Annotated in this window: 138 protein-coding genes and 6 tRNA genes; 65 read left to right on the forward strand and 79 right to left on the reverse strand. The window is 33.7% G+C overall.

Annotated elements, in window-relative coordinates:
* Positions 1 to 274 precede the first annotated feature (274 nt).
* Positions 275 to 1282, reverse strand: a complete 1008-nt coding sequence (locus ACHRWY_RS19465) for an LLM class flavin-dependent oxidoreductase (RefSeq protein WP_395356900.1) — start codon at positions 1280 to 1282, stop codon at positions 275 to 277.
* A 283-nt stretch (positions 1283 to 1565) separates the two neighbouring features.
* On the opposite strand from ACHRWY_RS19465, the gene ACHRWY_RS19470 reads away from it, so the two are divergent.
* From ACHRWY_RS19470 to ACHRWY_RS19515, 10 genes are all read left to right on the forward strand, one after another.
* Positions 1566 to 2909, forward strand: a complete 1344-nt coding sequence (locus tag ACHRWY_RS19470; RefSeq protein ID WP_395356902.1) for a sigma-54-dependent transcriptional regulator — start codon at positions 1566 to 1568, stop codon at positions 2907 to 2909.
* A gap of 200 nt (positions 2910 to 3109) precedes the next feature.
* Positions 3110 to 3391, forward strand: a complete 282-nt coding sequence (locus ACHRWY_RS19475) for a hypothetical protein (protein WP_395356903.1) — start codon at positions 3110 to 3112, stop codon at positions 3389 to 3391.
* Between the two features lie 170 nt (positions 3392 to 3561).
* Complete coding sequence (gene kdpF / locus ACHRWY_RS19480) at positions 3562 to 3639, forward strand: K(+)-transporting ATPase subunit F (protein ID WP_073075461.1); 78 nt, start codon at positions 3562 to 3564, stop codon at positions 3637 to 3639.
* A 92-nt stretch (positions 3640 to 3731) separates the two neighbouring features.
* Entirely contained in the window at positions 3732 to 5453 is a 1722-nt protein-coding gene (gene kdpA / locus ACHRWY_RS19485; RefSeq protein ID WP_395356904.1) for a potassium-transporting ATPase subunit KdpA, read from the forward strand.
* A gap of 12 nt (positions 5454 to 5465) precedes the next feature.
* Positions 5466 to 7499 carry a potassium-transporting ATPase subunit KdpB gene (gene kdpB / locus ACHRWY_RS19490; protein WP_395356906.1) on the forward strand — a complete coding sequence of 678 codons (2034 nt, stop codon included), beginning with the start codon at positions 5466 to 5468 and terminating at the stop codon, positions 7497 to 7499.
* A 125-nt stretch (positions 7500 to 7624) separates the two neighbouring features.
* The gene (locus tag ACHRWY_RS19495; protein ID WP_395356908.1) at positions 7625 to 8191 is read left to right on the forward strand and encodes a K(+)-transporting ATPase subunit C; all 567 of its coding nucleotides are present in this window, start codon (positions 7625 to 7627) and stop codon (positions 8189 to 8191) included.
* A 505-nt stretch (positions 8192 to 8696) separates the two neighbouring features.
* Positions 8697 to 9773, forward strand: coding sequence for a porin (locus ACHRWY_RS19500; RefSeq protein ID WP_395356909.1), 1077 nt, complete (start codon positions 8697 to 8699; stop codon positions 9771 to 9773).
* A gap of 126 nt (positions 9774 to 9899) precedes the next feature.
* Positions 9900 to 11027 carry a sensor protein KdpD gene (locus ACHRWY_RS19505; RefSeq protein ID WP_395356910.1) on the forward strand — a complete coding sequence of 376 codons (1128 nt, stop codon included), beginning with the start codon at positions 9900 to 9902 and terminating at the stop codon, positions 11025 to 11027.
* A gap of 202 nt (positions 11028 to 11229) precedes the next feature.
* Positions 11230 to 12948, forward strand: a complete 1719-nt coding sequence (locus ACHRWY_RS19510; RefSeq protein WP_395356912.1) for an ATP-binding protein — start codon at positions 11230 to 11232, stop codon at positions 12946 to 12948.
* A gap of 481 nt (positions 12949 to 13429) precedes the next feature.
* Positions 13430 to 14191, forward strand: a complete 762-nt coding sequence (locus ACHRWY_RS19515; RefSeq protein ID WP_395356913.1) for a phosphatase PAP2 family protein — start codon at positions 13430 to 13432, stop codon at positions 14189 to 14191.
* A gap of 79 nt (positions 14192 to 14270) precedes the next feature.
* Here ACHRWY_RS19515 and ACHRWY_RS19520 read toward each other — a convergent pair whose 3' ends face one another.
* Positions 14271 to 15044: an XRE family transcriptional regulator gene (locus ACHRWY_RS19520; RefSeq protein ID WP_395356914.1), complete on the reverse strand. Its 774-nt coding sequence runs from the start codon at positions 15042 to 15044 to the stop codon at positions 14271 to 14273.
* An 85-nt stretch (positions 15045 to 15129) separates the two neighbouring features.
* Here ACHRWY_RS19520 and dinB point away from each other — a divergent pair, with 85 nt between their 5' ends.
* From dinB to ACHRWY_RS19555, 7 genes are all read left to right on the forward strand, one after another.
* Positions 15130 to 16311, forward strand: coding sequence for a DNA polymerase IV (gene dinB, locus ACHRWY_RS19525; RefSeq protein ID WP_395356915.1), 1182 nt, complete (start codon positions 15130 to 15132; stop codon positions 16309 to 16311).
* Positions 16312 to 19371 carry a DNA polymerase III subunit alpha gene (locus ACHRWY_RS19530; protein WP_395356916.1) on the forward strand — a complete coding sequence of 1020 codons (3060 nt, stop codon included), beginning with the start codon at positions 16312 to 16314 and terminating at the stop codon, positions 19369 to 19371.
* Between the two features lie 203 nt (positions 19372 to 19574).
* Positions 19575 to 20954: an exonuclease domain-containing protein gene (locus ACHRWY_RS19535; protein WP_395356917.1), complete on the forward strand. Its 1380-nt coding sequence runs from the start codon at positions 19575 to 19577 to the stop codon at positions 20952 to 20954.
* 71 nt (positions 20955 to 21025) lie between these two features.
* Positions 21026 to 21802: an exodeoxyribonuclease III gene (gene xth, locus ACHRWY_RS19540; protein ID WP_395356918.1), complete on the forward strand. Its 777-nt coding sequence runs from the start codon at positions 21026 to 21028 to the stop codon at positions 21800 to 21802.
* 8 nt (positions 21803 to 21810) lie between these two features.
* A complete protein-coding gene (locus ACHRWY_RS19545; RefSeq protein WP_395356919.1) occupies positions 21811 to 22437 on the forward strand; it encodes an alpha-ketoglutarate-dependent dioxygenase AlkB family protein in 627 nt (208 codons plus the stop codon).
* Positions 22438 to 22595: 158 nt separating this feature from the next.
* Complete coding sequence (locus tag ACHRWY_RS19550; RefSeq protein ID WP_395356920.1) at positions 22596 to 23057, forward strand: DUF1810 domain-containing protein; 462 nt, start codon at positions 22596 to 22598, stop codon at positions 23055 to 23057.
* A gap of 138 nt (positions 23058 to 23195) precedes the next feature.
* Positions 23196 to 23600 carry an MFS transporter gene (locus ACHRWY_RS19555; RefSeq protein ID WP_395356921.1) on the forward strand — a complete coding sequence of 135 codons (405 nt, stop codon included), beginning with the start codon at positions 23196 to 23198 and terminating at the stop codon, positions 23598 to 23600.
* A gap of 212 nt (positions 23601 to 23812) precedes the next feature.
* On the opposite strand, the gene ACHRWY_RS19560 is transcribed toward ACHRWY_RS19555, so the two are convergent.
* Complete coding sequence (locus ACHRWY_RS19560; protein ID WP_395356922.1) at positions 23813 to 25222, reverse strand: APC family permease; 1410 nt, start codon at positions 25220 to 25222, stop codon at positions 23813 to 23815.
* 327 nt (positions 25223 to 25549) lie between these two features.
* On the opposite strand from ACHRWY_RS19560, the gene ACHRWY_RS19565 reads away from it, so the two are divergent.
* The 3 genes from ACHRWY_RS19565 to ACHRWY_RS19575 all read left to right on the forward strand — a co-directional run bounded on the left by ACHRWY_RS19565 (position 25550) and on the right by ACHRWY_RS19575 (position 28149).
* The gene (locus ACHRWY_RS19565; RefSeq protein ID WP_395356923.1) at positions 25550 to 25951 is read left to right on the forward strand and encodes a DUF5958 family protein; all 402 of its coding nucleotides are present in this window, start codon (positions 25550 to 25552) and stop codon (positions 25949 to 25951) included.
* 400 nt (positions 25952 to 26351) lie between these two features.
* Positions 26352 to 27776 (forward strand): sensor histidine kinase, encoded by a 1425-nt coding sequence (locus ACHRWY_RS19570; protein WP_395356925.1) that lies wholly within the window; start codon positions 26352 to 26354, stop codon positions 27774 to 27776.
* Positions 27766 to 28149 (forward strand): response regulator, encoded by a 384-nt coding sequence (locus tag ACHRWY_RS19575; protein WP_395356927.1) that lies wholly within the window; start codon positions 27766 to 27768, stop codon positions 28147 to 28149. The genes ACHRWY_RS19570 and ACHRWY_RS19575 overlap by 11 nt, the downstream gene beginning before the upstream one ends.
* A gap of 11 nt (positions 28150 to 28160) precedes the next feature.
* On the opposite strand, the gene ACHRWY_RS19580 is transcribed toward ACHRWY_RS19575, so the two are convergent.
* Positions 28161 to 29309, reverse strand: coding sequence for an NlpC/P60 family protein (locus tag ACHRWY_RS19580; RefSeq protein WP_395356929.1), 1149 nt, complete (start codon positions 29307 to 29309; stop codon positions 28161 to 28163).
* 395 nt (positions 29310 to 29704) lie between these two features.
* On the opposite strand from ACHRWY_RS19580, the gene ACHRWY_RS19585 reads away from it, so the two are divergent.
* Complete coding sequence (locus ACHRWY_RS19585; protein WP_395356930.1) at positions 29705 to 31075, forward strand: kelch repeat-containing protein; 1371 nt, start codon at positions 29705 to 29707, stop codon at positions 31073 to 31075.
* A gap of 242 nt (positions 31076 to 31317) precedes the next feature.
* Here the strand turns inward: ACHRWY_RS19585 and ACHRWY_RS19590 are convergent, their stop codons facing one another.
* Both ACHRWY_RS19590 and ACHRWY_RS19595 read right to left on the reverse strand, forming a co-directional pair.
* Positions 31318 to 33582 carry an aconitate hydratase gene (locus ACHRWY_RS19590; RefSeq protein ID WP_395356931.1) on the reverse strand — a complete coding sequence of 755 codons (2265 nt, stop codon included), beginning with the start codon at positions 33580 to 33582 and terminating at the stop codon, positions 31318 to 31320.
* 128 nt (positions 33583 to 33710) lie between these two features.
* Positions 33711 to 36482: a bifunctional aconitate hydratase 2/2-methylisocitrate dehydratase gene (locus tag ACHRWY_RS19595; protein WP_395356933.1), complete on the reverse strand. Its 2772-nt coding sequence runs from the start codon at positions 36480 to 36482 to the stop codon at positions 33711 to 33713.
* 431 nt (positions 36483 to 36913) lie between these two features.
* On the opposite strand from ACHRWY_RS19595, the gene ACHRWY_RS19600 reads away from it, so the two are divergent.
* Positions 36914 to 39415 carry an XrtN system VIT domain-containing protein gene (locus tag ACHRWY_RS19600; protein WP_395356934.1) on the forward strand — a complete coding sequence of 834 codons (2502 nt, stop codon included), beginning with the start codon at positions 36914 to 36916 and terminating at the stop codon, positions 39413 to 39415.
* Positions 39415 to 40677, forward strand: coding sequence for an exosortase N (xrtN, locus tag ACHRWY_RS19605; protein WP_395356935.1), 1263 nt, complete (start codon positions 39415 to 39417; stop codon positions 40675 to 40677). Before ACHRWY_RS19600 ends, xrtN begins: the two co-directional genes overlap by 1 nt.
* 29 nt (positions 40678 to 40706) lie before the next feature.
* On the opposite strand, the gene ACHRWY_RS19610 is transcribed toward xrtN, so the two are convergent.
* Complete coding sequence (locus tag ACHRWY_RS19610; RefSeq protein ID WP_395356936.1) at positions 40707 to 40874, reverse strand: hypothetical protein; 168 nt, start codon at positions 40872 to 40874, stop codon at positions 40707 to 40709.
* A gap of 754 nt (positions 40875 to 41628) precedes the next feature.
* Between ACHRWY_RS19610 and ACHRWY_RS19615 the strand changes: the two genes are divergently transcribed.
* The 3 genes from ACHRWY_RS19615 to ACHRWY_RS19625 are packed head-to-tail and all read left to right on the forward strand — an operon-like array spanning position 41629 to position 46021.
* The gene (locus ACHRWY_RS19615) at positions 41629 to 42876 is read left to right on the forward strand and encodes a lanthionine synthetase C family protein (RefSeq protein WP_395356938.1); all 1248 of its coding nucleotides are present in this window, start codon (positions 41629 to 41631) and stop codon (positions 42874 to 42876) included.
* A gap of 16 nt (positions 42877 to 42892) precedes the next feature.
* Entirely contained in the window at positions 42893 to 45124 is a 2232-nt protein-coding gene (locus tag ACHRWY_RS19620; protein WP_395356939.1) for a lantibiotic dehydratase family protein, read from the forward strand.
* Entirely contained in the window at positions 45125 to 46021 is an 897-nt protein-coding gene (locus tag ACHRWY_RS19625) for a thiopeptide-type bacteriocin biosynthesis protein (protein ID WP_395356941.1), read from the forward strand.
* Positions 46022 to 46404: 383 nt separating this feature from the next.
* On the opposite strand, the gene ACHRWY_RS19630 is transcribed toward ACHRWY_RS19625, so the two are convergent.
* A complete protein-coding gene (locus tag ACHRWY_RS19630; RefSeq protein WP_395356943.1) occupies positions 46405 to 47358 on the reverse strand; it encodes an AAA family ATPase in 954 nt (317 codons plus the stop codon).
* A 78-nt stretch (positions 47359 to 47436) separates the two neighbouring features.
* The gene (locus tag ACHRWY_RS19635) at positions 47437 to 48870 is read right to left on the reverse strand and encodes a peptidylprolyl isomerase (RefSeq protein WP_395356944.1); all 1434 of its coding nucleotides are present in this window, start codon (positions 48868 to 48870) and stop codon (positions 47437 to 47439) included.
* Between the two features lie 529 nt (positions 48871 to 49399).
* Between ACHRWY_RS19635 and ACHRWY_RS19640 the strand changes: the two genes are divergently transcribed.
* Both ACHRWY_RS19640 and ACHRWY_RS19645 read left to right on the forward strand, forming a co-directional pair.
* Positions 49400 to 50842 (forward strand): alpha-amylase, encoded by a 1443-nt coding sequence (locus tag ACHRWY_RS19640; protein WP_395356946.1) that lies wholly within the window; start codon positions 49400 to 49402, stop codon positions 50840 to 50842.
* A 156-nt stretch (positions 50843 to 50998) separates the two neighbouring features.
* Positions 50999 to 52588, forward strand: a complete 1590-nt coding sequence (locus tag ACHRWY_RS19645) for a peptide chain release factor 3 (RefSeq protein WP_395356947.1) — start codon at positions 50999 to 51001, stop codon at positions 52586 to 52588.
* Between the two features lie 84 nt (positions 52589 to 52672).
* Here ACHRWY_RS19645 and ACHRWY_RS19650 read toward each other — a convergent pair whose 3' ends face one another.
* The 20 genes from ACHRWY_RS19650 to ACHRWY_RS19745 all read right to left on the reverse strand — a co-directional run bounded on the left by ACHRWY_RS19650 (position 52673) and on the right by ACHRWY_RS19745 (position 71460).
* Entirely contained in the window at positions 52673 to 53404 is a 732-nt protein-coding gene (locus tag ACHRWY_RS19650; RefSeq protein ID WP_395356949.1) for a hypothetical protein, read from the reverse strand.
* A gap of 378 nt (positions 53405 to 53782) precedes the next feature.
* On the reverse strand, positions 53783 to 54094 hold the full coding sequence (locus ACHRWY_RS19655; protein WP_055094614.1) for a DUF3467 domain-containing protein: 312 nt from the start codon (positions 54092 to 54094) through the stop codon (positions 53783 to 53785).
* Between the two features lie 10 nt (positions 54095 to 54104).
* Positions 54105 to 58415, reverse strand: a complete 4311-nt coding sequence (gene rpoC, locus ACHRWY_RS19660) for a DNA-directed RNA polymerase subunit beta' (RefSeq protein ID WP_395357074.1) — start codon at positions 58413 to 58415, stop codon at positions 54105 to 54107.
* Positions 58416 to 58722: 307 nt separating this feature from the next.
* Positions 58723 to 62535, reverse strand: a complete 3813-nt coding sequence (gene rpoB, locus ACHRWY_RS19665; protein WP_395356951.1) for a DNA-directed RNA polymerase subunit beta — start codon at positions 62533 to 62535, stop codon at positions 58723 to 58725.
* A gap of 266 nt (positions 62536 to 62801) precedes the next feature.
* Positions 62802 to 63173, reverse strand: a complete 372-nt coding sequence (gene rplL / locus ACHRWY_RS19670; RefSeq protein ID WP_007807437.1) for a 50S ribosomal protein L7/L12 — start codon at positions 63171 to 63173, stop codon at positions 62802 to 62804.
* Between the two features lie 91 nt (positions 63174 to 63264).
* Positions 63265 to 63768 carry a 50S ribosomal protein L10 gene (gene rplJ / locus ACHRWY_RS19675; RefSeq protein WP_395356952.1) on the reverse strand — a complete coding sequence of 168 codons (504 nt, stop codon included), beginning with the start codon at positions 63766 to 63768 and terminating at the stop codon, positions 63265 to 63267.
* 22 nt (positions 63769 to 63790) lie between these two features.
* Positions 63791 to 64480, reverse strand: coding sequence for a 50S ribosomal protein L1 (gene rplA / locus ACHRWY_RS19680; RefSeq protein WP_007807440.1), 690 nt, complete (start codon positions 64478 to 64480; stop codon positions 63791 to 63793).
* A 13-nt stretch (positions 64481 to 64493) separates the two neighbouring features.
* Positions 64494 to 64931, reverse strand: a complete 438-nt coding sequence (rplK, locus tag ACHRWY_RS19685; RefSeq protein WP_007807442.1) for a 50S ribosomal protein L11 — start codon at positions 64929 to 64931, stop codon at positions 64494 to 64496.
* Positions 64932 to 64998: 67 nt separating this feature from the next.
* A complete protein-coding gene (gene nusG / locus ACHRWY_RS19690; RefSeq protein WP_029273444.1) occupies positions 64999 to 65550 on the reverse strand; it encodes a transcription termination/antitermination protein NusG in 552 nt (183 codons plus the stop codon).
* Between the two features lie 10 nt (positions 65551 to 65560).
* On the reverse strand, positions 65561 to 65758 hold the full coding sequence (secE, locus tag ACHRWY_RS19695; RefSeq protein WP_041517377.1) for a preprotein translocase subunit SecE: 198 nt from the start codon (positions 65756 to 65758) through the stop codon (positions 65561 to 65563).
* Between the two features lie 18 nt (positions 65759 to 65776).
* Positions 65777 to 65847 (reverse strand) — tRNA-Trp (locus ACHRWY_RS19700).
* A 58-nt stretch (positions 65848 to 65905) separates the two neighbouring features.
* Positions 65906 to 67093, reverse strand: a complete 1188-nt coding sequence (gene tuf, locus ACHRWY_RS19705; protein WP_007807448.1) for an elongation factor Tu — start codon at positions 67091 to 67093, stop codon at positions 65906 to 65908.
* A gap of 55 nt (positions 67094 to 67148) precedes the next feature.
* Positions 67149 to 67220, reverse strand: a tRNA-Thr gene (locus tag ACHRWY_RS19710).
* A gap of 84 nt (positions 67221 to 67304) precedes the next feature.
* Positions 67305 to 67385: transfer RNA gene (locus ACHRWY_RS19715), tRNA-Tyr, on the reverse strand.
* Positions 67386 to 67439: 54 nt separating this feature from the next.
* Positions 67440 to 67513, reverse strand: a tRNA-Thr gene (locus tag ACHRWY_RS19720).
* Positions 67514 to 67604: 91 nt separating this feature from the next.
* The gene (hpf, locus tag ACHRWY_RS19725) at positions 67605 to 67907 is read right to left on the reverse strand and encodes a ribosome hibernation-promoting factor, HPF/YfiA family (protein ID WP_056195193.1); all 303 of its coding nucleotides are present in this window, start codon (positions 67905 to 67907) and stop codon (positions 67605 to 67607) included.
* A 34-nt stretch (positions 67908 to 67941) separates the two neighbouring features.
* On the reverse strand, positions 67942 to 68835 hold the full coding sequence (locus tag ACHRWY_RS19730; RefSeq protein ID WP_395356953.1) for a tyrosine-type recombinase/integrase: 894 nt from the start codon (positions 68833 to 68835) through the stop codon (positions 67942 to 67944).
* Between the two features lie 137 nt (positions 68836 to 68972).
* The gene (gene rpsU / locus ACHRWY_RS19735; RefSeq protein WP_026985791.1) at positions 68973 to 69167 is read right to left on the reverse strand and encodes a 30S ribosomal protein S21; all 195 of its coding nucleotides are present in this window, start codon (positions 69165 to 69167) and stop codon (positions 68973 to 68975) included.
* Between the two features lie 230 nt (positions 69168 to 69397).
* Positions 69398 to 70540 carry an acyl-CoA dehydrogenase family protein gene (locus tag ACHRWY_RS19740; protein WP_395356954.1) on the reverse strand — a complete coding sequence of 381 codons (1143 nt, stop codon included), beginning with the start codon at positions 70538 to 70540 and terminating at the stop codon, positions 69398 to 69400.
* Positions 70541 to 70557: 17 nt separating this feature from the next.
* Entirely contained in the window at positions 70558 to 71460 is a 903-nt protein-coding gene (locus ACHRWY_RS19745; RefSeq protein WP_395356955.1) for a ComEA family DNA-binding protein, read from the reverse strand.
* A gap of 274 nt (positions 71461 to 71734) precedes the next feature.
* On the opposite strand from ACHRWY_RS19745, the gene ACHRWY_RS19750 reads away from it, so the two are divergent.
* On the forward strand, positions 71735 to 73186 hold the full coding sequence (locus tag ACHRWY_RS19750; protein WP_395356956.1) for an amino acid permease: 1452 nt from the start codon (positions 71735 to 71737) through the stop codon (positions 73184 to 73186).
* Positions 73187 to 73259: 73 nt separating this feature from the next.
* Here ACHRWY_RS19750 and ACHRWY_RS19755 read toward each other — a convergent pair whose 3' ends face one another.
* The 7 genes from ACHRWY_RS19755 to ACHRWY_RS19785 all read right to left on the reverse strand — a co-directional run bounded on the left by ACHRWY_RS19755 (position 73260) and on the right by ACHRWY_RS19785 (position 83697).
* The gene (locus ACHRWY_RS19755; protein WP_026985787.1) at positions 73260 to 73487 is read right to left on the reverse strand and encodes a PspC family transcriptional regulator; all 228 of its coding nucleotides are present in this window, start codon (positions 73485 to 73487) and stop codon (positions 73260 to 73262) included.
* 38 nt (positions 73488 to 73525) lie between these two features.
* Positions 73526 to 74797 carry a DUF2851 family protein gene (locus ACHRWY_RS19760; protein ID WP_395356957.1) on the reverse strand — a complete coding sequence of 424 codons (1272 nt, stop codon included), beginning with the start codon at positions 74795 to 74797 and terminating at the stop codon, positions 73526 to 73528.
* A gap of 78 nt (positions 74798 to 74875) precedes the next feature.
* Positions 74876 to 75358, reverse strand: coding sequence for a 3'-5' exonuclease (locus tag ACHRWY_RS19765; protein WP_395356959.1), 483 nt, complete (start codon positions 75356 to 75358; stop codon positions 74876 to 74878).
* A gap of 81 nt (positions 75359 to 75439) precedes the next feature.
* The gene (locus ACHRWY_RS19770) at positions 75440 to 76801 is read right to left on the reverse strand and encodes a pyridoxal-phosphate dependent enzyme (protein WP_395356961.1); all 1362 of its coding nucleotides are present in this window, start codon (positions 76799 to 76801) and stop codon (positions 75440 to 75442) included.
* A gap of 47 nt (positions 76802 to 76848) precedes the next feature.
* The gene (locus ACHRWY_RS19775) at positions 76849 to 78816 is read right to left on the reverse strand and encodes a putative porin (RefSeq protein ID WP_395356962.1); all 1968 of its coding nucleotides are present in this window, start codon (positions 78814 to 78816) and stop codon (positions 76849 to 76851) included.
* Between the two features lie 178 nt (positions 78817 to 78994).
* A complete protein-coding gene (locus tag ACHRWY_RS19780; RefSeq protein WP_395356964.1) occupies positions 78995 to 80566 on the reverse strand; it encodes a RagB/SusD family nutrient uptake outer membrane protein in 1572 nt (523 codons plus the stop codon).
* An 8-nt stretch (positions 80567 to 80574) separates the two neighbouring features.
* Positions 80575 to 83697, reverse strand: coding sequence for a SusC/RagA family TonB-linked outer membrane protein (locus ACHRWY_RS19785; RefSeq protein WP_395356965.1), 3123 nt, complete (start codon positions 83695 to 83697; stop codon positions 80575 to 80577).
* Between the two features lie 385 nt (positions 83698 to 84082).
* Between ACHRWY_RS19785 and ACHRWY_RS19790 the strand changes: the two genes are divergently transcribed.
* Positions 84083 to 84748 (forward strand): ribonuclease HII, encoded by a 666-nt coding sequence (locus ACHRWY_RS19790; RefSeq protein WP_395356966.1) that lies wholly within the window; start codon positions 84083 to 84085, stop codon positions 84746 to 84748.
* Positions 84749 to 84820: 72 nt separating this feature from the next.
* Here the strand turns inward: ACHRWY_RS19790 and ACHRWY_RS19795 are convergent, their stop codons facing one another.
* The 5 genes from ACHRWY_RS19795 to ACHRWY_RS19815 all read right to left on the reverse strand — a co-directional run bounded on the left by ACHRWY_RS19795 (position 84821) and on the right by ACHRWY_RS19815 (position 88796).
* Positions 84821 to 85672 (reverse strand): nuclear transport factor 2 family protein, encoded by an 852-nt coding sequence (locus tag ACHRWY_RS19795; protein WP_395356967.1) that lies wholly within the window; start codon positions 85670 to 85672, stop codon positions 84821 to 84823.
* 152 nt (positions 85673 to 85824) lie between these two features.
* A complete protein-coding gene (locus ACHRWY_RS19800) occupies positions 85825 to 86421 on the reverse strand; it encodes an NAD(P)H-dependent oxidoreductase (protein ID WP_395356968.1) in 597 nt (198 codons plus the stop codon).
* A gap of 80 nt (positions 86422 to 86501) precedes the next feature.
* The gene (locus tag ACHRWY_RS19805) at positions 86502 to 87323 is read right to left on the reverse strand and encodes an AraC family transcriptional regulator (RefSeq protein ID WP_395356970.1); all 822 of its coding nucleotides are present in this window, start codon (positions 87321 to 87323) and stop codon (positions 86502 to 86504) included.
* Between the two features lie 25 nt (positions 87324 to 87348).
* Positions 87349 to 88047, reverse strand: coding sequence for a lipoyl(octanoyl) transferase LipB (lipB, locus tag ACHRWY_RS19810; protein ID WP_395356972.1), 699 nt, complete (start codon positions 88045 to 88047; stop codon positions 87349 to 87351).
* Between the two features lie 5 nt (positions 88048 to 88052).
* Positions 88053 to 88796 carry a hypothetical protein gene (locus ACHRWY_RS19815; RefSeq protein WP_395356974.1) on the reverse strand — a complete coding sequence of 248 codons (744 nt, stop codon included), beginning with the start codon at positions 88794 to 88796 and terminating at the stop codon, positions 88053 to 88055.
* 427 nt (positions 88797 to 89223) lie between these two features.
* On the opposite strand from ACHRWY_RS19815, the gene lysS reads away from it, so the two are divergent.
* The 3 genes from lysS to ACHRWY_RS19830 all read left to right on the forward strand — a co-directional run bounded on the left by lysS (position 89224) and on the right by ACHRWY_RS19830 (position 92854).
* Positions 89224 to 90927, forward strand: a complete 1704-nt coding sequence (gene lysS, locus ACHRWY_RS19820) for a lysine--tRNA ligase (RefSeq protein WP_395356976.1) — start codon at positions 89224 to 89226, stop codon at positions 90925 to 90927.
* An 86-nt stretch (positions 90928 to 91013) separates the two neighbouring features.
* Complete coding sequence (locus ACHRWY_RS19825; protein WP_395356978.1) at positions 91014 to 92351, forward strand: AAA family ATPase; 1338 nt, start codon at positions 91014 to 91016, stop codon at positions 92349 to 92351.
* Entirely contained in the window at positions 92348 to 92854 is a 507-nt protein-coding gene (locus ACHRWY_RS19830; protein WP_395356980.1) for a hypothetical protein, read from the forward strand. The genes ACHRWY_RS19825 and ACHRWY_RS19830 overlap by 4 nt, the downstream gene beginning before the upstream one ends.
* A gap of 51 nt (positions 92855 to 92905) precedes the next feature.
* Here the strand turns inward: ACHRWY_RS19830 and ACHRWY_RS19835 are convergent, their stop codons facing one another.
* The 4 genes from ACHRWY_RS19835 to ACHRWY_RS19850 form a co-directional block, all read right to left on the reverse strand.
* A complete protein-coding gene (locus ACHRWY_RS19835) occupies positions 92906 to 93508 on the reverse strand; it encodes a hypothetical protein (RefSeq protein WP_395356982.1) in 603 nt (200 codons plus the stop codon).
* 96 nt (positions 93509 to 93604) lie between these two features.
* Positions 93605 to 94630 carry a 2-hydroxyacid dehydrogenase gene (locus ACHRWY_RS19840; RefSeq protein ID WP_395356984.1) on the reverse strand — a complete coding sequence of 342 codons (1026 nt, stop codon included), beginning with the start codon at positions 94628 to 94630 and terminating at the stop codon, positions 93605 to 93607.
* 86 nt (positions 94631 to 94716) lie between these two features.
* Positions 94717 to 95133: a hypothetical protein gene (locus tag ACHRWY_RS19845; RefSeq protein WP_395356986.1), complete on the reverse strand. Its 417-nt coding sequence runs from the start codon at positions 95131 to 95133 to the stop codon at positions 94717 to 94719.
* 2 nt (positions 95134 to 95135) lie between these two features.
* Complete coding sequence (locus tag ACHRWY_RS19850; RefSeq protein WP_395356987.1) at positions 95136 to 96059, reverse strand: DUF4274 domain-containing protein; 924 nt, start codon at positions 96057 to 96059, stop codon at positions 95136 to 95138.
* 234 nt (positions 96060 to 96293) lie between these two features.
* Between ACHRWY_RS19850 and ACHRWY_RS19855 the strand changes: the two genes are divergently transcribed.
* Both ACHRWY_RS19855 and ACHRWY_RS19860 read left to right on the forward strand, forming a co-directional pair.
* On the forward strand, positions 96294 to 96737 hold the full coding sequence (locus tag ACHRWY_RS19855; protein WP_395356988.1) for a hypothetical protein: 444 nt from the start codon (positions 96294 to 96296) through the stop codon (positions 96735 to 96737).
* 157 nt (positions 96738 to 96894) lie between these two features.
* Positions 96895 to 97635: a hypothetical protein gene (locus tag ACHRWY_RS19860; protein ID WP_395356990.1), complete on the forward strand. Its 741-nt coding sequence runs from the start codon at positions 96895 to 96897 to the stop codon at positions 97633 to 97635.
* A gap of 41 nt (positions 97636 to 97676) precedes the next feature.
* On the opposite strand, the gene hemL is transcribed toward ACHRWY_RS19860, so the two are convergent.
* The 4 genes from hemL to ACHRWY_RS19880 form a co-directional block, all read right to left on the reverse strand.
* Positions 97677 to 98963, reverse strand: coding sequence for a glutamate-1-semialdehyde 2,1-aminomutase (gene hemL, locus ACHRWY_RS19865; RefSeq protein ID WP_395356991.1), 1287 nt, complete (start codon positions 98961 to 98963; stop codon positions 97677 to 97679).
* Between the two features lie 129 nt (positions 98964 to 99092).
* Positions 99093 to 99989 (reverse strand): glucosaminidase domain-containing protein, encoded by an 897-nt coding sequence (locus ACHRWY_RS19870; protein ID WP_395356993.1) that lies wholly within the window; start codon positions 99987 to 99989, stop codon positions 99093 to 99095.
* A complete protein-coding gene (locus ACHRWY_RS19875) occupies positions 99982 to 100878 on the reverse strand; it encodes a 1-aminocyclopropane-1-carboxylate deaminase/D-cysteine desulfhydrase (protein WP_395356994.1) in 897 nt (298 codons plus the stop codon). The genes ACHRWY_RS19870 and ACHRWY_RS19875 overlap by 8 nt, the downstream gene beginning before the upstream one ends.
* Positions 100879 to 100885: 7 nt before the next feature.
* Positions 100886 to 101221 carry a hypothetical protein gene (locus ACHRWY_RS19880; protein WP_395356996.1) on the reverse strand — a complete coding sequence of 112 codons (336 nt, stop codon included), beginning with the start codon at positions 101219 to 101221 and terminating at the stop codon, positions 100886 to 100888.
* A gap of 116 nt (positions 101222 to 101337) precedes the next feature.
* Here ACHRWY_RS19880 and ACHRWY_RS19885 point away from each other — a divergent pair, with 116 nt between their 5' ends.
* The 5 genes from ACHRWY_RS19885 (at position 101338) to ilvA (ending at position 106906) form a co-directional block, all read left to right on the forward strand.
* A complete protein-coding gene (locus ACHRWY_RS19885) occupies positions 101338 to 101520 on the forward strand; it encodes a DUF5522 domain-containing protein (protein WP_059115986.1) in 183 nt (60 codons plus the stop codon).
* A 19-nt stretch (positions 101521 to 101539) separates the two neighbouring features.
* Positions 101540 to 102514: a 2-hydroxyacid dehydrogenase gene (locus ACHRWY_RS19890; protein WP_395356997.1), complete on the forward strand. Its 975-nt coding sequence runs from the start codon at positions 101540 to 101542 to the stop codon at positions 102512 to 102514.
* A 339-nt stretch (positions 102515 to 102853) separates the two neighbouring features.
* Positions 102854 to 104830, forward strand: coding sequence for a urocanate hydratase (locus tag ACHRWY_RS19895; protein ID WP_395356998.1), 1977 nt, complete (start codon positions 102854 to 102856; stop codon positions 104828 to 104830).
* A 51-nt stretch (positions 104831 to 104881) separates the two neighbouring features.
* On the forward strand, positions 104882 to 105421 hold the full coding sequence (locus tag ACHRWY_RS19900; RefSeq protein WP_395357000.1) for a DUF4136 domain-containing protein: 540 nt from the start codon (positions 104882 to 104884) through the stop codon (positions 105419 to 105421).
* Between the two features lie 240 nt (positions 105422 to 105661).
* Positions 105662 to 106906: a threonine ammonia-lyase IlvA gene (gene ilvA / locus ACHRWY_RS19905; RefSeq protein ID WP_395357002.1), complete on the forward strand. Its 1245-nt coding sequence runs from the start codon at positions 105662 to 105664 to the stop codon at positions 106904 to 106906.
* 84 nt (positions 106907 to 106990) lie between these two features.
* On the opposite strand, the gene ACHRWY_RS19910 is transcribed toward ilvA, so the two are convergent.
* Positions 106991 to 109138, reverse strand: coding sequence for an RICIN domain-containing protein (locus ACHRWY_RS19910; RefSeq protein ID WP_395357004.1), 2148 nt, complete (start codon positions 109136 to 109138; stop codon positions 106991 to 106993).
* Between the two features lie 396 nt (positions 109139 to 109534).
* Between ACHRWY_RS19910 and ACHRWY_RS19915 the strand changes: the two genes are divergently transcribed.
* The 3 genes from ACHRWY_RS19915 (at position 109535) to ACHRWY_RS19925 (ending at position 112924) form a co-directional block, all read left to right on the forward strand.
* A complete protein-coding gene (locus ACHRWY_RS19915; RefSeq protein WP_395357005.1) occupies positions 109535 to 109921 on the forward strand; it encodes a group III truncated hemoglobin in 387 nt (128 codons plus the stop codon).
* A gap of 30 nt (positions 109922 to 109951) precedes the next feature.
* Positions 109952 to 111034 (forward strand): leucine-rich repeat domain-containing protein, encoded by a 1083-nt coding sequence (locus ACHRWY_RS19920; RefSeq protein ID WP_395357007.1) that lies wholly within the window; start codon positions 109952 to 109954, stop codon positions 111032 to 111034.
* A 132-nt stretch (positions 111035 to 111166) separates the two neighbouring features.
* Complete coding sequence (locus ACHRWY_RS19925) at positions 111167 to 112924, forward strand: aromatic amino acid hydroxylase (protein ID WP_395357008.1); 1758 nt, start codon at positions 111167 to 111169, stop codon at positions 112922 to 112924.
* 105 nt (positions 112925 to 113029) lie between these two features.
* Here the strand turns inward: ACHRWY_RS19925 and ACHRWY_RS19930 are convergent, their stop codons facing one another.
* The 6 genes from ACHRWY_RS19930 to ACHRWY_RS19955 form a co-directional block, all read right to left on the reverse strand.
* Positions 113030 to 113587, reverse strand: a complete 558-nt coding sequence (locus tag ACHRWY_RS19930) for a hypothetical protein (protein ID WP_395357009.1) — start codon at positions 113585 to 113587, stop codon at positions 113030 to 113032.
* A gap of 405 nt (positions 113588 to 113992) precedes the next feature.
* A complete protein-coding gene (locus ACHRWY_RS19935; RefSeq protein WP_395357010.1) occupies positions 113993 to 114622 on the reverse strand; it encodes a DUF4230 domain-containing protein in 630 nt (209 codons plus the stop codon).
* 203 nt (positions 114623 to 114825) lie between these two features.
* Complete coding sequence (locus ACHRWY_RS19940; RefSeq protein WP_395357011.1) at positions 114826 to 117123, reverse strand: BamA/TamA family outer membrane protein; 2298 nt, start codon at positions 117121 to 117123, stop codon at positions 114826 to 114828.
* A 4-nt stretch (positions 117124 to 117127) separates the two neighbouring features.
* The gene (locus tag ACHRWY_RS19945; protein ID WP_395357013.1) at positions 117128 to 122221 is read right to left on the reverse strand and encodes a translocation/assembly module TamB domain-containing protein; all 5094 of its coding nucleotides are present in this window, start codon (positions 122219 to 122221) and stop codon (positions 117128 to 117130) included.
* 227 nt (positions 122222 to 122448) lie between these two features.
* Complete coding sequence (locus ACHRWY_RS19950) at positions 122449 to 123408, reverse strand: GSCFA domain-containing protein (protein ID WP_395357075.1); 960 nt, start codon at positions 123406 to 123408, stop codon at positions 122449 to 122451.
* Between the two features lie 108 nt (positions 123409 to 123516).
* Positions 123517 to 124293 carry a hypothetical protein gene (locus ACHRWY_RS19955; RefSeq protein WP_395357015.1) on the reverse strand — a complete coding sequence of 259 codons (777 nt, stop codon included), beginning with the start codon at positions 124291 to 124293 and terminating at the stop codon, positions 123517 to 123519.
* Positions 124294 to 124680: 387 nt separating this feature from the next.
* On the opposite strand from ACHRWY_RS19955, the gene ACHRWY_RS19960 reads away from it, so the two are divergent.
* The gene (locus ACHRWY_RS19960; RefSeq protein WP_395357017.1) at positions 124681 to 126426 is read left to right on the forward strand and encodes an ABC transporter ATP-binding protein; all 1746 of its coding nucleotides are present in this window, start codon (positions 124681 to 124683) and stop codon (positions 126424 to 126426) included.
* A gap of 93 nt (positions 126427 to 126519) precedes the next feature.
* Here ACHRWY_RS19960 and ACHRWY_RS19965 read toward each other — a convergent pair whose 3' ends face one another.
* The 4 genes from ACHRWY_RS19965 to alaS form a co-directional block, all read right to left on the reverse strand.
* Positions 126520 to 126639, reverse strand: a complete 120-nt coding sequence (locus ACHRWY_RS19965) for a GxxExxY protein (RefSeq protein ID WP_395357018.1) — start codon at positions 126637 to 126639, stop codon at positions 126520 to 126522.
* The gene (locus tag ACHRWY_RS19970; protein WP_395357020.1) at positions 126608 to 126727 is read right to left on the reverse strand and encodes a GxxExxY protein; all 120 of its coding nucleotides are present in this window, start codon (positions 126725 to 126727) and stop codon (positions 126608 to 126610) included. The genes ACHRWY_RS19965 and ACHRWY_RS19970 overlap by 32 nt, the downstream gene beginning before the upstream one ends.
* Positions 126728 to 126920: 193 nt before the next feature.
* Positions 126921 to 127658, reverse strand: coding sequence for a hypothetical protein (locus tag ACHRWY_RS19975; RefSeq protein WP_395357022.1), 738 nt, complete (start codon positions 127656 to 127658; stop codon positions 126921 to 126923).
* Between the two features lie 200 nt (positions 127659 to 127858).
* Positions 127859 to 130495, reverse strand: coding sequence for an alanine--tRNA ligase (gene alaS, locus ACHRWY_RS19980; protein WP_395357024.1), 2637 nt, complete (start codon positions 130493 to 130495; stop codon positions 127859 to 127861).
* Positions 130496 to 130764: 269 nt separating this feature from the next.
* On the opposite strand from alaS, the gene ACHRWY_RS19985 reads away from it, so the two are divergent.
* From ACHRWY_RS19985 to ACHRWY_RS20020, 8 genes are all read left to right on the forward strand, one after another.
* Positions 130765 to 131742: a peptidoglycan DD-metalloendopeptidase family protein gene (locus tag ACHRWY_RS19985; RefSeq protein WP_395357025.1), complete on the forward strand. Its 978-nt coding sequence runs from the start codon at positions 130765 to 130767 to the stop codon at positions 131740 to 131742.
* A 48-nt stretch (positions 131743 to 131790) separates the two neighbouring features.
* Positions 131791 to 132123: a MerR family transcriptional regulator gene (locus tag ACHRWY_RS19990; protein WP_395357026.1), complete on the forward strand. Its 333-nt coding sequence runs from the start codon at positions 131791 to 131793 to the stop codon at positions 132121 to 132123.
* A gap of 47 nt (positions 132124 to 132170) precedes the next feature.
* Positions 132171 to 132755 carry a LemA family protein gene (locus tag ACHRWY_RS19995; protein ID WP_395357027.1) on the forward strand — a complete coding sequence of 195 codons (585 nt, stop codon included), beginning with the start codon at positions 132171 to 132173 and terminating at the stop codon, positions 132753 to 132755.
* Positions 132756 to 132838: 83 nt separating this feature from the next.
* The gene (locus ACHRWY_RS20000) at positions 132839 to 133276 is read left to right on the forward strand and encodes a TPM domain-containing protein (protein WP_395357029.1); all 438 of its coding nucleotides are present in this window, start codon (positions 132839 to 132841) and stop codon (positions 133274 to 133276) included.
* Between the two features lie 3 nt (positions 133277 to 133279).
* Positions 133280 to 134104, forward strand: coding sequence for a TPM domain-containing protein (locus ACHRWY_RS20005; protein ID WP_395357030.1), 825 nt, complete (start codon positions 133280 to 133282; stop codon positions 134102 to 134104).
* A gap of 105 nt (positions 134105 to 134209) precedes the next feature.
* Entirely contained in the window at positions 134210 to 134623 is a 414-nt protein-coding gene (locus tag ACHRWY_RS20010) for an Rrf2 family transcriptional regulator (RefSeq protein WP_041517419.1), read from the forward strand.
* A gap of 248 nt (positions 134624 to 134871) precedes the next feature.
* Positions 134872 to 137418: a TonB-dependent receptor gene (locus ACHRWY_RS20015; protein ID WP_395357031.1), complete on the forward strand. Its 2547-nt coding sequence runs from the start codon at positions 134872 to 134874 to the stop codon at positions 137416 to 137418.
* Positions 137419 to 137587: 169 nt separating this feature from the next.
* Positions 137588 to 138331, forward strand: a complete 744-nt coding sequence (locus ACHRWY_RS20020) for a DUF2490 domain-containing protein (RefSeq protein WP_395357033.1) — start codon at positions 137588 to 137590, stop codon at positions 138329 to 138331.
* Positions 138332 to 138518: 187 nt separating this feature from the next.
* Here ACHRWY_RS20020 and ACHRWY_RS20025 read toward each other — a convergent pair whose 3' ends face one another.
* From ACHRWY_RS20025 to era, 4 genes are all read right to left on the reverse strand, one after another.
* The gene (locus ACHRWY_RS20025; protein ID WP_395357034.1) at positions 138519 to 141272 is read right to left on the reverse strand and encodes an outer membrane beta-barrel protein; all 2754 of its coding nucleotides are present in this window, start codon (positions 141270 to 141272) and stop codon (positions 138519 to 138521) included.
* 157 nt (positions 141273 to 141429) lie between these two features.
* Positions 141430 to 142740, reverse strand: coding sequence for a ribosome biogenesis GTPase Der (der, locus tag ACHRWY_RS20030; RefSeq protein WP_395357036.1), 1311 nt, complete (start codon positions 142738 to 142740; stop codon positions 141430 to 141432).
* Positions 142741 to 143103: 363 nt separating this feature from the next.
* Positions 143104 to 144102, reverse strand: a complete 999-nt coding sequence (locus ACHRWY_RS20035; RefSeq protein ID WP_395357038.1) for a hypothetical protein — start codon at positions 144100 to 144102, stop codon at positions 143104 to 143106.
* A gap of 28 nt (positions 144103 to 144130) precedes the next feature.
* Positions 144131 to 145012, reverse strand: coding sequence for a GTPase Era (gene era, locus ACHRWY_RS20040; RefSeq protein WP_056194996.1), 882 nt, complete (start codon positions 145010 to 145012; stop codon positions 144131 to 144133).
* 116 nt (positions 145013 to 145128) lie between these two features.
* Here era and ACHRWY_RS20045 point away from each other — a divergent pair.
* Positions 145129 to 145201, forward strand: a tRNA-Met gene (locus ACHRWY_RS20045).
* Positions 145202 to 145573: 372 nt separating this feature from the next.
* Here ACHRWY_RS20045 and ACHRWY_RS20050 read toward each other — a convergent pair.
* From ACHRWY_RS20050 to ACHRWY_RS20070, 5 genes are all read right to left on the reverse strand, one after another.
* The gene (locus ACHRWY_RS20050; protein WP_395357040.1) at positions 145574 to 146242 is read right to left on the reverse strand and encodes a hypothetical protein; all 669 of its coding nucleotides are present in this window, start codon (positions 146240 to 146242) and stop codon (positions 145574 to 145576) included.
* A gap of 183 nt (positions 146243 to 146425) precedes the next feature.
* Positions 146426 to 146908, reverse strand: a complete 483-nt coding sequence (locus ACHRWY_RS20055; protein WP_395357041.1) for a hypothetical protein — start codon at positions 146906 to 146908, stop codon at positions 146426 to 146428.
* 737 nt (positions 146909 to 147645) lie between these two features.
* Positions 147646 to 149034, reverse strand: a complete 1389-nt coding sequence (locus ACHRWY_RS20060; RefSeq protein ID WP_395357042.1) for a serine hydrolase — start codon at positions 149032 to 149034, stop codon at positions 147646 to 147648.
* 249 nt (positions 149035 to 149283) lie between these two features.
* Complete coding sequence (locus tag ACHRWY_RS20065; RefSeq protein WP_395357043.1) at positions 149284 to 149628, reverse strand: hypothetical protein; 345 nt, start codon at positions 149626 to 149628, stop codon at positions 149284 to 149286.
* Between the two features lie 523 nt (positions 149629 to 150151).
* Entirely contained in the window at positions 150152 to 150823 is a 672-nt protein-coding gene (locus tag ACHRWY_RS20070; protein ID WP_395357045.1) for a hypothetical protein, read from the reverse strand.
* 239 nt (positions 150824 to 151062) lie between these two features.
* On the opposite strand from ACHRWY_RS20070, the gene ACHRWY_RS20075 reads away from it, so the two are divergent.
* Both ACHRWY_RS20075 and ACHRWY_RS20080 read left to right on the forward strand, forming a co-directional pair.
* On the forward strand, positions 151063 to 151470 hold the full coding sequence (locus ACHRWY_RS20075) for a helix-turn-helix domain-containing protein (RefSeq protein WP_395357046.1): 408 nt from the start codon (positions 151063 to 151065) through the stop codon (positions 151468 to 151470).
* Between the two features lie 299 nt (positions 151471 to 151769).
* Positions 151770 to 152321 carry a hypothetical protein gene (locus ACHRWY_RS20080; RefSeq protein ID WP_395357048.1) on the forward strand — a complete coding sequence of 184 codons (552 nt, stop codon included), beginning with the start codon at positions 151770 to 151772 and terminating at the stop codon, positions 152319 to 152321.
* Between the two features lie 219 nt (positions 152322 to 152540).
* On the opposite strand, the gene ACHRWY_RS20085 is transcribed toward ACHRWY_RS20080, so the two are convergent.
* The gene (locus ACHRWY_RS20085) at positions 152541 to 154553 is read right to left on the reverse strand and encodes a M13 family metallopeptidase (protein WP_395357049.1); all 2013 of its coding nucleotides are present in this window, start codon (positions 154551 to 154553) and stop codon (positions 152541 to 152543) included.
* Positions 154554 to 154777: 224 nt separating this feature from the next.
* Between ACHRWY_RS20085 and ACHRWY_RS20090 the strand changes: the two genes are divergently transcribed.
* From ACHRWY_RS20090 to ACHRWY_RS20100, 3 genes are all read left to right on the forward strand, one after another.
* The gene (locus ACHRWY_RS20090; RefSeq protein ID WP_395357076.1) at positions 154778 to 155182 is read left to right on the forward strand and encodes an XRE family transcriptional regulator; all 405 of its coding nucleotides are present in this window, start codon (positions 154778 to 154780) and stop codon (positions 155180 to 155182) included.
* Between the two features lie 248 nt (positions 155183 to 155430).
* Complete coding sequence (locus tag ACHRWY_RS20095; RefSeq protein WP_395357050.1) at positions 155431 to 156129, forward strand: pseudouridine synthase; 699 nt, start codon at positions 155431 to 155433, stop codon at positions 156127 to 156129.
* 481 nt (positions 156130 to 156610) lie between these two features.
* Positions 156611 to 158173, forward strand: a complete 1563-nt coding sequence (locus tag ACHRWY_RS20100; RefSeq protein ID WP_395357052.1) for a S41 family peptidase — start codon at positions 156611 to 156613, stop codon at positions 158171 to 158173.
* A gap of 125 nt (positions 158174 to 158298) precedes the next feature.
* Here ACHRWY_RS20100 and ACHRWY_RS20105 read toward each other — a convergent pair whose 3' ends face one another.
* Both ACHRWY_RS20105 and ACHRWY_RS20110 read right to left on the reverse strand, forming a co-directional pair.
* Positions 158299 to 158844, reverse strand: a complete 546-nt coding sequence (locus ACHRWY_RS20105) for a hypothetical protein (RefSeq protein WP_395357053.1) — start codon at positions 158842 to 158844, stop codon at positions 158299 to 158301.
* Positions 158819 to 159961, reverse strand: coding sequence for a hypothetical protein (locus ACHRWY_RS20110; protein ID WP_395357054.1), 1143 nt, complete (start codon positions 159959 to 159961; stop codon positions 158819 to 158821). Before ACHRWY_RS20110 ends, ACHRWY_RS20105 begins: the two co-directional genes overlap by 26 nt.
* Positions 159962 to 160299: 338 nt before the next feature.
* Between ACHRWY_RS20110 and ACHRWY_RS20115 the strand changes: the two genes are divergently transcribed.
* Entirely contained in the window at positions 160300 to 160983 is a 684-nt protein-coding gene (locus ACHRWY_RS20115) for a hypothetical protein (protein ID WP_395357055.1), read from the forward strand.
* A 429-nt stretch (positions 160984 to 161412) separates the two neighbouring features.
* A tRNA-Glu gene (locus ACHRWY_RS20120) sits at positions 161413 to 161484 on the forward strand.
* Between the two features lie 230 nt (positions 161485 to 161714).
* Here the strand turns inward: ACHRWY_RS20120 and ACHRWY_RS20125 are convergent.
* On the reverse strand, positions 161715 to 162446 hold the full coding sequence (locus tag ACHRWY_RS20125; protein ID WP_395357057.1) for a hypothetical protein: 732 nt from the start codon (positions 162444 to 162446) through the stop codon (positions 161715 to 161717).
* Between the two features lie 176 nt (positions 162447 to 162622).
* Positions 162623 to 162862: a hypothetical protein gene (locus tag ACHRWY_RS20130; RefSeq protein ID WP_395357058.1), complete on the reverse strand. Its 240-nt coding sequence runs from the start codon at positions 162860 to 162862 to the stop codon at positions 162623 to 162625.
* Between the two features lie 260 nt (positions 162863 to 163122).
* On the opposite strand from ACHRWY_RS20130, the gene ACHRWY_RS20135 reads away from it, so the two are divergent.
* Positions 163123 to 164217, forward strand: coding sequence for an exopolyphosphatase (locus ACHRWY_RS20135; RefSeq protein ID WP_395357060.1), 1095 nt, complete (start codon positions 163123 to 163125; stop codon positions 164215 to 164217).
* 429 nt (positions 164218 to 164646) lie between these two features.
* Here the strand turns inward: ACHRWY_RS20135 and ACHRWY_RS20140 are convergent, their stop codons facing one another.
* Together ACHRWY_RS20140 and ACHRWY_RS20145 are read right to left on the reverse strand one after the other, a co-directional pair.
* A complete protein-coding gene (locus ACHRWY_RS20140) occupies positions 164647 to 165099 on the reverse strand; it encodes a hypothetical protein (protein ID WP_395357061.1) in 453 nt (150 codons plus the stop codon).
* 46 nt (positions 165100 to 165145) lie between these two features.
* Positions 165146 to 165409 (reverse strand): hypothetical protein, encoded by a 264-nt coding sequence (locus tag ACHRWY_RS20145; RefSeq protein WP_395357062.1) that lies wholly within the window; start codon positions 165407 to 165409, stop codon positions 165146 to 165148.
* Positions 165410 to 166102: 693 nt separating this feature from the next.
* On the opposite strand from ACHRWY_RS20145, the gene ACHRWY_RS20150 reads away from it, so the two are divergent.
* The 4 genes from ACHRWY_RS20150 (at position 166103) to ACHRWY_RS20165 (ending at position 170933) form a co-directional block, all read left to right on the forward strand.
* Complete coding sequence (locus tag ACHRWY_RS20150) at positions 166103 to 167194, forward strand: sensor histidine kinase (RefSeq protein ID WP_395357063.1); 1092 nt, start codon at positions 166103 to 166105, stop codon at positions 167192 to 167194.
* A gap of 6 nt (positions 167195 to 167200) precedes the next feature.
* Positions 167201 to 168523: a sigma-54-dependent transcriptional regulator gene (locus ACHRWY_RS20155; RefSeq protein WP_395357065.1), complete on the forward strand. Its 1323-nt coding sequence runs from the start codon at positions 167201 to 167203 to the stop codon at positions 168521 to 168523.
* Positions 168524 to 168872: 349 nt separating this feature from the next.
* Positions 168873 to 169853 carry a helix-turn-helix transcriptional regulator gene (locus tag ACHRWY_RS20160; RefSeq protein WP_395357067.1) on the forward strand — a complete coding sequence of 327 codons (981 nt, stop codon included), beginning with the start codon at positions 168873 to 168875 and terminating at the stop codon, positions 169851 to 169853.
* A gap of 63 nt (positions 169854 to 169916) precedes the next feature.
* Positions 169917 to 170933 (forward strand): helix-turn-helix domain-containing protein, encoded by a 1017-nt coding sequence (locus ACHRWY_RS20165; protein WP_395357068.1) that lies wholly within the window; start codon positions 169917 to 169919, stop codon positions 170931 to 170933.
* A gap of 64 nt (positions 170934 to 170997) precedes the next feature.
* On the opposite strand, the gene ACHRWY_RS20170 is transcribed toward ACHRWY_RS20165, so the two are convergent.
* The 3 genes from ACHRWY_RS20170 to ACHRWY_RS20180 all read right to left on the reverse strand — a co-directional run.
* Positions 170998 to 172929 (reverse strand): OmpA family protein, encoded by a 1932-nt coding sequence (locus ACHRWY_RS20170; RefSeq protein ID WP_395357069.1) that lies wholly within the window; start codon positions 172927 to 172929, stop codon positions 170998 to 171000.
* Between the two features lie 11 nt (positions 172930 to 172940).
* A complete protein-coding gene (locus tag ACHRWY_RS20175; protein WP_395357070.1) occupies positions 172941 to 173864 on the reverse strand; it encodes a type IX secretion system membrane protein PorP/SprF in 924 nt (307 codons plus the stop codon).
* Positions 173865 to 173922: 58 nt separating this feature from the next.
* Positions 173923 to 175943 (reverse strand): gliding motility-associated C-terminal domain-containing protein (locus tag ACHRWY_RS20180; RefSeq protein ID WP_395357072.1); only part of this gene is annotated, 2021 nt, incomplete at its 5' end.

The raw sequence follows: 175943 nt of genomic DNA on the forward strand, positions 1-175943 counted from the left end.
TTTAACTCCTTATTTATACCAAATGTTCTTCTGAAAACTACTCCCCTAGCCCCGATAGTAGTGAAAATCCTTTTGTACCGGGGTTCGGTACAAAAGATTGCAACGCATAGCGGGATTAAGCTCCTAACTCAAAGGCCAAAATCTCAAACTCACTCAGCCAGACAAAAAGTGATCCTATATATAGGTAACAAAAACAAACCCGACAGGTTTTGGAAAACTGTCGGGTTGGGTGATTGAAATCTTACCTTATATATTAGGAAAGGGAAAAGTGTCCTTATTTAGTGTTTATACTATCGATTACTTCTTTTGTAATGTGGATGCTTTTGAGTTTAGCCTGATGATCGAAAATTGGGCCTGTTGCCATTAGCTCGTCTACTTTGGCGTAATCGATGAACTTTTTAAGATCTGTTATTAGCTGCTCTTTGTTTCCTGTGAAAGTACATGCGGTCATTTGATTGACATGAAAACGTTCTTCTTCGCTCATGATATCATCCAGGGAATCTACGGGTGGCTGCAAACCTTTTCGGTCACCTCTAATTAAATTTAGAAACATTTGGTATAAACTTGTCGATAATCTTTCGGCTTCTTCATTGGTATCGGCTGCAATGATATTGACACAGGCCATTGTTTTGGGTTTGTCTAAAACAGCTGAAGGCTGAAAGTTTTCGCGGTAGAACTCAAAAGCCTGTATCATTTGTCGTGGTGCAAAATGCCCGGCAAATGCATAAGGTAATCCGTAAGCCGCGGCAAGTGCGGCGCTTTCCATACTTGAACCCAGAATCCAGATGGGAACATTTGTCCCTTCGGCTGGAAAAGCCCTTACTTTTGCTGTAGCATTTTCGGCTGAAAAATAATCCTGAAGCTTGGTGACGTTTTGCGGAAATCGCTGTGCCTGTTCAAAAAAGTCTTTTCGGATGGCTTCGGCAGTTGGCTGATCTGTTCCCGGAGCTCTTCCTAAACCTAAATCGATTCGGTTTGGATAAAGTGTTTCTAAGGTTCCAAATTGTTCTGCTACTATTAAAGGAGAGTGATTCGGTAACATGATTCCGCCAGAACCAACACGAATGGTTTGCGTTTGACTGGCGATGTAACCAATTAAGACTACAGTTGCTGAACTGGCAACGTGTGCCATATTATGATGTTCGGCCAGCCAGAAACGCTTGTAACCTAAGTGGTCTGCGAGCTGGGCTATTTCTTTTGTTTTTTGAAATGTTTCGGGTGCGTTGCTATCTTGTGTAATGATAGCTAATTCTAATATCGAGATTGAAATTGGGTCTTTCATATATAATGTAGCTTTTATGCAAAATTAATTCATTTACGACAAAGCTTAAATTCTTTCGTGTTAATAGATTTATAAAATTTATCGGTGTTAAATATTTTAATGCTGTTATTTTGAATTGAAATATCGCCATTAAATAGATTAAAAGTAGTTTTTACCAGAAGCTACAACTTTATAATCTCTAAATTATTTTTCGCAAGAATTTCCGATAAATCAAAAAAGTTGAATGATTTTAAACCTAAATTTGTACTTCAAAAATAAATTTCGATCCTAGACTTTCCCTCAAATGACACATAAAATTTTAATTATAGACGACGAAGAAAAACTTAGAAGTCTATTGGCGCGCATTATAAAATCAGAAGGCTTTGAAGTTATTGAAGCGAAAGATTTAAAATCTGGTTTTAAAAAACTGGAACAAACGGATGTTGATGTTGTGTTATGTGACGTAAAATTACCGGACGGAAATGGTGTTGATTTTCTGCAGACTATCAAAGGAAGTTTTCCTTTGATTGAAGTTATTTTGTTAACGGCTTTCGGAAATATTCCGGATGGTGTTCAGGCGATGAAAAATGGCGCTTTTGATTATATTGTAAAAGGTGATGATAATGACAAAATTATTCCGCTTTTATACAAGGCCGTCGAAAAAGCACATTTGCAGAAAAAAGTAAAACAACTCGAAAAACGTATTGGCGATAAATATTCCTTTAATACTATTATAGGAAAATCTAAAGGAATCGAACAGGTTATTGATTTGGCCCAAAAAGTGGCTAAAACCGATTCTACTGTTTTGCTTACAGGCGAAACCGGAACCGGAAAAGAAGTGTTTGCACAGGCAATTCATGAAAATAGCAATCGTGTCGGGAAATCTTTTGTGGCTTTAAACTGCAGTACTTTCAGTAAAGAAATTCTGGAAAGCGAATTATTTGGACACAAACAAGGAGCTTTTACCGGAGCTTTGAAAGATAAAAAAGGTTTTATTGAAGAAGCCAATGGCGGGACTTTATTTCTGGATGAAATTGGAGAGATGCCAATTGATCTTCAAGCCAAATTATTACGCGTTTTAGAAACCAGCGAATATATTCCTATAGGTGATACTACTCCAAAAAAATCGAATTTCAGATTAATTGCTGCAACAAACAGGGATTTAAAGACAGAAAGCGAAGAACACCGTTTTCGTTCTGATTTGTATTTTCGCCTCAATATTTTCGAAATTAAACTTCCGCCTTTACGTGAAAGAATAAAAGATATTGCTCTTTTGACCCATTCTTTTGTTAAACAATTTTCTGAGAAGACCAATAAAAAAACATTACATATAACTGATGATTTTCTTGATAAATTAACACATTATTCCTGGCCGGGAAATATTCGCGAACTCAAAAACATTATTGAAAGATCAGTTATTTTGAGTAATGGCGATACTTTAACTTCAGATGTTTTGCCTTATGAGATGCAACATCAAACAGAAAAAAACAGTAAACCCATGTCGGCTTTCTCCATGCAGAGTGTTGAAAAACTACATATTCAAAAGGTTTTAAATTATACAAAAGGTAATAAAGCAGAAACGGCACGTTTGCTCGAAATTGGGATTGCTACTTTGTATCGAAAGCTAGAAGAATATGGAATCCAATAGCAAGGGCAATTTCAATGACCATCCAAATTTTTAATCAATACCTTATCATTTCAATAAAAGCTTATCATTTTGATAGGCTTTTTTTATGCCTGATTTTTGGCATAAAGCTACATTCCTTTTATTGACAGCACTTTAGACACAACTTGACTTTTTCGGAACATCTTTTGGCATAAGGAGGGAGAACACAAAAATTCATTCTCATGAAAAATCAAGTCACCTCAATCTACAAACAAGCAGAACGCTTTGCTGAAATAACTAAAAAATCTATTATTTCCGGTAATATCGTCCGCGCAAAAAAATGCCTGGCACTCGCTGAACGTTTATTCGTTAGCGGAAGCATTGAAACCAAAAATGCCATTTCGAATGTGTATGTTTTCTCTGTTTCTTCTTTTATGGAAGTGCGTCACTGCAATATTTCACATCTTTTTCCTCAAACGCTAAAAGCGGAATATATCAAACAAATTAATACTTCAGGAGTATAAAAATGTTTAATCGGTTAACTGTTATTTGGTTAATCGTCCAAAAATCTAAAAATCCAATAATCTAAATAATTCTAAAACCTATGTTAATCACTTTTCTTTTACTCGCATTGGCCGTTGTGTTGTTTGCGATCTGTTTTAAATCAGTTGAATTTTTTGAAAAAATCTAAATCATGACTGCACTATTTATTGTTTCCATCGCCGTTTTTGGCTATTTGGTTTATGTATTAATTAAACCTGAAAAATTTTAATGATGTTAAAAGTTATAAGTGAGATGTTAGATGTTATACGTCAATCTCCTTTTACAAATCACATCTGACATTTCACTAAAATTTAAAAAATTATGAACACAGAATTACTAGGCGTCATCAGTATCTTTATCGTTTCGATAGTTTTAGCTATTCCGTTAGGAAAATATATTGCTAAAGTTTATTTGGGCGATAAAACATTCTTTGACCCGATTTTCAATCCAATTGAAAAATTTATATTTAAAATCAGCGGTATCAATTCCTCTGAAGAAATGAACTGGAAACAACACTTAAAAGCACTTTTAAGTATCAATATGCTTTGGTTCTTTCTTTGCTTTTTCGTTCTATTGTTTCAGGGATCGTTGTTTTTAAATCCTGATAATAATCCAAACATGACACCTGATTTGGCCTTTAATACCGCCATTTCATTTGTAGTGAACTGTAATTTACAACATTATTCAGGCGAAAGTGGCGTTTCTTACCTTTCACAAATGTTCCTGATGTTCCTGCAATTTGTTTCTGCCGGGGTTGGTATGGCTTCTGCAGCAATCATTTTTAATGCAATGAAAGAAAGAACTACAGAGAAACTAGGCAACTTTTATAATTATTTTATCAAAAGCTGTACCCGTATTTTATTACCACTCTCCGTTATAGTTGCTACAATTTTAGCATTCAGCGGAACCCCAATGGATTTTGACAGTAAAGATTCCATCACAACTTTACAAGGCGATCACGTTGACGTTTCCCGAGGGCCTGCTGCTGCTTTTATTGCCATTAAACACTTAGGTACAAACGGTGGTGGATTCTTTGGAGCCAACTCAGCTCATCCTTTAGAAAACCCAACTTATTTTACCAATGCAGTTGAGCTTTGGTCACAATTAATTGTTCCTTTTGCCATGATTTTTGCTTTAGGTTTTTATCTAAAGAAAAAGAAATTATCCTACGTAATTTTTGGAGTGATGACGATTGGGTTCTTACTACTGGTTATTCCAACAATGATGTCAGAAATGAACGGAAATCCAGCTATCGAAAAAATGGGAATTGCCCAGACAACCGGAGCTATGGAAGGAAAAGAAGTGCGGTTTGGACCAGCTGTTTCTGGTTTTTGGAGCATTGCAACCACGGTAATTTCTACAGGTTCTGTAAATAGTATGCACGATAGTTCAATGCCGGTTTCCGGTGCTATGGAATTGCTTGCCATGATGGTCAATGCTTTTTATGGTGGTTGTGGTGTTGGTATCCTGAACTTCTACATCTTCATCATTCTGGCTGTATTTATTTCGGGATTAATGGTGGGGCGAACACCGGAATTCTTAGGAAAGAAAATCGAAGCGCGAGAAGTTAAAATTGCTGCTTTTATCGCTATTCTTCATCCTTTATTAATATTATCAGGTACCGCTTTAGCATCTTATTTTGCTGCAAATGATACCGCAATGGGTTACTGGTTTAGCGGAAACGCAACAGGCTGGTTAAATAATCCGGGACACCACGGATTCTCTGAAATGTTATACGAATATACTTCGAGCGCTGCCAATAACGGTTCTGGTTTTGAAGGTTTAGGTGATAACAATCCGTTCTGGAATATCACTACAGGAATTGTGTTGCTGTTAAGCCGTTTCATTCCTATCGTTGGGCCATTGGCAATTGCAGGATTATTGGCGAATAAAAAATACATTCCTGAAAGTGCCGGAACTTTAAAAACTGACACTTCTATTTTTGGAATTATGGTTTTTGCCGTAATCGCGATTATTGCTGCTTTATCATTCTTTCCAGCGTTGGCTTTAGGTCCATTGGCAGAATATTTTACTTTAAAATAATATAAAAGAAAAATGACTAATAATAAATCCAATTCATTGTTTGAAAGCAAACAGGTAAAAGAAGCTTTAGTGCAATCTTTTGTGAAGCTGAATCCAAAAATGATGATCAAAAATCCGGTAATGTTTACCGTAGAAATAGGAACTGCCATTATGCTTGCTGTTTGTGTTTCCATTTTGATGGGAGCAACAGATCAGGGTAGTTTTATCTATAACTTAATTGTGTTTTTAATTTTACTAGCAACGCTTTTGTTTGCCAATTTCGCAGAGGCTATTGCCGAAGCCAGAGGAAAAGCACAAGCGGATAGTTTAAGAAAAACACGTGAAGAAACTCCTGCCAGACAAATTTTGCCTAATGGGGAAATCAAAAACATCAGTTCATCTGAATTGAAAAAAGGTGATATTTTCGTTTGTGAAGCCGGAGACCTAATTGCAACCGATGGTGAAATTATCGAAGGTTTAGCTACAATTGACGAAAGTGCCATTACAGGAGAAAGTGCTCCTGTAATTCGGGAAGCCGGAGGTGATAAATCATCTGTAACCGGAGGAACAAAAGTACTGTCTGATAAAATTAAAGTAATCGTAACCTCCGAGCCCGGCGAAAGCTTTCTGGATAAAATGATTGCTTTGGTTGAAGGGGCAAGCCGTCAGAAAACACCAAACGAAATTGCCTTAACCATTTTATTAGCCGCATTTACTTTAATCTTCGTGATTGTGTGCGTTACGCTAAAACCGTTTGCCGACTATGCAAATGCACCCATCACGATTGCGGCTTTTATTGCTTTGTTTGTTTGTTTGATTCCAACCACAATTGGAGGTTTACTTTCTGCAATTGGTATTGCGGGAATGGACCGAGCATTGCGTGCCAACGTAATTACAAAATCAGGAAAAGCGGTTGAAACTGCCGGAGATATTGATGTATTGCTTTTGGATAAAACCGGAACTATTACGATTGGAAACAGAAAAGCGACCAATTTTTATCCTGCAAAAGGCGTTTCTCAGGAAGATTTTATAAAATCTGCTGTGTTAAGTTCACTGGCAGATGACACTCCGGAAGGGAAAAGTATCGTGGAACTGGCAGGAGCCGAAACTGCCAATAAATTATCAATTGAAGGTGCTACTTTAATCAAATTTACCGCAGAAACCAGAACTTCCGGAGTTATTTTAAAAGACGGAACTAATATTAGAAAAGGTGCTCAGGATGCAGCAAAAAATATCTCACTTCAGGCTGGAAATACTTTCCCTGAAGATACTGCACAAAAGGTAATCGATATTTCGTCTAAAGGAGGAACACCGCTAGTTGTAATTAAAAACAATCAGGTTCAGGGTGTTATCGAATTGCAGGATATTATTAAAACCGGAATGAAAGAACGTTTTGACCGTTTGAGAAAAATGGGTGTAAAAACAGTGATGGTTACCGGAGATAATCCCCTTACAGCTAAGTTTATTGCCGAAGCTGCCGGAGTAGATGATTTTATTGCCGAAGCGAAACCTGAGGATAAAATGAATTACATCAAAAACGAGCAAAACCTGGGTAAACTGGTTGCCATGATGGGTGACGGAACTAATGATGCTCCTGCCCTTGCACAAGCAAATGTAGGTGTTGCCATGAACAGTGGAACTCAGGCTGCAAAAGAAGCCGGAAACATGGTCGATCTTGACAATGACCCAACCAAATTAATTGAGATTATCGAAATTGGTAAACAGCTTTTAATGACCCGAGGCACTTTAACTACTTTTTCTATTGCAAATGACGTTGCGAAATATTTTGCTATTGTTCCTGCTCTTTTTATTACTGCGATTCCTGCGCTTGAAGGCTTAAACATCATGCGTTTGCACAGCCCTGAAAGTGCGATTCTATCAGCAGTAATCTTTAATGCGATCATCATTCCGATATTGATTCCATTAGCGTTGAGAGGTGTTGATTATAAACCAATCGGTGCAAGTGCGATCCTAAAAAGAAACCTTTTGATTTATGGTTTAGGCGGATTAATTGTCCCTTTTATCGGAATTAAATTAATTGATTTATTGGTAGCTATGTTTATGTAAGCTGCTAAGGCGCTAAGTTGCTAAGGTCCTCAGTTTTTTTCTTAGTGCCTTAGAAACTTACCGCTCATAATCTTCAAAAAAATCTTAGAAACTTAGAGACTTAGTCTCTTAGAAACTTCAAAACAATGAAAACAATATTTTCACTCTTAAAATTGACACTGCTTACCGTAATTCTGTTTGCAGTTATTTATCCCCTTGCGATTTATGGAATTGCACAATTTGCTCCTAATCACGGAAAAGGAGAAACTATTTCGGTTAACGGAAAAGTGGTGGGATACCAAAAAATAGGTCAGAAATTCGATAAGCCGAATTATTTCTGGGGAAGACCTTCGGCTGTTGATTATAATGCTGCAGGAAGTGCAGGAAGCAATAAAGGACCAAGTAATGCTGAATATTTGGCTTTGGTTCAAAAAAGAATCGATACGTTTTTAGTGGTTCACCCGTATTTGAAAAAATCGGAGATTCCATCAGATATGGTTACCGCTTCAGGAAGTGGATTAGATCCAAATATTTCGCCGCAAGGTGCTTTGATTCAGGTGAAACGTGTTGCCAAAGAAAGAAAATTAGCTGAAGACAAAGTAAAAGCTTTGGTTGAATCTAAAATTAATACACCAAAAGTTATGGGAACTCCAACGGTTAATGTGTTGGAATTGAATGTGGCTTTGGATGAGCTTTCTAAGAAAGGTTCTTAGGTTCTGAGTTTTTTATCCTAACAGGTTTCTAAAACCTGTTAGGTATGGCAAAGTGATTCATTCATTAGTTCTGCGATTTTCCCCCTACAAGTTTTCCAAAACCTTGCAGGTATGATTCCCGAATGTTTTTATACCTATTTTATGTCATTTATATAAAAGAGAAATCATACAAAGTAAAGCAACTCGAATTTGTATCAGCAAGCGTGATCTTGTAGTGTGATTTCTCCTCCGTCGAAATGACAAACCGGACGTTCCTGAATTGAAACGTTGACAAACTAAATTTAAAATAAATACCTAACAGGTTTTGGAAACCTGTTAGGATAATAAAAGCCCTTTTTTACCCCAAAAGGCCTAGCCCGGATAGTAGTGGAAATCCTTTTGTGCGGGGGTTCCGCACAAAAGATTGAAACGGATAGCGGGATTAGCTCCTAAAAAATCTACTAATAAAATTAATTAAACGTGACAAGTTTAGACAACTGTCGGGTTTGAATACCACATTAAAAAAATGAAAAAAATAATACTTACCGCTTTAATCGCTTTTGGTTTTAGCAATTTGCATGCACAAGAAGAAACAAAAAGTCCACTAACCTTTTCTGGATATATAGAAACCTATTATAGTTATGATTTTGGAAAACCGGATAATCATACCCGTCCAGGCTTTTTTTACAATTATAATAAAAGTAATGAAGTGAATATCAATTTAGGAATGGCAAAAGTGAATTACAGCAAGGATAATGTTCGTGGAAATTTTGCTTTAATGGCCGGAACTTATGCCGAATATAATATGGCGGCTGAGCAAGGTTTATTGAAAAATATATATGAGGCGAATGTGGGGGTGAAAATTTCGCAAAGCCATAATTTATGGATTGATGCAGGAATTATGCCGGCGCACATAGGTTTTGAAAGCGCGATTGGTAAAGATTGCCAGACTTTAACGAGAAGTATTCTCGCTGAAAACTCTCCGTACTACGAAACGGGAGTTAAAATTGGTTACACCTCTGAGTCCGGAGAATGGTATTTGGCGGGAATGTATTTGAATGGATGGCAACGTATTGAGAAAGTAGAAGGTAATCACACGCCTGCCTTTGGAACGCAGGTTACCTACAAACCATCTGATAAAGTGGTTTTGAACTGGAGTACGTATGTGGGAAATGAGCAACCGGATATCGACAAAAAATGGCGCTATTTTAATAACTTTTATGGACAATTTAAAGTAACAGATAAAACAAATGTTACGGCTGGTTTTGACGTTGGATCACAACAAGCGGTTAAAAATAGTAACAAATATGATACCTGGTTTTCGCCAGTTTTGATTCTGCAATACAAACCAACGGATAAAATTCAGCTTGCGGCTCGTGGCGAATATTATAGTGATGAAAAAGGAGTTATTATCGCTACAGGAACGCCAAATGGTTTTAAAACTTACGGATTTTCAGCTAACTTTGATTACTTAGTTACTGATAATGTAATGTTTAGAATCGAGGCAAGAAATCTTTCGAGTAAAGATGAGATATTTACAAAAGACAATCTTCCAACGGATACGAATACGTTTGTAACGACTTCGCTGGCGATTTCTTTTTAAACATTAAAAATTGATTTTTTACCATTAAGATATTAAGTTTCATTAAGTCACAAGCTTAACGTTCTTAATATCTTAATGGTTAAAAACTTTAAAAAACTTTGTGACTTAGCACCTTCGGTCAAAATTATGGAACAGGAAAAAGAAAATAACGCGCAGCACTTTCTCGATTTAATTCAGAAATCACGAAAAGGAAAGTTTAAAGTCTACATTGGGATGAGCGCCGGTGTGGGGAAAACATACCGGATGCTACAAGAAGCACATTCGTTGTTAAAAAACGGAATTGATGTGAAAATTGGTTACATCGAAACGCATATGCGAAAGGAAACGCATGAGCTTTTATCTGGTTTGCCCGTTATTCCGCGGCGAACCATTTTCTATAAAGGGAAAGAGCTCGAAGAACTCGATGTGCAGGCGATTATCAATCTTAGACCTGAAGTGGTAATTGTTGATGAATTGGCGCACACTAATGTTGAAGGAAGCAAAAACGAAAAACGCTGGCAGGATGTTCTTGAAATTCTGGAAGCGGGAATTAATGTAATTTCGGCAGTGAATATTCAGCATATTGAGAGTCTGAATGAAGATGTAAAACGCATTACAGGAATCGACGTTCAGGAACGAATTCCGGATAATGTTTTGCGATTGGCGGATGAAGTCGTGAATATCGATCTAACCTCAGAAGATTTAATTGCACGTTTGAAGGAAGGAAAAATTTATACGCCGGATAAAATACAAACGGCTTTGACGAATTTTTTTAAATCGGAACAAATTTTACAATTGCGTGAATTAGCCCTAAAAGAAGTAGCCAGTCAGGTAGTTCGAAAAGTAGAAAGCGAAGTGCCACAACTACATGCTTTAAGGCATGAAAAACTGCTGGCCTGTATTAGCAGTAATGATAAAACGGCTAAAATTGTAATTAGAAAAGCAGCACGTCTGGCAAGTTATTACAACGGATCATGGTATGTCTTGTATGTGGAAACGCCTAAAGAAAGCAGCACCAAAATCGCATTAGACAAACAGCGTCATTTGATTAATAATTTTAAACTGGCCGTACAATTAGGAGCTGAAGTCATAAAAACAGAAAATAAAAATATTGCAGATGCTATTTTGATTGCTGTTGAAGAAAAACAAATAACAACTGTCTGCATTGGGAAACCACATTTGAATTTATTTAAAGTAATTTTGTCCACAACGATTTTCAGACGCTTATTGAATAGTCTCTCTTTATCGAATGTTGACCTTGTAATTTTATCGTAAAAAATTTCTAAACCATATAAGTAGTATAAGTTCATTTAAAAATTTAACCGCAAAGAACGCGAGGTTTACGCAAAGTACGCTGAAGTTTTTTGCTGACAGGGGCGTAAAGTTTTCTGTCTTTAACTTAATTATGCAGCCTCTTATATTTTCTTATATTACTGATATGGCTCAAAAAAAATAAAATGTTTTTAAAACAAACATCATGAGAATTAAAACTAAATTGAATCTGGGAGTTGGATTATTATTTTTAATGATTATCATACTTTCGTTAGTCAGTGGCTATTCTGTTTTTTTAATAAAAGCAGACACTGAGAATATCCTGAAAGCGAATTATAATACGCTGGAATATTCCAGAAATATGATTTTGTCTTTGGATGAAATCAAGATCAGTAATGACGATAAGATTCATACTTTTAAAGAATATCTGGAGAAACAAACACAAAATGTTACTGAACCAGGAGAAAAAGAAGCTACGGCCAGTCTCGAAAAAAGTTTTGCCTTTTTAGAAAAAAATGTTTCTAATGAAGCTATAAAAACACAAATCAGACAAGACATTTTTGCGATTATGAAACTCAATCTCGATGCCATAAAGCAAAAAAGTGATATCGCCAGACATACTGCCGAAAATGCTAATTTATGGATTGCCATTGTTGGAAGTTTATGTTTTTTAATCGCTTTTAATTTACTGGTTAATTTGCCCAATAATATTGCCAACCCTATTAAGGAACTGACACAGAGTATTAAAGAAATTGCGAATAAAAATTATTCGGAACGGGTACATTTTACCAATCACAACGAATATGGCGATCTGGCCAAATCGTTTAATACAATGGCACAGAAACTTCAGGAATATAATGATAGTAATTTGTACAGACTCTTCTTCGAAAAGAAACGACTGGAAACTTTAATCAATAATATGCATGATCCTATTATTGGTCTGGACAATGAGGGAATTGTTTTGTTTGCCAATGATGAAGCCCTTAAAATTATTGGTTTGAAACTCGATGCTGTTATTGGTAAATCAGCTTCAGATTTGGCTTTATCAAATGATTTGATTCGCTCCTTAATTTTAAAAGAAGATGCTGATGTTTCTAAGAAACAACCTCTTAAAATTTATGCTCACGGAAAAGAAAGTTATTTCGAAAAAGAAATTCTGAACATTACCATAATTCCAACAGGAGAAGAAAAAGAAATCAATATTGGAGATGTCATTATCCTGAGAAACATTACGCCTTTTAAAGAACTTGATTTTGCCAAAACCAATTTTATTGCCACAGTTTCACACGAATTAAAAACGCCAATCGCATCTATAAAATTAAGTCTTCAATTACTTGAAAATACTAAAACCGGGGCGATGAACGACGATCAGAAACAGCTGGTTGAAAGCATTAAAGATGACAGTCAGCGATTGCTGAAGATTACGGGCGAACTGCTTAATTTATCGCAATTGGAAACTGGAAATATTCAACTGAATATTGAAAAAAGCAATCCGCATGAAATTGTAAATTATGCCGTTGAAGCTGTAAAAGTTCAGGCTGATCAAAAGCAGATTAAATTGGTTATTAATGCTGATGAAAACCTAAATGATGTAAAAGCCGACAGCGAAAAAACGAGCTGGGTTTTGATTAATTATTTATCGAATGCAATAAGATATTCTTCTGAAAAAAGTACGATTGTCATTAAATTAAAAGAAGAAAACGATCAAATCGTATTTCAGGTTATCGATACCGGAAAAGGAATTGATGCGAGATATAAAGACAAAGTTTTCGATAAGTATTTTCAAGTCCCGGGAAGTCAAAAATCAGGAACAGGGCTGGGTCTGGCGATCAGCAAAGAATTTATTGAAGCCCAGAACGGGATTATTGGCGTAGAAAGTAATTTAGGATTGGGAAGTACTTTTTGGTTTGCATTGAAGGTTTAAAAAAGGGCCATCGGCCCGACCAATATTGTAGGGCTGGATTTTAATCCAAATATAATAAAACAGGTGGTTCCTACGGAACTTTAAAAATGCATACATCCAATTTTCAACGGATTAAAATCCGTTGCTACAATATAAATCATTCCTCCTGAATTTTATGTAGTCCCTACGGGACATTCTTACTGATCTCTATTTTTTTTTACCAATATTTAACTCCTAACAGAGTAATATCCCGGAGAGATTATATATTGGCAGAAAAATTTTATACGCGATATGTTTGTCCCTTAGCGATTCCACCTCTTTAATTTAAAATGATATTTTATTTCCATTGAAATTGAATCCTTTAGCCCTCTAATATTTAGGCAATCTTAATCAAACTATCTCTTTTAAAACCAACAAATTAATATTGACTTAAGGTTAGATTAAGTCCAAAATACTTGGATTGGACATTCGTTATTATTGCAACTTATAACAATAACGAAAGATGTTTTACAAAGCGGTTTCTCTGGTATTTTTATTCGGTTTTTTGAGTGCAAATGCGCAACAAAATGATTCGATAATCAAAATTGACAGTACTTCACATCATTTAAAATTCAACTACAAACAATTAATCATTCCAAGTGTATTGATTGGATATGGTGTTATTGGTATTGGAAATGATCAGCTCCTGAGTTTTAATCATCAAATTAAAAATGAAGTAACCGAGGATATTGATGAGAAAATTACCATTGACGATTTCTCACAATATGCGCCAGCAGCTTCGGTTTATGCTTTGAATGCTTTTGGCGTAAAAGGCAAAAACAATATGAGGGATCGATCCGTAATATTTGTAACTTCCTATGTTATAATGGCTTCGACAGTTTTGGGTCTAAAGTCGATTGTACATGAAGAACGCCCGGACGGAAGTTCAAATAACTCGTTCCCTTCCGGACATACCGCAACTGCTTTTGCCGGAGCCGAGTTTTTATGGCAGGAATACAAGGACAAATCGATTTGGTACGGAATTGCAGGGTATGCCGTAGCCACCGGAACCGGATTATTTAGAATTTACAACAACCGCCATTGGCTAACTGATGTCGCTGCCGGGGCCGGAATTGGGATTTTAAGCACCAAATTGGCGTATTGGATGAATCCGTATATCACCAGAAAATTATTCAAATCCTCTTCTGAAAGTAAATCAACTTCTATGATAATGCCTTTTTATAATGGGCAGCAATATGGGTTGGGTTTTGTGAAGGTTTTTTAATTTTTTTTTTCGCTACAAAGGCACTAAGGGACAAAGTTTATTTAAAGCTACTCCCGATAGCTATCGGGAGTGACAAAAATTACGTATTCGAAGTATTATTCTTAATCTCCATAACCTCTCTTTTCACTTCCAAAAGCAAATCTTTCATACTTTGGGATTCTGTCACTTCATGTCGCTTATCGCTGCGTCCGATGCTGCATTCGTATTCCCAGATTTCTAAAATATCAGAGGCTTTCACTTCATAATTTGGATAAAATCGATTGTCGGATTCCAGAACCAAAGCATTCTTTTTGTTTTTGTTGAGACGTTTATATACCATCCCTTCATTTTTGGTAATCAGGATATAGGTCCTGCCATCCATCACCTCTCCTAACCTTTCTACATATCGGCCAATAATAATCGATCCGTCTTCGTGTGGAGGCATTGAATCACCTTCAACAGGAAATCCGCGGTGTTTGCCCGGTCCTAAAAACGGTAGGGAAACTTGTTGCAGGCTCTCGATATATTCCGGATCGGCATATCCGTTTAGGTAACCCGCTTTTGCTTTTTGGGATACAATTTCGATATAATTCTCCCCAAAGCTGTCTACTTGTATGGGCAAAATAAGCCGGTTGCCTTCTAATTTTATCAGGTTTTCTATATTGATTTTACGTATGTCTACAGACAATAGTAAATCAATACTCATATGAAAATATAAAGCAATCTGCTTTAAAATATCATATGGTGCTTCGGAGGTTCCATCTTCGTATTTAACGTATCTTCCTCGGGTAATTCTAAGGTTTTCAGCTAATTTCTCCTGAGATATTTTATGCTTAACCCTCAATGCTCTGATGTTATCTGAAAATAAGGACATAATTAATTTGTTATAATTTGGAACAGCAAATATACGAAAAATTGTTATTATCTGTACTAATTTTGTTTCATACAAAAACAAGGAAATGGCAAGGGCAATTGTACACATGGATTTGGATACCTTTTTTGTATCCTGCGAGAGGCTAACCAACTCAGAGTTAAAGGGTATTCCTTTGATTATTGGCGGCGGTGATCGTGGTGTTGTAGCGTCTTGTTCATATGAAGCCCGAAAATTTGGAGTACGCTCAGCCATGCCTATTCAGATGGCAATGAAACTTTGTCCTGATGCGAAGGTCATCAAAGGTGATATGGAATTATATTCCCGATTGTCACATGATGTTACGCAGGTTATTCAGGAAAAAGCACCGATAATGGAGAAAGCCAGCATCGATGAATTTTATCTTGATATTACAGGAATGGACAAATTTCACGGCAGTTATAAATGGACAGATGAACTCGCACAATCGGTTATTAAAGAAACCGGATTACCTATTAGTTTTTCATTATCTGTCAACAAAACCGTTTCTAAAATTGCGACCGGAGAAGGCAAACCAACAGGAAATTTAGAAATTCCGGAAGGCAATGTACAGTCCTTTTTGAATCCGTTGTCGATACAGAAAATACCCATGGTTGGCAATGTAACTTTTCAGCTTTTATCCCGAATTGGCGTTCGTAAAATTCAGACTTTGTCTGAAATGCCTCCCGAAGTTTTACAGCAAATGATTGGTAAAAACGGCCTGGACATCTGGAAAAAAGCCAACGGAATTGATCATACCCCCGTAGAACCTTATACAGAAAGAAAATCAATTTCTACCGAACATACTTTTTCTCAGGACACAATCGATATTATCATGCTAAAATCGATATTGATTGGCATGGTCGAAAAACTGGCTTTTCAATTGCGATCTGAACAATGGTTAACCTCAACCATTACGGTTAAAATACGTTACGCCAATTTTGATACCGAAACCAAACAATGCAAAATCGCCTATACCTCAGCAGATCATATTCTGACCAAAAATGTAATGGAGTTGTTTGACAAAGTATATCAGCGTCGTATGCGATTGCGTTTGATTGGTATTCGCTTTAGCGGATTGGTTCGCGGAACATACCAAATTGATCTATTTGAAGATACCGAGGAAATGTTATCACTATATGCAGCGATGGATAAAATGAAAAGCCGTTATGGTTTTGATGCTGTAATGCGCTGTGCCGGAGCCCATTTTAAACCTAATAATAAAGATGAAATTTTAAAACGTATCAAATAAATGTATCTCAACTGTCATTCTTTTCATTCGCTCCGCTACGGCACGATTTCTCTTGATAATCTTATCAAGGAGGCCGTTTCTTTTGGTGTAAAAGCTATGGCACTTACAGATATTAATACTGTAACAGGAATATATGATTTTATACGAGCCTGTGATAAAGTGGGGATTAAACCTCTTGTGGGAATGGAATTTCGCTGCAATCATCAATTCCGATATATTGGTTTAGCTAAAAATGCCAGCGGATTGGCTGAAATGAATCGCTTTTTAACGGAACATAATTTTAGCAGAGAACCTTTACCCTTAATTGCTCCGGAATTTGATTCGGTTTTTGTGATTTATACTTTAGAAAATGCTCCGGAATTTCTTCGTGAGAATGAATTTATCGGAATTCGTCCGGATGAAGTTTTAAGGCTTCTTACTTCGGAACACAAAAATAAAACAGCCAAAATGGTTGTGCTTCAATCAGTAACTTTTAGCAATAAAAAAGAATTTAATCTGCATAAAATTCTGCGTGCGATTGACACCAATATTATTTTATCAAAATTGACAGAAGCTGATTATTGCAAAACTTCTGAAAAAATGCTGGCTTTAGAATCGTTAATGCCTTATTATGAAAGTTATCCTGAAATTATAGTCAATACGCAGCAAATAATCGATTCCTGTAATTTTGAATATGATTTTACAACGCCAAAAAACAAGAAGTTTTTTACTGAAAATCGCGAAGGTGATATAATACTATTACGCAAACTTGCCTACAAAGGTTTACTTTGGCGTTATGGTGAAAACCATGAAGCGGCAAAAGCACGTGTCGAAAAGGAACTCAAAGTAATTGATGAATTAGAATTCAGCGGTTATTTCTTAATTAGCTGGGATATTGTTCGACATAGCAATAGTTTGGGTTTCATGCACATTGGCCGGGGTAGCGGCGCCAATAGTATTATTGCCTATTGTTTAGGTATTACCGATATCTGCCCGATAGAACTGGACTTATATTTCGAACGCTTTTTGAATTTGAATCGAAAAAGCCCTCCCGATTTTGATATCGATTGGAGCTGGAAAGAACGCAATACCATTTTAGAATATATCTTCGATAAATATGGCCGTGATCATGTGGCTTTTTGTGGAACCAATGTCGAATTCAAACACCGTTCTATTTTTAGGGAAGTCGGAAAAGTATTTGGCCTTCCGAAAGAAGAACTGGACATGCTGGCCAAAAATCCTGAGCAGTTACAGGAAACCAATTCTATCGTAAAACTAGTTCAGGACTACAGCAAGATGATGCTTAAATATCCCAATCAGCGTAGTATGCACGCTTGCGGAATTATCATTTCTGAAGAACCTATTACTAATTATACGCCACTGGAAATGCCTCCAAAAGGATTCCCTATCGTGCTTTTTGATATGCACATTGCCGAAGAAATTGGTTTCGAAAAATTCGATATTTTGAGTCAGCGTGGTATTGGTCATATTGATGACAGCGTAAAACTGATTGAGAAAAACCGCGGTATAAAAGTTAATATTCGGGACACTTCGATTTCTAAAGATGAAGCCATATGTAATGTTCATTTGGCACAAGGCAAAACCATTGGTTGTTTTTATATCGAAAGTCCAGCTATGCGTGGATTATTACGCCGATTGAATTGTGATAATTATAAAATTTTGGTTGCCGCTTCTTCTATTATTCGTCCCGGTGTAGCACAATCCGGAATGATGAAAGAGTATATTTTTCGTCATAATAATCCGGATCAGTTTCAATATTTTCATGAGGTTTTTAAAGAGCATCTGGGTGAAACTTATGGCATTATGGTGTATCAGGAAGATGTGATCAAAATTGCCCAGCATTACGGCGGACTTCCCGCTCCTGATGGTGATATCCTGCGCCGTGCCATGTCCGGAAAAGGACGATCTATGGAGGCTTTACAAAAAGTAAAAGATAATTTCTTTGCCTGTTGTGCCGAGAAAGGACATCCTGAAGGGCTTAGCCAGGAAATTTACCGCCAGATTGAATCCTTTGCGGGATTTTCGTTTTGCAAAGCGCACTCGGCTTCTTATGCTGTAGAAAGTTACCAGAGTTTGTATCTCAAGATCAATTATCCTGTAGAATTTATGACAGCGGTAATCAACAATCAGGGCGGATTTTACAGAACTGAGGTTTATGTACACGAAGCACGCATGTCCGGCGGAACAGTTCTTAATCCGTGCGTGAATAAGAGTGAATATCAAACTACGGTTTACGGAACTGATATTTATCTCGGTTTTATGCATTTGCAGAGTTTAGAATCAAAAACCGCTCATTTGATAGAATCTGATCGGGAGAAAAATGGTGATTTTCTTTCTTTGGAGGATTTTATCCATCGCATTCCGATTGGGATTGAAAGCATGAAAGTTTTGATTTTTATAGATGCTTTTCGCTTTACAGGAAAAACTAAAAATCAGCTTTTGGTCGTTGCGAGTTTGCTTTTAAACAATTTCAAACCCGAAAACAGAAGTTTGATGCTCTTGCAGGAACCCGTTAAAGAATACAAACTACCTACTTTGGAACGTTCTTTACATGAAGATGCTTTTGATGAAATCGAACTTTTGAGTTTCCCTGTATCCTGTACTGTTTTTGATTTGCTTCAAACCAAACATCGCGGCGATATTATGGCAAAAGATTTAGTAGCTCACCATAAAAAACAAGTTCGCATGCTCGCGTATTTAATTTCCAGAAAGCAAGTTCCGACCAAAAAAGGCAATATGTATTTTGGGACCTGGATCGATCACGAAGGTACTTATTTTGATACGGCACATTTTCCGGATTGCCTGGCACAATTTCCTTTTCAGGGCGGAGGCTGTTATCTCCTTTTAGGAACTGTCGAAGTCGATTATCATTTCCCGACGATCACGATTACTAAAATGGCCAAAATGCCTTTTATTCCTGATCCACGTTATATGGATGCAAAAGATCAATATAAAACACAGCGTTTGATCAAGGAAGATGTGAGTCCAACGCATCGGGAACCGTATCCGCAGGCGCATGAAATTAATTTACCCAGACACCGAATGAAATTTCAAAACTAAAAACCGTTGAACATATTTTTTTAAAACACATAGAAACATAGTTTTAAAGAAAATAAAAAAAGGCGTTTCACTTGTCTAAATACACATAGCTATGGGAGAAATCATGATTTTATAAAAGTACCATATATTTTAAAATTCAAACCTATATTCCTATGTGTTAAATATTTAAATAATACAAGAAGAAATTACGTTATATTAAAGAGATGAAAAAGCAAGAATATGCCATAGTAGATATCGAAACCACCGGTGGTAACGCCAGTGGCAGCCGCATTACCGAAATTGCCATTATCATTCATGACGGAGAAAACGTGATTGATCGTTATGAAACGCTTGTGAATCCGGAAAAAGAAATACCCATTTCGATTTTTGCCCTGACAGGAATTAATAATGAAATGGTAGCTAATGCGCCAATCTTCGATGATATTTCAGATAAAGTTTTGGAAATGCTTACTGACCGTGTTTTCGTGGCACATAATGTCAACTTTGATTACTCGTTCGTTCGTCATCAATTGGAACAAGCCGGTTTTAAATGGACGGCAAGAAAGTTATGTACGGTTCGTGCAGCCAGAAAAATCAGACCTGGTTTTGCATCATACAGTTTGGGAAAACTTTGCAATTCACTGGATATACCTTTAGAAAATCAGCATCGTGCCGGCGGTGATGCAGCTGCTACTGCTATATTATTTTCACGATTACTTGAATGGGATGATGAAGGCCATATCGAAAAAATGATCAAAAACACGTCACAGGATCAACGTTTACCTCCGAATCTTCCGCCTGAGGATTTTAATAACTTACCGGAAAAACCGGGTGTCTATTATTTTTATAATGAGGTAAAAAAAGTAATTTATGTAGGGAAAGCAATCAACTTAAAAAAACGTGTCGCTTCTCATTTTAGCGGTCATAAGATCAATCCGCAAAGACAGCATTTCTTACGGGATATACACTCTATTTCTTTTGAAGTCTGTGGCAACGAATTAATGGCGCTCTTGTTAGAATGTACCGAAATCAAGCATCTTTGGCCCACTTACAACAGAGCATTAAAACGTTTTGAACCCAAATTTGGACTGTATCAATATGAAGCCCGCAACGGATACAAATATCTGGCAATTGGGAAACTCAATAAATTTCAGTCGTGCATTGAACATTTTAGCAGCATACACGAAGGCACAAATATATTGCGGAGTCTGGCAGAACAATTTGAAATTGATTATCGATTTTGTAAATATCTAAGACCTGAAGACGGGGAAATATTTCAAAATAAAGATATAACAGATTTGCCGGATGTTTCGCTCCACAATGAGCAAGTAGACAATGCGATTGATTTTTTATTAAGCAACAGACCCACTTTTGCGATTATAGAAAAAGGAAGAACATCACAAGAACGGAGTTGTATCTGGATAGAAAATGGCCATTTTTATGGTATGGGATATATTCCTTTAGATGTTGCGATTACAGATCCGTCAGAAGTGAAAAATTATGCTACGCCTTATAAAAGCAACCAATACATTGTGCAACTGATTTTTGCTTACGCAGAAAAAAACCCGCGTAAAGTATTCTTTAACAAACAGTTTCTAAAATAAGAACTTGAATTTGTGTAAATATAAAGGCGCAAAAAGCTGTAAATTTAAAGACACAACTAATTGACTGTCAAATGAAAATAGCAACTTATAACGTAAACGGAGTCAACGGACGCTTAAATGTATTACTGAAATGGCTTGAAGAAACAACTCCGGATATTGTATGCCTACAGGAATTAAAGGCACCTCAGGATAATTTCCCTATTAAAGCGATTAATGATGCGGGTTACAATGCCATTTGGCACGGACAAAAACAATGGAATGGTGTCGCGATTCTGGCCCGTAATATGGAGATTGAGGAAGTAACACGCATTCTTCCTGGAGACAACGAAGATGTTCAAAGTCGTTATATCGAAGCTTTGATTAATGGAGTTGTGGTGGCATGTCTTTATCTCCCAAACGGGAATCCTGCACCAGGCCCAAAATTAGAATATAAACTAAAATGGTTGGAGCGTTTAGCAGATCGCGCCCAAACGCTGTTGAGTTTAAAAGTACCGGTAATATTAGTTGGCGATTACAATGTAATACCTACAGAACTGGATGTTTACAAACCTGAAAAATGGGTAAACGATGCCCTTTTTTTACCTGAAGTCAGAAAAGCTTTTGCAGCTCTTGTTTCGCAAGGATGGACAGATGCAATTCGTACCTTATATCCTAAAGAGAAAATTTACACTTTTTGGGATTATTTCAGAAAGGCTTACGAACGGGATGCAGGCCTTCGAATTGATCATTTTTTACTAAGTCCGCAACTAGCCAAAAAATTGCTTTCAGGAGGAGTTGACCGCCATGTGCGGGGATGGGAAAAAACAAGCGACCATGCTCCGGTATGGATTGAAATTGACACAAAATAATTGAACAAATGACACTATTTAGCGATACCGAATTATTTGCCACAGGTTTAGCAGGAAAAAAAGTATTTGACCTACCTGATGCAGAACTTATTTTGATCGATAATTTCTTCACCAAAGAAGAATCTGATCGTTTTTATGAAAAACTACTCCATCAGACGAAATGGAGAGAATATGAAATGGAAATGTATGATAAAGTCGTTACAGCTCCCCGAATGATTTCCTGGTATGAAGATAAAGATAATCCGGGAGCAGATCAAAACGGACCTGACTGGACGTATGAATTGTTGACTATCAGAGGCAGGGTCGAAAAAGAAACTCAGCTTGACTTTAACAGTCTCTTGCTTAATTTATATCGAAACGGCAATGATGGTGTTTCGTGGCACAGCGATAAAGAACACAATTCAGGCCCAAACCCGATTATTGCTTCTGTGACCTTTGGAGAAACCAGAATGTTCCGGTTGCGCCATAAATTTAACAAGGAGATTCCGCAAGTCGAAATCCCTTTGCATCATGGCTCTTTCCTACTGATGTCAGGGACAACAAATAGCTTTTGGCAGCATCAGGTACCCAAAACGGCACGAGATGTTTTGCCAAGAATTAATTTGACTTTTAGACAAATGAAACGAAATGCATAGTTTATTACGAACTCCAAATGCTGTTTTTTTTTACTCCCCTAACGATGAGGAAAATTCTGTCGTTAAAAGTTAAATTACTGACTGTATGAACCTTTTATTAGGCAGAACCTTTCTTTTTTAGTACTTTTGCAACCTTTTTTTATATATACATTATCACAATGGCTTACTCAAACAATGATTTAACGCGTTTTTTAGATGCGCAAAACAAACTTTATCTTACTGCTTTTTCTGAAATCAAAAAAGGAAAAAAAGAGACGCACTGGATGTGGTTCATTTTTCCGCAGATAAAAGGATTAGGCACCAGTGATACTGCAAATCTTTACGCGATTGCCGATCTGAAAGAAGCAACCGAATTTTTAGAACATCCTATTTTAGGAAAACATCTTATTGAAATTTCAGAGCTTTTTTTGACTTTTAAAAGGAAATCAGCAGATGGAATTTTAGGCGATTTAGATGCCAGAAAATTACGCTCTTCTATGACACTTTTTTCTATGGTTGAAAACACCAATCCGATATTTCAGGAAGTATTAGAAGCTTTTTTCTCAGGAGAATTAGATCCTCTTACCATATCTATTATTAATTCAACTATAAAATCGTCTATAGAGCCTGCTGTTGTATAACAAACTCAATAGATTATTTACATCAAGAGACATTACTATTAAGTAATGTCTTTTTTTTTGTTTTATACTTTTGTACGGACAGATTAAACTGATTTTTTCCATAATTAACTTTATCTTGCACTACCAAAAAACCAAATCATGACTGAAAAAATTAAGACCCTTCAAATTATTCATCTTGCCATTTGTGCCGGAACGATTCTTGCTTATTTCTTTATAGGAGAACTTTCAATTGAAAAATTAAAAAACATTCCTGTTATCGACTCATCATCAATTGTATATGTTTTTATACCCGTTTTGGCTTTCGTTTTGAGTACCTTTTTATTCAAATCGCAATTGAAGCAAATTGACCCTAAATTAAAAACTGAAGCCAAATTACCCATTTATCAAGCTGCTTCAATCATGCGCTGGGCAGTTCTCGAAGGCGCTGCTTTTCTAATATTATTCTTAAAACCTGACTTTGTATTATTCGGGATACTTATTATAATATATTTAATTTTCCTAAGACCTACAGAAGAAAGGATTAACAATGATCTTAGTAATTAAACCAATTCATGTTTGTTTTTAGTGCAAAGATGTTAACGGTATTTTTTACCCATATATACGACAAAAAAATGCCTTGCTTATGCAAGGCATTCTTGTTTATATCACTCCCAAACAAAAGATTCAAAATTAAAAAGTATCAACACAAATCCGTTAAATCTGCATAATTGGCAGACAACTCTTCATTCAGGTAATAAAAAACGGAACATCAACTTTTACTCTTTCGGTTTCGTTAAGTAATACACCGGTATTCCGGTTAACATGATTAAAACTCCCCAACCACAAGTTGAGAATTTTGTAATTAATAAAGAAATACATACCGCCGTTGCAATCACAATATATAATAATGGTAAAAATGGATACCCGAAAGCTTTATAAGGTCTCTCGGCATCTGGCATTTTTTTTCGTAAAATAAAGATTCCGTAAATGGTTAAAATGTAAAAAATCAAAACAATAATAATTACGAAATCTAATAAATCACCATATTTCCCTGTCAGGCACAATGCCGAAGCCCAGATACATTGCGCCCAAAGTGCCCACGCAGGAACGCTTGATTCGTTTAAAACAGCTGCTTTTTTAAAGAACAAACCATCTTTTGCCATTGTATAATAAACTCTCGCACCTGCCATGATTAATCCGTTGTTGCAGGCAAAAGTCGAAATCATAATCATAATTGCAATAATCAGAGTTCCGATATTACCAAAAATATATTGAGAAGCGACCACCGCTACCCTGTCTGATTTTGCTGTTGCAATTTCATCCAGCGGAATTACTGCCAGATACATCAAATTGGTCAGGACATAAATAATCGTCACAATAAAAGTTCCCAGAAATAAACTGAAACCTACGTTACGTTTAGGATTTTTAATTTCTCCTGCAATAAAAGTAACTCCATTCCAGGCATCACTGGAAAATAACGATCCCACCATTGCTGCCGAAATTCCCGTAATCAAAGCCGTTCCGCTAATAGGTAACCATGTTCCGGTATCTTTATTAAACGAGCGCGTTGTCCAGGCATCTGCCCAGTTAGCATCCCAAACAGAAGCTTTTGCAGCCAGTGTTAATCCAAAAACAATTAAACCAAGCAACGATAAAATTTTGATAATCGTAAGAACCGTTTGTAGAATCTTTCCGTTTTTAACACCACGGCTGTTAATGTAAGTCAATAAAACAATGGTAAAAATCGAAACAATTTGCGCTGCATTGAGTTTAAAAAATCCTAGTTCGTATACTATATTTTCATCACTCAAAGGTTCATAAAGATAAGCCGCAAACTTAGAAAAAGCTACTCCAACAGCAGCAATCGTTCCAGTCTGGATTACAGCAAAAAAACTCCAGCCGTACAAAAAGGCAATTAATTTATTGTATGCTTCTTTTAGGTAAACATACTGTCCTCCTGCTTTAGGGAACATAGCGCTCAGCTCGCCATAACTCACTGCGGCTATAATAGTAATCAATCCTGAGATGAGCCAAATTAGTGTGAGCCATCCGGCAGAACCTACTTGCCTGGCGATATCCGCACTTACAATAAATATTCCGGATCCAATCATAGAACCTACTACAAGCATGGTTCCGTCTAATAATCCTAGTTCTCTTTTAAAATGTTCCTGGTTGTTTTCTTGCATTGTTTTTGGTTTTTGGGTTGGTTAAAGATATACTTTTTTCTCAAATTCCAAATCGCGAAATTTTAAATTCCAATTCTCATTAAATGTTTCAGGTTCAGCAAAGTTGAATTTCTTTTTAAAACTAAATTTCCAATTTAAAATATGTTGGCAGTATCGTATAATTATCGGATTCGGCTATATCCTTATATGGCTTCACAAGTGACCAGGATATCTACTTTACTCATCACTCAAGTCTTATCTAAAACTTTTAAATAATAATTACGTCTACTAATTTTTACAATTCGGAAGTATATTTATACTTTAGCTAATAATAAATTTTATAAGTTAATGAATCAAAAAGAAGTAATAATAAATAAGATTGCTCAAAACAAATTAGATTTTAACTTGGGAATACAGCTATTATTAGAGTATACCGAATATAATTTTGAAGAACTTCTTCCTACTTTAAAAACTTTCATTTTCAATGCTATTCCAAATAAAATGGATTATAACTCCGACGCGTATCAAAACGCTATAAACACAATTCCATTAAAACCAACTTATACTCCAATTGTACTTTTAAAAAGATTTCCTGCCAGAATAGCATTCAATAAATTAGCAGAACTTCCTAAAAATGAGCATATAAAAACCGTAATTTCTTTGGTTTGGATTTTTAAAATAACCGACACCGAAAGAAGGAATACAGAATGTAAAAATGGATGCGGACATTACTGGCATGAAATGGAGTAATAGTAAATTTTTACTCAAAAGAAAGGACCCCGTTTTGTTAAACAAAAAAAAATCTTTTTAAGTTTTTATCTTTTAATGTCAAAACTTAAGCTTACCTTACTTAACTCATTATTTTTTATTCAACTTAAAAAAAATAACAACAATTAACTAATAATCAAACACATAACTACAAAAAATATTTTAACAAGAAAAAACTAGCTCTTTGTAAAATTCTATTCTTTTTTTCTTAAATTTGGGATGAGCGTCTATCTAATCTAAAATATTGAGCATTTTTATTAACAATTGTTTATTATTTAAAACTATGATCTATTCGAACCCAAACGATTATTTTAAAAGATAGCCCTTAAATAAGACGTTAAAAGGCATAGAATTAAATTATCAACCTACAAATCAAAGCATTATGTCTAAAGGTCATTTTTTAAGAAATTTTCGTCTTCCTAATGTTTTTGTTTTATTATTAATCGTATTCATTTCCTGCGCTTTATTAATTTGCATCAATTTCTTTACCATTAAAATATTGTCCGCCAACAGAGCGTATGTCAATGGTGAATCCCACTATTCAAAAGGGCAAAAAGACGCCTCCCGCCATCTCATTACTTATTTATACACAAAAGAACCTAATCAGTGGAAATTATACAATGAAGAACTTAAAGTCCCTCAGGGGGATGGTATCGCACGCAAAACTCTTTTAAAAGCAGGAGATAACGAAGTAGCGCGACAAGGTTTTACCATAGGACGCAATCATAAAGATGATCTTGATGACCTGGTTTGGCTGTTTGTAAATTTCAAACAGATTTCATTCCTTGCAAAAGCTATTCACGAATGGGAGCAAGGTGATAACTTAATTAATGAACTTTTTATTATTGGAACACAAATTAATGCAAAAATTCAGCACAATACCTTAAGCACTGCAGATCAGCAAAAATATCTTTCTCAAATTAGCAACATTAGTGACAAGCTTACTATTAATGAACGCAACTTTTCGAATACTTTAGGAGAAGGAACACGAAAGATCAAAAGCCTTCTTATCATAACCAATATTGTTTTTATCCTTATTATCATTTTAAGCGTGTGCTCTTACTATTCTATAATGGTAAAAAGATTACTCATTTCTAAAAAAGAGATTGAAGTTAAAAATGAAGATTTAATATTAGTAAATCGCGAATTGGACCGTTTTGTTTATAGTGCGTCACACGATTTAAGATCTCCAATAACATCATTAAAAGGTTTAATCGAAATTACACAGCTGGAAGACGATATTGATCAAATAAAAGACTATTTGGGATTAATGCACCAAAGTTTAGCAAAACAAGATCAATTTATTAATGATATAATTGATTATTCTAAAAACAAACGAAAACAAATTGTAATTGAACCCGTTAGTTTACAGGAATTATTTAACGAAGCCATTTCTCAACTCATGCATATTGAAAATGCAAACAAAATAATATTTAGACAAGAATTACTGGTAGATCAGATTCAAAGTGATGGATTACGCCTAAAAATAATCATCAGCAATTTAATCTCAAATGCGATAAAATATGCTGACAATAGCAAAAATGAAATGTTTATCAATATTAAAACCTATATTGCTGATGGTTCTCATAACATCGAAGTTGCAGATAACGGAATTGGCATTAATGAAGAATTTAAAGATTCTATTTTTGAAATGTACTTTGGTACCAACAAAAACAAAGGCTCCGGACTTGGTCTTTATATCGTAAAAGAAGCTGTAGAAAACATTAAAGGAAATATCTCAGTCATTTCAGAAAGCAACATTGGAAGCAAGTTTACTGTAACTATACCTAATTCGTATGGAATTTAAAGCTATGTTTTTATTAATTGAAGACAATTTAATTGATCAGCTTATCATCAGGCAATTATTTAAAAAAGTACTTGGTATTGATCTGAATGCTATTGCAAATAATGGCAAGGAAGGTATTGAATGGATTAATGCCAACAAAAACAATCAGTCTTTAACTATTTTATTAGATATCCAAATGCCTGTAATGAATGGTTTTGAATTTTTGAACGCTTTTGATAAACTTAAAAATGAGGTAAAAAAAGAAACCCGAATTTTTGTTTTGTCATCAACTTTAGATCCTGAAGAAATTGACCTGATAAACAGTAATAATTATGTAACGGGATTTTTAAACAAACCTTTTCAGATTGAAGATTTTGTTACCATAATTAACTAAGCATTACTTTTTTATTCTAAGATACGATTTACCTGCGAAAAGGTTCTTTGGTAATATGGTTCTTTAGTTGAAGAAATCATTACACCGCCATGAGTCGAAGAATGTACAAATTTAATTTCTCCGTCAACCACTTCAACGACCATTCCAACATGGTTAATTTGTCGCCTTCCGTTTGTTTTAAAGAAGATTAAATCTCCCTTTTGAGCTTCATCCGTACCTACCTTTGTACCAATACGTGACTGTTCTATAGAACTTCTGGGCAATTTAATATCAAAATTACTAAAGGTACAAATCATTAATCCTGAACAGTCAAAACCTGCTTTTGTGGTTCCGCCCGATCGATAACGAGTGCCAATATTTTCGGTTGCATTTACAATTAGCTGATTCACCAGATCTGAATGATTGCTAATTCTGAACACTGAAGTCGAATCTTTTTTTACTGTTGTATCTTCAGCCACCTGAATTGCTGGTTCCAAAATAGGCTGACTTGATTTTAAGGACTCTAAAGCATCTGCTTTTTCCTGAGAAACATGTATTTTAAGTATAGAACCTACCTTTAATTTCTTTTTGATTTGAGGATTTTGTTTTTCTAATTCTGCAACTGTTATTCCAAATTCTTTTGCAATGGCGTATTTTGTTTCTTTCGATAAAACTTCTCTTGAAACCTCTACATCACTTACTATTGAGGGTTGTGGATTTTCAATTATTGGAGCAGAAGCTACAACTGTGTTTGATGGAATACTTATTTGTTGTCCAATTTTCAGACCTTCTGTCTCTAAAAGCGGGTTTGCTTTTTTCAAATCATCAACAGAAACATTATACTTTTTTGAAATCCCCCAGAGTGTTTCTTTTGCTGCAACTTCGTGTAATCCCGGAACTGAAACTGGAGTTGAAATTGACGCTGGAATTGTGCTGGCAGCAACTTCTGTTTTCTTTGCAGCCCCCTTTTTATTAGTATTCGGGATTAGCAAAACTGAGTTTAATTTTAAAACTTTAGGAGCATTAGGATTAGCTTCTTCAATATCTTTAGCTTTAATTCCGTATTTTTTAGCAATTACAGTAAGATTTTCCCCTTTTGATATTTTGTGCTTAATAAATTTTTCCTGAGAAAAAACACCGACACTGAAAAAAAACAATACTATAATTAATCTAAAAACCATACCTATTAAAGTTTAATGAATACTTTTTTAAGTTAAGACAATATTTTAAACTCAAAAAAGCAAATATATTACCTAAAAGGCGAATTTAACTTTTTTAAGCAAAAGACACACGTTTTTTAACAACTAATTTACCTCAATTTAAAGGTCTCGGCATAGAAATCCTCCCAATAGTTTGAAAATATGGCTTTTACACAGAAGAGCGTTTTGGAAATAAAAGTAGGAAATAACGGTATTGCAAATAAGTATTTTTCGACAAACATTTATATAAGTTTTAAATAATTTATTAAAATTTAAACTAATTTTCTTTCAAATAAAACTCTCGGCATAAAAATTGTGCAAATAATTCTAAGGTAGTACGCTAACTTTAATAAAATCAATTTTAACCTCAAAATATTGTGAAAAAACTACTTTTCATTTTCTTCCTCTTTCCTTTACTAGTCATTTCACAAAATATAAAAGGAATAGTATTTTCTGAAGAAAACAATCTTCCTATTGAAAACACGAATGTTTTTGCGTTATCAAGTAAGGCTGGAACTGCAACTAATATAAAAGGTGAATTTTCAATTACTCTTCTGCCAAAATTTAAAAATGATGAAATATTAGAATTCTCTAGTATTGGGTACGTTACTACAAGAATTTCTTTAAATAATTTAACAGAGCAAAACTTCAAGGTTCTCCTTGAAGAAGATGTTGAAAACTTATCCGGAGTAACCGTTTCTGCTAATCAGAAACTGACTTTAAAATCAAAACTTTCCTTTAAAAAACTTACTCCTTTAAAAGATCCTGTTTTTGCATTTGGTTCTTTTTTAAAAGATGACAAAATTTACGTTATTGGTGGAAATGCTTCTTTTGAATCGGATCCATTTAAAAAAGTTCGATTAGAAAAACCCGATTTTTCTTTAAAAGATTATTTAGATGAACTAAGACAAGCCACAACTCTTTTTTATTATAAAGGAGATTTTTCAATTTACAACATTAAAACAGACACCTGGGAAGTTTCCGATTTAAAATTTAAGAAAAGAGCATTTCACAACATTCACTTCTACAACAACTCCATATATGTTCTTGGAGGAAAGAAAATTTCTGTAAATGGAAAATTTGAATATTTACAAGATCAAATTGAAGTTTTAGACCTTGACAAACATAATATTAAAACCGACAATACAAATCCACATCAAGCTGTTAATTTCGCCTCTTTTCTCTACAAGGATAATATTATTGTAATGGGCGGTTCTGTAAAAATGTCTGAAAAAGGTAAAAAGGATTTCTCGAATAAGATACATTTGTACAACCTTACTTCAGGATATTGGTATGAACTCGATAATATGCCAACAGCAAAAGAAGCTACCGGAATTCTGATCGACGACAAAATTTACCTCATCGGCGGTAACAACGGAAAATCTATATCTCAAATTGAATCTTTTGATTTAACTTCAAACAAATGGCAAACCGAAGGTGAATTATTTTCGGGATTAGAAAGACCCGCTATCACCTATCATGATAACATTATTTATTTTTTTGAAAATCGAAATATATGTGTGTACGACCTTAAAACCAAACAACTAAAAGAATATATGATCGAATTAGGATTGAACCTTTCAGCTATGTATTATGATAATAATAAATTATACATTCTGGGAGGACGTACTGAAAACGACTATTCTGCAGCACCTTCCGCAAATGTATTCAGCGTCGATATTGAGGAGTTTGAAACTACACAACCTAATAGAGTTAAATTTCTATCTCAAGAAACAAATTTTAATTAAAACGCTTGAATAGTTTTTAAATAATTAACACTCTACCAAATTGAAAGATAATGCCTGACAAGTTTAAAAAAGACTGTATCCGGATTTTACGCTAAATTTATTTTAAAATGAGTCTGTGCCAGCCCAGATAGGAGCGATATACTTTTTTAGAAAAGAACAGCGAATATCTAGATAAACTCTAAAAAACAAAAAAAACGCCCTGTTTTCACAGCGCGTTTTTAGTATAATCGAAATCTTAAAATTTAAGCTTTTCCGGCAGCAATTAAGTTTAATGCAGAACCTGCAACAAACCAGCCAATCTGACCAGCGTTGTAAGTATGGTTTGCCAGAATAATATCTTTTGTACCATTTGCATGAACGAACTCTAATGTTAATGGTTTTCCCGGAGCGAACTCAGTTAAATCAATAAAATTAATAGTATCATCTTCCTGGATTTTATCGTAATCGGCTTCGTTTGCGAATGTTAATCCTAAAAGACCTTGTTTTTTAAGGTTTGTTTCGTGAATACGGGCAAAAGATTTTACCAATACCGCTTTAACGCCTAAGAAACGTGGCTCCATTGCTGCATGCTCACGAGAAGAACCTTCGCCATAATTGTGGTCTCCCACAACGATAGATGGAACTCCGGCCGCTTTGTATGCACGAGCTACAGCAGGAACTGCATCGTAAGTACCTGTTAATTGATTTTTAACAGAATTTGTTTTTTGATTGAATGCATTTACAGCACCAATCAGCATATTGTTAGAAATATTATCTAAGTGCCCACGGAAACGTAACCATGGTCCAGCCATAGAGATGTGATCCGTAGTACATTTTCCGAATGCTTTGATTAGCAATTTTGCACCTGTAATATTTTTACCATCCCAGGCATCAAACGGAGCTAATAATTGCAAACGCTCAGATGCCGGATCCACAACAACCTGAACTCCGGAACCATCTTCGGCCGGAACCTGGAAGCCCGGATCTTCTACATCAAATCCTCTTGGAGGCAATTCGTCTCCTGTTGGAGCTTCAAGCCTTACTTCTTCTCCATCTTCGTTGATTAAAGTATCTGTTAACGGATTGAAACCTAAATCTCCTGCAATGGCCATAGCAGTAACCAATTCCGGAGAACCTACGAAGGCTAACGTATTTGGGTTACCATCTGCACGTTTTGAGAAGTTACGATTAAAAGAGTGAACAATAGTATTTCTTTCTTCTTTCTCTGCTCCGTCTCTGTCCCACATACCAATACATGGTCCGCAGGCATTAGCAAATACCGTAGCCCCAATTTTTTCAAAAGTATCAATAAATCCGTCTCTTTCAATTGTATAACGAACTACTTCAGAGCCGGGAGTAATGGTAAATTGCGATTTAGTTTTTAAGTTTTTAGCACTTACTTGCCTGGCCAAAGAAGCGGCACGTGAAATATCTTCATAAGAAGAGTTCGTACATGAACCAATTAGACCCACCTGAATTTGTAATGGCCAGTTGTTTTTGATGGCAGCCTCTTTCATTTTAGAAATTGGAGTTGCTAAATCCGGCGTAAAAGGTCCGTTTAAGTGTGGCTCTAATTCTGTTAAGTTAATTTCGATAACCTGATCAAAATATTTCTCCGGATTAGCATATACTTCCGGATCTCCGGTTAAGTAAGAAGCTACTTTATCTGCGGCATCAGCAACATCAGCTCTGTTTGTAGAGCGAAGATAACGACTCATTGAATCATCATAACCAAAAGTCGAAGTTGTTGCTCCAATCTCAGCACCCATATTACAAATAGTACCTTTTCCGGTACAAGACATAGAGGTTGCTCCTTCACCAAAATATTCAACGATAGCACCAGTACCACCTTTTACAGTAAGAATACCGGCAACTTTAAGAATAATATCTTTAGGAGCAGTCCATCCTGATAATTTACCAGTTAATTTTACTCCAATTAATTTAGGAAATTTTAATTCCCAGGCCATACCGGACATAACATCTACAGCATCAGCTCCACCAACACCAATAGCTACCATTCCTAAACCACCTGCGTTTACAGTGTGAGAATCGGTACCAATCATCATTCCTCCAGGGAAAGCATAATTTTCAAGTACTACCTGGTGAATAATTCCGGCTCCCGGTTTCCAGAAACCAATTCCGTATTTATTAGAAACTGACGACAAGAAGTCGAAAACTTCATTACTTTGTGTTTTTGCCCTGGCTAAATCGGTTGCAGCATCCACTTTTGCCTGAATCAGGTGATCACAGTGAACCGTTGTAGGTACTGCAACTTTCGGTTTTCCGGCGTGCATAAATTGCAACAATGCCATTTGAGCAGTTGCATCCTGACAAGCCACGCGATCCGGTGCAAAATCAACATAATCTACCCCTCTTCCAAACGCCTGAGACGGGTTTCCATCCCAAAGGTGGTTGTATAAAATTTTCTCCGTTAAAGTAAGTGGACGACCAACAATCTCGCGTGCTTTATCAACACGACCCGGCATGTTCTCATACACTTTTTTAATCATTTCAATATCAAAAGCCATAAGTATAATTGTTTTTGTTTTGTTATTTTGAACATGACAAGTTACAAAAAATAGAGGAGTTAGAAAAGAAAAAGCCCGAGTTTATCGACTCGGGCTTTTTATATATAATGATTATAACTAATCGTAAATTACATTACCAGCAATTTATGAGAAGGTGCAAATCTTGTTAAGCTAATACCATCTACTGCTGCTGTATATTCAGCAAGTGTAGGAGTTCTGCCCAAAATTGTAGATAAAACTACTACCGGTGTAGAAGAAAGTAATGATTCTCCTTTTTTACCTTCAGTATCTTCTACAACTCTTCCCTGGAAAAGACGCGTTGAAGTTGCCATTACAGTATCTCCTTTTGCTGCTTTTTCCTGGTTACCCATACAAAGGTTACATCCCGGGCGCTCTAAGTACAACATGTTCTCGTATTCAGTACGTGCTGCTCCTTTAGGCGCATTATCGTTGAATTCGAAACCAGAGTATTTTTGTAAAACTTCCCAGTCACCTTCGGCTTTAAGTTCGTCTACAATGTTATATGTAGGTGGCGCTACTACAAGAGGCGCTTTGAACTCAACTTTACCGTGTTGATCTTCTATATTTTTAAGCATCTGAGCTAAAATCTTCATATCTCCCTTGTGAACCATACAAGAACCAATAAATCCAAGATCTACTTTTTTCTCTCCTCCATAGAAAGAAAGAGGTCTGATAGTATCGTGCGTATATCTTTTAGAAACATCAACATTATTTACGTCCGGATCGGCAATCATTGGCTCAATAATCTGATCCAAATCAACCACAACCTCAGCATAATACTTCGCATTTGCATCCGGAGTCAACGCTGGTTTTTCAGCTGATTTGATCTCTGTGATTCTCTTATCTGCTTTATTGATCAATCCCTGAAGAACTTGTTTTTCATTGTCCATTCCTTTATCGATCATGATCTGGATTCTGCTTTTTGCAATTTCAAGAGATTCTATTAAAGTATCATCTTCAGAAATACAGATAGAAGCTTTTGCTTTCATCTCTGCAGTCCAGTCTGTAAATGTAAAGGCCTGGTCAGCAGTAAGAGTTCCAAGATGAACCTCGATAATTCTACCCTGGAAAACATTCTCTCCACCAAACTTTTTAAGCATTTGGGCTTGTGTTGAATGCACTACATCACGGAAGTCCATATAATCTTTCATCTCACCTTTGAAGGTTACCTTTACAGATTCAGGGATTGGCATAGAAGCCTCTCCTGTAGCCAATGCAAGAGCAACCGTTCCTGAGTCAGCACCAAAAGCAACACCTTTTGACATTCTTGTGTGAGAGTCACCACCAATAATGATAGCCCACTCGTCTATTGTAATATCATTAAGTACTTTGTGAATTACATCGGTCATTGCGTGATAAACTCCTTTAGGGTCACGAGCAGTGATTAGACCAAAATCATTCATGAATTTCATTAATTTAGGAATATTAGCCTGAGCTTTTTTATCCCATACAGAGGCTGTATGACATCCAGACTGATAAGCACCATCAACGATTGGCGAAATTACTGTAGCTGCCATAGATTCTAATTCCTGAGCCGTCATAAGACCAGTCGTATCTTGTGAACCTACAATATTAACTTCTACACGAACATCTGAACCAGCGTGCAATACTTTACCCGGAGAAATTCCGACAGCGTTTCTGTTAAATATTTTTTCTACTGCGGTAAGACCTTGTCCTTCAATAGAAATTTCTTTTGATGGAGCAAATACAAGAGGAGCCTCAATATCTAAAATTTTAGCGGCTAATGTCTGAAGTTTTTTACCAAATACAATTGCATATGATCCTCCAGCTTTTATAAATTCCATTTTCTGAGGCGTGAATGCTTTAGAAATGTCTATTAATTCTTTGTCTCCGTTATAAAGTTTCTTAGTCTTTGTATTGATTGTAAGCACAGTTCCGGTAGCAACAGAGTATGCTTCTTCAAGAACCGGCTCATTATTTTCATTACGAATAATGTTCCCTTCTGCGTCAAGCTTTTTTACCCAGTTTTTAAGGTCTAAACCAATACCACCAGTAACGTCAACAGTTGTTAGGAAAATTGGAGAGATTCCGTTTGTTCCTGCAACGATTGGTGCAATATTAATAAATGGAACATATGGACTTGCTTGTTTACCTGTCCAAAGTGCCACGTTGTTTACTCCTGACATTCTGGATGAACCTACACCCATCGTACCTTTCTCAGCAATTAACATCACACTTGCATCAGGATACTGCGCCTGTAACATTTTGATTTCGTCTTGTGCCTGAGGAGTAATCATACATTTACCATGAAGTTCACGGTCAGAACGTGAGTGCGCCTGGTTACCCGGAGATAGCAAATCAGTCGAGATGTCTCCTTCACCAGCGATATAGGTAACTACTTTAATTTCTTCAACTACTTCCGGCAGTTTAGTAAAGAACTCTGCCTTTGCATAGCTTTCAAGAATCTCTCTTGCTATTGGATTATCATTTTTAAATGCCTCTTTTAAGCGGTCAGTGTCTGCCTCATAAAGATAAACCTGTGATTTAAGCACATTTGCTGCTTCTTTTGCAATGGCAACATCATTCCCTAAGGCTAAATCCAGCAAAACTTCAATCGAAGATCCACCCTTCATGTGTGACAATAATTCAAAAGCAAATTCAGGTGTTATTTCTTTTACTACAGATTCACCAAGAATAATTTCCTTTAAAAATTTAGATTTCATACCAGCAGCACTAGTGGTCCCGGGTACAACATTATAAATAAAAAATTTGAGTGAATCCTCTCGGTACTCATTATTCAAATCTTTAATTTGCGCAATAATTTCGCTTAATAATTCAGCTCCATCAATTGGTTTCGGGTGAAGTCCCTGATTTTTTCTTTCTTCAATTTCTTGGATATAATCCTGATAAATATTCATAATAAAGGCAGATTTATTTTTTTAGCGCAAATTTAAACATTAAAGCCGATAATTAAAAATAATATAATAGAAGTCACCTTTTCAAAAATTATTATTGTTAAAAAACGATTTTGACTGCTTGTTTTTATCAAAATGTCAATTTTGTATTAAAAAAATGAATTATTGACATTTTAAAATCTTTTCTTTAACAAAGTCGGAATTTGCTGTTATAAATGAAGTCAGATTTTACCTCTATTTTAACTAAGAACCGTTCTAAATAATAAATTATAACGTTATAGTTGCGCTTTAATTCCACTTTTTCTTCTGCGTTTTACTCAAATCGATTGCTGATCTTAAATGTTTCCCTCATTCAAAAAAAATCAAATAAAAAATTTGCAATTCAAATTCTTTTATAACTTTGCAACTCAAAGTACTTTTAAATAAATACAACTATGAAACACAAATTAGATATTTTAGAATATTACACTCAAAAAACCGGAGTAGTAATGAGTTTAATTGTAACACTGTTTAGCAGCATTTTCCTAATGATCGCTCTTCTCTGTAAAGAGCATCATTTGCGTGATTATGAATCAATTGATTTACTAAGTCTCATATTCGAATTTGTATATGGTGTTGGACTTTCTTTTATGATTCTTAGAAAAAAAGAAACGTATATTCACTTAGTTCCTTTCCTGATCCTAAACTGGTTTATTGGCTGCTTCAGCTTAAATACATTTATCCCTGTTTTTCAGGATCTGCCTGTATGGGTTTATTTCGCCACTCTTGCTTTTTGTCTCTCTAATTTTTTTATTTACAGAAATTCAGATGAAAAGGGAAATACGTCTATCGCCTTTTTCATAAATGGCGTATCGTTTTCAATCATCTTATATTTTGCGCTTTACCTGATACCAATTATGCCATTCTCTTTTATGGGGCTTTTAGCTTTAGGAGTAGGCTTTTATGGTTTGGTACCGGCACTTGTTATTATTATCCATACAATCACAATTATTCGATATCTCAATAACAATAAGAACTATGCTGTTTCTTTTAGCGGAGGTTTTTTAGTGGTATTAATCAGTATGATCGTCTTTACTTTAGGATTAAATATTGAAAGCAGAAAAATAACTCAATTGGCGAGAATCAATTCATTTGATCAAAATAATGAACTGCCTTATTACATCTCAATTTCACAGCATTTAAAGCCTAATTTTTTCAACGAAATTCTATTAAAAAAAGACATTGTATACATTCCGCTTCACGATATATTTTCTTTTAGCACTTTTAATTCCTTTGGTAGTAAACAATTTAATGAGCGTAAAATTCATAATCCGTTTATATCTATTGCTTATTTGTTTTGCCAGGACCTTAATCTGGATAACGATGATAAAATAAACATTCTAAAATCAAACTTTGACAAACGATTAGAAACCGAGGAGCAATTATGGAGTGGCGCTGATTTATTTACCAAAAGCATTACAGAAGATGTAAAAATTTATCCGGAAGCACGTTTGGCTTATACTGAAATCACAATGAAAATTGCCTGCGAGCAGGAATCCTGGAGAAACGACAAGGAGGCTATTTATTCTTTTCAATTGCCGGAAGGTTCTGTCGCCACATCCTTATCATTATGGGTAAACGGAGTTGAGAGAAAAGGAGTTTTGACTACGAAAGAAAAAGCGAAAGCGGCATACAAGCAAATTGTTGGTGTAGAATACCGCGATCCGTCCTTAATGCAATGGAAAGAAGGAAATAAAGTGGTTGTCAGGGTTTTTCCCATTAATTATAAAACACCACGCACCTTTAAATGTGGTTTTACAACTCCGCTAAAAGTTGAAGACAACCAAATGAAATACCAGAGTCTTTCTATAAAAGGCCCGAATATTTCCAATGCCGAAACGATATCAAGAATCCAGACCGTAGGAAATACAAAAATAGCAACCAGCAAAGATTTTGAACTTAACAGGGATTACTACATAAACCAATCAAAGGGATTAGACGATTGGGAAGCTTCTATACCTTTGTCTAAAACACTACAATCAAATTCTTTTGTATGGAAAGATAAAGTTTACGAAGTCAGGGACATTGAGAAAACAGCTGTTTCATTTAAACCTTCTGAAATTATACTAGATTTAAATAGCAGCTGGACAACCAAACAAATAGAATCTTTTGTGGACTTAAATAAAACGAATTTGTTTGTTATCCTAAATGGACAAAAGAAAGAAATCAATAAAGACAATTTTAAAGCTATCGAATTAGAATTTGAAGATCTGCATTATTCTTTACTGCCTCTTTATCAAATTTCAAAAAACAGCTTAATCATCACAAAATGCGGTACGTTTTCGGCCAATTTTGAAGAGCTTGAAAACTCTGATTATTTAAAGAAGATAAGAACCGGAACAAAAGAAAGAACTTTAAAAGTAATCAATATCTCATCTGATATCAATCCGTTTTGGCAGACTGTGAAGGAACAAAAATATGCAGATTACTTTCAGACTAGTTTAAAAAACAGCTTAGAACTTATTAATAAAAATCAATTTATTTTATTTAAAAAAGAAACAAACACGGTCAATATAGAGCCTGCAAATATTTCAATTCACGAAAGTCCTCAAACCAGCATTACTAAAAGCAATGGACCAAATCATATTTACAGAATGTATGCTTTTGGAAAAGTATTAGACGAGCAAATCAAAATTCAGAATGATTCTTTGGTTCAAAATCAATATGTCGATTTAGCCAAAGACGCGAATATTGTAACACCAATATCTTCTTTAATCGTTCTTGAAACTGATGAAGATTATAAAAATAACGGAATCGAAAAAAATGTCGACACTTTAGGAAATGCTTCCATAAACAATGATGGCGCCGTTCCTGAACCACACGAATGGGCATTAATTATTCTGGCATCTACAGTACTTTTCTTTTATTACAGAAAAACCAAAAAGCAAACTATCTAATGAAACTTATATTTCAATACAAAAACGCAATTACTATATTGATTCTGGTTTGCTTACTGGCCGTCAACTCGAATATAGTACTGTCCGGACTTGACAGCAATCTTTTCGGGATTGTTTTTTCAATCGTATTGTTTCTCATTGGAGGTAGAAAAACTTCATTTAATATGAACTACCCCCTTTTAGCATTGCTTTTTGTATTAGAATTTATAAGCTTTCGTTTGCACACAAAATCTTTACATTTCCTAGCACTTTCCTTGTTTGCATGTTTCTTGTATTATAGCCTTACACGAAAATTCTCATACATTGCCTTTATCTGCATTCTATTGTTTTCATCGCTTTTTAATACCTTTTTTGATTATTTAACGGTAGAAATTAAGCAAACACTTTGCTATGGCGTCTATTTAACCTTAAAAAGTTTCCTCCCGATTACTAAGATAGAAGGTGTTAATTTTTACATGAATAATGCAAAGGTTACCATTGATACCGCATGCATGGGATTGTCAATGTTTAAAACCGGATTATTGGCTGGTGCTTTTTTACTGACTTTAGAAGAACGAAAACAAGAAAAAATTTTCAGCGTTAAACAAATTTTCCTGTTTTGCTGTCTCATCATTGGCCTGAATGTGATTTCGAATTATTTCAGGATTATCACACTCATTCTATTCAATTGTACTGAAGAGAATACGCTTCACCACACCATTGGATTACTCTGTTTTATATTCTATCAAATTATACCAATGCTGTTTTTTATCCGTTTTTTTAAACCTAGAAATAAAGAGACGACAAGCACAAATTCCTCTCATTATAGCTATCTTCCTATTATAACAGGAAGCTTAATTGTATTAGCAGCCAGTTTAGAGATTAAAAAAGAGTCTCAACATAATTTACTCGAAAATCTAAATCCAGCTTACAACATCAACAAAGGAATATGGGTCAATCCTGAAGTTTTTAAAATTGTAACCCCGGAAAAGCTTGTTTACATTAAAACTCCCTCCCACAATCCTTTAGTTTGCTGGACAGGAACTGGCTATAAGATCATAGAATCAAAAATCATTTATTCAGACAATGAAAAAATATGGCAGGTAAAAATGGAGAAAAACAACATTCAATATTATTCGTATTGGTGGTACGAATGCGATACTAAAAAATACACTTCACTTGTGGAAGTACTTTTATTCAAGCTTTTTTATAATAAGTCTGTACGTTTAATAAATGAAACAAGTATAAAATTGCTAAAAAAAAGAAGCCATCTCAAAATTTGAGATGGCTTCTTCTGTACAAAAATGACAATTTATTGATTTACAGGAATTGTCACACAAGTTCCATTACATGATGTCATAGGACTTTGTTTATGAGTATAAGTATCTTCTGCATATTTCCCTCCTTTAATTTTTTCCAAATTTAACTTGGTAACTACTTCTTTTCTTAAGACCAGATCGTTAATCGATTTCTTTTTCATAATTTTAATGTTTTTTGTTAATAAAAATCAAATATATAAATTTAAACTTACCTTTAATATATTTTCATCAAAAATTAATACGAAAAAAACTAAATACTAACTAAGATCCACTCATTATAAAAATATTTAAAGAAAATATCCTGAGGTTAAAAAAATATAGTTGATAAAACTAAAAAAATCAAATTACGACAGTAGAATTTTTCAAGATTGCAAATATTTTACATTTGAAATAATCCTGTATAAGTCGGTAATACAACTTTGATATCAATTCCTTAAAATTTAAATATACTGTGTAATATTGATTCAACAACATCCTTTTTAATAAAAAAAATTATCATACTTAAACTTTTCCAAAATCTATAATCTGTATGTTTTTATTAAATTAATTAAAAAATATTATGATTAAAAAAAGCAGTAATGTATATTACTGCTTTTGATGTTTTATTGTATTAACAACTGTACTATTTAATCTAGCATTGTGTTAATTGTCCTCCACATTGACCATTACATGATGTCATAGGGCTTTGTTTATGAGTATAAGTATCTTCTTCTACTTGTTGTCCTCCTTTAATCTTATACAAATTTAACTTTGTAACTACTTCTTTTCTTAAGACTAGGTCCTTAATCGTTTTTTTCTTCATAATTTTAATGTTTTTTGTTAATAAAAATCAAATATATAAATTTAAACTTACCTTTAATATATTTGCAAAGCAACATTAATACGAAAAAAGCTTAATACCAATAAAACCAAGTAATGACAACACAAGTATATAAAAAAATAAATTTAAAACTCGAAATAAAACTCCAAGAAATCTTTGAGATTTTAAAAAAAAACAATGATTCTAACAATTTAGGAATATTAACCGGACTTTCGGGAACCGCACTTTTTTTCTTTCATTATTCGAAATTTAAGAATCACGATGACGCAGCCGAATTTGGTATTGATTTGATAAAAAGATGCTTTGAAAAAATTAACCAAGGGTACTCACACTCCACTTACTGCAGCGGTATAACGGGATTTGGATGGCTGCTTGAACATCTTTTAGAAGAAGATTTTATTGATTTTGATAATGATGAACTATTAATAGATCTGGATGACTATTTGCTTGGCAAAATGCAAAATGATTTTAAGAATAGCTACTATGACTTTTTACACGGTGGAATAGGTTACGGTTTTTATTTTTTTAAACGTTATAAAAACACCAAATCAGAAACTCTTAAAGAAAAATACCTAAATAATTTATTAGCAATAATAGAATATTTAGATACTAATTCAGAAAAAGAAGGTAGCAAGATTAAATGGGCTTCAGAAAAAAGCACTGAAAATGAACCATTTGAATATAATTTAAGTTTAAGTCATGGTATTACGAGCATAACTAATTTTTTATCCAGATTAAGCAGTGAAAATATTTTCAAGCCGTATGTTCAAGATATGATTGAGAGGAGTAGTAATTTTATACTGTCTTGTAAAAACCAAAATGAAGACTGCTATTCATTATTTCCTAATACTGAAATTACTAAAAATTCAGATTATCTGGAAAATCAAAATAGCCAAAACAGTAGATTAGCCTGGTGCTACGGTGATCTGGGAATTGGAATAACATTACTACACGCTGCTAAGGCTCTTGATAATGATAAATTATATAAAAAAGCAATTCAGATCCTAACTCATTCGTCACTTAGAACCCTCCCTGAAAAAACACTTGTCAGTGATGCTGGAATATGCCACGGTGCATTTGGAAATGCACTAATTTTTAATCGTGCTTTTAAAATCACAAACAATCCAATTTTTTATGAAGCCTCGATTTTTTGGTGTAATGAAGGATTAAAGATGGCATTTCATGAAGATGGAAATGCGGGTTACAAAAAATGGTTTCCGGAAAAAAAAGAATGGGAAACAGAAATTTCACTACTAGAAGGGATTTCGGGAATTGGCTTAACAATTATAAACTTATTACATGAATCAGACTCTAACTGGGATGAATGTTTAATGTTAAGTTAACTATATAGAATAATAAATGAATAAAGATATACCCTACAAACATTTTGAGAATTACATTCTTAGAAGTCCTTTAAAACCATTAGCTTTTTTTAAAAGTTTAACAGCAACACAAGAGATTAATAATGAACACCTGATAAAAATATTAGATGATCCTGCAATTAATGAATCTCTATATCTTGCTTCTCCTGAATTTTATAATGAAATCTTAAAGTGGAAGACCAGCCCTCAAAACAAAACCTCTGAAGATAAAATCAAGTACTCCTTTTTAAAATATCTTTCACGCTTATCCTCAAGATGTACCCCGTTTGGCTTATTCGCCGGATGTGCAATAGGCACTATAAGTAACAGTACAAATATAGTTTTGGAAGATAGTTCTAAGAATCTAAGACACACAAGATTTGATATGAATTTCTTAGTTGCTTTGGCTCATAATATCGAAAATATCGATTTTATAAAGCAGCAACTTATTTTTTCTCCGAATAAAACAATTTATCAAGTAGGAAAAAATATCCGATATATAGAATATGTATATATAAATGGAAAAAGAAATCATCAGATTGCATCATTATATAATTCAAAATATATTGCCAAAATTCTAGCATTTTCTAAAAATGGTGCATTTTCTAAAGATATCGCAAAGGTAATTACGGATGAAAACATTGACACAGAATTAGCAAATGAGTTCATAAATGACTTAATTGCAAATCAAATACTAATAAGCAACATTGAACCGTCTGTTGTTGGAATTGAATTTTATGACCAGATTATAGAAATTTTAACTCCTTTAGAAAATACCGCCAATTTTGTCAATGATTTAAAAAAAATAAAAAAACTAATTACGAACTTAGATAATTCAATTGGCAATCCAATATTACAATACAACAAAATTATTTCGCTAGTCCAAAATTTAGAGACAGATTTTGATAGTAAATACTTGTTTCAAACAGACATGACACTTACTACATCTGCCAACACTATAAGTGTAGATGTTATTGAAGAAGTTAAAAAAGCAATATCATTATTGAATAAACTGAGTGTGAATTCTGAAAATAAAAACTTATCTGACTTCAAAAAACTTTTTTTAACAAGGTATGAAAGCAGAGAAGTTTCATTAGCTCATGCTTTAGATACCGAAATAGGAATTGGGTATTTACAAACAGGAGATCAAGGAGATCTTAATCCTTTAATCGATGATCTTAATTTTGTTGATCATAACAAAAAAAATACCTCATCTCACTCCACTTCTACTTACAATCAAATTATCCATAAAAAAATTATAAATGCCTATATAAATAATGACTATATCGTTTCTCTTAATGAAAGCGACTTTTCTAATGATGAAATTCAATGGAATAATCTTCCCGATACCATGTCGACTATCATTGAATTAGTAAACGTTAATGGATATCAAAAAATTAAGTTTGACAATATTGGTGGTTCTAGCGGAGCCAATCTTCTGGCACGATTTTGCCATGGAGACGAAAACATCCATCAACATGTAAAAAATATGATCGATATTGAGACAAAAATAAATGAGAACAGAATTTTAGCTGAGATCGTACATCTTCCAGAAGCAAGAATTGGAAATATTTTAGCAAGACCTGCATTAAGAGAATATGAAATTCCTTATTTAGGAAACTCAATAGCTAACCATAAATTTCAAATTCAAATTAGCGACTTATACGTATCTATCAAAAATAACAAAGTAGTCCTCCGTTCCAAAAAGCATAATAAAGAAGTAATTCCCAGACTTACAAACGCTCATAATTACTCCAACTTATCATTGCCTATCTATCATTTTTTATGTGATCTGCAAACTAGTGAAAAAAGGACTGGTTTAACTTTCGATTTAGGAAGTATTGCCAGCGAGTATAGCTTCATTCCAAGAATTGAATTCGGAAAAATAATATTACATGAAGCAACCTGGCTTATTAGTACCAGTATACTAAAGTCTGCTTTTAACGATTTAAACAATGATAGAGAATTAGAAATTAAAATTTCAATATTTCAGAAAGAATATAAAATACCTAATTTAATTTTGCTCGTTGAAGGCGATAATCAACTACTAATTAATTTAAAAAATATTACTTCTGTAAAAATGTTTTTAGATATAATAAAATCCCGTGAACAGTTTAAAATAATAGAATTTTTATTTTCTGAAGATAGTGTTGTAAAAAACAAGAATAATGAATATTATTCTAACCAAATAGTACTTTCCTTTTATAATGACGAAAAACTTAAGCAATAAATGGCAAAAAAAAGAAGCATACAACGAAATTTTATTATAGGGGATGAATGGTTATATTATAAAATTTATACCGGATTCAAGACTTCTGATACTATTTTAACTGAAATAATTAAACCAATTACCACTGAATTACTTAAAAACAACCAAATAAAAAAATGGTTTTTTATACGTTATTCAGATCCAGAGAACCATATTAGAATTAGATTTCAATTTTTGGATGAACAAAAATATTTTGAAGTTATAAACAAACTTAATCCCGTATTTAAAAAATATTTAAATAATGATTTAATCTGGAAAATACAAATTGATACTTATCAGAGAGAGATTGAAAGATATGGTGAAAAAACTATTGAACTATCCGAGGAACTTTTTTACCATGACAGCGTAATGATTACTCAATTTATTGATTTAATAGAAGGTGAGGAAGGCGAAGAAATAAGATGGCTATTTTGTTTGAAAGCTATTGATCAGTTTTTAAATGACTTTAAATATTGTAATACAGAAAAATTGAACCTTCTTGAAAATTTAAAAAATAATTATGCCAATGAGTTTGAGATGACGAAGTATTTAAAAATCCAGCTTGACACGAAATACAGGGCTAAAAGAAAATCAATCGAATCATTTATGGATCGCTTTACCAAAGATGATGAGCAATATCCTGAAGTTGAAAATCTCCTAAAAACAAAAAGTCTTTCAATTTCCATGATTGCTGCAGAAATTATTAGCTTTAAAAAACTCAACTTAAATGATTTCCTAAATAGCCATATTCACATGTTAACTAATAGGCTTTTTAAATCAAATGGAAGATCAAATGAGATGGTTGTATATGATTTTTTATATAGGCACTATAATTCAATCGAAGCAAAAAACAAAAAACAGAATACACTAAATTTATAAAATAATTTAGTGTATTTATTAAAAAATTAAAAAGGTTTTTTCATTAAATCATCTTCTGAAAATTGTCCTGAGTTTAATACAACAAAAATTCAACCAGCCTAAGTTTGAGTTATAATATCTACGCTACGAACCATTTGTTGCCGGAGATTTATTTGTTTTTTATACGAAGTTTACAATCTATTAGATAACGAAACACCACTAAAGATATTGTTATCTTATCTGGCATCAATGAAATTTGAGTAATTTTTCCTTGTAAAACTTTATTTTATGCATCTCGATAATTAACCAATGGTGGTGCTTTTAATTTACCTATATATTACCTTTATCATCAGTAATTAGTATCATTTTTTAATTTTATCAGATAGGAAGTGACAAAATAATAACTAAAATAATTTCTGAATAATAATTTCCTCCGTTATTCCTTCAGCATCTGCTTTATAGTTTTTAATAATTCTGTGGCGCAAAATTCCGGTTGCAACCGCTTTTACATCTTCAATATCCGGTGAAAACTTACCATTAAAAGCAGCGTGCGCTTTTGCAGCCAAAATTAAATTCTGAGAGGCTCTTGGTCCTGCTCCCCAATCTAAATAATTCTTTACAAAATCATTCGACAAAGCATTGTCCGGACGAGTTTTACTTACCAGAGTTACGGCATATTCAATTACATTATCAGCAACAGGAATTCTGCGAATCAAATGTTGAAAATCGATAATTTCCTGTGCTGTAAAGAGCGGATTAATCGTCGTTTTTGCATCAGATGTTGTACGTTTTACCACCTGAACTTCCTCTTCAAAAGTTGGATATTCTAATTTAATGGCAAACATAAAACGGTCCAATTGCGCTTCCGGTAATGGATAAGTTCCCTCCTGCTCAATTGGGTTTTGAGTTGCTAATACAAAATAAGGTAAATCTAATTTATAGTTTTGCCCTGCGATTGTAACAGAACGTTCCTGCATGGCTTCTAGTAAAGCAGCCTGTGTTTTAGGTGGTGTTCTGTTAATCTCATCAGCCAAAATAATATTAGAAAAAATGGGACCTTTAATAAATTTAAACTGCCTGTTTTCATCTAAAATTTCACTTCCTAAAATATCCGAAGGCATTAAATCCGGTGTAAACTGAATTCTTTTAAAATCTAAACCTAAAGCCTGAGACAAAGTGTTTATCATTAAAGTTTTTGCTAAACCGGGAACACCAATTAAAAGTGCATGTCCTCCGGAAAATATACAAAGTAAAATTTGATCTACAACGGCATCTTGCCCTACAATGATTTTTGCTATTTCGGTTTTTAATTCATTCCTTTTTTGAACTAAATTATGAATTGCTGCTACGTCAGACATTTAGATATGTTTTTAAAATTGAAAAGAGTTAGCTTTATGAATTCATAAAACTAACTCTTTTTATTTATTTAATAAAAATTATTTTTTCAACCAATTGTATACAAAATTACAATCTCTGTATTCTCCAATAATTTTAATATAAGTATCTTTTATTTTAGTATCAAACCATTTTGAAATTGTTGTAATCTGCTTTTCTTTTAAGGCCAATTCTTTAATTTTAGTATAGTCCTTAGCATAATCTGCAGTATGCGCATCAATTCTGTTGGTAACAGTAATTATTTTATAAGTCTTTTTCTCTTTATCATCTGTATTTAAAAGTGGTTGCGAAACTTCGTCATCTTTTAAATTAGAAACCTGACTGTATAATGTTGGATCCATTTTTGTCAATTCAAAACGTGTATCCTGTGTATTTGGATTCACTAAAGTTCCTCCATTTGCTCTGGTCTCTTTTTCATCAGATTCTGTTCGGGCTGCTTCAGCAAATGTAATTTCTTTATTTATGATTTTATTTCTAATATTTGTAATTCTTTCTTTAGCTTCTTTTAAAGCATCTTCAGAAACCGTTGGAGATATTAAGATATGGCGTAGTTCTACTTCCTGACCTTTAATCTTTTCTACCATAATGATATGAAATCCAAAATTAGTCTCAAATGGCGCTGAAATCTCTCCTTCTCCCAAACTAAAAGCAACATCTTTAAATTCTTTTACAAAAGGTGTTTTACGCGTTATTTTATAAAAACCTCCATTTGGAAGAGAAGCTTTATCCTGCGAATACAAAACAGCTTTTGTAGCAAAACTAGCTCCAGCCAGAACATCATTTCGCATCGCATTTAGTTTATCTATAACTTTTTGTTTATCTTCTTTAGAAACTTTTGGTTCCACCACAATTTGCGCTACTTCCATCTCTGCTCCAAAAGTTGGCAATTCATCCTTTGGTATTTTTTTAAAGAAATTACGAACCTCTTCCGGAGTTATTTCTACTGCATCAACAATCTTTTTAGTCATCTCCTGCGCCAGCTTTTGCTCTTTTAAGATATCCGCAAAATAGGTTTTAAATTCCTCTACTGAATTCTTTTTATAATAAGCCACAACTTTATTAATATCTCCAACTTGCTGAACCATATAATTCAATCGTTCATCCATCATACTTCTTACTTCGGCATCACTTACGATAATACTATCCTGAATGGCCTGGTGTGCATACAATTTATCTTCTAAAAGTTTACCAAGCATCTGACATCTTGTAATATCTTTTACAGAACCTCCTTGCGCCGTAATTTCTAAATATCCTTTGTCAATATCAGAATCTAAAACAATATAATCTCCAACATTGGCAATAATACCATCTATTTTTTGCTTTTGTCCGGATGGTACCGTCTCAACCGGTTTAGCAGCCACCACATCCTTAATTACTTCCTGAGCCGAAATGATGGAGTTGAAAAAAAATAAAAAACACATTGTCAACACTAACTTGTAATCAATTGTTTTTAGCTGTAATTTTTTTAATAACATTATTTTAAATTTAATTTGAATGTAAAGATCTTGCTTTAGAATTTCGTTTTAAACTAAAATCATTTTAAGACGCATTTTCAATCTATCCATTTGAAAACACTAAATAATTAAGATCTAGTTCTTTTTAACTTATAACGAACAAAAATAACAATTCAATTACATAATACAACTATCGGTTATACTATTAACAAAAAATTATAGGGATGATAGCATACTTTCATATAGAACAACTGTTTCTATGGGATTAATCTCTTTAAATAAAGGTCGAAATCCTTTCTATAACAGACACAAAGACCAATTTGCTTAATAATTAACAGAAGTAACTTTTGGTGAAATAAAAAAAGTTATCAATACTACAACGTTTTCGTAGTATAACTATTTTCTTATAAAAACAAACTGAATCAAAAAACACATACTTTAGATGAATAATTAATAATTATTAGGCGTAAAAATTACGAATAACTATTGTAAAGACTCTAATAAATATCAAATTACAAACTTTATTATCTAACCTAAACCAAATCTTATTATGAAAAAACCTATTCTGAAGATTTATTTGCTTGCAGTAACAACTGCATTCTTTTATTCCTGTTCGCAAAACGAAACAAACGAAGCAGACTCACGAGCCGAAAGTCAGGAGTTTGAAATTATCAACGTTACACATCACGACGGAAAACCTTTTAGCACAGAAACTTCTAATGCATCCCAAACAGGAAAATACGTCGATAATCCCGGAGGCGGTGTTATGATGCAGGCTTTTTATTGGGATGTACCTGCGGGAGGAAATTGGTGGAACACGGTAAGCAGCAAAGTGACGGCCTGGGCGAATGCAGGAATTGGATCTATTTGGCTTCCGCCAGCATCAAAGGCACAAAACGGTGCTTTTTCTATGGGATATGACCCAACGGATTATTTTGATTTTGGAGATTACAACCAAAATGGTTCTGTAGAAACCCGATTTGGTTCAAAAACCGAACTGGTGAGCCTGATTACCAATGCCCACGCAGAAAATATGAAGGTATATGCCGATATTGTCATTAACCATAATAGTGGCGGACAATCTGAAGCGAATCCTTTTACAGGAACCAGTACCTGGACCAACTTTAGCGGAGTGGCTTCGGGAAAATTTACACGTAATTACAATGATTTCTACAAAAACAGTTACGGTAATAATGACGAAGGTGCTTTTGGTGGCTTTCCGGATTTATGCCACGCCAATCCTCATGTACAGGATTGGTTATGGGGTAGAGCTGACGGAGTGGGTAAATATTACAAAAATACCATGAAATTTGATGGCTGGAGATTTGATTACGTAAAAGGATTTGGCGCCTGGGTTGTAAACTCATGGAATGCGAATGTAGGCGGTTTTTCGGTTGGGGAATTATGGGATTCGAATGTAAACGTACTCAATGACTGGGCGAATAATGCCAATAGTTCTGTTTTTGACTTTGCGTGTTACTATAAAATGAATGATGCATTTGACGGAAATAATCTTGCGTTATTAAACGACGACATGATGTGGAAAAGAAATCCATATAAAGCCGTAACATTTGTTACGAATCATGATACAGATGAGATTTCGAATAAGCTACTAGCCTATTCTTACATCCTGACTCACGAAGGATATCCAACAATATTCTATCGAGATTATGAAGAATGGCTGGACAAAAACAAATTAAACAATCTGATCTGGATTCATAACAACAAAGCGACAGGTACAACGTCAATTTTATATTCTGATGATGATGAGTATGTTGCCAGAAGAAATGGATACAATGGAAACCCGGGATTGGTAGTGTATATCAACAATTCTAACTCATGGCAGGAAAGATGGGTTCAGACGAATTGGGCAAACGCTCAAATTAAGGATTTTACCGGAGCATCAACCTGGTATCCCACAACACAGGCTGATAAATGGGTAAAAATTCAATGTCCGCCTAAAGGATATTCGGTTTGGTCACTTAACCAATAATTTAAAAAGTAATAATTCTAAGGCTGCTCTGATAAAGCAGCCTTATTTTTTACTTACAACTTGTGTTTAATAAAACGAAAGACTTCCTAATTTAAGAACTGAATATTTTTATTAAGCCGTAATTAATAGTACTTTTGCAACCTATTTATACGAAATATGAGCTTTTTAAAAGAAATACAACGCAGAAGAACATTTGGAATTATATCGCATCCCGATGCCGGTAAAACAACTTTAACAGAGAAGTTATTGTTATTTGGAGGGGCAATTCAGGAAGCAGGAGCTGTAAAAAACAATAAAATAAAAAAAGGAGCAACGAGTGATTTCATGGAAATCGAACGCCAAAGAGGTATTTCGGTTTCGACATCTGTACTTGCTTTTAATTATAAAGAAAAAAAGATCAACATTCTTGATACTCCGGGACACAAGGATTTTGCAGAGGATACTTTTAGAACTTTAACTGCTGTAGATAGCGTTATTGTTGTAATCGACGTTGCCAAAGGGGTCGAGGAACAAACGGAGAAATTAGTGGCAGTTTGTAGAATGCGTAACATTCCGATGATTGTTTTCATCAACAAATTAGACCGTGAAGGAAAAGATGCTTTTGACTTAATGGATGAAGTAGAACAAAAACTTGGATTAACGGTAACTCCTTTGAGTTTTCCTATTGGTATGGGTTATGACTTTCAGGGAATTTATAATTTATGGGAGCAAAACATTAACCTTTTTAGTGGAGACAGCCGTAAAAACATCGAAGAAACTATTGCTTTCTCTGATGTTCAAAGTCCTGAACTAGAAAAAATAATTGGTCAAAAACCAGCGGACAGATTACGTGAAGAATTAGAATTAATCGATGAAGTTTATCCAAAATTTGAGCGTCAGGATTATTTAGATGGAAAAATTCAACCTGTATTTTTTGGTTCTGCTTTAAATAATTTTGGAGTTCGCGAATTGCTGGATTGTTTCGTTACGATCGCTCCATCACCAAGACCAAAAGATTCTGAAACTCGTTTAGTAGATCCTACTGAAGAAAAAATGACAGGATTTGTTTTTAAAATACACGCGAATATGGATCCAAAACACAGAGACCGTTTAGCATTTATTAAAATCGTTTCGGGAACTTTCGAAAGAAATAAACCTTATTACCACGTTCGCCAAAAGAAAAATTTAAAATTCTCCAGCCCGAATGCCTTTTTCGCTGAGAAAAAAGAAATCGTCGATATTTCATATCCTGGTGATATCGTTGGTTTACACGACACAGGAAACTTTAAAATTGGTGATACTTTGACTGAAGGTGAAATCATGAGTTTCAAAGGAATCCCGAGTTTCTCTCCGGAACACTTTAGATATATCAATAATGCCGATCCTATGAAAGCTAAGCAATTAGAAAAAGGAGTTGATCAGTTAATGGATGAAGGGGTTGCACAGTTATTTACTTTAGAAATGAACAACCGTAAAGTGATTGGAACTGTTGGAGCACTTCAGTATGAGGTTATTCAATATCGTTTAGAGCATGAATACGGGGCTAAATGTACATATGAAAACTTCCCTGTTCATAAAGCCTGCTGGGTAAAACCGGATGATGCTAAAAATGATGAGTTTAAAGAATTTAAACGTATTAAGCAGAAATTCTTAGCTCACGATAAATACGGTCAATTAGTTTTCTTAGCTGATTCTGATTTTACCATTCAAATGACTCAGAACAAATATCCAAGTGTGAAGTTATTTTTTACTTCAGAATTTGATTAATATTTTCTTTAAAAGAAAAACTTCTAAAAAGGCTGTCTAAAGTAATTTAGCCAGCCTTTTTTATGTTCATTAAATTCCAAAACATTACCTATAGTTGATCCCTAATCCTCCGGCAATCACAACTTTAGCAAGCTCGCCTTCTCCAATAATTATATCTTGCACCAGAACATTATTTTTAACGGTTTGTATCGCAAAAGGTATTTCTTTTGAAAGATAATAATCATCTCCGGTAATCGTAACGATAAGGCTTTTGCTGCTTTTTAAAACTTTTACAGGAATGGAAAACTCTCCCGTTTTAGAATTTATTCTAAATGCATTTTCAGAATCATTAATTCTTAGTACCAAATTTGGATATATTTTACGGGAAAATGGTTTATTTGTTGTAGCATCTAATACTTTCCCTTTAACGGTTATCAATAATTCATGCCCAGCGGTTTGGTTATAGGCCACTTTACCCATTAAATGATTGCTTGGTTTTGGGGAGCTTATTTCAGTTTTAACGGCTGTTTTTTCCTGTCCGCTAACATTTGACGCTAATAAAAGTGACGCAGCTACTGCTGCATATTTCAGATTATTGATTTTAGAAGTTTCACTATATTCAAACTCGTGATCTAATTGTGTTACTCTCAAACGGGCACAAATATTTTGATCTTTTGTTTCTGCAATAAATTTAGCCACTTCAGCATTCGATTTCTTACTTAAATCAATTACATTTTTCATGCAAGAATTACAAAATGAACCATTTGCATTCGGAATCATTTTATCAAAATTTTCAGAACAAGGGCTTGCTATTTCTAAGGTGAATTTCTTTTTCATAATGTACTTTTTTTAAGTTACGATCTTTAGCAGATGCTTATACTTCTATAGAGTACATTTTTCATAAAAAGGTTGGGAAGAAAATAAAATTATTTTCTCTTTAGTTTTTTACCATCTCATGATAAGAAAAATCAGAGCATAAAAAAAGCGCTAATTCATCATTAGTGCTTTTTTTTAATTTGAATTAATGCAACCTTAATAGTTTATTATATCCAACAAATTAATCCCGTTTTATTAGGAAGAACCAATTTAGGATAATAAATCCCAAACAGGAAATATAGTCGACGAAAGTAAAATTAAATCGGTTGAACTGCATTGTTTTGTCATAACCCCATTTACAATAAAAAAGCCCCATTTAAAAAATGGGGCTTTAATAATTTATGCTTGTCCTGTTGGACCAAAATTAAGCGGTATTGGTGCTTGTTCCGTCTCTTTGATTTCGCCATGAGCGGCCTCAAAACGATGAATATTTTCACCTATTGCTTTTAATAATCTTTTAGCATGTTGTGGTGTCAGGACAATTCTTGACTTTACCTTGGCTTTAGGAATACCCGGCATAATGCTTACAAAATCTAAAACAAACTCTGATGATGAGTGGTTGATTATCGCAAGATTAGAATAAATTCCTTCTGCAATAGTTTCGTCTAACTCAATATTGATTTGCTCTTGTTGTTGTTTCGGATTACTCATAGTTTCCTAATTAATAGATATATTCTTCTTTATTAGCCATCATTTCATTGTAATCGTCTTTAGATCCTACGATAGTGTTATCGTATTCTCTCATACCAGTTCCTGCAGGAATTCTGTGTCCAACAATTACATTTTCTTTCAATCCTTCTAAATCATCTACTTTACCAGCTACAGCAGCTTCGTTAAGTACTTTTGTTGTTTCCTGGAATGAAGCAGCAGAGATGAATGATTTAGTTTGTAGCGAAGCTCTTGTAATACCTTGTAAAACTGGTGTTGCAGTTGCAGTAATTACGTCTCTTGCTACAACAAGATTCTTATCATTTCGTTTCAACAATGAGTTTTCATCACGTAAATCACGAGGCGAAATAATCTGACCTGGTTTCAATACCGCAGAATCTCCTGAATCTTCAACTACTTTCATACCGTATAATTTATCGTTTTGAACGATGAAATCTTTAGTGTGAATCAATTGATCTTCTAAGAATAATGTATCTCCCGGATCCTGAACTCTTACTTTACGCATCATTTGACGAATAACTACCTCAAAGTGCTTGTCATTAATTTTTACCCCTTGTAAACGGTATACCTCTTGAATTTCATTTACCAAGTACTGTTGAACAGCAGCTGGTCCCTGAATTCTTAAAATATCATCTGGTGTAATTGCACCGTCAGACAATGGTACTCCTGCTCTTACGAAGTCATTTTCCTGTACTAAGATTTGGCTTGAAAGTTTAACTAAATACTTTTTAATCTCACCAAATTTAGATTCGATAACAATTTCACGGTTACCTCTTTTGATTTTTCCAAAAGAAACGACACCGTCAATTTCAGAAACAACCGCTGGGTTAGAAGGGTTACGAGCCTCAAGCAACTCAGTAATTCTTGGTAAACCTCCTGTAATATCGCCTGCTTTAGAAGAACGACGTGGGATTTTTACTAATACTTTACCTGCTTTAATTTTCTCACCGTTCTCAACCATAAGGTGGGCTCCTACTGGTAAGTTATACGAACGAATCAATTCACCTTCTTTACCGTAAACCAATAAAGTTGGAATTAATTTTTTATTTCTTGCTTCAGAAATTACTTTTTCCTGGAATCCTGTTTGCTCATCGATCTCCACCATGAACGATTGTCCTTGCTCTAAATCCTCGTAAGCAATCTTACCAGTAAATTCAGAAACAATTACACCATTATATGGATCCCATTTACAGATCACAGATCCTTTAGTAACTACTTCACCATCTTTAACGAAAATACTAGATCCGTAAGGGATATTGTGCGTATTTAAGACGATTCCGGTTTTCTCATCAACTAATTTTAATTCAGTTGAACGCGATACTACGATATCTACTGCATTACCTTCACTATCTTCACCTTTAACAGTTTTTAAATCTTCAATCTCAAGTCTACCGTTGAATCTTGTAACAATACTAGACTCTTCAGAAATACCTCCTGCAACCCCTCCAACGTGGAACGTACGAAGTGTCAACTGTGTACCTGGCTCTCCAATAGACTGAGCTGCAATAACTCCGACAGCTTCACCTCTTTGTGTCATTTTTCCGGTAGCTAAGTTTCTACCGTAACATTTAGCACAAATACCTTTTAAAGCCTCACAAGTTAATGGAGATCTAACTTCTACTCTTTCAATCGGAGAAGCTTCGATAACTCTCATGATTGCTTCAGTAATTTGGTGACCTGATTGAACTAATACTTCATTAGTAAGAGGATTTATAACATCTTGCAATGCAACACGTCCTAAAATTCTTTCTCCTAAAGATTCAACAATTTCCTCATTTTTCTTCAAAGCAGAAACTTCAACACCTCTAAGAGTACCACAATCTTCGATATTTACAATAACATCTTGCGATACGTCATGAAGCCTTCTTGTTAAGTATCCTGCATCGGCAGTTTTAAGAGCCGTATCCGCAAGTCCTTTACGGGCACCGTGAGTAGAAATGAAGTACTCAAGGATCGAAAGACCTTCCTTAAAGTTAGAAAGAATCGGGTTTTCAATAATTTCTCCACCACCGGCAGTAGATTTTTTAGGCTTAGCCATCAAACCACGCATACCGGTTAACTGACGAATCTGTTCCTTAGAACCCCTCGCCCCAGAGTCAAGCATCATATATACAGAGTTGAAACCTTGTTGGTCTTCTCTAATATTTTTCATTGCTAATTCTGTTAACTGAGCATTTGCAGAAGTCCATACGTCAATAACCTGGTTGTAACGCTCGTTATTGGTAATAAGACCCATGTTATAATTCACAGAAATACCTTCAACTTGCTCTCTGGCATCTGCAATTAATTTTGTTTTTTGTTCTGGAATTCTAATATCACCAAGAGAGAATGATAAACCTCCTCTAAATGCGAATTTATAACCCATATCTTTCATATTGTCCAGGAAAGCTGCAGTAGTAGGTACATCAGTCACGCTTAAAATGTGTCCGATAATATCTCTAAGGTTTTTCTTAGTCAATACATCATTGATATATCCGGCTGCTTCAGGTACTACTTCATTAAATAATACACGTCCTGCAGTTGTTTGAATAATTTTGTACACTAATTCTCCAGCGTCATTAAAATCTTTTGCTCTGATTCTTACACGGGCATTCAATTCTAATCTTCCTTCGTTTAATGCAATGTTTACTTCTTCAGCAGAATAGAACGTTAAGTCCTGACCTAAAATTACATGTTCTGGTGTAGAAATACGTTCTTTGGTCATATAATACAGACCCAAGACCATATCCTGAGAAGGTACAGTAATTGGAGCACCATTTGCAGGGTTAAGGATATTGTGAGAAGCCAACATTAATAATTGTGCCTCTAAAATAGCCTCTGGTCCTAATGGTAAGTGAACAGCCATCTGATCCCCATCAAAATCGGCGTTGAAAGCCGTACATACTAATGGGTGTAACTGGATCGCTTTTCCTTCAATTAATTTTGGCTGGAAAGCCTGGATACCAAGTCTGTGTAACGTAGGAGCACGGTTAAGTAATACTGGGTGACCTTTAATTACATTTTCAAGGATATCCCAAACTACAGGCTCTTTTTTGTCTATGATTTTCTTAGCAGATTTTACTGTTTTAACAATACCTCTTTCAATCAATTTACGGATCACGAAAGGTTTGTATAATTCAGATGCCATATCTTTTGGCAATCCGCATTCGAATAATTTTAACTCAGGACCAACAACAATTACCGAACGGGCAGAATAATCCACACGTTTTCCAAGTAAGTTTTGACGGAAACGTCCTTGCTTACCTTTTAAGGAATCAGATAATGATTTTAATGGTCTGTTAGATTCTGTCTTAACAGCAGAAGCTTTACGAGTGTTATCAAATAATGAATCTACAGATTCCTGCAACATACGTTTTTCGTTTCTTAAGATAACTTCAGGAGCTTTAATCTCCATTAATCTTTTCAAACGGTTGTTACGGATGATTACACGACGGTATAAGTCATTTAAATCTGAAGTTGCAAAACGACCTCCATCAAGTGGCACAAGCGGGCGTAATTCTGGCGGAATAACAGGAACCACTTTCATAATCATCCACTCAGGACGGTTTTCGCGGTTTAAGTTAGACTCACGGAATGACTCAACAACTTGTAATCTTTTTAAAGCTTCAGTTTTACGTTGTTTTGATGTTTCGTTATTAGCACTGTGTCTTAATTGGTAAGACAACTCATCTAAGTCGATACGTGCTAATAAATCCATAATACACTCTGCTCCCATTTTGGCAACAAATTTATTAGGATCTAAATCATCTAAATATTGATTTTCTTGTGGAAGAGTATCTAAGATATTCAAATATTCTTCTTCAGTTAAGAAATCTAATCTTTGTAATGATTCTCCATCTGCATTTTTAGCAATACCAGCCTGAATTACTACGTATCTTTCGTAGTAAATGATCATATCTAATTTCTTAGATGGAAGACCAAGGATATAACCAATTTTGTTTGGAAGAGAACGGAAGTACCAGATATGAGCAATTGGCACAACAAGGTTGATGTGTCCTACTCTGTCACGACGTACTTTTTTCTCTGTAACTTCAACACCACAACGGTCGCAAATGATACCTTTGTAACGAATTCTTTTATATTTACCACAAGCACACTCAAAATCCTTAACAGGCCCGAAGATTCTTTCACAGAAAAGTCCGTCACGTTCTGGTTTGTGCGTTCTGTAGTTAATAGTTTCTGGTTTCAAAACCTCTCCTCTTGATTCTTTCAAGATAGATTCAGGTGAAGCCAATCCAATTGAAATTTTATTAAATCTTTTAACCGGATTTTTATCTTTATTATTATTTCTATTATTCATCATAGTTTTTACTATTGATTTATCTGCAATTAAAAAATTGATTTTCATTTAAGTCGAAAGTTTAAAAGTCAGAAGTCGAAAGCCATTTCTGGACTTTAAGACTTTAAGACATTTGACTTTAGACTAAAAATACTACCTCGGATTACTTCTCTAAACTTCAAACGTCAATGCTGAAGTGCTAATTATAAAACTTTTCAGGTTTAAATAAAAAATCGGAACGGGTTACGGGTATAAATCCTAAAAACTTTTATAAATGAGTAATCAGTTTCCGGATATTGCTATCCGAAAACTGAAAACTTCCTAATGCTTATTATTCTTCTAAACGAATGTCAAGTCCAAGACCTTTCAATTCATGCATTAATACATTGAATGATTCAGGTAATCCTGGTTCTGGCATAGATTCTCCCTTAACGATAGCCTCGTAAGTTTTAGCTCTACCAATAACGTCATCCGATTTAACTGTTAAGATTTCACGCAGTGTACTTGATGCTCCATAAGCTTCAAGTGCCCAAACCTCCATCTCTCCAAAACGCTGACCTCCAAATTGAGCTTTACCTCCAAGTGGTTGTTGAGTAATCAACGAGTATGGACCGATAGAACGTGCGTGCATCTTATCATCAACCATGTGTCCTAATTTAAGCATGTAAATTACACCCACAGTTGCTGCCTGATGGAAACGCTCTCCGGTACCACCATCATAAAGGTGTGTATGTCCGAAACGTGGTACTCCAGCTTCATCAGTCAAAGCATTGATTTGGTCTAAAGAAGCACCATCAAAAATTGGAGTAGCAAATTTTCTACCTAAATTTTGTCCAGCCCATCCAAGAACAGTCTCATAAATCTGACCAATGTTCATACGTGAAGGTACCCCAAGTGGATTCAATACGATATCTACCGGTGTTCCGTCTTCAAGGAAAGGCATATCTTCATGACGAACGATTCTTGCAACAATACCTTTATTACCGTGACGTCCTGCCATTTTATCCCCTACTTTCAGTTTACGTTTTTTAGCAATATAAATTTTCGCTAATTTCAAAATTCCAGATGGTAATTCATCTCCAACTGTAATAGTGAATTTTTCTCTTCTTAAAGATCCTTGTAAGTCGTTCAGCTTAATTTTATAGTTGTGAATTAAATCATTAACCATTTTATTAGTAGCGTCATCAGCAACCCATTGACCTTTGCTTAAGTGAGCAAAATCTTCTACTGCGTAAAGCATTTTTTGAGTATATTTTTTACCTTTTGGTAAAACTTCTTCACCCAAATCATTCATTACACCCTGAGATGTTTTTCCGTTCACGATCAGGAATAATTTTTCAACCAATCTGTCTTTTAATTCCACAAATTTAGTTTCGAATTCCATTTCTAAAGCGCCTAAAGCATCTTTATCCTGAGTACGTTTACGTTTATCTTTTACGGCTCTTGCAAATAATTTTTTGTCAAGAACTACACCGTGTAAAGATGGAGAAGCTTTTAATGAAGCATCTTTTACATCACCTGCTTTATCCCCGAAAATTGCACGAAGCAATTTCTCTTCCGGAGTAGGATCTGATTCTCCTTTTGGTGTAATCTTTCCGATTAGAATGTCGCCAGGTTTAACCTCTGCTCCAATTCTGATCATACCGTTTTCATCTAAATCTTTAGTAGCTTCTTCAGAAACGTTAGGAATATCGTTTGTTAACTCTTCATTTCCTAACTTAGTATCTCTAACCTCTAATGAATAATCATCAACGTGGATAGAAGTAAAAATATCATCACGAACTACTTTCTCAGAAATTACAATCGCATCCTCAAAGTTATACCCTTTCCATGGCATGAACGCAACTTTTAAGTTTCTACCTAAAGCTAATTCACCATTTTGAGTAGCATATCCTTCTGATAATACTTGACCAAGAACTACTCTGTCACCTTTTCTTACGATTGGTTTCAGGTTGATACTTGTTCCCTGATTGGTTTTTCTAAATTTAATTAAGTTGTATGTTTTTTCATCAGCATCAAAACTTACCATTCTTTCTTCTTCAGTACGGTCGTATTTGATAGTGATGATGTTTGCATCAACATATTCTACAGTTCCATCTCCTTCAGCATTAATCAATACTCTGGAATCTGAAGCTACCTGACGCTCTAAACCTGTACCAACAATTGGTGCTTCCGGACGGATCAAAGGAACCGCCTGACGCATCATGTTAGATCCCATCAAGGCTCTATTCGCATCATCATGTTCTAAGAAAGGAATCAATGAAGCTGAAATCGAAGCAATCTGGTTAGGAGCAACGTCTGTATAATGTACTGCAGAAGGTTCAACAACCGGGAAGTCACCTTCCTCACGGGCAATAACATTTGTTGCCGTGATTTTACCAGTTTCATCCATTTCAATGTTTGCCTGAGCAATCATTTTTCCTTCTTCTTCTTCAGCACTTAAATAGATAGGTGTACTTTCTAAATCAACTACACCATCTGTAACTTTACGATAAGGAGTTTCGATGAAACCCATTCCGTTAACTTTTGCATAAACACCAAGAGATGAAATCAAACCAATGTTTGGTCCCTCTGGAGTTTCAATCGGACATAAACGACCATAGTGTGTATAGTGAACGTCACGAACCTCGAAACCAGCTCTCTCTCTCGAAAGTCCACCAGGTCCAAGTGCAGATAATCTTCTTTTGTGTGTGATCTCAGCTAATGGATTCGTTTGATCCATAAATTGAGACAACTGGTTCGTACCAAAGAAAGAGTTGATAACCGATGATAATGTTTTAGCATTAATCAAATCGATTGGTGTAAACACCTCGTTATCTCTAACGTTCATTCTCTCACGAATAGTTCTTGCCATACGTGCTAAACCAACACCGAATTGTTGAGACAATTGTTCACCAACTGTTCTAACACGACGGTTTGATAAGTGATCAATATCATCAATCTCTGCTTTAGAGTTGATCAATTCGATCAAATATTTTACAATGGTAATGATATCTTCTTTGGTAAGCACTTGCTTTTCCATTGGGATATCCAAACCAAGTTTTTTGTTCATTCTGTAACGACCAACTTCACCTAAGTTATAACGTTGATCAGAGAAGAACAATTTATCTATAATACCACGAGCAGTTTCTTCATCAGGCGGTTCTGCATTACGCAATTGTCTGTAGATATGCTCAACAGCTTCTTTTTCAGAGTTTGTTGGATCTTTTTGTAATGTATTGTGGATAATAGCATAATCTGCCTGGTTATTATCCTCTTTATGTAACAAAATAGATTTAACGTTAGAATCGATGATTTCTTCTACATTATCTTTGTCGATAATAGTATCTCTATCAAGGATGATTTCGTTACGTTCGATAGAAACTACCTCACCGGTATCTTCATCAACGAAATCCTCGTGCCAAGTGTTCAATACACGTGCAGCAAGTCTTCTTCCAATATATTTTTTAATACCTGTTTTAGAAACTTTAATTTCTTCAGCAAGGTCGAAGATCTCAAGGATATCCTTATCTCTTTCGAATCCAATTGCACGGAATAAAGTTGTAACCGGTAATTTTTTCTTTCTGTCGATATAAGCATACATTACGCTGTTGATATCTGTAGAAAATTCTATCCAGGAACCTTTAAAAGGAATTACTCTGGCAGAATAAAGTTTTGTTCCATTTGCGTGGAATGACTGACCAAAGAAAACTCCAGGAGAACGGTGTAGTTGAGATACTACTACACGCTCAGCACCATTGATCACAAAAGTACCGCTTGGAGTCATATAAGGTATTGTTCCAAGATAAACGTCTTGTACAATAGTTTCAAAATCTTCGTGTTCCGGATCTGTACAGTATAGTTTTAACCTGGCTTTTAAAGGCACACTATAAGTAAGACCTCTCTCTATACATTCTTGAATTGTATAACGTGGCGGATCTACAAAATAATCTAGGAATTCCAATACAAAGTTATTTCTTGTATCTGTAATTGGGAAGTTTTCCATGAAGGTGTTGTACAACCCTTCGTTGCCTCTTTCATCAGATTTAGTTTCTAATTGAAAAAAATCTTTAAAAGATTTAACCTGAACGTCCAGAAAATCCGGATAGTCAGGAATATTTTTTGTAGAGGCAAAATTCAATCTTTCAGTCTGATTTGTTATCATCAATGGACAAAATTTTGATTAAAAAAAAAGTAATTTTTTGTGTAAACACACACTGTTTAATCTATACTTTCTTATTGTAATCAATACATCTTTAAAAATAAACCCGTAAAATTGGGTTCAATTTTTTTTCTTCGTATTGATCAAAAACTTTTTCGTATTTTAAACTATTTGATAATAAAACTTGATCTATTTTATTATACGAAAAATGGTTTAGGCCATTGAGCGTTCACTCAAGACCTAAACCTAGTTCTTAAAACTGAGTTGAATTATTTAAGCTCAACTACAGCTCCAGCTTCTTCTAATGATTTTTTAAGACCTTCAGCCTCTTCTTTAGAAACACCTTCTTTAACGTTACTTGGAGCACCGTCAACTACATCTTTAGCTTCTTTCAAACCTAAACCTGTAAGTTCTTTAACTAATTTTACAACTGCTAATTTAGAAGCACCAGCTTCTTTTAATACAACTGTAAATTCAGTTTGTGCTTCTTCAGCAGCACCTTCTCCACCACCAGCAGCAACTACTACAGCTGCAGCAGCAGGCTCGATACCATACTCGTCTTTTAATATTGTTGCTAATTCGTTAACTTCTTTAACTGTTAAGTTAACTAATTGTTCTGCGAATTGTTTCAAATCTGCCATTTTTTCTATCGTTTAAAATGATTTGTAAAATATAATTTATTTATTGTGCGCTAATTAAGCTACCAGGAAATTAAATTCCTCGTACGAATTATTATGCTTCAGCTTCTTCTTCGCTACCAGCGAATTTGTTTTGTAAAGCAGAAATAATTCTTTGTGCTGGTGATTGCAATAATCCAATAAGTTCTCCAAGAAGTTCTTCTTTAGATTTAATAGTTGCTAATGCATCTAATTGATCATCTCCAATATAAATTTCAGAGTTAATATAAGCTCCTTTTAATAAAGGTTTAGCTGATTTTTTTCTGAAATCTTTAATTATTTTTCCAGGTGCATTTGCAACATCTGAAATAAATATAGCACTATTACCAGTCAATACTGAAGGTAAATCACCATAGTCATTAGCAGAAGCTTCCATTGCTTTTGCAAGCAAAGTGTTTTTTACAACCTCTAATTTAATACCTGCTTTAAAACAAGCTCTTCTCAAGTTTGAAGTTGTTTCTGCGTTTAATCCAGAAATATCAGATACATAAATAATATTTGTACCAGCTAACTGTGCAGTTAAATCTTCAATCGCGATTGATTTTTCTTCTCTAGTCATACTAAAAATTATTAACTACCAATTATACTGCTTTAGGGTCCAATGCAATTGCAGGACTCATAGTGCTTGTAAGGTGAATACCTTTAATGTAGGTACCTTTAGCAGCAGTTGGTTTAAGTTTGATTAATGTTTGAATAATTTCGTGTGCATTGTCATAAATTTGCTCAGCTCCAAAAGAAACTTTACCAATTCCTGCATGTACGATACCAGTTTTATCAACTTTAAAGTCAATTTTACCAGCTTTAACCTCTGCAACAGCTTTTGCAACATCCATAGTTACAGTACCTGTTTTAGGGTTTGGCATTAAACCTCTAGGTCCTAAAATACGACCTAATGGACCTAATTTACCCATAACAGCCGGCATAGTGATGATTACATCAACATCAGTCCAACCATCTTTAATTTTTTGTAAATAATCGTCAAGACCTACATAATCAGCTCCAGCTTCTTTAGCCTCAGCTTCTTTATCTGGAGTAACCAATGCTAATACTTTAACGTCTTTACCTGTTCCGTGAGGTAATGTAACTACACCTCTAACCATTTGATTCGCTTTTCTTGGATCTACACCCAAACGAACTGCGATATCAACAGACTCATCAAATTTTGCAGAAGCTATAACTTTAATTAATGCAGCTGCATCTTTTAAAGAGTATAGTTTGTTCTTTTCAATTTTTGAAGCAGCCTCTTTTTGCTTTTTTGTTAATTTTGCCATTTCTTTCTCTTAATTAAAAAGGAGCATCTCCTGATACAGTTATACCCATAGATCTAGCAGTTCCAGCGATCATGCTCATTGCAGATTCGATTGTGAATGCATTTAGATCTACCATTTTATCTTCAGCAATAGCTTTGATAACGTCCCAAGTAACACTAGCTACTTTTTTACGATTTGGTTCACCTGATCCAGACTTTAGCTTTGCAGCTTCCAATAATTGGACAGCAGCTGGAGGAGTCTTAACAACAAAATCAAATGATTTGTCTTTATACACAGTAATTTGTACTGGGCATATTTTGCCAGGTTTATCTTGCGTTCTAGCATTGAACTGCTTACAGAACTCCATGATATTAACCCCAGCAGCTCCTAAAGCAGGTCCAACCGGTGGCGACGGATTCGCAGCACCTCCCTTAACTTGTAGTTTAACTACCTTACTAATTTCTTTAGCCATTTTTTAAAAAATTTAACACCCCAATCATTGGAAGCGATTACGGTGGTTATTATAGATGTAACAAAAATTATACTTTTTCAACTTGCATAAAGCTTAATTCTAGTGGAGTTTTTCTTCCGAAAATTTTCACCATAACTTCAAGTTTACGCTTTTCTTCATTGATTTTTTCAACTGTTCCGTTGAATCCGTTAAATGGACCATCGATCACTTTAACAGTTTCGCCTAAGTTGAAAGGAATTGCACGAGTATCTGTATTTACAGCTAACTCATCTACTTTACCTAACATTCTATTTACTTCAGAAAGTCTCAATGGAACAGGTTCCCCGCCTTTGATCTCACCTAAAAATCCAATTACACTAGTAATAGACTTGATAATATGAGGTATCTCACCAACCAAGTTGGCTTCGATCATAACATATCCAGGGAAATAAACTTTATCCTTAGACATTTTTTTTCCTTCTTTTACAGTAACTACTTTTTCTGTAGGCACTAAAACTTGGGAAACATAATCACCCATACCTAGTCTGGCAATTTCAGTTTCGATGTAAGCTTTGACTTTATTTTCTTGTCCGCTTACCGCTCTAACTACATACCATTTTTTCACATTATTATCTGCCATCACAAAAAAATTATCCTTTTAACCAGTTAAAAAATCCAGCCAAAGCTTTTGCAAAAAATTCGTCTACTCCCCATGTTGCCAAAGCGAATAAAACCGAAAATACAGCCACAACAATTGTCAATTTTTGAACCTCAGCCCAAGCAGGCCAAGTAACATTTGACTTTAACTCTTCGAAAGCCTCTGATAAATAATTCGTAACTTTTGTCATTTGATATATTTTTTATTGCACGGGCGGAGGGATTCGAACCCCCATCAACGGTTTTGGAGACCGCTATTCTACCCTTGAACTACGCCCGTAATTAAAGCCAGTGATTTCAGTTAAGAAAATCACTGGCTTTTTATAATATTTATAGGATTATCCTACGATTTCAGTCACCTGACCTGCTCCTACTGTTCTACCACCTTCACGGATAGCGAAACGTAAACCTACGCTCATTGCGATTGGGCTTAATAAAGAAACATTGATTGTCAAGTTGTCTCCTGGCATTACCATCTCTACACCTTCTGGTAAAGTAATAACTCCTGTTACGTCAGTTGTACGTACGTAGAACTGTGGACGGTAGTTATTATGGAATGGAGTATGACGTCCACCTTCTTCTTTTTTCAAGATATAAACCTCAGCTTTGAAAGTAGCGTGTGGTTTTACTGATCCTGGCTTAATGATAACCATTCCTCTTTTGATAGATTCTTTATCAATACCTCTTAACAATAAACCTACGTTATCTCCAGCTTCACCTCTATCAAGGATTTTACGGAACATCTCAACTCCTGTAATAGTAGAAGTTAATTTATCAGCTCCCATACCAATGATTTCAACTGGATCTCCTGTATTAGCAATACCTGTTTCGATACGACCTGTAGCAACAGTTCCACGACCAGTAATTGTAAATACATCTTCAACCGGCATCAAGAATGGTTTAGCTACGTCACGCACTGGCTCTTCGATCCAAGCATCAACAGCTTCCATTAATTCAATGATTTTTGGTACCCAAGCAGGATCATTATTCAATCCTCCTAAAGCAGAACCTTGAACTACAGGACCATTATCTCCATCATATTCGTAGAAAGATAATAAATCTCTAATTTCCATTTCAACAAGCTCCAACAATTCAGCATCATCAACCATATCCACTTTGTTCATAAAAACAACGATTCTTGGAATACCTACCTGACGACCTAAAAGGATGTGCTCACGAGTTTGTGGCATTGGACCATCTGTAGCAGCAACTACTAAGATAGCACCGTCCATTTGAGCAGCACCAGTAACCATGTTCTTTACGTAATCCGCGTGACCTGGACAGTCAACGTGAGCGTAGTGACGGTTAGCTGTTTCATACTCTACGTGTGATGTATTAATAGTAATACCTCTTTCTTTCTCCTCTGGAGCGTTATCGATTTGATCAAACGATTTTGCTTGACAGTAACCAGCATCAGACAATACTTTTGTAATTGCTGCAGTTAATGTAGTTTTTCCGTGATCCACGTGTCCAATTGTACCTATGTTTAAGTGCGGTTTGGAACGATTAAAATTCTCCTTTGCCATTTTACTTAATTTTTAATCTTAGTTATATATTAATTTTCAATTTCCTACTTACTTGAGCCAACTACGGGAATTGAACCCGTGACCTCTTCCTTACCAAGGAAGCACTCTACCTCTGAGCTAAGTCGGCAGAGAGTTCTGATTTAGATTGTATTTTTATAGACTTTAGATTTAAAATCTGAAATCTACGCTCTGAAATCTTAACTTCTTTATGTGGGGAGAGCAGGATTCGAACCTGCGAAGTTCACACAGCAGATTTACAGTCTGCCCTCGTTGGCCGCTTGAGTATCTCCCCTTTTTTTTATCAATAATTACATGAACAATTTCAAATCGCATTTGAAACATTTTGAGCCGGCGGAGGGACTCGAACCCACGACCTGCTGATTACAAATCAGCTGCTCTAGCCAACTGAGCTACGCTGGCAATATCAATAAAAAAGTCCGCTATTTCTAACGGACTGCAAATGTAGCTATTTTATCTTTGAATCAAAACATTTTTTAAAAAAAATTTTCAATTATATGTGTGCTCTTATTTTTTCTTTCCTTTTCACCAGTACACGCTCTAAAGATTCCGCCGAAAGTTCGACCGCTTCTTCAAACGTTTTACACTGTTTTTTAACCAAAAAATCATCTCCGGGAACATTAATCTTAATCTCTACTGCCTTATTCTCTTTATCACTCGTTCTTTCAACTTTCAAAAAAACATCTGCCGAAACCACTCGATCATAATACTTTTCTAGCTTATCCATTCTCTCCTGAATAAAATCTACCAATTTTCTGTCAACAGTAAAGTTAACTGCATGAACATCTACCTTCATAATACAAATTTTTGGGTTAAACATTTTAGAATTATTATTTATTCCTTGGATGCGCATTCTTATAAACCTTTTTAAGCTCTGCTAAACTATTATGAGTATAAACCTGCGTAGATGCCAAACTCGAATGTCCTAATAATTCCTTAACTGAATTTAAATCTGCCCCGTTATTTAATAAGTGAGTTGCAAAAGTATGCCTAAGCACGTGCGGACTCTTTTTTACCTTTTCAGAGACTTTACTAAAGTATGAATTTATTAATCGATACACAAAAGATTCACTCAATTTTAACCCTTTTGCTGAAATAAAAAAATAATCCTCATCAACTATCTTCTCCACCAAAGCCCTTTCTTGCAAATACAAATTAAACTGCCCTACAATTATTGGCAAAACCGGAATAATACGCTCTTTATTTCGCTTTCCCAAAACCTTAACTACACTTGAAGATAAATCAACATCACACTTCATCAAATGTATCAATTCTGCTCTTCGCATTCCCGTAGTATAAAAAAGATCCACGATTAACTTATCTCTTACTTCTTCGAATCCTGAAGGACTTCCAACTGCTAACATCAAGTCAGTTAACTCTTTTTCAGAAAACGGGATCTGAACGATTTTAGGCGTTTTTAATGCTTTATGCTTCAGCATGGGACTCACTTCTATTTGCTTTGTTTTTAAAAGGAATTTATAGAATGCTTTCAAAGAAGACATTTTTCTATTTACAGACACATTAGACAAACCCTCATCTACAAGCGAAACAATCCAACTCCTAATTTGACTGTAATTTACCTGCTCGATATTTTCCTGCTCAAAATGAACCTTATTAAATGTTTCAAAAAACAAAACATCATTCAAATAAGCATTAACCGTATGCGCTGAATATTTTCTCTCCAACTGAAGATAATCACGAAACGCTTCTTTATTTGATTTCATAAGAATACACTTTTTCATTTATAAAAACCCATATTCTACTTATATAAGGAATAATATTTATCTCAAAATTAAGCATAAAAAAACCGTTAGTATCAAAATTTTGATAACTAACGGTAATTATTTTTGAAAAGCTAATACTAACTCTCTAAACCATCTCTCATGTTTTGGATGTAAGCAGCTTTTTGAATTTGTGCTCTTTTGATAACAGAAGGCTTAATAAAAGCAGTACGTGCTCTTAATTGACGAACAGTTCCTGTTTTATCAAATTTTCTTTTATAGCGCTTTAATGCTCTATCGATATTTTCTCCGTCTTTAATTGGTATAATTAACATAATATTGACACCTCCTCTCGTTAAGGGTGCAAAAGTATATATTAATTATGAATTATGAGTTATAAATCATGAATTATTTTAAAAAAATGATTCGAAGAGAAAAAAGAATATAGAACACAGGAAAGAGAATAAAAAAAAGATGCAAAACCAAATTAAAAAAACCAATCTTAAAACCTAAGACTATAGCAAACTTCTTCACTCTTTACTCTTTACTCTTCACTCTTCACTCTTCACTCTTTAAGCAAATTTCTCGAAATAACCAATTTCTGGATTTCAGTAGTTCCTTCTCCTATAGTACATAGTTTTGAATCACGATAAAATTTCTCCACTGGATAATCTTTTGTATAACCATATCCTCCGTGAATCTGAACGGCTTCGTTGGCAATTTTTACGCAGGCTTCTGAGGCGTACATTTTTGCCATTGCCCCAAGGGTTGTAACGGGTTTGTGTTGTTGTTTTAAAAATGCTGCTTTATGCAATAACAATTCTGAAGCCTCGATCTCTGTTGCCATATCAGCCAGTTTAAACGAAATTCCCTGAAAACTACTAATAGGCTGCCCAAACTGATGTCTTTCTTTTGAATATTTAAGAGCTGCTTCATAAGCACCTTTTGCAATTCCTAGTGACAAAGCTCCGATTGAAATACGGCCTCCGTCTAATATTTTCATCGCCTGAACAAATCCCTGCCCTACTTCTCCTAATCTATTTGCATCCGGAACACGGCAACCATCAAAAACCAACTCTGCAGTTTCGCTCGCACGCATTCCTAATTTGTTTTCTTTTTTTCCTGACGTGAATCCCTTCATTCCTTTTTCGAAAACAAAAGCGGTCATTCCTTTTGAATCTCCTTTTTCTCCGGTACGTACAATTACAACTGCAATATCTCCGGAGATTGCGTGCGTAATAAAGTTTTTAGCTCCGTTTACAATCCATTCATCGCCGTCTTTAACGGCTGTTGTATTCATTCCGCCGGCATCAGAACCTGTATTGTGCTCTGTTAAACCCCAAGCTCCTATATATTCTGCAGTAGCTAATTTTGGCAACCATTTTTTCTTTTGTTCTTCATTTCCAAAAGTCAAAATATGATTGGTACATAGAGAATTATGCGCCGCAACAGATAAACCAATTGAAGGATCTACTTTTGAAATTTCTTCAACGACTGTAATATATTCATGATACCCCAATCCTGACCCTCCATATTCTTCCGGAACCAGAACTCCCATAAATCCCATTTGGCCTAATTGTTTAAATAGTTCAACTGGAAAAATCTGAGCCTCATCCCATTCCATAATATTAGGTCTGATATTTTTTTCGGCAAAATCTTTTATAGATTGAGCAATCATCGACTGCGTTTCGTTATATTCAAAATTCATTGTAAGCTGCTTTTGTTTTAGAACTCCAAATATAAACTAATTATTTTTGCTTTATCAACAGGAAAACCTTTAATTTTTGACAAATCCTCAATATTACTAATATTTCCATTCATACTTCGATAAGTTACAATTTGTTTAGCCAGTGCATATCTGAAATATGAAAATTGAGACAGCTCTTTTAAAGATGCATCGTTTATGGGGATTTTTTTTAAAGTTGGGGGAATTACTGCTTTAAAATGAGTGTTTAATTCATTGACAACTTCCGGTGAAAGTCCCCAAACATCATTCATTTGCTCCATAGAAACAAAACATCCTAAAATTTCTTTTTGTTTTAATATTCGTGATGATAAAGCTTCGCCAATACCATAAACTTTCATCAGATCTTCCTGGGTTGCCTGGTTGATATCTAAAACTATAATTTTTTCTTTTTTGAAATTCTCTTTTTTAAAATTCTCTTTCCGGACAAATTCTTTCCTTTCTGTTTTAAAGTCTTTTTTATTTTGAGTCCAGTCGGGAAATTTAAAAAGCGGTGCCATTACACTCAATAAAGAATCTGAAATCTTTGTTACTTCCTGAAATTCTTTTGCTGAACTGACGTATTTATTTTCTTTTCGAAAAGCCAGTAAACGATCTATCTCCTGAACTGACATTCCTAGCTTATATCCTTTATAGTCTGTAATAAAATTAGGATTGAAAGAATATACTTTTGGTTTTTCAGTTAATTTCGTCAACTTCATAGAGTCAATTTCGGTTTGCAAAGACAGCCATTGCTCTTTTTCCTGAAAAGATTTTTCAGGCAAACTAAAATCGGCGAAAAAGTAAATTGTCTGTAAAATCATTATAATAATAAAAAGTGAAAAAATTCCAGTACGCTGTTGTTTTGTAAACCTAAAATATTTTGCAAATGGGCTAAAGTTCATTCCAATTAAAATTACTTATTTCTAATAAATTCCGTAAATTAAAGGAAAAACGATTAATTTAACAAGAATTATATTAAAAAAACTATTGGTTTTAAAATTACATTTTTCACTAATAAAGCCCAATTAATTTAATGAATCCCAGTAGTTAAAGAATAATCAACGGGGGTTTTATCAAAAAATTTAATATTTTATAACTTAAAAAGAGATAATTGTTTTTATTTTTTACAAAAAACGATACATTTGGAGCTTAATAACAATAAACCAATATTATAATATGTCAATTTGGAAAACTAAACCACTTTCGGTATTGCTTGACGAAGCTTCCGAATCTGAAAAAGGCTTAAAAAGAACTCTATCTTCACGGTCGCTCGTTGCACTTGGAGTTGGAGCCATAATTGGAGCCGGATTATTCTCTTTAACAGGAATTGCTGCCGCAGAACATGCTGGACCGGCAGTTACTCTTTCTTTTGTTTTAGCAGCCGTTGGATGTGCTTTTGCCGGACTTTGTTATGCAGAATTTGCTTCTATGATTCCGGTTGCGGGTAGTGCATATACATACTCTTATGCTACAATGGGAGAATTTATGGCTTGGATTATTGGTTGGGATTTAGTTTTAGAATACGCTTTGGGAGCCGCCACAGTTGGTGTAAGCTGGTCCCGCTACTTATTAGAATTACTAAACAAATACGGAATTCACCTCCCTCATCAATTTATATGTTCGCCCTGGGAAACTCTTAAACTTAGTGACGGTACAGTAATCGAAGGCGGTATTGTAAATTTACCGGCGATTTTTATTGTATCTATGTTATCTTTATTATTAATAAGAGGAACAAAAGAATCTGCGTCTTTAAACAACTTTTTGGTTGTTGTAAAAGTTGCTGTAGTACTTGTTTTCATCATTTTAGGATGGAGCTTTATTGACACATCAAACTATACTCCTTACATTCCTAAAAACACAGGTGTTTTTGGTGAATTTGGATGGTCAGGAATTGCTGCAGGTGCGGGAACTGTATTCTTTGCCTTTATTGGTTTTGATGCTGTGTCTACAGCTGCACAAGAAGCTAAAAATCCTCAAAAAGGAATGCCAATTGGTATTTTAGGATCGCTTATTATATGTACCTTATTATATGTGTTTTTTGCTCACGTAATGACTGGACTTGTAAATTATAAAGAATTTGCCGGTGATGCTAAACCTGCTGCAACTGCTTTTGCAAAAACAGGGTATGATTTTTTACAGACAGGTTTAATTGTAGCTATTTTAGCGGGTTATACTTCTGTAATATTAGTAATGCTTTTGGGGCAAAGCCGTGTGTTTTATACTATGAGTAAAGATGGTTTATTACCTCCATTCTTCAGTTCTATTCACTCAAAATTTCGTACTCCGTGGAAAACTAACCTTTTCTTCTTAGTATTTGTAAGTTTATTTGCCGGATTGGTTCCGGTAAGCGATTTAGGACATATGGTAAGTATTGGAACTTTATTGGCTTTTGTACTTGTTTGTATTGGTGTAATGGTTATGCGTAAAAGAATGCCAGATGCTCCAAGATCTTTCAGAACACCTTTAGTACCATTTGTGCCTATCGCAGGTATCGTAATTTGCCTGGCTTTGATGTATTCACTACCTAACGAAAGCTGGGTGAGACTTGTAGTCTGGATGGCATTAGGAGTAGTAATTTATTTTGTTTATGGTAAGAAAAACAGTAAACTGAATAATCCGGGAAAATAGTTTCTTATTTATAAGAAAAAGGATCATAGAGTACAAATACTTTATGATCCTTTTTTTATGTTTAAAAGTTATTCTATAAATCAAAAACAGAAGTTCTTTTTGCACGAATTAAATCTTTAAGACGAATCCAAAAAGCTAAAGTTAAATAAATTCCAAAACCTAAACCGGCAGTCACAAACGAAATATAAATAAAAAACAATCTAACACTCGTAACGCGCATTCCTAATTTATCAGCCAATCTTGAAGATACATGAAAACCATATTTTTCAAAAAAGAACTTTAATTTTAAAATAGCTGACATATTTTTATTTTAGATTTTAAACAAAAGTACAAAAATTTCTAATTACTCTTTAGCAACTCCATACCAAGACCACATTTTAAGCAAGATTTATGATTACAATATTCATTTTTTAGTTCTAATAAAGTTTGCGTTTCAAAAGCATTCTTACACGAAACTCCAAAGAATTTAAATTTGTCTATGATGGCATTTTTCTCAGGAGCAACCTGATTCATAAAATCTATTAAATCCTCAGAAATAGATTTTCCTGTTACACTTGCATGAGCAAACTGAATTGGTATTATAGTATTTATAATTAGTAAATCTAAAAATGATTTTGATAAAATTTTAGATTTACCCGGGCTTTCTTTATCAAACTGATAATGATTCTGCCAATATAAACTTGCAGAAACTGTTAACAGACTATATACTTCTCTAACCGATTTTAAAGCAATAATCTTAGAAAATAAATTTTGATGTTTTCCATATAAATTTGACAATTGTGAAAGCCGAATTGTTGGAAAATTATCCGGCCGATGCTTAAAAAACTGTATTGGATCTACGTGTTCTTTCTTTAATTGATATTTAGTAAGAAGATAATAATATCTGAGTTTTAAATCTTTAAAATAAACATCTTCTTTCTCTAAATCTAATAGGCCTGAAGTCCCTAAAAGCAGCGCTTCGAGATTTTCCACTTCAAAGCTTTCCTTCCTGATAATTGAAAATGGAATTGATTTTGCAATTTGCAAAAAAGAATTTCCGTTTGTATTTAATCCAAAATTCTTTGCTAATAATGAAAATAAAACCGCTTCCCAATCCTGATTGGTTTCCTCCAGTAAATCGAAAATAAATTTTGACTTACGCTCTAAACGATCAAAAAACAGTCGTTCCTGCCAATTTTTAAAAGTAAAACTATCTATATCCCTGATGCTTTTCTCGCAAAAGATCCAGGACTTAGGTGTTATTAACGAATTATAGGTAGAAATAATTTCTGACGATACATAATTGCTAAGTACCAGAACAGGAATTTTAGTATTGCTCTTATCAAATATTTCACTATCATGCTCCCAAACTACATGCAAAATTACATTGTCATAAGCGGGATCTTTTTCATGATTGTGCAAATACCAATCTGAAGATTTTAGATGAATCTCTACATTTCCAGCCCATTTTTGATTTCCTATTTTAATTTGAGCATTAAAAAAATCCGGGCCGGAAAGTTCTAAATAATCTCCTGCTTTAATAATAATTACCTGCTCATTTTGAGTTGTTCTTAAATTCAATGTTTCAAACTTCTTGAATCTCCAGAGATAGTGAAGAAAATCTTCTTTCATAATTAGGCTTATACATAAATTTATAAAAGCCTAAATTAATTAAAATAATATTAATCTTACAATTTTATTGAATATAATTTATTTTAATAAATATAATTTCGCACATGCTCTTGCATCAGATAATGCCTCGTGATGATTTAACTGAATTTTCATTTCGCGGCAACAATCACTTAATTTAGTTGGCTTTAAGCCTTTTGCTTTATAGATCTTAACTGTACATTCCCATTTTGCAGCAATATTTAAATCTTCATAATTCAATCCATAGAGCATCATTGATTTTGTCAGAACATTTCGATCAAAGCTCTCATTATGTGCCACAATCACTTTATTTTTTAATCTTTTTTCTATTTCCGGATATACTTGTAAAAATGTTTTTGCATTGACTGTATCGCGCGGATAAATCCCATGTACCTGAATTGTAAAAGAATTATATTCATTATTTGGTGGTTTGATTAAAGTAACAAACTCATCTACAATTAATCCGTTTTCAACAGTAACTATACCAACAGAACAGGGATGATAACCTGTTGCGGTTTCAAAATCTATGGCTGTAAAATTCATTTGATAAATATATTAGCTAAAAAAATCCATAAACCCAATTGTTACAACTAGATTTATGGATTTATGAAGTTATTAAACACCTTATTTTATTGACCCGATGATATCATATTTTGTAATAATATGATGATTTCCATTTTCAAGATCAACTAAAACAGCATCATTTTCTTTGGTAAACAACTTAGAAACTTCTTCTATTGGCGTACCTAATTTTACAATTGGAAAAGGTTTTCCCATTACTTCCTTAATTGGTTTTTCGGCTACATTTTTATCTGCAACATAACTTCTAAACAAGTCAGTTTCATCTACAGAACCAACAAATCCATTTATATCCACTACCGGAATTTGTGAAATTTTATATTTACGCATTCGTTCAATTGCGTGAGAAACTAATTCCTCTGTACGAACTACGATTAATTGTTTATCAATATGATCTTTAATTACATCTTCGGCTTTTGTAATATTTTCGTCTAAGAATCCACGTTCACGCATCCAGTCATCGTTGAACATTTTACCCACATAACGGCTTCCGGAATCATGAAACAATACAACAACGACATCCTCCGGCTTAAAGTGTTCTTTTAGCTGTAATAATCCTTTAATACAAGCTCCAGCAGAATTCCCTACAAAAATAGCCTCTTCAAGTGCAATTTTCCTGGTGTAAACCGCCGCATCTTTATCCGTTACTTTAGTAAATCCGTCAATTAAGGAAAAATCAACATTTTTTGGCAAAATATCCTCTCCAATCCCCTCTGTAATATAAGAATAGATTTCATTTTCATCAAAAATTCCTGTTTCGTGGTATTTTTTAAAAACGGAACCATAGGTATCAATTCCCCAAATTTTAATATTTGGATTTTTTTCTTTTAAATACCTTCCCACTCCTGATATCGTTCCGCCAGTTCCTACTCCAACCACAAAATGAGTAATTTTCCCATCTGTTTGTTTCCAAATTTCCGGTCCTGTTTGTTCATAATGCGCCAAAGAATTCGACATATTATCGTATTGGTTAACGTACCATGAATTTGGTGTCTCAGAAGCTAATCGTTTTGAAACAGAATAGTAGGAACGCGGATCTGTTGGCTCAACATCTGTAGGGCAAACTACAACTTTGGCGCCGACTGCACGCAAAATATCCATTTTCTCTTTAGACTGCTTGTCTGATATTACACAAATAAGCTTATATCCTTTAATGATTGCTACAAGTGCCAATCCCATTCCGGTATTTCCAGAAGTTCCTTCGATGATCGTTCCTCCTGGTTTTAAACGGCCATCTGCCTCAGCATCTTCAATCATTTTTACGGCCATTCTGTCTTTTACAGAATTTCCCGGATTAAAAGTTTCGACTTTTGCCAATACTAACGCATCAATTTCAGCAACAATTTTGTTGAGTTTTACCAATGGTGTATTACCAATTGTTTCTAAAATGTTATTTGAAAAGTCCATTTTTATTTAATTTAATATTTGGTTTTTAATATAATAAAGACTTGATTTTATTGGAAGAAATTCCAAACCAAACCAAATCTGATTACGAAATCGCGATAAGGATTGTTAGGCGCTGCATAATAATCACTTTTAGAAAAAAGAGCATTTATATGCTCTGCTTTTAAATAAAATCTAGTCTGGCGAATTCTCGCATTAAGAAAAAGATCGAACAATGGATAATTTCCGATCTCTTTTGTCTTTTGAACAAAAAACTCTCCAACAACCGGATTATAATCATTTCCGTAGTATTTTGTAAAGTAATTAAATACAACTCCTGTTTGCATAAACAATGCTTTATTAAAAAAGTGTCCTGAGTAGTAAAAAGTGTTTCTGGTAACAAAATCAGGCACATTTAAGATTAAATCTGACTGATCTACTTTTTGGTACAACAGGGTATTATCTAAAGCAAAATGACCAAATTTAAACTCACGACTTACTTTTATCTCTAAATAATTAATTGCATTTCCATACTGGGCAGGGCTTATAATTTGAGTATAATTTTTCGCTTCCAGCGGAGATGAGACATCTGCAAAGTATAAATGATCTTTTAAAACAGTATATTGAACTTCGGCATTTAACCATGGTGTATAAACATTTGCACCAAGCGAGTTAATTTTTTCATTTTTGAAATTATTCGACCAATTATATTCTATATAACTACTTTGGTATAAGTTGTAATTGTTGTTTGGCAACTTATTAATATTGCGATACCTAAAATCAAACTGAATCTTATCGTTCATTTCATATTTCAATTTGGCATCTAAATCAGAGAGGGATTGATTTGTAATTGATCTCGAGTACAAAAACCTGCCATTCCATTTATTCTTCTGATATTCATATTGTCCACCTACGTTATTAATTTGCAGAAATAGATTATTAGGAATAACTGTTCCGTTACTTTTTACTATAATTCTTCCGTATTCATAATTAGATCTGTAATCATCTATAAAAAAGTTAAACTTTCCTAAAAGAGAATTTTCATAGGCAAGTCCTGCTTTATTATATAGTCTTTCATATTTTGTCTGATCGTTAATATTACTCGTTACATAAGAATCCCCAAATCGTTTTACAGAGGTAGTACCAACAGTGGACAAAACAGTTGGCTGATTGTATTCGAAAAATTTATTTTCGTAATTAAACTGATGTGTTACATATAAATTATTATTTCCGTCTTTTGGATTTACTCTGAAAGCATGATCAAAAAACAAACGTCTTCCTTTTAGAAAAGATTTTGCATCTGTTAAAAAAACCTGCAATCTCTGACGGTTTTTATAATCTTTATTGTCACTTTCAAAATCTGTTGGTGTTGTAATTCCACCATTCTCTTCATTTGAAATATCCTGATAGGTATAATGAGCATTTATAGCATACCTTCTGTCTGTTGTAAAATAGCTGGTTGTGAACCTGAAATTCCCTGCACTAACCAATTGATTTATATAATCTCCTTCTGAACGTAAACCTTTATAAGCAATAGAAAAATTAAGGTTCTTTGAGGTATTCAGGGTGATAAATGAATCTACATTCTGTCCTTTATTTATTGTGGTATTGAAAAACAATTCTGTCAACGGAGTGGCTACTGAATAATAACGGATTTGATCCGCCTCCATATAATTAAAATGTTTACCGCTAAAACCAATTTCAGGATATGGTGAAAAACTAGTCAGACTGTATTGTAATGTATTATAGGTTTGTCCAATATTAGAAAAAGGCAAAAGTCCAAATTCATCTTTTCGAAGGTGATTTTGTTTATACGCACTTTTTAAGGTTAGTGATGTATCTACATAAGTTGTATCGTGTTCCAGAGTGATAATCTGATATTGATCTATCGTTGCAATTTTTGCTTTTTTCTTTTTTACCGTATCTGTTATACTTGAATATTTTGTATTCATATCTAAATTCTTTTTAGGAACGTTTTTTTCCTGAGAAAACAATAAAGTTGGAACAACTAATAGATATAGAAAAAAGAATATTCTCATTTGATGGCTTTATATGTAATTATTTCGACAAAATTTGTCAGGCAAAGGTAAAAGATAAAAACGTATAAAAAAACAAATCATTGTTATTGAGCATTTTTTCAACTTCTATTATTAAAGCAAAAACCCCCAACCAGAAAAGTGATTGAGGGTTTTCAAAAAATCAAAATATTTATTTTTCCTAATTCCAGCCTATATTTTGAGCTACATTTGGATTAGTATTTATTTCAGTTTGTGGTATTGGCCATAAGAATTTATAATCAGTACCCGGAACAGTAGCAACAGGAGTAGTAATAACATAAGTATTTCCTAGAACAAATGCAGCTGTAGCAGGAGTAGCATTAGCCATTTTTGCAGGGATACCATCAATAGCGACAGCTGCTATTGGATCTCCTTGTAATCTATGAATGTCAGCCCATCTACGACCTTCTTGTAAAAACTCAATTCTTCTTTCTTTAAGAATAGCAGCGACCATAGTTGCATCAGTAGGAAAAGATGCAGCAGTATATGCCTGAGTAGTCGGAGAAGCCAAAGATCTATTTCTTACTGAGTTTAACAAAGTTAAAGCTGTTGGTAAATTTGACAAACGTGCCTGAGCCTCTGCCATATTTAATACTACTTCAGCATATCTGATAACCGGTGCAGCATCTGACTGGTTAACAACATCTGTGTACTTATTTGTATATTTAATACCTGCAGCAGTATAAATAAATTTTCCGTCTTCTCTTCTTTTATCATCAGCCAACCATTGTGGATCTCTCCAAAGAATTGGGCTAATACAAACTAACGCTCTATTTTTTAACACACTAGCTAAAGATGCATTTACACCTGGATTAGAGGTAGAAGAGTGCTGAATAGAAAAAATAGACTCTGTATTAGTTAAATTACTAGCCAATACAAAAGGACCATATGGATCAGTCGTTAAAGCATAAAGACCATTTAATTTAATTCCTTCAGCAATTACATTTGCCCAGTCTCTTTTTTGAAGATAAACTCTTGTTTTGAAAGCTATCGCAGCAGATTTTGTTGCTTTAGCAACGACTCTACCACCAGCAAAACCATTTGAAGATATTAATTTCTCAGCATCTGTTAAATCTGCTAAAACTTTTGTGTAAACTTCAGCAACAGTATTTCTTGGTTTTAAAAGTTCAGAATTTATTTCTGCAACTGTATTAACACCAACCTCTCTGTAAGGTATACCCGGATGTGTAGCACCTGCAGTAAAATTGTATGGTCTTGCAAAATTGGTAAGTATTTCAAAATGAGTAATTGCTCTTAAAAACTTAGCCTGTCCAATATAATCATCTGCAACTGCCTGCGTAATAACCTTATTCGCAACTGCACTAGTAGCGCCTTCGATCATAAGATTACATCTGTTGATTAATCTGTAACCATCAACCCAGTAATAAACGTTATTAGCAGTTGTTGGATCATAAGTTGCGGTATAAGTTAACTGATAGAAAGTAGCCATGTTTACCACATCTTCACCTCTTGTTTCGCCTTGCTCCACAAAAGCAGCTCCCCAAACATAACCTCTACCTCCATTTGGACTGGTAGATGCAGCGTTATATTGTCCTATTCCGGCAGCATTATAAACACCATTCATATAAGCAGCTATATAAGCAGGAGTTGTAAATGCATCTGCATCAGAAATATTATTTATTGGTTTCAAATCCAATAGTTTTTCCTCTGTACATGAGCTCATCCCGAGTACAACTACAGAAAGTAAAATTGATTTTATTATATTTTTCATATGTTTTTTTATAAACTTACATTGATTCCCATTGAGATCACTTTAGAACGTGGAGTACCGTTAATGTCTACTCCATTTGTTTCCATTTCAGGATTAATACCTTTATAGTCTGAAATTAACCAGATATTTTGTGCCTGAGCAAAAATTCTAAAGTTATCAACTCCTAATTTATCCAATACTAATTTAGGCAATGTATACCCTAAACTAATATTATCAAGTGAGATAAAATCTCCTTTTTCAACAAAACGAGAAGATGCACTTCCTGAAAGGTTTGTAAATGTATTTGAAGAAGCGTATAATCTTGGTGTCCATCCGTCTCCAGGATTATCAACACTTTGCCATCTTCCTAAAATCTCAGTTCCGTTATTGTTAAAGTTTTGGTTCATTAACTCTCTTCTTGTAGCATTGAAAATTTCATTTCCTCCACTAAATCTAACCATGAAACCAAAATCAACATTTTTATACTTCATAGTAGATGTAAATGATCCGTAATATGTTGGCAAAGTATTTCCTAAGATAGCCTTGTCAGCAGCTCCTAATGATGATGCTGCACCAGCTGCTGCTGGATTATTAGGATCAAATACAGCATAGGTTGACGTATTAATATTACCTTGTACTAAACTACCATCTGCTTTGTAATAAACAGGGTTACCATTTGCTTTGTTAACACCCCAATATTTATATCCGTATAAAGAGTTAATAGATTCACCTTGTCTGATAATAATATTTGGTGCAATGTTAGCAATATCAGTAGATGAGCCAAAAGCTGATGAACCTCCTACAATATCTTGTCCTTGAACTAAACCAGTAACAACGTTTTTAGTAAGTGTTAAGTTAGAAGAAACATCCCAAGAAAAGTTTGCTGTATTTATTGCTTTAAAACTAACAGAGAATTCGTAACCCTGGTTGTACATTTTAGCAACGTTTGAGTTAACGATACTGTTAGGAATACCTAAAGATGGAGCAACTGGAGCTGCTAAAACTAATCCATCGATATCATTTTTATAATAATCAAATGCCAAAGTCACACGATTATTAAACAATCCTAAATCTACACCAAAGTCAATTTTGTTACTTGTTTCCCATTGTAATGTTTCGTTACCAAATTGATAATAACCAAGACCATTACTAGGTCCATAAGGAGATCCAACCAAAAGACCTTTTGAAGGATAAGCCGCTGAACTCAAAATATCTACGTTACCAACTTCAGAATAAGATCCTCTTAATTTAAGATCAGAAACTGTGTTACTGATTCCTTCCATGAAACTTTCTTTAGAAACTGTCCAACCAGCTGAAACTCCAGGGAAGTTGTGGTATCTAACATCTTTCTCAAATTGAGAAATTCCGTCACGTCTTAAAGAAGCTTGTATAAAATACTTTTCTTTAAAGTTGTATGTAAAACGACCTAAGTAAGAGATAATTCCTTTTTCAGAAGCACTACCACCAGAATCTTTAGTACTATAAGTACCTGTAACTAAATTCTCATCGTAGAAATCACTTAAAATATCAGTTCCACTACCCCAGAAATTTTTAGATTTTGATTTTTGGTATTCAGCAACACCTGTTACACCAAAATTATGATCTTCAGCAAAAGTATGCTTATAGTTCAAAATATTTTGCCAGTTCCATCTCAAAAGATTTGTATTATCCTGGTATAAATATCCGTTTGTTCCACGACCATCACCGTGAATTGGATTCCAATACTGGTAACCATCTGTAATAGCATTATCACCACTTACTTGCAATTTATAACTTAAATCAGAAGTAATTTTTGCATTTGCAAATGCACTTAACAAGATTCTGGTTGTTGTTGATTTGTATTTATTATGATCAAGAACATAAAGAATATTTGTAATATTATCTCCTGCAGGATCTGTATTGTCCCATTGCCCAACAGTCGCATTATTTGCTGAAAGGTTGTAACCAGTTGGATCAAGAGCATCATAAATTGGTGTATTCGGTAATTGTCTGATTGCATTAAAAACATTCCCTGATAAACCACTTGGACTAACGTTCAATCCGTTGTATTCCGTTCTGTTTACACTTAAATTTGTACCGATACTTAACCATTTGTTAATTTCCTGGTCAATATTAGTTCTAACAGAATATTTTTTCATATCGTTAGCTAAATTGATACCATCTAAATCAGAATAACCTAAAGACAAATAGTATTTCGTTTTTTCTGAACCACCACTAAAATTAAGATTGTGCGTAATTTGTGGAGCATTTCTGAAAATTGCAGCTTGCCAGTCAGTATTGTATGCATTTCCAACAGCCCAAGGAGTTTGACCTCTATTGGTTCTTTTTTCATTAGAAATTGTCAAGAAATCAGGCGTTTGCAATAAATCATATGTTTTAGCAGCACTAGCCACACCAAAAACACTAGAATACGTTACTTTTAAAGAACCTTTTTTTCCACTTTTAGTAGTAATCAAGATAACTCCATTAGCCGCTCTGGAACCATAAATAGCTGTTGCAGCTCCATCTTTTAATACGTCAAAAGATTCGATATCTTCCGGGTTAATATCTGCTAAACCATTTGTAGAAGAAACTCCTCCAATATCACCAGAGTAGATAGGCACACCATCTACAACGATTAAAGGTTCTGTACTTCCAGAAATAGATCCAACACCTCTAATTCTAATTTTTGGAGCAACACCAAGAATACCTGTATTAGTTAATACCTGAACCCCAGTTGCTCTACCAGCTAAAACACCCTCGAAACTTGGAGTTACCAGGTTAGCAATGTCTTTTCCTGCGATTTTAGAAATAGAACCGGTTACTTCTTTTCTTTTTTGTACACCGTAACCTACAACCACAACCTCATTCATTAATTGAGCCTCAGACTCCAATTCGACATTTACTGTGTTTGATGTACCAACAGTAACTTGTTTGTTATTCATACCAACGTATGAAAATACTAACACATCTCCTGTTTTTGCTTTTACAGAATAACTTCCGTCAAAATCTGTTTGAGTATTTGCCTTTGATCCTTTCACAGCAACATTTACTCCTGGAATGACGCCTGTTTTATCAGAGACCTTTCCAGTGACAGTTCTCTCCTGAGCGAAAGAAAACTGCATAGACAACGCTACTAATAGCGTACAAATCCATTGTAATTTTAATTTCATTTTAATTTATTTTGAATTAGTATGTGGCAAACATCTTAATTATTTCTTAAAACACCAAAACTTTTTAACTTAATTTTAGTCTAAATCATTAATAATCTATTAACATCAGTCATAAAAAGGATAGAATTCATTATTTTTAATAGCTGTATTCTTTAAATTTTGCAAAAAATTCAAATTTACGTAAATTAAACACTTAACAAAATTTTAACACCGACAGTCCCTAAACCATGAACCTCATAAAAAACAATGTTAACTTTTATGAACATCATGAAATTTATATCTTTTTTTAACTTTTTGATAAATCCAAGCATATATTTCGAAAAACAGCATAAATTCTATTAAAAATTTTTACAATATTTGTCCCGTAAATACAAAAAACCAGAAAATGCTTCAAAAAAATTTCTCGGGATACCTATTAGAAACCGGAACTGATGAAGCTGGCAGGGGATGTTTGGCTGGTCCTGTTACTGCAGCAGCTGTCATTTTACCCGATAATTTTGAAAATATCCTTTTAAATGACAGTAAACAGTTGTCTGAAAAAACAAGAATGTTATTAAAACCAATAATTGAAGAACATGCATTATGTTTTTCTGTTACTCATTTACTTCCTGATGAAATTGATGAAATAAACATTCTAAATGCATCGATGAAAGGAATGCAGGAATGTATATTAAAATTAAATCAGGTTCCTGAATTTATTATTGTAGATGGTAATCGTTCACTGAATGCAAAATTAGGCCTCAAGAACACTTTTGGGAAACAGTTTTCTAATGACGAAATAACATTCTTAAAGTCTATCCCCAATCAAAGCATTATAAAAGGTGATTCTAAATTTTTAAGTATTGCTGCGGCTTCTGTTTTAGCAAAAACGTATCGCGATGAATATATGGATCAAATTCACGAAGAATTCCCGATGTACAACTGGAAACAGAATAAAGGATATCCTACTAAAGAGCATCGTGATGCCATTAGAAAATATGGCACTACTAAATATCACCGCATGAGTTTCAGACTATTGCCTGACCAACTGGAATTGAATTTTGAAGAATAACAAAGAAGGCTTATCTATTTGATAAGCCTTCTTATTTGATATCTATAATAACCAAGAGTACCGTCATCTTTATTATTTTCTGCTTTTCAGGAATTCCGCAAATTGCTTTGTGTCAAAATAAAAAGGTCTTATTGCAGTAATTTTTCCGTTTTTCAAATCAAAATGTTCTGAAACCGGCACTGAAAGGGTTTTACCAGATTTCTTTGCTTTGCATTTTATGGTAAAATAAATTATTACTTCATTTTTTGTAGCATCGCTAAAATAAACAGGCTCTTTTTCTATTTCCAAATCAAAAAATTCAGCTGACTTTGCATACATTTTAGTCCATTCATTAAATCCTCTATAAGTTCCTCCATAAGGCAAACCTTCTGCCTGACTGTAAATTGCCCCTTCTTCGATTAAATGTGCCATCGTGGTAAGATCTCGGGTCTTAAAAACGCTTTCATAATATTGTGCGACAATTTTAAAATTATCACTTTCAAGATGCTCTAAAATTTCAGCTTCCGATAAAGTTACTTCCGGGTTCCAAAACCCGATAATCTTGCTTATCTGCCCTTTTCCATTTAACCGCGCAAAATCCCGACCTCCCATTATCAATTTATTTTTTGAATCCAGAATTTTCCAGTCCCAACTTACATAGTTGTCTTTTACCACTTTTGAACCCGATGTTAATAGAGCATCCGGAAATTTTTTATAAAATTCATTTATAACATTATTCAATGCCACTATACCTTTTACAGAGGCCGAAGGATCTTCAAAAGTACTGTCATCGAGCCAGATTGTTTTTAGTATTTTTAATCTTGCATCACTGTTGTGCTCTGACCATGCTTTTTCATAAATCGCAATTGGAGTTAATTTATCCTTCTTTTGAGCAAAAAGACTGTTAAGCATAAAAAGGAAGCAAATAAAGTAGATTTTTCTCATAAGTTCTTAAATTAAATTTAGTTAAAGCTTTTATTAAAAGTATACAACCAAATTTAGAATAAAAAACTTATAAAACTACAACATCTCTGCAATTTGACACCTGATATTTTAATTAATCATTTTGTATTTTAGTAATCTTATTTCAAATGAATTCAAACAACAGAGACCTCATCGGTTGATTTAAAAACAGTTTGAATTTGACTCTTCCACTCTGAAACATTTTCTTCAGAAGCCTTATCGGCCTTGTCAAAATAAAAATGTTTTTTGATTTCTAGTCCGCAATAATTAAAAATTCCGAAATCTGAAGTTAATCCCAAAGCTTTGTCCATTCCCACTGCTTTATATTCTGCGTTTGATTTTCCGTGTGAATTAATGATTATAGTATGTTTTCCGGTCAACAAACCTTTTTGAATACCCTTATCGTATCGATACGCAAATCCGTAGCTAAAAACACGATCAATATAGCCTTTCATTATCGCGGGCATCCCCGTCCACCAAATTGGATAAATAAAAATAATCTGATCAGCCCAGGTAATAAAATCTTGTTCTGTTTTAACATCAGCTGCAACTTGCCCCATTCGTTGTCCGTGCATATCTTCCAGAGACAAAACCGGATTAAAATTGATTTCGTTTAGATCACGAACGATAATATCCTGTCCGGATTCCTGAAGACTTTCAACTACAGTTTGTCTCAAGAAATGATTTAAACTAGCTGAATTTGGGTGTGCGTAAATAATTAAATTTTTCATGTTTTCTATTTTTAAGATTGAACATGACAAATGTAGCCCCCAAGTTTCAGCAGCAATTGTAAGAAAACGAAAACCAATTTTTAATAGGCTTTTGAGCTGCAAATATCGTTTTGAAATTGGAGGAATTTTGTTGGAGAAATATTCATATAATATTTAAAGTCGTGTATGAGCTGGCTCTGATCATAATAACCACATTGATCCACTATAAAAATCCAATCTATTTTAGCTGAAGTAACTGCACTTTTTTGAATCAAGCCAACTGCTTTAAAAAAACGCTCGTAGCGACTGATTTCTTTAATGGTGTAACCAAAAAACTTCTTTTGATTGAGTTGAACATTTCTCTCTGTCTGATTTATTTTTGAAGCTATTGCCTTAATAGGATTCAAAGCTTCTTCTTTAAACTCTGCCAACAGTGTCGATATAGCATTTTGTTCACGTAAATAAGGCTTACAGAATTCTAAGATATAAGCAACACGTTCTTTGGTATCGGACAACTTTTTAAGTTCTTCCCATAAAACAGAAAAACAATTATCAGGAATTAAAGCATCCGGATGAATGGGTAAAGAATGCGTTAAAAGTACATTACCAAAGAATCTGTAAAAAGCATCTTCTTTAAAATTAGCTACTAAAATTTCAGATTTGGGTTCTAGTGTATACTCAAACGCTTGTTTTATAGGTCCTAAAACCATGCATTTTTCTACTTTGAGAAGATTGTTCTGATATGACCTGAATGAGGAATTTGCCCCAAAATTAAATACTAAAATGGTTTGAAAACCAGGCAATAATGTTTTGGTAACAGGGTATCCCGATTTGTTTTCGGCAAAATAAAAATGAGAAAAAACAGTATTAAATGCTGAAGGAACTTCAATTCTGTAATTGTTATTTTCTTCAGCATTTCTCATACTATGTATATTACTTTTGAAGCTGTTAAATAAATTCGGCTTCGAATAACTGTGTCAAATGTTTGACTATTTTTGCTTTAACTTCAGTTTCATCTACTCTTTCTACACCAAGTTCTACTTGCAATGAGGTAACTCCTTTTCCGCGAATGCCACAAGGAATAATATTATCGAAATAACCTAAATCTACATTTACATTCAGAGCAAACCCGTGCATGGTTACCCAACGTGAGGCACGTACACCAAGCGCACATATTTTACGTGCAAACGGCGTTCCTACATCGAGCCACACTCCTGTTTCGCCTTCACTTCGTCCGCATTTTAAACCGTATTCTTCTAAAGTAAGAATAATAGATTCTTCCAGAAAACGCAAATATTTATGAATATCGGTAAAGAAATTTTCTAAATCCAAAATAGGATAACCTACGATTTGTCCCGGGCCGTGATAAGTAATATCACCACCCCGATTGATTTTATAAAAGGTTGCCCCTTTGGCTTCGAGTTGTTTTTCATTTAACAACAAGTTTTCCAGATCACCACTTTTACCTAAAGTATAAACATGTGGGTGTTCTACAAACAGCAAATAATTTGGTGTCTCTAAATCAAGTTCTTCTCTTCTGTTTTTGATTTTTAAGTCGACTATAGCTTTAAAAAGTTCTTCCTGATATTCCCAGGTCGATTTATAATCTCTACTTCCTAAATCCTGAAGTTGAATTTTTTTGTTCATTTTAATTATTTTTCAAACTCTACATCGAAGTTGAGTTTGTCAGGATTCTCCATATAATCCGTAAAAGGGTATTGAATTGTAATTGATTTTCTGTCCTCACTAAACAAAGCATTTGGGTTTGAAACTTTTTTGATTCGTTTAGGAAAATGATATTTTATAATATAATTGGAAGAAGCAAAAATCATTTTAGACATATCTGCTGTAGAATCTTTCGCTTTTGCCGCTAATTTTTGTTTATCGATTACTGCTTTACGCGTAAATTTCTTTCCGTCGTAGGTATAACTTAATTTACTGTTGTTATCTCCTAACCCTTTTGCAAAAGGTGTTGAGCTATTTGCTCCTCCTTCTAATTTTTGAAGTGCACTCAGGGATTGCAATGCATCTTGTAATTCATTTACATTTTTAAAATCAGTAGAAATTGACATTAAAAACTCCTTTTTCTCTCCATTCATTTTGGTACTCACTACAAAGTTCTCAAGCTTTTTAAGTTCTTTTTGAGCTTCAGGAGATAATTTTGCAATACTGTCTTTTTTTTGTTCAAATAATTGTTTGAAGGTAAAGGTAGAATCGATATTCTTTTTAGCATCAGCTCCCATTTGATCTCCTGCCATTGCCATCAAAGACGAACCATCCATATCAATAGAAAACTTTCCGGTTCCGTTATCGTTTACATAAATATTTTCGGTTAAGGTGCAACTCGTTAGTGTTGCTAACAAAAAAGAAAAACTAAGTAGTTTGTATAATTTCATAAGACTAATTTTTCATCAAATATACGAAGACTATTTTTAATTGTTTAATCATATTATTGTTTGTATTTATGATTGCTGTTCTCTTTTTTGTCATCCTGCAAAACGAAGGATCATACCCGAAATGCTGTAAAGAATGCTAATAATTATTTTCGTCCAACTAGTGCGATCCTTCGTTCCTCAGGATAACAATATTGTGGAAAGACTTATATAGACCCCAACCAAAAATACCTTTTAAAAACTAAAACTTCTACTCTAGCCCCGATAGCAGTGGTATCCTTTTTTGCTTTTTCTGCAAAAAAGATACAAGCGGATAGCGGGACAAAAGGTCTTTGAAATGCAATAAATTACTGCTACAAAAAATCTAAAAACTGCATTCTAAAATCTACATTCTTTTCTTTATCTTTGCACACTTAAAAAAGAGCACAAAATGGCATTATCAGAACAAGAAATCATCCGAAGAGAAAAACTTCAAAACTTACGCAACTTAGGAATCAATCCTTATCCGGCTAATCTTTTTCCTGTAAATCATACTTCGAAGCAAATTAAGGAGTCGTTTGAAGAAGGTAAGAAGGTAATCGTTGCGGGACGTTTGATGAGTGTTAAAGATCACGGAAAAGCTTCTTTTGCTGAATTGCAGGATAGCGAAGGACGTATACAATTGTACGTGAATCGCGATGTTTTGTGTGAAGGTGATGATAAAACTTTATACAATACTGTATTTAAAAAACTAACTGATTTAGGCGACTTTATTGGTATTGAAGGAGAATTATTTATCACACAAGTTGGAGCACAATGTATTCGTGTAGAAAAATTTACTTTTTTAAGCAAAACGCTTCGCCCGCTGCCTTTACCAAAGGTTGATCAAGATGGAAACGTGCATGATGCTTTTAATGATCCTGAATTACGCTACAGAATGCGTTATGTAGATTTAACAGTGAATCCGCAAGTAAAGGAAAACTTTATCAAACGTACGAAGTTGTATACTGCAATGCGCGGTTATTTTAACGATGCAGGATATCTTGAAGTGGAGACTCCGGTTTTACAATCGATTCCTGGTGGAGCTGCGGCACGTCCGTTTATTACACACCATAATTCGCTTGATATTCCGCTTTACATGCGTATTGCAAACGAATTGTATTTAAAAAGATTAATTGTTGGTGGATTTGAAGGTGTTTATGAATTCTCGAAAAACTTTAGAAATGAAGGTATGGACAGAACGCATAATCCTGAATTTACCGCAATGGAAATATATGTAGCCTACAAAGACTACAACTGGATGATGGAATTTGCTGAAGGCTTATTAGAGCATTGTGCAATTGCTGTAAACGGAACCAGTGAAGTTACTTTTGGTGAACACCAAATTAACTTTAAAGCACCGTATGCCCGTGTTACCATGACAGATTCTATCAAACATTTTACAGGTTTTGATATTTCAGGTAAAACGGAAGAGGAATTGTTTGACGCTGCCAGAGGTATGGGAATTGACGTTGATAATACAATGGGTAAAGGGAAACTGATTGATGAGATTTTTGGAGCGAAATGTGAAGGAAATTATATTCAGCCTACTTTCATCACGGATTATCCTAAAGAAATGTCGCCTTTATGTAAAGAACACCGCGATAATCCGGAACTTACTGAACGTTTTGAATTAATGGTTTGTGGTAAAGAAATTGCAAATGCATACTCTGAATTGAACGACCCTATCGATCAGCGTGAGCGTTTTGAAGACCAAATGCGTTTGGCTGAAAAAGGTGATGATGAAGCTAACGGCGTTATCGATGAAGATTTCTTAAGAGCATTAGAATACGGTATGCCTCCAACATCAGGAATGGGAATTGGAATGGATCGTTTGATTATGTACTTAACAAATAACGCATCGATTCAGGAAGTTTTATTGTTCCCGCAAATGCGTCCGGAGAAAAAACAAGCGTCAATAGAACTTTCTGACGAAGAGAAATTTATCGTAGATCTATTAAAAGGAAATGAAAATAAAATGGATCTTCAGCAATTAAAAATTACTGCAAATTTAAGCGGTAAAAAATGGGATGCGTCTATGAAAAATTTATCTAAACACGGCTTGACTAAAGTGGCTGTTGAAGGTGAGTTTAAGTTTGTAGAATTGGTGGAATAATTTCCTTTAAAAACATATTAAATTAAAAAGGAGCTTTTATTGAAGCTCCTTTTTCTTATATAAAAATTTTCCTTAATTTTGAAAACATGGAAAGAGCAAAACTTATTGTTAAAAATTTCGGGCCTTTAAAAGATATTGAAATCGAAGTTAGAGAAATGGTTACTTTTATTGGTGCGCAAGCTTCTGGAAAAAGTACTTTGGCTAAATTAATTTCGATATTTGAAGATGATGATTTTAGAAGAAATTCAGAAACCACATTTGAATCAGAATTACGTAAGTATAATATTTATTCATACTTAAATCAAAACACATTCATTCAGTACAAAAACAGCGAATTTGTTTACCCATTTACGTTAAGATTTTCATCTGGAAAATTTGAGAAACAAACTATTCCTAATATAATAGAACTATTTAGAGGAATTAAAAAAGAAGATATTCCTAAAATCAAATTTAAAACAATTAAAAATTTTAAATTTTTAACAAAAGGAAGTATAGATCATTCTAAATTAAATGACATAAATTTTAAGATAAAAATTCTTAATCTTTTCCCTGAAAATGAACAAAAAACTAAATTTAAAAATTATTATTTTAATCAAAAAAACAAGGATTTTTTTACAGAAGATTTAGTAGATGAAATTTTAGAAATTTTAGATAAAGAAAAAAATTTTGAGAATTATTTAGAACTTTATGAAACATTAGTAAATATATTCTCAAATATATTTTTATACGATTCTATATATATTCCAACAGAAAGAAATATTCTACATATTATTTCTACAAATACATTAGGTTTGATAAACAATAATATTCAAATTCCCAAATATTTATTAAATAGTGGTCAAGAATATGAAAAAGCTATTAATACTGTAAATGAGCTATCATTGAGCATAATTGATAAAAAAATCAAATATAAAAGAGAGGGCCAAAATTCATTTATTTATCACAATGAAACTGAAAAAGTTAATCTATTAGAATCTGCATCAGGCCTACAATCAATAATTCCAATTCTTCTTTTAGTTGAGTATTCAAAATCATTGAAAGAAAAGTACAATTTCAATTTTGTTGTTGAAGAACCAGAATTGAATTTATATCCAAAAGCACAACATGAATTAATTAAATATTTAGTTAAAAATTGCTTATTTGACAGGAAGAATTTAATTCTTACTACTCATAGTCCTTTTGTTTTGGCATCTGTAAATAATTTATTATTAGCATATAATAAGGGACAAAAATATCCAAAAGAAGCAAATAAAATTATAAAAAAAGAATCTTGGATAGACCCAAAAAACTTTATTGCTTATGAATTAAAAAATGGAAAAGCAAAATTAATAATGAATGATAAATTAGGTCAAATTGCAGATAATATGATTGACTCGGTTTCTGACACTTTTGTTGACGAATTTGATAAATTATTAGATTTATGAGTTGCGAAGAGTTATTAGCGAATTTTCCTGATCTAAAAAAAGATGTTTGCTACAAAATATTAGAAAATCATATTTATTATCTTGAAGAAATTAAAGATTCAACAGTTCAATTAAAAACTGAAGAGGAATACTGGAATCTCTGTTTAGATAACGAAAAATTAAAGAAGATTTTGTTTCTAGAAAACGAATATTCAATAATGAAAAATGAAGACACAAAAAAGTGTGATTGGGTAATATATGAGAACAAAAACATCCATTTTATTGAATCAAAAGATGTCAAACCTAGAAATAGAAATAAAGAAAGAAAAGATGCAACTAAACAGTTAATCACAACAATCGAATTTTATAAGTGTAAGATAGAACTAGATTCAATTAACATTTTCTCTCAAATCTGTTTTCAATCCAAATCAAAAATAGTTAAAGCTGGAGATCAGGCTAGAAAGGTTTTATTTAAGCAATATAATTCAGAATTCTCTGAAGGTAATTTAATTAAATTCGAGTGATAATAAAAACCCGACAAATTTTCAAAAATTTGTCGGGTTTTTTATTTTATCCTAAAACGAATACTTCTCTAATTTCTTCCCTTGAATATCCAAAACCTTCGTGTTTTCTTTAGGAATATCGCCTTTCCAAACTTCCTGAACGGATGGATTGGAAGGATATTTACCGTTTTTCATTTTTAAAACATGAAATTTTCCTCCAGTCTCAAATATAAGATCATAAAATTTTTCAGTCGGTGATGTTGTAACTAAAATTGGAAAATCGGTTACAGTAAACTTGTTGATTACACTTCCGTCATTGTTTAGAATATATCCTGTGCAGCCTCCGCTTCCGCAGAAATAAGGGTTAGCGAAACCAACGAAATATTCGTTTTTCTGATCATTGTTCAAATCGAAAGCATCGTAATAAAAGAACCGGTCGTCTTTTGTCATTGCCTGCAGCTCTGCCTTTAACAGAACATTCAATTGTTTGCGAATCAGCTCGACTGCTTTATCATCTTTTACAGGAGCATCGCTAACATCGGCAGTTCCTGCAACTGTTTTTGACAAAGTATCTTCGGCAATTGTTTTGATTATACTTTTGTCGTCCGTTTTATCTTTATTTTGGCATGAAATCATTCCCAGAATCATAACTACCACTAAAATTTTATTTTTCATACTTATTATTTTTTATATGTTTAAACACAGCGAATATTCGATGAGAAAAACCTAACAGGTTTTAAAAACCTGTTAGGTTTGCCAATCTAATTCATTTTAAACCAGCAAAGCTGCTTTGTTTTCTATAGCATTAGTGGTCAGCAAAGATTTTATATTATTGAAGGTTACTAAAGCAATCTGTGTTAAAGCTTCATTGGTAAAAAAGGCCTGATGCGCGGTTACCAAAACATTCGGAAAGCTCATTAAACGCTGAATCGCATCGTCCTGGATAATATCAGCTGAAAGATCTCTGAAGAATAATTTTTCTTCCTGTTCGTAAACATCAATTCCGAGATATCCTATTTTACCTTCTTTCAAGCCTTCGATTACACAAGCTGTTTCTATTAATCCGCCACGGCTTGTATTGATAATCATAACGCTGTCTTTCATCAAAGCAATTGACTTGCTATTAATGATATGTTTGGTTTGTTCGTTTAAAGGGCAATGCAATGAAATAATGTCACTCGATTTAAAAATCTCTTCAAGGGATACGAATTTTACTCCGTCTTTTTCCATTTCCGGATTTGCGACAATATCATAGGCCAAAACTTTGCATCCAAAACCTAAAGCAATTTTTGCAAAAGCTTTCCCGATATTTCCTGTTCCAATAATTCCGATTGTTTTTCCGAATAAATCAAAACCTAATAATCCGTTTAACGAAAAGTTTTGTTCACGAACTCTATTGTATGCCTTGTGTGTTTTTCTGTTTAAGGTCAAAATCATCGCAATTGCATGTTCTGCAACCGCCTGAGGAGAATATGCCGGTACCCGACATACTTTTATATTATGCTTTTTTGCTGCTTCCAGATCGACGTTATTAAAGCCGGCACAGCGTAAAGCAATAATTTTCACATTCTTTTCTGCCAATTGTTTGATCACCGCTTCATTCACAATATCATTTACAAAAACACAAACTATAGAGGCATTTTCGATTAGAATTACAGTTTGAGGATTCAGTTGGGTTTCAAAAAAATCCAATTCAAAACCAAAATCTTCATTGTATTTATTAAAGAAAGACTTGTCGTAAGGCTGCGTCGAAAAAAAGGCAATTTTATTAGTGTTTGATGTGGTATTTAAACTCATGATTGTTTATTTTGGGTTTTAACTTCTGCTTTTACTAAAGTACGCAATTAATTCTGAAGTAAATTTCTGACCATGAGAAAATCAACTTATTTTAGATATTCTTTACCATACGCTATAACAGACCCATCTTTTGGACGCAGTCCGGAAACATCAAAACCTAAACTCATTAGTATCTCTAAACCATCAATAGGTTCTACTTTGTTTTGACCATTCCAGCCAATCTTCAAACCATACAAAATGCATTCTCTAATATATTTAGGTCTGTTTAAATTGACAAATTCTTCTTTTTTAGCACCTATTTTAGTTAGGTTTACACCAGTATTTAAGGGATTCCCAGCATACAAATCTTCCCATGTAATACAATTAATTTTTAATGGGGTTTGTTTAAAATCTTTTAAGAATATTATTATTTCAAATGTCGTTATTTCTGTATTAAGTCCAAATCCAGTAGTGCTTTTGTATAGATAAACATTATCTTCAACTGTAATTTTTCTTAATGCCATGACTATTCTTTAAACTTCAAATGATCTGTACTAAAAAGCAAACCAATGCCGCTGTAAGGATCTCTCTTCAAGTCATAAAAATCATTTACACCTGCCAAATCTTTATATAAATCTGAGATTATCGAAGTTGGCTGAAATCCGTCTATAGTATGGTTTATAATAGTATCTGCCAAACACGTTAATTCTTTTGTGCTATTTGTAACTCCTACATTATTTCCGGTTTCCCAATCCCAAATAATCCAGTCCCAATGGTGTTTTTTATGAACACAATCCATCCATAAATAAGAGAGGTTCTTAATTTTTATTTTTCCTAATTCTTTCGTTTTCCAATATTCAACGCTTTCAATTATAGCGTTAATGGCATCATCTGTTTCATCATAAACAAAATCAGGATTTGAAATTTGAATCATTTTTATAGCATCTGCTATCTTCGTACTAATTGTTTTTAGCTCTTTTTCGGTGGGATTTCTTAAAAAAGCAAACTCAATATCCAATCGTTCAAAAAGACTTCCCTCTGACGGCGTAAGCATTTCTTCGGAAATACATTTTGTATTGGAATTCTGCCCTAAAAACTCTTCCTTTGGATCAAAAGAATAATTTTTATCTACATAAAAACCAGAAACATATCTTTCTTCAATTTCTTTTATTATTTCATAAGTCTCATAATTGATATCTTCTTTGATTTCCTCTTCGTTTTTGAATTTACAGAAATAATCCGGCTGCAACATCCAATACAGGCAAAGCGCTGTTCCTTTATCCAGATATTTTTGTTTGATAATCCATTTAAAAGGTTCGAGTCCGTCATCATAATTCCAATGCTGTACAAACTGATGTAATTCCGCAGCAGTTAATTTCTGATAAGACATCTCATTATTTATGGCTTTAAGAACGTGGTTTTTATTTTTCTTATTAAATAAATCTTGCATATTTTTTTCTGTAATTCTATTTTAAAACTGTCAAAACACCACAAATTTAAAAAAATATTCTTACAAAAATGATGATCTGGCATAATTAGAACAATCAAAATGCTATTATAAATCAACAGACAATATCCCAAAACATTTTTTTGTTTTGTTAAATAAACTATAATTCTGATTATCAGATTAAACCTATTGAATTGGGTAAAGTCTAATTAGCATAACAATTAAAAAACGTACCTCATGAAAAAATTATTTATCGCAGCTTTGTTATTCGTTGGAGTAGCAAGTTTTGCACAAGAAGCAGATCAGAAACCTTCACGCGAACCAAGAGAAAGACTAACTCCCGAGCAGCGTAATGACAAACAATTAAAGAAACTGACTTCTGATTTAAATTTAGATGCAAATCAACAAACACAAGTAAAGCAGCTCTTAGCTGACAGAAGTGCCAAAGCAGAACAATTTAGAGAAGCACGTCAAGTAAAAAAAGACGGAAATGTAAAACCTACTGCTGAAGAAAGAGAAGCTTTTAAAAAACAAATGACAGATGAAAAAAATGCTAATGAGGCAAAAATGAAAGCGATCCTAAATGCAGATCAATACAAAAAATGGACTTCTATTCAGGAAGAAAATAAAGACAAAGCAAGAGAAAAAATGAAAGAATATCGTAAAGAAAAAAATGAATAATAACATTGAAAGAGGTCTTAAGGTCTCTTTTTTATTTTTTAATAATATTATGTTTTCATTAATACTATCTGTTAATTAAAAGGTAAATCTGACAAGTTCGTTAAACTTAGCAAAGTTATTGAAGTCTAACTCATATAAACCTTAAAGAAAACGAATTATGAAAAAATTATTTATAGCAGCTTTATTATTCGTAGGAATAGTAAGTTTTGCTCAGGACATCAATCAGAAACCTGCACGTGATCAAAGAGAAAAATTAACTCCGGAACAACGTAATGAAAAACATTTACAAAAGTTAACTTCTGAATTGAGTTTAGATAAGAAACAACAAGATCAGGTAAAACAATTACTGGCAGAAAGAAGTGCTAAAGCCGAAAAGTTTAAAGATTCAAGAAAAGACAGTAAAACAAATCCTACTGCTGCAGAAAAAGAAGCTTTTAAAAAACAGATAGAAACTGAAAAAGCAGCAAACGATGCTAAAATGAAAGCGATCCTAAACGCAGATCAGTACACAAAATGGACTGCCCTTAAAAAAGATCATGAAGGTAAAGGTCATCATAAAGGACACGGAGATCATAAAACTCCACAAGAACGCGATCAGGCTCATTTGCAAAAATTAACAACTGACCTAAATTTAAGTGCTGATCAGCAAAAACAAGTTGGCGAACTTTTATCTGACAGAAGTACTAAAATGGAAATGCTTAAAAAAAGCAGAAAAGATACTGGTGTAGCACCAACTGATGCTGAGAAAAAAGCCATGAAAAAACAAATGGAAGAAGATCACAAAGCAACAGATGCTAAAATGAAATCTATTTTGAATGCGGATCAATATAAAAAATGGACAGCAATTCAAAAAGAACATAAAGACAAAATGAAAGATCACCGAAAAGATAAAATGTAATTGAGATCAAAAAAAAGAGGCTTTAAGCCTCTTTTTATATATTAAAATGTTTTTGAAACTTTGTCAATCGCATTAATAGTGAAATCTAAATCTTCATAGGTCAATGCATCTGTTATAAACCAGGTCTCATACGCTGATGGTGCAATGTAAACGCCTTCGTTTAATAAGCCATGAAAGAATTTCTTAAACGTTTCATTATCTCCTTTTGCAGCCGTTTGAAAATCAACAACCGGATTAGCATCAAAATGAACCGAAATCATAGAACCTACTCTATTGATAGTAAAAACAACCTTATTTGCTTTTAAAACCCTGTCAATTCCAGTTTCTAAATAAGCTGTTTTTTCTTCTAAACGGGTAAATATTTCCCGATCATTGTCTAATGCTTGTAACATCGCTAATCCTGCAGCCATCGCTAACGGATTTCCGGATAAGGTTCCTGCCTGATAAACAGGTCCAAGCGGCGCTAAATAATTCATGATTTCTTCGCGTGCAGCAAAAGCACCAACAGGTAAACCTCCACCAATTACTTTTCCGAAAGTGACAATATCAGCGTTGATATTATACAATTCCTGAACTCCTCCGCGAGCCAGACGGAAACCCGTCATTACCTCATCAAAGATTAATAAAATTCCGTTTTCGGTACACAATGCTCTTAAACCTTCTAAGAAACCTTTTTGAGGCGGGATACAACCCATATTTCCTGCAACTGCTTCGATAATAATCGCCGCAATCTCCCCTTTATTGGCTTCGATCAGGGTTTTTACATTCTCTAAATCATTGTATTTCGCCAACAAAGTGTCTTTTGCTGTTCCTTCTGTAACTCCGGGACTGTTTGGAGAACCAAAAGTTACGGCTCCACTTCCTGCCTGAATCAAAAACGAATCTGAATGTCCGTGATAGCAACCTGCAAATTTTATTATTTTATCTCTTTTTGTAAATCCGCGAGCCAGACGAATCGCACTCATACACGCTTCTGTACCAGAATTTACAAATCGTATTTTATCAATATTCGGAACCATAGAAACCGCTAAAGCTGCGATTTGAGTTTCCAGTTCTGTTGGCATTCCAAATGAAGTTCCCAGTTTTGCTTTTTCAATTACGGCATCAACAACCGGCTGATACGCATGACCTAAAATCATTGGCCCCCAGGAGTTGATATAATCTATTAATTTATTTCCGTCCTCATCATACAAATAAGCACCTTTGGCACTTTTTACAAAAATAGGTGTTCCACCAACCGCTTTAAAGGCTCTAACTGGTGAATTTACTCCTCCCGGAATTACTTTTTCTGCTTCAGCAAAAAGCTGACTACTTCTTTTATAGATCATTTTATTTTTAGATTGTTAGATGTTAGATTGTTAGACTTCTTAAATTTCAAGAAAACTAATCTAATACCTATTTATAATTTTATTTTAGCTTCAAACTACAAAACGTAAGAATGGAATAGTAATTTACAATTATTTCACCTTCAGCCTCTGCCCAATCGAAATGGCATTGTCTGACAGATTGTTTTTTCGTTTTAAATCATCAACCAATACGTTGAATTTTTTTGAAATCGAATACAATGTATCTCCTTGCTGTACTTCGTATAAATTAGGATCGTTCGAATTAGAATTTGATAAACTTTTAGCCGGAGTTGAAGAATTTTTAACTGTAGTCGGTTTCTCAAAAGGCTTATAAGTTCTTCCGGTAACCTGGCAATCGTATTGATGCAGATTGTATCTTTCGATATAACTTATTAATTTGTCCGGATAATTTGGGTCTGTCGCATAACCTGCTGCCCTTAATCCTTTTGCCCAGGCTTTATAATCGTCTTTCTCGTAAGTAAACAAAGTGGCGTATCTGTTTTTTCCAACCAGAAACAAAGCGTGATCTCTATAAGATTCAGCAGCTTCAGGATATTTCCTAAAACATTCCTGGGCCGAATCATCATCATGGCGAACACTTTCACCTAACCAGTCTTTGTGACATTTAATTCCGAAATGATTGTTTGCTTCTACTGCCAAATCACCTTTTCCCGCACCGGATTCCAGAATTCCCTGTGCCAGAATAATACTTGCAGGAATACCATATTTCTGCATATTTCCCATTGCAATATCTTTGAATTGCAAAATATAATTATTGATTAAATCGCTGGTGACAACTGTTTTTGAAGTCGATTGAATTACCTCAGTTGTGTTATTTGTAGAAGGATAATTTTTACCAATTGGTTTAACGGGAGTCGTTTTTTTAGTCGTCGCCACTCGTGGTTTCTGAACCGCTGCTGCCTTCCTGGTCGTTGCAATAGTTGGTTTGCTGGATGAACAACTTGCCAAAACTATTATAGTAAAGAGCAATACAATTTTTTTAATCATTGTTTTTAAGTATTGGTAATTTTTTCTGCTTCAACTTTATATTCATTCCTTCAATTCCCTGTAATCCGCCGGTATGAATGAGTATTATTTTTGAATGCGCAGGAAAATAATTTTTGCTGATTAAATCTATAACGCCAAAAACCATCTTCCCCGTATAAATTGGATCTAAGGGCACTTTTGTTTCTTTAAAAAAAGTATTAATGAATTCGATTAATTCTAAATTTATCTTGCCATAACCTCCAAAATGATAGTCAGAAATTAAATTCCAGTTATCTTGTTTTGCAAAAATACGAATTTCATCGGTTAAAAAGTCACCTTTTAACGCCGGAAACCCTAAAATTTTCTGATTTGGCAATGCACTATTTATCAATCCTGCAATTGTACCGCCCGTTCCAACAGCGCAACAAACATAATTAAAAGCTGCATCTTCATCAGTTAAAATCTCTTCACAGCCTTTTACAGCCAATTCGTTTGTTCCGCCCTCGGGAACTAAATAAAAATCGCCATACTTCTCTTTCCGTTTTTCTAAAAATGATCCTTCATTTTTTAAACGATATTCTTCTCGTGAAACGAATTCAAATTGCATTCCATTTTCCTGAGCGAATTTTAAAGTTGGATTTTCTTCAATCTTACCCAAAAGTTCATCTCCGCGAATAATGCCAATCGTTTTAAACCCTTGTTCTTTTCCTGCATACGCGACCGCAGCAATATGATTCGAGAATGCTCCGCCAAAAGTTAATAGGGTATCTTTTTTTTCGGTTTTCGCCTGAAGCAGGTTGTATTTTAATTTTCTGAATTTATTTCCGGATACAAACGGATGAATCAAATCTTCCCGTTTTATGGTTAAAGAAATATCGTTTGGGAAATGAATAGGAATGGGTTGATTCAAAATTGTTTTATTTTAAAGTAATATAATGTAGAAATTGAAAAACCGATCTGTTTTTCAAATAATTAAAATCAGTTTCTTTCGCATAGGCTTCTCTTTCAAAACTGATGTTTCGATAGGCTAAAGCTGCATTTTTATATTGAATAAGCCGAATTAGATATTCCAGCACATACATAATAAAAAACGGAATAATTAAAAGTTCCAATTGCTGTCTTAAATGGATTTTTTCATGATTGACGAAAATTTTATCCCCTTTATCAGCATCATACTTCATCAATACAAAAGGGAACACAGCCATTCCCCGATATCCATTTGGAATTAAATATTTAGCAACAATCAGAAACATTGGCTGTAAAATTTATAAATTTGTAGCTATAAAATTGTTCAATTTCAATAAAATCACAATCAAATATTTTTATTTTTGATTGTAAAGTTATCCGAATACGAACGCGAAGCAGATTTATGAAAGAGCAAAGTAATGAAAATAAATTAATCGAAGGCGAAGATTTTTACTATACACCCGAAGGGTATAAATGCTTTACCGAAAAACATCATTTAAAAAGAGGCTATTGCTGCAAAAGCGGCTGTCGTCATTGTCCGTATGGATTTGATAAAAAAACAGGACGCATAAACAAACCGTTATAAAGAATAAAAACAACACAAAATGAAGGTTTTTATAAATAAAGATATCCCAGAGGCAGGCATTTTGTTACTTCAGGAAAAAGGCATCAATTTTACCATAAATCCAACAGAGAATGTATTGTCCAGAAATGAGTTCATAAAAATCTGTCAGGAAAATGATGTTCTTCTTAACGTTGGATCCAATACTTTAGATGAAGATTTTTTTCAGCAATGCCCTAATTTAAAAGGTATCGCCTTATTTTCTGTTGGATTTGATTCCGTCAACATTCCATCCGCTAATAATCGAAAAATACCCGTTGGAAATACGCCTGATGTTTTAAGCAGGGCGACGTCAGATGTTGCTTTTTTATTGATGCAAAGCGTAGCCAGAAAATCCTTTTATAATCACAAAAAAATTATAAACGGAGAATGGGGAAGTTTTAATGCATTATCAAATTTAGGCCAGGAACTCTACGGCAAAACATTAGGCATATTTGGTTTGGGCAGAATTGGTTTTGAAATGTCCAAAAAGTGTAAAGCTGCTTTTGGAATGAACATCATATACCACAATCGTTCTCATAATGAAAATGCAGAAAAAGAACTTGACGCTATATATGTAGATTTTGAAACGTTACTTTCACAAAGCGATGTTTTGAGCATTCATTCTAATTACAGCGCAGAAAACAACGAACTTTTCAATAAAAATACTTTTGCTAAAATGAAACCTGGTTCTATTTTCATTAATACAGCAAGAGGGAAATTCCATAATGAAACCGATTTGTTTGACGCTCTGACTAATAATATCATCTGGGGTGCCGGCCTGGATGTTACCAATCCGGAACCAATGAACCAAGATAACCCGCTATTATCCTTACCAAATTGTTGTATTTTACCACATATTGGCTCAGCAACATTCGAAGCCAGAAATGCCATGGCAGTTTGTGCAGCACAAAATATAATAGCCGTTTTTGAGCATAAAAAAATGCCGTTTTGTGTGAATGAAGAAGTTTATTATTAATTAGAAAAAATAGATTGGCAGACTTCTTAGATTATTGGATCTTTTTTCGTTGTCTGGAATTCAAAAGCAATCTTTAAGTAAAAAACAGATTAAAAAAATCTAAATTATGGATATTCGCTCAAGAAAATTTAGGATTAAAATCCACAAATCCTATCACAGGTCGGATATTCGTTATCCCTAGTTTAATGAGACAATTTGTCAATTTGAAAATGAGATAATTTCCTTTTCAAAGTGAATATAAATTTAAACGAAACCTTTAATTAAATTAGATATTTAATCTTTAAATTTCAAAAAATCTAAGAAGTCTAACGATCTAAGAATCTAAAAATCTAAAAAAAAATGACTTTTCAAGAACAAATACAACAAGGAATTCCCTCAATATTACCCCCAAAAAAAGATTACGATTTAGCGATTAACCATGCGCCAAAACGAAAAGATATTCTTTCGGCAGAAGAAAAAAAACTAGCTTTAAAAAATGCCTTACGTTATTTTGAACCTGAGCATCACGCCGAATTAATTCAGGAATTTACAGAAGAACTCAATACTTACGGTCGTATTTACATGTATCGCCTACGTCCGGATTACAGGATGTATGCGCGACCAATCGATGAATATCCCGGAAAATCAATACAGGCAAAAGCCATTATGCACATGATTCAGAACAATCTGGATTATGCTGTAGCACAACATCCGCATGAATTGATTACGTATGGTGGCAACGGAGCTGTTTTTCAGAACTGGGCGCAATACCTATTGACCATGCAATATTTGTCTGAAATGACAGACGAGCAAACGCTGACCATGTATTCAGGACATCCTATGGGATTATTCCCTTCACATTCAGAAGCGCCGAGAGTTGTGGTTACCAATGGAATGGTTATTCCAAATTATTCTAAACCGGATGATTGGGAAAAAATGAATGCTTTGGGCGTCTCGCAATACGGGCAAATGACAGCGGGAAGTTATATGTATATTGGACCGCAAGGAATTGTACACGGAACTACGATTACGGTTTTGAATGGTTTCAGAAAGATAAAACTAAATCCTGAAGGCAATTTATTTGTGACATCTGGTCTTGGCGGAATGTCCGGCGCACAGCCAAAAGCCGGAAATATTGCAGGTTGTATCACGGTTTGTGCCGAGGTAAATCCTAAAATCACCAAAATTCGTCACGAACAAGGCTGGATTAATGAAATCGTAACGTCTACTGATGAATTAGTTAAAAGAGTTACTTTGGCGAAAGCCAATAAAGAAGTCGTTTCGATAGCTTATTTAGGAAACGTGGTGGATGTTTGGGAATGTTTCGACAAAGAAAACATCAAAATTGACTTAGGTTCTGATCAGACTTCGCTTCATAATCCTTGGGCCGGAGGCTATTATCCGGTTGGTATTTCTTTTGAAGAAGCAAATGACATGATGGCTAACAATCCGGAATTATTCAAAGAAAAAGTTCAGGAATCTTTGCGTCGTCAAGCCAAAGCGATTAATAAACACACCGCAAAAGGAACTTACTTTTTTGATTACGGAAATGCTTTTTTATTAGAAGCTTCCCGTGCCGGAGCAGATGTAATGGCAGAGAATAATATCGACTTTAAGTACCCTAGTTATGTTCAGGATATTATGGGACCTATGTGTTTTGATTATGGATTTGGTCCGTTTAGATGGGTTTGTACCTCAGGAAAACCGGAAGATTTACAAAAAACAGATACCATTGCAAGCCAGATTTTAGAAGAATTGGCAAAAACGGCTCCCGATGAAATTCAGCAGCAAATGCAGGACAATATCAAATGGATCAAAGGCGCGCAGGAAAACAGACTTGTTGTAGGTTCTCAGGCCAGAATTCTTTATGCTGATGCCGAAGGCCGGATTAAGATTGCAGAAGCTTTTAATCAGGCGATTGCCAAGGGCGAAATCGGAACCGTAGTTTTAGGACGCGATCATCATGATGTTTCCGGAACTGATTCTCCTTACAGAGAGACTTCTAACATCTACGACGGATCCCGTTTTACGGCCGATATGGCGATTCAAAACGTGATCGGGGACAGCTTTAGAGGAGCAACCTGGGTTTCGATTCATAATGGCGGAGGAGTTGGCTGGGGAGAGGTTATAAACGGTGGTTTTGGTATGGTTCTTGATGGTTCTAAAGAGGCTTCAAAGCGCTTAGCATCAATGCTTTTTTGGGATGTTAACAACGGAATTTCAAGACGAAGCTGGGCCCGAAATGACGAAGCGATTTTTGCCATAAAAAGAGCGATGGAAGTTCAGCCATTATTAAAGGTTACTTTACCTAATATCGTAGATGAAAATCTATTTTAGGCAGAGTTTCGTATTTAATTAAAACCCAAGAACATTAAAATTTTTAAACATATGAAAACATTCAAATTAGTGCCCGTTTTTTTGCTTTTGATACTAGCCTCATGCAGTACAGTTAGTGTATATTCTGATTACGATAAAAACGTAGATTTCGCGCCATATAAGACGTATGCTTTTTTTAAGCCCGGAATTGATAAGGTCGAAATTTCTGATTTGGATAAAAGACGTATCCTGCATGCCATAGATGAAGAAATGCAGGCCAAAGGCTTTACAAAAAGCGAAAATCCTGATTTATTAGTAAACATTTTTACCAAATCAAGAGAACAGGTTAATGTAAACCAGTTTAGCGCCGGATGGGGTTACGGTTGGGGATGGGGATGGAATCCTTACATGATGTACGGAGGAAATCAAACTACGGTATCAACGTCTACAGAAGGAACTTTATTCATTGATTTAATTGATGCTAAAAAGAAAGAAATGATCTGGCAAGGTGAAGGAGTTGGAACTTTAACTAAAAACGTGGATAAAAAAGATGCTAAAGTAAAAGAAATTGTATCAAAAGTTTTAGCACAATATCCTCCGGTTAAAAAATAATTTATACATTTGCCATTCAATTATCTGAAATGAAAAACTTAAATATCATTATTATCTCTATTAATATTATTGCTATTCAGCAATAATGGCGAGGTATTGTATAAATAAGTAAACAAAATACAATTTATTAAACCTCCCAAATCGGGAGGTTTTTTATTTTCAATTATTTTCACGGATTCTCACAGATTAAAATATTTTTAATCTGTGGTAAAAAAAAAACTTGTTCACAAAAAAAATATTATGAATTTATTTAACGAAGTACTTGCTGCCAAAAAGCAACTCGAAAATGTAGTTGCCGCTACTCCACTCACCCAAAATCTAAATCTTTCCGAAGAGTTTCAGTCGACTATTTTATTGAAACGGGAAGATCTGCAAATTGTGCGGTCATACAAAATAAGAGGGGCTTACAACAAAATTTCTTCCTTAAATGAAAAAGAAAAAGCAATCGGGATTGTATGTGCAAGTGCCGGAAATCATGCGCAGGGCGTCGCTTATTCCTGTCATCTTTTGCAAATAAAAGGCAAAATTTATATGCCAAAAACAACTCCCAAACAAAAAGTAAAACAAGTTCAATTGTTCGGAAAATCGTTTGTTGAAATTGTGCTTACCGGAGATACTTTTGATGACGCTTATGCCTCGGCAACAGCAGATGCCATCAAAAACCATAAAATATTCATTCACCCGTTTGATGACGAAAAAGTCATTGCCGGTCAGGGAACTGTTGGTTTGGAGATTTTAGAGAACTTTAAAGAACCAATCGATTATGTTTTTGTTCCAATTGGCGGTGGCGGACTGGCCTCGGGACTATCAGAAGTTTTTAAACATTTAAGTCCGAATACAAAAATTATTGGTGTTGAACCAAAAGGGGCTCCTTCGATGAAAACTTCTATTGAAGAGAATAAAAATACGGCTTTAAAAACAATTGATAAATTTGTTGATGGCGCTGCTGTAAAACAAGTTGGTGATATGACTTTTGAAATCTGCCGTTATAATTTAGAAGATATAATTCTGGTTCCCGAAGGAAAAGTATGCACCACCATTTTACGTTTGTACAATGAAGAAGCCATGGTGGTCGAGCCTGCCGGTGCATTGACTATTGCTGCTTTAGATTTTTATGCAGATAAAATAAAAGGAAAAAATGTAGTGTGTGTGGTAAGCGGAAGCAATAATGACATCGAAAGAACTGCCGAAATAAAAGAGCGCTCTTTACTTTACGAAGGACTGATGCATTACTTTATGATTCAGTTTCCACAACGTCCCGGTGCTTTAAAGGAATTTGTAAATAATATTCTGGGGCCTGACGATGATATCACTTATTTTCAATTTGCCAAGAAAAATAGCCGCGAAGTAGGTTCTGTAGTGGTTGGCCTGGAATTAAAAAACAAAAAAGATATTATGGCGATCAAATTGAATATGACTCAAAATGGTTTTGAATTTCAATATCTGAATGATAATCAGGATTTATTCACACAATTAATAGGATAAAAACAAAAGGCTGTCTGGATTTTTAAATCAGACAGCCTTTTTAAATCAGAAATAAAATTACTAATTAAATTCCCAAATTTATACCTATTGTTTGAGCACTTTTTTAGAATACGATCTTTTGCTGTCGTTAAATTTTATAATGTAAAGCCCTTTTGGTAATTTTGAAATTTCTATTTCTGCCTCGCTTCCGCTTACAAAATTGACAGTTCTTTTTTGTAGACGCTGACCTGTCACGGAATAAATTTCTACTTCACCTGAACCTGGATTTGGTGTATTAATTTTTAAATAATCATTGGTGTTATTGATATAAAGAGAAAAATCAGAAACTGCGGCAACTTCTTCCTGCAGTGCCTTTTTACTGGCAGAAGCTTCAACCTGTACCAATTGCCATTGTTGATTTAATCCTCCTGTATAAGCCCAAACCTGAATATTGGCCCCGTTTGCCGTAGAAACATTTTCAACATCTAATGATTTTCCGCTATTCAGATTAATGATTTTATAATAACCTCCGCCAAGATCCGTAATCGTCCATTTAAATTCATTTGAAGCTGATGAAGTTCTTTGTTGCACTTTTATTCCATCGGCAGTACTATTAGTCTCAGTTGCCAGATACATTCCTGTTGATTTTACAATGATATAATAATTACCACTTCCATCAGGAACAAATTTCCAGCGCTGGTTACTTCCTCCTCCATTGGTAATATCATATTGCTGAATACGACCTCCACTTGTCGTTGAATTATCTGCAACGTCTAATCCTTTGCTGCTGTTTCTTGAAATAATATTGTAATATCCCGGAAAAGAAGATGATGGCGGTGATCCTGCTGACCAATTGAAAGTAACAGCTGATGAAGCGGGAACTGTATAATTAAATGCTGATGATCCTGAAACCACTTTAATTGTATTTGCTGATCCTGAATTATAAACCACTAGCGCAATTGATCCGTCAGGATTTTTAAATCCGGCCGATTGAATTGTACCATTTGTACTCGAAGATGAAATTCTTAAAGCGCCCGGTTTTACAAATTTTGAGATTTGACCAATAATATAATACGCTACATTTTTTGTATAACTTGTACTATTATTAACAGTAATCGCCCCTAAACAAGTATTGCACCCTCCAGGAGTTCGTGGCCCCAAAGCTGCATTATTGGCTGCATTCCATTCCAGTACTGTTTTTGCCCAATTATTGGTACTTCCAATAACTACGTTTTGCATGTGCCAGCCAAAATCGCCGCTAAAACTTCCGCCGGATCCTGTGTATTGTTCTGTAAAATAAACATTTTTATTGGTTGCATTTCGTACTGTTGACATGGCCGAGATATTTCCTAAATACAAATGAAATGCTGCGCCATCAACATAACTGCTGTTGTTTAAAACATCAATAGGGTAAGCAGTATTATCGCAATTATGATCAAAAGCTATAATTTTTATTCCGCCATAACCGGCTGTTGCCATTTGAGGCCCTAGTTGTTGATTAATAAAATTCTTTTGTTCTGTAGAATTCATTAGCATACTTGGTTCGTTATTTGGATTTTCAGGTTCGTTTTGAGGCGTGATTCCCCAAATCGAAATTCCCTGTGCCTGCATTGCTCCAAAATACTTTACAAAATACCTTGCGTACGCAGCGTAATATTGCGTTTGCAGACTTCCGCCTACCCAGGAATTATTCGTTTTCATCCAGCGTGGTGCAGACCAGGGAGTTGCTAATATTTTTATATTTGGATTAATGAGTAATATCTTTTTCAGGATTGGAACTAAATACGTCAAATCCGGGCCGTTAAGACTAAAATTATTCATATTTACATCGCCTGAAGTTTCATTATAACTATAAGAAGAACTACTTAAATCAGAAGCCCCTATACTAATACGAACCACATTGGCATTTAAGCCTGTTACAGGATTGTACAAATCATTCAGCAACTGGTTTTGCTGAGTTGCCGCCATTCCGCTAATTACTTCGCAACTTCCTTCGGTTAGGGTGTAACCAAATCCATCCATAGTTTGGTACGTTGTTCCTGCATTAATCGTTACAGTAGAAGGATTACTTCCTGAATTTGTACCAAAACTAACAGTCGACTGCTGTTGCAATAATTTTGTCTGATCTCCACTGGTAATCCAGGGAGTAACGGTTTGAGCACTCATCTTACTGGTAAATGAAATCAGCATAACGACAAACATCATTATTTTAACATTCCTTTTAATGGTTCGATTTTGGGTAGTTTTTTTCATGTTTTTTTGTGTTTTTAATAATTAAATTTTTCTTGTTTTTTAAGACTAATTTTATTAATTCACTTCAATATTATGTTAATTTTAATTAAATGCGCATTTTTACAACTTTACAAATACACATCATTTCAAAATTTCACCTTTACAAAAACTTATCTGAATATTTTACAAAAACCTAATAATCAGCATTTTAAAAAACAATATCTTCGTAAAAATCTTACTTTATGTTTTTGTTACTTTTCTACAACAAGAAACAGGCAGCGATTTTAGCAAATACAACTCATTTCTTTACTGTACTGCCAGTAAATTAGAGGTTCAAAAAAATGAAAATGATAAATGTCAGTGTATAAAAAAGAAGTTGTCGTATTTTTGTAATTCAAATTTTATTAAATAAAAATAATGGCAGTGCTTAAAGATATTTCGAACCTGGAAGACATAAAACAAATGGTTAACAGCTTTTACGATAATGTCAGAAAAGATGATCTCATTGGTCCAATTTTCAATGATAAATTGCAAGATCGCTGGGCTCCTCACTTAGAAAAAATGTACGGTTTCTGGCAAACCATTTTATTTGATGTTCGTGCCTATTCCGGAACTCCATTTCCACCACACAAACAATTACCGGTAGATAAAACTCATTTCGATCGCTGGATCGAAATATTCAATACTACAATTGATGCACAATTTGCCGGAGTTATTACTGAAGAAGCCAAGATGCGCGCAACAAACATGGCTTTTATGTTTAACCATAAAATTGAATATTTCAGAAATCAGGAAAATCGCTAGTTATTTCAAATTTTACAACGACAAACTATTATGAAAAAAATATTGGAAAAAATTTTAAATCAAAAAGATACAATTAAAAAGATCAATTTATCTGAGCAGTACTCTTTAACTAAAATTCCGGAAATCATAAAAGAATGTCTTCAGCTTGAAACACTTGATGTATCTCATACGGAAATTACTGAAATTCCGGATTTTGTTTTTCAACTTCCAAAGCTCAAAGAATTGAATTATTTAGGATGCGAAAAATTAAAAAGCCAGCCTAAATTTCTTTGCTCCCATCAAAATCTTAAAAAACTATCTATTTATATTCCCAAAAAGCAAGCTATCAGTGAAGCATTAAAGAATATTAGTTCTCTAAAATCGATTATAATAAGCGGAGAAGTAAAAGATATTCCGAATCTAATTTATGACCTTGCCAGTCTGGAAGAACTAGAATTATTCGATACTAAAATTTCTACTGTTTCAGAAAAAATAGAAAGACTAAAGAATCTAAAAAAGATTTCCTTTTGGCAAGGATTGTTTTTGAATGAAAAACCTATTACACTAAAACTGGATGAAATTTTCCAAAATCTCTCAAAATGCGCCAATTTACAAGAGTTAAACCTTAACAAAAATGGCATTGAAGAAATTCCTGAAAGTATAGCCTTGCTAAAGCAATTACAAAAATTTTCTGCTAGTGACAATAAGCTTAAATCATACCCTAATTCAATTTATAAATTAACGAAACTTAAAGAAATTGATTTAGGAATAAACCAAATAATAGGACTGCCAGCAGGAATTGGAAACTTAAAACAATTAAAAAGCCTTAAATTAAACTCTAATTGGAAAAATAAGCTTGATACTAAAAATTTATTTAATGAAATAGATCAACTTGAAAATTTGGAGATATTAGAATTATGGAGCTGTCAGAGCATCCGAGAAATTCCGGAAACTATATCTAACTTAAAAAAACTCAAAAAATTAGATCTTGATAATAATCTTTTAGAGCATTTACCTCAAAGTCTTTCCAATATGAGACATCTTAAAACATTGAGAATTTCTACTAATAAAATAGTATTAGAAGATATAAGCAAACTGAAGAACCAATTAACTTCAACAAATATAATTGTATAAATACCTTTTACATTTATAAAATTCACGAAAAATGCAATGGGAAATCATTTCGAACAAAAAAATTGTAATGAATAGCAAAAAATAGTAGTCTAAATTCGTAATTTTACATTCTTAATCTACAACGTTTTCGAAATGAATGCAAGTATTGAAACCAACCCATTATTAGAGCGATTGCCTAAACATTTAAAGCAATTTATTAAACCTCAGGATTATAGCGATTACACCCCTATAAATCAAGCGGTTTGGCGCTATGTAATGCGTAAAAACGTAGATTATTTATCGAAAGTTGCCCATAGTTCGTATTTAGACGGCTTACGAAAAACGGGAATCGAAATTGATGCTATCCCAAGTATGTACGGCATGAACCGAATCCTGACTGAAATTGGCTGGGCTGCTGTTGCCGTAGACGGATTTATTCCGCCAAATGCTTTTATGGAATTCCAGGCGTATAACGTTTTGGTTATTGCTTCAGATATTCGTCAGCTTGAACATATTGAATATACTCCCGCCCCGGATATTATTCACGAAGGTGCCGGCCACGCTCCTATTATTGCCAATCCGGAATATGCCGAATATTTGCGTCGTTTTGGAGAAATTGGCTGTAAAGCGATTTCATCTCATAAAGATTACCAGATGTATGAAGCGATTCGATTGCTTTCTATTTTGAAAGAAGCCGAAGATACACCTCAGGAAAAAATAGATGAAGCTGAAAAAGCAGTTGCCGATTTACAAAATAATATGGGTGAACTTTCAGAAATGGCTCAAATTCGAAACCTGCATTGGTGGACGGTGGAGTATGGCTTGATTGGAACTGTTGAAAACCCAAAAATATATGGTGCCGGATTACTTTCGTCTATCGGGGAAAGCGCTTGGTGTATGACAGATAACGTGAAGAAAATTCCTTACGATATATCGGCTGCCAATCAAAATTTTGACATTACACAATTGCAACCTCAACTATATGTAACGCCTAATTTCTCTTATTTAAGTTTGATTTTAGAAGAATTTGCCAATAAAATGGCTTTACGCACCGGAGGTCTTTCCGGAATTCAGAAACTAATTCATTCGAATGCTTTAGGAACAATTGAGTTGAGCACAGGTTTACAAATTTCGGGAGTTTTTACTAATGTATTGGAAGAAGAGGGAAAACCTGTTTACATTCAGACCACCGGAAAAACCGCTTTATCATACCGCGAAAAAGAATTGGTTGGGCACGGAACTTTGACTCATCCGGAAGGATTTGGAAGCCCGATTGGGAAACTGAAAGGATTTAATTTAGCGATTGAAGATATGAGCCCTAAGGATTTACAGGCTTACAGCATTGTAGAAAATGAAACCGTAAAACTGGAATTTGAAGGCAATATTATTGTGGAAGGTGAAATTATTACGGGTTCACGAAACTTACACGGAGAAATTATCCTGATTAGTTTTAGAAATTGTACCGTAACACATGGCAAAACTGTTTTGTTTCAGCCTGAATGGGGAAATTACGATATGGCCATTGGTAAAAAAGTAGTTTCTGCGTTCTCCGGTCCAGCCGATGTGAATAGTTTTGATTTGATTAATTCAGTACCTAAAACTACTACTATTAAAGCAAAACATACTGATGAACGTGATGATTTAGAAATTCTTTATCAAACGGTTCGTCTCATTAGAGAAAACAAAGATTCTACATCTGAACTACAATCTGTCTTTGCAAAACTAAAAGAAAATCATTCTAATGACTGGTTGCTTTCGGTTGAAATTGCAGAACTTTTGAAAGATTCAAATGAAGATCAGTTTTTACAGGAAGTATTGGTTTATTTAGATCAATTGAAACTAAAACGTCCCGAAGTAGCCCATTTAATTTCCGGCGGATTAGATTTGATTTTTAATAAGGAAACTGTTTAAAGGGGTTTGCCACTAAAACGCTAAGGCACTAAGTCTTTTATATTTTTTCAACGAAGCATTTTTTTTAATCTTCAAAAGAGAGCCAAAGAGTTTTCTTTTTAAAGATTAATAATAGCCTAATCTTATTTTTGTGGCGCCATTTTTTTTATAGCAGTTTAAAACATTTTTTAATTGCTTTAGCTCCGTTACAAATTTATTGGAGTTCAAATATCCAGTATCATAGGGAAAACCATGCAGGGGGCTTTTTTCATATTCCCGCTGCTTTTGTTTATTTTTTTCCCTCTCTTGTTTATCAGACGAATAAACATAATCCTCATAAATTGGATTAAATTTCACCTTTTTATAATAATTCGGATTTGCTTTTATCCTGAGCAACAGATTATCTATTGTTTTTTCAAAAACAAGTATATTTTTCCAGTGTCTTGAATTTTCTTCTCCTTCAGAATCGTAATCCTGAAAAGTTGAAAGGTCAATTTTTAGAATTTTTTCTACCTGACTAACCATACTTTTTTCTCCAAAGCCACCAACTTGTTCAAAAAAGAAAGACAATCCGGAAGGAAAATCATCTTTACAAGTACTCTTAACATTTGATTCAATGTAATAATCCATTCCAAAGAAATTCAGATGTAAGAATGAAATAAAGAATAACAAAGTGGTTTTCATCGTAATTAATTATTTTAAGCTGTTCAAAATACTTGTATAATTATTGACAACAAAGTCAAAATTATACTGGAATACCATTCAAATTTATAGGCAAAATATTGGTTTTCACTTGATATTGAAACTAAGTTCTCAATTAATGAATAAGAAAAAATCTTTGCAAAATAAGAAGTAGAAAAAACGCTTCCGCCAAAACTTCCGAAAGTTCCTCGTAATCAAATGATTTGATAAACATAATTTATTGCATTAAAAACCGAAAGGGCAAACCAAAGAACCGCTATTTTTCTTTGTAAAGTTATTTTCATATTATTTCTTATATCCTTTAGTGTTTTTTATCTTTTCAGGTTAATTACAGTAAAGCAAAAAAACTCTGAACCTCTGTAACTTTACCTCTTATGGGCCTCAAAATTACAACTTCAGATCCTGGTTTAATTCCTTTTCAGACTCGATGGTTTTTCCGTTATATTGCAATTTCCAACCCATTGAATTGGTCAGAATCAGAATTTTAGATAATTCACTGATTAATCGGTTTTGTGCGTTGGTTTTTAAGGATGAATTTTCGATTTTCTTGGCCAGATTCGCTTTAACCGATTTGTTGATTTTATTGTAATCCTCTCCCGTAAACGGATTTAGTTTGCTTTGTTCTACGTCATAAAACTGAATATCGGGATTAATTGTAATTTCTTCTTTTGGAATATTTAGAATTGTGATTGTTTTGTTTTTTTCGTCGATGTCGTATTTCATTTTATGCAAATCATAAGCAACGGTAACATTGGCGTTTACTACCACAAGTGCTTTCTTTTCAAAAGAAACCATATCCATCAAATATTTCTGCTGGTTTTTATAGGTGATAACTTCTGAAAAATGCCCTTCGGTCACTACCAGTTTACCAACATTTAAGATTTGCTGCTGGATTAAATTGGTATTATAATCGATGGCCGAATCGTCATCTTTTTTAAATTCACAATATTTAAATGCCAGAACTATTGCCAGTACGCCTGCAACTAAAACTATTACCCTTTTGATTAAATTTTGCATTTCATTAATTTATTAGACCAATTTACTTCTTTTTGCAAGAGGTTAAAAGTTTTTTTCTATGATTTTTTTTCGCTACGAATTTCACGAATTTTAAATTCGCATCCTTCATAAATTACAGACAAAGCATTAGTGAAAATTCGTAAAATTGCTTCGACTCTTGGCTGTCGCCAGGGTTTCAGCAAAAAAATTGCTGTAAAAATCTTTTAAAAAGGATATCCAATGGCAATATTTAAAATCAGGTTGTCTTTTCTCCACGGCCCGCTTCCAAAATTAATATCGTCAATTACCCATCTTTCGCCTTGTGGCAAATAGGGTTTTCGTAGCGGAAACGCCAAATCGGTTCTTAAAACTAAAAAAGACAAATCAAAACGCAATCCTGCTCCGGCACCAACGGCAATATCTTTCATGAAATCTTTTGTAATTTCTCCTCCGGGTTTATTGGGATCTGCATTTAAGAGCCAAACGTTTCCGGCGTCGACAAATAATGCACCGCGCACAATACTAAAAAGTTTTGCCCTGTATTCTGTACTAAATTCTAATTTTAAATCTCCTGACTGATCCGGTAAATATGAATTATCTGTGACCGTATTGACATAACTTCCGGGGCCGAGAGATCTTGCCCTAAAGGCACGAATACTATTAGTTCCTCCCACAACAAATTGTTTCGATGTTGGTAATGCCCCTGAATTTCCGTATGGCAGTCCGGCACCAACAATAATTCTGCTTGCCAGTTCACTTTCTTTTCCGAGCTTTAAATAATGCCTGAAATCTGCTTTTAGCTTTACAAACTGACTAAACGGAACATCAAATATTTTTATCGTATCGTTCTTTTTGACATTTGCACCTGTAGCTAAACCTGTTATATTTCCAGCTAAATCCAGTTCTCCATTAAAGTAAAATGTATTTTTTTTACGCTTCTGCATTGTATTCGTATATGTGTATGAATACGTTGGGCCAAAAATCAGTTGTTTTTCGATTACTTTTCCTAAAGATGCATCTTCTTTAATATCGTCGCGATACTCTGCCGTTACGTTATTTGGGCTCACATAGGTAACATCAATGATATTCAATTGGTGTTCTTTTCTAATATTTTCTTTCCATTGATAACCAAATGATGTTTTAAACGAATTTAAAGCATACAACTGTGTCCGGTTTTGATATTCATATCGCAATGTTGCTTTGGTTCGGGGTACATATTCGCTGGAACCTTCAATATGAAAAAACGGAACAATAAATCTTGGCCAGGTCAGACTGGTCTCTGTACCCAATTTGTATATATTTTTTCCGTTATTAGTTCCTGAAAGCTGAAAATCAGCGCCACCAAAGACAGATACCGTTAGCAATTCAGCGCCACGAAATAAGTTTCGGTTGTTCCAGTTTACATTTACTTCTGTACCGGTATAACTTGCCGAATTCGTTTTTCCTAAAACTTCCACACGAATGAACTTTTTAGGTAAAAGTGTCAGATAATAATAGGAATCTAATGCATTTTTTATGCTGTCTGAAGGCTTAAATTCATTTTTCACAAAGCTAAAAGTGCCCAGATTTACGAAACGATTTAAGGTTAGATTATGATTCTTTCGGTTGTACAAATCTCCTTTTTTAAAATAAATTGCCCTGTCAAAAACCCTTGGTTTAAAAGTATCCGCGGTATCAATAATAGTAAAATCCTTGTATTGAACAATATCTTTGCTGGTGTACTTTACACTGTCTTTCGAAACTGTAAAATTTGGATACACTACTATTTTATTGATCTTATACGCAGTCAGTGCTTTGGGAGGTGCCTCGGCTTTTATTACTAATTTGATTTTTACTTCATGATCGCCTTTACTGCTGTCTACCTGCGCCAAAATATAATCGGGGTTAAAATAAAAATACCCCTTTTCTTTCAGCCTCGCATCAATACGTTCACGCTCTGCTTTTATGATATCCAGGTCATACGGTTTGCCAACTTTCAATAAACTTCTTCGGCTTGATTTTCCAATTATTCTTGACATTGCCAAAGAGTCATCAGGAAAGGTCACGCTTTTAATGATATACTGCTTTTTGGGTACAACTGTATATTCTGCCGTTACTCTTTTGTTTTTGGCTGTAGAATCGGCACTTACACGGGTTTTAAAATATCCTCTGTTTTCTGTAAAATTTCGTAAAACTGATGCATTATAATCTAAATCGACTTTGCTGAAAAGTACTGGCGGTTCACCTACTTTATTACGCAACCAGTATCGAATTCCTTTTTTCTTTTTAGGTTCTCCGGCAATATTATAAATCCATAATTTTGGACGCAAGCCCACTATTTGTTTATTGGGTTTAGGGCGCAATAAATCTTCCAGTTCTTTTTCCAGTGCTTTTCTTTCTTTCTTTTTAATAATAGAATCTTTTACAGTCACAGAACCTCCTGTGTACAACAAATCTCCTTCCGGTAAATATTTTGTATTGCTGCATCCAAAAACAAAAAACAAGGATAGCGCTATAAAATATTTTACGTATCTGGTTTTCATACTGCTATGTTTTTTGTTCATTTCCTTCAATTTGATCTTCTTCTTCTTTTTTCTTCTCTTCTTTCTCTTTCAGCTTTTTCTTTTCCTTGCGTAGTTTTTCTTCTTTGATCATTTCTTTTTCTGCTGCACTACGATGAAAAAGTTCTCTGAATTTATTGTAGCTCATGGTGATAATAAAAGCAACTCCAGTCTCTACAACCTGTCCTTCTACCGCCACCTGATATTCATTTTTTCTGTAAGCACGAACCATGTAGCGTCCGTCTTTGGTAAGTTGATAATCTAAAGCAACATCGCCGGCAATATTGGTACTTTCTTCATTGGCACGTTCCTGTCCTTCTACTGCAAAACTACTACCAACCGTTACTTTTAATCTGTCGTCTAAAAGTTTTTTAGAAACGCCAACATTAAGGTCTGTTCTGTTTTGCATTGTTCCCGTTGTATAATCATCTGTCGATTCAAGATCAAATTCTAACTGAACTCCGGTTATTAACTCTCCTGCTAAATCATTTAATTGTTGCGAAAGTATTTTACTTACACTTTGTCGTGCCAGAGATTCTGCACTAGTTCCGCCACTTTCACTCGCAAACGGGTTTTCTCCAATAAATCGGTTCAATAATAAAAGGGCAAAAACCTGTTTATTCAATTCATTTGGCTCTTGTCGTAATTGCTCCAGCTTATTTTGAGAAGCCGTTACAATATCTGATGAAACATCGTAATTCCCGTCAGGCAACACAATATCAAATGTAATTTCAGGTTTCAGCAATTCTCCATTCATTTTCAATAAAGTCTGAAATGGGATTTTTTGCTTGTACGTATTTTTAACAGTGGCCGATTGTGTTCCTAATTGATTTCCGACTAAATCGATTGGTGCCGCTTCCACTTTATAAACTGCCGTAATATTTAAGGTTGCCATTGTAGGTTCTCCATTCCAGATAATATAACTTCCTTTCTGGATATCGAATTTTCTTCGAATCATATTAAAGTTCATTTCGTAAGCGCCTTCAGAAAACTCATATTTACCGGTTAAAGTTGTTTTTCCTGACGGATCGATTCCTCCTGTCAGTTGTGCTTCGCCTTTCAGGTTCAGATAATCCCCGTTTCCTTTATCGATTACCAACGTAAGTTCTGCTTCTTTGTCTATGGCAATTTCAACGCTTACATCCATCCCGATCAACTGCGATTGATTTAGTTTGTTTTCCATTGCAACAGTTTGTTTCAGGTACATATTATCTTCATCTACAAACTCAACAATACCTTCCCTATCTGCGATTGAAGGATCTGACTGTGGTAAAACAACCGTAAACTTAGTGTCTTTGTTTATTTTAATATTTCCGCCAACAACAGGATTTTTAAGTGTTCCTTTAATATTTAGTTTGGTATCCAGAATCAAATCTCCATAAAACAAGTCATTATCTGCTTCTTTTGAATGTATTGCTCTGAAATCATCGGCAACAACAGTTAAACCAAAATCAAAATTGGTATAATCGGCAGATTTAATGGTTCCGTTTATCCTTAGTTCATTTTCATTTTCATCATGAAAAGTAAATTTATCAAAGGTAATCACATCGTTTTGAAGGGTAATTTTCTCATCCTGAGTTTTAAAATACGAGTTGAATTGTGTTACTCTAAACCCTGCATCTTTAAAATTTAATTCGCCATTTACTTTTGGTGCACCGGCATTTCCTGTAATTTTAAAATTCCCTGCCAGATATCCGGTTCCTTCTTTTATATTCCCCATACTAAACCCCTGAATACTTTTTATATTCAGCTTGTTCAGATCTAAATTGAAATCAAGATCACCATTGTCCATTTTATAATTTCCGGTAAGGGTTACATCATTGTCCTGGCCGCTTAACGTAACATTTGCTGCTAACAGATTAGCCGTTTTGTTGTCAACTTTTACCGTAATATCTCCAACAGGTTCTCCTCTAAAAGCAAACTGATCGATTTTTAAATCAGAAATAAAAGTGGGTTTTGTCATTACATTTTCCACCAATGCATTTCCGTTAATCAGACCTTGCATTAAAAGCTCATCTTTTTTAACCATATTCATAATGGTCTCTATTTTGAAGTTTACAAAATCAACTTTTAGTGGTGCATTATCCTGTTCGCCCTGCGATTGAATTTTCAATTCGTTTCCGGAATTGGCTAGATAGAATTTATTGATGTAAAGTCTTTTACCGCTAAATTGAATTTCATTTTCCGGATCAACATTCCATTTGTCATAATTTAATACAAAGTTTTCCGCATCAATTTTAAAAATGTTTTTTGAATCTTCTGTTTTAAATTCGCCGGCAATAAAATACTGCTGTTTGTCTTTGACATCTTTTACTTCAAGTGCATAAGTCAAGGTATTGTTTTCGATTTTTCCGGACAAACTTGTAAACGGAATTTTTAAAGATCCGCTTTCAATCGTTGCCACAGAAACCATATATTCCAAAGCATTTTCTTTGGCTTCTATATTTATTTTTCCGTCGGCAATCGTATTATCGGCATATACAATTCTTGGAATCGTTCCTTTTATTTCTAAGGAATCTGTAGCATTATTGTATTTTCCGGTTATCGTAAGAGGTTCCAGGCCTGTTAATTTGGGAACCAGTTTAAAAAGTATAGGATCATTATCAATTTTTAAAGTAAAAGCTAATCGCTGTTCATCTGATTCTCCATTAACCTTAGGATTTTTTAAATCCATATATTTTGATAATGATTTTTTAACTGCTGCAACAAGTGTTGTCAATTTGTATTTCCCGTCAACTTCTGCTTTTAAAAACTGAGAGGCTATTTTGATATTATTTCGATTATTATCTGCAAAAGCAATTACCCGTATAGAATCCAAAACAATTGGTTCCGCTTCTTGTAAAACCTGAATGTTCGACAGAAAAACTTTTCCGTTTAGAAAATCAGGATTACTATTCGCAACATCTGCATCGATATTACCTCTCAATTTCATTGGTCCGGCATGAAGATTCAGTTTTTCTAAATCAGCGATATCAAGGTTTAGTTTTAATTGTATTGACGGATATTTATCTTTTGTATTTCCGCTGGCAACGAGATCAAAATGCAAATTAGGATCTTTCATTCCGGATTTTACGGCAAATGATCCGTTTTCGATATTTCCTTTTAAAGCTAAATCTTTATAGGTATATTTATTGAAAACTGCCTTTTGAACCAATCCATCGAATTGTGCCTGCGCTGTCTTAGGATCCAGTCCATTTCCTTTTACTTTCGCTTTAAGCGTAATTTTTCCAATCGAATCGTTTTTTATCAATTTTCCTAAATCGAAGCCCAGCAAATAAACGGTCGCATCGTATTTCTCTTTTTTCTTAACACGCTGATCAAATAAACCATCGACTTTTGCATTTCCGAAACTACTGTTTAAAGCCAGATTGGTTTTGAAATTCTGAACAGAACCTTTGAATTTCCCCTGCAAGTTTAATTGAGAAGGCAACTGAATATTCTTTGGAATTGTTCCTGCGGGTACAAACGTATAGATATCTTTTGCAGTACTCGAAACTTTCTTAATATTCAGATCGTAATACGCTTTTTGGGCATCCGGCAATCCTTTTATTTTTCCCGAAAGAGAAACTCTTGTCGTTCCTATTCCGCTCATTTCGAATTGTGGAATATCAAGATCTTTTATTTTTCCGCTTAAGCGTGTATTCAAATATAAAATCGCATTCGGATTACTTTTAAACGGATTTGTTTTTTGTAAATCGGGAGCAAAAAGTAAAATATCTTTAAACCCTATTTTCGACTGATTTAAATTCGCGTCTAAAGAAAGGTTTCCTAAGTCTTTAGAAATCGTTGCAATTGAAGAATAAGCTACTTTAACTTTGTTTTGAAGTAAAGTTTGAGGTGTTTTTAAATACAAATCATTCAGATATGCGTTTTTAGGCCCGTAAAAGAAATCCGTTTTTAAAGACTGGATTTGTAATCCGCTTTTTTCGTTTGCTGTTAATGCTTTTATGTTTCCGGAAATGGTATCGTTTCCGGAATATAGTTTCTCCGCTTTAAAGTTGAATTTATCTAAATCCAGATGACTGTAATCAATTCCTTTTAAAACTGGTTTTGACTGCATATCATCAAACCTGAAAGCGACATCCTGTATATCGACATTATTTAATTTTACTTTCCATCCGACCTGCTTAATTGCAGTTGAGTCTAAACTTGGCGTTTTGATTTGCTTGTCTTTTGTGCCTAATCTTAGGTTTCCTTTGAGATTTTTCAGTTCGAAAGTATCAAAATCTAAAAGCTGATTGTTCAAATCGATTGTATTAACTGATAAATCCAGATTGCCCAATTTTATCCCTGAATCTAATTTGGAATCTTTGTTATCATAAGCAATGTCAATTTTCGACAAACTGATTTTGCCTAATTTTAAATTAAAGTCTTTTCTTTTCGAAATGGTATCAGCGGTTTCTACCGATACTTCGGCAATTTTTTCTACTGCATCCTGATTTAAGACGAGTTTTAATCCATCTAAAGCAATGTTCGGAATATCGAAATTCATTTTATCCAAATCAAACTTCTTGAATTTGGTATCGAAATGTGTTAGTCTGACTTTGATATCATTCTTCGAAAAATCGTCTTTAAAATTGAACCTGACATTATCCAGATTTACTTTTACAACTGATATTTTGAAAGGCTTACTCTCCGGATCTTCTACTTTTGGCTCTTTTGATTCGAAAGCTTTTATGATATAATCGAAATTGAAAACACCTTGTTTGTTTCTTGAAATATTGGCTGTTACATTTTCAAGCGAAACCGAATTGATTTCGAGTTCACTGCTTACCAGTTTAAACAAATCAACATCGACTTCTAAACGTTTACCCGCCAGAAGAGTATCTTTTTTTTGATCTTCAAAATAGAAACCCTCCAGAACTACATCTTTTGGAAATTTAATCGAAATATGATCTAGCGAAACTTTGGTTTTAATCTTTTTATGCAGATAAGTAATCGCCTTGTCTTTAGCATAATTTTGAATGGATGGAACCTGGATTAAAACAATTAGAAGCAATAAAAGTGCAATGATAGAAACCACGCACCAAAGTAGTATACGTAGTGTTTTTTTAAGAAAATGAATTGGTTTCTTATTCATAAGTCAATAAAACACGAATTAAATTAAAGTTGCGTTATTATAAGGCTGTATTGATACAGCCTACAAAATTGTGAATTTTAAACCTTAACAATTTACATAATTATGCGCAATTATTCTAAAATTTTACGTACAAATAATTATTTTCTTACTTTTAAATAAGACATAGACCAGCTAAGACACTAAGGGATTTATTTGAGATAAAGTTTAATGTTTTAAAAATTGTCCCTTTAAAATCTGATATGTAACCCTTTTTTTTCTATACCCTTTATCTTCTCCTGTAATTTCGCTAAGAATTTTTGATGTTGTTCAGATTCAGGATTGAAGCTTCGATGGAGCAGGCTTTTTTGGATTTCTGAAACTTCCTGCATCGTCAAAATACTAGTTTCACTAATATAATTTTCACTGAAAAGCTTCCAGATATAATCAATAGCAATTTGATTAGGATGCAGCATATCTTCGGAATAAAAACGATAATCCCTAAGTTCATCCATCATAATTTCGTAAGAAGGGAAATAGTTATAAGTGATGAGTTGCGAGTGATGAGTTTTTAGGACCTGGTGAAGTGCGGCAAACAAATGCGATTTACTCAGTTGATTTTCTGCAAAACCATCTTTAATGTGACGAACAGGAGAAACAGTAAAAATGAAATTTATGCCGGGATTTAAACTCACAATACAATCAATTGTATTTTGAATGCTTTTCTGAATTACATCAACAGGTAATAATTCTTTTGAGAATTGTTTTTGCGGCACTTTATGGCAATTGGCTACAATTTCATTACTTTCTATATTTCTGTAAATCCAGGAAGTTCCAAACGTAATAATAATATGCGTGGCTTCTTTTAACTGCTTATAGGTTTCGGAAATAGCTTTATTTAAAGTTTCGAGTAATTCCTGCCGATCCCGATTACTTAAATCAGAATGTACTTCATAACTGTGCCAGCGTTCATTATAGAAGAAAACATCTTTTTCTGTATATAATTCCTGTTTGATTATTCTGCTAATTATTTTATCAATAGAAACCGGATTAAAAATAATCCCAAACGGATTGGTTTCATTCTGAAATTTAAAATAATCGAATTTCTCTGCCATATTTTCTGCAAAGCAAGAACCAATAGAAATTATCTTCGAATTATAATCAATTGGATTATTGGTTTTAGAAATTGGTATTTGAGTTCTGAATTGCATTGTTTTTTTATTCAAAAATACATTTTAAAACTCATTTACAGATCAAAAAAAATCCCCAACATCAATTATTATTGATGATTGGGGATTGATCATTGCATTAAAAGCTAATTAATAACTAATCTCTAATTTAAAAGAATCTTTAGCATCTCCGGAGAATACTTCAGTTAAGAAATTATTGGCATTGTATTTATTAGTAGTAGTTACAGTTGCTGTTTGAGTAAGTACACCTTTACTATCATAAGTTTGGGTAACATTTTTTACTGTATTATTTACTGAATAAAAATCGAAATCACTATCTAAGTCCAATAAAAGTTTTACACCAGTTACATTAGTAAAAGGACTTTTCTTATCATCAAAGGTACTTGTAATTTTTTCTGATCCTGCATCGCTATATTCTGTAGAAACAAGATTTCCGTTCAAAAAAGTATAAGTAGTAGTGCCATCTAATGGAATTTCTACTTTATTAACTATTACAGATGATTTTGCAGTAATAGTACCGTTTGCATTATGCACAAAAGTTAATTTTGGCTGATTCGTTTTATTAGCTTCTCTTGTAGTAATTTTAGAAACTAATTTACCTCCTTCATATGCATAAACATCAGTAGAGTACAAAACACTTGAACGGTATAACTCAACTTTAGTTATAACATCACCTGTATAAGTATAAACAGTTCTGGAAGCATCTGTAGTAGCGATGTCTTTCAACTTGTTCCCGTCATAAGTTAAAGTATACTCAAGACTTCCCGATTTTCCATTTTCAACAGTTGTTTCAACAATTTTTTTTGGTAATAATGTTTCAGATGCAACATCTGTTGAATCATCACTAGAACAAGAAGAAATAAGCACCATAGATAAAGCGCTAAAAAGGCATAAAATTTTTTTCATTTTGATTGGTTAAATTTATTATTGCAGCAAACTTAAGGGAACCCAAAATCATAACCTTACGGGATCCCACATTAAAACTAAAAAAAACAGATCATATAATTTATACTCTTCTTAATGCACTAATAAGAAACAACATAGGTAAATTACGGCCTTAGCAAGAAAATTAGCCAAAAAGCAAAACACCACATAACACGGCTATTTTCTTAGGCTTTTTATGGTTCCAGTATTAAAAAATATGTTTCATAAAAAATTAAAATATTCAAGACTTAAAAAAAGTACACTGCTAATTTCAGTTGTAAAAAAATTACATTTTTAATAACAAAAAGCAGCTTTACAAACTAAAACAATTGCTTACTTTTGCATCTCTCTTATTTTTTAAACTCACACATGAAATTATTATATTCTTATATAATCAAACACAAAATGCTTTTGTTTTTTGCTTTGATTATGGCTGCTATAAACATCTGTTTCAGCTTATCAGATTCCATTATTACCGGTAAATTAATGCAGGATTGCGGCGTTGGATTACATAAATACGCCGGAAACGAAATGGGTTTTATTAAATCTTTATCATTCTGGTTAGGACTTTCGCTTGGTGCTGCAATGATATCCCGAATTACCAAAAACTTTCAGGATTATTTTACGAATGTCGTGATTCAGCGAACGGGTGCACAAATGTACACAGACGGAATAAAGAAGTCTCTCGACTTGCCTTATGCCGAATTCGAAGATCAAAGAAGTGGTGAAACCCTGAGCAAACTAACAAAAGTGCGCTCCGATTCTGAAAAATTAATTACGCTTTCTATTTCCTTAATTTTTCAAACGATTATAGGTTTCATATTCGTCATTGTTTATGTGGCCCGAATTGACTATCGTATTTCGCTTATCTTTTTAATTACAGCTCCTATTATTGCAGTAATTAGTTCTTACCTGGGTAAAAAGATCAAAATCGTTTCCAGAAAAATTGTGAATCAGACAAATGCTTTAGCGGGTTCCACGACAGAAAGTTTAAGAAACATAGAATTGGTAAAAAGTCTTGGATTAACGTATCAGGAAGAAAAACGTCTGAATTTAAACACCTTTAAAATCCTTCAGCTCGAACTGGAGAAAATCCGTTTTATCAGAAGTTTAAGTTTTATTCAGGGTACAACCGTACACTTTTTAAGAACTTGTGTTGTTTTTACTTTGTATTATTTCTTATTCGGACAAAAAATAATCGTGGGGGATTTACTAACAATGGTATTTTTTACCTTCTTTATTTTTGGCCCTTTACAGGAACTTGGAAATTTCATTATTGCATTGAATGAAACCAAAGTTTCTATGGAAAATTTCAAAACCTTGTTGAGTGCTCCAAAAGAATTTCGTCCGAAAAACCCAAAGCACGTTGGGGCAATTCAGTCTTTGTTATTTTCGAATGTGAGTTTTCAGCATAAAACTGCTAAATTCAAAGCGGTTGAAAATATTAATTTTGAAATCAAACAAGGTCAAACTGTGGCCTTTGTCGGGCCTTCGGGTTCCGGAAAAACAACTTTAGTAAAACTATTGGTCGGATTGTATACGCCTGCAGAAGGCGAAATATTATATAATGAAATTGATTCTACTGAAATTGATTTATTAGATCTAAGAAAACAATTGGGGTTTGTTACGCAGGATGCTCAATTATTCTCAGGAACGATTCGCGAGAATTTATTGTTCGTAAAACCTAATGCAACCGATGAAGATTTGTATGACGCGCTAAAAAGAGCAAGCTGCGAAAAACTACTAAGACGTGCTGAAGATGGTTTAAACACTACCATTGGAGAAGGTGGAATTAAGGTTTCCGGTGGAGAAAAACAACGTTTATCTATTGCACGTGCTATTCTAAGAAATCCAAATTTATTGATTTTTGACGAAGCAACTTCTGCTTTAGATTCTATTACCGAAGAAGAAATCAATGCCACAATCAGAAACATCTCTGACAAAAACAGAATCACCGTTTTAATTGCCCATAGATTGTCAACCGTAATGCATGCCGATAAAATATTTGTTTTAGAACAAGGTAAAATTATTGAATCAGGTAAACACGAAGATTTAATTGTTGAAAAAGGTTTGTACTACGCTATGTGGCGCCAGCAAATTGGAGAAAGAAAATAACTTTTTATTTAATCTCGTAAAGCTGCGAAGTCGCGAAGTTTTTTTAACCTTTGCGGCTTTACTTTTTTATTAATAAGTTTTTAAGTTTAAAAATTAGAGATTAGAAACTACTCTTTTGATACCCAATTTAATGATTGGAACATTAAAATTTATAAGCAGCCCTAATTTCATTTTTGTTATTTTAAGATAAGTCGTGAAACAAGATTGCCTCATATACTGATTCTAATAATCCTGGACCAGGCTTCACGTGTACATTATAACAAACATCAACCACAACAGCCGAAATCTCATTTTCTGTCATATTAAGTTCTTTATAAATAAACAGAAAAAAAATTACAAAAAATCACGAAAACACAAATTAAAAAAACTTTGCGACTTCGCAGCTTTGCGGGATTACTATAAAACTTTAAAATTTATTTCACAAATTAACATCACTAAAACGAAAACCCCTTTCAATTTACCGAAAGGGGTTTCTGTTTTAAATATTATTTTTCTTAATATGTATATTCATAAGTTTCATCCCCACTTACTGATTTGAGTAAATAGTTATTAGAATTATAAGTATTTTCATAAACCGTAACTTCTCCAGTTTTTTCAGTTATTTTCACTACATTATTAAGTGAGTTAGCCTCTTTATCAAAAATATCAGAATCCAATAATAAAGTATAACCTAAAACATTTTTAAAAGGACTATACTTCGTATCATATTCAATTGTATTACTATAATCATCAAATTCAGCCTTAATTATATTTCCATTAGAATCTAAAGTTAAAACACTGGATGAATCTTGTATCTCATCTTGCGTTACAGGATTGATCAGAACTGTAACAGTCGAAATTGTTCCATTTGCATTATAAACGTAAGTCTTTTTTTTACTTGATGAGTTATCCGAAGAAACTTCTAAATAAGACTTTAATTTATTATTTTCATATGCAAAAGTTGTAGTAGTTGAATGTGTCGCACCTTCATAACTTTCAGTATAAACTGCTTTCGAAATAAAATCTCCCGCGTATGTAAACACCGTTTTACTTCCATCATCATATGTCAAACTAACAATTTTGTTCCCATCATATACATAACTTATAGTACTGCTATCGTCGGGATGAGAAGCATAAGTATATTTTTCTGTTTTAGGTAATAATAATACTGTTGATGAATCATCATCATCTTTAGAACATGAGCTAAAAGCAACTAACGAAGCTGCTAAAAAATAAAATAAATTCTTTTTCATAATATCTTGTTTAAATTATCGTGCAAAAGAAAACATTTTCGTTTTGAATAAACCACCCTATAAGTTATTAGAATAACACTTTAGGACATAATTTTAAACAAGTTTTTCCAAAAACACAAAACCCGACAGGTTTTAAAAACCTGTCGGGTTAACTTTATCTAGATTTTAAATTCTTAGATCCTAAACTACTTTTAAAAAACTTACTTCACGAAATCAACTGCGTGAACCAAAGCCTGTGCAATTCCGTTTGCATTTTTACCTTTTCCGGATGCAAAGAAAGGCTGACCTCCTCCGTTTCCTTCAATATATTTTCCTAATTCTTTGATCACTGCATTTGCATTTAAGCTTTTTCCCGCTACCAATTCTTTAGAGATGTAACAATGAATATTAGGCAGGCCATCTTCTACTGAAGCTAAAAACACAAAAGAATCTGCTTTAGAGCTTCCTAAAGCTGAAGCTAAATCTTTCGTTGAAGCCATGCTTAAATCTACTTGTTTGGCAAGGAAATTGATTCCGTTTACTTCCTGGAAATCTTTCTCCAATTCAGTTTTTAAAGCACCAACTTTTTCTTTAAGTAATTGCTCCACTTGCTTTTTCAACTTAGCATTATCATCCTGTAAAGAAGCCACTGATTTTAAAATATCCTGCGGATTTTTTAATGTTTCTTTTATTTCAGATAAAGTATTCTCCTGATTTTGATAGAAGCCTTTTACCGCATCACCTGTAATTGCCTCAATACGACGAATTCCAGCCGCTACTGCTCCTTCAGAAATAATTTTGAAATGCCAGATTTCTGCTGTGTTTTTCACGTGAATTCCACCGCAAAGTTCTTTACTGTCACCAAATTCAATCATACGGACATTATCTCCATATTTTTCTCCAAATAAAGCCATTGCACCTTTCTCTAATGCTTCTTTAATCGGAATGTTTCTGTGTTCTACCAATTGTAATTGTGCTTCAATCTGCGCATTTACACTTGCTTCAACCTGACGTAATTCATCCTCTGAAACTTTAGAAAAATGCGAAAAGTCAAAACGCAAATAGTTCGGGTTGACCAATGACCCTTTTTGCTCAACGTGAGTTCCAAGAAGGTTTCTCAAAGCCAAATGCATTAAATGCGTAGCCGAGTGATTTTTAGAAGTTGAAGTTCTTAAATCGGTATTTACTTTTGCTGTAAAACCGGCTTCAATATTTTCAGGCAATTGTTTTGCAAAATGCAAAATCAAATTGTTCTCTTTCTTCGTATCAATGATTTCGATTGTCTCGTTTGCAGAAATTAACGTTCCTTTATCACCCACTTGTCCTCCACCTTCAGGATAGAATGGCGTGTTATCTAAAACGATTTGATATAAAATTCCGTCTTTCTTAGAATCTACTTTACGAATTCTGGTGATTTTTACGTCGTTTTCTACCTTGTCATAACCTACAAATGTTTCTACGTTTCCTGGAATCAAAACGGTCCAGTCTTCTGTTGAAACTTCTGATGCTGCACGCGAACGATTTTTTTGTTCCTGCATTGATGCATCAAATTCTATTTCGTTAAGAGACATTCCTTTTTCTTTCAGGATCAAAGCGGTTAAATCTTTCGGGAAACCGAAAGTATCGTACAATTCAAATGCTTTAGCTCCGGAAACTTCAGATCCTGAAGTCTGTGCAATTACGTTATCTAATAATTGTAATCCCTGATCAAGAGTTCTCAAGAAAGAAGCTTCTTCTTCGCGAATTACATTGGTAACCAATTGTTGTTGCGATTTGATTTCCGGGAAAAATTCTCCCATTTGGCTGGCTAAAACTTCTACCAGTTTATTGATAAAAGGTTCTTTGGTATTCAGGAAAGTAAATCCGTAACGAATAGCACGACGCAAAATTCTGCGAATTACATAACCTGCTCCGGTATTGGATGGCAATTGTCCGTCGGCAATGGCAAAAGCAACAGCACGAACGTGATCTACCACTACACGAATCGCGATATTGGTTTTATTTTGCTCTTCACTAATGTTTTTAATTTCATTAGAGGTATATTTTAATCCTGTAATTTGCTCTACTTTCGCGATAAGCGGTGTAAAAACATCGGTATCATAGTTTGATGTTTTACCTTGCAAAGCCATACACAAACGCTCAAATCCCATTCCGGTATCTACGTGTTGTGCAGGAAGTTTTTCTAAAGATCCATCAGCTTTACGGTTGAATTCCATGAATACATTGTTCCAGATTTCTACCACTTGCGGGTGATCATTATTAACCAGACTTTTTCCTGGCACTTGTGCTTTCTCTTCTGCTGAACGTAAATCAACATGAATTTCAGAACAAGGTCCGCAAGGTCCCTGATCTCCCATTTCCCAGAAATTATCTTTTTTATTTCCAAGGATAATTCGGTCTTCATCAACTAATTCTTTCCAGATATCCCAGGCTTCCTGATCAAAAGGAACATTTTCTTCTTTATTTCCTTCAAAAACAGAAACGTAAATATTTTCTTTTGGAATTTTATATACTTCCGTCAATAATTTCCAGGAGAAATTAATGGCTTCTCTTTTAAAATAATCCCCAAACGACCAGTTACCCAACATTTCAAACATGGTATGATGGTAGGTATCAATTCCAACTTCTTCAAGATCATTTTGCTTTCCGGCGACACGAAGACATTTTTGCGTATCGGCTATTCGTTTGCTTTTTGGAGTTGAATTTCCTAAAAAATATTCTTTAAACTGGGCCATTCCCGAGTTATTGAACATTAAAGTTGGGTCATCTTTAAGCACAATAGGAGCCGACGGAACGATTAAGTGTCCGTTGCTTTTAAAAAAATCTAAAAATTGTTTACGTACGTCTTGTGATTTCATGTTATAATTAGAAAATGTGATAATGTGATAATGTGATAATTTGAAAATTAAAAAATGTGTTAATTTGAAAATGTGATAATTAAATAATTTTTAAATAAAAAATTTGAAGTTCACAACAATAAATTTCTCTTTTAAGGCATTATCTAATTATCAAATTGACACATTATCTAATTATTTTATTCTTGAAAAAAGCTGCGAACAACTGAAACATTTATTAAATTTGTTCGACTAACTATTTTACAAGCTGCAAAAATAGGGTATTTTAAAATATGGCGAAAGTAAAATATTATTACGACTCAGAAAATCTGGCTTATACAAAGATAAAAACCAGAAAAAGAATCAAAATCGGTTACGCTTTACTGTTTTTGCTGGCCGCTGCACTATTTGGGTTTTTAGTTTTTGTACTTTTAATCAACACTCCTTATTTCGAAACTCCAAAAGATCGTTTACAGGCACGTGAAATTGAAAATTTGAAATTACAATATGCCATTTTGAACAAAAAAATGGATGAAATTGATGATGTAACGGAATCACTGGAAGACAGAGACAATAATATTTACAGGGTTTACTTTAACAAAACCGAGATTCCGGATTCTATTCGAAAAGCAGGTTTCAGAGACCCTAAACGGTATAAAGATTTAGAAGGGTATAACAACTCGCAACTGGTTTTAAATACCACAAAAAGAATTGACAGATTGTCAAAAGAACTAGCCATTCAATCCCAATCATTAGATGAGATTTTGAAACTGGCCAGTACTAAAGGAAATTTATTACTGGCGATCCCGGCCATTCAGCCCGTTCGAAATGAGAATTTAAAACGAATGGCTTCCGGTTTTGGATATCGAACGGATCCTTTTACGAAAGTACGAAAAATGCATAACGGAATGGATTTTACCGCTAATACAGGCTCTCCAGTCTATGCTACAGGTGATGGTGTTGTAGAAAGAGCAGATAACTCGGCTTCGGGATTTGGAAATCACGTTGTCATCAGGCATGGTTTTGGATACGAAAGTTTGTATGCTCATTTAAGCAAATACAATTGCAGAGCCGGTCAACATGTAAAACGCGGGGATGTCATTGGATATGTGGGAAGCACTGGCAGATCCGAAGGTCCGCATTGCCATTATGAAGTGCATAAAGATGGTAAAGTCGTGAATCCCCTGAATTTCTATTACGGAAATATTTCGGCGGTAGAATATGTGGCGATTTCGCAAATGGCAAATCAGGAAAACCAGTCATTAGATTAATACTTCAAAAAGTCGTATTTTTGAAATTAAAATAGAAAATTAAAAATCATGCATATTGAGCTTTCAAAGGATAAAAGATATTTTAGTATTGGCGAAGTGGCCAAAGCTTTTAATGTCAATGCATCATTGATCAGGTTTTGGGATAGTGAATTTGATATTTTAAAACCTAAAAAGAATGCCAAAGGCAACAGAATGTTTACCCCAGAAGATATTACCAATTTACAATTGATTTATCATTTGGTTAAAGAAAGAGGTTTTACACTCGAAGGTGCAAAAACACATTTAAAAGAAGGTCAGAAGAAAACATTAGATAAATTCGAAATAATACGTAAATTAGAGACGATAAAAACACAATTAAACGAAATTAAGAACGAATTATAGTATATTTATTAAAAAAAATTTAGAAACAAACTTAAATCAAAACAGATATGAAAAAATGGTTAATCCCTGTAGGAATTATTGTTGTACTAATTGCTATTATTGCTTTTTGGTCAATTGGAATTAAAAATACTGGTTTACAAAAAAATCAGGCAGTTAATAAAGAATGGGGAAATGTTAGCACTACTTATCAAAGAAGAAATGACCTAATTGGAAACTTAGTAAATACTGTAAAAGGTGCTGCAGATTTCGAAAAATCAACTTTAACAGCAGTTATTGAAGCCCGTGCAAAAGCAACATCTGTAACAATTGATCCAAGCAATGTAACTCCGGAACAATTAGCGCAATACAACCAGGCTCAAAGCGGGGTATCTTCTTCTTTGTCAAGATTATTAGTTTCTGTTGAACAATATCCAACATTAAAAGCAAATGAGAATTTCCTAAAATTGCAAGATGAACTGGCGAGTACAGAAAATCAGATTTTAACAGCAAGAACGCGTTTTAATGAAGCAGTACAGGACTACAATGGTTATATCCTTTCTATCCCAAACAAATGGTTCTTAGGAGAATATAAAGAAAAACCATATTTCGAAGCTGTTGCAGGTGCTGATAAACCAGTTGAAGTAAAATTCTAAATTTAGATTCGTAAGACTTCTTAGAACCTAAGATCCAGTCTGAAAATCTAACATCTAATGATCTAAAATCTAAAATAACTCCAATGTCAAAAGTAGAAGATTTTTTAACCAAAGAAGAAGAGCAGGAAATCGTTGAAGCTATTCGCGTGGCTGAAGAAAATACTTCTGGCGAAATAAGAGTACACATAGAAAAAACAACTTCTAAAGCTCATTATGACCGGGCTTTAGAAGTTTTTCATGAATTAAAAATGAATGAAACCCAGCAACAAAACGGAGTTTTATTTTACTTTGCCGTTGCAGATAAAAGCTTTGCAATTTGCGGGGACAAAGGTATTCATGATGTTGTTACAGCTGATTTTTGGGATTGTACCAAAGACATAATGGCAAATCAGTTTAAATCAGGAAACTTTAAGCAAGGTATTGTTGATGGGATTTTAAATGCCGGTGAACAATTGAAAAAATACTTTCCTTCGCTTGAAGGTGATACCAACGAATTATCTAACGAAATCTCAAAAGGATAAATAATGAAAATTTCCAAAAACAAAATATCTCATTCAAAAGGACTTTTTCAGTTTACCTTTTTGCTAATCGCTTTTTTTACTACCAGCTGTATTTTTGCCCAATTTACAATTCCGGATAAACCAAGTTTTCAAACTTCAGTTTATGATTATGCGAATGTTTTAAGTGCATCCGAAAAAGCGCAGCTCGAAGAAAAACTTATTCGTTATTCAGATTCTACCACAACACAAATTGTAGTAATTACAATAGAAAGTTTAAAAGGCGAAGATGTTAGTCAACTGGCCACAAAATGGGGACAAACCTGGGGAATTGGAGGAACGGCTAAAGATGATAATGGTGTTGTTATTTTATTGGCTAAAGCCGAAAAAAAGATAGCAATCAATCCTGGCTACGGTGTTGAAGATCGTTTGACTGCCGGAATTGGCGGAACAATCATTCGAAACATTATTATTCCGGAATTTAAAGCAGGAAGCTTTTACAATGGTCTGGACAAAGGAACTGATGCTATTATTGATGTTTTTAAAGGAAAATTTAAAGGCGAACGCAAGCAAACCAAAGAAAGTAACTTTCCTATAATCCCCTTTATTATAATTGTTGTAATTGTATTAATTTTACTGTCAAGAAATAAAAAAGGCGGTGGAGGAAATTCAGGTAACAGTGGCGGCGGCCCCAGCCTTTTAGATGTTATTCTTTTAAGCAGTCTTGGCAGAAGTGGCGGAAGCGGCTTTGGCGGAGGTTTTGGAGGCGGATCATCCGGCGGCGGCGGAGGCTTTGGAGGAGGTTTTGGCGGAGGCGGATTCTCCGGTGGAGGTTCTAGCGGAGGCTGGTAAAATGTTTTAGTTTCAGGTTTCAGGTTTTTCTTGTTTCAGGTTGAAATTAAAATGATAATGCTCAGTGTAAAAAATTACAATTCATAATTTATAATTCAAAGATAGATGTTATCACATAAAGCAAAATATGCCCTTAAGGCCTTACTTTATTTAGCAGAACAAGACGAAAATCACATTTCTCGAACAATAGAAATTGCTGATGGCGCCAATATTCCTAAAAAGTTTTTAGAGCAAATTTTATTAGACCTAAAACGAGGACGTTTTGTGAGTAGTAAGCAAGGAAAATTTGGCGGATACTATCTGATACGTTCCAAAAACGACATTACTTTAGCCGAAATTCACCGTTTATTTGACGGTGCAATTGCGCTTTTACCATGCGCTTCGTTAAACTTTTACGAACCATGCTCAGATTGCAAAACTGAGGAAGAATGCAGCTTAAGACACGGTTTAATGATCATACGTGACGAAACTCTTAAGGCAATGCAAGGCATTACAATCGCCTCATTAGTAAAGAAATAAAAAAATATTTCTTAATTCCTAGTAAATCTATAGAATTTACATATATTTGCAAAAAAATCAACTAACCAATTTACAAATTTTAACCATATGAAAGTAAATTACAATCGATCAGGTGTGTCAAAAAATCTTTTGCAAAAAAAACAAAATAGTCAATTCACTACTGTGAAAAACAATTCTTCTATGATGTGTATGTGCTGGTAAAAAAAATTTAATTTAAATTCTACTAATCACATATACTTAATATAAAAATGAAAAATTCTATAAAAAATATACTTACAGTACTTTCTATTTTAACTTTCTCATTATCATTTGCACAAAACATTGAAGGTGTAGTTAAAACAAGTGAAAACATTCCGTTAGAAGCCGCTAATGTTGTTATAAAAGGAACAACTTCTAATACTACTACAGATGCTAACGGAAAATTCACACTAAATACCAAAGGAAAACTTCCGTTGACTATTTTAGTTCAGTACGTAGGATATAAAACTACAGAAATCGAACTTACTGATTTGCCAACAGCACCATTACAAATAACCATCAAAGAAGAAAATGAACTTATTGAAGTTGTGGTTTCTTCAAGACGAAGAATAGAAAAAGTTCAGGATGTGCCCATTGCCATATCCGTTATTACTGGTAAACAAGCTGAGCAAACAGGAGCTTTTAATGTGAACCGTATTAAAGAATTGGTTCCATCAGTACAACTTTACTCATCAAATCCAAGAAATACAGGAATCAACATCCGTAGCCTTGGCTCTCCTTTTGGACTTACAAATGACGGTATTGATCCGGGAGTTGGATTTTATGTAGATGGTGTCTATTATGCCCGTCCGGCTGCCACAACTTTAGATTTTATTGATGTAGAGCAAATAGAAGTGCTGCGTGGACCACAGGGATCATTGTTTGGTAAAAACACTACTTCGGGAGCATTTAACATTACTACCCGTAAACCAAGTTTTACTTCAGGTGCAGATTTTGAAGTAAGCTACGGAAATTATAATTTTCTACAAGCCAAGGCATCTGTAACGGGAGCTTTAGGAAAAAAAGTAGCCGGTCGTTTATCTTTCTCCGGTACACAACGTGATGGTCTTATCGACAACGTTGCTACAGGAAGACCTACAAATACCTTAAACAATCAGGGAATTAGAGGTCAGTTACTTTGGACTCCAACAGTAAATACAAACATTATATTAGCGGCAGATATTACAACACAACGTCCTGACGGATACGCTCAGGTTGTTGCAGGTGTTGCACCTACACAAAGACCTGCTTATCGCCAGTTTGATGCTATTATTAAAGATTTGAATTATCAGCTTCCAAGCCTAAATGCTTTTGATCGTAAAATTGATCATGATACTCCATGGCGTTCAGGACAGGATATGGGTGGAATCTCTCTTAACATTGATACAAAAATTGGATCAGGAACACTTACTTCAACAACAGCATGGCGTTTTTGGAACTGGGATCCATCAAATGACAGGGATTTTACAGGATTACAGGTATTGGCATTATCTCAAAACCCTACAAGACAAACTCAATTTACACAAGAAGTTCGTTACGCAGGGCAGCTTACCTCTAAAATAAGCGGTGTTGTGGGTGCATTCTTTATTGATCAAACATCACAAACAGACGGAACAGAAGAATCAGGTAATGCACAGTGGAGATTTGCACAAAGTACAACCAGCGCATTATGGAAAACTCCGGGGCTTTTTGAAGGATACGGAATCAAAACGGATGCTAATATCAGATCTTCAAGTGCGGCAGTATTTGGTCAGATTGACTGGGCTATTACAGATCGTTTACATATTTTACCAGGTTTAAGATATAATTTTGATAAAAAAGACGCGCATTATGCCCGTACAACATACGGAGGTTTGCAAACTACTGATCCTGCATTATTGGCTTTGAAAAAACTGGTTTATTCAGATCAGGCATTTGACTCCAGTACTGACAATACTGACTTTTCAGGAAATTTAACTTTAACTTATAAAGTTTCAGACAAGATCAATGCCTATGCTACTTATGCTAAGAGTTACAAACCAGTTGGTGTAAACGTAGCAGGCCTTCCTACTGATTCAAAAGGTGCTCCATTACTGGATCTTGCAGTCATTAAACCGGAAAAAGTAAATCATTATGAAGTAGGTATAAAAACTTCTCCATTTAGAAATTCTGTATTTAATCTTGCTTTCTTTAATACTGATATTAAAGATTTCCAAACCAATGTTCAGGCAGCTGAATTAGGTGTAAACCGTGGATATCTTGCCAATGCGGACAAAGTACGTGTAAGAGGTGCCGAACTTGATGCTAGTTTTGTTATAAGCCAACACTTAACTATAAATGGTGCTGCCACTTATACTGATGGTAAATATGTAAAATTTACAAATGCACCACTTCCATTAGAAGAAACAGGAGCTCCGGTAGCTTTTAAAGATGTTTCCGGAACTGATTTACCAGGTGCTTCAAAATGGGCAGGATCTTTAGGAGGTGAATTATCTAATAATGCAAAATTCTTCGGAAACTCCGGAAAAGTATTCCTTGCTTTAGATTCTTACGCCCGTTCTGAATTTTCTTCAAGCCCATCGGCTTCAAAATATTTAGTAGTGCCGGGTTATGCCATCTTTAATGCCCGTTTAGGTTTCCGTGCTTCTCAAGGTTTATCTGTTCATTTCTGGGGACGTAACCTTTTAAATAAAGATTACTACGAACAATTATTGCCTGCCGGTGGAAACACAGGACAATATGCAGGAGTAATTGGAGATCAGAGAACTTATGGCGTGACACTGAAATATTCATTGTAAGCAATTATTTAATTTTCAATATATCAAACGAGGTAGCTTAAAAAGTTATCTCGTTTTTTTTATGGAATCAAATTTTTAAAATCACAAAATAGCATTTAAAACAAGTTTTATTGTTCAGCAGATGCATTTTGATTTGTATATATTCGCAGCCTGAATTGATACAAACTGAATGAAAGTTCTCAGATTATTATTATTTACAGGTTTAATAAGTCCTTTTTTATCGGCACAAAGCCCAAAAAGGACAGAACACCAAACTTTAACCTGGATACGGTATTACAATATTTTGCCTATAACCGAAAAATGGGCTATTCACTCTGAGTTTGACAACAGAAGTTTCCTAAATCCTATTCATGAGAATTTATTTGTTATAAGAGTTCAGGGAAGATATCGAGTTCATAAAAACATTGATTTAGGCAGCGGTCTTGCTTATTTTAATGTCAATACACAAGATCCTGATGTTGATCCTGATTTTTCTATTCCGGAATACAGAATTCAACAAGATGTTACTTTTATTAACGATATTGCTAAAATCACTTTTCACAATCGTTTTCAGCTTGAAGAACGTTTCATTCAAAAAGCAAGTAAAACGGCATTAATAGATGATTTTTCTTTTGCTTACCGGTTTAGATACCGATTACAGTCGACTTTTGATCTCTGGAAGAAAGAAAAACGAAGCTTAAAAGCAACCATTTCTGATGAAGTCCTGTTTAATTTTGGAAAAGATAATAGAAGAAATACTTTCGACCAAAACCGAATTTACTTGGCATTACGATATCATTTCAATCCCAATACAGGCTTAGAAGCCGGATACTTAAACAGTTTTCAAAGACGTTCGAGCGGAGTAGATTTTTATGATCGTGACATCATCCGATTTACACTTTATCACAGAATAAACAGGAAACCAAAGATTTAGAAAAAATAATACAAAAATTCCAATAGAACGATGTTTGGCGAAACGGAATTTAAATTCAAAAAAAAGACGCACTGCTTAGACTGCACCCAAATAGTGTCTAACTTTTTGGGGGCAGTTCATGCTGTGCGTCTCTACCTAAAACCTTTGAACCTCTGTCACTTTGCCCCTTTCAACCTTTGAACCTTTATTAATCCATTCTCTGTCTTTTCTTCCCTCCTTTTTCAGCACCTGCAAAATTTCCAATTTTATAACTTAGAGAAAACATTACATAACGTTTCAGAACTGTATTTTCTTCATCACGGATCGAGGTCGCTGAAATCGTTCTTGTAGCACTCAGGTTCTGATTCAAAACATCATAAACTTTTACTTTGGCATATACTTTTTTATCAAAGAAACCATAAGACAAACTGGTATTCCATAAATAAAAATCTTTTTTGAAATTGCTCGAGATACTAGAATTGTACGTGTAACCAAAATCATTCCCGAAAATTAAGTTTGCAGGCCAGTAACTTGTGGTTTGCAAATTAATTCTATGCACTACATTTGAGCTTGCATCTCTGGAAGAATTTTCATAATTGGTTTGATTGTACGATAAACTATAGGATGGCGAAACCACAAGAACTTCTCCATATTCATAAGTCAAATTAATCTTTGGCGTTATCGCAGTCGATTTTGCATTATATAAAACTGCATTGGTAAAACCTTTATCAAATGAGTAACTTCCGTTTAATCCAAAACCATATCTTAAAACGTGAGCATCCCTTTTTATAGACTGATTCCAGTTTCCACCAATAGATGTAGTATAAGTTCCTGATATGTTTACATACGTAGTGGTTCTTTTTCCGCTATCATCATAAATCGAAGTCGAAACTACGTCGTTATTATAGTAATCTCCTTTTACATACAAACTATAGCCTGAACGAGTACGGAAATCATAATTTCGGAAACTAAAATTAGCGCTGTTCTTTTCGATAGGATTCAAATCCGGATTTCCGGTTATGGTATTTAATGGATTGGTCAAATTCAAAACCGGCATTAATTGAACTGCCGATGGAAGCGCATTTGAATAATCATACTTGAATGTTAGATTCTTAGAACGGCTAAACTTATAACGTATCTGGAAATCCCCATAAGGTAAAGCATATCTTTTATTCAAATCTGTAGCATTGTTTAAATACAAAGAATGGTTGTCAAACTCCACAAGAGCGGTTCTGGAATTTAAGTTGACCGTAAACTTACTCTTCTGCCATGTAATTCCAACTTTTGGACTGAACGAATTTTGCTTTGAAGTTGTATAATTTGTCAAAGACTCATTTAGATCAGAATAAGATTGTGTTGCAGCATCGAAATCGAATGTTTTTACATCTTTCATTTCTTTGTTCCAGTCAAAATCAGATCCAAATCGTATTCTTAAAGAATCTGTTACAGGCTCTGTATATTCAAGTTCAAGCGAATAGGCATCGCTGCTGTTGTTGTTTAAACTCTTCTGGTTTCTATCGTCATTTAGTTTACCGTCCTGATAAAAAATAGTTTTCGAAAGATTTAGCGCTTCTGCATCAGTACTGGTATTATTATTATCAAAAACAAGACTAAAATTACGGGACTTTTTCTTAAAAGCTTTATTGAAATTAATTGTGTTTCCAAAACTGGTATTGGTACTTTCTGAATACGATTTAGCATTGCTTTCATTCAGAGATTCTCCATTTTCATCTTCAGAAAAACTGGACGAGGTTGCATTGCTGTTCGATCGGGATTGATTCACTTTAGGTACAATTACTAATCGCGTTGTGGGATCGATTTTATATTCTAATTCAAAATTAACATTGTTTCCTGTACTTTCATTTCTGGTTTTGGAATCCGATGAAGTAGCAATATTTCCGGTTGGCAAAAAACTAACCTGATCAGATTTACTTTCGTTATTATTAATCGAATTCGAAAAATTATAGCTTCCCATAGCCATTAAATTCTTCGACCAGTCATCAGAATAATTCAGTCCTGCCAAATTAGATTGCGTAATACCTTTACCGCTTCCTGAGCTGCCGCTGCTGCCTTTACTGTTTCGTCCGCCTCCCATATTATCAAATACCTCATCCTGGGCAAAACCGGTAGAATTAATGTTATTAGAGGAAGCCAATACACTTATCTTTTGTTTGTTATTGAAAAAATTCAAAAGGAGACTGCTTTCATAACGTTCGTCAGAACCATAACCGCCCAGTATTTTCCCAAAATAGCCTTTATTCTTCTTTTCATCAATCGTGATGTTGATGCTGGAATAATCCGACGTCGATTCTTGTTTCGAAAGTTCTTCTTTTTTCGTTTTAAAATCCGAAACCTGAATTTTTTTAATAATTTCTGCCGGAAGGTTTTTTAGCGCAATAGCCCCATCTTTATCAAAAAACGTTTTTCCGTTTACCAAAACCTGATTCACTTCCCTCCCGTTTACGGTAATTTTACCATCAGTCCCAACATCAAAACCGGGCAATTGTTTCAGCAAAGTCTCTACATTAGAGTCTGGGCGCACTTTATACGAAGCCGCATTAAATTCTAAAGTATCTTTTTTGATCGTTATTGGCGGAGCTTCGCTTTTGATAACTACATTATTTAAAGCATTTGCAGCTTCCAGTAAATACAATTTACCAAAGTCTTTGCTTTCCAGAAGTCCTTTTTCTTCCTCAAAATAAGGCTGATAGCCCATATAATTTACCTTTAGAAAAATAGGTTTATCGTATTTTTTGGTTTTAATGCTAAAAGCCCCGTTTTTATCGGTTGTAGCATATTCGATTACGGTAGAATCTTTAACGGTTGTAAAATAAACTGTAGCCAGTTCGAGTGGTAATTGTGTATTAATATCAACAACAGTTCCTTTAATGGTGATTTCATTCTGGGCAGTTGCCGAATAACAAAAAAGAGAAAAAATTAAGAAATAATAAATTTTGGTCATAAATGGTTAGTTAGAAAGTGTAAGACTCCAAAAAAGTCAAAAGGTTTAATTGTAATTTTAACATTTCTTTCAAATAGCATGCCATTTAGCTTCAGGTATATTCTTTGAGAAACGACAAGACATAAAAAATCCCCGTTGTAGCGGGGACTTTTTAATTTTATTTTTCTCTGATATAAATATCGATTGGTACTCCTGAAAAATCCCAATTCTCTCTGATTTTATTTTCAAGATATCTCTTATACGGTTCTTTAACGTATTGCGGCATGTTGGCAAAAAACACAAACTGCGGTGTTAACGTTGGCAACTGCATACAATATTTAATTTTTACATATTTACCTTTTGTCGCCGGTGGCGGATAAGCTTCAATTACCTTCAACATAAATTCGTTGAATTTTGAAGTTGGAATTCTTTGTTTTCTGTTTTCAAAAACCTGAACCGTAGCTTCTAATGCTTTCAACAAACGCTGTTTCGTTAAAGCCGAAACGAACAAAATTGGCACATCGGTAAAAGGCATTAATTCTTTCTTGATTTTCTCTTCGTAATCACGGGTCGACATGGTATCTTTTTCAACCAAATCCCATTTGTTTACTAAGATTACAACACCTTTACGGTTTTTCTCTGCCAACCAGAAAATACTTTGATCCTGGCCTTCAAATCCGCGGGTTGCATCGATAACCAAAATACAAATATCTGCATGCTCAATCGCACGTACAGAACGCATTACCGAGTAAAACTCTAAATCTTCCTTCACCTTAGCTTTACGACGGATTCCCGCAGTATCAACCAGATTAAATTCAAAACCAAAACGGTCAAATTTGGTATCAATTGCATCACGTGTTGTTCCTGCAATATCGGTTACCATGAAACGTTCTTTACCAATTAAGGCATTGATAAAGCTCGATTTTCCAGCATTCGGACGTCCTACAACTGCAAAACGAGGTAAAACTACTTCTTCCTGAACGGGTTCTGGTTTTTCCGGAAAAGCTTCAATTAAAGCATCCAATAAATCTCCTGTTCCACTTCCTGAAATACTGGCAAAAGTGAAATATTCTCCCAAACCAAGATTATAAAACTCAAGCGCATCTTTTTCACGCATAGCGTTATCGACCTTATTCACCGCCAATAAAACTGGTTTTGTTACTTTACGCAATAAGCGGGCAACAACGTCATCCATTGGTGTAATACCTTCCTCAACATCAACCACAAAAATAATAACATCAGCTTCATCGATAGCAAGCTCTACTTGTTTACGAATTTCTCCTTCAAAAACGTCATCAGATCCGCGAACATATCCGCCGGTATCAATTACAGAAAACTCTTTTCCGTTCCACTCGCTTTTACCGTAGTTTCTATCTCTGGTAACTCCAGAAACCGAATCTACAATAGCTTCTCTTCTTTGTATCAGCCTATTAAAAAGGGTTGATTTCCCTACATTAGGTCTTCCTACTATCGCAACAATGTTATTCATTTTTGTAAATTTTAGATTTTGAATCTTCCATTTTAGACTTTAATTTCCTAAAATTCTATCACTTATAAATTCAAAATGCTTTATTTTAATTTTTTGCAAAGGTAGTTAAAAAAGTGACTATCCCGAAGCTTCGGGACTAAGTTTCTAAGAACCTAAGTTTTTTATTATATTTCTTATTATTTTTCAGGAGCTATTTCCAGCTGTCCGCTATATCTTTTCCCGGCTAAAGAAGCCAGAAAAAGGATGCCGCTTCCATCTGGGCTAGGGCTTCAGGGTTACAAGAACCTCAGGCAATATTAAAAATCAATACGTTCTGATTATCTCAACAACCTGCTCTATCAATTTTCAGTAAGCGTTTTTTAATTATTTACACTTTTCATAATTATATTGTGGCCTCGCTCCCATTCTGTAAGAACTAAAAACACCTTTATTGGATAATTTTAAAGTTAATCCATCGTCTTCCTTTACATTAAAGAATTTAATATCCCTGATTTTTATTTTTGCCGAAATAACATCAACTGGCCCTATTTTATAATGACTAAACGGAAAAGGCTTGTCACCAAAATCCCAGTATATAAGTTCTTTTTTATCAAAATCAACATATGCCTTATTCTCTACATCACAAAACCTTCTGTTATTTGATAAAAACGCTTCGACCTGCTCTTCTGTATCTATTGGCACAAATTCTTTTTCCGGATCTGTGTACAAAACATCATCTACGGTATCCTGAGTAATACCCACCAAGTATTTATTATTTTTATAAATACTAAAATACAATGTCAGGACCCTGCTTTTATCTACAGACATGACATCGGCTCTGTAATTGCACATTTTTTCGAGCTGGCGAAATGGCTTTTTATCTTCGTCTGAGCGATTACTGTAAGTATCGTCAAAATCATCCAGACGGAATTTATTTTGATAGTTCACATAATAAAATCCTGTCTTTTCAAATTCTCCATCTCCCAAATATTTAGGAAATTTGCCAAATTCTACATTATCATAGATTTTAAAATCGAACCATTCGATCCAGTCATCAATTTTATCAGGGAAGCTCAAAATAGGATAATATCCATCTTTAACAAAGATGGCAATCCCAGCATTTTTATCAATAAACTTATTAATATTTGCGGCTTTATTTGTTTGAAATTGCTTTATAAATTCGTTTAAAAACAATCTCACCTCTTTATCAGAACAAGCCATTGTATCAAAAGCTACCGGGTCTTTCTCTACAATCGTTTCCGCTTTTTTGATTATAGGTTTCGCTGGAATCGTTTTCTCTTCAGTACCAAAAAGACGGGCCAAACCCACAATCACTATAAGTCCCAAACATATTGGTATTGAATACTTCGTTGAAACTTGCATAAATTATGATCTGGTCATTTAGGAAAAATTATTGGTTATAACCAAAACGTTTCAGCATATTGGCATTGCTTCTCCAGTTCTTATTCACTTTTACCACCAGTTCGATGTGAATTTGTTTTCCGAAGAATTTCTCTAAATCAGCACGGGCATCTGTTCCTACTTTTTTAAGAGCAGCACCTTTATGTCCTATAATGATTCCTTTTTGAGTTTCGCGCTCTACCATAATGATCGAACGGATTCTGATAATTTTTTCATCTTCAAAAAATTCCTCTGTTACGATTTCAACTGCATACGGAATCTCTTTGCTGTAATTCAGCAAGATTTTTTCACGGATGGTTTCGTTTACGAAAAAACGTTCCGGTTTGTCTGTTAATTGATCTTTTGGATAATAGGCCGGTGATTCCGGTAATAATTCGATGATTCTTCCAAAAACTTCCGGAACATTAAAGTTTTGTAAAGCCGAGATTGGGAAAATTTCAGCATTTGGCACTTTCGCTGTCCAGAATGCTACCTGCTCTTCTAATTGCTCCTGATTCGAATTGTCGATTTTATTCAACAACAACAAAACCGGAATTTTAGCGTGTATGATTTTATTAAAGAAAGCTTCATCTTTTAAGTCCTGCTCTCCTATTTCGACCATATAAACCAGTATATCAGCATCTTCAAAAGCCGATTTTACAAAATTCATCATCGACTCCTGCATTTCATAAGCGGGTTTGATGATTCCGGGCGTATCCGATAATATAAGTTGAAAATCTTCGCCATTCACGATTCCAAGAATACGATGACGGGTTGTTTGTGCTTTTGATGTAATAATGGATAATCTTTCTCCAACAAAGGCGTTCATCAATGTTGATTTTCCAACGTTTGGATTCCCGATGATGTTTACAAAACCTGCTTTATGTGACATTTGTGTATTATTTAATTTGCAAAGGTAGTCATATCAACTCAATACAGAAAATAAAACATTTTTTAAAGTTTTCGTTGGATTTCTCAAAAAACGGCGTATCTTTGCACCCGAAACATCGCGGGATAGAGCAGTAGGCAGCTCGTCGGGCTCATAACCCGAAGGTCACAGGTTCGAGTCCTGTTCCCGCTACAAGATAAAAAACATCACTTGAAAAAGTTGGTGTTTTTTTCGTTTATAGCACTTTATATTTATGGAAGAATTTGTTTTTATATTTCTTCTTTATTCGGAAAACTGAGGGGTATTCTTTTAAAAATGTAGATTTGTTTTTCATTTTAGGACACAAAAAAACTCGCTGTCATGCGAGTTTTTGTTCTATCCTTTGTCAATTTTCTTTGCGGGCACGGAAAGAATTTCCGCGCTATCTTTGCGCATATCCGAGCGATCGGGTTTGTGACTAATTAAGCCCATTATTCGGATTTGTCAAATATTCCAAATACAAGACCATTTTTCCATTAAGCCAAATGCCCAAATCCGTTGTAGTGGCTGTTATGTGATGCCAATTTAGATAACGGGTTTTCTATCTAAATCGCTATATGGATAAAATCCTTTTTCTTTTAGCAAATTTATTAATTTGCCACTTCCATTTTTTCTAGCAAATTCCATTTCGCTTCTAAAAACTTCTAAGCATAACAATAAATGATGACTTCTTTCTCCGATTTTAAATTCTTTGTTGTCAGGTCTATAATTATCTAAAATCAAGCAATTATTTTCGTCAGTTCCATTTGGAACTTCAATTGTTTCATTCGGATTTAAAATTGCTTGAGAAGCATAGTTTCCAATAGTCGTAAATATTCCACAAAAGCGTCTTTCGATTGTATTAAATTCAGTTTGGTTTTCTTCACTTTCGTTATAATCTAATTTTGTAAAACCAACCAATTCATAAGTCCCAATTCTGTTCGGTTTTGGTCCAGATCCGTCAGGATTTAATAATTCCATTGTTGCAAATCCAGTTCCCTTAATATGATTTTTAAAATAATACATATCAACTGCACCTCCAACTGAAAATGGAATTATTGCGTGTCCAACAATTCCATGCATTTTACCTAATACACTTTCTAACCCTTGTTCTTTTAATTCGTAATCGTTATTATATTCCTCTTCGGTAAATTCTCTTGTCGGCAATTCAACTTCCTTATTTCTTCCACCGAATAATTTTTTGAAAAAACTCATATATCTTATATTTTATTTTAGTCGTTTTTTGGTTTGGTATCACATAACGTTCTGGCGCTTGGCGAGGTTGGGGATTAAAGATGCGAGATTTTTCTGTTAAACACAAATTTTCCAAATACAAAACCATCTTTAAATTAAGCCTAAAACCCAATCTCGCCAAACGGCTGTTGTGCGTTCGGTTTTTTATTCATTTTGTTTTCCGATTAGTTCAATTTTGCTTTTCGTTTCTTTAACTTCTTTTCGTGTAAGTAAAAATGGTAATATTAAACCTAAAAAAATGAAAAATAAAGAATATTGCTTAAATGGTTCTACTCGTAAATATTCTGGAATTAGCGGATTTTGTGATGGACTTCCGATTCTCGAAATTAATATTAATAATCCAATACTAAAAGTTAACAAGCAACTCAAACAAATAATTAAGTTGTCTTTCAGAATTTCGGATAAATTTTTCCGTTTTCTTTTTTCCGTTAACATTAAACCGCAAATTGGAATTGATGAGATTAAAAGATAATCAAAAGTATTTATGTCAACTCCGAAAAAGTAACCTGTTTTATTTTGTAAAAATCCTGCTAGACCAAAAACTGAGGTTGGACCTAAAAGGAAGTTCAGTAATATGAATAAAAAGACTGAAATTGAGATCGATAAAACTTTAATTTTTCTATTCATTTTTTGTCTTTATGAATTTTGTTAAATAAAAAAGTATCATAAATAGGAGAACAAATAATAATGGCAAAAGTTTATCTTCAGCTTTTATATTATGGCTTGACGCATTTATTATTAGCCCGAGAAATAAAAACAATAAAATTAAAATTACCAAAATGATTTTTGCAACTATTTTAAATATTTTCATTGTAAATGTCGTTTTATTTAGGTTTTCTGTTGCTCCAAACTGACGCACAACTTGTATATATGTCTGATAAAATCCGACTTATCTACCCTAAAGTGGGTTGCTATGTCTGACAAATGTCAGTGTTTATTTGTTTTCAAAAATAGGATATTTACTTAACAATATTCAAACGAACTTATATTTGTTGAATCCTTTAGTACATATATGAGTGCAATTTAAATAATATAAAACTTTATGTCAAACTAACTCTTGTTTAAACTCTAATTAATTCTACTTTCTGAGAATAAAAATAAGAACTAAATAAGCAGACTTGTATTCCACTAATTCAATATTATAAATGACTAAGATCAAATTTAAACATGGAAATCAATATAAAATAATATTTATTTTTTTTAAGTCATCCACAAAATGGTTCGAAAATTGTCCCGTTAGGGCTACTAGTATAAAGCTTCAGAGAAATCTGGAGCTTTTTTGTTTTAACTATGTTTTATCCTCCCTTAGTCAACATCTCGTTGCGTTCACGAGCGGGACGCTCGCGCCAGGGAGTGGGCAGTTTTTATTTCGTCCGTTTTGCTTCTATCTTATTTCCATTCTGTAATAAAAACAAATTTGAAATTTCTCCTTTTTCGTTCTTTTCAAACTGAATTTGTGCATCTACTACTTTATAGAAAAATAACATTTCACTTTCTACAAATATCGGAAACGTATTTTGTCCTGTCAATTGTGAAAATAGTTGGTCTTTATCTAATGAAATTTTGATTTCAAAATCTTTTTCAACTTCATAAGTCCCAACAAACTTTTGAAGTTCTTCAGTTGTAATACTAATTTCTTTTCTTATTTTTTGCACAGGCAATGGTTTATTATATAGAATACTTCTAATTGATTTTGAAGGAATTGTAACGTTGTTGTGATTTTGAAGTATTATTATTGTTTTATCATTTGTAATATGTCTTTCAATAAAAGCTACATAACCTGGCCAACCACCACTATGATTTGCAATTTTTCCAAAATCAGCATTGTCTTCAATTCCCCAACCAAAACCATAATTCCTTTTAGCTCCGTCTTTCAAAGTTGCTACTTCAAAAACTGCTTTCATTCCCTCTTTTGTGAGTAATTTATTGGCATATAATGCTCTATCCCAAATCAATAAATCTTTTACAGTTGAATTAACTGTTCCGTCTCCAACAATACCATCAAGCCAAATAACCATTTTAGTTTCTTTCAATTCGTCTGGTAAAACATATTTTTTCAAACTATCTGAGTAAACATAACCAAAAGCATAATTGTCAATTTTCTTTGGCGATAATCTACGAGTATATACAAAGGTGTTTTTCATTTTCAACGGTTGGAAAATAGCTTTGTTTAGATAGTCAGCGTATGTCAAACCCGATATTTTCTCAATTATTGATGCCAATAGTGCATAACCCGTGTTGCTATATTCCCATTTAGTATTTGGCTCAAATACTATTTTTGGTTGATGGGTACTAAATATATTAATTATGTCTTTGTTAGTGGCAATTTTAGATTTGTCAAATAAACTATCCATAAGCTGCATATAGTCTGGTAGACCTCCAGTATGATTTAATAAGTTTCTTATAGTTATACCTTTATAAAACGAGAGTTCGGGTAAGTATTTTTTGATGTCATCGTCCAAATTCAACTTCCCTTTTTCTTTAAGTATCATTATCCCCATAGCTGTGAACTGCTTTGAACAAGATGCCAATTCAAAAATCGAATTTTCGTTCAATTTTTCTTTTGTTGTTTCGTTTGCAAGTCCAAAACTATGGCTATAAATAACTTTCCCTTTTTCTGCAATTAGAAAATTTCCATTGATTTTCTCTTTTGAATAAAGAGAATTGAGTAAACTGTCAATTTTTTGAATTCTGTCTTGTCCAAATGTAAAATGTCCAATTAAAAGAAGTCCAATTGTAATTGTTAATTTCATTTTTTTATTTCTTGTTAATTAATGTAGGGAGATGTCTCGCAAAATTGCCACCAACTTATTTATATGTGTGACAAAACCACACAAAGCCATCCAAATTTGGATAACTATGTATGATAAATTTCATACATTATTTATCTTTCAAAGATATTTTTTTTTCAATACAAACTGTCAAAAGGACATTAAATTTGATTCATCTTCAACGAAGTCAAAAAATACCACGCTCTACGAATTCTCCCGGCTTCGCAGCAGTTATTTTTTTCCAACAATCTTAGAATTTGCAATAAGCAACTCATTGATTTCACTTAACAACTCAAATTCATCCACAGGAAACAATTGAAGGATAACCTCTAAAATAAGCACAACATCCACAGATGGATTTTTGATTCTTTTTGAAATTTCTTGTGCTTCACTATCCAATGCTAAAATGCATAATTTAAGCATATTTGTAATAACACAGCCAAGTTCTCCATAATGCAATAATTTAATTTCGGCTGTAAAATATTCTGTATTATCGGTTGGCGTCTTTAAAGTATTTAGATACAGACTCATTAATTTTTTAAGATATTCTAAGTCTTTAATTTCTTTTGTTTCCATAACATCTTATTATTTTTATTTGCATAGTTCAGGAAGTTTTCACAATAAAACAGGAACATATATGACTGGATTTATATGTTCCTACATTTATGACTGTCCATTCATAAGTACTAAACACTAATAATCAATCTACTAAAATAAAAGAAGTAGAAAAATTAATTAAGATTGTTGGAAATAATATAAAAGATATTATAAAAGGAAAAAATCTTAAAGTAAGAAACATTGCTCACGATTCAGATTTAGATATTGAAGCGTTAAGAAGATATATGTTAGGCAAACAAATTATGGGAATCGACAAGCTTATTCGAATCAGTAAAGCTTTGAATGTAGAAATATCAGAATTATTCCGAGAAATATAAACCGCTACTAAGACAAAAGCTTGAGAGAAATCTGAAGCTTTTTTATTTGTTTTTAGATTTACTAAAACTTGATTTACATTGCGGGTGCGAAGTCAGGAGACATTCGCCAGCGTTTCAATAGAACTCTTTGGAGAGCGGGTTGCCCAAATCCGTTGTAGTAGCTATTAGGCGTTCGTACTTTCTTTCTTTATCTCAATTTTTAGTTTTTTGGGTGCATAATGAATTTCGAAACCATTCATTATTGAACTTTTTACTAATGTTTTATAATTTGTCCACGCTTCATTACTATTTTCATATTTCAATAATTTGTCTTCCTTTTTTATTTCAATTTTGTTTCTAATTTCAAATATATCCCATTCTGAAAAATCTTTTGGGTTAATTAAACAACAAACTGTTTGTGGTCGAATATTTTCAATGAAAGTGTTTAAGTCACAAACTTTCTTCTCTAACTTACATTTCAACCATTCTTTGTCAGTAATGTCTGAAACGTGAAATATGTGAATTGTGTCCTTTAATTTATTCAATAAAACGATTTCAGCAGAACTATTTAAATTCCCAATCTGAATAAATTCTTTTGGTATTTCAGCTCTGAACTCGCTCTCAAATATTTCAATAGTTTCTAATTCTGATGTCAAACTTAAAGGAATTTCAAACTCCTTTTCGTCACCTTCGATTATTAATTCCGCTGGTATAGCAAGTAAATCATCTCCAAATATTTTAAATGAATGCACTTGTTGAAAATTATCCGGGAACAATAATAAATCCGTTTCCGAAAATTTTGTTCTTTCCGAAAATTCTTGAAGTTCATGCTCAAGTTGCCAAAGTTTATTTTTCATCTAATATTCTGCTCTGTTGTTTTCAGTATGACGCCTAACGTCTTGGGACTATAGCGGGGTTGGGACCAAATTAAGCCCATTCTTCGGATTTGCCAAATCATCTCAACTACAAACTACACAAAGCTATCCAAATTTGGGTAGCTTTGTGTGATAAAGTATTATATTTTTTTATCTTTGAAATTCAAAATTTTTAAGCCAAATGGCTTTATCTTTGAGCCTTTAGAAAATTGATACTCATTATGGAACAGAAAATACATCAGGGAAAAAACGTAAAACGTTTTAGAGAAATGCTTGGCATCAAACAGGAAGCATTGGCTTTTGATCTGGGAAATGAGTGGAATCAAAAGAAGATTTCTATATTGGAGCAAAAAGATATAATTGAAGATGATATTCTTAAACAAATCTCAAATTCTTTGAAAATTCCTGTGGAAGCCTTTCAAAACTTTGATGAGGATCAGGCTATAAATATTATTTCGAATACTTTTGGAGATAATGCTTGTGTTGGAAAAAATCCTACCTCTACATTCAACATCAATCCTATCGAAGAGTTAAAAAAACTTCACGAAGAAAAAATTGAGTTATACGAGCGCATGCTGAAAGAAAAAGATGAAATGATGGCAAGGCTTGAAAAATTAATCACTAAATAATTTCTAAATAATTCTTATTCATATTTGGAAAAATTAAATACGAAATAAGATCAAAACAAAAGCTTCAGAGAAATCCGGAGCTTTCTTTGTTTATGAAAACTCTACTTGCTACAGATTGCGGGTGCGAAGTCAGAAGCCATTCGCAATACTTTCTATAAGAACGCTTCGAAGATCTGAGGCTTACAAATCAAGTTTGGAAATTGAAAAAATATTCTAAAGAATCCAGAAAAGTCTTTCGAATCAGCAAAAAAATAATCTATATTCTAAATGACCCACATACAATGCAACCAATCTAAATTATGATTAATAAAGATTCAAAGAATAATTATGCACACTTTACAGAACGATTAGATTTTTTTATCCTTTTTATTTATTCCGTTTTGTTGATTAGCACGGCGGTCATTGCTTATCTAACAGGCCATGAAATACTAACCAATACAAATGTCGATGGCTCATTGCATATTAATAGCTCATTGTATACAGTATTCTTTATCTCCAGCTTTTTCTTCTTTCTTGCTTTGTACAGTATTGTAAGATCATGTAAAGAAGCTGTTTTTTTCATAAACGAAGTTCAGATCCACCACAACACGATAACATTGGCAGGATACAAGTATAATGCTACATGGGAAGAAAATCTAGATATCAAAAATACCCAAATTGATATAGTAACTAAGAAAAGAGGCAGGGCTCCAGAGGTCTATTATTTGCAATTCATTGATGAATTAAACTTAAAATATAATATAAACACTTCTTTTTATTGGAGTTATGCCGAAATTTTGATTTTGTACAGCGACATTAAAAATTTACAAAAAGCAGATATAGCAACCGTCAAACCGAGATTGAAAAACTAAAATTTCTTTCTTGAAAAATCTAAGACACAAATGGTTAGATTTTTCGATTCTTCCCGCGACTAGGCAAAAGCTTCAGAGAAGTCCGGAGCTTTTTTGTGTAAGCTAAAACGTAAAAAGCCTGGATACTTTTATAGAATTTATAACAAACCAAAAAAAAAACTGCGCAAAGTTTACAGAAACATTTGCGCAGTTTTTCATGGTTACCTTCGAAGACCGAAATTACCAAATTGTTATTCTGTCTTTTTGAGGCAAAAACATTTTATCTCCAGCTTTTATATTAAATGCTTCGTAAAAAGGTGTAGTATTCATTAAAGGACCATTAACACGCCAATTTGGTGGAGAATGTGGATTATTGTTAATCCACAAACGCAGGAACTCGTCTTTCATTTTTACTCTCCATATTTTGGCTATAGAAATAAAAAAGCGCTGGTCTGGAGTAAAACCGTCAATTTTTGTATTTCCTTGTCCTTGTTCGGTCATTTTAAAAGCATCATAGGCAACTGCTATTCCGGCAATATCCGCCGTGTTTTCGCCAACTGTCATGGCACCATTAATGTGCAGATCGCCTAAAACAGTATAGGTACTGTACAAATTGATAACCTGTTGTATTCTTGACTTAAACTTGGCATAATCCTCTTTTGTCCACCAGTTTTTTAAGTTGCCATCCTTGTCATACTGAGCCCCCTGATCATCAAAAGTATGGGTTATTTCGTGACCTATAACCATTCCGATACCTCCGTAGTTAAGGGCGTCATCTGCATTATTATCAAAATATGGGGGTTGTAAAATACCTGCAGGAAAAACAATTTCATTTGCCGTAGGGTTATTATATGCCGTAACTGTTGGAACTGTAGTATACCATTCTGATTTATCGACTGGTTTGCCCAATTTTGCCAATTGAAATTGATAAGCTGCTGTAGCAGCCGAAACCATATTCTCGAAATAGGTATTCCTGGCTATATGCACATTGTTATAGTCTTTCCATTTATCCGGATATCCTATTTTCTTAGTCATGGCTGCCAATTTTTCTTTGGCTTTTTGTTTCGTACTTTGACTCATCCATTCCAATTTATCAATTCTTTTGCCGTATGCTTTTTGCAGATTATTCACGAGGGTTAACATACGTTTTTTGGCATCTTCTGAAAAGTATTTTTTCACATACAATTCCCCCAACGCATCACCTAGGTAAGTGTCAACTACATTAGCCATTTTTTCGCCACGTGATTTTTGAACAGCCTGACCAGAAAGGACTTTGGTATACTCAAATGAGGCATCTGCGAATGGCTTACTTAAATCATCTGCATATCTCTCGAGAGAATTTGCTTTGAGATAAATTTTCCAATTATTAATAGGAATGCTTTTTAAAAGTTTATTTAGCGCATCATAATAGGCAGGCTGGCCTACATTAACAGAATCGGTTTTAGCACCTAAATTATTCAAAAAAGTAGTCCAGTCTATGTTGGAATGTCTTTTTGCAAGATCTGCCACAGCTATTTTATTGTAATTTGCCTGTACATCTCTAAGTTCCACTTTTGTTTTATGCGAAACGGCGAGTTGTTTGTCAATATCGTAAACCAAATTAGCATTCTTTTTGGCCTCTATGGCATTGCTGCCTGTTTGTTGAAATAATGTACTAAGGTATTTTTTGTACGCTTCCTGTATGGCAACAGTTGATGAATCTGATTTGAAATAATAGTCCCTGTCAGGCAAACCAATACCCGTTTGATAGATTTGGGCAATGTTCATACTGCTGTTTTTTTCATCGGGTGACACTCCAAAAGCTATAATAGAAGGATTGCTCACTTTTGCTTCATTAACTACAAAGTTCATTAAGGACGGTAAATCGCTAATGGCTTCAATTTTAGAAAGTAGAGGTTTGACAGGTGCATAACCGCGTTTATCAATGGTTACAGTATCCATACCTGATGCATAGAAGTCGCCTACCTTTTGTGCTATACTCCCTGCTGAATTTTTGCTTTGCGAAAGACTGTCCAATATTCCTTGCAGGCGCATTCGTTGTGGGTAATTCATAAACATATAGGCACCAACTCCGGCTTGAGATGCAGGTATGGACACAGAATCATACCATTTGCCATTTACATATTTAAAAAAATCATCACCAGGCCGCAATGTAGAATCTATTCCTGTGATAGCAACATATTTTTTTTCCTGATGTTTTGAGCATGCTGTAAAAGCTAAGAATGCTATAAAGAGCATTAATGAATTTTTCATAATCTGGACTATTTCTATTAAAATGAACTGAAAAATGTTTGAAAGCAGATACTTTAAAATGTATATGCTTGGTATATTTGATTTTAGCAGAACAATATACGAATTCGGTTTTTAATTCTAAAGTTTATCTACCCTATTGTTATAGATATTTTTTATCTTTGAAACTCAAAATTTTTAAGCCGAATGGCTTTATCTTTGAGCCTTTAGAAAAATTGATACTCATTATGGAACAGAAAATACATCAGGGAAGAAACGTTAAACGCTTCAGAGAAATGCTTGGCATCAAACAAGAGGCATTGGCTTTTGATCTGGGAAATGAATGGAATCAAAAGAAAATTTCAATACTGGAACAAAAAGATGTAATTGAAGATAATCTGCTTAAACAAATCTCAAATTCTTTAAAAATCCCTGTTGAAGCTTTTCAAAACTTTGATGAGGAACAAGCTGTGAATTTAATTTCGTGTAATTTCTCGGATAATGCAATGTTCAATAACCGAATTGAAGTTTTTAATAACAATCCGATTGAGGAGATCAAAAAACTTCACGAAGAAAAAATTGCTTTGTTTGAGCGTATGCTGAAAGAAAAAGATGAAATGATGGCAAGGCTTGAAAAATTAATCACTAAATAATTCGTATTTGGAAAAATTAAATACGAAATAATCATTTATAAAAAATAGCAAAATAAAAGCTTTGGAGAAATCCAGGGCTTTTTTCGTTTTAGAATAATTTATAAAAAGTTGATCTATTTTTATAAAGTTTACGATTTACAACAAACAAAAAAAGCACAAAGTCAGAGACAGCTCTTCATAAAGGGCGCGTATAGAAATAAATAAGTCATAAAAGTGATTTTAGTCGAAATCTCTTCTATTTTTGCCAAATGTTAGAAATTCTTTACCAGGACGAATATATTATAGCCATTAATAAACCAAGCGGGCTGCTGGTTCACAAATCATTTTATGCGCGCGATGCAAAAATTTATGCTATTCAGGAATTAAGAAATCAAATAGGTGGGCAACACGTTTATCCCGTTCATCGGTTAGACCGCAAAACATCTGGAGTCTTGTTATTTGCGCTTGATAAAGAAGTTTTAAAAATTATGAATGATCGTTTTGCCACACGCGAAGTCGAAAAAAAATATTTAGCCATTTTACGTGGCTGGTCACCCGAAGAACTCACGATTGATTATGATTTAACCAATGATGATGACGTTACACAAAATGCAATAACATACTTTCATCGTTTACAAAATGCCGAAGTTGAGTTAGAATTTAATAATAAACCAACGTCACGTTATTGTTTGGTAGAAGCAATTCCGGAAACTGGACGTATGCATCAGCTACGAAAACATTTCAAACATATTTTTCATCCCATTTTAGGAAGTCGTCCACATGGTTGTAACAAACAAAATAAATTATGGCTGGAGAATTATGACCTGAAAGGAATGATGCTTCATGCACATCAGTTAATTTTTAATCATCCAATAAAGAATGAACAACTCATCCTGAATGCAAAAATTAATGAAGAGTTTAACAGAGTAGGCAATATTCTTAATCTGGATTTGAGTAAGTATAAATAGAATATAATTTTGAAATTACTGTTGTATTTTCAGAGGCATTCTCAAAGCTTTCATTAAAACCCTGATGAGAGCGGGCTTTTAACAGTATAAAGCTTTGTCTATATACATATTAGCTGACCACAACACACATAAACAACTTATAGTCAACAAACTAACCCCATGGCTTGTTTTAATTCAATTGCTTATTTTAAATTAATTTCTTTGTTGTAATGTAAATTTATCCTATTTTTATCACAAAAGTATAACTAAAAAAATAAAGTAAAAACGATTGTCAATAGGGAATATTAAACTCTGAAAATTAAACCATCCCTATTTACTTTATTGATAGTTGCTTATTTAATTTTTATTTCAATTGAAGGACTTTATTTAGATGTTAAACTCACTATACTTCAGTATGGTTACATAGATGCTCAAATTTAGTATCTATTATAAATAATTATGCACAGATCTGAGTTTGTAATCGAACAACTTATACTTATCTATGATGAATAATAAAAATCTGATATCAATTTTTACAATCGTATTGTTATTTTTTTTCTCCTGTAAAATTCAGGCACAAGGCTTTGATAAGAACACAAAGGATAGTTTAATGCTGTACAATAAAATACTTTCAGAAAAACAGATGCATCAGGATCTTAAACTGCTCCTTGCCATAAATGAAAAAGCAAATTCCGGCTTATACCAATACCGCTCTAAAAAACAAATAGACAGTATTTACAACGCTACCATTAAAGGCATTAAAAAGCCTATGAGCGTTACCGGATTTTACAAAATAATGCTCCACCTGGCAGATTATGAAGGAAGTGTACATAATTATACCATCCCTGATCTTGAGTTAATAAATTTTCTGAATCGGCAAAAATCATTTTTCCCTTATCCTCTTGTTTATATTAACGGACAAATTATTTTCGATGGCCAATCATCAGATATACCACCCGGTTCGAGGATAAGAAGCATAAACGGGGTAAATGATGCACAATTGATGCAATCTTTTTATAAATATTATACAGCAGATGGTTATAACATTACAGAAAAGTTATCGGCCAGCGTAAATAAATCGTTTGGGATAAACTATCTGCTGGAATATGGTCTTTGTAATGAATTCATTATAGAATACAATTTACCAAAATCTGAATCTATTGAAAAAAAGGTATTTCCTGCGGTAACGCTCAAGCAAAGAGAAACAAACATTAAAAATAGATTTAGTGCTCCTGTCACTGAATTGCTAGATTACAAAAAGCAGCCTCCGTATAGCTTTCGCATGCTTCATCCTGCTATAGGTTTGTTAAATCTAAGATGGTTTGGTATGGCATACGGATCGGACGATCCTAAGTTTGAGACCTATGTTCAATTTTTAGATAGTGTTTTTACAGGACTGGACAAAAACAAAGTTTCTAATCTGATAATTGATGTTAGAAATAATCCTGGCGGCAGCGACCCTAACTTTGAACAGCCTGTAATGTACCTCACAGATCAACCATTCAAAGAAAATGTAAAAGCTGCTATCGTCTTTGACCCCGACTTTTTACCTTTCGAAAAATATTTCTGGGGCGTTTCAACATCACAACGAATGGATAGCCTTTCTAAAAAAATGGGGAAACAATACCTAAAAGATGTGTATCCGGTTTTCAAAAATAATATAAGCCTGCAAAATCAAAAATACAATCCGGTATATCATCCTAAATCACCCGGGTTTAAAGGCAATGTTTATCTTTTGATTAATGAAAATGTAGCATCAGCTGCTTCCCATTTTGCTTCTCTGGTAAAAGCGTATGTTCAAAATGTCACCATAGTTGGTGTAGAGACCGTGGGCGGTTACTATCTTCACAACGGACATTCACCACTGGTTTATGAGCTTCCCAATTCAAGGATAAAAACACAATTTTCAATTGTAAATCTGGTACAGGATGCCCCAAAAAAAGATAATCAGCCAGAAGGTCATGGTATTATGCCAGACTATGAAGTATGGCCATCTCTAGATGATTTTTTCCAACATAAGGATACGCAAATGGAATTCACCCTTAAACTTATAAAAATAAAATAATTTGGATTTTTTTATACTTCCCAAACGACAGAAAACTCCAGAGAAATCTTAGGCTATTTTTTTATCGAAGAGGTCCTGATTTTCCATTCACGAGCGGGTAGCTTTTTATTTTTAGCAGGATGTTTTTAGTGAATATAATTTCCAAAGTCTAAAATCAATGATTTATTGTCAGAATGGATAAAAAGAACCCTGACTAAACTTCCATCGTTAGTCTCAATCAGATATTCATAACTGGTTACGGTCCATAAGTCTGTCAGGTCAAAAATGCTCCTTTTTACTTTTTCTACTAATTGACTCAGGATGTCAATATGATAATTGCTTTTGAATATATCAGGCGCTTTGTTGAATGTGGCTAAATGGTCAAGGCACCATGAAAAGTTCTCATTTATTCTCTCTTTGATGCTATCAACATCTTTTTTTGTTGGTTGAATCTTATGTATAAAAAAAAGTTCCGTACCAATATTATTTGGAGAGGGAAATATAAATCGATCCCGATCATTCACTCTTTTGTCTATGCTAATTCTTATGTCCAGAATTGTCGGATTATATCCGTCTGACAATACACTCATGAAATCGGAAAACAGTCGAATTGAATTTTCCAACAACTTTGCCCGGGTCAGTTCGTCTTCATTAATTACCATATCCTTACGATCTATTTCCTTCTTTTTCAATTTTCTCGACTACAATTATCACGTTTGATTTAAAATTCTTATTTACAATTTTAAAACTGGCAAGATAACCGTCTTTTATATAAATTGTTTCAGTAGCATCTGCTTTCATACCAATTTCCTGAGCAGGAACTTTTACAAATCCTAATTCAACAAATTTATTGACAAAATTAAAATCAATACCATATCTTGACATTATTAAAGCAACCTGATCAGGATTTTTTCTGGTAGAAATAGCCTGTCGTGTTTTTTCATTAATCCAAACCCCTTCTGATTCGTTAAAAACCCAATTATTACTGATTTTATTGAGTTCAGCACCTAAATCGGAAAAAGAAACCGTTGCTAGTTTTAAAAGATCTTTAGGTTCAATTTCTCTATTTTGTGTGCCCTTCATTTTTATCACACTATAATTATCAATCAATAAATCGATATTGTGAGGATCACTTTTAGAATAGACAATATTGAGTTTTTGACCAACATAAAACTCCTTGAATTCATAACTAGAAACATCCTCAACTGCCGAAACGACTTTGCCCTCTTTTGTAGTAAATTCGACTGTAACGCTTGCATAATTTATTTTTCCTTCTATCGACTGTCCGTCAATAACCGTTGCAACAGCATCTTCCTGTGTTTCTTTTAATATTTTATCTGCTCCTGAGGAAAAACAACTTGATATAATGAAATAAAATATAAAACCAGGGAAAAAGGATACTATAGCATACCCTTCGATTGGAGGTTTTGGCTTTCCGAATTTCTTGATGTTTTTTTCTCTCCAGCTACCGTAATAAATAAAAACATTCAGAAGAGAAATACTTAAACAAATTGTTCCCAGAACAGAAATTATAACTGTGCTTCTGGTAATGCCTAATCCGGGAAGAATGAAAAAGAATAAAGCCGAAAAGAATAAAAACAAAATTGTCCAGACTGTAAAACGAATTATATGCTGTCGTGGATACGTTTTTAATTTATGTTCTAAAATCTTGCCTTGAGCCACTTCAATTATAGTGTCAAATTCACCAGGGTCAATTTCTTTTCTTTTTAAAGAATCTTCAATTTCATATTGATCATCGCCAGCATTTATTCTATCAACAATGTAATTTACAATTTCGTTGTTACTCATAGGAGTTTCTATTTACTATTTCAGTTTTTTTCACAGCTAATATAGAATAATTTATTAAAAATTAGCAGGCAAATTCTTAAGTGCTTAATCTAATAACGTGGGCAACTTTTCAAGAGAACGCTTTAGAGAGCGGGACAGAAAAAAATGAAAAAAGTACCGGAATCGATGCTATTTTAGGCCAGGCGGTAATGCTGTTTTGCTATTAGGTAAAATTTGCGCTGGCATTTCTTTTACCCAAAACTATAACTCTTTTCACTAAAGCAGCAGCAGTAATTATTTATACTTATGCATTTTAATTACAGGAAATTAAATAGTTTCGCTTTAAATAAATTTTAATTATGAAAATTATCTGTAGTGCAATATTGTTTCTCATTTTTTTAGGTTGCAAAAAAAATACAACAGAAAAAGAAATGAATCTAATGAACGAAATGGACTTTGTTCCAAACAAAAGCATAAAAATAAAAAACTTATTAGCTTTTAAAAATGATCATGTTTGTATAGGTACTTATATAATAAAGAATGACTCCATTATTTCACAATTTGAAATTCAATCGAAGTATTCCTTAATGGTAATGAAACTTAAAAATGTTTCTAAGAATTATACTTTCAATAATCATCAATCAACTAATTATTCCACACCAGGCTATTTTTCAACCATTAACGAAGGGTTATATGAAGTTAATTTAAGTCCGGAAGTATTTAAAGATAACTATAAAATTAACAGAATCGATTTTTTTTCAGATAATGAGATAAACTACCAAGTAAATAATGACACTATAAAAAGCTTTAATCTGGATTTCAGTAAATATGTGATCAAAATTAATAATCAGGACGCAAAGGTAATCTACAGTAAAATAGAATATTATGGATTAAAAAATATAAAGGCAAATATATTGTTTTATCAAATTGAAGATCAAGTATATATTTTCATTATGACACCTTTGAGAAAAAATATTGTTATAGATAAAAACAAATTGTATGAATATCTATTTGGTAATAATCCTCTAAATCAAAAGATTTAACTTTTAATTGATTCAAAAATAGTTTGAGAATGCCTCGCTAAAATCATTATGAAAAAGCTTCAGAGAAATCGGGGGCTTTTTTATTTTTATTCTTTGTTGCTTATTATAGAGCGCATTCAGGATTCATTCTCACAATTCCACATAAAAAGAAGCCAAACGACGAAAGTATATTCTTTCAAAACAAATAATTCTTTAATTTTATTGAAAGTTATGATTTAATATAAAAAAGAAAAAAAAACTTCTTTATCTTTTTTTTCATGTAAAACAACCAATTATTAATCAAATAAATACAGCTTAATTAAGCCCATTTTATTTAAGGTTTGATTATTTCTAAATGCGATATTCTCAGAATAAGTAAAAAGTTTTTTTTAGAAATCATTTTGTGAATTTTAAAATTAATTGCATTTTTGCACCCGCATTAGAAAAGCAGGCCCGTTCGTCTATCGGTTAGGACGCATGGTTTTCATCCATGTAAGAGCGGTTCGATTCCGCTACGGGCTACTAAAAGCTTCAGAGAAATCTGGGGCTTTTTTCGTTTATATTGCATTCAAGTAATTAAGATATTTATATTTCGGGTGCAAAGCCAGAAGATCTTCACACAGCATTCACAACCACAATTTATCTTTTATAAACTCTTCAAAGAAACACAGCATACTTAGAAACAGAGTTACCATATTCTAATTAAATAGCTATTGCACCAAGGCATCAGTCAATTATCCGGGCAGGACATTCTAGCAACTTGTAGGGGTATAAAAGACAAGGTATTTTTCGATTACATCATTTGTCTTACTGTTTTTTGCTATAATTTTATAAATGAATCTGGTGGTGAAAAAGCTGGCAGGCAATTTATCAACAGCTTTAATATTCCTGATTTCATCTAACCATTCCGGTCCACAATGTTTTTCGACAGCATTTTTGAGTTCATCAATAGTAAAATTTATTGGTTGGTCTGTCGTTTCATCCATTATGGGAAATTTCAAGTCTTTTTTATCAATTTTAAGTTTAGTCCATTTTGAAGTATAGCCCTTCCAGTCTTCCAAAATGCAAACCGGAACCTCAATTTCACGTTTTGTAGCTATGGCTACTTTTATTTCAAATTGTCCGTACATTTCTATTTCATCAAACGCAGCTTCTTCAATTTTAAATGATTTTTTAAACATCCAGTCACCGGGATTAAGATAAAAAAAAGCAGTATCTTGTTTGGTTTCATAAATGTTATCATTCTTGTTGTATTCATCTTCCCAACTCATATCAATGTCTTTTAATGAAAGGATTAAATTGGGGAATTTAATGGTAACATCGTTTTTTGAATTACTTGCAATTTCTTCTTTAGTGGATACCAAATTTTCTTGCTGTCCCGTTAAAACCTGCTTTTTATCTGTTTTTTTGTTTAACTCCTTTGTTGTTTCCTTGCAGGAGAATAACAGAAAACATAGTACTAATATTTTGAGCGTAATTTTCATAGCGGCTATTAAGGTTTCATTCGTGAATTAATTCAAAATTAAAAATAGATAAAAATCTACTCTTAATAAATTTCAGCGAAACTATTTTTAAAGAATTTATACGCAACGTTATTTTACTCTTGTCATTACCTTACCATAGTCCTAATAATTAAAACGATACAAAAGCCGGAATGATTTCAATACACTCTATTTTTAGCATTGTATCCATTAGCATTGTCACAATCTGCAATAAGCAGCTTATTAATATTGATGAGTATCTCAAATTCATCAACAGGAAACAGCCGGAGCAACACTTCTAAAATAAGGGCCACATCAATAGATCGATATTTAATCGTAGCTGAAATTTGTTGCGACTCACTATCCAATGCCAGTTGCTTTTTATCATAATTTAAATTTTGTCCTGTTTTTTTTAACAATTGGTTATCTTATATGATAACCTAAAAAAATAAAATGAAATATAAGTTTAGAAATATAAAATCGCATACCAATAACATTGAAACAATACCTTAATAATTAAATAATATGTTTTCTTAATAACTGCGTTTATATTAGTAAATGTTTTTATAAATTTGCAATCTCGTATCGAAACCCATTATTTTTAATTCAAAATTATGACTTTCACATAATTACGTTAAAGTCTTTATTCAAAATTATAGTATAACAACAATTAAATCCAATGTTTAAAAAAAACAAACCCCAAATTCTATTTTTTATTCTTTTAAATCTATTTTTTTCTATCAATTCATTTGCTCAAAAAAATCTTTATGCCGGAATTGAAATCGGACGCCGGGCAATAAAAACTTCAATTCTGGATGTAAACAACATCAAGAAAGCAGATTATAAGATTCTCTACTTTTCGAATGAAAGAATTAGTCTTGCCGATCATATTGCTGCCAGTGGCGAAGTCCCTCAGGACGACATCAACAAAGTGAGTACTATCGTTGTTGAACAATTAAAGAAAATAAGAGAGGAATTTAAAATTCCCGAAGGAAACATCTTTATCGTTGCTGCTCCCGTATTCTCATCTGCCCGCAACATTGATGTTTTAAAAAATAAAATTAGTACGCTAACGAACAAAAGTATTGATGTAATTAATGTTGATGAAGAACCTAAAATGCTGGTAAAGGGCGCTATACCACCTGTTGATTATTCTAATGCCCTATTGCTTGATATTGGTGCCCAAACGACTAAAGGGGGCTATATTGATGAGCTTAAAGATAATAAATTAGAGTTTATACCTTTAGAGCTTGATTTTGGTACAATGACACTTACTGATGCAGTAAAAAAGACAGTTGCAAATCCAAATCAGGTTAATGACATGTCAACCTATCAGGAAAAGTCTTTTGATTTTAACCCGGTTTTGCGTAAAAAGATAAAAGAATTGCTTGATGCAAATCCTCTTTTATTAAAAAAAGAAAAAATCTATTTATCCGGAGGAGCTGTCTGGGCCTTTGCAACTCTGTATTATGACGAAAATACTAAAGATCATTATATTCCTTTAACGCTGCAGGACGTGATCGATTATGATGCTATTTTGAAGAATAATTTCAACAAGTTTAATACTCTTTCTAAAACCAATAAAGAAGCAGCCAGAGTTTTGAGCACGTATGACCAGAAATACCTTATTTCAGCAAACAACATACTTTTGAACTGTCTGGAAAGCATTCCAAACTTAGAAACAAAGAAAATATACTTTGCAAAAGATGGACAGGTAATCTGGCTTATCTCCTATATTGCAGATCGTTCTAAAAAAGTAAATACTAATTTTTAAGAGTATCTGCTTTACCCATTTAACAAAGCCTCAGAGAAATCTGAGGCTTTGTTGTTTTGAATGTTTTTTAGGCTCGTATTTGCCAGGAAAGACACGGCAAACTAATCTTGTTTTGAATCAAGGTCAATTTCCTTAATCTTTCTTTATTTCCATCCTTCGAAAAGCACTTAATTAAGTATTCTTTTTTTATAAAAAATCACTTGTAAAACTAGCGCTTTTTAGTTTCCATTAAGTCTTTTACACATTAAGGATAAGAGATTTACTTAGGTATTTGATTATACAACCTGATAATAATTTTCATTGATACTATTTTGAAACTAAAGAATAAAAAAATCAGAGATTGAATAAGAGGGCTTAACCCTAAAGTAAAAGACAAAATCAATTGCTTTTTTTTAGAATTTGCCCTCTCTTAATGGTTCTTATTTAGAATTACATCATAAAAAACAATGCTCTTTGCAGTTTCTCCAGTTGTTTTGCAGGCATATTTGCTTTTACAAATTTTATATCCGGTAATTTTGGGATTAAATTGGAAGATTTTTTAAAATACAATTTTAAATCTTCAAAAATTTCTGTCTTATTTTTTGATGCATCTATTACAATTAAACCTTTTATCTCTTCTATCAGACATAAACTAGTATACAGATGTTTATTAAAGATGCAGATCATAACATTTTTACCTTTTTGGTCTAATTCGAAAAAATCTAATAATTCTGAATATTCGTAAACTACAAATACAGAACGATCAAAATCATTCAATTTATTTTTACCTTTCAATAAAAAAGAGTCTTCAGAAAATTCAAACTCATTTTTAAACTTTCTCTTAAACATTTTTAAGAAAACTCCTTTATTATCCCGAACTAAAACTCTTTCTTTCTGTATCATTTTTTCTTAAGAATTAGCATTTATACCTTTTTATAGTACACTATAATTATACTTTAATAACATGAATTACATTGTTTTCGACAAAAGAAATTAACTCTTCCATATTTCTTCGATCGGAATATTTAGTAGAAATAGAAATGATATAACCATTTTTCTCTTTAAAATAGAGAAACAAAAAATCCCTGGTTAACATTGCTTTTTCAATTTTACTCCATTTATGAGTAAAATCGCCTAGAGGAGAATGAATACAGATAAAAGAGTTTGTAAAATGGAATCGGTATTTACAGGCAAAATTATCTGACTTTGCCAATCTTTTGGCCAGGCGAAATATGATTTTGCAAATTGAATTGACAAAGGAGTACTGTACCATTAAAAAAAATATAATAAGAACTAAACTTCTTATTAACCATTCCATTAAATCGTAGCCGCTTCTTAAGTCAAAAAAAATCAAAAAAAACAATACTGTACAAGAAGTCCATAACACCCTATCCTTATAAATGTTTTTGAAATACATTTTGTTTAACTTCTGTATTTCAGAAACACTTAGTTCAAACTGTAATGAAAAATTCGAACTATTCATATCCTTAAATTCTACTTATTATTTAAATAGCAAAATTACCGCAATAAAAGAATCTGATAGATCACAAGGAGACATAATACTATCACAATAAGACTAATTATTGAACATAAAGCGTTCTAAAACAAAAAAATACGTGATACGCTTTTTATACCTGAATAATGAAATAAAAATCCAACAAAATTCAATTGTAAGATTTTGTTTTTAGTGTAAAAATTATATCCTGATTTTGCCGATTTGAATATCTAAAAATAATTTAAAAAACAACCTCAATAAGTCAAAAAAGTATTACAATAAGACACAATAATAAAACCTATTTAATTTGTTTTCAAATAGTTAAATTAAACATTAAATTAACTATCATAACTGAAATAATTAATTACTTTTGATCGCAATTTAAAACTGTTATAAACAATTTCTTACAGAATGAAATCTTTACCACTTAGCGAAAAACTTACAGAAAGAGTAAAGGAATTAACCTGTCTTTATGAGATCTCCAAAACAATATCACTAGCAAATAATGTTGAAATAAAAGTCTTTAAAAAAATAATTAAAAGCATCAAAAAGGCCTGGAGATTTAACAATGATACTATTGTAGAAATACAAATTTCAGATTATCATTTAACAACTGCCAAAATACCCCAAAACACCATTTACCAAATCAGTTATATTACGATTCCGGGTGTCGATCGGGGTTTTATAAAAGTTCATTATCCTCAAAAAAAACACAGTCAGGATCACTTTCTCGATGATGAACAAAAACTACTCGATACTCTTGCAATCGAAATTGAAAACTATATTCAGAAATTTCAGATTCTGGACAATAAGGCTTCGTTACAAAAAACAGTCGAACGTATGAAGCGTCTCTCTGTCGTTGGAGAAATGGCCGCCACGATTGCCCACGAAATCAATAACCCATTAGCAAATATTTTAGGATATGCTGAACTAATCAAGCTTAGCAACACAAATCTGGAAATAGATTCAGACATAACAACTATTATCAATTCCGTTATCTATACGCGTGAAATTGTAAAAAAAATAATGTTCTTTTCCTGCGACAGGCCAAATCATTTTCAGGTGGAAGAAGTTAAGCCTGTTATAAATTTTGCTTTGCTGTTTTTAAAGCCAAATTTTCAAAAAAAAGAAATCAAAAGCGAGCTTATCTTTAAGAACAATATTACCAGTGTAAAAATTGATTCAGTACAAATAACCCAGGTTCTTTTTAATTTACTAATTAATGCCCTGCACGCCTCTCCCAGAAACAGTGTCATAAAAATAATCATCGAAAATGACCGGGAAAATTTCTTTATAACCATTGCAGACCAGGGATTAGGGATTCCACAGGAAATTAGACCCAAAATATTTGAGCCTTTCTTTACCACAAAAGACATAAAAGAGGGTTCCGGACTTGGCCTTAGTATTGTTCATGGAATTATCAAAAGTCACAAAGGGGAAATAGAAGTCACAAATAATTTTCCAACAGGTACTATCTTTAAAATCAGGTTGCCTTTAAGTTAGCACAAAATGAATGCAAGAAAACAAAATATACTTATTGTAGACGACAATTATGAAATGTTGGATCTTTTACAACGCCAGATAAAAAGTTTAAATTATAATACTTATAAAGCCTCTTCTGTTAATGAGGCAACAGAAATCTTAAAGCAAAATTCTGTAAGCCTTTTAATTACAGATCTAAACATGCCGGAAATAAGTGGTTTAGAATTACTTAAGTATGCAGAAGAACACTTTCCATTATTACCCAAGTTAGTTATAACAGGAATGCCATCTATCGATAATGCCATTAATTCAATTAAATCAGGGGCATTAGAATATTTAATTAAACCATTTACTGTAGAGGAGTTATACAAAACCATTCATTTATCTCTTTTAAAAACAAGAAATAATCAGGAATTTACCAATCTTTCTATTCCTGATGAGAACATTTATGCCGGTATAATTGGACGGTCTAAGCAATTCAGAAATTTAGTTGACATCATTAAACGTGTCACCAACAATAAGGCAAATGTACTGATAGAAGGAGAAAGCGGCACAGGAAAAGAACTTATTGCAAAAGCCATTCATTACAAAGGAGAACGGGCTAAAATGCCTTTTGTAGCAGTAAACTGCGGAGGCATCCCCGAAAGCCTAATGGAATCTGAATTGTTTGGATATATTAAAGGAGCTTTTACAGGAGCAACAGAATCTAAAATTGGTTTGTTTCAGGCAGCAAACGGCGGAACTATTTTTTTAGACGAAATTGGCAATGCACCTATGGCAGTACAAACACGACTTTTACGAGTTTTACAGGAAAAGGAAATTACCCGCATTGGTTCGACAAGTCCGGAAAAAATAAACGTGAGAATCTTATCCGCAACAAATAATGATCTCTACGAAATGGTTTTAAAAGGTACTTTTAGGGAGGACTTATATTACCGAATTAATGTTATAAATATTAAAACAACACCATTGCGGGAACGTAAAGATGATATTTTACTATTAGTAGATAATTTTATCTCCAAATACTGCCTTGAATATCATAAACCCCGAATACGATTAGATGATAAGGTCTATAAAATACTCCTTCGTTATTCCTGGCCTGGTAATATACGCGAACTGGAAAATATTATCCAACGAATGATCATTTTGTGCGATGAAGTTATTACGCTTCAAAATGTGCCAGAGTACCTTAAATACCATATACCTGAACAAAAAGATTCTTTTAAATCATTAAAAGAGTACGAAAAAGATCAAATCCTTAAAGTATTAACGGCAGTTGGCAACAACAAAACCCAGGCTGCAAAAATTTTACAGATTGATCGAAAAACATTAAATCAAAAAATCATCTAAAACAGGGATATACTCCCCTCATGGGGAAAAATTCCTTAGTGCAAAATATACTTAAAAAGAGATCAGGCAAAATAATGAGTTGATTTCCAACTACTAAGTAAAAGTATAAAATATTCGGCACATCATTTGTCTACTATAAGTCAAATAAGTATTAAAATAAGATTTATCTTATAATTGTCTTTGCGTTCCTGGATAATGCATATTAACAGTGCATTAGCAAAAGATACAGGCATTTCAAATCATTTTAAAATCTTATCTCACAAAAATAACTGCTATTAAAAAAAAATCAATTACTTATTAATCAGCAATTTAACAAAAAACATTAACTTTATATAAATTAAATCAGCCTATGAAGACAATTGAACATTATTATAGTGCAGATCTGGATTGGGTAAAAAATTTAGCAAAGCAGTTTGGAGGAAAAGTAGAAGGCAATTTCATCATTGTACCTGAAGACATGCTGACTGGGACCCGATATTTTTTAAAATGTGAGGAAGGCATCGTAGCCTATTATATTGATGTAGAATACAAAAAAAATTTACATCTCATACAAAAAAACATTAAACCCGACTTTGTTGGATTTTATTACAACCTCACTGAAGGGGAAGCTACCGTTTCAGGGCACAATTTTATGTATAATGTAAGCAAATGGCAATATAATTTATCTGTTATTGATAGCACTTTAGAATCTGATTATAATGTAAAAAAAGGAAGCAAAACTTTTGCCCTTTGCATCTTTATCAAAAAAGATATTATTGAATCTTTTGCACAAAAAAATAATATCACTTTACCTCATATTAATAAACTGATCGATTCTAAACAAAATACAATGGTGCGATTTGACAGAATGAGCAGTGAAACTTTTCATATTCTGAATGATCTACGAAAAAATAAGGTGGGAGGCCCAATATTTAATTTAAACTTAATTGGAACAGTTCACATGTTAATCTCTAATTATCTAAAAAAAATTGCTACCAAACGTCTTATCATTCAAACGGTAAACCAACAGGATTTATCCACTATTATATCCATACAAATGTATTTGCTAAAAAACATTGATGATCATTTTCCGAGTATAAAACAACTGGCAGAGAGAGCAAATATGTCTGAATCTAAATTCAAAAACTTATTTACTAAAATCACAGGAAATACGCCTAACGTTTTTTTTATGGAAAATAAATTATCCCTTGCAAAAGAATTACTGGAAACAAAACAATTCACCATATCCCAAATTTCAAACAGACTCAACTTTACCAACAACTCTTATTTTGCTTCAAAATTCAGGAAGCATTTCGGAATAACTCCAAAAACATTTATCAAACAGATGTAAAAACGATTTTCAAAATCTGAATGTACCAAAACTAATTCTTACTGCATTAAAACAAAATGTCACATGAAAAGAATTACTCATCATTATAGTTTAACACCTGAATGGATGCAAGACTTTGCAGATCAGCTTAAAGTTAAAATTATCGATAACAAAATCATTCCTGTTCCTAAGGAAATTGGAAAGGGACAATTTTATTTTACTCAGATTATGCCGGGAATTTCAGTAGTATTTATCGATTTTATACTATCCAAACCTTTAAAGATAATAAGACAAAAATCAGAAGAACAATTTTATATTTTTCATTTTGATTTAAGCGAACATACTAATTTGATTAAAATTAACAATAAAGACTATGAAATTGGATCCTACGATAAACTGGATCTTGCCATTATTGATAATGTAATCGAAAGTTCGTTTAAACCTGTTGTAAATGAAAAAACTCTTGCGATTCGAATACTGGTAGATAAAAAATTGCTTTACGATTTTATAGCAAAACATTCCAGCAAAGCAATATTAAAAATTAAAAAAAAATCAGGCAAGAAAACCTTTTTCCATTATGGACATATCGATAGTAACAGTGTTCTTTTAATCCAGTCAATTAAAAACAAATCAGTATATGACCTGCCTTTTGATTCTCTGCTTAAAGGGATTTCCTTAAAACTATTAGGTAATTTTTTCAGTAAGTTCTATGAGATCGAAACTAAAAACAATGAAGTAATAACTGAGGCAGATAACGAGTCTATTTTTAAAACAAAACTTTATCTTCTAAATAACCTTTACAGCCCTTTTCCTTCTGTAACTTTTTTGGCTGCAATGGCTGGTATGTCTGAATCTAAATTTAAAATGTTGTTTAAAAAATGTTTTGACAAAACACCGCAAAGCTTTTTTATAACTGAAAAAATGAAACTGGCACAAAAACTTTTATCCAGTGGTGAATTTCATTCTATTACCGAAATTATATACGAATTGAACTATACTAAGCTGAGTTATTTTTCAACAAAGTATTTTGAATTCTTCAAAAGAAAACCAACAGATGATTTTGTAAAAAGCAAAGCAAGAATAAATGAAAGTGTCTGTTAGGTTCTGTTTTTAATCTTAAAATCAAAAAAACCAGTAAATAATTTACTGGTTTTTTTAACATTTATTATAAAGCGGTAATGATAAATTCGCTTCTTCGGTTCATTTGATGTTCTTCTTCAGAACATTTTACTCCGTCTGCACATCTGTTTATAAGCTGTGATTCTCCATATCCTTTACCTGTTAGTCTTTCTGATGAAACACCATTTTTAATCAGCCATTGTATGGTCGATTTAGCTCTTTTGTCTGATAAGGTTTCATTATATTTATAACTTGCCCTGCTGTCTGTATGGGAACGAATATCCAGTTTCATCGATGGATACTGATTTAATACATCCAGTATTTTTTCTAAATCCAAAGCTGCTTCCGTACGGATATTAGATTTGTCCAAATCAAAATAGATATTGGTAATACCAAAACATTTTCCTAAATCGTCACCAATGACTACCTGACATTCTGAACTTTCCATTGCAATTGGAAAATAGGTTTTACCATTTTCTTTTAGCACGGTAACGGTTTCTTCTCTGGTAGCATATTTTTCTTTTTCAGCTCTTATTATGTAATTCTTCCCACAATCAACAGCAAAAGTATAATTCCCTTTTGGATCAGAGCTGCCGGTACTTATTAAATTGTGCTGAGAATCATATAACGATAATTTGGTATTAGGCAAAATCTCTCTGGTTGCTGCATTAGTAATAAGCCCGTTGAGCTCCTGCACACAAAGAATACCTTTTGTTTCCTGAAATTTATAAATATCATCAGAACCTTTTCCTCCATTTTTGTTAGAGCTAAAAAATCCTTTTCGCGAACTTACATCTATTATAAAGGCAAAATCATCTTGTGGAGAATTAATATCTGCCCCTACATTTTGAATATTACTTACACCATCCTGCCCCAGTTTTCCAACAAAAATATCTAAGCCTCCTAATCCCGGATGTCCGTCTGAAGCAAAATAAATTTCATTATCACTCGTCACATACGGAAATGTTTCTTTTCCTTCGGTATTAATTTTAGGTCCTAAATTTTCAGGAGTACCAAATTTATCATCATTTATACTTACTTTATAAATATCTGACTGCCCATAAGTTCCCGGCATATCTGACGCAAAATACAGTGTTTTTTCATCAGGGCTAAGCGCTGGATGTGCTGTACTATAATTATCACTGTTAAAAGGCAATTCCGTTATGTTAGTCCATTCATTATTTTCCAGAGTTGCTTTATAGATTTTTAGAAGCGTAATTTTATAATCGCTTTTTCCTTTCTTACCATTATTGTAATTATTTCTGGTAAAATAAACCGTCTTGCCATCTTTGGTAAATACAGGTGTTGACTCGTGAAATTTGCTGTTTATTTTTGATTTGAATACCTTCGGGGCATTCAGATTAAAATCCTGATCTAAATTTGCCTCGTACAGATTTGTAAAATGCTCTCCGGTCCAGGTATGCTTTCGCTGGCTAAAATTACCTGTATCCCTGGCTGATGCAAAATACACGGTGTTATTATGGATGAAAGTTCCATAATCAGAATATTTTGAGTTAATGCCGGCATCTTCAATTTTGTAACGGCCGCTATTGGCTTTTATTTTTTCAAGATAGTCTCTGTCTTTTTCATACAACTTGCCTCTCACATCATTTTTTGAGCGCTCATTAAACAGATCCAGCATCTGGTTAGCCTTTGCCGTTTCTCCTTCTGATTTTAAGGATTGGGCATAGCGATAATAATATTCTGCTTCCAGTAGTGTATTCATGGCAAATAACTCACCATACCATTTGGCAGCTTTGTCGAAGTTTGAATTAAAATAATAAGCGTTACCTAGTTTTTTAAATAAATCTTCTGATTTATATCCTTTTTCAGCTACTCGTTCATACGTTTTGATGGCGTCGATATAGGCATAGTTATCGTATTTTTTATCACCTGAATTGACTTTCCCTACTTGTGCATAACTGCCTAACGAAAAAACACTTATTATTGTGATACAAAAGAGTTTATAATTTTTCATAATAATTATTTTTAGAAGAAACGAGGGGTTGTTATTTTACTATTTTTCCTAAAGAATTCATATCGCAGAAATATTTCATGCGAGCCTGAATTGTATTTGTTCAAACTGGTGGTTTCATGATCGTAGCCGTATCCTATATAAAGTCCGTCTGAAACCTGAAACCCTGCCATAGCACTTAGTGAAGCACTCCATCTGTATGCCGCACCAAGAACAAACTTATCCATAAACATAAAGTTGGCAGAAACATCAACCTGTAAAGGCGCACCCTCGACCATTTTAGCCAATACTGCAGGTTTGAACTTTATGTATTGATAATGGTCTAAATCAAATACATACCCTCCCATTAGATAGTAATTGATTTTGCTTTTGTAAATCGCAACATCACTGTTACTCTCACTATATCTGTTAGTCTCGATGAAATTAGGCACAGACAAACCAATATATGCCTTATCAGAATGCCAGTAAACTCCTGCTCCAACATTAGGCGAAAATTTATTCTTTAAATCCTGAAATTGAGGGTCTCCCTGGTTTTCCGGATTTAATTTAGTAACGTCCAGATTAAATAAATTAGCAGTTCCTTTGATACCAAACGATAATTTAAAGTTGGCTGAAGTCTGAACGGTATAAGAAAGATCTGCTGAAAGATTGTTTTCATTAGTTGGTCCAATTTTATCATTTACAAAAGAAACACCAACTCCTAAATTGCTGTTATTTATGGGGCTATTAACCGAAAAAGTACTTGTTGTTGGTGCTCCGTCAAGTCCTACCCACTGGGTACGGTACAAGCCAAAAACACTTAGGGTTCCGCGCGATCCCGCATAAGCCGGATTTATAGTTATAGTGTTATACATATATTGGGTAAATTGAGCATCCTGCTGCGCATAACTTACAATAGCTGTAAACATCAAAACGAAAGAAAAAAACCTTGTTTTCATAATGTTCTAAGTTTATAAACAGGGGGATTTTCCTCCCCCCTTATTTTGGAATTAAAAATTAATTTTTTATATATAAGTAACCCGATTTATCAAGCATTTTATGAGAAGTATTATCCAGGTATTTCAGTATATAGAAATAAGTTCCGTCAGGTAAACCTGCACCCCTTGAAATCGTTGTTCTTCCATCTGAATATCCTTTGAAAACATTTCCATTGGAGTTATAACCTGATGTTTCAAATACTTTTACTCCCCAACGGTTATAAATTTCAACAGTATTTGTTGGATAACACTCTAATCCTTTAATGTGAAACTCATCGTTAATTCCATCTCCATTTGGAGAAACAGCATTAAAGACTTCAATAGCACAATCTTGTTTAATAACATCAATTACAGTAGGATTATCTCCTGTGAAATTTTCATAATCCGAAAGATCATTTACTTTTTCTGCTGAAGGGGTTGTTCCCTCTGCAAGAGCCTGGTTCGTTACTGATCCAAAATCAATGTCTGCCTGAGTTATTGAATAAATACCAATAAAGTTCGTTGTATTGATCTCCCCGACAGCTAAACTAATTGGGTTACCTGATAAAACTAATCCCGGTAAATTATCCGTAACAATCACGTTGGTTAAGGATGTTTCCCCTGTATTTTTAATCTCAAAACTATATCTGATAGTCTCTCCAGCCTGAGCATATCCATCATGGTTTTCATCTACAAATACTGCTCTTTTAATTACAGCAATACTTGATTCTGATGGAAGTGGTGTGATCGTGCAATCCGAACAATCCGGTTCAATCCTACATGTAGTACATGGCAATGGATCTGTTGATGTTCCCTGGATGTCTATTCCATTTGGATCTTTACCAATTACTGTAGCCAGATTGTAAACCATTCCGGCGTCGATATCGGCTTGTGTCACAATATGGATACCTGTAAAGATTGTAGCATCTTCTGCTCCAGGAAGCAAGACCAAAATAGGCCCTCCTTTGACAGTAGCATTGTCATCGCTAACTGTGATATTGGTTAAAGTTGTATTTCCTGTGTTTTTAACCACAAAGGTGTATTCTACCCTGTCACCAACATTGGTTTTACCATCTTTATCAGCATCTACAAACACACCGTGTTTGGTAATTGAAATACCCGAAGCAGGTGCCAATGGCGTGATCGTACAATCAGGACACTTAGGATCTGGCGTGCATGTAGTACATGGCAGCGGATCTGTTGATGTTCCGGTGGTATCCTCACCTTTTGGATCTTTAGATGTTACCGTAGCTAAATTGTAAACTATACCGGCATCAATATCAGCTTGTGTTATGGCATGTACCGCTTTAAAAGTCGTAGCATCTTCTGCACCAACTGCTAATGTCAGCAAAGGACCTCCTGTAACAACAGCATTATTATCAGTCACGGTAATATTGCTCAAAGTTGTATTTCCTGTGTTTGTAACCACAAAAGTGTATTCTACCCTGTCACCAACATTGGTTTTCCCGTCTTTATTAACATCAACAAATTGTCCGTGTTTGGTAATTGAGATTCCTGAAGCAGGTGCCAATGGCGTGATCGTACAATCAGGACATTTAGGATCTGGCGTGCATGTAGTACATGGCAGCGGATCGGTGGATGTTCCGGTGGTATCATCACCTTTTGGATCTTTAGATGTTACTGTAGCTAAATTGTAAACCATACCCGCATCAATATCGGCTTGTGTTATGGTATGAACCGCTTTAAAAGTCGTAGCATCTTCTAATCCTGGAAGCAATTGGGCTATAGGACCTCCTGTAACAATGGCATTATTATCAGTCACGGTAATATTGCTCAAAGTTGTATTTCCTGTGTTTTTAACCACAAAGGTGTATTCTACCCTGTCCCCAACATTGGTTTTTCCGTCTTTATCAGCATCTACAAATACTCCGTGTTTAGTAATTGAAATACCTGAAGCAGGTGCCAATGGCGTAATCGTACAAGTTGGACAACCTGGATCTGGTGCGCATGTAGTACATGGCAGAGGATCGGTGGATGTGTCACTTACATTTGGGCCACTTGGTGGTGTTCCAGTTGCGGTCGCTAAGTTGTATACGGCAC

It is taken from the genome of Flavobacterium sp. FlaQc-48 (assembly GCF_044007335.1).
Lineage (GTDB): Bacteria > Bacteroidota > Bacteroidia > Flavobacteriales > Flavobacteriaceae > Flavobacterium.

Bases quoted from the DNA above. Each gene is read 5' to 3' on its own strand.
- ACHRWY_RS19465 (WP_395356900.1), bottom strand. From the start codon at position 1,282: ATGAAAGACCCAATTTCAATCTCGATATTAGAATTAGCTATCATTACA.
- ACHRWY_RS19470 (WP_395356902.1), top strand. From the start codon at position 1,566: ATGACACATAAAATTTTAATTATAGACGACGAAGAAAAACTTAGAAGT.
- ACHRWY_RS19475 (WP_395356903.1), top strand. From the start codon at position 3,110: ATGAAAAATCAAGTCACCTCAATCTACAAACAAGCAGAACGCTTTGCT.
- kdpF (WP_073075461.1), top strand. From the start codon at position 3,562: ATGACTGCACTATTTATTGTTTCCATCGCCGTTTTTGGCTATTTGGTT.
- kdpA (WP_395356904.1), top strand. From the start codon at position 3,732: ATGAACACAGAATTACTAGGCGTCATCAGTATCTTTATCGTTTCGATA.
- kdpB (WP_395356906.1), top strand. From the start codon at position 5,466: ATGACTAATAATAAATCCAATTCATTGTTTGAAAGCAAACAGGTAAAA.
- ACHRWY_RS19495 (WP_395356908.1), top strand. From the start codon at position 7,625: ATGAAAACAATATTTTCACTCTTAAAATTGACACTGCTTACCGTAATT.
- ACHRWY_RS19500 (WP_395356909.1), top strand. From the start codon at position 8,697: ATGAAAAAAATAATACTTACCGCTTTAATCGCTTTTGGTTTTAGCAAT.
- ACHRWY_RS19505 (WP_395356910.1), top strand. From the start codon at position 9,900: ATGGAACAGGAAAAAGAAAATAACGCGCAGCACTTTCTCGATTTAATT.
- ACHRWY_RS19510 (WP_395356912.1), top strand. From the start codon at position 11,230: ATGAGAATTAAAACTAAATTGAATCTGGGAGTTGGATTATTATTTTTA.
- ACHRWY_RS19515 (WP_395356913.1), top strand. From the start codon at position 13,430: ATGTTTTACAAAGCGGTTTCTCTGGTATTTTTATTCGGTTTTTTGAGT.
- ACHRWY_RS19520 (WP_395356914.1), bottom strand. From the start codon at position 15,044: ATGTCCTTATTTTCAGATAACATCAGAGCATTGAGGGTTAAGCATAAA.
- dinB (WP_395356915.1), top strand. From the start codon at position 15,130: ATGGCAAGGGCAATTGTACACATGGATTTGGATACCTTTTTTGTATCC.
- ACHRWY_RS19530 (WP_395356916.1), top strand. From the start codon at position 16,312: ATGTATCTCAACTGTCATTCTTTTCATTCGCTCCGCTACGGCACGATT.
- ACHRWY_RS19535 (WP_395356917.1), top strand. From the start codon at position 19,575: ATGAAAAAGCAAGAATATGCCATAGTAGATATCGAAACCACCGGTGGT.
- xth (WP_395356918.1), top strand. From the start codon at position 21,026: ATGAAAATAGCAACTTATAACGTAAACGGAGTCAACGGACGCTTAAAT.
- ACHRWY_RS19545 (WP_395356919.1), top strand. From the start codon at position 21,811: ATGACACTATTTAGCGATACCGAATTATTTGCCACAGGTTTAGCAGGA.
- ACHRWY_RS19550 (WP_395356920.1), top strand. From the start codon at position 22,596: ATGGCTTACTCAAACAATGATTTAACGCGTTTTTTAGATGCGCAAAAC.
- ACHRWY_RS19555 (WP_395356921.1), top strand. From the start codon at position 23,196: ATGACTGAAAAAATTAAGACCCTTCAAATTATTCATCTTGCCATTTGT.
- ACHRWY_RS19560 (WP_395356922.1), bottom strand. From the start codon at position 25,222: ATGCAAGAAAACAACCAGGAACATTTTAAAAGAGAACTAGGATTATTA.
- ACHRWY_RS19565 (WP_395356923.1), top strand. From the start codon at position 25,550: ATGAATCAAAAAGAAGTAATAATAAATAAGATTGCTCAAAACAAATTA.
- ACHRWY_RS19570 (WP_395356925.1), top strand. From the start codon at position 26,352: ATGTCTAAAGGTCATTTTTTAAGAAATTTTCGTCTTCCTAATGTTTTT.
- ACHRWY_RS19575 (WP_395356927.1), top strand. From the start codon at position 27,766: ATGGAATTTAAAGCTATGTTTTTATTAATTGAAGACAATTTAATTGAT.
- ACHRWY_RS19580 (WP_395356929.1), bottom strand. From the start codon at position 29,309: ATGGTTTTTAGATTAATTATAGTATTGTTTTTTTTCAGTGTCGGTGTT.
- ACHRWY_RS19590 (WP_395356931.1), bottom strand. From the start codon at position 33,582: ATGGCTTTTGATATTGAAATGATTAAAAAAGTGTATGAGAACATGCCG.
- ACHRWY_RS19595 (WP_395356933.1), bottom strand. From the start codon at position 36,482: ATGAATATTTATCAGGATTATATCCAAGAAATTGAAGAAAGAAAAAAT.
- ACHRWY_RS19600 (WP_395356934.1), top strand. From the start codon at position 36,914: ATGAAACACAAATTAGATATTTTAGAATATTACACTCAAAAAACCGGA.
- xrtN (WP_395356935.1), top strand. From the start codon at position 39,415: ATGAAACTTATATTTCAATACAAAAACGCAATTACTATATTGATTCTG.
- ACHRWY_RS19610 (WP_395356936.1), bottom strand. From the start codon at position 40,874: ATGAAAAAGAAATCGATTAACGATCTGGTCTTAAGAAAAGAAGTAGTT.
- ACHRWY_RS19615 (WP_395356938.1), top strand. From the start codon at position 41,629: ATGACAACACAAGTATATAAAAAAATAAATTTAAAACTCGAAATAAAA.
- ACHRWY_RS19620 (WP_395356939.1), top strand. From the start codon at position 42,893: ATGAATAAAGATATACCCTACAAACATTTTGAGAATTACATTCTTAGA.
- ACHRWY_RS19625 (WP_395356941.1), top strand. From the start codon at position 45,125: ATGGCAAAAAAAAGAAGCATACAACGAAATTTTATTATAGGGGATGAA.
- ACHRWY_RS19630 (WP_395356943.1), bottom strand. From the start codon at position 47,358: ATGTCTGACGTAGCAGCAATTCATAATTTAGTTCAAAAAAGGAATGAA.
- ACHRWY_RS19635 (WP_395356944.1), bottom strand. From the start codon at position 48,870: ATGTTATTAAAAAAATTACAGCTAAAAACAATTGATTACAAGTTAGTG.
- ACHRWY_RS19640 (WP_395356946.1), top strand. From the start codon at position 49,400: ATGAAAAAACCTATTCTGAAGATTTATTTGCTTGCAGTAACAACTGCA.
- ACHRWY_RS19645 (WP_395356947.1), top strand. From the start codon at position 50,999: ATGAGCTTTTTAAAAGAAATACAACGCAGAAGAACATTTGGAATTATA.
- ACHRWY_RS19650 (WP_395356949.1), bottom strand. From the start codon at position 53,404: ATGAAAAAGAAATTCACCTTAGAAATAGCAAGCCCTTGTTCTGAAAAT.
- ACHRWY_RS19655 (WP_055094614.1), bottom strand. From the start codon at position 54,094: ATGAGTAATCCGAAACAACAACAAGAGCAAATCAATATTGAGTTAGAC.
- rpoC (WP_395357074.1), bottom strand. From the start codon at position 58,415: ATGATGAATAATAGAAATAATAATAAAGATAAAAATCCGGTTAAAAGA.
- rpoB (WP_395356951.1), bottom strand. From the start codon at position 62,535: ATGATAACAAATCAGACTGAAAGATTGAATTTTGCCTCTACAAAAAAT.
- rplL (WP_007807437.1), bottom strand. From the start codon at position 63,173: ATGGCAGATTTGAAACAATTCGCAGAACAATTAGTTAACTTAACAGTT.
- rplJ (WP_395356952.1), bottom strand. From the start codon at position 63,768: ATGACTAGAGAAGAAAAATCAATCGCGATTGAAGATTTAACTGCACAG.
- rplA (WP_007807440.1), bottom strand. From the start codon at position 64,480: ATGGCAAAATTAACAAAAAAGCAAAAAGAGGCTGCTTCAAAAATTGAA.
- rplK (WP_007807442.1), bottom strand. From the start codon at position 64,931: ATGGCTAAAGAAATTAGTAAGGTAGTTAAACTACAAGTTAAGGGAGGT.
- nusG (WP_029273444.1), bottom strand. From the start codon at position 65,550: ATGGCAGATAATAATGTGAAAAAATGGTATGTAGTTAGAGCGGTAAGC.
- secE (WP_041517377.1), bottom strand. From the start codon at position 65,758: ATGACAAAAGTTACGAATTATTTATCAGAGGCTTTCGAAGAGTTAAAG.
- tuf (WP_007807448.1), bottom strand. From the start codon at position 67,093: ATGGCAAAGGAGAATTTTAATCGTTCCAAACCGCACTTAAACATAGGT.
- hpf (WP_056195193.1), bottom strand. From the start codon at position 67,907: ATGAAGGTAGATGTTCATGCAGTTAACTTTACTGTTGACAGAAAATTG.
- ACHRWY_RS19730 (WP_395356953.1), bottom strand. From the start codon at position 68,835: ATGAAATCAAATAAAGAAGCGTTTCGTGATTATCTTCAGTTGGAGAGA.
- rpsU (WP_026985791.1), bottom strand. From the start codon at position 69,167: ATGTTAATTATACCAATTAAAGACGGAGAAAATATCGATAGAGCATTA.
- ACHRWY_RS19740 (WP_395356954.1), bottom strand. From the start codon at position 70,540: ATGAATTTTGAATATAACGAAACGCAGTCGATGATTGCTCAATCTATA.
- ACHRWY_RS19745 (WP_395356955.1), bottom strand. From the start codon at position 71,460: ATGAACTTTAGCCCATTTGCAAAATATTTTAGGTTTACAAAACAACAG.
- ACHRWY_RS19750 (WP_395356956.1), top strand. From the start codon at position 71,735: ATGTCAATTTGGAAAACTAAACCACTTTCGGTATTGCTTGACGAAGCT.
- ACHRWY_RS19755 (WP_026985787.1), bottom strand. From the start codon at position 73,487: ATGTCAGCTATTTTAAAATTAAAGTTCTTTTTTGAAAAATATGGTTTT.
- ACHRWY_RS19760 (WP_395356957.1), bottom strand. From the start codon at position 74,797: ATGAAAGAAGATTTTCTTCACTATCTCTGGAGATTCAAGAAGTTTGAA.
- ACHRWY_RS19765 (WP_395356959.1), bottom strand. From the start codon at position 75,358: ATGAATTTTACAGCCATAGATTTTGAAACCGCAACAGGTTATCATCCC.
- ACHRWY_RS19770 (WP_395356961.1), bottom strand. From the start codon at position 76,801: ATGGACTTTTCAAATAACATTTTAGAAACAATTGGTAATACACCATTG.
- ACHRWY_RS19775 (WP_395356962.1), bottom strand. From the start codon at position 78,816: ATGAGAATATTCTTTTTTCTATATCTATTAGTTGTTCCAACTTTATTG.
- ACHRWY_RS19780 (WP_395356964.1), bottom strand. From the start codon at position 80,566: ATGAAAAATATAATAAAATCAATTTTACTTTCTGTAGTTGTACTCGGG.
- ACHRWY_RS19785 (WP_395356965.1), bottom strand. From the start codon at position 83,697: ATGAAATTAAAATTACAATGGATTTGTACGCTATTAGTAGCGTTGTCT.
- ACHRWY_RS19790 (WP_395356966.1), top strand. From the start codon at position 84,083: ATGCTTCAAAAAAATTTCTCGGGATACCTATTAGAAACCGGAACTGAT.
- ACHRWY_RS19795 (WP_395356967.1), bottom strand. From the start codon at position 85,672: ATGAGAAAAATCTACTTTATTTGCTTCCTTTTTATGCTTAACAGTCTT.
- ACHRWY_RS19800 (WP_395356968.1), bottom strand. From the start codon at position 86,421: ATGAAAAATTTAATTATTTACGCACACCCAAATTCAGCTAGTTTAAAT.
- ACHRWY_RS19805 (WP_395356970.1), bottom strand. From the start codon at position 87,323: ATGAGAAATGCTGAAGAAAATAACAATTACAGAATTGAAGTTCCTTCA.
- lipB (WP_395356972.1), bottom strand. From the start codon at position 88,047: ATGAACAAAAAAATTCAACTTCAGGATTTAGGAAGTAGAGATTATAAA.
- ACHRWY_RS19815 (WP_395356974.1), bottom strand. From the start codon at position 88,796: ATGAAATTATACAAACTACTTAGTTTTTCTTTTTTGTTAGCAACACTA.
- lysS (WP_395356976.1), top strand. From the start codon at position 89,224: ATGGCATTATCAGAACAAGAAATCATCCGAAGAGAAAAACTTCAAAAC.
- ACHRWY_RS19825 (WP_395356978.1), top strand. From the start codon at position 91,014: ATGGAAAGAGCAAAACTTATTGTTAAAAATTTCGGGCCTTTAAAAGAT.
- ACHRWY_RS19830 (WP_395356980.1), top strand. From the start codon at position 92,348: ATGAGTTGCGAAGAGTTATTAGCGAATTTTCCTGATCTAAAAAAAGAT.
- ACHRWY_RS19835 (WP_395356982.1), bottom strand. From the start codon at position 93,508: ATGAAAAATAAAATTTTAGTGGTAGTTATGATTCTGGGAATGATTTCA.
- ACHRWY_RS19840 (WP_395356984.1), bottom strand. From the start codon at position 94,630: ATGAGTTTAAATACCACATCAAACACTAATAAAATTGCCTTTTTTTCG.
- ACHRWY_RS19845 (WP_395356986.1), bottom strand. From the start codon at position 95,133: ATGGCATTAAGAAAAATTACAGTTGAAGATAATGTTTATCTATACAAA.
- ACHRWY_RS19850 (WP_395356987.1), bottom strand. From the start codon at position 96,059: ATGCAAGATTTATTTAATAAGAAAAATAAAAACCACGTTCTTAAAGCC.
- ACHRWY_RS19855 (WP_395356988.1), top strand. From the start codon at position 96,294: ATGAAAAAATTATTTATCGCAGCTTTGTTATTCGTTGGAGTAGCAAGT.
- ACHRWY_RS19860 (WP_395356990.1), top strand. From the start codon at position 96,895: ATGAAAAAATTATTTATAGCAGCTTTATTATTCGTAGGAATAGTAAGT.
- hemL (WP_395356991.1), bottom strand. From the start codon at position 98,963: ATGATCTATAAAAGAAGTAGTCAGCTTTTTGCTGAAGCAGAAAAAGTA.
- ACHRWY_RS19870 (WP_395356993.1), bottom strand. From the start codon at position 99,989: ATGATTAAAAAAATTGTATTGCTCTTTACTATAATAGTTTTGGCAAGT.
- ACHRWY_RS19880 (WP_395356996.1), bottom strand. From the start codon at position 101,221: ATGTTTCTGATTGTTGCTAAATATTTAATTCCAAATGGATATCGGGGA.
- ACHRWY_RS19885 (WP_059115986.1), top strand. From the start codon at position 101,338: ATGAAAGAGCAAAGTAATGAAAATAAATTAATCGAAGGCGAAGATTTT.
- ACHRWY_RS19890 (WP_395356997.1), top strand. From the start codon at position 101,540: ATGAAGGTTTTTATAAATAAAGATATCCCAGAGGCAGGCATTTTGTTA.
- ACHRWY_RS19895 (WP_395356998.1), top strand. From the start codon at position 102,854: ATGACTTTTCAAGAACAAATACAACAAGGAATTCCCTCAATATTACCC.
- ACHRWY_RS19900 (WP_395357000.1), top strand. From the start codon at position 104,882: ATGAAAACATTCAAATTAGTGCCCGTTTTTTTGCTTTTGATACTAGCC.
- ilvA (WP_395357002.1), top strand. From the start codon at position 105,662: ATGAATTTATTTAACGAAGTACTTGCTGCCAAAAAGCAACTCGAAAAT.
- ACHRWY_RS19910 (WP_395357004.1), bottom strand. From the start codon at position 109,138: ATGAAAAAAACTACCCAAAATCGAACCATTAAAAGGAATGTTAAAATA.
- ACHRWY_RS19915 (WP_395357005.1), top strand. From the start codon at position 109,535: ATGGCAGTGCTTAAAGATATTTCGAACCTGGAAGACATAAAACAAATG.
- ACHRWY_RS19920 (WP_395357007.1), top strand. From the start codon at position 109,952: ATGAAAAAAATATTGGAAAAAATTTTAAATCAAAAAGATACAATTAAA.
- ACHRWY_RS19925 (WP_395357008.1), top strand. From the start codon at position 111,167: ATGAATGCAAGTATTGAAACCAACCCATTATTAGAGCGATTGCCTAAA.
- ACHRWY_RS19930 (WP_395357009.1), bottom strand. From the start codon at position 113,587: ATGAAAACCACTTTGTTATTCTTTATTTCATTCTTACATCTGAATTTC.
- ACHRWY_RS19935 (WP_395357010.1), bottom strand. From the start codon at position 114,622: ATGCAAAATTTAATCAAAAGGGTAATAGTTTTAGTTGCAGGCGTACTG.
- ACHRWY_RS19940 (WP_395357011.1), bottom strand. From the start codon at position 117,123: ATGAAAACCAGATACGTAAAATATTTTATAGCGCTATCCTTGTTTTTT.
- ACHRWY_RS19945 (WP_395357013.1), bottom strand. From the start codon at position 122,221: ATGAATAAGAAACCAATTCATTTTCTTAAAAAAACACTACGTATACTA.
- ACHRWY_RS19950 (WP_395357075.1), bottom strand. From the start codon at position 123,408: ATGCAATTCAGAACTCAAATACCAATTTCTAAAACCAATAATCCAATT.
- ACHRWY_RS19955 (WP_395357015.1), bottom strand. From the start codon at position 124,293: ATGAAAAAAATTTTATGCCTTTTTAGCGCTTTATCTATGGTGCTTATT.
- ACHRWY_RS19960 (WP_395357017.1), top strand. From the start codon at position 124,681: ATGAAATTATTATATTCTTATATAATCAAACACAAAATGCTTTTGTTT.
- ACHRWY_RS19965 (WP_395357018.1), bottom strand. From the start codon at position 126,639: ATGAGGCAATCTTGTTTCACGACTTATCTTAAAATAACAAAAATGAAA.
- ACHRWY_RS19970 (WP_395357020.1), bottom strand. From the start codon at position 126,727: ATGACAGAAAATGAGATTTCGGCTGTTGTGGTTGATGTTTGTTATAAT.
- ACHRWY_RS19975 (WP_395357022.1), bottom strand. From the start codon at position 127,658: ATGAAAAAGAATTTATTTTATTTTTTAGCAGCTTCGTTAGTTGCTTTT.
- alaS (WP_395357024.1), bottom strand. From the start codon at position 130,495: ATGAAATCACAAGACGTACGTAAACAATTTTTAGATTTTTTTAAAAGC.
- ACHRWY_RS19985 (WP_395357025.1), top strand. From the start codon at position 130,765: ATGGCGAAAGTAAAATATTATTACGACTCAGAAAATCTGGCTTATACA.
- ACHRWY_RS19990 (WP_395357026.1), top strand. From the start codon at position 131,791: ATGCATATTGAGCTTTCAAAGGATAAAAGATATTTTAGTATTGGCGAA.
- ACHRWY_RS19995 (WP_395357027.1), top strand. From the start codon at position 132,171: ATGAAAAAATGGTTAATCCCTGTAGGAATTATTGTTGTACTAATTGCT.
- ACHRWY_RS20000 (WP_395357029.1), top strand. From the start codon at position 132,839: ATGTCAAAAGTAGAAGATTTTTTAACCAAAGAAGAAGAGCAGGAAATC.
- ACHRWY_RS20005 (WP_395357030.1), top strand. From the start codon at position 133,280: ATGAAAATTTCCAAAAACAAAATATCTCATTCAAAAGGACTTTTTCAG.
- ACHRWY_RS20010 (WP_041517419.1), top strand. From the start codon at position 134,210: ATGTTATCACATAAAGCAAAATATGCCCTTAAGGCCTTACTTTATTTA.
- ACHRWY_RS20015 (WP_395357031.1), top strand. From the start codon at position 134,872: ATGAAAAATTCTATAAAAAATATACTTACAGTACTTTCTATTTTAACT.
- ACHRWY_RS20020 (WP_395357033.1), top strand. From the start codon at position 137,588: ATGAAAGTTCTCAGATTATTATTATTTACAGGTTTAATAAGTCCTTTT.
- ACHRWY_RS20025 (WP_395357034.1), bottom strand. From the start codon at position 141,272: ATGACCAAAATTTATTATTTCTTAATTTTTTCTCTTTTTTGTTATTCG.
- der (WP_395357036.1), bottom strand. From the start codon at position 142,740: ATGAATAACATTGTTGCGATAGTAGGAAGACCTAATGTAGGGAAATCA.
- ACHRWY_RS20035 (WP_395357038.1), bottom strand. From the start codon at position 144,102: ATGCAAGTTTCAACGAAGTATTCAATACCAATATGTTTGGGACTTATA.
- era (WP_056194996.1), bottom strand. From the start codon at position 145,012: ATGTCACATAAAGCAGGTTTTGTAAACATCATCGGGAATCCAAACGTT.
- ACHRWY_RS20050 (WP_395357040.1), bottom strand. From the start codon at position 146,242: ATGAGTTTTTTCAAAAAATTATTCGGTGGAAGAAATAAGGAAGTTGAA.
- ACHRWY_RS20055 (WP_395357041.1), bottom strand. From the start codon at position 146,908: ATGAATAGAAAAATTAAAGTTTTATCGATCTCAATTTCAGTCTTTTTA.
- ACHRWY_RS20060 (WP_395357042.1), bottom strand. From the start codon at position 149,034: ATGAAATTAACAATTACAATTGGACTTCTTTTAATTGGACATTTTACA.
- ACHRWY_RS20065 (WP_395357043.1), bottom strand. From the start codon at position 149,628: ATGGAAACAAAAGAAATTAAAGACTTAGAATATCTTAAAAAATTAATG.
- ACHRWY_RS20070 (WP_395357045.1), bottom strand. From the start codon at position 150,823: ATGAAAAATAAACTTTGGCAACTTGAGCATGAACTTCAAGAATTTTCG.
- ACHRWY_RS20075 (WP_395357046.1), top strand. From the start codon at position 151,063: ATGGAACAGAAAATACATCAGGGAAAAAACGTAAAACGTTTTAGAGAA.
- ACHRWY_RS20080 (WP_395357048.1), top strand. From the start codon at position 151,770: ATGATTAATAAAGATTCAAAGAATAATTATGCACACTTTACAGAACGA.
- ACHRWY_RS20085 (WP_395357049.1), bottom strand. From the start codon at position 154,553: ATGAAAAATTCATTAATGCTCTTTATAGCATTCTTAGCTTTTACAGCA.
- ACHRWY_RS20090 (WP_395357076.1), top strand. From the start codon at position 154,778: ATGGAACAGAAAATACATCAGGGAAGAAACGTTAAACGCTTCAGAGAA.
- ACHRWY_RS20095 (WP_395357050.1), top strand. From the start codon at position 155,431: ATGTTAGAAATTCTTTACCAGGACGAATATATTATAGCCATTAATAAA.
- ACHRWY_RS20100 (WP_395357052.1), top strand. From the start codon at position 156,611: ATGATGAATAATAAAAATCTGATATCAATTTTTACAATCGTATTGTTA.
- ACHRWY_RS20110 (WP_395357054.1), bottom strand. From the start codon at position 159,961: ATGAGTAACAACGAAATTGTAAATTACATTGTTGATAGAATAAATGCT.
- ACHRWY_RS20115 (WP_395357055.1), top strand. From the start codon at position 160,300: ATGAAAATTATCTGTAGTGCAATATTGTTTCTCATTTTTTTAGGTTGC.
- ACHRWY_RS20125 (WP_395357057.1), bottom strand. From the start codon at position 162,446: ATGAAAATTACGCTCAAAATATTAGTACTATGTTTTCTGTTATTCTCC.
- ACHRWY_RS20135 (WP_395357060.1), top strand. From the start codon at position 163,123: ATGTTTAAAAAAAACAAACCCCAAATTCTATTTTTTATTCTTTTAAAT.
- ACHRWY_RS20140 (WP_395357061.1), bottom strand. From the start codon at position 165,099: ATGATACAGAAAGAAAGAGTTTTAGTTCGGGATAATAAAGGAGTTTTC.
- ACHRWY_RS20150 (WP_395357063.1), top strand. From the start codon at position 166,103: ATGAAATCTTTACCACTTAGCGAAAAACTTACAGAAAGAGTAAAGGAA.
- ACHRWY_RS20155 (WP_395357065.1), top strand. From the start codon at position 167,201: ATGAATGCAAGAAAACAAAATATACTTATTGTAGACGACAATTATGAA.
- ACHRWY_RS20160 (WP_395357067.1), top strand. From the start codon at position 168,873: ATGAAGACAATTGAACATTATTATAGTGCAGATCTGGATTGGGTAAAA.
- ACHRWY_RS20165 (WP_395357068.1), top strand. From the start codon at position 169,917: ATGAAAAGAATTACTCATCATTATAGTTTAACACCTGAATGGATGCAA.
- ACHRWY_RS20170 (WP_395357069.1), bottom strand. From the start codon at position 172,929: ATGAAAAATTATAAACTCTTTTGTATCACAATAATAAGTGTTTTTTCG.
- ACHRWY_RS20175 (WP_395357070.1), bottom strand. From the start codon at position 173,864: ATGAAAACAAGGTTTTTTTCTTTCGTTTTGATGTTTACAGCTATTGTA.